This is a genomic window from Thermogutta hypogea, from assembly GCF_055386265.1.
On sequence record NZ_AP042425.1, the window covers coordinates 1,441,788 to 1,672,473 of the forward strand.

The window sequence follows — 230,686 nt, forward strand, 5'->3', positions numbered from 1 at the left end:
ATCCGCGATGAGCACCTGACGGTCTACTACCGTGGAGGCGCGTTACTGAAGGGATTGCGGGCGAACGGTGGATATCTGGAAGCCCAGATCCATCGGAAGTTCATTCCGGTCTCCCGGTGCGGCCGCTCCGACTATTTGATGGTGCGCGGGGATAGTGCAGTAGGCCTTCGATTCACTGGCGGAGTGGAACCGCTGCCTCTCGGCTCGGGAGAACCGGATGTGCTCGATCGTTACAAATCCACAATGGACCAAGTGCTGTCGGACTTCCCGGAAGGACGGCTCGTACACCGGATCGCCACGCGATCGGAGAACCTCACCCTGGATCAGGAAATTACGTTCGCCGAGTCAGGGGAGAGCCGTGACAAAGTCGATCTCTGCTACTTTGACACAGACTTGCAGAAACTTGTCTTCGTGGAAGTAAAGCGGGTCGAGGACGGCCGCCTCTTTCAAACTGCCGATCGCCCAGAAGTTCTCAACCAGCTCGCGGCGTATTGCCGTCGCCTCGTGCAAAATCGCGATGAGATTCTGGATGCCTACCGCACGGTTGTCGCGCTGAAGCATGCGCTCGGATTGGGAGCGAGACTCGCAGGAGTACCTCTTGACGGGCCAGCCGACCTGTTGGAATGGCCACTGCTAGTCATCGGGGGATGCTCGCGCGAGGAGCGAAGTCGCATCCGAACCGCAGAGGGCGCATGGGGGCCGTTGATGGGAGAGATCGGCAATGTCGCTGCCGGGTTGATCGCGTGCGGTGATGACGGCTGCAAACTCCTGGTCGCCGACACGCCGCACTCGCTCCGGTTTTGATAACCTTTCGTCGCATCAATACCACCGCTCGTCGCATCAATACCACCGCCGCCGGCAAGAGGTCAGAGTACGATTGTCTCTCCGTCGCAAAGCAGACGCACGTGTCGAGCCACCATGCGAAACCGGTCCGGTTGAAATGTGTGGACCGGGATGACGAGCTTCGCGTTCAGGGCGGTGACCAGTTCCCGAATATCCTCGAAGTAGATATGGCCGCTGGTATGAACCTCGACCAGGTCGCCCGCGGCTTCGGCCAGCGCGGCCCAGACCAGTTGCCAATCCGGACGCTCCAGGTATCCGGTCCAGCGGGAGTAGAGGCAGCGGGGCCGACTATCAGAGCTGGAGCATCGACGGCTCGATCGTGGAATTCGGGCGGATCGGGGGCGGCCATGCGGTGATCACCGACTACGAACCCGCAGACCGCATGTGGCAGGTAACCGATGTAACTCCGGTGCTATACAATACGGAATGGATTTACTACAGCGACACGTCTAGCGGCCAGTACACGCAGGGGCCCATGTCGGGCCAGATTACCCAGCGCGACGGCCTCTACTGGTACCGGTGGGACGCTTTTGTCTGGGAGGATCCCAACCAGCCGGGCATCCTGGCAGGCACGGCCATCGAGCGGGCTCTTCTGAGGCTGGATAACGCCAGCAGCGCTTCCGGCCAGATCGAGGATTTCTATGCCGGATTCGGAGATAGTGGCTGCGGTTATGGTCAAGTGACCTTCCAGCGGGAAGACAGCGATCAAAGCAGCTTCCGCCAAGAGACCGGAATATCGTTCACCTTGGTACAGGAGACCACGGGCTGCGGATGTGGCTGCGGGTGCGGCTCCGGTGCCGCCCATTTCTGGCGACACGAATCGGGATGGCTGGACGAGTCCGCCTCAAGGGAGATGACCACGCGCCGCTGGACCGACACTCCCCAACAGGCGTCCTCGGGCTGCGAGCCGGGCGTCACCGAGCGGACCATTGAATTCGACGAGACCGACGGGTGGTCCACTTCGCGCAGGGAGCGATGGGCCGTCGTACCAGAGGAGTCGACCCTGGACCATGAGGATTATTACCTGGATCGGGTGGAGGTCTGGCAACTCGCCGACGGCAGCGGCATCGAGCGGTTCTGGAATGACTACTCTGCCCGCGAAACGACCTCCGGAACCGAAAACATCACTTACGACGGTCAGCAGATGGAAGGATCCTCCAATCGGACGCTGGATCGCTCCTTCGCGCGAACACTCACGATCGAGGAAGAATTCGATCGGGTCAACAGCCGCTGGGACTACACCTACAGCGGGACGGGCTGTGAATCGATCGATGACAGCTCCACGGGATGTGGCACCTACACCCCTGAAGCGTCCTGCGGCTGTGGTTGTGGCTGCGGTTGTGGAGGAGGCTCTCCGGCGTACGATGGAACGATCAACTATTCTCGTGCCGAGGAATTTGAAACGAGTCGCAATCTCGTTTACTCCAAACCTGCAAGCCACGAGAGTGTTGCCCCGAGAACGATCTACGACGGTCCCACCAGTTTGTCGAGCGGCTGCGGGTGCGACGGCGGCATTCCCTCTCCGGGCATTTGGGACAGCGCCGGGTGGGCCGTCTCGGGCAGCGGTGCAGGGACGATCCAGGAAACATGGCACGTGGACCACCAGCGCCAGCGCGATTGGACCGGCGCGCCTATAGGAGGCACCACGCTTTCCGGAACAGAGACCGAAAGCAGTGATGACACGTGGCTCTACAGCTTGACCTTCAGCGAAGCCAAACCGCAGGGTACGTCTTCGACCGCCTGGCAATTCACTAGCGTCTCCGGGGAAGGTGGTGGTCTGTTCTATGCCGATCACACCATCGAAGGATCGGGTAACTACCAGTTCGATGTCAGGCAAGGGTTGGCCACGCTTCAGGGCGTGAAGAACTACAGCGAGTCTCTTGTTGAAACAAATAACCATTCGATCGGCTTCATCATCACCGCAAACGGCCAAATCGCCTTCGACATGGCCGGCCACGGAAACCAGACTCTCACCAAGGACTTCGACTACGACGGTCAGACGGGCGCCACTTCGTATGCCGGCGGCTACGGCACGATCACCCTCGATGAGTCGGGCGACGTTCATCTGGAGCAAACGCGCAGCGTTGATTGGCATTACGATGGGGTCGATTACGATGCCGATGCCGAGACAACGAAAACTACCAGCGGCTCTCATGTACATAACTACCAGGACGATTACAGCTACAGCGGGTGCGGCTACTCGTATAGCGAGCATGCCTCCTGGTCGGAGAACAGTTCTTGGGAAAACCAGTTGACGAAACGTCACGCATTCTCCGACTCGGCCTGGTCCACCCTCTGGACGGACCGCTTTACCTCCTACGAACAGTCGGGGTGCGGGGGTGGCGGCGGTTCGAAGGCCACCAGTTACTCAAGCTCCGGTTGCGGCTGCGGGTGTGGAGAAGGCAGTTCGGAAAGCGACAACTATTCCTGGACCGGAAGCTGGTCGGAGTCCTACGATTCGGCTACCGATGATTATTCCCTCAGCGGTGGAATCGACAACCATGTAACCGGCGCTGCCAGTGGTTGCGGTTGCGGAAGTTCTTATGACGAGTGGGTTGACTACATCGGCTTCCGCTGGCCGACCTATACCTCACCCTATGCCTTCGATTATGTCTATCCCACGCAGACAGGCAAGCTCAACGGCGGCCTGGGAGAAGGTTGCGGGTGCGGCTGCGGCGGCGGCCTGTATGGTTTCGAGACCGACGTTCCCATCGGTCGTACCAGTGATACTTCGGCCAACAGCACCATCGGTCGGCTACCCAGCGGGGGACTCATCTCACCTTCACCGCTGGCTGCCGCCCACGATCTCGGCCCGCAGTTGGCCCCGTTCGCCACGCTTCCGGAGGCTCCCATCGCGGCGCAGGCGGTGGGGCTGACCAGCTACCGGGAGCCCAACGCCATCCACGGCAACGGGTCCCCCGAGTTGCCCCAGAACGTGGTATTCGCCGAGTGGGGAGCCTGGCGCGACCGCGATCGGCTAAACCAGGCTCTGGAGGACGCCATCGAGGAACTGGCCAACTTGACGACGCCGCCACCCGGCGGCCCGCGGCCCGACAAGACGGAGATGCCCGGGGTGGTGGTCCTGGATCTGTACGACATGGATCAAAGCGGCGATCAGTCGGTGACGGTGAGTGTGCCGAGCGGGGCCGGCTCGGGCCATACGCTGCGAGCACCGGCGGGGCCGGATGCCCTGGTGGAGGCCTCGCTGGAGGGCGGCAGCCTGACGATCTCCGTCCCGCAGGGCTCCACCTCCGCCGGCCTGACCGCCGTCACGGTCGTGGGCAAGGATGCCGATGGCCTGCCGGTCGCCTGGACCGTGTTGGTCCATGTAGTGGCCGTGGAGGGTTACACGGTCGAGGAGCAGGCCTGGGGCGAAACGGCCTGGGACGCCCCGGAGGATTCCGGCGAGGATTGGGCCTTGCTCTGGCAGTGCAACGACTACCGCTGGCTGCCGCAAACGACGTTCGACGGTCTCGTGACCGCGGCCGACTGGGGCTTCGCCTCGATGACGGTCGATTCCAGCCGCGAGCGTTGGGCCTACGGCACGCCCGGCAGCACCGGCGTTGTGGCGATCAATCCCGTTGTCACTTTCGGCGGCCAGAACATCTACTTCGAAACGCTCAACACGGCCGTTGTAGGTCTGCATGAAACTGGACCGTCCACCACCCAGCCACGGATCGCGGTGACCTATCTGAGCCTGGTAGAGTGGGAGCCGGTGGCCTGGTCGCGGGAAGTGGAGATCGAGGACTACGGCACGTCGGTCGGCCTGGCGAAACTCACGTCCGGCGAGGACGGCCATCTGGTCTATCCCGACTACCGGCAGCACCCGGTCATTCAGCAGCCGATCGACCACAACGTGGTTCGCGTCAAAGTGCAGCTCGGTGCGCCGGTGCCCGAGGGGATGCTGGGGACGGTGCATCTGGCTTGGTATGATCCGGACAACACGGTGGCCAACGTCCCGGCGGAACCGCCGGCCAATCCCGGGGATGGTCTGCGGGACAACGCCGCTTCGCTGGCGGCGACCGGCGGCGGCCTGCCAGCGTTCACGCTTGCGTTCACGACCGCGGGCCCCTCGCCTACCAGCGACTCGATCCAGAAGGCCTATCTGGCCATCGAGGACGCCCGCTATGGGGACAACTTCATCGTGGCCGTGCATCCCCACTCGGGTATCGCCGAGACCTTCGAATTCCGGGAGAACGAGTCGCAGGAGCCGGTACTCATGCGCCCGGCCAACACCGGCCTGTGGACGCCGCTGCCCGACGATGATGATCCCGGCGACGACCCGGCCGACGCCGTCCACGATCACCGCACCTCGGTGCTGACCATCATGCCCTCGGTCGACATCGACACCGACAGCGACAACACCGGCGTCATCGACCGCAGCGACGGGGAGGACTACATAGAGGCCTCGCCGGCTTACACAGGCAACGTCATCTTGATCAACGCGGATGACGATAATAACAACGGCGCTCCGGACTGGGCCGATGAACCGATGAACAGCCCGGACGACGACCTCCATCCCATCGTGCTGGAGGTCTGTTTGCCCGATGCGAGCAGTATGGCTGGCTTTGAACTGCATCTCGAATGCACAAGCAATCTCAGCCTGTGGCAGGACCAATCGAAGAACCAGCTTCCGCTCAGCGCGAGCGAAGTGCGTCTGCGGCACTACAAATGGACGTTCGAGTCCGGCATGCCCAACTACCCATTGACCGTGTATGTGGAAGGGCTTAACATGGGGCGCGGCCAGGTTTCCTGGGCGCTCAGGGACGTAAGCGGCAACACGGTCTACAGCGACAGCGTCGTGCTCACGATCACCGGCGCGGATTTGGATGCGGATTCCGACAACAACAATTCTCTCGAGCGTAGCCTGCACGAGGATCAAGTGGAAGACGCGCCGGGCGAGCCGGGGAAGATCATTCGAGCTGCCCTCCGTGACGATGCAGACCACGATCGCATTCCGGACTTCGCCGACGGATATGATCGCGACGGCGTGTTGGGCAGCAACGACGACGTCAACTGCGGGGCGCTCGCCAGCCTCGTGCTCGATCTGTTTCCCCAGATCGACCTAGGGTTGGCTAGGTTCAAGTTTGCCTATGGAGCCTCTGATCCGGCTAGTGTTACCCAAAGCGGCGACCTCTACATAGCAGCACCGGGCAATCTTCGTATCTGGAAGAAAGACGCAAGTGTGCAACGCAACAAGCTCGACGCGGCCACCGGAGGAGACTATGTTGCGCCCAATGTCGAGTACACGGCCAGCGACCTGGGGCTCAGCAGTGGCAACCGCGTGGTTCAGTTCTATCTGGAAGGGATCAACCCAGGCGTCACCACGGTGACCCTCCTGACGGATATGGACGGGCCTAGCGGTCCGATGGGCTTTATCCCCATGGATACGGTCAAGGTTATGGTCGTGTACGTCGATCTGGATGTGAACAACAACGGCGCCCTGTTCGATGCGGTGGACGGCGTAGATTACTACTTGCCGGGTTACGAGGGCACGACGGACAAGCTCACGTTCAACAAGACCTTCAACACGACCAGCTATGGGGGGCAGCACATGAAGCTCATCGCCGCTGGAGTCGGCAGCGGTCAAGGGATCGATGCCGTCTCTTTCCGGATAACGAACACCACGAGTCTCCCAGGCTACGCCGAGAACAAGACCGCGTACATGGTCACGGGTCCGGTCCGGAATGACGATTACTCCTTTGCCCTCACCGCAAACAGCCGCGCGGCCCTCGGCACCATGGCCGCTACCAACACGTTCGCCGATTTCTACTGCAAGGATTACGGCGGCTCGGCAACGGTGGTGGCGAGCCTGATCAAGAATGGCGTAGCGGTCTTCACCTGGACGCTTGATGTGCCTACGGACACGGACCAGGACGGCCTCGCCGACCGCTGGGAGCGCCAGCAGATCGCCGAATGGAACACTCAATATGGTTACAGCCACGACGTATATGATCTGACCTTTGTCCGTCGCGATTACGACTGGGAAATGCCCGATCCAGATGCCAGCAACACGGACGGGGGCACGGATCTTCCGGCCCACAAGACCACGGGGGACAGCTTGACCGAGTTCCAGGAGTATCGGGGCTTCATACTCGATGGCGGCAACAGCCATGCCGGGGGGCACAGGCGGTTGAGCACTTCCCGGAAGGAACTTCTGGTGGAGGTGGACATAATGGAAGGGGTGGAGCACATGCCGACGGAGGCAGGTATTCGAAGCACCATGAACACCGTCTCAGCGGGCTTTGGCGACCTGACGGAAGGCGCCGGGATAGACCTCTACTATGTTATCGACGAGCCCACGGCAAGCCACCGGGACTTCAGCTCCTACGCACAGGCTGAATCCTGGGCCAACGCACACCGCCATCGCACGAATGGCCAGCCGAATATGCTGACAGAGTTTGTCTATCTCGCGTTCGCTGATTCGATGGCGGGAAGTACGGGAGGCTTTGCCGGCAGTTACGGTGCCTTTGTTGTGGTGGACTCGGCGCACGATTTTGCCACGAATCAAGGGTTCAACGTCACGAGCCACCGTGCCTATGTGGCTGCCCACGAACTCACGCACATGATCATCGACACACACAATGCCAACGGATTCAACGGGGGCGAACACCTGCCTGATCCAAACGAGAACGGAGTGCAGGACGACGCAGACGATGGGAGATACCTGATGTATCACCATCAAACGGCCCAGAACACGTCGGGTATCCACTTCAGCAACCCGACGCGGAGGCAAATAGACCTAACCAGTAAGGAATCGGTCGAACGATAGTGTCTAATCCGGACGCCTATAGCATGAACCGCTCGATTACTCGACATACACTGGCCTTATCGGGAATCATCACAGTCGCACTTTGCGCGGCGTCTCCCCTTATTGCTGCCGAAACGAGCGAAGCCTCCACGGCGATGGCTTGGGACCGTGTTGATTTGGACATGGTCCCCGTTATTCCAGTAGTGAAAGCGGATCGTATGGTCATCGAGGCTGTGCTGAGAAACATGTCGGACAGTCCGTTTCGGTATTTTGACGGCAACCAGGCGGGCCACCCTGTAGGAAATCTGCACATTGTTCTGACCAAGGACGGGAAGGAGGTTCCCTTCACGGTCGAACTCACTCCTCCCGCTGCGACCCGAGCGAGCGTACGCACATTGGCGCCCGGGCAAGAGCTGAGCTATCATATCGAGCTTCAATACTACGGCATTGCTGGCAAGGAAGGGGACCTTCCCCCAGGCCGGTATGAGCTTTGGGCACGTTATTCGGTGGGAAAGCACGCATGGTTTGTCGAAGAAATGGAGGTTACGCCCGCGCAAATTGACCAATTGGTGGCCATCATTGACTTGGTTGATGGGCCGAATAGCGCGTCCCTGGGCCTGATCGGTGGCGCGGTGGGGCTGACCATCGGCTTCCTCGTGGCGGCGTTCATCTTCCTGGGCCACCGCCTTTCGGCCCACGGGTTCCTCGGAACTGTACGGCACGCATTACATTTACGGCGCCGGGATCGAGGGGCGACTTGACTTCACGATAGCAGGAGCCGGTACTCATGCGCCCGGCCAACACCGGCCTGTGGACGCCGCTACCGGATAACGATGATCCCAACGACGACCCGGCCGACGGTGTCCCGGATCACCGCACCTCGGTGCTGACCATCATCCCCTCGGTGGACATTGACACCGACAGCGACAACACCGGCACGATCGACCGCAGCGACCGGGAAGAACAGATCGAGAATGTACCGGACTATCCGGGGGAGCTGCTCGTTGTGAACAGTGATGATGACAACGAAAACGGCATTCAAGACTATCTAGAGAACGACGATTACAGCTACCCGGAGGGTGGCGAGTGGGCCCCCTTTGCGGACGACGATCTATTCCAGGTGGTCCTTGATCGCGGCTTCGAGGATCTGTCTGGGATGGATGGTTTTGCGTTCGAGCTCAAAGTTACTGCAGGTATTGGTCTGAGCTATTGGCTCGACCAGACAAAGACACCAATCGTCGACGATCCTGTGTTTGGCCCAGACGAGGTGGTCACGATCGTAGAAGCGGGCCAGGAAAAAGTCGTTTACCGCTGGTTCGTGTCCAGCGGCTTGCTGATGTGCCCGGCGAGTATCTATGTTGAGGGGGTTACTGGAAGTGCCTTGACCGACACATTGATGTGGAGTGTGGCGAAGCCGAATCCTCCGGAAATCCCCGGCGGCAACCCAATATACACTGTAATCGACGTCGACAGTGTGCGGTGTTCCACCTTCGGTGTGGTGCTGACACCGTACACACCCCAAACACACCACATTGCGCCCATGCCTATCCCAATGAACAAGTGGAAACAAAACGGTGTAGGCATCAGACGAAACGGGGACCATGACAACGGTGGACCTTCCCGGGATTGGTTTATTACCGAGGCGGTTTCTGAGGAAAACGACCTGGTTCGGATTGATGTAGATGTTTATCCTGCTTCGGGGGTCACCTACTTTCTCAAGTGCAATTCACCCGATGTCAGGTTTTGGAGTACGCGCACCAAAGGTGGTTCTCCCTTGGACGCTACGGGGGACGGCTTGGTGCTTACGACTGATGAGACCCTCTGGGTGGAATGGACCAGCTACAGTGACAGCACTGCTACCGTGATTGCCGAGGTTTGGCTCGACGATGCCACCGGCGAGGAGTATCGCGCTTGGACGCAGTATATGACACTCAGGCCGTTCGAGAGCCTGGCCGCCGCCTTCGTTGGGGAGCATCAGACGGCCGGCGACCCAGCAGCGTCGCCCGGCCTGAACAACCTGGTAATCGAGCTCCTTCTGGACGGTTACGACGTGCAGGTATGGGACGATGGCCACGATTGGTGGGGGGCAGATGAGGCAGACGAATGGGGACGTGGCCCAGCACACGACGAGATTGTGCGCGCTGTCAACCACCGCGGGGTAACTCAGGTCACTTTGTTGGGGTACAGTCACGGTGGAGGAACTGTCTACCACGTTGCATGGCGCCTAGCCAACAACTACGAGGCAAGCGATGGAAGTACGCTTCGTGGGGATTATGAACTCCTGTTTGCGTCCTACCTGGATGCTGTCACGAACAACCGTTACAGCGACGTACATCCGGAAACTCGCCGCCCGCCAGGAGCGACGTTTTTCCTGAATCAGTATCAGACCAATTCTTGGCTGCGGGGCGCACCAATACAGGACCCACAGCCGTCGGATCTAGAGTATGATCGCAGTCCATTGGGAGTCGATCACGGCACGATCGACGAGCACCCGCTGGTGATTCAGACGATTCTTGACCAATTCAAGGCGCGAGTGAGCCGGTAGATCCGTGGCGTAACATGCCTGGAGGGCGGCCGATACGTACACACGTATAGTTTCCCGTCCGGTCAGACCGTACAGAGCCGCTGATCTAGGCATCGAGAAACAAATGTTTCCGTAAAGGATAGATTCATGAAACGCGAGAGCAAACGGGTAGTCCCTACTTGGCTTGTGGCATGGGGCGCGTGTTTGTCGCCTTTCGTACTTATCGCAACGACGAATTGGATGGGGCTGGAGGCATTTGGCGGCGTAGAGTGGTATCCTTACGACCCATCAGGTGTTAGGTTCTTCCTGGCATTTTGCGTAACCATGTTCGTCGGCTTTGGAGGTGCGACGGCTGCTGGCATCACAGCAATTCGCACCCGGTTTCCCTATTATTTGTTGTATTGTCTCATTGCACTCGCGAATCTAATTCCAGCCATCGTCATCCTCTACTCTGTTGTTGAAGTAATAATAAGTCGCATGTGGTAACGACGACTTCGATCTTGAGACGTACGAAGGCCTCGACGGCTGCGCGCTGCGGTTGACGGCCAGCGACGGTCTGCGCATTTGGGGCGACCAATTGCGGAACCTTCCGGACGGCGCGACCGTCCAAGGTACAGGATACAACCAGTACGAGTGGATGATTCCGGCTGGGACCACCAGCGACCCGTTCCCCGGCAGTGTGTACGTGGAGGGAATCGCCACTGGCCGCCAGTGGTCGATTCACTACACTCCCAATCTCAAAGTGTATAGGGAAGAGAACGGACAGCTAGTGCACGAACCAACCACAACTCTGCACCCTGCCCAGACTGGCACGCAGGTGGTGAGCTATTGGGTTGAGGCGATTGGAAGCGGGCCGACGGGCTTTCCCTCCGGATTGGATAAGATACATGTCGTGCTCTGGGACTCCAATGACCAGGAAGTTGGGCGTGATACGGTCGTGCTTAAGGTCCAGGATAACTCCACGCACTTCACCGACTGGGTAATCCCCAACGAATGGACGATTGACGCGGCACAGTTCAAGACCCCAGTGCCAGTGGAAGGCGCGGTGGGGCCGCAGCGCGAGTGGACGGGCAAAGACTACAATGCGTACAACAAGGGGGACGCCTATACGCGAGTGGAGATTGAAGGCGCGTTCACTTTGACCTTCGATGTGAAGCTCGATGGCCGCTTCGTGCAGCCGGACACCAACGCAGATGAGTTCACGCCGAACGGAGATCAGCGCAAGCTCAGTTTCGTCGCCAATAGCGGCGTCAAGATTGGGCCGCTCGTCACGGACCCTGCCTCGGACCCGCGCAAGGAAGTCGCGATCATCGACATCAAACGCCTAGTTGACCGAGTGGGCGGCCTTGGGACATTTAACAACCCATCAGTTTGGCAGGGCCCCAATCACGACAAAGTGAAACTGGATTACGGGGGCGTTTCGTACGTCGCCGAGGAGTTGACCCGGCTGCTTCCGGGCGTGGAATACAATCTTCCTTTCCTACGTTATAACGAAATGTTTGATCTGTCTGTCGCGGACAGCAGTACCAAAGTGCGGGTTCCAGGGACCTGGCAGGATTGCTACAATATCCTGCAGGATTCGTACAGCTTCTTTGGTGCGTTGGGAGACAGTTACCAAATGAAGGTTCAGTGGACCGGCTCGGTCCTCACGGTGAGTGTCCGAAGGCACGGCAGCGTGGACTACACGAAGGTATACGAAGGCACGCCGCCGGGGATCGGCGCGGCTAACCGCCTTCATGTGCAGTCCCACTGGGGGAGCGGCGTCGAGTTCAGCAGCATATATATTGACATACCTTGATTCGCTGATCGCGCTGCTTCCCACTGACAAGGGACGATAGTGGTCTCGCGCGCAGTCGGGATGGCCTCTCATCCGGCGTCAACGGTCACCGGTGCGAAGGAGATGACCATGCGACCTATGAGCAGAGCGGTAGTGCGGCACAATCACTTTGTCTGGCGGTGCGTTCAAGCGATTGTTGAGGCTCTGACGCCGATGGCATTGCTGCTTCCCGCATTCGAGGAATACGCATTTGCGCAAGGACAGATCGTGCCCGAAACGCGACTCGGCCCTTACGTTCCGAGGAATCTCGAACTGAAGGCAGGGGCCGATTACTCTGGGATGGACTTCCGTGGAAGTAGGTTTGACCTGAATACGCATTTAGCAGGCGCGAACTTCACGCGTTGCGACTTGCGGCGAGTGATTTTCGATGGAACGGACCTGGAAGGTGCGAACTTCACTGACGCCAATCTGGAAGAGGCCGTCTTTTATGACAACGTCAGGTTATCGGGCGTCTCGTTCAGGAACGCCAATTTGAAGTGGGCATTCTTCGCAAGTTCCAGTATTCCCGAGAATGCGGACCTCACTAACGCCGTGATTACGGGCGTTTCGGCTGTGCGTTGTCAGTGGTATCGGCCGCCTGATTACGGCAGCGGACTAATTCCCTCGCGCGGCAACGAGTACAGCCGGGGTGGCGCGTCCTGCCTCACTTTCCCCCAGCTTCGCTCCACATGGAACTTCCGGCACAAGGATTTGAGTGATTGCGAGGTTTATCTCTTCGATAGCGCAGCGCGTCCGTGGAACGAGTCTGTCGATTTTCGTGGATTTGACCTGCGCAATGCCATCATTGTCGGCGATTGTACTCGCTGTGATTTCACGGATGCCGATATCACCGGAGCAGTGTTGCGCGCGAAGATCACCAAGCAGCAGATCCTTTCGACCAAGAACGCGGAATGGTGGTCGGGTAATCACGGGTTTTCCTGGGAGTACTGCCACCTCTCGCTGGGCGAGATCGCGCACGGCTGGGATTTCTCGAAGGAAACCCTCCGGGGTATGTCGTTTAGCGCCGTGAACGTGAAGCTTACCGATGCCGTCATCGACCACACGACGATAACGAACGTCACCAAGGAGCAGCTTTATTCGACCCGAAGCTACAAAGAAGGAAATCTTGCCGGCCTTCACGTTCCTTGGGTAAGAGGCGCGCCAACTCCGTTCGTGGAATTCGATTTCTCTCGGCAGAACTTGACAGGATGCGTTCTCTGGGGCCCTTTTACGGGCGCGGTCTTCACGGATGCGGTGATTACTGGTGCAGATCTCACTAACAATTGGCACGGCCTGACGGCCGAACAGATCAAATCAACGTGGAACTACAAGAATGGCCGGATGGCCGGCGTGCGGATTCCCGACGAACTTAGGATTGAGTTGGGCCTCCCTCCGTGGCAGCGCTAGCAATGGCGACCGAAAAACGTGTCAGGAACCTTTTATGTCTTTAATGGCGAATCGCAGCTTCGACGGAGGCACGGTGATGTGCGTCAAACACATCATTGCGATTGTATGGCTTTGCGTGGGCGTATTCGCGGGCATCGGCCAGGCTGACCATCCGAGTTACCCCTAACGCTCAAACTTGGCGTGGGCAACGAAGACCTTGAAGCCCAGATCAACAGTCTCCCCTGGATCATGAACACCTCCCGGGGCGAGTACGAGAGGGATGCGTCCAAGATCAACTTCGGCGGCCGGGACCTCCGCTGTGCGACTATCCATTTCGAACTGAAGGGTTTGTACGGCGCCAATTTCGAAGGGTGTACGCTGGATGGCAGCTCGCTGCTCGAAACCGACTTTCGCGCCTGCTCGTTTCGCAGTACGAGCCTGCGCCTCTGTCAGATGGATTGGTCGAGCTGGGCGGCGATGAATGATTTCACTAACGCTGACATTGAGGGCAGTTACATCATTGGCGCCTCAGGGGAAATGCTACAACAGACCAGAAACTATCGCGAGGGGCGCCTCTTTGGAATACGGATACTCCGGGGAGATATGCGAGGCCTGAGCTTTCGGGGCATGACCCTTGAGGCCTGCAATTTGGGTGACGTGCGAGGTTGCGACTTTACAGACGCCACACTCCGCCGCATGGTGATCTATTCCTGTTATGTTTCAGAACATCAGCTTCGGACCACCAAGAATGGTCAGCGTCGTGATTATTCCGAACTCCTGTTCGCTGGTTCGTCGAATCCAGCAAAGGGACAGCTGAAAGACGATTTTAGGGGCTGGGATTTCTCACGATGTAACCTGGCGTATTTCTCCGGCTGCAATCTCACGGAGGCTCGCTTTCACGATGCTTACTTCTTGTATCCTGCGGATACTGTGGGGGGCGTGTTTCGTTTCGACCCGGGTTGCTCCGACCGGTCGCCGCTTCTCTATTATGAGACGGTGACGTCGGGGTTCATTGGCTTCGACGGGTGCCTTCTCGCGGAAGCACAACTTCACCAGACCGCAAATTGGAAACGCAAAGACCTTCGTGGGATGCACCTGAGGAACATGAAGCTCGAGGGCTGGGACTTCTCCGGGATGAACATGGAGGATGCCGACTTAAGCGGTTCGTTGCTCAAGGGGGCGAAATTCACCGACGCGAACATTGTGGGCCTGAAGCTTGTCGGTGCCACCGGGCTTACGATCGCACAACTTCAAGAGAGCAAGACCTTTCGCGGTAGGGCTACGGCTGCCATTTTTGGCGCGCATCCTCATGCGAAGTTCGTGGACCTTGCCGACGAGCAGCGTGTCTTGGAACAATTGCGCCGAAAGGAGTAGAAGAAAGACGCCACCTTGTATTCCATGGTAGCAGAATACATGTAAACAGCGTCTCCAGCCGTGTCCTCTATGTACTACGCGACTGGTGGCACGCAGGATTGACCACCGAAGCCGACCAAACGGTCACTTTCCGCACGAGGCCCAGCCCCAACATGATCGAGATGCCGGTACTGTTTTGGAATTCCGGGCGAGTCGATCCGCAGAATCCCGGCGAGTTGGCGTTCGCTAATAACGTGGTAAACTCGCTGGTGGACGTGATTGGTTGTTTTTCGCACACGTCCATGGCCCGACCGTTAGCCAAGACTGGTTCCATGACTACGTTCACGCGCCTGCTGGTGTGGCTGGGTTTACGAACGTTCGATCATGCGAGGAACGCACCTATCACAACGGCGAGGGCTCGATTCACTGCGGCACGAACGTGCTACGCGAGATTCCCGGCGTGTCCGTGGTGGCGATCGTTGTGACCATGAGTTCACGAGGTGTTGCCATGATACGATTTGGCAGCGGCCCGGTTACGATGATGCTTGGCCTTATCCTGGCCACAGGGTCCGCGGTCCCGATTATCGCGCGTTGCGGCGGGACGGGTGTTTTGGCTAAGGGCAGCGGCGGGACACATAGTGTGGGAGAGACGAAGGTCTCTCCGGCCGTAGCGAAAGCACGTGATCTCGAGTCGGAGTTGGAGCGGTTGCGGACGGAACGAATTCTCTGGGATGCGGAGCGTGCACTTGCGTTGACCGAAAAAGCCTACGATGCCGGCTGTCAACGGGAGTTTCTGGAAACGCTGCTTGAGAGGCGGGTCGCGCTACAACGCTGTGATGGGCTTATGGATATGGTGATTTTCGCTCTGAGTTGCGTGACTGTCTACAACAGTGCTCCGGAGAGCGAGTGGAAATCGTTCGCTCCGATATTTCGATTGCAACCTGTTGTCGGAGTCAACGGAAGGGAGGCTGGCGCATTATTCGTGAAAACGGCGTGCCGTTCGGGCTGGAGGCCGAGTCCCCACCAAGTCATGGAGATTGCATTCCTAGCCATTCACACCTACCAGGATCAGCGGGCACGGGATTTGCTGCGCAAATTGGCATCGACGCAATACGAAGGCGATCTCAGGGACTGGTTCCCGATGCTGGCGTGGCAACTGCTGCTCCACTATGAGGGCCGGGCGGGCCTTAGATCGGCCTTTCGAAAGGCGATTAGCGGCGCCGCCGTGCCGTCTTCATATCCGCTAAGAATCACAGAGTGGGATATGATGCGACGCCTCTGGTCCGCGGACCATCAGATATCGCCAAGCCGACTGATTAACAACGAAGGTTACATTGCGACGAACGAGGCTGGCAGATGGCTGGCCGTTGATCTGATCCAGCAACTCTGGGCCAAGGAACTTGAGTTTATTGAGTCGCTGGAGGACCGCAGGCGCGAGCGCTATCTGCAAATCCGACTGATGAGGTTGACAGCCGTTACCCAAGCGTATTACGGGCCGAGACCGCGACCGGATCCTGCGATGCTCGCTGAGAGCTCAATTGCCATGTGGCTGGCTACTCGTTGGGAGGATGGGGATGAGCGGTTCTTGCCGCAGTTGATCGAGTCCGCCAGGGAATTACGAATTGCGATCGCCGAAGCTCCCATCTCGGAAGCCGGGTTGGCCTGGTTGAAAGAGCAGGCCGAATCGGGGCCATGGTCCGATGGCGTGAAAGCGGCGATCCGCTCGGGACTGGAGCAACGAGAAAAACGGCAGAAGTCATTGGAAAGGCAAAACGAGTAGCCGGCTCAACAGCATCAGACCGCCGGTGGACCGTCGAGCCGCGCCTGGGCGACTGCTTGCTTGCGTTGTGGTGGCCCGTTCGGGGCGGATGTCGAAGACGCTGACCTGCGATCGGTTCCAGGAAAGAGGCAAGGCGGTAGCGCAAACGGCAAGGCGGGACGCGAAGTCGCGGCGAGGCCTTCTTTTCCTGGGGTGCTGCAAAGGCCGACCTGCCGCGCGGGGGCCCCTTAGCGGCGAAATTCTGCCCGCGAGGGGTTCCGGAGCGCACCTTGCGGTCCCATGCGAGGGTTGACCGGGAATCCGGATTGTGCACTGTGCTCCAATGGTCTCCCACCCCCTTCGCTCGCGCGAGTTGAAAACCGCCCGGACAACTTTGCGCCGGTTCGAATAGTGCGCTCCCGCGTTAACAACCATGCCCCCTCTTTGGCGGTAAAAGCTACGACCAAAAGTTCAAGACAGTTTGGAACGACTGGACCCGCACCGAACACGTCTCGAACTCGGCAAGTCCTTCCCGTATAAGCAGTTGCGAAATCGGCCAAGAAGAGAGTATTTACGAGGAGAGTTGCCTTCGCGGAGCTTCTTCATTTTCTAGCAAACCGCCGACCGGCCAGTTGACGCCCGTGCCCCGGATTGAGGGGTTGCGGTCGTTTCGCTTTAATCGCCATTTCTGCAAGGATTTGCGTCGCTTCGCACGCCGGCCGTGGACTCTCGGTTTCGAGAGAGACTATTCGGGGGTCGATGTCAACCCTACAGGGTTGCCATCGCAGCCCGAACCTTCGGCCTCGAACTCTCGGACTCTCTGCTAAACAACCCCAGCGGGTTAACAGCCCGCGCAGGTCGCGCGCGACGATGACCACCGTCTGTGGCAGAAGATTGCCGGTAGGTCTTGCAGCCGCTTGGCAGGCTGTGTCGGTTCGGAGGTCGCGTGGGGAATCGCCCCCGAGCGGTTCCTATGGATAAAAACGCATACACTTATTAGAATCTGTTTGCGTTTTTATCCGCTCTTGAGGGAGGCAATCACGATGGCTTCTGGAATTGCCAAAGCCCGCCAGCTTTTTCGTCAACGCGGCGGCGTACTCAGGACCAAAGAGGCGCTGGCCGCCGGCGTCCATCCGCGCACTCTGTATGCGATGCATCGCACCGGCGAGTTGGAGAGACTCGCCCGGGGGTTGTATCGGCTGGTGGAGCTTCCGCCCCCAACCGACCCCGACTTGGCCACCGTAGCCAAGCGAGTCCCGCAGGGCGTCATCTGTTTGATCTCGGCTTTGGCTCACCATGGCCTGACGACGCAGATTCCTCACATCGTTGACTTGGCCCTTCCCCGCACGGCCCGGCGCCCCGCTCTCAATTATCCGCCACTGCGTGTTTTCCGGTTCTCTGGGCAGGCATTCGAAGCGGGAATCGAGACGCAGGTGATGGATGGTGTTGCGGTGCGCATTTACAGTCCCGAGAAAACCCTGGCCGACTGCTTCAAGTTTCGCAACAAGATCGGGGTAGATGTCGCGCTGGAGGCGCTTCGCGCGTACCGGGCACGGCGTGATGCACGACTTGATAAGGTCTTGGAGTACGCGCGAATCTGTCGCGTGGAGAAGCTAATGCACCCCGTGTTGGAGGCGCTTGCATGACCAGGAAGGTTGCCGCCTCCGTGCATCAGCGTTTGCTGAACGCCGCCAAGCAAGGCCATCGTCGCTTCAACGATTTGCTTCAGCTTTACGCCTTGGAGCGTTGGCTGTTCCGGCTTTCCCGCTCCGCCTACGCGGACCGCTTCGTCTTGAAGGGCGCCTTGTTGCTCATGGCTTGGGATACTCCGACAACCCGGCCAACCCGTGACATCGACCTGCTCGGTCGGATCGCCAACGACCTTGACCACGTTCGCTCGGTCATCGCAGAGATTTGTCAAACGCGCGTGGATGACGATGGACTCCTGTTCGACCCCCGCAGCGTGACCACCGAGCGGATCACCGAGGATGCAGACTACGAGGGCGTGCGTGCCAAGTTCCTGGGCGGTTTGGGAAACGCTCGGGTCACTATGCAGGTCGACATCGGATTCAGCGACGTGGTCACCCCCTCGCCATGCCGGGTAACCTATCCGACGATTCTCGATCAGCCGCCAGCCGATCTTCTTGCCTACAACCGGGAAACGACGATCGCTGAAAAGTTCGAGGCCATCGTCAAACTGGGCCAACTGAACAGCCGGATGAAAGACTTCTTCGACATCTGGCTGCTGGCGTCCGTTTTTCCGTTTGACGGCGATGATTTGGGCAATGCCATTCGGGCCACCTTCGCACGGCGGCAAACGCCCATCGAAGCGGCGCCTGTCGGGTTCTCAAGTGAGTTCGCCCGCAATCCCTCGAAAGCGGTGCAGTGGAAGGCCTTCGTTCGTCGCTCTCTCCTGCAAGAAGCTCCAGAGGAGTTCTACGACGTGGTGGAGTGCGTCCGCCAATTTCTTCATCCGGTTGCGGCTGCCATCGCGTCGAACCGGGCATTCGCAGCGAATTGGACGCCCGGTGGACCGTGGATGCCCAAGACGCCTTCGTCGAGATGACGAGACGGTAGGCCTCGGGGGCGGGTGCGATGGTCGCCATCGAGATTCGATGACCAATTGCGACACCTCAAGCCGCCGTCCGGTAGGTTAACAGCATAGGGCCGCGCGACCAGCCTTTCCGTGAGCGTCGCCCGCCGGGAGCGGCCACCGCGGGCATCGTCTTCTTCTGGAGTGCTCCCATGTTCGACTGCGCTCAGGCTGCGCGCTGCTGGCCGGAGGATCGGTTGGACAAGATCGCGGCCGTGCTCGCCACCGGGCTGCTCCGGCTGGAAAGCCGGGCCGTCTTGCCCACCAACGCATGCCCCGAACGCGATCGAAAAACGTTGGCCGAGGGCCTTGAGGTTCCCGCGAAAACGAGGCTCAGTGTGCGTGTCGGTTGACGGTTTCCCAGACCCGTACCAGGAGCCGAGAACATGCATCTGAACGTCGAGAAGGAGTTGGCCGCGTTGCGGCGCATGTCGGTGGGCGAGCTGCGCTTGCGCTACGCCGAGGTGTTCGGCGAGCCCACCCGCAGCCGGCACAAACAGTGGCTCATCAAGCGCATCCTTTGGCGGATGCAGGCCTTGGCCGAGGGCGACCTTTCGGAGCGTGCCCGGCGCCGGGCCGAGGAACTGGCCAACGACGCCGACCTCCGCCTGCGGCCGCCTCGGGCGCCTGCCGCGGTGCCCCAGACGCAGGCGGCTCAGGCCCTGGCGAACCGCAGCTCGCGGCTCCCGCCGCCCGGCAGCATCCTCACCCGGCCCTACAAGGGCGAGACGCTCCAGGTCAAGGTGCTGCCCCAGGGATTCGAGTATGAAGGGGAGGTCTACAAGTCGCTCTCGGCCGTAGCCAAGGCGATCACCGGGAGTCACATCAACGGTTATCTGTTCTTCCGACTGGGCGGAAAGAGGGGCGACCGATGAGACGCAACGGCAACAACGGCTCCTCCCGCACCCCGCCGGTCATCCGCTGCGCCATCTACACGCGCAAGAGTACCGACGAGGGCCTGGACCAGGAGTTCAACTCGCTGGATGCCCAGCGCGAGGCGGCCGAGGCCTTCATCCGCAGCCAGGCCGGCGAAGGCTGGACCGTGCTTCCGGAGCGCTACGACGACGGCGGATTCACCGGCGGCAACATGGACCGTCCGGCCTTGCAGCGCCTGCTTTACGACATCGAGGCGGGCCGCGTCGATTGCGTCGTGGTCTACAAGGTGGACCGCCTGAGCCGCAGCCTCCTGGACTTCGCCCGGATGATGGAGACGTTCGAGCGCAAGGGCGTGTCGTTCGTCTCGGTCACGCAGCAGTTCAACACGGCCACGTCGATGGGCCGGCTGGTCCTCAACGTGCTCCTGTCCTTCGCCCAGTTCGAGCGGGAGATCATCTCCGAGCGCACTCGGGACAAGATCGCCGCCACGCGCCGCAAGGGCCGCTGGTGCGGCGGCCGGCCGATCCTCGGCTACGACTTGGCCCCCCAGGGATCGCGGCTCTTGGTCAACCCGGAAGAGGCGGCCCAGGTGCGGGCCATCTTCCAGTTGTACCTCGACTACGGAGGGCTGATCCCGGTCGTCGAGGAGCTGCGTCGCCGCGGCTGGCGGAACAAGCGATGGACCACGCGCAAGGGCTTCGAGTGTGGCGGCAGGGCATTCGACAAGAACAGCCTGTGGCACCTGCTCACCAACGTCACGTACCTCGGCAAGGTCCGGTACAAGGACGAAATCCACGACGGCCAGCACGACGCCATCGTGGACGCCGATCTGTGGCAGCGCATCCAGGCCCTCTTGGCGAGAAACGGCCGGACGGGCGGGACGTGGGTCCGGAACAAGTTCGGGGCCCTGCTCAAGGGACTGCTGCACTGCGCGGCCTGCGGCTGCACGATGGTCCACACGCATACCTCGCGCAACGGCAGCAAGCGGTATCGGTACTACGTCTGCAGCGCGGCCCAGAAGCGCGGGCGGCATACCTGCCCGACCGGGTCGATCCCCGCGGGCCAGATTGAGCAGTTCGTCATCGAACAGATCAAGTGCATCGGCCGCGATCCCGCCCTGGTGGCGGCGACGGTTCGGCAGCTCCAAGCCCAAGCCTCGCGAGGGACGGAGGAGTTGGCCGCCGAAGAAGCACGGCTCCGGCGCGAGCTTGGAGAGTATGACCTCCAGTTGCACCGGATCGTCACCGAGCCCAGCACTGAGTCGGACATCGAAAGGACCACAGCGCGACTGGCCGACCTTCAGGAGCGGATCGCGGCGGCCCAGCGGCGGCTGGTCGAGGTCCACGACCAGGCCGAGCGGCTGCGGCGTGGCACGATCGATCCGGCCGAGGTCGCCCGGGCGTTGGCCGAGTTCGATTCGGTCTGGGAGTCGCTCAGTCCGCATGAGCAGGCTCGGCTCCTCCGTCTGTTGATCGAGCGGATCGACTACGACGGTCGCGAAGGACTGATCTCCATCACGCTTCACCCCACCGGCATCAAGACGCTGGCAGAGCGCCAATCAGAAGGAGACGCTGCATGAGCGAGGGCATCACGCTGCGTGCCAGAGTCCACCTCCGCCGCGGTTCCAGAGGCCGCAGGCAAATCCGCTTGGGCGAGAACCCAGCCGCGGCGGCACCCTGCGGCCGCGTGCCGCGCGTCGCGCGGCTGATGGCCTTGGCGATCCGCTTCGACGGGCTCGTGCGCCGTGGCCAGGTGGCAGACCAGGCCGAGCTGGCCCGGCTGGGGCACGTCACCCGGGCGAGGGTCACCCAGATCATGAACCTGCTCAACCTGGCCCCGGATATCCAGGAGGAGTTGCTGTTTCTGTCCCCTGTGGAGCGCGGCCGCGACCCGTTGGTGCTGCGCGAGTTGCTGGTGATCGCCGCCGAGCCGGATTGGCAGCGCCAGCGGCTGCGGTGGCGGGCACAACAGAAGGGTTAACGATTCTCTCGCGTCCACCACGTTGACCCGCACGGATTTACCAGGGAGAATCACTTGCTCGCCCAAGCAGCCCAAGGCCGGCTATGGGAGTTGGGTGGCTTTTCCCGCGATTTCGGGGTGCAGAAAAATGTCGATAGCGAGCCGTGTGGCCGAGAGCCTTCGGCACCTCAATGAGAAGGATTACGAATCCGCAATGATCGCCGTTTGCATCGCCTTGGACGCAACGGCGCGACGGGAGTTTCCGCCCCTGGCGACAAATAGGGACACTGGAAAACGATGCGAGGCTTTCGTGAGAAAGAACCTCGATATTATCACGCGTATTGGCTTCGGGGGGGCGATCCTGGCAGCTCCAGGATCGACTCTGCGAATCAGGTCCCCTGCGTCGCCGCAATCTTCAACGCAGGTAATGGAACTCGAACGAATAATCTATCAGACGCTTCGCTGTACGCTTCTGCATGAAGGATCGCTGCCGGAAAACGTGGTATTCACCGAAGACGTGTTCTATGGTGAAAATGGGCCTCATTTCTGCATCCCGGTTGCGATGGTCTATGCGCTGCTTCTCGCTATCATCGGGGCTTCGTGCAACAGGTGTTGCCACATTGCGGGGGACTGGCGGATTCGTATTTGGGAAAAAGACCTTTGCGTGAATGAGCTCTGGGGTAAAGCGGATAGTATTCGCAACCATCTGGGTATTGCCCCCGCGCACGGGGGCGGGGGGATAGAGTAGCTTGCGCCATCAAGGGCCTTACGGTTCGCAATCGCCAGGCCATGTTCGCCCCGTCCCCGCGGGGCGTCCGCGCGGTCCGGCTTGCCGAGGTCGGGCCCTCGCGCCCCGAACCCGCCGGGGCCCAATACTCTTTGAAGCGCGAGCAGATCGCGCTGGTCGAGGCACTGGCGGCCATCGGCACAGGCGTGATCGAGGTTATCAAGGTCCACGACGGCTTGCCGGTGGTCTTGGAAATCCACGAGCAGGTGTAACGGTTTCCTCTTCGTAACCACGTTCGATTCCGGACAACCGACCGACCGCACGAGCGGAGGCGTTGTGGGAGTCGCCAAACAAGTGGCGATCCACGCACGTTTCCGCTCGTGCCGCTTTCTTGCCCGAAGCTCGGCGACGGCCTGCACGCCCTTCTCGGCGGTCCGAGAAGGAGTTGCCAATGGCTACCAAGCACAATCTCGATTGCTTCGACCAATTCACCATCCGTTTCATTCGCAGCAAGGCCCGCCAGCTCATCGGCCGGGCCGGGTTGACCGAGGCGGACCGCGAGCGAGGACCTGATTCAGGAGTTCGTCCTCGACCTGCTCGAGCGTCGCAAGCACTTCGACCCCCGCTCCGGAACCTGGGAGGCCTTCGTAGTCGTGGTGTGCGAGAACTGCCTGGCTACGATCCTGGAGCGCCGGCAGGCCGAGATGCGCTCGCCCGAGCGCGAAGAGGGATCGCTCGACCGTCCGATCCAGGACGGGGAGGGCAGCCGCACGGAGTTTGGCGAAACCCTCCCCGACACCCAGCCGGGTAAACGGACCGGCCACTGGCCGCGGTCCGGCCAAGAGACCTCCGAGCTGGTCCAGGATGTCGCCACCGTGCTCCAGCCGCTGCCCGACCACCTGCGGGACATCTGCCAGCGCTTGATGGCCGGCCGGTCGAAGGCGTCGATCGCCCGTGAGCTGGGTATGTCGCGGGCGGCCCTGTACGGACTGCTTCGGGACATCCGCAAGCGTCTCGAGCGGTCGGGCCTGCGAGATTATTGGGCGTGATTTGCGACAGTTCGGCCGGCCAGCCGGTAGGTCTACTAGTAGGGGCCGCACCGTTAGAGACCTTCGGCCGGCCGGTTCGTCTCCGTGCCGGACCTCACGGGCGGCCCCAACGGCCAGCGAGCCAGGCCGCGCGGTTCCGCTCCACGACATTCCCTCGGACGAAAACAAAGGCCATTGCATGAGCGCCATCGTCGATCCGATCCTCCGCGAGTCGTACGCAGTTTATCGAGAGAAGGCGCGAGAGTACCTCACCAGCCACCAGTTGGCCGACTTCCGCCGCTGCCCGCTCTTGTACCGCAAGAAGAGGCTGGGACTCGTCGAGGACGAGGACCGGCCGGCGTTTCTGGTGGGCCGGGCGCTGCACACGCTGGTGCTCGAGGGGCGTGAGCGCTTCGAGGCCGAATACGCCGTCGGCGGTCCCCTCAACCCCAAAACAGGCGAGCTCTACGGCTCCAGCACCAAGGCGTTTTCCGAATGGGCCGCTGCGCAAGGGAAGCCCGTGCTCACGGTGCAGCAGCACGAGCTGGTGGAGCGCATGGCCGAAGGGGTCCGCGGGCACGTTCTCGCCAGGGACCTCTTGAGCCAAGGCACACCCGAGGGCGTAGTGCGGGCCGAGTACTGCCGGATGCCCTGCCAGATCCGCATGGACTGGTTCGACCCACACCGGGGGATCGTGGACCTGAAGACCTGCGACGACCCGCAACGTGCGGGTGCAGGTGCGTGCTGCCGCACCGACGTAGGAACACCATCGCGGCGGCGCCCCATCGCCCACGGCGCAACGCCCACGATCCGCTGTGCCCCGCCCTTCATGCGCAAAAGGCCCTAACAAATAAGCTAACCGGCGCGCCGCTTTTGGCACGTCCGGTAGAGCGCCTTGTTCGGCGTCTTATTTCTTGCGCAACTTGCCATAGGCCATTGCATGAGCACTTAACGAAGTCGCAAACGTTGTAAAGCTAAATTCCGGGTTTGGCTCTTTGAACTTACCTTTCAGGCCGCCAGTTTTGTCGGATAGGATGAGACACGTTCCATCGTACAAACGCTCTCGCATTAGACGTTCACAGAAAAGCTCGTATCGCTTCGCATATGAAGTTTTCTTGAATTCCTCGAAAACCTCGAAATGTGGCTCATCTACGCGAACCGGAACAGTAGATTTCGGGGTTTCTTCTAACAGCATCAACCAACCGAGCCACGGCCGTTGCGACGGTTTGAATTTTCCTTCGCGATATGCGGTAAGAAGGTCAGTGGAATTTCCCAAAGCCTCCTCGACACGATTATTGAAGTTGTTGCCAAATGACGGGCCGATATGCGCCTTGAACTCAATTGACGCTAGAAGGACGCCATCGACGACCACAACCAAATCCCAATTCTTGGTTGGCCGAAAATAGCCGGGTAGGGTTGTTGCGGCAGTATGAATCGTGGTGTCCGGTAGCCCGGCCTCGGAAAGCAACTCCGTCAATAGCTTGATGAAACCATCAAGGTGCTTTCCACCCGTAACTGCGCTTCGATTTCCTGCGTCTTTTTTTCCGGTGGTAGCTCCCTGTTTTTCGTGCTGTTGAGTTCTTACCTTCCAAAAATATCGAACTGCCTTCGCAACGCGATCGCTATAATCCATTGCCTTTCCTTTTTATGTCGGTTTTTATTTCGGCATGGGAGAACAATGACGCGGTTGCTTGCCGGATTCTTTTGACTGCCATCTCGTAATAGTAAGGGTCAATTTCCACCCCAATTGAGTTACGACCCCATTTTGCGGCTGCTACAGTCGTAGTTCCTGTTCCCATGAACGGGTCAAGCACAGTATCCCCGACAAAAGAGAACATACGAATTAGCCGCTCAGCGAGTTCTTCAGGGTATGGTGCCGGATGATTACGGGTGGGTGCGCCAGGTACTCCAGACCAAATTGATTGAAACCACTGTTTGTGGTTTTCGTCAGAAATTACCGAGAGCACCCGAGTTGCGACAGTTGGTTTGCGATAACCACCCGGTTTGCGCTCCATAAGTATGAATTCGATGTCGTTTTTTATTACTGCGTTTGGTTCATAGGGCTTGCCCAAGAATCCGGCCCCGTTTCCGGATGCCTCATGTTCTGCATTGGCTATCTTGTACCAAATGATTGGCGCAAGATTGTCGTAGCCGATTTTACGGCAATGTTCTTGGATCGACGCGTGAAGGGGGACAACGGTATGTCTTCCGTCGTTCTTTCGACGAGAGAGACAAACATCGCCGACCACGCAGATTAACCGACCTCCAGGGACTAAGGCGCGATAGCAGTGCTCCCAAACCTTATCAAGCTCCCGAAGAAATTGTTCGTAATCTTCAACGGCTCCTAATTGATCTTCGTGATCCCTATATTTCTTTAGCGTCCAATAGGGTGGCGATGTAACCACAAGATGAACGGATTCATCTTCTATAAACGACAACTTGCGAGCATCGCCCTGAATTAGGCCATGCTCGGTCGGAATTTGCTGAACCGCTGCCTCGATTTCTGCTAGAAGCTTCTTGTCCTTGGCGATGCGAGGTATATCGGTTTGTGGGTTTTCCAGCCGGGCAACCGATGAAGGGAGAAAAGTCTGATGGTGATGTGCAACTGTCATTGGCATAAAGGTTAATTGTGTAAATACTCCGATACTATACGCGGACTCTCCCAAGACGCCTAACGTGTTTACAGGAAGTTTCTGCCTATTACCTGTAGGCCGCCGGATTGCGGCCTAGCGCGCAGGCAGCCGATTGTTCTAAGTCGCATTGTATCAATCGGTTGCCGCATTGTCACGCGGTTTCCGGCGTGATAGGCCGCCCCTGCCTGGCGCTCCTCGGGGCTGCGCGCAATGCGTCCGCCCGGCCGCGAACGCCGCGCCCGCCTCGGTTCAGGACGTGAGTGTATGTCGTCGTCGTGCGGACATCCTTGTGGCCGAGCAGTTCCTGCACCGTGCGGATGTCGTACCCGGCAGCCGGCAGGTGCGTGGCAAACGCATGCCGAAACGTGTGGCTCGTTACGCGTTTGGTCAAGCCGGCGTCTTGGACGGCCTGCTTGATCGCTTTCCGTACCAGCGACTCGTGAACGTGGTGTCGCCCTTGCTCGCCGGTTCGCTGGTTCACCCAGCGATGCTCTTGCGGGAACACGTACTGCCGGCACCACCGGCGGTTGGCGTTCGGGTACTTTCGGGCCGGCGCGTGCGGAAGCTCCACGCGGCCGTAGCCGTCGGCCAAGTCTCGTTGGTGGATCGCCTGGACACGCTCCCGATGTTCCTGCAAAGGAGGGATGACCGCCTGCGGCAACATCGTCACGTGGTCTTTGTCTCCCTTTCCCTCACGGACGGTGATCTCGCCTCGCTCGAAGTCCAAATCCTTGCCCCGGAGCCGCAGCCCTTCCAAGAGCCGGAGTCCCCCACCGTACAGCAGCATCGCAATCAGCCACTTGTCGCCGTGAAGGTGCGCCAGGACCCGAGCCGCTTCCTCAACCGTCAGTACGGCGGGGAGCCGCTTGGGGCGACGCGCGCGAATGACGCCTTCGATGCGGTCTAAGGGTTGTTTCAGGACGTGCTCGTAGAGAAAAAGAATCGCGGAAAGCGCCTGGTTCTGCGTAGATGCCGCCACGTGTTCCTTCACAGCCAGATGGGTCAGGAAGCGGTTGACGTCGCCTTCCGCCAGTTGCAGCGGGTGCCGGCGGTCGTGAAACAGGATGAACCGCCCAGTCCAGTGCAGGTACGCCTCCTCGGTGCGCCGGCTGTAGTGCCGGCCCCGCAGCACCTCGATGATTCGGTCATAGAGGCGCGGGGTTGCCTGGCCGGGAAACCGGCCCAAAGGCGAACGGACTTGATGTGCGACGGCGCCCACAACAGCTCGCCCCCTCAAACAACCACGATTTCCGGTTTGGAGGTTCGATCGGCAAGGTTCATGGCGGCGGTGCTGATATCATGCAGTCTAGCCGAACCCGCGTTGGCGCCAAGCCTCCGTAGGTTCGCATCCCCCTCTGTGGTCGGACCTCACTGCGCCATGGGCCTGTAGATTGCCTCAAGATTCCCGACGCGCCCGGCGCGGCAGCGGCGAGGCGCCGGCCAAGGAATGCCCCGAGTGCCACGCGGTCATCGCCGCCGGCCACGCCACGTGCCCCGATTGCGGCTACGAGTTCCCGCCGCCGGAAAGGCAGAAGCACGACGCCCGGGCTGGCACCGCCGGCGTGCTGTCTGGCCAGGTGACAGATATCGAGCACGAGGTGCTCGACGTGCGGTATACCGTCCACACCAAGCGGGACGCCCCGCCGGACGCTCCCAAGACCATGCGTGTGGAATACCGCATCGGCCAGTTCACCCGGGTGTCCGAATGGGTCTGTTTCGAGCACACCGGCTACGCCCGCTGGAAGGCCGAAAAGTGGTGGCGCCAGCGCTCGCCGGACCCGGTGCCCGACAGAGCCGAGCGGGCGGTGGAGATCGCCGAGGCGGGCGGCGTGGCGCGGCCGGAGAAGATCGTGGTGCGTTCGGTGGACGGCGAGAAGTACGACCGCATCGTGGGCTACACGCTCGGCCCGATGCCGGAGCCCGTGCCTATCGAGGAAACGGCGGGCGACTTGGCGGACGTGCCGTTTTGAGGAGACCCGTGCATGGACGAAGAGGAATCGCTTGGCGAACCGGCCATGTTGCCCGGAGACGTACCCTACCACAGCGCGTACGGCCTCGGCACTTTGCCGCGATCAGATGTCAACCGTTTCTCCACCGGCGCGGTGCGGGGCAGCGACGCCGACGGCGAGCGGTGGGATTTGATCACCCCCATTGGCCTAAGGCGGCTTGCCGAGACCTGCGCCGAAGGGGCGGCCAAGTACGGCGAGCACAACTGGACCCGCGGCATCCCTGCCAGCGTGATGCTCAACCACGCCATCCGGCACATCTACCTGTACCTGGCCGGCGATGCGAGCGAAGACCACCTGGCCCACGCCGCCTGGAACATCCTGGGCGTGTGCCACTTCGAGGAAGCGCTGCCGGAGATAATCGACATTCCGGCAAGGAAGCGTGATAAGGATTGACCCTGGCTGGGCACAGCGACATGGATAGCAGTCTCTTGGACGTTGCCTTGCGCTACGCCGGACTGGGCTACGCGGTCTTTCCCTGCCGCGTAGGCTCCAAGCAGTCGCTTGTGCCCCATGGGTTCCGGGACGCCACGACCGACGTAGCCCAGATCGAGGCGTGGTGGGCCCAGTGGCCGGATGCCAACGTGGCGATCACCGCCCGGGGGCTGCTCGTAGTAGACGTTGATCCACAAGCAGGGAGCTGGCCCAACGAGCAGGAGCAGGCCACGGAACTGCTGATGGCCGGCGCCGTATCCCAAACCCCCCGCGGCGGCCGCCACTACGTGTTCCGCAGGCCGCCGGGCAAGGAGTGGAAGTGCTCGGCAGGGCAGTTGGCCCCAGGCGTCGATATCCGCACCGACGGCGGCTACGTCGTCGTTCCGCCATCGCGCACGACCGACGGCGCCTATCGCTGGGTGCCGGGGCTGGAACTCGACGCTCCCGCTGACCGGCTGCCCGATCCGCCCGATGAGCCGGTCACGCGGCCCGGCGACCTGTGGATTCTTGGCGACCATCGGCTGCTGTGCGGCGACGCGGGGAAGGCCGAGGACGTGGACCGGCTGCTGGATGGCAACCCGGTGCACCTGGTGAACACCGACCCGCCCTACAACGTGCGGGTGGAACCGCGGAGCAACAACGCCATCGCCGCGGGCTTGAGCTCGTACCCTTCGGCCGAAGAGCTCCAGGGCGGGCGGCGTCGGCGTGGGCACCACCAGTCGATGGACGTGGCCCGGCACCCGGAGAAGTCGAAGCCGACGCACCGCAAGCTGCGGGCCAAGGACCGGCCGCTGGAAAACGACTTCGTCTCCGACAAGCAGTTCGACGGGCTCCTTCACGCTTGGTTTGGGAACATCGCTCGCGTGCTGGAGCCCGGGCGCGGCTTCTACATCTGGGGCGGATACGCCAACTGCGCCAACTACCCGCCGGTGCTCAAGGCCGTCGGCTTGTACTTCTCCCAGGCGATCATCTGGGACAAAGAGCACCCGGTTTTGACACGCAAAGACAGGATGGGTAGGCGTGTGGAGCGGGTAGCCTTCGCGTGGGAGCGGGGGAAGGTGGTGGAGGGGTAACGGCCTTGAGCTGGAGCCGCCTGGCCGGCCCAAGCCTAGTATAGAACGCGATTCTAGCATCCGGGCCGGCCAGGTCGGCTCCAGCGAGTTGTGAGGCAGGACAGAGGCCAATTCTCTGTCCCTCACGCGTCTGGAGGTTGGGAGTATGCGCACAGTGGCTGCATGAAGCAGTCGCCGCAGCGCGGTGCGCTCGCTGTGCACACACTCTTGCCAAGCCTGTACAAAGGGCGGTCGAGGAGCCATGGGTTTTCCGGATGTAGGCGGCGAGCTGAATCCACTGCCTCCTGGGCTCGGTCGGCTGGGAACTCCTTGCCGTGGAGTAGCCGTCCCAGAACGCGCCGGACGTGAGTGTCCGCCTTTACGTCCCCCTTGCCGTCAAGTAGACCTACGTCGATGAGCGCGCCGACAATCATTCTAGAGATCTGCTCACCGACGCCCAGGCTGTACAAGCGGTAGAGCGTAGCGTCAATGGACTGGCCCTGCCATATGTTCCGGGCGTCGCCGGCATACCGGGCGACGATTTTCTGCCCAATGGTGAAGACGCGTTCGTGCCCCTTAGAAAACCGGTGGAGGGAGTACTCCTTTCGGCGCGCGTTCCATTGCTCGAGCGATGCGGAGGCAATAGCGCCCCAGAGATCATCGGGATCGCCAAGTATCTGCTCAGCCAGCCTGCTGGCATTGCGCCAAGCGGTCTCAGCTCGAACTTGGTAATCCAGGATGCAGGCGAGTAAGAACTTGTTCGCAGCCTTGCGGGAGGGAGGCTGGGCTGGAACGAGCCACTCCCAGAATTGCTGATCGGTATCTCGGTGGGCCAGAAGGGCTTGGGCGATCCTAGCTTCGCGGGTCGTCACTGGATCTTATCCCCTGGGGAAGGCACTTTGCTTGCGCCGCCGAACTTGGTTTTAGAATGATCAACGTATCACGCTGTAGCCTGCAAGCTTGTCAGCCTAACGCGCTGGTAGTCAGCCATCGCAGGTTTACGTTTAGCTGTTGGTTGCTCGATTGTCAACTCTTTGCGTGCGTCATAGCCCGCCCGTGCTTAGCGCTGATCGGGATCGCCAACCAGTCCGTCGGCCGGGCTGCGGACGCCGCGGCCGGTATCCATCCGCTGATGGCTCCCGACGCCCTTGTGTCGATTATTCTAGTGTAGTGTCTCACTCAGATGGGGCCTTATCCAGTGCGGCGCGGGCGCGACGGACTTTGGCGAGGATCGCCTCGGCCTTGGCCGTCCACGTGAAGCCCTTGGGATTGGCATTGTGATCGGCAATGTATTCATAGATCGCCCGTTCCAACTGCCGAACGCTCTTGAAGACGCCGCGGCGAATGCGGCGATCCGTGATGTCGCGAAACCAGCGTTCGACCAGATTCAGCCAGGAACTACTCGTCGGCGTGAAGTGGATGTGAAAGCGTTGGTGCCGTGCCAGCCACCGCTGCACCTTCGGATGCTTGTGCGTGGCGTAGTTGTCCACGATCAAATGCAAGTCGAGTTCGGGCGGCGTCTCCGCATCGATCTTCTTGAGAAACTTCAACCATTCCTGATGGCGATGTCGCGGCATGCACTCGGCGATGACCTTGCCTTCAGCCACCTCGATGGCCGCAAACAGCGTCGTCGTCCCGTGGCGTTTGTAGTCGTGCGTCAGCGTACCCAACCGGCCGGGATACAGCGGCAAACTTTTCTGCGTGCGATCGAGCGCCTGAATCTGGCTCTTCTCGTCGCAGGAGAGCACCAAGGCGTGTTCGGGCGGGTTGAGGTACAGGCCTACGAGGTCCACGACCTTTTCGACAAACCGCGGATCGTTGGAGACCTTGAAGGTCTTCACCAAGTGCGGCTTCAAGCCGTGGTCACGCCAAATGCGATGCACAGTCGCCTTGCTCACCCCCACGGCCTTCGCCATCGAGCGGGTCGACCAGTGCGTGGCGTTGGCGGGCTTCTCCTGCGTTGTCTTGCGGAGGATCTCCGCCTCCTTGGCGGCGCGGACCTTCGGTCTGCGACCGCCGCGCGGCTTGTCCTTGTCGAGGCCCGCCAGACCCGCCTCCAGGAAGCGGGTCCGCCACGTTCCCACCGTGCGACGCGTGCAGCCGAGTTCGGCGGCAATCTCGTCGTTACGCTTGCCCGCCGCCGCGGCCAGGACAATCTTGGCACGCAACACCACGCGTGCCGGCGTGCTCCGACCCCGCGACCATTTCGTCAGCGTCGTTCGTTCCGCGTCACTCAACTCGATGGCTTTCGCAACTCGCATGGCGTCATCCTCCTCGGTCTGAGAGTGAGACGCCGGCGGCCATGGATAAGTTCCCTCAATTACAAGACACTACACTAGCAAAGGCCCGCTTTTCCGCCTAGGAGGCCGCTCAATGAGCGTGCGTGCGGGAGAACTCCGCGATCTCGGCCTTGCTTGCCTGTCCCGTGGCCACGGCCATTGTCAGGTCGTAAAGGCTGCCTCTTGGGGCGTCGATCTCGATGCCGTTGAGATCTAGAAAGACCAGCGCCGCCGCGCACCCGGTTCGCTTGTTGCCGTAAAGGAAGGGATGGTTCTGCACCAGGTGGTACAAATAGGCGGCCGCCATCTCGAACAGGTCCTTGTGCAGGCATTCGCCGCCGAACGTCGCGCGCGGCTGTGCGACGGCCGACTCGAGCAGCCCCATGTCACGCACTCCGTGTTCGCCGCCGTAAAGATCGACCTGATCGGCGTGCAGCGTCAGAACGTCTTCGATGCTGAGAAAATCGGGCACCAGGGCCTACTCCGCCAGCCGTCGGAGATCATCGCCGTACTTGCGGTTGATCTTCTCGAGCGACGCGCGGAGCTTCCGCTGACGCGGCTTATCGCGGACCGGCGAGATGAGAATCGAATCGCCGTCGGTCGAGAGCTCCAGCGGCGTGTCGGCGGAAATCTGGAGCATTTCCAGAATCGGCTTGTCGATCACCAGGGCCAGGCTGTTGCCGTGCCGGATCAGGGTTTTGGGCATGTCGGTCCCTCCTCGTTGGATATACATAGTATACACCGCCCCGCCGTCCCGGCCAAGGCGGGAATAGGCGTCCCGAAACCCCATCCCATGGAGCCTGCGTCGTGATCCATCTCTGTACGCCGTACACGTCCGACGATTCAGCCGTTCGCCAAAATCGCTTCCAGGCCGCCTGCCGTGCGGCGGCCGAACTCATCCGGCGGGGTCATGTGGTGTTCTCGCCCATCGCCCACAGCCACGCGATTGCCCAGCATGGGTTGCCCCTGGACTGGGACTTTTGGGAGCGGCAGGACCGGCGGCTCTTGGCGGCCTGCGACGAGCTGTGGGTGCTCCAGCTCGACGGCTGGGGGCAGAGCCGCGGGGTGCAGGCCGAGATCGCCATCGCCCGCGCCGCGGGCAAACCGGTCCGCTTCGTGAGCGAGGCGGAACTGGCCGAAGAGAAGGCCGCGGCAGCCGGTTAAGAGGGGGGCACGATGCGTCTAGGCGAGAATCGCGAGGTCCTGATGCTTGACCAACCCGTCTTCGAGTCGCAGCACGCTCGCAAGCTGGTCGGTGACCGAGAACACCTGGCCCGGCAGCCCTGCGGGCAGGCTGGCGAAGTACAGGCCGCCATGCGTCTGGCCGCAGCACAGCGGGTTGCCCCGGCGGACGAGCAGGAGCCGCACGGGCCTGGTCCACAGGCCGAGGAGGGCCAGGGGGCCTTCGGTTCGGGCCACGGCCCAGGCGGCCCGCTCAAGAAGCGTCCCGGCCCGGCGCATCATGAGCAGGCCCAGCACTTCGCTATCGCAGTCGGTCTTGGGTCGCAGCCCGTAGCGGCGGATGAGTTGGCGGTAGTTGCGGACGACGCCGTTGTGGACCAGCCACCCGCGGCCTGCCCGGTGGGGATGGTTGTTGCGATTGTCCTGGGGATCGCCGTGGGTGGCCCAGCGGCAATGGCCCACCAGCGTGACGGCGTTTCGACAGGCGTCCAGGTCGCCCAGGTTGGCCGTGGCCGCGCCCGGGCGTTTGAAGGTGTGGAGGACGCCGTCGGCATCGATCCACGCCAGGCCGAAGGCGTGGCGGCCGCGGGTCTCCGTCTCGGCGGCGATTCGCCGCAGGCGGGCCAGCTCGGGCCTGCTCCCGTTCTTCGTGATGAATCCAAATACTCCGCACATCGTTCTGCGATCCTTTCGGGGTTAGGCTTGGGCGTCGTACTTCTTGGCCAGCCGGCGGAACTCGGCCTTGATCTCGTCTTGGGGGATGGCGTCCGAAATCCATCCGTACTGCTTGCCCCCGTGGATGCGGGCGTAGCCTTTTCCCCAGGCCAGGTAGCCCAGCAGGCGTTCCGTCTCGCTCTGGCCGGGGCCCGACTTCTTCCAGCCGCCCGTGGGGGCCTTGGGGTTCCAGGTGGGCATCCGCTTGGCCGCCAGGGCCCGTTCGACCAGCCCCAGGCAGACCTGAATCCACCCGGCGACCTTAGTGGGGTTGAGCGAGCCGGAGAACACGCGGAACTCGACCGTGTCCTTCGAGCCGCGGGCGAGGTTCGTCAGGTTCAGCGCGTGGTAGCGATCGCGGTCCAAGGCGGGCTTGGCGTCCTTGTCATTGCCGTACTTCCGCACCCCGCCGCAGTACCGGCCTCGCTCGCGGCTCTTGGTGCCGGTGATCGCGTAGAGGCCTTTTTCGAGGTAGGCCACGATGGTGACCAGGCGGGCCAGGGCCTCGCTGGGCCAGTCGCGCTTCCAGCCGACGTGGACGTGGACGCCGCAGGAGGCGTTCACGCGGTGGCCCTTGGCCTGGAGCGTCTCGAGGACCTCGAGGACCTGGCGGATGCCTTCTTCGCCTTGGAGCACGGGGCTGACGATCTCGCATTTGTGCCCGCCGTGCCCGTTGTCGATCGAGCCGTCGCATTCGGCCTTCCAACCGGCGGGCAGGTAGGGGACCTGCATTCCGTGGCGGTAGGGGCCGATCCGCAGGCCATCGTTCCGTACCGCGCTATCGGGGGCGATCGTTTCGATCTCGATTCCGAAGCTGAGTTCGTTGGCGCTCATGGCAATCCTCTTGGTGGTGTAATGTTCATGCGTACATTACACAGGAGCCATGAACGCCCGAAAACATCAAGCGGAATCCCCGCCTGTTGGCCCAGATTTTTCGGAATACCTTCGGGCCCAGGCGTAGTACCGAGCCGCGATTGTAAACGGCTTGCGAGGAACGCGCGCGGCCGGTCGGCCAGGGGATGGGGGCTTAAGGCGGGCGTCGTTGTTGCCGGGCCAGGGTGCGGGGGTCGCGCTGTGTTGGCCACGTGGGGCCCACGGTGGCCGCGTGTGGCGTTGCGGGCGGGAAGTGGCGGTGGTTGGCCAAGGCCAGAAGAAAACCCCGGGAAACGTCCCGGGGTTGGGTGGCCGACGCGTTGGGGTTCAGGCCCCAGCGAACTTGCCCCGCTCCACCTTGCGGAAGCGGGACTGGGCCCCTTTGGCCGCGATCTCGCGGATGATGGCGGCGTAGAGTGTCCGCGCAGGCGTCTTGCCGCCGGGCGACTTCCAGTAGCCTTTGGCTTCCACCTCGGCGACGATTTCCTTGGCTGTCATCGGCCGGCCCGCTTCTTCCAGCACGCGGGCGGCGGCTTCCAGACCGCTGGTACGCTTCGGCTTGGACTGGCCCTTCGTGGGGCGCCTGCGCGGCTTGGCCTTGATGGCGCCGTCGCCTGGGGTGGCGCTGTCGGGGAGCGCCCCTTCAGCAGCCACTTGCGCCTCGGCCTGCGCGGCCTTCCGGCCGGCGCGCTTCGGCCTGTCCGCCTCGGCCCGCAGCCGCTGGGCGCTCTTGATGCGGACCTTCTTGCCCGTGGCCAGGTTCGTGGCGTCCCAGCCGCCATGACGGTTCTCAGCGTCGATCCGCACCGGCACGAGCTTGTCGGTCACCTTGGCGGTGTAGACCTTGCCGATTTGTACTTCGTCGCGTTTCATCGCATCGCTCCTTGGAACAGGGGAAAACAGGGGTTTCGTTGCCCAGTCGTTGACCGGGATGGTCATGATCCGCCCGGTCGGCTCGTGGTAGGAAAGGTACGCGAACTCGATTCCCGCCATCTCGAGCTGCTCGGCCTCGGCCTGGGTGAGGGTCAGGTACTTGACGATTCTGCCCCCGTGGGCACCGATCATGATCGCCCGGTCGTCGCCCGAGGCGTCCAAGTACTGGAGGGCCTCGGCGGCGCTCCGGTGTTCGGTTGCCTGGATGGTGATGTTTCGCATCTTCATGGTCGCGTCTCCGCTTCTGGTTTGGGTTTTGGTATCTCCGCCGCGTCAGGACACATGAGCCATGTTTCGGCCAGCGCATCAAGCGGATTTCCCGCCACGTCGGACGGAATTCTCGGAATACTTTTTGGTGGAGCCGTAGCACGCGATGACGGACAGTACTGCTCAAGGACGGCATTCCCTTAATCCTCAGGCGTTATCCCTGGAGGATGTGGCCCGGATTCTCTCGGCGGCCGGGCCGAAGCCGGTGACCGTTGCCATGCTCCGCGATGACATCGACGGCGGCGCCCCGACCAACGCCGATGGCACCATGAACCTGGTCCATTACGTGGCCTGGCTGCTCAAGGAGATGGGCCGTGGCGATTGACCCCAGGCGACTCCGACCGAGCGAGCTGTGCCGGCTGGTCAACTCCACGCCGTTGGGCACGGTCTTGGACGAGCGGCAGTTGCACCGGCACCGCACGCGGGCGGGTTTTCGCATCGGCGACGGGCGGCATGTGGACCTGTTCCGTTATGCGGCGTGGCTGGTGGAACTGCGGCACACACCGACACCCCAGGCCGATGGCGACCCCTACGAGAAGCTCAAGCAGCGTGCGGCAGCCCGGAACAAGGCCCTGTCGCTTGCCGGCCGCGACATCGGCGAGCTGCCGGAGGTGGCCAACTCCGAGCGGAAAGGGCGGGCCGCAGAAGACTTCCGCTTCTTCTGCGAAGCCTACTTCCCGATGACGTTCCATTTGCCGTGGTCGCCCGACCACCTGAAGGTCATGGCCATGATCGAGCAGGCCGTGTTGCGGGGCGGGCTATTCGCCTTGGCCATGCCCCGGTCGAGCGGAAAAACCACGCTCTGCGAGTGTGCTTGCATCTGGGCGATGCTCTACGGCCACCGGGAGTTCGTGGCCCTGATCGGCTCCGACGAGGGGCACGCCATGGGGATGCTCGAGTCGATCAAGATGGAGCTGGAGGGCAACGAGTGTTTGCTGGAGGATTTTCCGGAGGTGGTCTACCCGATCCACTGCCTGGAAGGGATCGCCGACCGGTGTGCCGGTCAGTTGTACCAGGGCCGGCGGACGCACATCGGCTGGACCGCCCGGCAGGTCGGGCTGCCGACGATTCCTGAAAGCAAGGCCTCGGGAGCGATCGTCACGGTGGCCGGACTTACCGGCCGCATCCGGGGCATGAAGTTCAAGCGGACCGACCGGAGGACGATGAGGCCGCCCTTAGGGGTGATCGACAGGACGGGTAACGGTGTAGAGTGGTTTCTCGATCTGTGGGAGCGGAGGCGGGTCGTTGGTCGGTAACGGCTTGGTCGTCAGTGACAATGCACAGCAAGGGAAGCGGTCTGCTCGACGCGATTGTTCGGCCCACCTACCAATGCAAGGCATGACGTCATTGCTCAATGACCAGTTTTGTCTCCAATACCTCAATGCGTCTTTCAACTTGCGCGATTCTTTCGAGAGCGTGCTGAAGGGTCGGAAGTACCAATCGTCCTTCTTGGTCGCTTGAAAAGAGAAGCGTCATTTCCCGATTAAACTTCGGATCAGCGTACAACCGTCGTGCTTGCGAGTGGATGTGACCACGACTCCGTAAAGCGGGATCGAGCACATCAAACGCTACCAGTTCAGCAGCCTCGAGAACATGTCGTTCACCAAATTGAGGATGCTCCCACCATCGGACTTCAGTCACATAATCTGGATTGATCCCTACAGCAGACATGCCAGTAGCAATGCTACTGTCGCGATTCACAAGGTGCTGGATCATTCTACGTTTCAACTTGTCTGCTATCCCAACATATGCCACATACAATCGCCGCTTGTGCCCGCCATATAGCGCATAAACAGCGGGTACATTAGGCAATTCGGCGATAAAAGACAATTCCCGCATGTTATCTCCAAAATGGTCACACATGTTCCCCTAACTTGTTATTACAATGAGCCGCAGATTTCCAGTACACCGCAGGCTTGCAACCTAGCACGCAGGTGGGTGGTAGTCGCAACTAGCAATGCATCCATCAGATACGTGCCTGAAAAGCCGTCGGCAGCGTGATAGCCTATTTCATCCTAGGGCTCATCGGGCGCCAGCCTAGCGCGTCCGCGAGGCTTCGCACACCACGTCTACCACGGTTGTTCAAGATTCGTCCGTGGGCTAGTACTATTTTCGGCGCGCCCAAGCGTGTGTCAACCGTCCGGCACACGGCTGAATACGGCCTTGGCCGTGTCCTGCGGGATGCCGTCCGAAATCCATCCGTAATGCCTGCCATCGTGGATGCGTGCGTACCCGCGGCCCTAGGCTGCGTGGCCCAACGGGCGTTCCGTCTTGCCTCGCCCGGACTCAGGATGGCGAGGCCTTTGCCATCCTGACCAGCAACCCACGCTTGCCGACGCAGGTCAAGCTCGATCTGCGCCTGGTCGAGGCCGATCAGGGGACCGCGCCGGATTTGGGCTGGCGGCTGGAGACTGACGACCGTGTGAGGGGTGCCGCTCACTCCTACCGTCTTCAGCCTTCAGCCTGCAGCTTCACTGATGGGATCATGTTCGATTCAAGGGCAATCCAGTCGAGTAGCACATGCTCCGCGATCACCCGGTTGACGCGGTGCTGTCTCTCGGGCTTCAGTACGACCGCGTCTTCGCCGAGGCCGTAGTGCACTGGTTCGGAGCCGAGCGTCCCGGCGAGGTCCGCGGCATTAAGGACATCATGCCCGCGCTGCCGCTTTTCGCCCAGCTTCGGCGGTTCACGCTGGCCGTGAGGGCCGCGGCCGATCTGCCGGCCGCGCTCGCGGAACTCCGGGATTTTTGAGAGCACGGGCGAACGGGCTATCTCTTGAGCAACGCCGCGATTTGGGAACGTGTGGAGCGAAGGACCGGCCGCGTCCTCCGCGCGAGAAGGCCAGGCCGCCCGGCCAAATGACTCAGACGTACGTCATCGGTACGCTTACCAGGCCCCCCAGCGTGTCCCCGGGATCGCCAACTATCAGCCGTGTCCCCGCAGGGTATTCCCCGAATGATGATCCGGCGGTGCGGTTCCTATGCCCGCCGAACGCTACGGCCGCAGCCAGAAGCACGCCCTGGCCACTCTCTTTTCTTCCGTAGCGTCCGGCATGGGCTTGCGCGGATTCATTCGCCCCAGACCCAGCGCCACGCAGAGGCGGCGCGGTTTGCTACCGCCTTCGTAGCCCCGGTCGTCGCATCCCATGCGGCACTCGCCCCTTCGCTGATCGTCGACCCGGCCGCATGAACACGGCTCACCGTCCACTCGGCTGCCGCCTTCGCGGCGGCTTCGCCACCGAAGTATCCGGCAATGCCTCCAGCGATACCGCCGACGGCTCCGCCCACGGCCGTACCCGGACCGGGTGCGATCATCGATCCGACCATTCCGCCACCGGTAGCCCCGATCTCCGCTCCGGCCACCGAGGCCGCCCAGCCGCCGACCAAGCCCGCGGCATTCTTCGCATGTTCCACTTCGCGCTGCTGAACGGTAACTTCGCCCTTGGCGAACTTCCGCTCCGTTTCCATCGCGTCATGAACCCGAATGCCGACATCCAAAGCCACTGCGGCCGGAATGACAGCCCTCGACAGTATTCGTAGCTTCGACCCTCCTTTCGCCGCGGCTTGCGCGATGTCGTCCGCCGCACGCGTCGCGTCATCCGCGACGTTGGTGGACCGCGCCACGTCGTCCACGGCCATCGCCCCCTCGCGTAGAAGGTCGTCGATCGCCGTACGGGCCATTTGCATCGCCTTGTCAGTCGTCTTGGCGACTCCCTCCAAGACCGTGACGGTCGGCTCGCCGAGAACGTGCTTCGTTCGAATGATATGCACTTCGAGCCGGCCCTCAGCCGCTGCCTTTAAAATCTCTTTGGCGGCCGCGCGTTCCGCCGGACCGGCTTTGGAGCTTTTCAAGACGCGTTTCGCCGACTCGACGGCCCACTCGGGGGAGCCTTGCGGATGGCCGTAGGCATGCCCCAGTTGGCCCGTTCCTCCCTTCGCCTCGTACACGATCACGCGCCCGTCCGCCGCCCGGTAGACTTGATCCGGGCCCTGCGGCAACAATCGGTCGACCCCGTCGAACAACGTCTCGTAACCCTTGGCCTTGGCCATTTGGCGAGCGCCCTCCTCGCCCAGTTCCTCTGCCATTCGCACCCTTTCTTGCGGCGAGGCCTTCAGCCACTCCTGCTGGCGCACCGTCGGTCCGGCGATCTTCCCCTCAGCTACCGGTTCAGAGACCGTCCCCGGCATCTGCCCAACGGCCACATTCAGCAACGCGGAAACCGCCATCAGCCACAGCACACAGGACAAAAAAACGGATCTCATGACTCTTGCTCCTCAATCCGCGGCATAGTGGACCACAGCACCGTGCCGTAGTCATCGAGCCGCCAAGATGAATTACGGCGCTACCGCTCTCGGAGTAACATCCGTTTCTTTGATGAGCGATGGCGTTTGGTCGAGGCGTCGCGATGAGACCGCCGCGTACCCGCCTACCGGCTAGCCGGCCGGCCGCTGGTGATCGAGGACGTGTTTATGGAATTCAATCACGCGCGAAAGTACAGTGCCAAACCCGGCATGAGATATCCCGGCGCGACTCCCCAGGCTACCGAGATATGGCCACTGTATCGAAATACCCAGCCCGAGGGCCCGCCCAAGAAAGTGTTCGTCAACAACAGCGTCGGATTCTCCAGCGAGAACAAGACCGCTACACTGGCCCTGGAGAACGTCCGGGTCTGGGCCCGCATGATCAACACCGAACATGTACCGACGAATTACTCCTTCCGCCGCTCGGACGTCTGGGTTTTCGGGTTCAAGTCGGATGCTGCCGCTACGCTGCTCAAGGCGAGGGACGGCTCGCGGGTGGAGGTGGTGGGCGGCACTTTCTTCCTATCGAGCGAGGGGCAGGGTCCCGTCATCGACAGCCGCGACTCGGCAATCGCCGCCGTCCTTTTGCAATGGTATTGGAAGCCAACTCCTTCGATACTCTTTCGGAATCAGCAGGCAGGCGTGACGACCGCCTTGACCAAGCCCCGATTTGACAGCCTTGACAAGGTTGATGCCGCTTTCCGCCGTGTAGGTTCATCCCACAGCAGGAAATCGGACTAAGCTTGCGAACCCGTGTCACGGGGATGAAATCAAGCCGGGCAGGCCTGTAAGGCACTGGCGGAGGCTGAGAGGTCGCATGAATGCCGGCTAGAATCCATTCACTGCTCGGAACACCATCGGCTCCTGAATGGAAAGGTGCATCCACATAAGATAACGAGCCGGGGGCCATCCGTCTCACTTGCCGCGAGGCAATCAACATCGGACTCGGAACCCTTCTCGGCGTGGCGGTGGCGGCGACCGGCACGTCTGCGGAGCATGGCAAAGCGGCGGCAGCCCGTCCAACCGGGCAATGTCTGTACGCAAACGGCTACCGGGCAATCACGCTCAACAGGGCCTACCCCCCGGTGCGTTCGCTCTTCCTTCGACACCTTGATCCCCGTAATCCTGATTAGCCTGGCTCCGTCCATGCCGTGTAGAAAATACCAAAATCGCCCTCCACGTGAGGACCAGTTTCACGGGGTTAGTGAGAAGTTACAACGATGCAATGTAGAAATGTAGTTACGAGTTACCGGCGGAGTACTAGCTAAGTGGTGTACTAACTGAATGAAGCTATTTGGTGACTTGTGCCCCGCCCGCAGTGCCTACAATCCCTCCAGCGCGGGCCATCGGCTCTCGTATAGCAAGAAAAGCTTCCACATCGCGGCGTAGGTGGCGAAAAGCAACAACATCAGATGGAACAGGTCGGCTAACCAGATGTTTGCCGAATATCCCTTCACCTGCGGATGCTGAAGTACCAGCAGTGCCGGGCGACTATAGCAGAACATCGACAGCACATCGGTCAAAGTGCCCGCCCAGCCCAGCTCCCAAAACTCGCTGTGCTGCTTTTCCCCGCCTTGCGCGCGGGACTCGCCCAGGCCGGGCCGCAGTGTGACGACAATCGGCCGGCATATTCGTGGGTCCGAAAAGGGTTGGTTCACATCGCCGGCGGCTACCGCGCTCAACAGGATTTGGGGGAGTATCACTATAGGCAGGGCGGCCACGGCGGTCTCTTCCGTCCGCGACAGTGTGGATACCAACATGCCCACCCCCACACCGCACAGGTACACCAAACCCAGGATTAGCAACCAGCTGACGCCGCTCGCCTCGAGCAGCCGCTTGGCCAGGCCTTCGTCAAGCACTTGCGCGCAGCTCCATCGCACCAACACAAGAAAGACCAATAGCTGGGCCACCCCGATGGCCAGGTAAATGCTCACCTTGGCCGCCAGGTACGCCTCGGCCTGCAGTCCCGCCATGCGATCGCGGAGGTATTGCCGCCGTTGGCGGACCAGGTCGCGCACTGTGTTGTTCATCCCAAGCCAAATGGCCACCACCACGGTAAAGAACAGGATCGGGTCCAGCTTGGAGGCTCGGCATTGCGAAAGGATCACCAATAGCGCCAGCAGAACGGGCTGGACGACCATCATTGCCACCAGGGCCCGATCCCTGGCGATGATCTTGGCACACTGGACGGCAACATCGCGCCACTGGTGCCACCATGGCCCGGTCGCTTGCCGGCTCGCAATTCGCCGCAGCCGAAGGTCCAAGGGCGGAGGGGTTGAGTCGGACGTACTCTCCGTCGAACTGCCCGCCGCCACGCCGGCCGGGGCGTCCCAAGGCCTCGGGGTTTCGACCTCTTGTACCTCTGCAGCCGTCCAGCCCCGCTCCAGGGCATCGTACCAGTCGGCCGGATGCCTGCCTGCAAACCGTTCGTGCAGCGCCTCGGGAGGTCCGAAAAACGCCAAGCGGCCCACCCTCTCGTACCGCGCAAGCACCAGCACCCGATCAAACACGCGCAACGCTGCTAGGGAATGGGTCGATAGCACCACCAGCGTACCGCGACTCGCTACCTGCCGCAGGTTTTCGACTAGCCTCGCCTCGTTACCCGGGTCTAGCCCCGTGGTCGGCTCATCCAGCAACAGCACCGGCGGTTTGCGCAACAGCTCGATGGCCACGCTCAGCCGTTTGCGCTGCCCTCCGCTGAGCACCACCGCACGTTTCTCAGCGTGCGTGCCCAGTTGAAGCAGCTCCAGCACCTCTTCGATCCGCCGGCTCCGGGCCGGTTCCGAAAGCTCGGGCAGGCGCAGCCGGGCGGCGTATTCGAGGTTCTCACGGACCGAGAGCGTCTCGTAGAGCACGTCCGTCTGCGGAATGAACCCCACTGCCGCCAGGTAATCTTCCCGTTGGTCCCACACGTCCCGGCCCCTCCAGAGTATCTCTCCTTCCTCCGGCCGGTAATACCCCGCCAATGCCCGCAACAGCAGCGTCTTGCCCAAACCGCTCGGCCCGAGCAGCCCCACTAATTGGCCCGGCTCGAACACCGCGGAAACCCCATCCAGCAGGCGGCGGCCTTGCCGGGCAATGGCCACATCCCGTATCTCCAACAACCCGGCCGATAGCTCTTCCCGCTGTAGCCCGTTCTCTCGCACCACATAGGTCAGCCGGGTCCCAAATCGCACCCGGTCCTCCGGCCGCAGTGCCCGCTCCCGCACCCGGTTCCCGTTGACGTAGGTGCCGAACCGGCTCTCCTGGTCCGCCACCACCACTTCGGCCCCCCGGCGGTAAATCCGCGCATGGTGCCGCGAGACCGTGGCATCGCGCAGGCACAAATCACACTCCGGTGCCCGGCCCACCAGCAAAGGCAACCCGGAAAAGGGCACCTTGACCGACTCCTCGGTCCACTGAGGCATGGTTCAGTTCTCCGAACCCACGGGCTCGTCCAATCGCCGGCAGGTGTATTGGATCTCCAAGTTGGGGGCCGTTTGGAACCGGGTCTCGAACAACAAATGATCGGTCGATACCTCCTCCAGCGACGCCTTGGCCGTTAGCTCGGCCCGGTCTATATACCCATCCGTGATGTTGTAATACAACCTGCCCCGCGGGGTGACGTTGCCCAACCGCCTCCGGCTGCTATCCGACGCATTGACCTCGAAGGTCCCACTGCGGATTTCCAGCGTGGCATAGTCCTTATCCCCCTTTTGGAAATCTTGGCCCCGTTCGATCGTCACCGCGCCCGAAGGCCGACCTCGCCACGTAGGCGGTAAAAATTCGGTCAGCTCCCGCGCTTCGACATCCCAGTATTGGCCCGGCCGGCTCTCAAGGTTCGGCAGCAAGTAGCAATCGCCCAGCACTGACATCCCCTCCAGATAGTTCCGCTCTTCCTGCGTCAAGCTACAGCCCACCGGCTCCAGGCTCACCAGGCCCTGGCCGTCAGTGTAAGTGACGCGGAAACGCTTTCCGGCCAGGGAATCCAGCATCGCCTTGGCCTTGGCCTGGTGCTCTTGCAATGCTGCGAGACTGGCTTTGGTCAAAATAACTTCCGCTAGCTGAGCCGCGGCAACAGCCGCCCCAGTAAACCGCCCACCTGTAACCCAGTAGTCCAGTACTCCTAGGAGAAGCGTTCCGGGTTGGCCAAGGTCAAAGCTTACCTCGACATCGGTCAGCAATTTCGCTGCTCGGCTCTCCACAACGTGGCACAGCAGGACCACCGTCTGTCCGTCGTTTCGCTCCACCGTACGCCGTATGCGATTCTCGGCTGCGTAAACGAGATTGATGGTCTCTCTGATACCCCAGTCGGCATCGATGACCACGGCCTGGAAGCCAACCTTGAGCGTGCTCTCGTATGTCTTACCCTCTTGAAGTACGTCTCGGACCCGTTGGGGATCGCCCACCGGTTTGGGAGGCGGAGGCGGCGGGGGGACAGCCGAACCATCTTCTTGCGCGGGTGAGCCTGCCTCCGGCTTAGCCTCCGGGGGCGGCGGGGACGACTGAGGGGGCGTCCCGTCCGCTCCTGGCGCGGGCGAGGCTGCCTCCGACTTCGCCACTGAGCCACCCTCGTCACTGCGGGGCGACTCCCGCCCAAGCAACAACACCACAATCACCCCCAACAGGGCCACAATGGTCAAGAGTAATAGCCCGGTCATTACCTGGCTGGCGCCACGCCGACGAAATCGCCCTCTGGCTCGCATACGACCCTCCTATCTGTGCAGGCAAATTGGTAAAGACAAACGATTTCAGTCGGTCGGCCATTATAGCCGCGGGGATCGCTTAGATGAACCCGCAGCCGGCGGCGGGAAATCTCGTCATTCTGCGATCTTCAGCACCTTAAGCCTTTGGCCGGTAGCGGCACCCCACACGACGGCCGTCGCGTCGGCGGAGGCAGTGACGATCCGTCGGCCGTCCGGACTAAAGGCCGCAGAAACAACCGGGGCGGTGTGCCCTTGGAGTACCAGAAGCTGTTCGCCGCTAGCGGCATCCCATACGATAGCCGTGTTGTCCCATGATGCGGTCACGATCCGCCGGCCGTCCGGACTAAAGGCCGCAGAAGCAACCCCGCCGGTATGCCCTTGGAGCACCATAAGCTTTTCGCCGCTAGCTGCATCCCAGACGACGGCCGTGCCGCCCGATGCGGTCACGATCCGCCGGCCGTCCGGACTAAAGGCCGCAGACATAACCCAGGCGGTGTGCCCTTGGAGCACCAGGAGCTTTTCGCCCGTGCCGGCATCCCATACAATGGCCGTCTTGTCGTCGGAGGCAGTGATGATCCGCCGGCCGTCCGGACTATAGGCGGCAGACCAAAGCCAGCCGGTGTGCCCTTGGAGCACCATAAGCTTTTCGCCCGTGGTGGCACCCCAGACGATGGCCGTCTTGTAGACGGCGACCGTCACGATCTGCCGGCCACCCGGACTAAAACCGCTGAAATCCGCGTGTGGCGGCTGCGTTGCAACAAACGCCCCGGGGTCCACACCGGGCGGCGGCTCAGCCTTCAAGGCGGCAGGCGGTGCCAACACTACCGAGCCCCTGCCAGGCTTCGGCTGCCCCAACCCAGATAAGACGAACCCCAGCAATGTCTCCATAACTTGGGCAATACCCGTCCCAAAAGCAAGGAGCATACGCGGCGGTACCGCTTTTCCCCCCGCGCCGCTGGTGTGAGGCAATGGCGGCGGTTGGGGAGCAAACGCCAGCTCCAGCGCCTCTTGCAACTGCCGCACATTGGCAAAACGCTCCTCCACGGCGGGGGCCAGCATCCGCTCCAAGATCCCGTCGAAGGCCTTGGGGACCGTGGGGTTCAACTCCGACGCCGGCCGCCAAGCCCCCGCCGGTATGCGCCCCGTAAGAAGCTCGTAGACCGTCACCCCCAAGGCATAAATGTCGGCCCGGCCGTCCACCGCCTCCGGCCGCTCCCACTGCTCCGGCGCCATGTACTGCGGCGAGCCGATCGCCAGCCCCGTCGCCGTCAGCCCCCGGGTCTCGCCTCCCAAACGCCTGGCTAGGCCCAAGTCGGCGATCTTGAGTTCGCCCTGGGGCGTGAGCAAGAGGTTCGAGGGCTTGATGTCCCGATGCACCAGCCCGGCCTCGTGGATCGCCCGCAACCCCTCGCAGGCCTGACGCAGCCAAACCAAGGCCTGGGCAAACGGGAATGCCTTTCCGGGCTGCTTGCGGATGACGTCTTGCAGACTCCCTCCGGCGAGCCACTCGGTGACCAAGGCCGGATAGCCCCGCCACTTGCCTTGACCGACAATCTTCACCAACCGCGGGTGCTGGAGGTTGCGGAGTTCGCTCACCTCGCGCTCAAAACGCCGCACCGCACCGGCGTCTTCCACCAAATGGGGATGAAGCAGCTTGACCGCCACCGGCTCGTTCGTCTTGATGACCCGCCCCTCGAAGACGACCGACATCCCCCCCTCGCCCACCAACCGCAGCAGGCGGACCGGACCGGCCTGGCCTGCTACACATGCCGGTTCCCCGGAGAGGCGTGGGCGAAAGACGAGAATCGGGCGACCGCAGCCCCGACAAGACTGCACCCCCGGCCCCGGCGCGGGCAGCTTGGTGCTCTGACAGTACGGACACCGGCCCACCCAGCGAGGCCCCGCCTCGGCCGCCCGGCCCCCGACGCGGCACTCGAACTCGGCCGGACCTACCCGAAACCGCTGCCCCGCCCGGAGCCGCAGCTCGGTGACTTGGCCGCCCTGGTACTCCAGCACCGCCCCGGGGTCCACGCACCGCAGGATGACGCCCCCCGAGCCGTCCCATTCCACCTGGCAGTGGTGGCGCGACACCGCCGGGTCGTCGATCAGAAAGGTGTTGTCCGGGGCGCGACCGATGGAGAGCCCCCGGGCCACATAGACCTCATCCCCAAACTCCAGGTCGCAGCGGCACAGCAAGAGCCGATTGTCGCCGTCAGACGCCCCGCGGCTACTCATTATTTGCATCCCCACCGCCGCCGCAGCAAGCGGTTCATTGACACCCTGGGCAGCCGACCACGAACAGAGACTAGACGGAACAACGCCATGTTAATCGGGCCTTCTGGAACGGTCAACCGCGCGGCGCCCAAAATATCCCCAGTCGTCACGCATCGTACAAAAAACCGGCGGTCCTTCGAAAGCCCTGATGTGGTAGAGATTTGCAGAGAAAAAAACACCTCAACTCAACCACGAGCAGCGGAGGGAACCGCCAGGAAAGCGATGGAAGCCGTGCTGTGGATCACCCGTGTATGTGTCGGGCTGCGAAAAAGCCGGAGCAAAACTCTGGGCGATTTGGTCTCCGTGGCCCTACGGATCGGCCGGGTGAGCCTGTCGGAACTGGGCCGGCTGCCGGCCGAACAACGCGAGGGGGCCGCCAAGCACGGCATCAAGCGGGCCTGGCGTTTTACGGCCGACGGGCGCGCGCAGATCAGCGACGCCAAGCAAGGGCCGCTCCGCCGGCTGCTGCACCGTCGCCATATCAAAAATGGTTGGGTCCTAAGTGCAACATTGATACAGTCACGGCGGAGCCTATTCGGGAAATGGAAGCCGGCGCGGCCTGCATCCAATGGCCGCACGGAAAAATTCCGAGCGGGCTGCATCGAGGAGTTACTACCAAGATTTTTTAATACCGGTAAAACCGCTTTCAGCCCTATACGTACGGTAAGTCACGCTCCGGTAACCGCTGCATGAAATCGTAACGGTCTCATTCGGCACGAAAGACCAACCTTCCAGAACACCAATCTCTTCCGTCTTGTACGGTCCAATCGCAACATCAAGCACCGCCTTCTGGTTTAAATCCTCGTTGGACATGACCAATTGGACGGTGAGAGATTCCCCAGTTACGTTCCTGAGTTGGAGCACGCTGGTTGAAGAATCGAGCAGCGAAGGACGCATCGACACGTCGATCGCAGTTGTGATCGAAGGTTCGATCGATGGCATGGTGCGTTCGCAACCCGAAAGCGTCATGATGAGGACTATTACACTGGAAATAGTTGCAAAGTGCCCAGATCGCATAATAGGCCCTCACATTGTGGCAGCTGTAATGGTTTACGGCGTTCCTATTCTTTCACGCTCGCTAGAATTCCTCGATAGTGATACGATAGTCCTGATTGTAAACCTCGGACCGGGCTAGTCAATTGCGGAACGATAATTCGCCGGATTCTCGGAGCTCTCCACGCGTGGGATTGGTCTCGATGGCGCAGGCAGGAGTGCCTATTTTTTTATCTTGGGGACTCCACGCGGGCCAAAGGGCAAGTTCGTGCATGTCCATCCGGCCTGGCCCAAGGCCAGGCTGGAATATAAGAACTTGGCCGTCCTGGGACGTAGCGCGGAGGTAGGAAAGAAAGGCCTACGGCTGCAAGGTTCCGTCAAGCGATGGGGCACGCAGAATGGCCACCTGATGGTCGCTTCCTGCGGCAGGTCCTCCGCGTGGGGTGCCAAAGCCTGCCATAACACTTCCGCCTCGCAGGTCTCCGCCCCCTCCGGAATCGGCAGCGGCAGTTCCGAAGCCTATTGGGGCGACCCTAGCTTCGGGGGCTCTGGCAACACCTCGTGGTACTCTGTGCGGTCCATCCACCAGCAGAGCCACTCGACCGAAAGCCTGAACCGCACGATCGCGTTTAGCGCCTCGGGCCAGGCCGCAAGCAGCGGCAGCAATCTGCGCACCGCCTCGGCTAGTGGCGCGGCCGATTCGTCCTACCATTCCCAGTGGGAGGACCACTGACGGAACGGCCGGAGACCTGGGACGTCCGTGGCAGCTACTAGAACGCCACCTACGACAACTACAGCTACCAGCACCAGTGGACCAAGACCTGGCAGGGCGAAGGCCAGCCCGACGTGAACGAGTCGGCCACTAACCACGTGACCGGCCTGGAAAACGGCACGGCGGGCTATTGGTGGAGGCACACCTACCCGGTCGGGGAAGGAACGCAGACCGACGAGGACTCGTTGTCCGGCCCGTGGAACAACTTGTACGACACGACCGTCACGTACCCCGGCTTTTCCGACGGGGCCTACTATGGCATTGACCAGGGCGGCGGCCGAGAGTAATACTTCAGCTATCTCGGCGATGCCTTCACGGACGGCACCCTCGGCTCCAGCAGCGGAGTGTTCGGGTTCACTTTGAATGGGGAGGTTATCGTGTTCGAAGAGGGCCAAACCCGCGGCGAGGGTCTCACTTTTGCTCCACGGCTTCCAAGCCTGAGGAGGACGGCACGGTAATCACGTCGAAGACAAACACTGCCGGGGCATCCCGCGGGGTTTGATCCCACGTAGCCAGCCCGATTCGGGCCGTGCCTCGCAACGCCTCGGCGGCTTCCTTCGCTTCGACCTCAAGATGGCTGACCGTAGCGACCGAGTACGCGCCGTTCTTGCCGTCGGTGAGGAGCGGCCGGCCTTGGTCGTCGACGGCCAGAACGAGGACCGGGCGTTGTTCCGCCGCGCCGGCTAAGAGCAATCGGGGCCCGTCGAAGAGCACGACGCCGCGATGCCGACCGATTGCGCGACCGTCGATGGAAAGCCTGCGGAGACGCCGGTCTTCGATTCGCGGCACATAGGGAAACGTTACGAGGACTTCGCCGTCGGACTTCGCCGTCCGCGCCGGGACGGACCGGAATCCGAAGATAGCCGCCTTCCGCCACGACGGGAAAATGACGCCCTGCGCGGTCGGCCGCCTGCACGCCCTCGGCCCAATCGGGACGGCGCAGATAGACTGCGGGAGCCTCCCCGGTCTCTTCCTCGGGATCCAAACGCAACGCGCACGTGACGGCACCGGGGCGGTCCTCTCGCGCGACGGTTATCTTCCACCGCCGCCGGTTCACCGGCACGGTGGCCTCGACGTCGGCAGGGAAATTTACGAACACTCCACGGTCGGCACCGACGACGAGATAGCTTTTGAGTGTCTCGAGCCCGAGGATGCCATGGAACGTGCAACACCAGACAGCCTCGGTGAAGTCCGGCAGGATCTGGAGCGGGCCGACGTCGTCGCATACGAAGTTGTGATGGCCGTAACCGCCGTTGTCCGTACGGTTCATTGCGTAGTGGTTCCAGAGCAGCCGTTCGGCCATTTCGAGAAAGCGGACCTCACCGGTGAACCGCCAGAGCGCCAAGTTCAGCCGCAGCCAATCCGCTTCGCTGCACCCTTCATCGGTGCTGCTGTTGACGTGGAACCGTTCGCCCACGCCGCCCATGGGCCAAACGTATCTGCCCTCGGTAGCTTCGTGCCATCGCCGCATGGGGCGGTCGAGATACTCGCGCTTGCCGGTGATTTCGTAGAGCAAAAGAAGTCCGTAGTGCGTGATCAGGTTGCCGTGGCTATGGTCCAACGGCAGCGTGTCGAATCGTTGGAAGAAATCCGCCATCCGTTCGGCCTGACGGAGGTAGCGCGGGTCTTGCGTGGCCAGGTAGAGTTTTGCCAAACCCTCGATGCCCGGGAAATAATCCGTCTGATGTCCGGCGGCGTAGGTGCCCGTGGACCGATACTCCGGCTCTCGGGCCGGGTCGAGAAAGCGATCGGCCGTCGCCAGGTAGAAATCACCGATGCGCCGGGCGATCTGGAGCAAATCCGACCGGTCGAAGGCCTGATGAGCCTCCAACAGACCGACCAAGAGGCGCGAATGACCCCAAAAAATGGGCAGCTTGACCGCCTCGTTGGCGTTCGGGGGTTCCAAAGGACCGCTCCAATCGACGTCGGCGCCGAAATGCCCGTCGGCCTTCTGATACTTACCGATGTCTTGGAGCAACTGCGCGAGTGTTTCCGGCTCCATGCGTCCGGGCGGCGAGGTGAGGCTAGCGATCTGGATGAACCGACCGGAAATGTCGCCGCTATAGTTCGTGTAAACTCGCGTCACCTCGAACGAAAGGTCCGCCCGAAGATATGCCGCCGACCGATACGGGTCCTGCCGAAGTCGCTCGACCCCTTTGCGATAGGCATCGCCCAGCGGCCCATCCATACGGACCGACCGCGCGTCCGGCAGCACCCATCGCGGCACGTCGGCCTTCGTCTCCGGGGCATCCGACGCCGCTACCGCCCGACGGTCGGATTCAGCGGCAACCCCCGCGCGGTCAACGAAAGACAAGGCCGTAATGCTCAGGATAATAAGTACAATTGACACCACGAGGTGATTCACCCTCCCTCTACTAGGTTGGCGATTTCGGGCTTCGGTCCCGTGGCACACGCTCGCAGGTCGCCTCATAAGCCATCCTTTTCGCCGCCTGTCCCGGCCTCACGTGGACGGGATTGTAGTTACGAACTTCCGCGGGTATCGAGCGCCCGAAAACAGCGCCGGTCGCGAGATTGGTGTCCACCAAAGGGCAGATACAAAGCCCCATGAGGTCATTTGGATCTCTGCAAAGTCCCTCCGAATCTTGCGGGGCTTAACCATAACTATCCGCAAGCCGGTTGTCAACAATTTCGATTGTATGTCACGTGTTCCTGTAGAAAGTCTCGTTTCTTTCGCGAATCGACGGGTTAAATTGATGATGCTCTTGGGGTAGGCGGGAGGTGAAGTGCGTGAAGGGTAAGGTGTCGGGATTGACGTTGCGTCTCGATTCACGCACGCCCATGCGACGGTGGGGGATGGATTACGGGAGGCGGCGGCGATCTCGGCGCAGGTGCCCGATCCGCGGAGACGAAGGGCGGTGCAAAATCCCCATGGGGCGATCTTGAGTCTGGGGTTTCTGAAGTTATTGGGTCGGATTACGGAGATGCCGGCCTTGGCCCGTTAAGAGGCTGCACACTGGCAGGAATAGAAAGAGCGCTGAGGCTTTATTCGTGACAAGCCGCCGTGTGAAACATGGACGGCTGATCCTTGTTTGTGGCTATTGACGGGGGGCGTTGTATGCCCAGCGGGCGTTGTTGGAGGCGTTCCACGCGTTGGGGTGCGACTATTTGTTTGAGCTTAGGAGAATCAGTCGGAATTATTAGCGACCTTGGTGATTTGTTTTAGGGAGGCAGTGCGACGTAGGCCGGACGCCCAAGAGTGAGAAGATGGGGCGCGGTAGAAATGAGATGATTGTGGGTCAGCGTAGTGGAGGGGACGTATGTGTGGGAGAGGCTGGGTGTCGACTGGTCTTTTAGGTAGATCGGGAGCGGATCGTGCGGAGCGATAGGCAGTCGTATGAGACGCGGTATTACAGCACGCGCCCGGCCCCGACGATGGGCAGTCCGCAGCAGCTTTTGCGGCAGCTAGGAGGTCACCGGGAGGTCGAGAGCTTTTTGCATTTCGCCAAAGATCGATGATGGGACGAGGATCGACACAGTTGGCGGCGACCGAGTTTGCCGGCGATTTGGGCGACGTTGACGAATGCGACAATCAACGTGCTGCGGTTCGTGGGACAAGTGCTGTGCGGAGACTCACCGAGGTCCGGTGGGATAACTCTGCGGGCCATTGCCGAGCGGGCCAATTGGCATCTCCGCGACACCCGCACAATCCTTGGCATAATCGTCAATTACTGTCGTTGCAGCGGTCCTGAGAGGGAGAAGTTGACGGCGGCACGGCGGCACGGCGGATTTGGTAGCGTGAACGCTGACGGGCCACTTGAACACGGTGCGGGACATCGCCAGCCTCAGCCGGGCAAAGGCGAAAATCAGCGCAACTAACACGAGCATACCGGGAATGGGCATACCGGGAATATCCGGGCATAACGGTAAGAGAAGGGTAGGGCGCTGGAAGGGGGGCGAGATGACCACCGCCGTGGTTAACCACTGGTTTATGACGCATTCGGCCTTATCATGCGAATGGCGAGCCGCCGGTGTGAGCCGGCGGTGGAGAGTCTTTTCCTCTTCACCGCCCGGCCGTTCGACGCCGACACGGGTTTCCAAAACAACCTCAACCGCTGGTACAACCCGGCCGTCGGCCGCCGGCTGAGCGAGGACCCAATCGGATTTGGTGGAGGAGATGGAAATCTTTAACGGTATGTCTGCAACTCGCCGACAATGGTATCTGACCTCGGCGGCTGGCTACACGGTCACCTTCCGCACGAGGCCTAGCCCCAACATGATCGAGATGCCGGTAGTTTTGTGGGATTGCGGGCGAGTCGATTCGGACAATCCCGGCGCGTTGGCGTTCACTAATAAGGTGGTAAACCCGCTCGTGGACGGTGATTGGTTGTTTCTCGCACACGTCCATGGCCCGACCGTTAGCCAAGACTGGTTCCATGACTACGTTCACGCGGCTGCTGGTTTAGTTGGGCTTACGAACGTGCTGTCATGCGAGGAACGCAGCTATCACAACGTCGCGGGCTCGATTCGCTGCGGCACGAACGTGCTGCCGGACATTTCAGCGGGAAGGTGGTGGGACCTGAGACGGCGGGCGAGGTGCCAAGGAAAGCAAAATACGTAGGACACGCTACGATATTTAGTCACCTTGTGGACGTACTCGTGAATCCGGGGGATGTAGCGGATGGATGAGGGCGCATCTCGCTCTGTCTTTCTTAGTATCATAGATTAGACGGGTGTCGTAAGCAGACTGAGATAGAGAAGGTACGACTTACGGCATTGTTTCGTGTCGCCGGGTGAGCTGTGATCACTGTTAACAACACCGATGACGGCGGGTCGGGAGGGAGATTGCGAGGACCTTTTAGTCGGGCGGAATGCTACCCGCCCTTCATTGCGTGCGATTCCCTTAACGTGATCGGCTCAGCACTTCATAGAGCACATTCAAAGTCTCCTCGACCATGCGATCCGAGAGGAAGTTTCTCTCGGCGAAGCTTCGTGCCAGGGCCCTTCGCTTGTCTCGTTCTTGGTCCGGGAGGTCAATGGCAGCTGTCATGGCGGTCGCAAGGGCTCGGGGGTCACCCGGAGGAACCAGCCACCCCAAGGCAGCATCAGACCGTGCTCCCTCGGGTCTAAGCAGCTCCGGAATGCCGCCGACGTCAGACGCGACAACCGGCAGGCCGAGTAGCATGGCGTCGATAACGGAGCTGCCCAGCCCCTCCGCGAGCGAAGGAAACACGAAGATGTCGGAGGCGGCCAGCAGGTCCGGCACATCTTCTCGGAAGCCGGCCAAAGCAACGCGATCGGCCAGTCCGGCTTCGGCGATTTGCTCGGCGAGAGATTCCCGCAGCTCACCACCGCCCACGATGATGAGAAACGTGTTCACTTTCTCTCCCGCCACGCGGCGGAAAGCCTCAATCAAGACTGTGTGACCTTTCGCCGGCGCGAGTTTGCCCACGCTGATGAGATAGACGGGGCGGGGGGTATGGGCGGCCCGCGGTAGCAAACGCCGTAGCGATTCGAGACCTCGCGCGGGATTAGCTTGCCGGATCCGTTCGTACGACACACCGTCGTAGACCAGTCGCATCCGTTCGAAAGGCAGACCGGCGCTTTGACACACTCGCATAGCGGCGGACGAGGGACAGATGACAAGATCGCAAAATCGCCGATAGAGGAGCACGGATCGCAGTGGGAAAACCGTCCGCTTGGCTGCGATTCGGACGGCCTTCAGACCCAGGCAGGCCACCGTGCCCAAAAACGCGGCTTTGGCATCATTCCAATAAAGCACATGTGGCTGAAATCGTCGAATGGCTGAACGGACCTGCCACGCGGCGGCGGGCTTCCACGAACTGAACACCGCCCGTCTGATTTCCGCCGGCAGTGCCGTTTGTGCGAATCGCGAATCGCGAGGCGCCAGGAGCAGGACATCATGCCCGCGTTGAGCCAGGCCGCACGCCAACAGCTTCGCCTGTTGTTCGCCGCCGCCCCAGTCCCGCTGGGCGGATAAAACGGTAACCCGAAGCGGCATTCGCCGTTCGTGCGGAGATTCGCGATCGGAGTTGGTTGAACCGAATTCATCCATGCTTCGTTCTAGATTAGACGGCACTATTACTCGGGAGAATCAAGCTTGTTGCCGTCGCAGCGGCGTCAGCGCCACCAACGAGTGAGGAGATTGATCACAAGAGTCAACAACAAGCTCAACACTAAACAGGTGACCACGGGAAAATAGAACGTCCAACCGCGTCCATGTAGCACAATGTCGCCGGGCAAGCGACCGGCTCCGAAACCCAATACCCTGGCGATCAGGAGAAGCACGCTTAAGAGTATCAAAACAATCAGTATTCCGGCAAGCAAACGACCCACGAAGAGATTTTCGTTCATCGCCGGCTTCCCTTATTTCGCTCATAACAAATTGGCGAGAAAGCTTGTTTTGAAAACTACGTACACGTGATGTTCATCCGCGAGGCGAGCGACTCGGTCGCAAGTTCAGATTGAGCGGTCCTCGCCCATGTCCCAGGCCGGGTGCGCTGCGAATCGCATCCGTCACGAAGTCCTTAGCGGTTTCCACCGCATCGAGCATGGACATGCCGACGGCCAATCCTGCGGTGATGGCGGCCGAAAAGGCGCATCCGGAGCCGTGCGTGTGCGGCGTCCGAATCCGTTCGGTTCGCAAGAAGGTGCGATTTCCCTCCGTCCACAGCAGATCCGGGGCATCGGCGGCAATATCCGGGCCTTTGAGGAGGACGTAACGCGATCCAAACCGAGCTACGGCCTCGGCTGCGCGAATCATGCTTGGTTCGTCCAGGACGGCGATGCCGGTCAAAGCCTCCGCTTCGTAGGCGTTGGGCGTTGCCAGCAATGCCCTCGGTAGCAACCGTTTACGGACGGCCTCCAATCCGCGTTCGTCGATGAGACGATCGCGGCTCTTGCTCACGACAACCGGATCCACGATCAGCGGGAACGAAAAATGGGCGGCCCTTTCCGCGACCAAGTTCACGATCTCCCAGCTTCCCAAGGCCCCGGTCTTGGCTGCCGCCGGGGGGATGTCCTCCAGCACGGCCTCCAACTGCGCGGCGACGAAATCGGCCGAGCACGTCTGCACGTTGCGCACGCCGGCCGTATTCTGGACCGTCAGCAGCGTCACCACCGTCGTGCCGAACACGTCAAATTGTTGAAAGACTTTCAAATCGGCCTGAATGCCCGCGCCTCCGGAAGGATCCGATCCGGCGATCGACATGGCAACGGGAATCATGCGTTGTCTCCCTTCGGGTTGTGATTCGGCTGCTTCCATTCTCATTTTATCGCCACAACGGCTTGCTTGCCGCGTGCGGAAGTCGGCGCTAGGATGAAGTGTTGTGGTCAGTGAGGATCGGCATTGGGCGGGATTCGGCGAAACACGGGAGCAGCGAGACGTGATCCAGGCCCGCCGGTACTAAACCTTTCGCAAATGGTTGCACTGCACGCGAAAAAGGTTGGGCCATGCAGAACCGGAATTCGCCGTCTCAGGACGATCGTTTGCCGCCTGCCGTATTGCTTTACGAGAGAAAAGGTCTGTGGCATCTCGCCCTGCGCGCGCGGTGGAACGAGTCGTTCGCAAGTCGGGGCGATGCCCCGACGCCGGTCTGGATTCGTTTCGGCCGCATAGCCGAGGCGAGGTTGCTGGCTTCGGCTAGGCCGGGATCTTTCTTCGTAATCGAGGTAAGACGCGGCTGGGAATCGCATGTTGCGCGAGAATTGACATTTCTCCGCCGATGGCATCCGCGAACCAAGGCGGCCGTGGTATCACAACGGGCGAGAGAGCTGGAAGCCTTTTTTCGAGAAATCGGCGTTGCGGCGGTGGCGGATCGTGTCGATCATGCCGAACCGCTGGCGGCACTGATTTACAGCCATTTTCGATCTTTGGCCGGTGAGATGTTGAACCCTTGGGCCATGGCTTGGGATTCGATTCCATGGCGCGAGTTTTCGTACTCCAAGGGGAGCGAGTATCTCCGTCGGCGAGAATAACCTCAATCAAAGGAGAAATAGCGGAATGGCCACAGTCACGCGTGACGACGTGCTTCAAGCCTTAAAGGATTTCCGTGATCCCGAGACCGGGCGCGACGTGGTTCGCCTTAACCAGGTTTCCGACGTGACCGTGCAGGACGCCAAGGTTGACGTAACGCTAGGTTTGACGACGTTGTGTGCGCCGCTCTGGCCGGAATTGAAGCAGGAGGCCGAGAGGCTGCTGGCCGCCCGATTGCCGGCAGGGACCGACGTAAACGTGCGGATTGTTGAGCATCACCGTCCGGCCGAAAAGCTGGGGACGATCGGCCTGACCGCGAAGGCCGTCATAGCGGTAGGATCGGGAAAAGGCGGAGTTGGAAAGAGCACCGTGGCGACGGCCCTTGCGATAGGGCTATCGCGTTCCGGCGCTCACGTGGGCTTGATGGATGCCGACGTGTACGGTCCGAGCGTGCCGCATCTGCTGGGCACAACCGAGCGCCCGACGCTGCACGAGGGCAAGATTCAACCGATCTATGTGGACGGACTCCGTGTCATGTCGATGGGGTTCATCGTCCCCAAGGACGAGGCTGTAATTTGGCGCGGCCCCATGCTGCACGGAGCCGTGCAGCAGTTCCTCAAAGACACCGCCTGGGGCGAGTTGGATTACTTGATCGTCGATATGCCGCCGGGAACCGGAGACATCGCGCTCAGCCTTTCGCAACTGCTGCCGGTCAGCGGCGCGATCGTCGTATGCACGCCGCAGGAGTTGGCTCTGCTCGATGCCGTCAAGGCCGTGGCGATGTTTCGCAAGGTGAATATCGAAGTCCTGGGCATGGTGGAGAACATGAGCTGGTTCGTTTGTCCCGATTGCGGCTCCAAGCATGAGATTTTTGGGACGGGAGGTGCCAAGAAAAAAGCCGAGGATTTGGGGGTTCCGTTCCTGGGTGAGATCCCGCTCAATATGTCCTTGCGGATTCAGGGAGACATCGGCCGACTTTCCGAGTGCTTTTCGGATCCCGTCAGCGCTCCGGCCATGGAAGAGGTGTGCCGCAACTTGGTTCGCAACCTGGCGGCCAAGCGGCGATCCGAGCCGCCGTTGCCGTCGCTTTCGGTACTCGGCTGACCCGGCGCGGCATCCAATCTCGACTTCGGGCAGTCCGTAGTCGAAAGGGTGGAAACGCCGATGCCGTCGCGAATAAACGGCGATCCCGGCCGAAGAGGGGCTTGCCGGATCGGCACCGCATCTGGAGCGATCATTCCGATGCAATTCGCCCGGCGGGAGTCTCGGCTCTCAATTCATCGATCATGTCGCGGGCAGCCGCTTCGACGGCTTCCTGCCACCTTCCGGGACCGAAACGTTCATACTCGCGTCGACGGTAGGCGAAGATGATCGCCCGCGAGTTGTTGATGACGGCGCCCCGACCGCGCGGATCGAAGGCCGGTGCCACGTCGGCCGCCCCGGCGCCTTGGCTACCGTAGCCGGGCACCAAGAACCAAGTGTGCGGCATGGCCTCGCGCAATTCGGCAAGCTGCTCGCGATACGTGGCTCCGACCACGCCGCCGATGTCGCCGTACCCGCACTTACCCAAGCGTTGGGACGCCAGTCGCTCCACCAGCGCGGCCACGTGCCGATAAATCGGCTTTCCTTCCGCGATGAGGTCTTGAAAGAGCCGCCCACCGGGATTGGAGGTCTTGACAAGCACGAAGATCCCCGCACGACGCTCCCGGGCCGTTTCAACAAAAGGCTGGAGGGCATCATCGCCGAGGTACGGGTTGACGGTCAAGGCATCGCCGCCCCAAGCGCTGGACAGACCGGCACCTAACATCCCTTGGGCGTAGGCCAGGGCCGTGGAGCCGATGTCGCCTCGCTTGCCATCCAGGATGACCATCAGGCCGCTGCGATGAGCCTGTTGCACAAGATCCGCAAGGACGGACAAGCCGGCGGGCCCAACCTGCTCGAAAAATGCCATTTGGAATTTGACGGCCGGGACTAGGCCCGTTACCGCATCGAGGACGCCGCGACAGAAGACTTGCAGCGCACGAGCAGTTTTCCGGCAGTCCCAACCCTCCGAGCCTGGGGTGAATCCAGCGGATGGAGTAGGTAAAACGTTTTCCGGCAGCATGGGTAGGTGCGGGTCGATCCCCACTACGACCGGAGTGCCACGTCGCGCAACGGCCTGCTCCAAACGATCGATGAATGGATCCACGGCAACTTCCTGGATTGCGAGCAATCCCTTGAATCAATCAGCGGCGACGATGCCCACCGTCACGCCGCATTCTTTCACCGCAAGACGATCTGATGCGACTCCAAATAACGCAGGAATTCACTACGAAAGGCGTCGATTTCCTCCGCGGAAAGTGTATGATCCGACGCAGCCAAATGATACCGGAAGGTATAACTAGCCTTGCCGGGCGGCAGCCCCTTGCCTTTGAATCGGTACAAAAACTCGCGACGGGCGATCAAGAGGTGCTGAAAACGGTCGAGCACGGACTCCAGCTCGGCGAATCCCCGGGCTGCGTCCCAAAGGAGCGAGAAGTCTTGCCACGAGCCGGGATAGATGGGGATGGCGGTGAATTTTGCGGCGGGATGCACAACCATAGGCAAGGCTTCCAAATTCAGTTCGAACCAGGCGACCTGCCCCTCGGGAACCACCGTCTTCAAGATGTTGCCCGTCAGCATTCCGACGGCGCCGACCGGCCCGTCCGGGCCGTGGATGACAAGCCACCGGCCGCTTTGCTGCCACGGTGCAGCGACCGCTTGCGAAGGTTCGAATCGGAATGCCGTACCGGACACCGCTAGCGCCAAGTCTTCCAGAGCGCCTCGGACGCCGCGGACAAGCTCTTCCGAGTCGGCCCGGGAGGGCTGATAGGCGACGCCGGCCAAGAACGTGCGTTCCTGCCGCCCTTGCTCCTCGGCTCGAAAGACGCGGCCGATCTCGAACAGCCGAAAACTGTCGCGATGGGCACGATTGGGACGCACCAGTGCCAGTAGGTTCGGCACCAACGTCGTACGTAAACTTCCATGATGCTGGGCCGGGGGATTGCGTAAGCGCAGGCAATCCTGCGGCTGATATCCCAATTCGTCGAGCCAGCGCATGTCGAACCAAATATAGTTTTGCACTTCGATGAATTGATGAGCTCCCGCCAAGACTCGGCGGACCCTGTGCTCGCGTTGCAATCCCTCATTGACGGGCAGGTGGCCTAACGGGGCGATCGGAAGTCGCGGCTCGATTCGCCCATAGCCGTAGATACGGAGAATCTCCTCCACGATATCCGCGGGAATGGAAACGTCGCGTCGGCTGCGGTGGGGCGGTATGCCGATCTCCAACAAGTCCCGGCGGGGAGCCACTTGGAATCCCAGGCCGGTCAGGATTCTCTTTGCCTCATCGCGCGGTACCGTGATGCCGGCCATACGATCGACTTGAGCCCAATCCATGAGCAGCGGGCGATGTCCGGCGTCCGGATCGCCGGCTACGGTAAAGCGGCTGAGAGCCTGGAACGATTCGCCGGCTAGGGCGAGGCAGTGCAATATGCGGGCTGCCGCGGTGACGACGTTGGCCGGCGGCTGGCTCTTCTCGAACCGCTGAGCCGCCTCCGTGCGCAGGTCCAATCTTACGGAGGTTCGCCGCACGCGGTCGGCGCGAAAATTGGCGCTCTCCAGCAATACGTGTTGCGTCTCGCGGCTGACTTCGCTTTGGAGCCCTCCCATAATGCCTGCCAAAGCGACGGGCTCCTTCTCATTCCAAATCAGTAGATCGTCGGGCAAGATCCGCCGCTCTTGTCCGTCGAGGGTTCCGAAGACGCCGTCCTTTCCGAGCGACGCCACCCGAATCTTCCGTAATTTAGCGCCGTCAAAAGCGTGCGTCGGCTGAGCCAACTCCCACATGACGTAGTTGGTGACATCCACCGCCAGATTGAAAGTTCGTTGCCCCAAGGCGTGCAAGCGACGCTGCATCCACAGCGGCGAAGGAACCCCGGCGCGAAAGCGGAGGTCGATACAACCGTAGCACGGACAATCGTCGAACGACGCTACTTCCAAAGGATAGGCGGGCAACGATTCGAACTGGGAGAGATCATGGATCGGTAGCGGTTTGAGCGGGCGATCGAGGACGACGGCAATTTCTCGGGCAAAACCGTAGTGTCCCCATAAATCGGGCCGGTGTGTCAAACTCTTGTTGTCGATTTCGATCAGAACGTCTTCCGGCGGTATCAAGGTATCCAAAGGAGTACCGACAGGCATGCTTGCCGGTATCTCAAGAATCCCTTCGTGCCAGTGGCTCATCCCCAATTCGGCGGCCGAGCACAAGACTCCCTCACTGCGTCGGCCGGCTACGGTTTGCTCCGTGATGACCCCACCGGCCAAGGTTACCCCGGCGGGCGCAAAAGCCGACACCATGCCCACTGCCACGTTCGGCGCTCCGCACACGCTTTCGTAACACCGGGCCCCGCAATCGACCTGCACTCGCTTCAATCCGCCGGCGGGTTGACCCGCCATCGCCTCGCAGGCAGTCACTCGCCCCACCAACACGCCTTGCGTATGCCTTCGCAGGAAGTGGATATCCTCCACCTCGGCCGTGGCCAGAGTCAGTCGCTCGGCCAACTCCTGCGGCGAAACGCCCTCGAGGTCCACGAAATCGGAAATCCAATCCAGAGAAATCTTCACGGGAAACCTCTCCCAAACGGCGTAGTTCCAAAGCTTTCAATCTCGGTGCAATCCGGATCATCGGATCGACGCATCGCGAGGGCGACTTCGAGCGAACGCGTCGCGGCGACCGCTCACAACGACGAGAGGAGATTACATCGAGACGGGAAATTGTTCGTAAAACCGGATGTCTCCCGAATTGAATAGGCGGATGTCAGGGATGCCAAATTTCATCATCGCCATGCGGGTCAGCCCCATTCCGAATGCGAACCCGCTGAAAATGGACGTATCGACTCGCCCGAATTCCAAGACTCGGGGGTGAACCAATCCGCACGGGATCAATTCGATCCAGCCGCTTCGTTTGCATGTGGCGCAGCCCGCTCCGCCGCAAATCAAGCATTGGACGTCCAGTTCGAAGCCGGGCTCCACGAAGGGGAAAAAGCCGGGACGCAACCGAACCGTCACTTCCTTGTGGAAGACCGCGGACAGCAGCGTCTTCATGACGCCGATGAGGTGGGCTACGCTGATGTCTCGATCCACGAGAAGCCCTTCCAATTGGTAGAACGTGTTCTCGTGACTGGCGTCCATCGCCTCGTTGCGGAAGCATCGCCCGGGGAAGATCGCGCGGATCGGAGCTCCGAATTGTTCCAAGGCCCGCACTTGATTCGCCGATGTGTGAGTTCGCAGTAGGCGCCCATCTTCCAACCAAAAGGTGTCCTGCATGTCTCGTGCGGGGTGATCGGGGGGGATATTCAGAGCGTCGAAATTGTAATACTCCGTCTCGACTTCGTAGCCGGTAAGAACTCGGAACCCCATTCCCTGAAAGATGTCTTCGAGCTCCCGCTGAACCAACGAGATGGGATGCATCGCTCCAAGGCGCCTATCGGTACCGGGCAGCGAGAGGTCCGGCGCACCGGTCGCACCGCCCTGCGAGGCTTCGCCGCGCGACGCCTGCTCCATCGCCGCCCGAACGGCCTCCTCGGCCCGGCTCTTCAACGCATTGAGTCGTTGACCGAACGACTTCTTCTCATCCGGCGATAACTTGCTGAAGTCCGTATTCTTCGCCAGGAGCGTGATGAGGCCCTTCCGACCCAGGAACTTGATGCGGACCTGTTCGACCTCGGAAGGATTTTTCGCCTGACGAAGCTCCGCCTCTAGCTGTTGCCAAATGTCTTCCACGCCGTACCCCCCAACGTAATGGATCACGCGGGCATCGAGGAAACCCACCCATCCGCCGAAACGGATAGCATTGGGCTCCGGTCGCACGAAATCTGCGCTTTTTGCAAACGATCAATGTAACGCAGCGGCTCCAGCTTGAGTATCCCGCACTCGAGCAGCCGCCGGAAGCTGCAAGCAGATTACGGGACGGACACTACTCAGGGCGGATTTGATACCACCCATGATAGCGTACTACCAAATGCTTACGGCCGGTACTTCACCTTCGTCGTGCATCTTCCGCCTATTTGCCCCTTTCGCCTCAGCCCACAAATCCGGGGAACTCCGCAAAACCTGCTTGCGTCTAACCGCTGAATAAGGAGAAATTGCGCGCACGGGCGTTCTCCGCTGGCCGCCTGTCGGGAATGCCCGGCTTCGCTGGAGTCAAGCAGACCATCTTGATCAAGCATCTTGGCCGCGTGACGGATAAACCGATCGGGATATTCAATCGGGGAAAATGGATAATCTGCGAAGTCTGGCGTTGATTTTTCTCCAATTCCCAATTTCAATGGGTACTAACGGATTTTTCGACCGCGGGGTTAGTCGCTTCCTCCATCTCTCTGCAATTCTGCCGTTCGTTTACGCCTGAGGGGGATCCATTCGATGAGGCTTTGGGATTCGATCCGCTTTCTTTCTTCCTTCGGCAGGTCCGCTCGTCTTGGGAAAGACTCGAAGAAGAATTCACTCCGAAGCCACAAACCTAAGGCCCGTCGCCACAGGGGATTGCGGCTTGAAAAGTTTGAAGACCGCGTCCTCCTCAGTGTTTCGCCTACCAATCCCGATCGGGTATGGGAGGATACGCTGCAACGCGCCATCGAGGCGGCTTCGGACCTGAACCGATACTCGGTGCAGCAACTGCAAGCCAGTCATCAGTGGGTAGTGGGGCTGACCGACGGTCTCAACCCCCAGCTTGTTGCCTCCTTGGTCGGCGGGGAGCAGGTTGCCGTTGCCAGCGGCATTAAAGGGGCTTACGTCTTCCAATTCCCTTCGCAGATCTCTTGGGAAACGATTGTCCAACGCTTGGATCAGGTGGAAGGCGTGCAGTTTCGTTTTCCGCTCGCCCCGCAACAGTTGGATCGCATGCTAATTCCTAATGATCCCCTCTTTGTGGAGCAGTGGCATCTGCTCAACACGGGTCAATCCGGCGGGACGCTGGGCCAAGACGTCCGAATCACCGGGGTTTGGGATAACTACCAGGGTGACGGTGTCGTAATCGGTATCGTGGACGACGGCATCGAGACGACGCACCCCGATTTGGTCGCCAACTATCGGGCGGATCTCAGCTACGACTATTTAATGGGGGATACCGATCCTCAGGCAGAGACGGGCGATTTCCACGGCACCGCTGTGGCGGGCGTAGCGGCAGCTTCCGGAAACAACGGAATCGGAGTGACGGGCGCGGCATTCGACGCCCAATTGGCGGCTTTGCGTCTGATCGGCGGCCCCATAACCGACTTGCAAATCGCGCAGGCCATCGGGCACCGGAGCGACGCCATTCAAATCTACAACAATAGCTGGGGTCCGCCGGATGCGGGCGGCCGTTTGCCGTTCTCCATCTTGGCCGGTCCCGGCCCCCTGAGCTTGGCCGCCTTGCAGCAGGGAGTCACCACGGGTCGCGGTGGTTTAGGCTCGATTTACGTTTGGGCCGCCGGTAACGGTCTGCAAGGAAACGACAACTCCAACTACAACGGCTGGGCCAACTCGCGCTACACCATCGCAGTGGCGGCCGTCGATCATGACGGTCGCCAGGCCCCGTATTCGGAACCGGGAGCCAACATCCTCGTCAGCGCCTATTCCAGCGGCCAGGTCTCCGGGATTTACACCACGGACCGCATGGGTGAGACGGGGTATAACGTTACGGGTACGGCCTACGACTACCCCTTGCCCGATCCCTTGCCCGATATCGACTACACTTCCCAGTTCAGCGGCACGTCCTCCGCGGCTCCCCTGGTTTCCGGCATCATCGCCCTGATGCTTCAGGCGAACCCCAATCTGACCTATCGCGACGTCCAGTACATTTTGGCCCAGACGGCCAGAATGAACGATCCGGCCGATCCGGGCTGGACGACGAACGCCGCCGGTTATCGCGTGAACCACAAATACGGCTTCGGCGTCGTCGATGCGGCCGCCGCCGTCACCGCGGCTCGAACCTGGAAGACCGTGGGCCCGGAACTGGTTCTCGATTCGGGCACGATGAGCGTCAGCCGCGTGATTCCCGATAATAATCCGGCGGGCATCTCTTCCGTCGTCAGCATGGCGCCCACGATCAATCACGTGGAGTGGGCCGAGGTCACGGTTGACATCACGCATCAAAGCCCGGGCGACCTCGAAATCATCTTGGTTTCCCCCTCCGGTACACAGTCCGTCTTGGCCGAACCGCACGTTCACGATCCGTTCGACACCGGCATTCGTTGGACCTTTACCACCGCCAGAAACTGGGGAGAATCGGCCGGCGGGGATTGGACGCTGATCGTACGCGATCGCGTCACCGGCACGGTCGGACAATTGAACTCGTGGCGATTGGCCGTTTATGGGCAGCAAATTCCCAGCGTACCGCCGGATCTGGTCGCCGTCATCCCCAATGAAGGAAGCCTGATCGAAGAGGGGACCGAGCTGAACGTCGCTCCGCGCGAACTGATCTTGCGTTTCAACGAGGGCCAAGAGCTCGATCCGAACACGTTGGGCGCGATTCAATTCGTTCGAGCGGGCGGCGATGACTCATTCTCGGAGGGCAATGAAGTCGCCGTGCCGATCGGGTATATCGGTATCGGCGACAAGCCGAACGAAGTAATCGTGCGTTTCGCGGAGAACCTACCCGACGACAAGTACCACTTGGTCATCAAGGGTACGGGGGCAAATCCGCTGACGAACATGGACTCGCCCCCCGTTCCCTTCCGTTTTGATCCCGACCTGGGCGTGGGCCAGGACTTGACGCTCGAGTTCGACGTCAACCTCGGACCGCAGATTCTCGCCGTCGTTCCGCAGCCGGTGTATCGCGGAGCCATTCACGTAACGGTACCTGCGGGCAGCCAGATTACGGACGGCCAGACGTTCGTCGTCAGCGACGGCACGATTCAAGTTACCTTTGAGTTCGAAAATCAGGCTCTCAATAACGGCGTCCAGGCCGGTCGAATCGCGGTACCCTTCCGCACTACCGATACGGCCTCGGCCGTCACCTCGGCGGTCGCAGCGGCCATCATCGGCCAAGGGCTGAACCTGACGGTCACCCCGGATCCCGTTACGGCGCAGATTACTTTGAGCGGCGCGACGGCGGCATTCGATCCTCGCACGAGCAAATTCCAGGTCCGCAGCCTGGAACAGCAACGGAATATCATTGAAGTCTATTTCAGCAACGATCGCCTCGATACGAGCGCGGCTACCAATCGCGAGTTCTATCAGCTCATCTTTACGCAAGGTACCGCGAGGCCGGACGACGATACGGTGGTCTTGCCGAGCACCGTCAGTTACGACGCGGACAAGAACATGGTGGTCCTGGATTTCGGCCAAGACTTGGCCAATCTGGGAACCGGCGCCGCCCGCTTGCGGATCGGAAGTCGTTATCAAGCGGTCCAGACCTGGAACATGAGCGAAGGCGCGGATGCCGGCTCTTCGTTCTACAATTCCTTGCTGGTCTCGGGATTCGGAAATGCGGGTGCGCCGCAGAGCGTCATCATTTCCGGGGCCGTCGTGCCGCAACGCTACACGTTGGAGTGGCCCGGCGCAATCGACGAACCGGGACATCGGGATCTGCCCAACTACGACAGCCTGTTGGTCGAAGATCACTACCTGACGGGCGATTCCAGTCCGGACGCCTCCACAAGCATCCCGCGGATTCCCTTCTACTTCCCCACCGGCAGCTTCAATTTGATCACGGAAGCCCAGAAGCAGCGGACGCGGGAAATCTTCGCGATTTACGGGGAATATCTTGGGATTCAGTTTTACGAAAGCGAGACCGGCGGGCTGGCCATCATCACCGGTGATTTGGCCCTGATGGGGCTGCAATCGGCGCCGGGCGGCGTGGGGGGCGTCGCCGGTGGCGGTGTGGCCGTCATGGATTACGCCGAAAACTGGGGCGCCAGCGAATTCGGCGGCGCCTGGTTCCAGGTGGCCATGCACGAAATCGGCCACTTGCTGGGCTATGGGCACAGCTACGACCTCTCGCCGTTCGTGATCATGGGAAGTTCGGAGGACGCCACCACGGCGACCGGCAGCTTCGAGCCCGTCTTCCCCGGCATGGCCGACATCGTTCATGGGCGTCACATGTTCCGTCCCGACAGCATGGACGTGGACATGTACCGCTTCGAGCTCCAGGAACGCGGCATGGTCAGCGCCGAGATTCTGGCCGAGCGGATGGCCAATTCCAGCATGCTCGACGCCGCGATCACGCTCTATCGGCAGGTCGATACGCTGCGCAAATACGTCGTGATCGAAAACGGGGTGCCGGTCGAAAAAGAATACCTCGAGACCACCTATGAGGTCGTCGCGCGGAACGACGATTACTATAGTGAAGATTCCGCCCTGGAAATCTACCTCCCGGCGGGGACGTACTTCATCGGGGTTAGTGCATCCGGCAATACGCAGTACGACCCCAGTATCGACGATTCCGGCATCGGCGGCGTTACGCAGGGCGAATATAAACTGCGATTAAACTTCACCCCCGGCGGGGTCGATCCCAACAATCCGACGACCTTCCGCGAACCGAACACCGCCAATCCGTCGATGCTCATCGACTCGACGGGATTGTTTTTGGACGGCGACCTGGACGGCGTACCGGGCGGTGAATACAACTTCTGGTTCAACGTCCAGTCGGAAGCCAACACCCTCTTCGTCGACAAGTTGTCATTCAATTCCGCGCCCGACGGCTCCCTCGATAAGCCCTTTACGACCATTTCGGCGGCCTTCGCGGCGGCACAACCCAACCAGATCGTCCGGATCGTGGGCAACAACTTCGCGAATGATGATCCGAACGCGCCGGCAACGTTGCAAGACAACATCCCCTATGAGATCGGGCGGCGTCTCATCGACAATGCCCCCATGGCCGACGGGGTTCGCATGGAGGTGCCGCAGGGCGTGACCGTCATGGTCGACGCCGGGGCCATGATCAAGCTCTTCCGCTCCAATATTACCGTGGGCAGCCTCGCCGAGGGCATCGACCGCAGCGGCGGAGCGTTGCAGGTGCTGGGCATTCCGGGCTTGCCCGTCTACTTCACTTCGTATTACGACGAATCGCTCGGACGCGATCCCGAGCCGACCAACAACACCACGCCCGCGTCCGGGGATTGGGGCGGGATCGTCTTCCGCAACGATCTCGATTATCAATACATCCGGAATTACAACCCGGCGACCGGCCTGCCGCCGCGGCAGGTGCTGGAAGACCAGGGCATCTTCCTCAACTACGTGAGCCATGCCGACATCCGTTTCGGCGGCGGTGAGGTCATCGTGAACGGCGTGCGATCGGTGTACAACCCGATCCACATGGTCGAGGCCCGGCCTACCATCGTGTTCAACCGCGTGACGCGGAGCGCCGACGCCGCCATGTCCGCCGATCCCAACAGCTTCGCGGACACGAAGTTCGAGAGCTGGGATCCGGCGCAACCCTACACGGTCGAATACGATCGCGTCGGTCCCACCATCCGCGGCAATTACGTCGTGGATAACTCGATCAACGGCCTGTACGTTCGTATCAAGACTCCCGCGGGCGGGGCCACGAAAAAGCTTACCACGTTCGGTCGTTGGGACGATTGGGATATCGTTCACTACGTGCCCGAAAACCTCGCCATCGCGGGGACGCCGGGCGGCGCCATCCAACGTGCGTCCACGGCTCCCGCCGTCTCTCTCGCCGACGGGTTCCGCCTCCAGGTCTCCGCGGCGAGCGTAGGCTTGGACGGCCAGTATTTCGCCATCTTCGACGGCCGGACGCGCGTCGTATTCGAGTTCGATAATGGCGACGGCGTGGTTCCCGGCCGCATCGCGGTACCGTTCAGCTTGACGGATTCGGCGACGCAGATTGCCGCCTCTTTGGCCGCGGTCATCAATGCGGCATCCGCCTCGCGCGGGTTGGAAGTGACGGCCGCCGCCGCGGGCAGCAGTGTCAACCTCACGCAACGCGGCGCTCAACTGAAAGTCGAAGGCTTGGGGAATCTGGAGGCCCGGCTCGACTCCCGCTTGCAAGTCGATCCGGGAGTAATTGTCAAGCTGCAGGGAAGCCGAATCGAGACCGAGGTGGGTGCCCAACTCATCGCCGAGGGCCGACCCGGCTTCGCAGAAACCGTGCCCGGCTACAAGGTCGTTTTCACCTCCGTGCTCGACAATCGCTATGGGGCGGGGGGGACGTTCAACACGGCCCAAAACACCAGCGGTCAACAGCCGGGCAAGGGTGATTGGGGCGGGATCGGCTTCGCTCCGCTGTCCGAGGGAAGTATCGACCAGGCGATCATCGCGTATGCGGGAGGGCAGACCGCGATCGAGGGCGGTTTCGCGGGCTTCGATCCCATCGAAATCCGTCAGGCACACGTCCGCATCGCCAACACGCGGTTCGAACATAACGGCGCTAATTCGGCAGACGACCGTAACGGCCGCGGGTTCATTACGCCGGCTACGATCTACGTCCGCGGCGCCCAGCCCGTCATCGTCAACAACCGCTTCGTCGATAATTCCGGCCACATCGTGTCCGTGGACATCAACGCGCTCAATGCCTGGGAAGTGCCCGATTGGGGACGGAGTACCGGCGAGATCGATGCGTTCTCGCAGTTCGACGGCAACCGCGGGCCGTTGGTCGCGCTCAACCGCATGACCGACAATCAATTGAACGGGATGGAGGTCCGGGCCGGTGAACTGACCACGCAGGGCGTTTGGGACGACACCGACATCGTCCATGCGGTTTACGGCGAAATCGTGGTCGGGAATTATCACCACGAGGGCGGCTTGCGACTGCAAAGCGCCCCCACCCAAAGCCTGGTGGTCAAGTTGTGGGGCCAGAACGCGGGCTTCACCGCCTCCGGTCGGCCTTTGGAGTATGACGATCGTATCGGCGGCATCATTCAAATCGTCGGCCAACCGGGCTATCCCGTGGTGCTGACTTCTCTGGCCGATGATTCGGTCGGCGCGGGACTCGATATCTTCGGCAATCCCCAATACGACACCAACGGCGACGGTACGAGCACGGCCGCGCCGGGCCAGTGGCGAAGCGTCCGCTTCGATCGCTACAGCCATGATCGCAATCTGGCGACGATCACCGAACGCGAGACGGCCACCGGCAGCGTCACCGATGTCAATGCCTATCCGCAGCGGGCTCAGTACATGGGGCAATTGGCGCCCGACGAAAAGGCGGGCGACGACAACTTGCGTCTAGGATTCGATATCCACGGCTCGGTGCGCTATGACGAGCGAACCGACTCGGACGTCTACAGCTTTGACGCGGCGGCCGGCACCGAAATCTGGATCGACATCGACCGCACGACCTTCGCGCTCGACACGATCGTTGAATTGATTGACGCCGACGGCAACATCCTCGCCCGGAGCGACAATTCGTTGACCGAGACCCCGCAAGGATCCACGACCACGCTCGCATATCCGATGAATCGTGATCCTTGGATCCGCTCGACCTCCAGCGACCCCGCCGAGGAGGGAGATTTCTACAGCATGAACCCGCGAGATGCGGGGATGCGGTTGGTTCTGCCGGGACCGGCGGGCGAAGTGCGCACCTACTACGTTCGCGTCCGCAGCGTGCTCGCCGTGGCCGATATCCCTGCGGGGGCCGCGATCACGGACGGCGCTCAATTCATCGTCTCCGACGACTTCCAGAGCATCGTCTTCGAGTTCGACAAGGACGGGACGCTCTCTGATCCGGCGGCGGTGCGTGTGGCCGTCAACAACGGTATGAATGCGAACCAGGTGGCCGCGGCCGTTGTGGCAGCGATCAACGGGCAGAAGTCGGCCAAGAGCTTCGAGATCACCGCACGCTACGAAAACGGCAAGATTTTCCTCGACGGCGTGCGTGCCCGATTCAACCCGCTGACGTCGCCGATGCGGCTTCTGGCCAACACCGCCGGCAATTACCAGTTGCAAATCCGCCTCCGCGAAATGCAAGAGGTGGCGGGCTCCACCGTCAAGTGCGCCGATGTCCGCTACGCTACCAACGGTATCGAAGTGCTGGGCTTCCCCCAACACCACCCGCTGCTCGGCGAGGCGGCTGAAACGACGGCCAACAACGACACCATCGGCAACGCTCAACCGCTGGGCAATCTGCTGCGCATGGATCGCAATGTCATTTCGGTAGCCGGCTACTTGAGCGGCCGGACCGACGTCGACTGGTACAGCTTCCAGATCGACCTCCAAGGCATCCAGTCCATCGGCGGCTTGAACGACCTGGGTAGCATCTTCTCCACCATTTTCGACATCGACTACGCGGACGGCATGGCCCGGCCCGATCTGGCCATTTGGGTCTTCGACAGCCAAGGCCGATTGATCCTCCGCAGCAACGATTCCAATATCGCCGACGATATGGCTTTGGTGGTGGGAAACGCCATCGAAGACCTCAATCGGGGGTCTGTGTGGAGTCGGGATCCGTATATCGGGCCCGTTTACCTGCCCGAGGGTGCCAATACCACGTATTACGTGGCCGTTACCTCAGCGCTGGCCACACCTCAAGTCTTGTCCTCCGTCCTGGGAGGAACCTGGAGCGCCGACTCCACGGCCAATCCGCTTGTTCGCATGGAGCCGATCAATTCCGTTGCTCGAATCGTGGAGGAGCATATCGATCGGGGACCGGCCTCAGGAATCACGGCTACTCAGCAACGGCTGAGCTTGGTGCCCGACGAATTCAAATTGAGCGACGTGGTCTTTTACACGCTTACCGGGACGGACCTCTATACGGTCGATCCGTTCACGGGTCAGGTCGAGACGGACGTTACCGACTGGTCGGATCCGTATCTCCCGGGCAGTCCCAACATCGTGTATCACGACATTGCGATGCGGAACGACGGGCGGCTGATGACGGTGAGCCAAGGCCCCGGAACGGACTTCAACCCGCGTTACCGAGAATTCGACACGGGCAACGCCAATAACCTCTTGGTGGACGTGGACACCGGAATCAATATCATCCGCCGCGATCCCGGAAACCTGAACAATCTGCAAAACGATCCCAACAACAGCCTCTACGTCGAGGCGATGGTTCATTATCTTCAGAACACCGGCAATTTGGGCCGGCAGGTCATGATCGTCGGCAACGTGCCGAATCCCGACCTGGGCGGCGGCGCCGGAATTACGTCGGGGCGAAACTTGGTGTGGATGCTGTCTCCTTCGGGAACGGCGATCAATCACCCGGCGATCAATAACGGCCAGGCGGCCGCCGGGGATCGTCTCTTCAGCAACATCGTGCCGATCGGCCAACTATTTACCGCGCCGACCCTGATCGCCAACCCCGCCTCGCAAACGGATCCCATTTACACGTTCGGCGGCGGCGTCCAACCTCGCGACTTTGCCGACGGCCATTGGTTTGCCGTGACCGATGCCGGCGGCACGACGGCGGAGTTCGAATTCGACTTGGGACTCGACGTCCGCATGGATCCGCAAGGGGCGGCTGCCTTCCGTGACGGACAAACTTTCAGTCTCGTCAACGTCAACAACGGTCAGACCTACACGTTCGAATTCGATAGCGGCCCGGTGGTCGTTCTTCCGCTTTCTGCGGGCGCTTCGCTCGACGGAGTCACGGTCACCATCTTCGGGACCGCGCCGGGCGGCGGCAACGCCTCCGTAACCTTCGAATTCGACAACAACAACGCGCTGACGAACAACGGTCACGTTCGGATCGGCTTCAATAACGGCGATACGGGCACCGTCCTCGCCAACACCTTGGTCAACGCCATCAATGCCCAGGGTGCCTTCACGGTGGTCGCCGGCTCCGTGAACAATCGTGTCACCCTCGTCAATGATTCGCAACTCACGGCGCCCGCCTCGAGCGATCCGGCCCAAGTCGCGATCCAAGGCGCCCACGGTGTAGGCTTTGGGCGGATTCCGATTTCCTTCGAGGAGACCTGGACTTCGCAACAATTCGGCCAGCAGATCGAATCGATCGTGGATGCCAGCCAGAATTTGGTCTTCCCGGCGGCAGACCGCATCGATGCCGGTTACGCCTTCCGGTCCACGACGACGGCGAACCCCAACAGCCCCGGCGACCGCCTTACCTTCCTCAATGCCGCCTCGTTCACATCCACGGCTCCTTTGACGCTGATCGCGGGCGCCCATGGTGTTACGGCAGGACGTATTCGCGTTCCGATCGGGGCGGGGTACACGGGACAGCAAGTCGCCCAGGCGATGGCCGCTGCCATCAACAGCGCTCCCTTTGCGGCCAACGCGAGCGCGAGCGGAGCGACCGTGGAGCTCACGAACGTCGATAGCACGAATCCCGCGGCTATTACCAATGCTCCTCAGCTCGATTTCGCGGGAGAGGGCGTGGGCGGTACCATCACCGGCTTCGCTTACATCGGAAATACGCTGTATGCCGTGTCCGATACCGGCGGCCTCTATTACATTACGAACGTCAGCGCCTATGCCAACGGCGGCTCGTGGGGCTTTCGGCCGGTCGATCCGCAGAGCGGGCCGCGTTTCTTCACTCGCGTCCCCGGGGCGGGACCGCAACTCCACTACATCGGGCAAGTCGTCAATCCGGCTACCGGCCAACCCATCGCCTTCTCGGGATTGGCGACCGGTCCGCAGAACGCCGAGGGTGGGAAGTACGCCGAGACTCTCTTTGCGTCCGATACCGCGGGAAATGTGTATGCACTGACGACGACCGGCGCCTTGGTGGGCGCATTCCTGGATGGAGCCGCCAGCGTCAATCCGCCCACGGTCGGAAATATCTACGGGATCGACTTCTCACCCGTCGACTACAACTTGTGGCACTGGACGGAACGCCGGCGGAACGATCAAGGGCACGGCATCTACCAAACCTACGACGCCAGCCGTGTTCCGCAGGAAGGCTACGACCCGCTGTTGGAAGGCAATCGCAGCTACTATTTCGGGCTGGATAACCCCGCCGATGGTGACCCGAATCAAGCGCAGCCCGGCGCGATCAATTTCACAACGGGCCAAGGCAGCGACGGTAGCCGGCTACTTACCTACAATTTGCCGGGCGGTGCACACGGAAGTCTCACCAGCGGCACATTCAGCCTGGCCGGGTACAGCGCGGCCGACAAGCCTACCCTGTATTTCAATTACTTCGCTCACACCGAGAACAGCAGCGATTTCGACAGTGTGCGCGTCTTCATCTCCGACGACGGCGCCAATTGGACGTTGATGGCCACCAACACGGACCTCAACGATGCGAGTCTTATCGCTCCGAGTCGCGACCAAGGTCCGTACGGCGGGTACATTCGAGAAGTCATCGATTTGGGCGGCGATTGGCGGCAGGCTCGGTTGGATCTCAGCCAGTTCGCCGGTCTGGACAATCTGCGAGTCCGATTCGACTTCAGCACCGCCAGCGACATGGACGTGGGCAATGTCACGACGACCGGCGAATATCTCACGGCGCCCGCTGCGGCGGAACTGCACGACGGGGCCACTTTTGCCGTGGACGGCGTCACGTTTGAATTCGACCTCGGATATGCGTTGTTGATTCCCAACGCGGCCGGCGTTCGGATCGCGGACGGCGAAACCATCACGATCAGCGACGGCGCGGCGACTCGGACCTTGGAGTTCGACAAGGACGGGAGCGTGTTGCCGGGCAACGTCGCCGTCGCCATCGACGACACGATGACGGCGCGGCAGCTATCCGATACGTTGGCCGCAGTCGTCAACGGTCTGGGAATCAACCTTAGCGCCTTCGTGCCCGACGACGTCTTCTTCGCCGGGAGTAACGGCAATCGGGTCTTCTTGGTCGGTGCCCAATCGGTAACCGTGGGAGCCGCCCAGGTCTTGCTGGAAGGCAGCGCCCCCGGTCAATTCACCACGGGTAACGTCCCGGTCTATCTCCGGCCCGACATGACCCAACTTGAGGTCTCGAAGCTCATCACGGACGCGGTGAACCGGCAGTTCCGAGCCACGCCGAACTCCATCTTCGTCCCGAACAGTGCCACCGCCGCGGGGTTGAACAATTCGGCCGCGACCATCACGGCTTTGGACGCCCGCAATGTCCCGGCCTACGCGTTGTTAGGTTTCACCACATCGCTCAGCTCGCCGATGATCGTCGATCCCGCCAGTCTCGGCCTCCCGCCGGGAGTACGCGCCGATTACGCCGTCATCGTCGGGCTGCAAGGCGCGACCACGCCGGCGGCCATTGCGAGCCGAATCACGGCGGCCGTCAATTTGCTGAACACAAGCGCCGGGCTTCAAATCTCGGCCGTGGTATTGAATCAAACCGTGCAGCTCGTCGGACCGCAGGCCGCCTTCGACGGCACCAACCTCGCCGACCCCGCGAGCAGCCCGCTGAAAGCCGCGGACCTCAATCAGACGACGATCAAGCTGGACGAATTGACCGACGCCCAAGGCCAGACCGAACCGCTGATGCGAGTGTTCGGGCACCCGGTGACGGATTCCGGCCCGTTGTTCTGGAGCGACGAACTGGAGGGAGACACGACCTCCAAAAATTACGGCGCAACCGCTCGCGGGAATAATCGTTTCTACGATTTCCGCCGCGGCCAGAATAATAGCTTCGAGGGTTGGTACATCGACGATATCATCATCGGTTTCGCCGAACGGGGCGAGATGATTACCAACGCGCCGTCCGATAACACCGGCTTCGATTTCATGCGGGCACCGCTCGTGAACGAGCCGATCGTGGTAACCGGCAGCTACCAACTGGAGATTCGCCGCGGCGACGAATTCGGTACATTGGTGCTCGATCCTTACCGCGTCGTGCCTCTTGCCGCCCAAGCCGATACCAATGACCGCTGGGCGACGGGCTACACGCTCCAGTTCCCGGCGGCGAGCGACATCGGGCACGGCGATCGCTTCTGGATCAACGACGGCGTGAGTCAACAGACGTTCGTCTTCCTCGACAGCACAGTCGGTACTAGCGTTCCCTTGAATCCGCCGTTGACCGGCAGCGAATGGCCTGTGTACTTCCAAGCCTCTTGGAGCGCCGGACAAATCGCCAACGCCGTCGCCGCGGCGGTCAACGCAGCCCGTGACGCCGGCCGGCTGATGGTCAGTGCCGCATCCATTTCTACCAGCGAGAGAGTCGATCTCTGGGGTGCCACCTATGTCGGCGGCAACATCGGCGGCATTGCTCCGCAAGGCCTGCAACACATCTCTTTTGGGATCGTGGAGAGCACCGGCTTGCCCAACGAGACCCCGAAATTCTCGAACGGCGCGGGCAATCCGGTGATCGGTGATCGGAACGCCTTCCGCGAGAAGGGGCAGATCATCGTCGAGAACACTTCGGTCTTTCACGCTTCCGAATACGGCATTCGCGTGGAGCCGGCGGCACGCGAACCGGTCTCCAACGCCCCGCATCCGGCTTCGGGACGCACGATGAACGCCCCCAATCAATTGGTGGCGGGAGTCACGCTTCAGAATAACTTGGTCGCCTTCAACACGCAGGGCGGTATCCGCATCAGCGGCGAGGTCGGGCAGCCTACCGGTGCCGTACCCTTCGTTCGCGTCGTGAACAATACGGTTTACGGCGGCCTCGCACCCAACGGCGTGGGGATCGCGGTCGTCAACAACGCCGGTCCGACCTTGCTCAACAACGTCGTGGCCAATCTCAACACGGGCATCCTGGTGGACGCCTCGTCCAATCCCAATACCGTGTTGGGCGGTAATGCCTTCCAGGGCAACGGCGTCAACGTGCAAGGCCGCGGACTGGGCACCTTCGATCGAGTCTTGGCCTCCGGAGCCCCGCTGTTCGTCGACCCGGCCAATTACAATTTCATCCCGGATCGAGGCTCGGAGATCATTGACAGCTCCATCGATGCGTTGCAGGAACGGTTCGCATATTACAATTCCGTTTTGCAACCCCTGGGCATCGCGGCGTCGCCGATCATCGCCCCCGCCTTCGACCTCTACGGACAATTGCGGAAGGATGATCCGGCGGTCAACCCACCTCCCGGCGGCGGTCTTAGCGTCTATAAGGATCGCGGAGCCGTGGACCGGGTGGACTTCCGCGGCCCGACCAGCGGCCTGATCGAGCCGTTGGACAACGATGGGGCGGGCGTGGATCGCGATCGCCGGTTGAATGACGTATTCGTCGCCGGCCAACGCGTCTTCCGCTTCGCCGTGAAGCTGCTGGATGAGGACGGCGTCGGTGTCAACGATCGCACAGTGACGGCGGATGCCGTTTCCGTTTACCGCGGTGACGTCCTGCTGGAGGAAGGCAAGGACTACTTCTTCCAGTACCAACCGGTCGACGACATCATTTACTTGGTGCCGGCCTCCGGGGTGTGGTCGATCGGCCACATCTATAAGATCGTGCTCGACAACCAAGCCATTCGCGATCTGGCGAACAATCCGCTTCAGGCCAATCGCGGGGACGGCGCGACCTACTTCACGGTCAATGTGGCGGGCATCGACTTTGGTGACGCGCCCGACGGCCCGTATCCCACGACGCTGAAAAACAACGGCGCCAGCCACATCATCGTTCCGGACCTCTACTTGGGTAGCGGCGTGAGCAGCGAGGCCGACGCGCGGCACAACGCCACGGCCACGGGCGACACCTTCGACGACGGCGTGTTGTTCGACGCCGGCCTGCTCATCGGAGGCGCCACGCAGATTCGGGTCATCGCCTCCGCGGAAGGCTACCTGGACGCCTGGATCGATCTGAATATCGACGGCGACTGGGTCGATGCGGGCGAAAAGGTCTTCAACTCCGTGCTCCTCCAGCCCGGCATAAACTTGCTCAGCGTCAATCTGCCTTCCGGCTTGGCGCCCGGCCAGACGTTCGCTCGCTTCCGCTTCAGCAGCACCGGAGGGCTGAACCCGACCGGCGTCGCCCAGGACGGTGAAGTTGAGGACTACTTGGTCGAGTTGGTGCCTTATCACGAAGACTACGGCGACGCTCCGGACTCCTACGGTACGACCCGCGGTGTGGACGGTGCCAGGCACCGGCTCGGTTCGGGCCTGTATCTGGGCGCTGCGGTCGATCCGGAACTCGACGGCAAGCCGACGGTCCTGGCCGACGGTGACGACAAGGCCGGGATCGACGACGAGGACGGAGTATTGTTCCTGGATGCCCTCGTACCCGGCAGCCCGGTCGAGGTTCAGGTCGTGGTCTCGCAGCCGAACGCGTACCTGCAAGGTTGGGTGGACTTCAACCGAGACGGCGATTTCAACGACCCCGGCGAGCAAGTCTTCGTCAACCAATTGCTGGCGACGGCGGGCACGCACAACCTGTTCTTCACGGTTCCGCAAGACGCGGTGTTGGGGACCACCTATGCCCGGTTCCGCGTCAGCAGCCAGGTCAACCTTGGTCCCACAGGCTTTGCCAACGACGGCGAGGTCGAGGATTACCGCATGGCGATTGTGGATGCGCCGCTGGACTTCGGCGACGCCCCGGCGCCGTATCCGACTTTGGCCGCCGACGGAGGAGCGCGCCACCGCGTCGTCCGCGGATTCCATTTGGGACAGTCCGTGGATTACGAGTTGGACGGTCAACCCAACGCGACGGCCACCGGAGACGATAACACCGATCTCGCTGATGAAGACGGCGTCATCTTCAACACGCCGTTGCTGACGGGCGAGTTGGCGACCATCACGGTCTACGCCTCGCAATCCGGCGGTTATCTCAATGCCTGGATCGATTTCAATGCCGACGGCGACTGGAACGATCCGGGCGAGCAGATCTTCGCCGACCGACCGCTCGCGGCGGGCGACAATGTGCTCCAGTTCCGCGTGCCTCGGGAACTCGCGTCCGCAGATACCTTCGCGCGTTTCCGCTTCAGCCACACGCCGGGTCTCTTGCCGTACACTCCTGCCGGCGAGACCGTCATTCCCGACGGCGAAGTGGAGGATTATCTCGTCCGCGTGATTGCAGGGACCTCCTCGATCAGCGGCTACAAGTTCAACGATCTTAACGCCAACGGCGTGTGGGATCGGCAGCCGAGCGATCAAGTGCCTGCCGTGACCATCTTGCCGCCGGGCGCGGGTAACATCGTGCTCCCCGCCGGCGACGACATGACGAGCAGCGCCATTCCGCTGGGATTCGATTTCGAATTCTTCGGCAAGGCGTACACCCAGATTTACGTCTCGACGAACGGAATCGTTACCTTCGCTAATCCGCTCAGCGCCTTCTCGGCCTCGGGGTTCCCACAAGGCGAGCCGATGCTGGCGCCGTTCTGGGCCGATGCGGACACGCGGGGCGTGGGCCAGATCCGAATGCAGCAAAGCACCAGCGCCCGCGGCAATCCGGTCGTGCAAATCGACTGGATCAACGTCGGCTACTATAACCAGCACAACGACAAGCGGAACACTTTCTCGCTCTACATCGAGGATGATCCCGGCGGGGATGTCGTCGCCTTCTACTACCACAATATGGAGTGGACGACGGGCGACGGCTTCGGTGTCAACGGTTTTGGCGCGCCGGGCGCCCAGATCGGATACGACGCCGGCGACGGCTTGAACTACCTCAGCGTTGCTCGGCCTTCGACCCCAGCCGACCTCACGGCGCTTCTGGCTCAACGCCAATACACCTTCCGGTTCGATCCTAACACGGGACGGCCGTTCGGAGTGGAACCGGGGCTACCGGGGGTTCAGGTCTACTTGGATCTCAATAGCAATGGTGTGCTTGATCCATTCGAGCCCGTCGCGGTCACGCAATTGGATGACCCCTCCACGCCCAATGTGGATGAAACCGGCTTCTATCAATTCACCGGACTGTTCGCGGGCACCTACACCGTCCGCGAAGTGGTGCCGAGCGGCTGGATTCAAACCTACCCGACGGCGGGGCTGGTGCTTCCGGACGGGCAGACCCGGCACCTCCGAGCACCGGCCGGCTCGTCCATCACGGACGGCCAGCGGTTCACGATTTCCAACGGCACCACGATGGTGACATTCGAGTTCGACTCGAACAGCACCGTGACCGCGGGCAATCGCCGGATACCGTTCAATGCGACCGATACCGCTACCGTGGTGGCCGCGTCCGTGATGAATGCCATCAATGCCGTGGCCGGTTTCGGCATTACGGCGACGGCCGAGGCTGATTTCGTACATCTGGCCGGCCCGACCGTGGTCTTCGACCCGCTTACCAGCCCGGTGGTCGACGTCACCACCCGGAGCGGTAACGACGGATCTTACAGCGTTACCCTGGCGACCGGCGAGAATCTCACGAACGTCAACTTCGGCAATTACAAGCTGGCCCACATCGTGGTCGACGATGTGGCCGTGGCCGAGGGCAATAGCGGTCGCACCCGGGTCACCGTCACGGTGGAGGTCGCCGATTCCTTCGGGGCCCCCATCTCGTTCCAGTATCAAACCGCGGACGGCACGGCGACCGTGGCGAACAACGACTACATCCCGGCCTCCGGCACCTTCGTCTTTACGCCGCAAGGCATCCCCACGCCGACTTGGAAGACGGAACTGCTCACGCTCAATTCCGTCAACGACTACGACTTCAGCGTGTGGCAAGACCGGGTCGTGTGGGAGACGTTCGACGGGCAGGACTGGGAAATCTACCTGTTCGACGGCACGAACACTCGGCGCTTGACCGACAATACCACGGACGACCGTTTCGCGGCGATCCACGGCCGATACGTGGTTTGGTCCGGCTTTGACGGCCAGGACTACGAGATTTACCTGTACGATATCGTGACCGACAGCACCCGGAAGCTGACCGATAACGATTTCGACGACAAGGATCCGCAGGTATCGGACGACCTGATCGTCTGGTGGGGCAAGTCCGGTGCCACCCAGCAGATCTTCGCATACGATATTGCTTCGGGCGGCGACCCCATCAACATCTCGAACAATGGATTCAACAACTACTTGCCCGTCGTATCAGGACGCAACGTCGCTTGGTACGCTTTCGACGGTTTCGATAACGAAATCTACGTCTACGCGTACGGTACGACGCGCCGGGTGACTAACAACACGCTCGACGATCGCTTCCCGAGGATCGACGGCAATAACGTGGTCTGGCAACAACATGACGGGAACGATTGGGAAATCGCCCTTTACGACATTGCCACGAGCACCACGACGCTCTTGACCTCCAACAACCGGGATGACACGCATCCCGAAGTTTCCGGCAACAACGTCGTCTGGGAAGGCAACGACGGCACGGACCTCGAGATTTACTACATCAACTTGAATCTCGGGCCGGCCTCGCTGCGAAAAATCACCGACAACAATGTTCCCGACGAACTGCCGCGCGTTCACGGCGACGAACTGGTGTGGCACGCCTTTGTCAACGGCAACTGGGAAGTGTACTACACCGATTTGAGCACGACCGGTATTCCGCGGAACATTTCCAACAATCCGGGCTACGATTGGTACCCGGTGGTCAGCGAGGACCTGGCGGTTTGGCGGCGGTTCGAGGGCGGAAACTACGAGATCGTGATTGCTCGGCAGCAACCCGCCACCGCCAAGGCCACGATCGAATTGGAAATCGTGGGCGATACGCGGATCGAGGCTGACGAGTACTTCTTCCTCAACATCAGTAGTCCGCAACTGGCCGTGATCGATGATCCGCAGGCGCGAATCTGGATCCTCAACGACGACGGCAGCTTGGACTATGGGGATGCCCCGGCTCCCTATCCCACGCTGTTGGCCGACAACGGCGCCCGGCACCTCGTCGGTTCGCTGAGGTTGGGTACTCGCATCGATGCGGAGGGAGACGGCCGGCCCAGCGTCGCCGCCGACGGTGACGACACGTTTATCTCCGACGACGAGGACGGCGTCGTATTCGCCTCGCAATTGTTGCTGGGCGGCACGGCCGTCATCGACGTCACGGCTTCCGCCGCGGGCAAGCTGGATGCCTGGATCGACTTCAACCAGGACGGCGATTGGGATGATCCCGGCGAGCGCATCTTCACCGGCCGAGCGCTCTCGGCAGGCGTGAACACCTTGAGCTTCGACATCCCGTCCGACGCTCGAGCGGGCAACACTTACGCGCGGTTCCGGCTCAGCAGCCAAGGTGTCAACGCCCCCACCGGGTACGCTCCCGACGGCGAGGTGGAGGACTACCGCATAACCTTGGCCGCGTCCACTGCGCAGGTCGTCCGGCAAGGTCGCGTGGTCTTCATCACCGGCGGCAGTGGTCAGGATCAGGTGAGCATCAGCACCGCAGGCACCCTGCACACGGTGATCGTGAACGGAACCACGTACAATTACTCCACGGCCGACGTGGACGAGATTCGCTTCGACGGAGCGGGCGGTCGCGACACCGTGACCTTCAGCGGTACTCCGGCGGATGAGGTGTTCGTATTGCAGCCCACGGCGGGCACGATGACCCGACCGGGCTTCAAGGCATCGGCCGAGAACGTCGAACGTTTCATCGTCTTCGGAAACGGCGGCACCGACGCTGCTCAGTTGTATGACAGCCTCGGCGATGACACCCTCGAAATCCGGCCGGGCCGGGCCACGATGGTCGGACCGGGATACTCCTACGAAGTCAACAGCGTGGACTTCGTGCATGGGTACGCATCCGGCGGCTACGATCGCGCCGACCTGTACGATACGACCGGTGACGATACCTTCACGGCCGACGCGAACCAAGCCCGCCTCGTCGGGCCGGGATACCTGGCTCGGGCGAAAGGGTTCGACGCGGTTCGAGCCTTCTCCTCCGGCAACGGTCTCGATACCGCCGCCGTTACCGGCTCTGCCGGCGATGACATGATCCGAACCACCCCGAATTCTGCCGAGGTGGAAAACGCCCAATTCAGCGTTTCGGCCTACTCGTTCGATCAGGTCACGATCAATGGTAACGGTGGAAACGACGTAGCACAGCTCTACGACTCCGCCGGCGACGACTGGTTCATCGCCCGGCCCGGCCAAAGCACGTTGACCGGCCCCGGTTATGCCGTGACCGTGAACAACGTGGGCACGGTTCACGCCTACGCTTCGACCGGGCTGGATGTCGCTCAGTTGTACGACACGGCCGGCAACGACATTTTCATCATGACGCCCGACTACTCGCGCGTCACCGGCACCGGGTACATGGCCCGAGCCAAGGCCTTCGACTACGTCCACGCTTATTCGATCGGCGGTTTTGACACCGCCAAGATGTTCGGCTCCGCCGGCAAGGACGACCTTACCGCAACGCCCGAGTATTCTCGGCTAAAGGGACCCGGCTACTACCTCCGTGCGAAATTCTTCGAACGCGTGGAAGTAGACGGCGGGGCCGGAAACGACACCGCGACCGTTTACGATTCGCCGGGCGTCGATCATCTTGAGGCCAGGCCGGATTATATGCTATTACAGAACCCGAGCCTGCCGTATTACGTGTGGTTGACGCAGTTCGAAAAAGTAACGGCCCGAGGGAACAGTCCCTACAACACCAAGCACGTCGAAGGAGTCGTGGATTACCTCATTGCGAAGGGCTTCTGGACGGACGTCTGACCCGATTGCTCCTGTGAGGCATCAAGGAAGAAAACGCGCTAGGGATGGGCACGAGGTCGGAAGGAACCACCGAACGATTGAAGCGACGGCATCCCCACGCCGTGGACGCCGGAGGCGGGCTACAGCCGCGTCGAGATCGCTCGCCGCTTGGGCCTAACACAAGGGGCCGTAAGCCGATGGCGGAAAACGGCCCCAGACGGAGGGCAACAGGCCCTCTTGATCAAGCGACGACGGACGCGAAGGGAAGTGGTGCCGGCCGCTAAACCCGGCGTCTTCTGATTTTCACGAATAGAAATGGCCCCTGCTAGGGGCTTAAGGAACCGCCGAATCGGGCAGGGCGATGTCGCAAGCCAGGCTAGCCCTTGCCCGATTTGTTTTTGCTCCCATCGACCAGCGAGTAAGTCCATCCTCATTTCGACGTGGGCGGGAGAGGTTTACCCTTGACGGATGTTACCTCCGGCCCTTTCCCACCCTTGGGGCCAATCTGCTGATATTGGCCCGAAGCCGGCGCGGGCTTCACGTTGCGCCGGGCCGCGGCCAAGAAGGGCTCGATCCGATCTCGCCTGCCGCCCGTTGTGCGTAGGGCGGGGGCCCGACATGACCCGCTCCAAAAACACCAAGAAAAATTCCTTGCCTTTTTGCTTGCCCCGACAATAACAGACCGTCGTCGGCCGACATGATCCCTGATCCCGGCCGGACCCTGCCAGAAACAAATTACCGTTTTTGCCCTTTTTCGCGTTTTCGCCCCTTCGCGTTTTCGCGATCTTGGGGACAAAAACGCGAAACGCCAAAACGCCAAGGAAACGCACGGTTTATTGGCTTATTGGCGGCGAGGGGTAATTGCTGATTGGTGATTCCTTTTTTCGTCTCGCGGAACCGAGGAGAAAGGAGGTGATCGTCAACCGCCGCGGAAACCGCCCGCGAAGCGGTGGCAGTATCGGGTGCTCAGATTTGACCTTTGATATCGCGCATCGGAGATCTGATCTCTGAGCACGTTGCACTCGATACTTGGCACCGCGTACCGTGTACGCTTTACGGATTGTCCGGCGGCCGAGCCGGGCCTTGGCCGCCACCCTGGTTTGCACTGGGGGCTCAGGTTTGAGATCCCAGGTGCGGCCTCCCTTGGGGGAAAGCGAGTCTGTTTTCAGCAACCAACCTTTTCATTCTTTGGAGGGGGCACAATGAGAAAGCACAAGTTCTGGATGTTGTGGAAGACGCCCATGTCGCTGCTCGTCGGCCTGGCGGGGGTTGGGTTCGCGACGACCGTCGCACTCGGCCTACCGACCTGCGAAGCCCCGTGCGAGGAGCCGGCGACAACAAGCGGCACCCAGCCGTTCACCGTCACGTTTCTCGGGCTCAAGTGGGATGGCAACCACGTTACCTTCACGTACGAGGTGTGCAAGCCAGAGACACCAGAGACAACCCAAAAGGATTTGAGCCACTTCGTAGTCTCGCTGGATCAGCTTGGCGAGTGCGTTCCCGAGGATGCCGAAATCTGTAACCTTCTTGTGAGCGCGAAGTTCGACGATGAGTCGGTGGATGCCTTGTGCGGCACGGATCCGACTACCGGAGTCTTCGGGGTCAAAATTAATACCCCAGAAGGTTATGGCAGCGGTTGCCACGTTTACGAGTTCACGCTGGACGCGTCACAGTTAAAGGAAGGGTTCACCATTTGCGCGGACGGGTGCGTGCTCGTGGCGACCAAGGCGGGAAACCAGGATGTCCGTACAGACAAAAACGGCCAGCTCCCCCAGGACGGCCTGCCGGGGTACGCTTGCGTCCCGGGCCCGGTATGCTGCCAGGTAACGGCTTGCACGCTGTCGCAAGGCTATTGGAAAAACCACCCAGAGAATTGGCCGAGCGACGTACTGGAAAACGGACTGACCCTCGGCACGGTGAACTACACGCAAGCGCAGCTACTTAGGATCCTTGACCAGCCCGTCGAAGGAAACGGGCTCATTTCTCTGGCGCATCAGTTGATCGCGGCAAAGCTAAATGTTAATAACGGCGCAAGCTGCCAGGTTGCGGATAACGCGATCGCACTCGCGGACGCGCTCATCGGCAACTTGGTCGTTCCACCGGTTGGCAAAGACAGTTTGGCGCCCCGCGAGACGTCGGATCTCACTGCGAAGTTAGAGTTGTTCAATACAGGTAATCTGACGGGTTGCCCGGGCCACTGCGAAGACGAACAGCCACTACCACCACAACCGTGAAGCTCGGAAAACGGCCGGAAAGGAAAGATTTGGGGTCAGGTCTTGACTTGTAACTCTTAACTCTTGGCGCGCGGGCGGCGAGGTCGGCGGCTTGGCCGGCCGCGCCGCCCAATGCGCGCGGTGCGTGCGACGCCGCAGCCGCCTGAAGGCGGGACTCCAACGCGTCGGAGCGTTTTGCGCGTAGAAGGCGGAAAAGGTGTCAGGAACCGTTTTTCGCCGCGATGGCGGGCGGGGCGGAGCGCTCAGTACGCAGTACTCAGTATTCGGTACTGCATCCCGCGACGCAGGGTGGGCAACGCCCGGCAATGGCGCGCCGGCCGCCGCGGAGTCGGCCTTCGCTCGTTTTCGCGCCATGTTCTCCTTGCGGATTCCCACCGAGAGCGTGTTTCGGATCTTGTTCGAGCTGCGCTCGCGTTGCAGTCTGACGCACTGGGTCGGCATGTTGTTGGCGGCGTACAAGGAAAGCGACGCGACCGCGCTGTATTCGGAAGACCTGTCTGCCGACGAGACCTGCGACGGCATAAGCATCGTCGACCCGTCTGCCTGAGAAAGAAGAATGCAGCGTGCTAATCGCTGGGTAGTAAGTCCTAACCAAGCATTAAGAGTTGCGACGAGGCGATCCATGAAGAGCATTTTACACTTTGCACTTTGCCTTGCGTGGCTGGGGCAAGGGGCGGTTGGGGCGGGCGAGACGCCCGCGCTCCAGGTGGAGAAGAGCGAGATCGACGCTGGCGAGGTGCTGCGGGGCGAGACGGCGCGGTTCTGTTTTGTTTTGAAGAACGCGGGCCGAGCGCCGCTGGAAATCACGGCCAAGCCCAACTGCGGCTGCACCGTAGCCAAGTACGACAAGATCATCGCGCCCGGCGAGCAAGGCAAGGTGGAGGCCGAGGTGCGCACGGCGGGCATGAAGGGCAAGGTCCACAAGACGATCACGCTTTCGACCAACGACCCGGCGCAGCCTGAACTGCGCCTGACGCTCACTCTGCAGGTGACGTCGCTGTTCGACGTGGATCGGCCGGAGGGCAAGGTGTTGCGGCTGAAACAAGGCGAAACCACGCGGGAGGAGTTCCTAGTGAAGGTCCGCCCGGACCGGAGCGGCGATGCGCAGACGCTGCAGGTGACCGGGGCCGCTGTAAGCGCCCGCTACGCCAAGGCCGCGGTGGAGCCGGTGGAGGGGCAAAAGGGCGTCTGGCGGGTCACGCTGAGCGTGGATGAGCTTGCGCCGTCGGGCCGTTCGTGGCTGACGGTCTCGATTGCCACCAACTCGAAAAGCGAGCCGAGCGTCCAACTGCGCATCCCGTGCGAGAAGGGGATTATCGCCTCGCCCACAAGCGTCTACCTGGGGCGCATCGACCCGGAGAGCCCGCTGCCGGTGACCCGCTCGGTGATCCTGCGACGGCCGGAAGGGCCGTTCAAGATCACCAAGCTGGAAAGCAGCGACCCGACGCTCCAGGTGCTCGATCAGGCATTGGCCGGCGGCCTGTTGCACCGGGTGAGCGTGTCGTACGCGGGCGGGGCGTCGGCGGGGCTGCACCGGGGCAAGCTGCGCATCGAGACCGACGACCCGTCGGAGCCGGCGGTCGAGGTGGAAACGCTGTACATGGTGGCGGCGGGGAATGCGGGCGAAGGGCCGTGAGACGGTTGCGGCGTCCACGATTTAGTCATTCCGCGTCACTCCTCCTCAAGGGTTTTGGGATCATCCAAACCGAGTGGGAGTAGACGTGCTTCGCTGGGTCACCAAACTCCTATCCGAGGTCGCCTCTTCGGGCCTCATGGTGACGCTGCGGCCACAGGTCTGACCAATCTCTTCCTTCACGAGGTCGCCTGCCTCAATACGTCGATATAGCCTGTGACCTGTCTACTCCGGGAGAAGTTTACCTCCCCGGAGTTCACCGCCCGCAAATCCGATTCATACCATCTCCTTAGGGGTTCTAACAAAACCGCTCTTGCCTAGTCTTTGCAATGCTGCTTAACTCTCGGGCCAGCCTGGTTAGCCAACGGAAGTGTCAAGGAGGACATGATGGCGAAGCCGTTGTTGCCCGACGCGCTGTGGGAACGAATCCAGCCACACCTACCGCCCGAACGCCCCAAGCCGAAAGGAGGCCGGCCGCGTGTTCCCGATCGCGCCGCGCTGACGGGGATTCTTTTCGTGCTGAAGACCGGTTGCCCCTGGGAGTATCTTCCGAAGGAATTGGGTTGCGGAAGCGGCATGACGTGCTGGCGGCGACTCCGCGACTGGCATGCAGCCGGTGTGTGGAAGAAGATCTGGAGGCTGCTGCTGGACGAACTGGGGGCGGCCGGTCGCATCGACTGGTCAACATCGGCCATCGACAGTTGCTCCGTGCGGGCGCTTTTTGGGGGGCAAAGACCGGCCCGAATCCCACGGATCGCGGCAAGAATGGCTCGAAGCGCCATCTGATGGTCGACGGCAGCGGCACGCCTCTGGCGATTGCCCACACCGGCGCGAACTGTCACGACTCGGAGATGGCCGTTGCTCTGGTTGATGCCGTTCCTCCGATCAAACAACCTCGCGGCGCGCCGCGCAAGCGGCCCGACGAGGTGCTCGCGGATCGCGCGTATGACGCCGAGGCCAAGATTCGCAAGCCCTTGCGGAAGCGCGGCATTCGGCCGTTGATTGCCCGTCGCAACACCGAACATGGCAGTGGCCTGGGCAAGTTCCGCTACGTCGTCGAAGCCTGCTTCGATTGGCTGTTCAACTGGCGCCGTCTGCGGGTGCGTTACGAGAAACGACCGGATCTTCACGATGCGTTCCTGTTCATCGGTTGTGCCATGATCTGCTGGAACCGGGTCATGGAGTTTTGTTAGAGCCCCTAAAAGGACGAACTGTGGGAACTGTTTCCGATTGGCAGGTTGAAAAACGGCTGAGACTGTTCGGAAGAGGGGCGATTACGCCGCTGGGACGGGGCATCTTTTCGAGTGCGTCCACGTCCCCGGTTTCACCGACGTGCGCAAAGGGATGAACGGACTGGCCATCGCGGACTTGAACCACGATGGCTTGCCGGACATCGTGGCCACGCTCACGCCGCCCATTGCCGTCGCCGGAGTTGAGCTTGCTACCGGCAACGTCGAACGCATCCCGCTGCGTCAAGCGGTGGATCAACTTCTCGTGCTCATCAATGAAGGCGGCTTCCGGTTCCGCCCGCACACGCTGGAGATTCGTGGCTCCGCGCTTACGACGGAGCGGTTCGGCCAGCGGACCCAAATTCCGAACCTCGCCGACTTCAACGGCGACGGGCACCTCGACATCTTCATCACCCGCAGCGCCGCGATGGCCGCAGGGAAGATGCGCGCCAGTGTTGTGGGCGGTGGAAACACGTTGTTGGTAAGCGATGGCGCATGGGACAAGTTCCGCGATCTCTCGGACAAACTCGGCATTGCCAATGCGACCGCTTACAACCAGCTTCGGCGACGTGAACCGCGATGGTTGGCTCGACATCGCCATCGGCTGCGACAACATCGGCAACGCACAAGGCGGCCTGCCGTGGTCGCGTTTGTTCGTCTTCAAGCCCAACGGCGCGAAGTTCGATGAGGGCAAGTTTGAAGACATCGGCGGCACCGACCTTGTCCCAGACTTCGGCGGCTTCTACCACGACTCCGCGCGGGACAAATCCGGCCCCGGCATCACGCTGCGCGACATGGACGGCGATGGCGACCTCGACCTGTTCCAGTCCTTCCATGTGGACGTGCGTGAGCCGCTGCTGCCGTTCTCGCCGGGCGAATATCGGCAGGGCTTGTTCTGTTGGAAGAATCTGCTCGTCGAAACCGGCGCGTTGAAGTTCCAAAAGGTGACCGGCAACGGCTTCGCCGCGGAGGCGCGCCTGCGCTACAACCGCGAAAAACAGCTTTACGAACCCGCCTCCGATGCGAAGGCCCCCGGCCTGCCCTACATCGCCGTGGCCGACGTGGACAACGATGGCCTGCCGGACATCTTTGCCACCGGCCCCAGCGACGTAAGTTGGTCGCCGCGCGTCGAGTATGTAGGCGGCCGCTTTTGGAAGGATCTTGGCGGGTTCCAGTTTGAGGAGCGGACGGAAGCGGCGGGCCTGGCGGCCATCAACAACACCTACCGGCAATGGTATGCGTTCTTCGACTGCCCGCTGTCCAGCTTTCACCTGAACTGGAAACCGCGCGTCCCGAAGCTCGCCAGCCAGCCCGGCCTTGCGCCCTCCAATCCCATTGATAACCGCCCTTACTACGCCGACGCGATCTTCGCCGACTTCAACAACGACGGCTGGCAGGACCTCGTCGTGCTCGACCGCCGCGAAACTCCTGGCCTTGTCGTCCGCAGCTTCTTCTTCCTGAACAGACGCAACGGCACCTTCGAGCCGAAGCCGACCACGTTCAGTGGCCTCGACGCCGGCGGCATCGCCGGTGAAGCCGCCGACTTGAACAACGATGGCCTGCTTGATTTGCTCATCGCCGCTGACCCGGACAACACCGGCGGCACGACCGACATCCGGCGTTACGAGAGCAAAGTCTATTGGAACACCGGCGCTCACGGCGCGCGAGAAAATCACTGGCTGCGCCTGCGTTTCAGCGGCGTGAACGACGCCGAACTGATCGGGTCGCGCGTCGAACTCACTGCCGGGGGCGAGAAGCAATACCGCTGGATTCACAGCAACCACAGCTACAAGAGTGGCGGCGCGCTGGAAGCCCACTTTGGCCTCGGCAAAGCAACTGCTGCTGATGTTAAAGTCACGTTACTCAACGGCAAAACCGTGACGTTTACCGGCGTGAAGGCCGATCAGTTCCTCGATCTGAACCTCAGTTTTGCACAAGTAACCCCTGTCCGGAAGGAGACCAGATCATGAAGAACAACCTCATCATCCTCACGATCGTCTTCACAACGTTTTGCCCGCTGGCGTCGTTACTCGGCGCCGAGCGGAGGCCTAATGTGGTTATCTTTCTCGCCGACGACCTAGTGTAGTGTCTCACTCAGATGGGACCTTATCCAGTGCGGCGCGGGCGCGACGGACTTTGGCGAGGATCGCCTCGGCCTTGGCCGTCCATGTGAAGCCCTTGGGGTTGGCATTGTGATCGGCAATGTATTCATAGATCGCCCGTTCCAACTGCCGAACGCTCTTGAAGACGCCGCGGCGAATGCGGCGATCCGTGATGTCGCGAAACCAGCGTTCGACCAGATTCAGCCAGGAACTACTCGTCGGCGTGAAGTGGATGTGAAAGCGTTGGTGCCGTGCCAGCCACCGCTGCACCTTCGGATGCTTGTGCGTGGCGTAGTTGTCCACGATCAAATGCAAGTCGAGTTCGGGCGGCGTCTCCGCATCGATCTTCTTGAGAAACTTCAACCATTCCTGATGGCGATGTCGCGGCATGCACTCGGCGATGACCTTGCCTTCAGCCACCTCGATGGCCGCAAACAGCGTCGTCGTCCCGTGGCGTTTGTAGTCGTGCGTCAGCGTACCCAACCGGCCGGGATACAGCGGCAAACTTTTCTGCGTGCGATCGAGCGCCTGAATCTGGCTCTTCTCGTCGCAGGAGAGCACCAAGGCGTGTTCGGGCGGGTTGAGGTACAGGCCTACGAGGTCCACGACCTTTTCGACAAACCGCGGATCGTTGGAGACCTTGAAGGTCTTCACCAAGTGCGGCTTCAAGCCGTGGTCACGCCAAATGCGATGCACAGTCGCCTTGCTCACCCCCACGGCCTTCGCCATCGAGCGGGTCGACCAGTGCGTGGCGTTGGCGGGCTTCTCCTGCGTCGTCTTGCGGAGGATCTCCGCCTCCTTGGCGGCGCGGACCTTCGGTCTGCGACCGCCGCGCGGCTTGTCCTTGTCGAGGCCCGCCAGGCCCGCCTCCAGGAAGCGGGTCCGCCACGTTCCCACCGTGCGACGCGTGCAGCCGAGTTCGGCGGCAATCTCGTCGTTACGCTTGCCCGCCGCCGCGGCCAGGACGATCTTGGCACGCAACACCACGCGTGCCGGCGTGCTCCGACCCCGCGACCATTTCGTCAGCGTCGTTCGTTCCGCGTCACTCAACTCGATGGCTTTCGCAACTCGCATGGCGTCATCCTCCTCGGTCTGAGAGTGAGACGCCGGCGGCCATGGATAAGTTCCCTCAATTACAAGACACTACACTAGGCTATGCCGGTCTAGGTGTGTACGGATGCAAGGATATCCCTACGCCAAATATCGATTCGCTTGCCACGAACGGAGTGTTGTTCACGGACGGTTACGCGACGCACCCAGTTTGTGCCCCGTCCCGCGCGGGACTGATGAGTGGGCGCTACCAGCATCGCTTTGGCTTCGAGCACAACTCCGGGCCGGAGCGTTTCGCGGCCGAGAATTTCGGCCTGCCGCGCTCCGAGCCGACGCTGGCCGAACGGTTGAAAGCAGCCGGTTATGCCACCGGCATGGTCGGCAAATGGCACATCGGCTTCAAGGAGGGGTTGCGCCCTCACGAGCGCGGGTTCGATTATCACTACGGCTTCCTCAGCGGCGCGCGAAGCTACTATCCGGACAATCCGCGAGAGAGCGACCCGATCATCTGCAATGGCCAATTGGTCACCGACGAAAAGGAATATCTTACCGACGCATTCGCCCGCGAAGCCGTAGCGTTTATCGACCGCAGCAAGGACAAGCCGTTCTTCCTCTACGTCGCGTTCAACGCGGTGCATTCTCCCATGGAGGCACCGGAGAAATACACTTCCAGATTTTCCGCTCTCAGTGGCACGAGAAAAATCCACGCAGCGATGGTCGCGGCCATGGACGACGCTGTGGGCCGAGTGCTCGCAAAGGTCCGCGCCCTGGGCCAGGAGGAGAACACGTTGATCTTCTTCTATAGCGATAATGGCGGCCCTACGCCACAGACCACAGCCAGCAACGATCCGCTGCGCGGCTACAAAGGCCAGGTTTACGAAGGGGGCATCCGCGTGCCGTTCCTCATGCAGTGGAAGGGTAAACTCCCGATGGGCATGGTCTATCACGAAATGGTCATGGCTTTCGACATTCACGCCACGGCACTGGCGGCTGCCGGTATTCCTTTGCCGACCGACAAGCCACTGGACGGCGTGAACCTTCTCCCTTTCCTTACTGGAGAGCAGTTGGGCCGCCCGCACGACAAGCTCTTCTGGCGTGCCGGCCAGAAACACGCCGCGCCCGTTGGCGACTGGAAACTTGTGGTCGAGCGCGGCAGCGCACCGCAGCTATTCAATCTCAAGGACGACATCGGCGAGACGACCGACCTTGCCGCCAAAGAACCCGCAAAGCTGAAGGAAATCGAAGCGGCTTACGCCGCATGGGATAGACAGATGATGCCGGCGCAATGGGTACGGCAGGACGGGCGTACCCAAACCGGTGCGGCGGGCAAAGCCCCTGCCGCTCAACGTGGCGGCATCGAGTCACGTTTCAAACAGTACGACAAGAACGGCGACGCCAAGCTCACGCCCGGCGAGTTCCCCAACGCCCAGTTGTTCAAGCAAATGGACGCCAACGGCGATAACGTTGTTACGTTGGAAGAGGCCAAGGGGGCGTTTTCGCGCAGCCGCCGAGGCGATTCTCCGTCACAAAGACAATCGGAGAAGGAGTAAATATCATGCGATCGACGATACGACTGTGCCTCATGTTGGCACTGTTGACAGCCCCGACCGCCGCCACCGGTCAGGAGCAGCCCAAGGCGGCGAAGCCCCGGCAAGGGGGGCTGGCCGAACGCTTTAATCGACTCGACCGCAACGGGGATGGAAAGATCAGTGCCGAGGAGTTTCCCGGTCCGTTGTTCAAACAAATGGATCGGGGTGGCGACGGGTTCGTCACGCTGGAGGAAGCCCAGGCACATTTTGCGGGCCGTCGTCAAGGCTCGCCGGGGGCGAAGCAGCCCGAACCGGCCGACGAGAAGCCTGCGCAATCGCCTAAAGACGGCGAACTTCAGGTGGTGGACGCTGTGTTCGAGCTTTGCGTGCGCGACGTCGAGGCGTGCGCGAAGTTCTATCGGGACGGAATCGGGATGCGCGAGGTGGAGGCGCCGAGTGCCAGCGGCGCGTTGCTGGAGTGGGCGGGCTGCTATCTGCGGCTGCGCAAGGTTCCGGGCGAAAAACCTCCGCCACAAACCGGCAATCCAATGAAACAGATCCTCGCACAGAACGGCTTCCGGTGGTTCTCGCTCTGGTTCAACGACCCGGCGGCAGTCGGGGAGCGGCTGGTCAAAGCCGGTTATCCGGCACCGGTAAAGGGCCGCAACGTCAGCATGACGCGCGATCCCGAGAACAACGTGGTCGAGATCATGGGCGTGCCGCGCAGCGCGTCGGCGGAGACGTTCACGTGGGGCATGAACGTCAGCGACGAGGCGGCCGCGCGGAAGTTCTACGGCGAGACGCTCGGCTTGCAGGAATTCGATCCATGGAATCTGCCGCCGCCGTTCAGCATGAGGATGTTTCTGTTCGCGACCGGCGCAGGCCGCGTGAAGTTTTCCGCGCCACCGGGCGAGCGTCCACGCGAGGCCGCCGCCGGGCCGGATGCGCCGGGGTTGCGGAGCGTGACCTTGCGTGTCGCCGATCTGGTCGCTGCGCGCGCAGGGTTGACGAAACGTGGAGCGAAAGTGGAAGGCGAGAATCGTTTGTTGGTGACTGATCCCGATGGCAATCGCATCTACATCGAGCAAGCGCCGGCAGACGCGATCACAACTGCGGCAGCGCGCCCAGCCAGTCCCGGCCTAGCGGCGTCCCGGCAGAGCGGCGCCATATCCACCGATCCAAGTCCGCGCCGGCAATCCCCTCTCGAACGCATCCGGCAGCAATACGGCGACATCAAACCACAGCCGCACAAGGAGGAGATCGCTGAGCAGCGTCCCGGCGAGCCGCCGTTGAAAAAGATGCCCGACGGCGATGCGTCGCGCGACGCAGCGGGTCGCGGCCAGTTGTTCGAAAGCATCGTTGTGCCCGGGTTCACCAGCATTCAGGAAGGCATGAACGGTGTCGCCATCGTGGACCTGAACAAAGACGGCTGGCTCGACATTGTGGCAACGTATTCCCCGCCGCGCGGCGCCGGCGGAAGTTGGGGAGCCGGTGAAAAACTGCGTGTGTTTATCAACGACGGCGACTTCCAGTTTCACCAGCACACCGTCAAGCTGCTCGATTCGAAGGTGTCGCCGGAAAGTTTCGGACGCGGTCAGGTGCCGAACCTGGCGGACTTCAACGGCGATGGGTTTCTCGACTTGTTCGTTACGCGCCACGCGCAGATGTCCGGTGGCCAATCGAATCCGCGCGACCAAAGGCTGGGGAACGGTCTTTATCTTAGCGAGGGGGCATGGGACGTGTTTCGCGACGTGTCAGCGAAGATGGGCATCCAGAACGAAAAGGCCTACAATCGCCAGCCGAGCTTCGGCGATGTGAACCGCGATGGCTGGCTCGACATCGCCATCGGCTGCGACAACATCGGCAATGCCATGGGCGGCCTACCACACAGCCGGCTCTACATCTTCAAGCCGAATGGCGCGAAATTCGAGGATGGCCATTTTGAAGACATCGACGGCACCGATCTTGTGCCAGACTTTGGCGGCTTCTACCACGACAGCGCCAAGGACAAGGCCGGTCCTGACATCAACCTTCGCGACCTCGACAACGACGGCGATTTCGATCTCATCCAGTCGTTCCACTGCGACGTGCTCGACTTGGCCGCGCCGTATTCGCCCATCGAATACCGGCAAGGCGTGTTTTGCTGGAAGAACCTGCTGGTCGAAACCGGCCGGCTCCAGTTCGAGAAGATCACCGGCAACGGCCTCGCCTGCGAGGCGCACCTGAAACTCAGCGCCGACAAACAAAGCACCGAGCCGGTCGGCAAAGCGCCTGGCCTGCCGTATATCTCGCTGGCCGATGTTGACAACGATGGCTTGCTCGACGTGCTCGCCGTCGGCCCGGCCAGCCCCGACTGGGTGCCACGCACTGAGTACGTCGGCGGCCGGTTCTGGCGGAACAAGGGCGGCTTCCAGTTTCAGGAAATGACCGAGGCCGCCGGGTTGTCGGCGTTGAACTGGGTTTATCGCGACTGGTGCAAGTTCTTCGAGATGCGCGAACCGGTGGGCCGGCCCGGCGCGCTCCTGCAACCCGGCGACCGGCGTCCGTATTTTGCTGACGCGATCTTTGGCGACTTCAACAGTGACGGCTGGGTGGACCTCGTCGTCCAAGACCGGCACGCGTCACCGAATCTGGAAGCCCGCGCCGTTCTGTTCATGAATCGCGGCAACGGCACCTTCGAGCCGAAACCGACGACGTTCAGCGGCCTCGACAGCAACGGCATCTGCGGCGAGGCGGCCGACCTGAACAACGATGGTCTGCTCGACCTCGTCTTCGCCGCCGATCCGGACAACTCCGGTGTGGTGTTGAGCACGGATGGCTACGAGAGCAAGGTCTATTGGAACACCGGCCTGCACGGAGGTAAAGAAAACCACTGGCTGCGCCTGCGTTTCAGCGGCGTGACGGATGCCGAAGTGATCGGCGCCCGGGTGGAAGTGCGGGAGCCAGAAACCGCCCGACTATTGGGGATGCGCGTGATCGCCGCTAACCAGAGCTACAAGAGCGGCAGTCCTTTGGAGGCCCACTTCGGGCTTGGAAAGCACAACTGCGTGGACCTTTCCGTGACGCTGCTGAACGGTGCGAGCTGCCGATTTACCCATGTCTTGGCCAATAGATACCTCGATGCAAATCTGAACAGAAACAGCATCTCGCCCGTCGTGTCCGTGCCATAGGTCGAAATTGGAGCCGAAGGCTCAAGCGGCAAGGGGTCGATGACGCCTCTAGCTTGCGTTCCGACGTGCCTTCTTGCCGACGTTGCCTTCAACATTAGCGCCCGCTCACGGCCGGCAGGAGACGACGACCATATCGTTCCTCCGCTAGGTGGGGAGCTTTTCCACGGCGGAGTCGCGGTCCATCGCCCGGGCTTGGCCAAAGGCGAGGTACGCAGCAAGTGCCCTCGTCGTCGGCGGCGACATACCAGCGGGCTGCGCCGAAGGCATGGCGACTTGGGCGCCATTGGGCGTCCTGCGGGCCCATTTGGCCCGCCGCAGTGCTTCCCGTGGTGCTCTCGTTTGGGTCCGAGGGGCGCGCCGGGGTGCTATACTGCTTGCCGGCTGTTGCATCGGGTTGCACTGATTTGCGCGGAAATCCGGGCCAAATGGTGGCGGAGCATCGGTCTGCGCGACCGTCAGAAGCCGCGAGGTGGGCTAGAGTTGCGGCCGGAAGGCGAGACACCGCAAGCGCTAAGCACTTGCGCCGTCCGAGGCGGGGTGGGGCGAAGCGGAGCGTCCCCGACAGGACTCGAACCTGTAACCTTCGGCTCCGGAGGCCGACGCTCTATCCGATTGAGCCACGGGGACCAAGCACAAACCTGCACCGACTAAACGTCGGAGTTGGGATAACCCGACAAAAACGCGAACCCGCCGTCAAACAGGTCGACGGCCGCCTAACACCCGTCGAGCCGATACCCACCACCGCTTGCGCCTCGACAAATCGGCGGCAACCAGCCGACGCATTCCGTTCAAGAACACCTCCGACCGCGACCGGCGGGCCGTCGGATTGCTTCTTCAAATGGCATCCCAACCGCGTTTGAGACCATTATATTGCGCTCGCGCCGCGGCGCAAAGCGTCCCTTGCCGCCGTCGGGAGTTATCCCGGCGTTTCAGCATTGCTTCCTGGGCGAGCTTTCCAGGCGAATTTGTACCGCGATTGCGGCGTTTCGGTATGCAGAACAATTCGATCCTGGTAATTTGGAAAAGGGCAGGGAAGGGGCCGACCTCCGTTCAGATCGCCAAGTGGCTGTAACCCGTCACACCCCGCGAAAGTGTCATCCCGAACGATGCATCGACTCTTTAAGAGACGGCTTGGAATTCGGTTGACCAGACCAGACTACCCCACGGCACCTATTCCCACCAAGGGCTTGCCCCCCGGTATCCCGTACATCATCGGCAACGAGGCGGCCGAACGATTCAGTTTTTACGGGATGCGGGCGATTCTGGTCATCTTCATGACACAATACCTTTTGGCGGCCGGCGGACACTCTCAGCCGATGCCGGAATCCGAGGCAAAGTTCTACTATCACTTATTCAACGCCGGCGTGTATTTCTTTCCAATCCTCGGGGCCTTGTTCGCCGACATCCTGTGGGGCAAATACAACACCATCATCGGCTTGTCTTTGGTTTACTGCCTAGGCCACGTCGCTCTCGCTTGGGATGAGACAAGATTGGGCCTTTTTCTAGGATTGGGCCTCATCTCGATCGGATCCGGAGGCATCAAGTCCTGCGTCTCGGCACACGTAGGTGATCAATTCGGACACCAAAACCAACACCGTTTGAGTGAGGTGTTTTCCTGGTTCTACCTGGCGATCAATCTCGGAGCGGCCGGTTCGACGTTGGTTACCCCCACGCTGTTACGACTCTACGGACCGGGGCTGGCATTCGCCGTTCCGGGCTTACTGATGGCCTTGGCGACGCTCTTCTTTTTCCTTGGGCGGGCGAAGTTTGCGCATATCCCGCCGGGAGGCCGGAACTTCGTCAAAGAACTGGTTCGCGGTGACGGCCTGGCGGCGGTTCTCCGTTTGATTCCACTGTATCTCTTCGTGGCGATGTTCTGGGCCCTCTTCGACCAATCCGGTTCTGCGTGGGTTTTGCAGGCCGAACGCATGGACCGCCGTTGGCTCGGCTGGGAATGGGATTCCGCGCAGATTCAAGCGATCAACCCTCTCTTGATTCTCGTCTTGGTGCCCACTTTCACGTACGGCATCTATCCGCTTTGCCAACGCTATTTCGATTTCACGCCGCTTCGCCGCATCGGAACGGGCCTATTCTTGGCAGCCCTTTCTTTCACCCTGCCGGCCGTTGCGGAGCAAATCATTCAGGGAGGAGGGCGCCCGGGAATCGAATGGCAGCTTATCGCATACGTGTTGCTCACTTCGGCGGAGGTTCTAGTCTCCATCACGTGTCTCGAATTTTCATACACGCAAGCCCCGCCGACGATGAAATCTCTGGTGATGGGCCTGTACCTCCTTTCCGTATCCCTAGGCAACGTTTTTACCGCGGGAGTAAACCAAGCCCTTCGACTGACGGGGGCGGACCAACCCGGGGGACTCTTGTCCGGCGCCGGCTACTACTGGTTCTTCGTGATCTGCATGCTGGTTATGGCCGTATTGTTTGTACCGACTGCGTTTTTCTACCGTGGTCGCACATACCTGCAAGACTCAGCCGATTCGGATTTGAGAGGTGAGACGGAATCGCACGTCTCATAAGCCTTAACCTTACTGAAATCAAACCATTCAAACGGATTGGCCCGGAAACCCCACCGGCGCCAGAAGGCCGGCTTCCTTCGCAATCTCGCGGTAATCTCGCTTTGCCAACATCTCTTGAAGTGTCCCTTGGGGTCGGGGTGCCGGCCGTGATAGCAACATCATGCGTGCGCCACATAAACGGGGCCGATCGCCGTCGCAAGCCGCGCGGCGCATTCACTCGCTAGAGGGGTTTGCAAAGCCATCACCGTGCCGCTTTAATGAGGGATTGCCCTTTTGGAGAAGACGACGGACTGGGCTGAGGAGCCGTCCGGAAAACAGCAGCAAACCGCGACGAGTCCGGCAACAACTGGGCCGTGGGGGCGGGGGGCAGATAAGCGGCCCCATGGTTTCAGCCCGGACGCGATTGCAGATTCGGCTTGACTTGCTATTTCCTTGGCCCCTCCCATTGACGTGAAAATCGCGAGCACCTAGAATCAGAATTTCCCGCTTGGGAATGCAGCGGCTTTCTTTGAAAACGTGGGATTGGGCTACCAAGGAGAGTGCTCGTGTCTGCGGCATTCAACGAGATCATTCGCATTCGAATGGAAGCGTACGACCACATGGTCCTCGACCAAAGCGCGAAGGATATCGTGGATACCGTGCTGCGATCGAATTCCAAGGTACATGGCCCGATTCCCTTGCCCACCCGGGTTGAGCGCTACACGGTGCTTTCCAGCCCACACGTGGATAAGAAGGCACGTCAGCAGTTCGAGATCCGCACGCACCGGCGTTTGATCGATATTCTCGAAGCGACGCCTAAGACGATCGATGCGCTCAACAAACTGAATCTCCCGGCGGGTGTTGATATCAAAATCAAGGCAACAGCCCGGTAAGGCTATTGAAGGCCTTTCCATCCGGCGTAAGTTAGCGGAATTCCATATGAAGCGGATGTTTCTCGGGTAACGTCGACACGCTGTTTTAGTCGAAGGTCCCGGGAAGCGATGTGGCAATAAGGCGAATAGCGATGGCGCTCGGAATTCTCGGCCGCAAGGTCGGCATGACTCAGATTTTCGACGAACAGGGGCGAGCCGTTCCTGTAACGGTTGTTCAAGCCGGCCCTTGTCATGTTCTACAAATTCGCACCCTGGATCGTGACGGCTACGAAGCCGTACAAGTGGGGTATCTGGATATTCCGCGCCATCGGGCCTCGCGTGCCGAACGCGGCCACGTCGCGCAGTTGGATAGTAAAGCCCAGCGAAGGCGCTCCGCAGCGGGGCTCCAGGCTCTTCCCAAAGCCGATTGCGAACCGAAGCGGTTCATTCGTGAGTTTCGGGGTCGCGGCGATGGGCTTTCCGTCGGCCAAGTGTTGTCGGTCGAGCTATTCAACGGCGTTTCGGCCGTCGATGTCACGGGTACCACCAAGGGTCGCGGTTTCTCCGGCGTGATGAAAAGGCACGGCTTTAAGGGCCAGCGCGCCACGCACGGCGTGAAAAAGGTACACCGCCATCCCGGTGGTACGGGCTGCAATACAAGCCCCGGCCGGGTCCTGCCGGGCCGAAAGATGGCCGGGCACTACGGCAACGCACGCCGGACGGTTCGAAATCTCAAGCTCGTGAAGATCGATCCGGAGGCCCATGTGATGGTTATCCGCGGCGCGATCCCCGGCCCGAATGGCGGCTTCGTGGTCGTTCGCCCAAGCAACAAAGTCGGTTAACAAGCGGGCTTTCCCGCGGCTTGCCTCAAGTGCCATCCGGGGAATTCCGTGATTCGTATAGAAGGTTCGACGCTACGATCCATATCAGGGACATACAGAAAGGATTCCGGGTTCGCTGCTTCCCCATTTCGATCGTCGCTTGGGCGCCGGGTCGAAACGATTGAACGGGCATCGGATCCGAAAATGATCTGCGGCGCTAGGCCGAAGGCGGATAGAAGGCGGTTGAAAGATGGTTAGTTTGCCGGTGTACAATCGCGAGGGAAGGCAGGTCGACGTCTACGAAATCGACCCGGCCGAGCTTGCGCCGACCATTAACAAGCAATTGCTTCACGACGCGGTGGTCATGTACCTCGCCAACCGTAGGCAGGGTACGGCCAAGTGCAAGAACCGCTCGGAAACGGCCGGCTCGACCCGAAAGCTTTATCGTCAAAAAGGAACGGGGCGAGCGAGAGCGGGAAACCGTCGCACGCCGATCCGGCGGGGCGGCGGCCGTGCTCACCCGAAGCGTCCCCAGGACTGGTCCTATCGGCTTCCGGTCAAGGCCTTGCGTAAGGCGACTCGCATGGCTCTCGCCGGGAGGATCGCTGACGGCGAAGTCATGTTATTGGATGAGTTGTCCTTCGAGGCTCCGAAGACCCGCGAAGCCTTTACGATATTGTCGCGTTTGAATTTGGCCGGGAAGCGTCTTTTGGTCGCAATCGAGGGACTGAATCCGACGGTTTATAAGAGTATTCGAAATATCGATCGCGTTCAGGTGCTGCCTGTCGGTGATTTGAATGCGTTCGAGATTCTGCGACCCAAGCAGGTGTTGATGACGCGTGCGGCCCTGGATCTATTTCGGGCCAAGGCGGCGGCCCAAGGCGGCGGGACGACCGAAAAGGTAGGAGCTTAGCCATGCTTCGAAATCCTCCTCAACCCGAGTTGACCGGACTTGCGCCGCATCAAGTGATTTTGCGGCCGCTGATCTCCGAGAAAAGCGTTCATAAGGCGGAGCGATTGAATCAGTACGCCTTCGAGGTCAGCGTACTGGCGGGGAAGGCCGACGTCCGCAAGGCTGTGGAAGAGCTTTTCGACGTCAAGGTCGTGCGAGTCAATATCCAGAATCGACGGGGCAAGGTCCGCCGCGTAAGGATGCGAAGCGGTGTTACGAGACAATGGAAGAAGGCTGTCGTCACCTTGGACTCCGAGTATCGGATCAATCTGTTCTGACGTGACGGGATACGCCGGCGGCGGATGGCGAGTATCGGCCTGAAGCAGTAGCAGTGGACGTTCATAGACTGGGCTGTAAGTCATGGGTCTGAAGTATTACAAGCCGACCACCCCCGGACGCCGCGGAGCATCGGTTTCCGATTTCTCCGAGCTTACGCCGGGTATAGAGCCTGAAAAGAGCCTGCTGGTTCCCCTTCGGAAAAAGGGCGGCAGGAATAATCAAGGTGTGATCACCTGCCGGCATCGCGGGGGAGGTCACAAACGGATGTACCGTTTGATCGACTTTCGCCGCAACAAGGACGGCATCCCGGCCCGGGTCGCGTCCATTGAGTACGATCCGAACCGTAGCGCCCGGATCGCGCTTTTGGTCTACAAAGACGGGGAGAAACGTTACATCATCGCCCCGCAGGGGTTGAAGGTAGACGACGTCGTGCAGAGCGGCCCCGGCTCGGCGGCCAAGATCGGGAACTGTCTTACTCTGGCGGAGATTCCGTTGGGTTTGCAAGTTCACAATGTCGAGTTGCAACCCGGCCGGGGTGGAGCTTTGTGTCGTTCCGCGGGCTGTTCCGCGACGCTTTCGGCGCGTGATTCTGACTGGGCTCAATTGATCATGCCCAGCGGAGAGATTCGCCGCGTCCCTGCTAAGTGCCGCGCTACAATCGGAGCGGTGAGCAATCCCGACCATGAGGGCGTCAGGCTCGGCAAAGCCGGCCGCCGCCGCTGGATGGGACGTAAGCCGCACGTTCGCGGCACGGCCATGAATCCCATCGACCACCCGCTGGGAGGCGGTGAAGGGCGAACGAAGGGCGGGCGGCATCCGTGCAGTCCGACGGGGAAGCCTGCCAAGGGCGGGTATACTCGGAAGCGAGGCAAACCTTCCAACAAGGCGATCGTCCGTAGGCGTCGGTCCGTGCGTTACGGGCAGTTGCCGATTCGGTAAGAGAGTGTTTTTGCTCGCGTGCAGGCCCGGCTTGCATGCTTCAAGTGGCGGTTTCGTGTTTGATAACGCGGATTGCGACTCGGGAATAAGGCGGCGTATTTGTCATGGGTCGATCACTGAAAAAAGGTCCCTATGTTGACGCCAAGCTTTTCCTCAAAGTAGAAAAGCTGAACGTAACGGGACGCAAAGAACCGATCAAGACGTGGGCCCGGGCCAGCATGATTGTCCCGGAGTTCGTCGGCCACACGTTCATGGTGCACAACGGAAAAATGCACGTGAAAGTGTTCGTCACCGAGGAAATGGTAGGTCATCGCCTCGGTGAGTTCGCTCCCACGCGCGTATTTCGCGGCCACGGCGGAAAGGGTAAACGCTAGGCTGGTCCGTCGTTGCAAGGCGGTCGCCCTTTGAGTGTTGTCGAGCTAAGTTGTCGACTGGATGGTGGTGATAGACATGGTTGAACTCGAACGGTCATATCGAGCCGTGTATCGCTACGCTCGGGTTAGTCCGCAGAAGGCTCGGCGGATCATGGATACCGTTCGCGGCCGACAAGTGGACGAGGCCCTCGCCGTTCTCAAGAGGCTGCCTCACCGGTCGGCAAGGATGATCGAGAAGGTGATCTTCAGCGCTCTTGCCAACGCACAAGATCGACAGGACTTGGACCCGTCGGAACTGTGCGTAGCGACGGCGACCGTGGACGAAGGACCTCGGATGAAGCGATTGCGGCCAATCTGCCGAGGCATGGCAACAATTATCCAGAAGCGCATGTCGCATCTGACCGTGGTTTTGCAGCCTCAATGATCTGTATTGTCGATTTCGTGATTTCTCGCCACACCCGCTCAAGTTCGTTGTGTCACGCTAGAACATAAGTCGCAGAATAGGTTTGAGCAGCGGTAAGGATTGAGTATAAGGTCGGGCCGCGGCGGCGGACGTTGAAAGAGGATTCTTGCGATGGGTCAAAAGGTTAACCCGATTGGTTTTCGTACCGGTGTTACCCTCGACTGGAAGAGTCGCTGGTATGCGCCCAAGCGAGAGTTCTCGGACTTGTTGCTGGAAGATTATAAGATTCGCCAATTCATCTTGAACCGGCGTGAAGCCTCGTCCGAGAGGGATCGAGGCAAGGGCCGGCGCATGTATCCGATGATTTCGAAGATCGAAATCGAGCGGACGCGAGATGAAGTTAAGGTAATCATCTTCACGGCCAGGCCGGGAGTGTTGATCGGCTCTCGCGGTGGAAAGATCGAAGATCTGCAAAACGAGCTTCAGGCTTTGACGGGGCGGCGGATCAACCCCAAGATCGAGGAAATCACGCGTCCCGAATTGGTCGCGCAGTTGGTGGCCGAAAGCATCGCCGAAGAATTGATGCGGCGGTCGAGTTTTCGGCGAACGATCAAGAAGGCCATGGAAGCGACGATGGCCCAAGGGGCCAAGGGGATGAAGGTACAATTGTCGGGTCGGCTGGGCGGCGCGGAAATGTCCCGTCGCGAAAAGCAGATGGTCGGCTCGGTTCCGTTGTCAACGCTTCGGGCGAACGTGGATTATGGTTTTGCCGAGGCCACCATCGCCCAAGGGCAGATCGGCGTACAAGTGTGGATTAATCTAGGGATGTTCAGCGAGGACGACGATCATGGCGCTGATGCCAAAACGGGTCAAGCATCGAAAAAGCCAAAGAGGGCGTATAAGGGGTGAGGCCACCCGCGGCAACCGCGTCGTGTTCGGCGAATACGGGCTACAGGCCGTGCAAGGCGGCTGGATCCCCGCGGCGACCATCGAGGCGGGCCGTATTGCGGCGCAACAGTACCTGCGAGCGGAGGGGCGGTTGTATATCCGCATCTTCCCGCACAAACCTATTACTTCCATTCCCCTCGAAACCCGTATGGGTAAAGGGAAAGGTGAGCCGGAGTATTGGGCCGCTGTTGTAAAGCCGGGCACGGTGCTGTTCGAGATCGGCGGAATTTCGGAGGAAGCCGCGCGGCTATGTTTTGCCCGCTTGGCCCATAAAATGCCGGTCAAGGTCCGCTTTGTGCGTCGCCGCGAGGTGTGAGAGGGGATATCGGGTCCGCCGCGAGCTTGGACGAATAGGCAGCCGGCTCCGGTGCGAGCAATACGGTGAGACCATGAAGGCCAAAGAACTTCGTGAAATGAGTACCGAGCAATTGCAGGCCACCTTGCGGGAGGCCGTCGATTCGCTGTTTCGGCTGCGGATCCAGCAGCAAACCGAACGGCTGGCGAATCCCCGAGAGTTGGCGAACAAGCGACGGACGATCGCCAGAATCCATACTATTTTGCGGGAGCGAGAGTTGAGCGCAGTCTGAAGTCGCGGCGCGCGTTTCCGTTGCGGCGTGGCGTTGCGTGTTCGAGTATGGCTACAAGGTTTTTGCATAGTTCTCCGCAGCGCCGCTTGTAAGACCAGGGACAATTGAGATGGCCAAACGTGTGGAAGTGGGAATCGTTACGAAAGCCGGTAAGCCTCGCTTTCGTCGCGTGGAAGTTACACGGATGATGCCGCACGGTCAATACGGCAAGTACGTTCGGCATCGCACGATTTGTTACGTGCATGACGAAAGTGACGAATCCGGGGTCGGCGATCGGGTCGAGATCGTGGAATCGCGGCCGTTGTCCCGTCTCAAGCGGTGGCGGTTGGTGCGCGTTATCGAGAAGGCGGGCACTCTCGACAGGCAAATCGGGAAGGGCCGCGAGGTGGAGGAGGAGTTGCGAGCGGCTGCGGGAGGCGATCAGGGCGGCGAAGCCGGGCCGGAAGGCGTCGAGAAATCATAGCTATCGGCGTGCGCGGCGGTGAGGAACAACGGCAGACGGAATCGAGACGGCGCAAGGTTAGGTGACAGCCATGATCCAAATGCAGACCCGGCTAGACGTAGCGGATAACACCGGGGTGCGGGAATTGATGTGCATCAAGGTGCTGGGAGGAAGCCGGAAACGCTACGCCGGATTGGGCGACATCGTCGTTTGCAGCGTCAAGGGGACTATCCCCGGTAGCACGTTTCAAAAAGGCGCTGTGGTTCGAGCCGTCGTCGTCCGAACGAGGAAAGCCAAGCGTCGCCAGGACGGAAGCTACGTCCGTTTTGACAGTAACGCCGCCGTGATTGTGGATAACGACGGCAATCCGCGCGGCACGCGCATTTTCGGTGCCGTCGCACGGGAGTTGCGGGATCGTAATTTCATGAAAATCGTTAGCCTCGCCAGCGAGGTGGTCTGATGCAAGTACGTATCAACGACATGGTGGAAGTTCTGACCGGCGAGGACCGCGGAGTCCGCGGGCGGGTGCTGTCCGTCGACCGGAAGGAAGGTAAGGTCGTCGTCGAGTCGGTGAATGTCGTCGTGAAGCACATGCGGCCGACGCGGCAGGCCAAGCAGGGCGGGCGGCTTTCCCGAGAAATGCCGATTGACGTTTCGAATGTAGCGCTGGTCTGCCCGGCGTGCGGTGCCCGAACAAGGACCGGGGCCCGTTATTTGGATGACGGAACCAAAGTGCGATTTTGCAAGAAATGCAACGCGAACATCGGCCCGATCGCGCCGGCTCGCGCGCGTTACGCCAAGAAGTCCTAAGGTCGGTTGGAAGCATGGAACCTCGATTGCTCGAACGATATCGGAAGGAAGTCGTTCCCTATCTTCAGAAGAAGTTGGGCCGTACGAATATCCTTTCGCTGCCGCGTCTGAAAAAGATCGTCGTCAATATGGGCGTGGGCGAGGCGATCACCGAGAAGAAGTATCTCGACGAAGCATTGGACGCTTTGACCCTGATCGCCGGCCAAAAGGCCGTCGTCACGCGCGCGAAGAAATCGATCGCCGGCTTCAAATTGAGGGAAGGCATGGCGATCGGCTGCAAAGTGACGCTGCGCGGCAAGCGGATGTACGAGTTTCTCGATCGTTTGATTTCGATTGCTTTGCCGCGTGTGAGGGACTTTCGGGGATTGAACCCGAACGCCTTTGACGGCCGCGGCAACTACAGTTTGGGGTTGACGGAACAAATGGTGTTTCCGGAACTGAACCCGGATAAGTATTCCCGCAACCAAGGCATGAATATCTGCTTGGTGTTTGATTCTCGCAGTGACGACGAGTCGCGAGAATGCCTCCGCATGCTGGGCATGCCTTTCCGCGCGGAATGAGACGCCGTTACCTCTTGTCCACGGGGAGAACCTTGAGGAACCGAGTGCATGGCTAGTAAGTCCAAGATCGCCAAGTCTTTGCGACCTCCCAAGTTTTCGACGCGCCACCGCAATCGTTGTCGCATTTGCGGGCGGCCGCGGGCCGTTTACCGCAAATTCGGCCTCTGCCGCATCTGTTTGCGGAAGTTGGCCGATCAAGGTTTGATTCCCGGACTTGTCAAGGCGAGCTGGTAGAGGGTTGAACAACCACCATGATGACCGATCCCATCGCCGACATGTTGACTAGAATTCGTAACGCCATCCGCGTGGAGCGGCCGCAGGTCGTGGTGCCGAGTTCTCGTCTGAAGCGAGCTTTAGCGGACGTCCTGAAGCGTGAGGGCTTCATCTGGGACTGGGAAGAGATTCCCGGGTCGCCTCGCGGCATGCTTCAGATTCATCTGAAGTACGGCCCGAACGGTGAGCAGGTGATTCGCCATATTCGCCGCATCAGCAAACCCGGACGACGGGTCTACCGCAAAGCCGGAGAATTAAAGCCCGTGCTGAACGGCTTGGGCATCTCCGTGGTAAGCACCAGTCGCGGCGTGGTCAGCGACCGCGAGGCCCGACAAAGGAACGTCGGCGGCGAGATCTTGTGCGAAATCTGGTGACGGCGGCGAGAATCGTCCTTGAGTGCCGGGCGGCGAGGTTCGCGGATTTACAACAATAGAAGAAACTGACGGGTAACGGTTTACAAGAGAGCACGGCGATGTCGCGAATTGGAAAGAAACCGATCCCCATACCGGATGGCATTAAAGTATCCGTGCAGGATCGGACCGTCGTCATCGAAGGTCCCAAGGGGAGATTGACGCAAGAGCTTCGGCCCGAGGTGGACGTCGATATTACGGACGGCGGAAAACTGTTAGCCGTACGGCGGCGCGACGGTAGTCGGACGGCGCGATCTCTGCACGGTCTGACACGGGCGCTGTTGCAAAACATGGTGCTCGGGGTGTCGCAGGGCTTCGAGCGACGACTCGAGATCGTGGGTGTCGGTTATCTCGCGGCCGTTCAGGGTTCGGTGCTCCAACTCCGCGTGGGTTTCGCCAACGAATTGCAGGTGCCGATTCCCGCCGGGCTGAGCGTTGCCTGCCCCGATCAGCAGCATGTTGTGGTGCAAGGGGCGGATAAGCAAATGGTCACCAATTTTGCGGCCTCCGTCCGGGCATTACGAAAGCCGGAGCCCTATAAGGGCAAAGGCATCCGATATCAGGGTGAGCAGATTCGACGCAAGGAAGGCAAGGTTTCCGCAAAATAGCGGATCCATGGGTGTTATGTCGGTGCTGTTTGCAGCGCCATCGCCGTGTCCCCTGGATTGCCCGAGGTGGTTACCCGCGGATCAGGCCTCAATTTCGGTTGATGGATTCACCGCGTTAGAGGATTCATTCGTTTAGAGACGATTCCCGTGAGCCAGGTAAAACGACTGCAAGTTCAACGCCGCCGCCGCACGTTTCGAGTCCGAAACAAGATTCGCCGCGTGAGCGTGCGGCCGCGGTTGAGCGTGTTTCGTAGTAACAAGCACATCAGTGCTCAGATTATCGACGACGTGCACGGGCGGACGCTCGTGGCCGCTTCGACCTCGGAGAAGGACCTGCGCGAGGCGGTTTCCGGGTACGGCGGCAATATTCAGGCTGCCGTGTTGGTCGGCAAGCGGATCGCGGAGCGTGCCCTGGACGCAGGAATTCGACAGGTCGTGTTCGATCGCGGGTCCTACAAGTATCACGGTCGCGTGGCGGCCCTAGCCGATGCTGCGAGGGATGCCGGGCTGGACCTCGGCCCGAAAAAGGAAGCGGCGGAAAAGCCCGCGCGGGCGGCCGAGGGCAAGCAAGCCAAGAAAAGTGACAAGGGCGACAAGGCGGGCAAAAGCGGACAAAGCGCCGGGAAAAAGGCCAAGTGATTTCTCGGTTCCACGGGCGCTAAAGATTTGGGGATTTTCTCTCGGAACATTCGTGCATGAGCAGGTGCGATGGCGACTGACAATATGGAATCGGTTCGCGGCGAATTGATTGATAAGGTCATCAAAATTCGCCGTTGCGCTGCGGTGGTCAAAGGCGGTCGGCGATTCAGTTTCACCGCGATGGTCGTGGTCGGTGACGGAAACGGCCGCGTCGGCTGGGGATACGGTAAGGCGAACGAAGTGCCCCCCGCCGTTGCCAAGGCGGTCAAGGACGGTACCCGGCGGATGGCGCCGGTCAATCTGGTCGATGGAACGATCCCGCATATTGTGAAAGGCCGCTACGGGGCGGCTAAGGTGGTGCTCGTCCCCGCCGGTCCGGGTACCGGTGTCATCGCCGGGGCTGCGGTGCGCGCCGTTTGCGAGGCCGCCGGGATCAAGAATATTTTGACAAAATCATTCGGAAATACGAACCCTATCAACCTCGTCAAGGCAACCATGGATGCTTTGCAGCAGGTTCGACCGCGAGGCGAGGTCGAGCGATTACGGGGAGTTGCGTTATCATGAATTTGAACGACGTTAATCGCGGAATCGTTCCGCATAAGAAACGCAAGCGTGTAGGCCGGGGACCCGGCTCGGGTCACGGCAAGACCGCCGGTCGCGGTCACAAAGGCGCTCGTTCCCGGAGCGGATGGCGAGCCAAGTTGGGCTTCGAAGGCGGTCAGGTACCGCTGATACGTCGCGTGCCCAAGCGCGGCTTCAACAACAAACGGTTCGCAACGCAGATCGCTGTCATCAATGTCGCTCTTCTCGAAAAGGAGTTCGCTTCCGGTGACGAGGTCTCGCCCGAAGTCATGCGCGCCCGCGGCTTGTTGAAGGGCGTCTTCGAAGAGCTTAAGATCCTGGGCGATGGAGAGCTGTCGAAGAGCCTTCGAGTTTCCGCCCATCGCTTCAGCCGCCAGGCGAAGGAAAAGATCGAAAAGGCCGGCGGGCAGGCCGTCGTATTGCCCGGAGCAGCACCCGTTGAGAAAAACGTGAAGAGCAAGAGCAAGACGCACTGAGGGCTTGGGCCGGTTACGCCGCGCGGGGCAAATTGCGACGGCCCGGCAGAGGATCCAAGATCATGCTTGAAAAACTCCGGGTCATCTTCAGCATCAAAGAGCTACGGACCAAGATACTCCTGACGCTCGTTTTGCTGGCGATCTATCGGGTCGGCGAACAAATTCCCGTTCCGGGGATCAACACCGAGAAGATGAGCGCCGTTTTCGGCCAGCAGGCGGCCGGAGGGTTGCGCGATCTTTTGGATCAAGTGACCGTATTCGCCGCCAGCCGCCTGGATCAGGCAACGATCTTCGGCTTGGGCATCATGCCCTATATTTCGGCGTCGATTATTTTTCAATTGCTCGCGACGGTTTACCCTCCCCTGGAGAAACTGCAAAAAGAGGGACCCGCCGGATACAAGAAGATCAATGAGTACACGCGATACGCCACGGTCGCGATTTGCCTGGTACAAAGTTATGTCTATGTCGCCATGCTCGTCGGTCGAGGCTTGGTAAGACCGGAGTACACCTACGCCGACGGAGGCAGCGTTTATACGTCTTGGATCGTCATGGCCGTCCTGACCATGACGGCGGGGACGACCTTCCTAATGTGGCTTGGGGAGCAAATCGATGAGTACGGCATTGGCAACGGTATCAGTTTGCTGATCATGGCGAGTATCCTGGCTCGCATGTTTCCCTCTTTGTATCAAGAATTGCGCCCCGTGTTCGACGAGGGGCTGGAGTTGAGCGGTGCCGGCGGAAAAATCGGCGCGGACACTTTGTTGATACTTATGTCCCTATTCGTGGCCGTCGTTGCCGGAGTCATCTTCATCACCCGAGGCCAACGCCGCATCATCACGCAAAGCGCCAAACACGTTCGAGGGCGAAGGGTTTACGGTGGAGCGCGTGATTATTTGCCGTTGCTCGTGAACCAAGCCGGCGTCATGCCTATCATCTTCGCGAGCAGCTTGCTTCTGTTTCCCTTGGCTCTATTTCAATCGTTGGCCAACATGTATCCGCAATCGGCGGTTTTGACCGGCCTGGCCGACGTCTTTCACCGCGGCGACGGCTTCTGGTATAACGCCATGTACATCGGCCTGATCTATTTCTTCTGTTATTTTTGGACGGCCATTACGTTCAATCCCAAGGATATCGCCGACCGTCTCAAGGATAACGGCAGCATCATCATGGGGCATCGGCCCGGGCGGCGAACCGCGGAATACCTGGAAAAGGTCATGGTGCGGATCACTTTCGTGGGTGCCGGTTTCCTCGCGGCAGTCGCGATCATACCGACGATCGTAGCCGACTGGATGGGCGTCAATTACCAGATCGCGCAGTTTTACGGGGGCACCAGTCTCCTCATCGCCGTGAGCGTGGCCTTTGATCTCGTCCAAAAGATCGACAGCCATATTGTTATGAGAAACTACAAAGGGTTATTGGAGGCCTGACAAAGATAGAGGAAACGCCGCGATTTCCGCGGGCGAGAGGCGGGCGTGACGCGTTGGAAAGTGCTCTCGGGGGTAAGAAGGCCTGCGGACGTCAAGGCCTGACCTCGTCCGAGATCCGGCGTTTCGTTTCCGGGATACCATGGTCGCGTTTCGCTGGCAATTTCGGCGGGGCGACAATCGATCGGGGGGGACCAGTGATGCGATTGGTGTTTATCGGACCGCCGGGCGCGGGGAAAGGTACTCAGGCGGCCAAAATCGTCGATCGGTACCACATCGCGCACCTTTCGACCGGCGACATGCTCCGGGCCGCAAGGGACGCGAGGACCCCCGTCGGTTTGAAGGCGGAAGAGTTCATGTCCAAGGGAGAATTGGTCCCGGACGACGTGATTATCGAAATCATTCGTGAGCGATTGCAGTCGCCGGATTGCGGTGACGGCTATTTGTTGGACGGCTTCCCGAGAACGCTCGGACAGGCCGAGGCGCTGGATGCGATGTTGGCGGCATCCGGAACGCCGCTGGATGTCGTCTTGGAGCTGCGGGTCCCCGAGGAAGAATTATTCCAGCGGCTGTCGCGGCGCGGCCGGGCAGATGACAAGCCCGAGGTGATTCGACAGCGACTCGTAGCCTATCGCAATCAAACCGAGCCGCTGCTCAACTACTATCGGAATAGGCAGTTGCTGAGGTCGGTGGAAGGCGTCGGTACGGTGGAAGAAATCTTCGAACGGCTGGTCACGGTTCTCGATGCCGTATCCCAATCGTAGGCGAAGCCTTCGTTGATCGAGGGGAGTTGGACGGGTGGTGACGCTGAAGACCCGCGCAGAAATCCTCAAAATGCGGCATGCCGGGTTCCTGGTGTGGAAAGCGCACCAACGGGTTCAGTCCCTGATTCGGCCGGGTATTACAACGCGTGATCTGGACGCGGCAGTCGAGGAGTTCTTCGAATCACAGGGAGCCGAGGGGTTGTTCAAGGGAGTGCCCGGCCGGGTACCGTACCCAGCCGTGACGTGTATTTCCGTGAACGAGGAGGTGGTACACGGAATTCCCGGGCCACGCGTCATCCGGGAGGGAGACATCGTCAGCGTTGATACCGGTTGTCGTTTGGACGGTTGGTGCGGGGACGCGGCCGTCACGTATCCCGTGGGAACGGTCGATCCGGAAAAAATGCGGTTGCTCCAGGTGACCAAAGCAGCCTTGGATCTGGCCATCGAGTTGCTGCCCAAACGGAAGTACTGGAGCGAAGTTGCGGCGGCGATGGAGCAATACGTCAAGAAAGAGGGATTCACGGTCGTTGAAGCGTTTGTCGGCCACGGCATCGGGAGAAAGATGCACGAGGAGCCGCAGGTACCCAATTTCGTGAACGCCCAATTCGTCCAAAACGGCGACTTTCGGCTCCAGCCGGGTTTGGTCCTGGCGATCGAGCCGATGGTCAACATGGGTACGCGAAACGTTCGCTTGAAGAAGGATTTTTGGACGCAGGTTACGGCGGACGGCCGAGCCAGCGCCCACTTTGAGCACACGGTGGCCCTGACCGAGAAGGGGGCCTACGTCCTTACCGGGCCTGCATGCCCGATGGATGCGGAAATGGGCTTCTCAGCCTGGTGACGGTGCGTCGCCCGACTCCCGTTGTCCCACCGCGTCCGGGGAATCTTGTGCGAAGGCGGAATTATTCTTGCCTGCCCCTTGAGAGGCACGGTCGCTTCCCCATATACTGAAGGATTCCCGGAGACACAACCCGGAGCCAAGAACCGGTTGAGGGTAACGATTATGAAAGTCCGATCGAGCGTCAAGCGATTGTGCGGCAACTGCAAGGTTGTCCGCCGCGCCGGCCGTATCTACGTCATTTGCTCCAATCCACGTCACAAGCAACGTCAAGGATGAGCCGGGCCGTTTAACTTCCGAGCGAGGGGGCCGCGACGTCCCCGCGAGTAGTGTATTTGGGAGATTGGTATGCCGCGTCTGCTGGGTGTTGATATTCCGAATAACAAACCTACCGTGATTTCCCTGCGGTACCTATATGGTATCGGACCGGCCTTGGCGAAAGAATTGTGTTTCAAGGCGGGAATCGATCCTCATGCTCGTGCCGGCGACCTTCGCGAGGATGAACTTGCCAGGCTGGCCACCCTCCTGGACAAGGACTATGTCGTCGAGGGTCAATTGCGACGGCAAATTGCACAAAACGTGACGCGACTGAAGGACATCAACTGTTATCGCGGCATACGGCACCGTAGGGGATTGCCGGTACGAGGCCAGAGAACGCGCACCAACGCTCGAACGCGCAAGGGGCCGCGGAAGACCGTAGCCGGCAAGAAGGGCGTCAAGGACCTGCGTTAACGGCAGACGAAACTGCTGCTGTTCGGAAGGAGTGACCGAGTCGCGGCGAATGGGAGATTCGGTAACGGACTTCAGAGATAAAAGCGAGATATCTTGATTTGCGTGTAGGAGAACAAAAGGCGTGGCCAAGGCAAGCGGTAAACGGAAGAAGGCGCGGCGTCATGTGACCATGGGGATCGTCCACATCAAGACGACCTTCAACAATACCATGGTGACCGTGACGGATGTGAAGGGCGAGACGTTGTGCTGGGCCAGTGCGGGGACCTCCGGGTTCAAAGGCAGTCGGAAGAGCACGCCGTTTGCCGGCCAGATGGCCGCGCAGCAGGCTGCCGAAAAGGCCATCAAAATGGGGGTCAAGGAAGTAGACGTCAAAGTGAAGGGCCCCGGCAGCGGCCGCGAGAGCGCCATTACGGCCTTGCAAACCGCCGGCCTGAGCATCAAGTCCATCGAGGATGTCACGCCGTTGCCGCACAACGGTTGTCGTCCGAGAAAGCGGCGTCGGGTGTGAACGCGGCGAACGTATCGCGGTAGTCGTTATGAATTGGAGTTGGGCATCGCCTCGCGGGCGGGATCGTTTGCAGTCCGGTTCGGAATCATTAACTAGTGAATTGTTTTGGGGATAACGCAGGATGGGTCGTTTCACAGGACCGGTGTGCCGTTTGTGTCGACGAGAAGGAATCAAGTTGTTCCTCAAAGGGACGCGGTGCGATACCGAAAAATGCGCGTTCGAGCGTCATCGTGCCTCACCGGGTATGCAAGGATCCATGCGAGGGAAGCCGACGGATTACGCGATGCACCTCCGCGAGAAGCAAAAAGTCAAACGCTACTACGGGGTGCTGGAACGCCAATTCCGGAGGTATTTCGACATCGCCTCGCGGTCCTCGATCAACACGGGCGAAGTACTCATGTCCCTGTTGGAGCGGCGACTGGATAACGTCGTCTACCGCCTCGGGTTCGGGCTTTCGCGCTCGCAAGCACGCCAGATCATCCGCCACGGCCACATCCTCGTCAACGGAAAACGAGTCGATATCCCGAGCTATCTGGTGCATCCGGGAGACGTCGTGTCTGTGAAAAACCGCCCCAAGAGTCTTCAGGTCGTTCAGGCCAGCCTCGCGGAGCGTCAACAGGACGTGCCGGATTTCTTGAATCTGGTCACCGGCCAAGTCCCCGAGGGGCACGTTTTGAGAGAGCCTACCTTGGATGACGTGGGTATTCCGGTGCAACCTCAATTGATCATCGAGTTCTGCTCGAGGTAGCGGGGGCGATGCCCTATTGTGACCGGTAGTAGAACCCGCGGAGGTGCTGAAAGATGCGAGTAAAATGGCGCGGACTGGAGCTGCCCAGTCAGGTCACCTGCGATAAGAGTACCTTAACGGATCGTTATGGTAAATTCGTGGTCGAGCCGTTCGAGCGCGGTTTCGGTACTACCATCGGAAACAGTCTGCGGCGCATCCTCCTCTCTAGCTTGGAAGGGAGCGCCGTAACGCGGGTCAAGCTTCAGGGAGCATTGCACGAGATCACGTCGCTCCCCGGCGTGGTCGAAGATGTGACCGATATCATCCTCAACGTGAAATCGCTTGTGGTTCGCAACCACAGTATGCAGCCCCGCATTCTGCGTATCAATCGCAATACGCGAGGGGTGGTAACGGCGGCCGATATCGAGCCGGACGCCCAGGTTGATGTGATCAATCGCGATCTGGTTATCGCAACGCTGACCGAAGACGTCCCGTTCGTGATGGAAATGGTCGTCGAGAACGGCCGCGGTTATGTGCCCGCTTCGGAGCATACTCCTCAGATATCCGAAATCGGCATCATTCCCGTCGACGCCGTGTTCAGCCCGGTCGTCAAGGTCCGTTACGAAGTCGAGGAGACTCGTGTAGGGCAAAAGACCGACTACGACAAACTGACCCTCGAGATTTGGACCGACGGTTCGATCGATCCCGAGATGGCCTTGGTGGAAGCTGCTAAGATTTTGAGGAAGCATCTGAACCCGTTCGTTCAATATCAAGAGCTCGGCCCGAAGGTTTTTGCCAACGGCAAGAGCGGTGCGACGGACTCTGCGCTGGAAGCCAAGCTCAACATGCCGATATCCGAGCTCAACTTGTCGTCGCGTGCGGAGAACTGCTTACAACACGGCAACATTCTGACGGTTCGGGATCTCGTTTCGAAGACAGAACAGGAGCTTCTGGAGCTGAGGAGCTTCGGCGAAACGACCTTGGCGGAGGTTCGGGAGAAGCTCGCTTCCTTGGGGCTGAGTATCGGCATGAAAATTTCCCTCGGCTCCGCCGGCGTATGAGCAGGATTCCGATTCACTTCGCACGTCAGGCGTCGGCGCGACGGGCGGTACATCGACAAGAGAACTATTTCGCGGCGGGATGAATTGAGCCATGCGACACCGGAAACTGGGAAGAATATTGGGACGCAGCCCCAGCCATCGAAAAGCCCTGCTGAGGAACTTGGCGAGCGCCCTGTTTCTCACGGAAAAAGAGTACCTTTTCGAACACGAAAAGCCGCTTCAGCCGGGCCAAATCGTGACGACGCTCCCGAAGGCCAAGGAAGTCCGTCCTTTGGTGGAACGTTGTATTACGATTGCCAAGAGGGCCTTGCCTGCATTACGCGAGGCGCAAGCCTTGGAACCGACGGCACCGCGGAACTCCGAGGCATGGCGGGCATGGCGGCAAAGCGAAAAATGGCAAGAGTGGAATCGGAAAATGGCCCCCGTCGTGGCCGCGAGACGCCGCGTCGTCCGGATGCTCGGCAGCAAAGAGGCGGCTCAGGTCTTATTCGAACGCATTGCGCCGCGCTTCACGGATCGCCCGGGCGGTTATACGCGGATTCTGCGTCTTGCCAAGCCTCGTGTCGGTGATGCCGGTATCCGTGCCATCTTGGCCCTGGTCGGAAACAACGATCGGCCGAAGAAAAAGCGTCGCGCACCTTCCGTTAAGCCGGAATTCACATCTCAAGATGCGAAACCGTCGTCCAGCGAAGGCAGCGAGACGGAATCCCCTCAAACTACGGCCTGATTCCCAGGCCAGGCCGTGCTTCGTGCGGCCTTCCTTGGAATGTCCGCTACCGCCGCTTAGGTGTGTCTCTCATCGCAAGTGTTACGTCGGGAAACATCGGCCGCCTACGATCGCGTGGGCGGCTTTTTTTCCAGTCGACTCCCGGCGGGGAACCAGCTCGGACGAAAACTGGGGGCAATACGGCGCGCCGTGCGGCGATTCGCGTCTTATCGCCCTTGTCCCGCAGCGGAACCGAGCAACAATGACGGTAGCGGCAACGATGAATTCGGTTTCTCGTGCTCCAGCTTGACTGCGAGTGGTGCGCCATGAACGAGAGTATGAACCCCGGTGAGCATTTCCGCGGCTACCGCTGGGAAGATTTGGCTCAAAGCCCGTTGATGCTTTATTTTGAGGTAACTCAAGCCTGCGATCTGGTGTGCAAGCATTGCCGGGCTTCCGCTCAACCGGAGAGCCACCCTTCGGAACTCGACACGGAAAAGGCGATCGCTTTGCTACGGCAAGCGACGGAGTTCCCTCGCAAACCGAACATCGTTTTCACCGGCGGCGATCCTCTGAAACGCAGAGATATTTGGCGATTACTGGAAACCGCAGTCCAACTGGGACTGAACACGGCCCTCACCCCGTCCGCAACGCCGCTCGCCACGTCCGAGGCCTTGCGTCGCGCGAAGGACATCGGCGTCACAGCGCTTGGTGTCAGCCTTGACGGCGCCGACGCTGTTACGCACGACGGTTTTCGCGGCTGGGAAGGAAGTTTTGCCAGGACGCTCGAAATCCTCGAAACCGCCCGAGACTTGGGCTTCTACATTCAGGTCAACACCACGATCACCCGCCGCAATCATGCTCAGGTCGATGCTTTGGCCGAATTGCTGGCCCGGTACCGGATCGCCATGTGGTCCGTATTCTTCCTGGTCCCCGTGGGTAGAGGGCAAACGGAGGAGCGTATTTCGGCGGAGGAGTACGAAGAGGTTTTCGCCCGGCTTTGGCAACAATCGCTTTCGCGACCTTATGCCGTCAAGACGACGGAAGCGCCGCATTATCGGAGATTTATGCTCCGGCAAGTGGAACAGAACCGAATCCCCCTCGATCGTCGAAAAATCCGTTCGCTGGTCGGAGTAGGGGACGGCCGGGGAATCATGTTCGTCAGCCACCTCGGGGAAATTTACCCCGCCGGATTCTTGCCCGTCTTTTGCGGCCTCTTCCCGAAAGCATCCATTGTGGACGTCTATCAACGGCATCCGGTCTTCCAGGCCCTTCGACAGCCGGACCGATTCCGCGGAAAGTGCGGAAAGTGCGCCTATCGCTACGTCTGCGGGGGAAGCCGGTCCAGGGCCTACGCGGTGACGGGCGATTACCTCGAGTCGGAGCCGGATTGCGTTTACATTTCTGAACCCGACGCAGCCCCCATCCTGCCCGAAACGCTTCGCGTTTGAATCTCTCCGCGATCGCTCACGCCCTTCCTTATTGTCTTGCGACGGCCGTGGAAATAGCGAACGCACCGAGATTGCGCGTGTGCCGTGTAGTGTGAAATATCCCTTGTGGCGCATGAGGCCGTCGGGTACCATCAAGTGCTTAAAAGAGAGAAGGTTTGCGGCCATCCGAGTCGATCGCCGTGGGGGGTACTTCTCCGTTCTTTTCGGCGGCACCTCGCTGCCATACTCTTTGGATGTGACGTCGAGATAGCGATTCGGGCGTTACCCGAGCCTCAATGGACGCGAACGATCAAGTCGTCATCACCGGACTGGGGGTAGTCAGTCCAATCGGGGTAGGCAATCAAGCCTTCCGGCAAAGTCTGCTGGACGGCAGATCGGGAGTGCGGAGGATTCCACTCCCGGGTGGAAATGCCATCCCACATTCGATAGGGGGATACATTCCCGATTTTGACGTCAAGGATCGGGTGCGACCGCGCAAGGCCCTAAAGGTCATGAGCCGCGACATCCAAATGGCGTTCGCGGCCGCCGATCTTGCCGTTCAGGAGGCATGCATTCTCCGCTCGGGCATTGAGCCGAAGCGTCTAGGAATCGTCTTCGGGACGGATCTGATCCCATGCGAATTGGACGAGATCGCTCCGGCGGTGCGTGGTTGCCTTGTCGACGGAGAGTTCGATTTTCGGCGGTGGGGGCGTCGGGCGATGGCCGACCTCTACCCCCTCTGGTTACTCAAGTACTTGCCTAATATGCCCGCCTGCCACATCGGGATAGCCTTGGATGCGCAAGGGCCGAACAACACATTGACCTTAGGCGAGATCTCGGGTCTCTGTGCCGTCGCCGAGGCGGTCCGTGTTATCCAACGAGGGCAAGCGGATGTGATGATTTGCGGCGGAACCGGCAGTCGTGTTCACCCCGCGTTTTGGGCACGATACAAAGCTTATCCTTTATCCCAACGAACTGATGAGCCGGCCGCCGCATGTCGCCCCTTCGATGCCGACCGCGACGGCACGGTCCACGGTGAGGGAGCGGGGGCGATCGTTCTGGAACGCAAACGACACGCCGAAGCCCGGGGGGCCGACATTTACGCAGAAGTCAAGGGGATCGCGAACACATCTCGCCCGGCCGGGCCGGGCACCCGTCTTCTCGCTGAGGCCATTGCCCGCGCTATCCGCTTAGCCCTGGAGGCCTCCGGATTATCGAGCCGCGATATCGGCCACGTGAACGCCCATGGTTTGGGAACCGTAGCCGACGATGAAATGGAGGCCGAGGCAATTCATCGCACCTTGGGGGATGTCCCGGTCACGGCTCCGAAGAGCTACTTCGGAAATCTGGCCGCCGGGGCCGGCGTGGTCGAGCTGGCAGTCAGTCTCTTGGCGATTCGTCACGGATTCGTCCCGCCGACGCTGAACTACAACCGACCGGATCCGAGGTGCCCCGTCCGCGTCGTTCGCGACCGGCCTCTCACCGGCGCGGCGCCTTCGGCCATGGTCCTCAACCACTCGCCGACCGGGCAAGTCGCCTCGCTCGTCGTCGCGTCCCCGTGACGATCTTTTGGAAGAGCAACCGGAGCTTCACTGAATTATTGCGAAGGCGCGGTTTCCTTTCCCGCATCGTCGCCGACTGTGTTGTCAAGTTCCGTGCGCGCGGCAGTTACCAAGTCATCGTCGTACCAATCCGGACCGTCGCCGCTTCCTGAGGTCCAAGCGACGAGGCGGTACAGGAATTCGGCGTAGGCGGGTCCCATTTCGACGAAACCGCCGTCGGGGAGATGCTGGACGATTCGCCCCTGTCCCCAATCCACCATGCCGCCGACCCAATGCGGAGCGACATCGCACGCCAGCGCGGCAGTGCGTCCCTGACCATACTTGCCGACCACCAGGATCGGAGCGACTTCGACCTCGGAGAACTCCAGCTCGTGGACCTTGTCCATGATCCGAAGCCGGGCGCCGACGAGCAACGTCCGCGCTTCCGGTTTAGCGGCCAAACGATTGAACCCGGCAACCACCGGCGGAGAGTCCCAGGGAAGACCATCCACAACAGGATGGCGCCGAATCTGCCGCAGGACGCAGCCTTGGGGGCAATTTACGCGATCGTCATATTGAGCCAAATAGACGGGAAGGACCTTTTCCAAAGGGGTTCCGCGGTACTCACCGGTCCGCCCGAAGTAGCTTTCCCAACCGCCGATCATCAGCAGTCCCGCCCCTTGAGCCACTGCATCGGCAAGCCGAGCCAACTGGACCAACGAGAATCCCGCGGCCGGGTAATCGCTGAGGATGTAGGCCCGAAACCCTCTCGTCACCAAGTCGTCGGGCACTTTGCAGCGACTTGGAACATGTTCGTATTCCAGGCGGGCATGGGCGAGAACCGCGGCCAAATAGCCGGCCGCCCCGCTCAAATCGTCGTCTCCAAGGTAGCAGATCATGCGCCGTATCGTCCGTTGGTTGCTAAATCGGGGTTTCCGTCGTCAAAGCCCCCGGCCGTCGTCGTCACTCCGGCAAGGGTTGATCCTTGGTCTCCGGGGCGAAAGGCAAGACCAAGAGGCCGATGACATAGAAAGCACACATCGTCACGCCGGCCCATCGAATCGGCTCATCGAACCCGGCAAAAACGATTCCGCTGAGAACGCCGAGCATGGCCGGGCCGGCCGCCGAAACGTATCGCCCGATGTTGTAGCACATACTCGTTCCCGTGCTTCGCAGGCGGGTCGGGAACAGTTCGGGGAAGTAGATCGCGTAGCCGCCGAATACGGAAAGTTGGCAGAAGCCCATCAACGGGGCCAGCCACAGTACGTGATACCATTCCCGAACGAACATGAAGAAGATGACGGTGGCCGCCAAAGCCGCGACGAAAAAGATGGCGAAGGCCGCCCGCCGGCCGATGTTTCCCGCCGCCATGCTGAAGGCGTAGATGCCGAAAAAGGCGCCGATGTTGAACAGCAGGAGCTGAATGCTGCCCCAGCGTGCCACATATCCATCGATTTGCTTGTTTCGCTCGCGAATCCGGTCGATGTGTTGCTGAATGCCGATTTCCGATTCGTCGCCTTCTTGCTTCAGCAACTTCGCTCGCCTTTCCCGATCTTCCGCGGATTGCGATTTACGCTTGCCGTCCAATCGCGCCAGCGGCGTACCATCGGCGGCTTGAGCCACGTCGAGCAGCTCCAAGGCCGCTTCCGGCGTGACAGGCCGCCCCTGGGCATGAAGCGTCAGGGCCGCTGCGACTAGAAGGGGAACATCGCGGTCCTTAGCGTCGGGAGTAAGTAACGTACGCGGCTGAATTCCGGAGTTAGCGAAGGCACCCACGGCGTCCGGATTGCGGAACAATTGGAGCGTCAAGAGCCGATCCTGCTCGGGCTCGCCTTTCTGGCGATACTCTTGCGTGATTCGGGTACGGAAGATGTTTTGTACCAAATCGACGCCGAACACGCCGATACCCCACAAACCGATTACTCCCGCCGACGCCAAGATGATACCCACGATAGCGCGGTGCCGCCAACGCGGATCTCCGAACAACTCCACGATGGAGCCGGCTTTGTGCTTGCGGGTCTTGCCTTCGGCCACGGCCTGCTTCCACTTCTCCGGTTCTTTGAGCCAAAACATGATCACCACGACGAGAACCGCGGGAAGGATGCCCACGCCGAACATCCAGCGCCAGGGTTGGCTTTGCAGCGTTCCTTGAAGGACCAACCAGGCGAAGAGCATCCCGATCAGACCGGCCGAGATATTCCCGACCGCCGAGAAGGCCTGAAGGAACCCTAGTGCTTTTGCGCGGGCCCGATCCGGCAACGTCTCCGCCACCATGGCGGTACCGAGCCCGAACTGCCCCCCGATTCCTAATCCCGCCAGGAATCGATAGAGTAGGAAGTCCCAAAGGCTGAAGGAAAAAGCGGACAGTCCCGTGAACACCGAGTAGAAAAGGATGGTCAAGATCATCGTCTTGGCACGTCCCAGTCGGTCGCCCATCATGCCGAAGATGATCCCACCGGTAGCCCAGCCGATCAGCATCACGGCCGTCGCCCAACCTGCCGCCTGATTGATCGCTTCCGGTGTGGGCGACGCCAAAAGGTCCTTGACCGCGGACTGCCTCGCGACGTTGAAGAGCTGCTGATCGAACGTATCAAACGCCCAGCCGAGGGTACAGACGATCAACACGAACCATTGATAGCCTGTCAGTATTCGGTACCAGGCTCGACCGTTTTCATCATGCATCGTCGTCTGACCTGAGCTAGTTTGGATCATTCAACTTCTCCCGCAGCCTGGAATCGGCGGATTCAAATCCCCAGTTTGCTGAACATGCGGCACGAATACCGCATGCCCCGCTTCGCTCCAGCGAGCCTAGAGTACTCACAGCCGTCCTCGTTCACGTTACCGAACGGCTATCCGCCCCTCGCTTCGCTCAGAAAATCGGTTGGTCCTTGACCGAACGTCTGCATCCGTTTACGTACAGACAGAGATTATGCCCGGCCCGTCCCGGTATGTCTAGTGTTCCACGTGAGATTAGTCTGAAAACTGCCTTCGAAAGCGGAAGGGCTGTTGCGAAGTGGGGCTTGACTGTATGACACGTCTCCGCGTATCTGTCGTCTCTGCCCAATGGGGGGCCATCCACGTTTCAGGCCGTGACGAAGCAAGAGGCATCTCCCCCTGGCTGTTCGGTCAAGCGGAAAAAGGTAGAATCATACATAGGAAGTTCCGGGGGTAACGTGGGCGGCATGCGCCTATGCCGACGGCGGATTGTCTAGCGAGAACCTTGATTTTTTCGCCGCCTCGGCGGTTACCAGCTCTGTTCGCCTGCCGAAAGGACTTCCTTGCGTTGCATGCGTCACCGGTCTCGTGACGCCTGTGTGCGCCGGCGAAAGGCTTTAGATCGAGCGGTTTATTGCAGCCCGATGAAGGGTTCAGTTAACCGCCCCTTTGTTCGAGGAGAAAAGAAGAATGATCGTCACCACTTCAGAGCTGTTTCGGCATGCCTACGGGAACTACGCGATCGGTGCGTACAACATCAATAACCTCGAGCAAACGGTGGGGCTGTTTCGCGGGAATTTGGGGAAAATCAAGAAGAATGAGGATCCCGTCGATTGGCAAACGGCCGCTCCTTTCATCTTGCAGATATCCCGCGGCGCGCGATCCTACACCGACAAACGCTTTTTGGAAGCCATGATTCGTGCCGCCGACGAAATTTTCCCGGAATCGGTATTCGCGGTGCATCTGGATCACGGTACCGAGGAGACCTGCTACGACGCCATTGATAGTGGGTTCTACAGCTCGGTGATGATCGACGCCTCCCACGAGCCGTTCGAAAAGAACGTCGAAATCACCAAGCGGGTGGTCGATCGGGCCCACGCGAAGGGGGTGGTTGTTGAGGCCGAATTGGGCCAATTGGGCGGCGTGGAAGAGGATGTCGTGGGCAGCGTATGTCTTACCGATCCGGACCAGGCTGCGAAGTTCGTCGAGCTTACCGGGTGCGATTCGTTGGCCGTGGCCATTGGAACGTCCCACGGGGCGTACAAGTTCTCCGGGCAACAAGCCCTGCGATTGGACGTACTGGAGAAGATTCAAGCCGCTTTGCCCAAGGGATTTCCCTTGGTGATGCACGGCTCCAGCAGTGTTCCGAAGGAGTGGGTGGAACGGATCAACGCGGCGGGCGGAAAACTCGGCACCACCAGCGGTGTTAATGAAAAAGAGTATATCGGGGCCGCCAAGCTAGGCGTCTGCAAAATCAACATCGATACCGACGGTCGCTTGGTCTGGTGCGCGATTTATCGCGAGACGTTCCTCAACCACCCCGAGGATTTCGATCCGCGAACGCCGGGCAAGGCCTTTATGCCTGCGTACGCCGAGTACATTATCCACAAGAACAAGATGCTCGGTTCGGCCGGGCAACTCCAAAACGTGAAAAAGATTCTCAAGTAAGCACCGGCGATCCCCTTCGCTAAGCTGTTTGGGAACGAGCGGCACGCGACTCGGTAGATTTGGTCTGAGCTTCTCCTTTCGGCGTGCGATCATTATCTAAGCTTGGAGCTTTGCCCGACTGAACGGTCGGGCTTTTTTCTTGGACGTCACGCGCGGCGAAGTTGCACGGGCACTGCCGATCGAGCGGCACCCTGCCGTTCGGGTGCGCGAACAAGCGGAGCTTCGCTCGAAACGATGTTTCTCGGCTGAAACATGTTGCTCGGCGCAAACGAGCGTTGCTCTCGAGCGTGAACACGTTCACTTCGTGAAACGTGATGACAATTCCGCTCGCGGCAAAAAGAATCGTCACCCGGGACGGATTTTATTAACTTAAAACCCGCCGTATTAATGACTTACGACTTCACCCTCCTTTAGCTCCGCTACTTCCGCGGCATTTGGCACGGCACGTGCAGATGATGCTTGCCCGTTGGGTTCTCCCAGGGTGGGAAACCTGCAACCACGTGGTTGTGCCGCCGGCCCGCGGTGGGCTGGGGCTTATTCGTTCCTCTTGTCTCCAGTTCAAAGGAGCGACAGAGTGAAGAGTTTCATGTCTCGCGTGTGGCGGGAGGACGAAGGCGTTTTGACCTTCGAATGGATCCTCCTCATTACGGTCCTGGTGATCGGCGTCGTCGGCGGCCTCAGCGCCGTTCGCGATGCGGTGATCACGGAGTTGGGCGACGTGGTTGAAGCGATGATTTCGCTCGACCAGTCCTACTACATCGCGCATCCTTGGGATGTCCAAACTCCTGACTGCGTGGTGGACGGCGCCTCCGACTCCTCGTACACCGACTCGGCCGGCATCGACCAAGGCCGCCTGGCGACCGGCGACATCCCGCAGGACCAGGGCGCGATCGCCGATTGCGGCGACGATGTCGAAGATCCCAGCCTGTGATTGCGTCTGCTGACGGTCGGTTCGACGACGTTCGACCGCACCGTCTCCCGATTGCGGCTCCGCGGTGGGATTCCAACCGGCCGCGGAGCCGACTCATCGGGGCTGCCGCCGGAATCAGTCGGAGCAGCGCCGGGTTTCCCGAACAACACGTGCTTTTCACGATCTTGTCTCAATCCCGTCACAACGGCATCTCGTCATTCTTTGGTAGGTTTTTCCGTAATCGCATTCGCCGTGAAATCGGGGTGTCGTGATCGAAAGGCCCCGTATTCATACACGCCGTGCAGATAGTGGACATAGGAACAGAGGTTTGGCTCATGAGACATCGTTACTCCGCGATTATCCGCTGCTTGAAAGACGACCAGGGCGTGCTCACCTTCGAGTGGATCCTTTTGTTGACGCTTCTGGTCATCGGCATCGTCGGCGGCCTGTCGGCCGTGCGTGACGCCGTGATCTCGGAATTGGGAGACGTCACGGCAGCGGCGGTCCACGTCGACCAATCGTACAGTGTCAGCACCGACGCCACGGGCTGGGGCAACGCGTTCAGTTTTCAGGACACCCTTCCGACCTGCGCGGGCGAGCAGAATCGGCCGACGTCGGGGCGACCGGACCAGGGGCCCGTCGGCGATTGCGGGACCCCGTAACGCAGTCGGCTGACACCCCGGTCCCTCTCGCGGAATTTCGGTTCGACTTGATATTAACGGGAAACGAGTACATCCCATGAAGCGGCATATTTTTCGGCTGTTGACGCGGTTGCGGCAAGAAGACGAGGGGCTGCTGACCTTGGAATGGATTCTGCTTGCAACCTTGATCGTAATCGGGCTGGTAGGAGCATACTCGGCCATCCGCGATGGATTTGTGGATGAATTGGGAGACGTGGCGGAAGCAGTGATTCGAGTCGATCAAAGCTTCCATACCGAGCCGCCCGCGGGCTTGCCCTGTGCCGGCAGTTGGGGAAGCTGGCAAGACGACGATCCCGCCCCGCAAGTAACGCGAGGACGCAATCTCCCTTAGCAGCCTGTTGAAAAACAAAAACGCTTGCACAAGCCGTCGTGGGTGGAAGCCGATTGCAACCGCTACCAGTTGTGCTAGCAAACACTTTTTCAACAGGCTGTTAGATTCGGACATGCGGAAACGGCGGGCATTCGGGCGACAGCCGTCGTTTTAAGCGGTTTCAAAGCGACGTGAATTCAACGAGGATTCGGATGATCGGGTTTTTGCTGGTAACAGTCGCGGTGTTCGCGGTCACGGGAGCGGCTGCTTTTACCGATTGGAAGATGCGACGGATTCCCAATGGGATCACCGTTCCGGCGGCCGTTCTCGGCGTGCTTTACCACGCTTTCTTCCCGAGCGGGTTGGGGATGGCGTTCGGTTTGAGCGGATTCGCCGTCGGCTTTCTGCTGCTGCTTTTGCCCTACATTTTGGGCGGCGGCGGCATGGGCGATGTCAAGCTCCTCGCAGCGCTAGGCAGTTGGCTTGGACCGTATTGGATCCTGGTCGCCTTGGCGGCCGGCACGGTATTTGCGGCCTTACTGGCTCTGGCAATGCTGGTGCTAGGAAAAAGCGTCGCGTGGCAACCCAAGCCGTTGGTAACTTTGGGAACACGTCAAAGCCGTAACCGGCGGCCCAAACGGGCAGTGCCATTCGCGATCCCCTTGGCCCTCGGCACATGGCTGATGATGGGGTTATTCCTGGTTCGCGGCGGGTTTTGAAGTCGGCTTCGCAATCGGCGAGGCATGGGGGACGCGTTCCCGGCTTCGGTACGGTACGAGGTTTGCAATAGAAAACATTTGAGAAATGTCGAGTGCATCGCCCCCGGCAATCAGCTAAGCGATTCCCGGCGTTGTCGAGAGCCTGCTCCTCGCGTTCGTGTCTCGTCGAGTCCGTTGATTTTGGTCAACACAGTGAAGAGGTCCATTGATGAAACGAATCACCCCTGCAAGTGTCACCTTCGTGGTGTTCACCGTCTTGATCGGATTGGCGGCCGCCTATGCGGCGCGTCAATTGAATCGTGCTCCGGAACAGCCCCAAGCCGCCGGTCCGCGTGCGAAAAAGGCCACCATCGTCGTCGCCAAAATCAACCTCCCGCCGTACTCGCGGGTGATCGAGGATTACATCGACACCGTGGAGGTGCCGGCTGACAAGGTTCCCGAAGGCGCTTTGAAAATCAAATCGCGTGCCCTCTACCGCCTGGTTCGGAGTACCGTGATGGCGGGACAGCCGATCCGCGAGGACGACTTGTATGCCGTGGGCGAACTGCCCCTCTTGTCCGAGCGACTGCCTCCGGGTCACAAGGCCGTGACGCTGGCGGTGGACGCGAAGGCGGCCTTGAACGGCATGATTCAACCGGAGAGCCTGGTGGACATCACGCTCACCGTCAAAAACGATCACCCGGAAATCGGCGGACTGGCCACGCTCACGCTACTGCGCCACGTTCGTGTGCTGGCGACCAGTCGCAATCGATTTCCGGCCAGCGAGGATCGGCCGGGCGACCTGCGAAACATCACCGTGGCCGTCTCGTCGGAAGATGCCAACAAGCTGATCCTGGCCCAGCAATATGGAACCCTGAGCGTCGTTCTGTGCAGTAAAGAGGACGGCATCAACCCGGATGGCGCGCCGGTAATCCCGGCGTCTGCATCCGCCGGAACGGAGGATCTGGTTCCCCAGCCCGATCCATTGACCTCCAATCTCTCCGGCCAAGATCAAGATATGGTCAACATCAATACGCTCCTCGGATTGCGGCCTGTGGAAATCAAACCGCAAGAGAAGCCTGTCCCGAAGACGGCACAGATTTGGCGAGGTAACAGCGTGGAGGAAGTGACGTTTGCCGGATGGCAGGTCCAGGAGGCCGAAAACGCCACGCTTGTGGCGGAAGGCAAGAAGGCGGCCCCGATGCTAATCACTCCGAGCGGCACCGGCCGGTCGGAGGTGAATGCCGCCGGCGGCAACGCGGAAGCCGACTGCCCGGCTTGCGAAAAGAAGCGGCTGAAGGAAGCCGCCCGGGAGACGCAGGCCGCCGCCGATGCCGGTGTTCCCAATTCGCATCAGGGAGGCAACGCGATGTTGCCTACGGCGATCGGCCGAGCTGGTTAAATCCGCGGGATCCACAGCCGGAAACTCTCTATCCGGGGGGCGTTCGGCGGAAGAACGCATTGAAAAAGGCATGTTAGCAAATCCTAACATCATCGGCACAATACTTGCACCATTTGACCGTGAGGATAGGCGTCTGGGTCTGCGAGGAAACCGGCGACCGGCGAACGAACCTCTTTGGCAGCGCACCAACGGGCAAGAGCAGCTATGAATTTTCTGCGAAGAAATCGCGAAGATAAGTGCAACGGAAGTCCGCATCCTGCGGCGGTCACGTTGGTTTCTCCCGATGCCCGGGAGACGGACTTCCAGCGGCTCAAGACTCGCATTCATCGCGAGGTCTTGGAATCACTGGATCTTTCGCGTTTGGCCAAACTGGATGAGGCGGAACTCCGCCGACACGTCCGCAACCTAACCGAAAGCTACCTCCGTTCGCGTCCCGACGTCGTAGATTCCGTCGACGAAGATCGCCTGCTCGAGGAATTGATCGCTGAATCGTTCGGGCTGGGACCTTTGGAGCCGTACATGCACGACCCGGATGTCACCGATATCCTGGTCAACGGCCCGTACGAGGTCTATGTGGAACGCTTGGGACGTTTGCAGGCCACCAACACCGTGTTCGCGGATGAAGAGCACTTGCTACAAATCATCCAGCGAGTCGTTTCGCGGGTGGGCAGACGCATCGACGAGCAAAACCCGATGGTGGATGCTAGGTTGCCGGACGGTTCCCGCGTCAACGCCGTCATTCCCCCGTTGGCGTTGAACGGGCCGATCCTGTCCATCCGACGCTTCGGGCACGAGCGCTTGCAAGCACAGGACCTGCTTCGCACGCAATCCATATCCCGGCCGATGCTCGATTTTCTGCGGGCGGCGATAGAGGGACGCGTCAACATCGTGATCAGCGGTGGAGCCGGTTCCGGAAAAACCACGCTCTTAAACATACTCTCCGCCTATATTCCGGCCCACGAGCGGCTGGTCACGATCGAGGATTCCGCGGAGTTGCGACTGCAACGCAAGCACGTCGTGAGTTTGGAGACGAGGATCGCCAATGCCGAGGGTCGGGGCGAAATCACGCCTCGCGACCTGGTCCGCAATGCGTTGCGAATGCGGCCCGACCGCATCATTCTGGGCGAGGTGCGCGGAGCCGAAGCCTTGGACATGTTGCAGGCCATGAATACCGGCCACGAAGGCTCGTTGACGACGGTCCACGCCAACGACACGCGGGACGCGCTTTCTCGGCTGGAGGTGATGGTCAGCATGGCCGGCTTCGAGCTTCCCGTTTCCGTGGTGCGCCGCTACATCGGCTCGGCCATCACCCTCGTCGTGCATCTGGCGCGGTTGAAGGGCGGTGTACGCCGCGTCATGCGGATATCCGAAATCATCGGCTTCTCCGACGGCGACTACCGGCTCCAGGAGCTTTTCGGCTTCCGGCAGGAAGGCGTCGACGAGGAAGGTGCCGCCAAAGGCCGATTCTATTGCACCGGAAACATGCCGAAACTTGCCGCACGGCTGGAAGAGCAGGGGATTACCTTGCCGGCCGCCCTGTTTGAAAAGGGCAGCGCCCGCTGTGACGAAATAGACGCCGAAACGAAAGTGGAGATCTCTCGATGACGTTCGATCTCTTCAGCACGATCCTCGCTTTTTCGGCCGTTACGACTCTGCTCCTGGTGATCATCCTTACCGTGCGCGACCTGCTATACGGAAGGCGCGGAGGGGGCGACAACACCGACCGGGCGGAAATTTTGTACGTGCCGCCCGAAAAAGCCGGACGCACCGCGCTGGATCGCTGGTTCTATACCTTGCTGGAAACATCGGGCAGCTCGCTGGATCGGACCACGGCCGCCCTGATTCCCGCCGCCGGCGCCCTCCTCGGAGCCGGGATCCCCGTCGTCCTTTTCGACAGCATCCCGCTGGGTTTGGGCGGAACGCTGCTGGGGGCCGTCTTGCCGGTCGCTTGGTGGCAGTTTTGCGCTTGGCGCCGGCAAGCCGCCATGCGGAAACATCTGCCCGAAGCGCTCGATTTCATGGCGGATGCGGTGCGTGCCGGCTTGTCCCTGGAAAAAGGGATGGAGTTGGTAGGGCGAGAGGCTCGGCCGCCCATCCGAGACGAGTTTCGCATGTGTGCCTCCCAATTGTCGATGGGATATCCGCCTTTTACGGTCCTGCAACGGGCGTCGCGGCGGGTTCCCATCCCCGAATTCCGGATCTTCGCCACGGCGGTGTTAGTTCACCGCAAGAGCGGCGGCGATCTCGCCCTGCTGGCCCAACGTTTGGCGCAGGCGGCTCGTGAGCGTGCCGAATTCCGCGGACACATGAAGGCGGTCACTGCGGGAAGCCGGCTTTCCGTGATCGGACTTACGGTCGGTACCTTGATCGCTTGCGGCATCCTGGCCTCCACACGGCCGGAATACCTGCAACAGTTCCTGGCCGATCCTTCGGGGCCGTCGTTGCTGGCGGCGGCGGCAGGTCTGCAAGTCCTGGGGCTGCTGTGGGTCTGGCGCATTCTCCAGGTCAAATACTGAACCAACCGAAAACTTCTCGGCGGGTCGCGTCGGGTTCAGCCCGCGCAAGGTCGAAACGCCTTCAAATAATCGCGGATTTTCGCGACGAAATCAGCGTCATCCTAAGCGGAGTTGAGCGACGATATGCCTAGTGAGTTTATTTCCATCTTCAGTGCGACGGAATTGCAGGCGGTGGCGATGCTGTGGACGCAATGGGGTATTCCCGCAGCCGCGTTCATCACGGTGGTGTGTTCCGTCCTGTTGCTACGGCGGGCATGGCAAGCGCGAAACCAGGCGGCACGCGAAGGCGAGACCGAGCTGATGCCCGCGCTTGAGGACCCCGACACGGCCGACGACGGCGCCTTCGGGCCGCTGACACCTGCTTTGGCCGCCCAACTTCCGGAATCGGAAAAAGAATCGCGAGACTTTCGACTGTTGCTGCGGCAGGCGGGCATCTACCATCCCGCGGCACGCAATACCATTTACGCGTTGCGATTTCTTTTCCTGGTGACCCCGCTCATCATCGCCGGCATCTGCGTCAACTTGGCGGACGCGGAGTGGACTTGGCCCATTCTCGGAGTGGGTGTGCTGACGGCGGCAGTCCTTTCCGTCATACCGCGTTTGTATGTCTTCTTTCGACGGAAGAGCCGCACCCAGCAAATCCGGGCCGGGTTGGCGGACACGGTGGACATGCTCAGCATGTGCATCAGCGGCGGGCTGAACCTTAGCGAAAGCCTGGAACACGTCGCCGACCAGAATCGGGCCTATCCCGCCCTGGCCGAGGAGCTTCGCATCCTCAAGCGTCAAATGGAGGTCGGTAGTTTGACGCTGGCCCTCGCGGATCTCAATCGTCGCATTGATATCCCCGAGATTCGCCAGCTCAGCGCCCTGCTCAGCCGCGGGACGAAATTGGGAACGCGTTTGGCGGGCACTCTTAACGAGCAGGCGGATCAACTCCGCAAGTCACTGCGATTGGCGGCTACGGCCCGAGCCAATAAGACGCCGGTCAAGCTCGTATTCCCCATCATGTTCTGCCTGGCCCCCGCCGCGCTGATCGTCTTGACGGCTCCCGCCCTCCTCGAACTGCGAAACTTCTTCGTGCCGGCGACCCAACAGCCGGTAAACATTCGCGGCATCACCTTCGGCACGAACAACGTCATCGACGCCCTGAATGACCTCGATCAACGCGTCGACGTGGGATTGCCGACCGGCAGAGCGACTCCGGAACTGCCGTACTGATCGCTCACCGTTTCGGGCCAACCCGGGGCGACGGAATTCGGACACACCGTCCCCTTTGGCGGCCGGAGCGACGCAAGGGATTTGCGGCCTCGTGGCGACGCTACGAGGTCGCAAACAATTCCTTGAGATAGCGGCAATTGTCCTTGTAGCAATCGACGACGCTGCGATCCTTTTCCGTGGCGCCTTCGATGATCAGCCAATCGTAATAGCCGATTTCGCCGAGCACGTCACGAACCTTGACGAAATCGATAGGCCCCTTCCCCAAGAGATGGCCCGACTCTTTGAGGTGGATTTGGCAGATGCGATCCCGACCCAATTGCCTCAGTTCGGCGAAAATGTCATATCCCGAATAATGCATGTTGGCGACATCGTAATACACTTGCACGGCGGGTGAACCGACCCCCTCCAAGATTCGCAAGTGGTCGTCGGCATTCAAATAGCTCTCCACGCCCAGGATGACACCCGCCTGCTCGGCTTTCGGCGCGAGCGTCTTCAGCCGCCGGATGACTTCATCTTGCAGGTCGCGCCGCCCGCGGATATCTCCTTTGCCGAAAAATGCGACCAGGACGATCTTTTGCCCCATGGCGGTCATCACGTCGATGCATTGCGAGAGCCATTCGACCGCTACGTCCTCGACCGCGAAGGGAACGCTGTTGAAAATGCCCATCGCCAAGGAAGCTATTTCCACACCGGTTTCTTCGACGGCCTTGTGATAATCTCGCCGAACCTGTTCGTCTCGCAAGTCGAAATCACCGCCGGGCCGCCCGAAACTTGCCTGGATACCGTCCAGTCCGATTTCTTGCGCCACCTTGAAGGCTTCGATGTGCTGTTGTTTACCGATGGACCAGTCGCAAGCGCCGATCTTGTACTTGCGGTAACCGTCCTCCGCGAACAATTGCAATGTCGGCAACGCCAGAAACCCGACCCCGGCCGATAGAAAACCGCGTCTTTCGAGATTCATCGCTCAGTCTCCTGAATCTTGACCAACGTGCCACCCGGTCTCCCTCTTCCGCTCGCCCTGGAATGTGAACAGTCTATCATGCGAAGAGACGGAAGGAAATGCTTCGAAGCGGGGCGAGACCGGCCACGACCGCCGTGCCGTCGGGGGCTTTCACACCGGCATGGGCGAAGTATAATGTCGGAGCCGCGTTCCGGGGGGACGTCGGCGGTAATTCTTGGGGTGAGGGATTTCATGCACTGGGAGGGGTCGCTATGAGAGACAATGTGAATCGACGGTTGTTCTTGGGTACGGCCGCGGGAGCGGGACTTGGAACGGTCTTGGGTACGAATGCCGTACTCGCCGCGGCGGAAGCCGCCGAAAAGGTTAAGATTGTGGCTGTATCATGCAGCCCACGCAAAGGCAAGACGACCACGCAGGGGCTGCAAATCGTCCTGGACGCAGCAAAGCAGGTAGCTCCCGATCGAATTGATACAGTGTTGATCGAATTAGCGGGTCTCAGCCTCCCGCTGGAGCCGGCTTTCGGACAGCCTGTACCCGAAGGGGTTCGCGACGATTTCACCATGGTGGCCGAACAGTTGGCCGATCCCGCGCTGGGGGCGCTGATCGTGGGATCGCCTGTCCACTATGCCAACATGAGCACGTTGTGCAAAATCTTCATCGACCGTCTCGGCATGTTCCGTAAGGATTTCCGGTTGTCCGGCAAAGTTGCAGGAGCCTTGGCGGTGGGTGCGGCTCGCAGCGGCGGACAGGAACTGGTGTTGCGATGCATTCACAGTGCCCTGATTTGCCACGAAATGCTGTTGGTCGGGGACGGCAAGCCGACAGGACATTTTGGGGCTACCTTGTGGAATATCAGTAACGACGACATCTCCACCGACGAATTCGGAGTGAAGACCGCTGCCAATCTCGGGCGTCACGCAGCCGAGACGGCGTTGCGTCTGGCACGTTAGCCGTCCTGCCGCGGCGAGCGTCTTTCTCACTCGGACCAGGAGGCGGAGCGTCAAGCTTGCCGGTTGGAAGCTGTGTGCTTGCGCGTTTCGCGTGGTGTGATTGAATGTCGTAAGATTATTATCGCCAAAGTCGCCCGGCGACGCGGGTGGTGATAGCCGGGCGGCGAGCAGGGCTGTCTTGCCTTCGCCCGACGTTGAATCGTACGAAGGTGGGGAGCGTGCCCGTTGATAAGGCCGGCCGTCAATCGGTAACATCAGGGAAACATCGCCGGAAGCGTTGGCTGATCGACGGGACCGGGGATTCGAGACGCCGGTTTGCATTCGAACGTCGCCATGCCGGTCGGGCGGGTACGGAATGATTGATCTTCTGAGCGAATATCGGATGGATCCCACGACGTGGCTCTACGTGGCCTCGTTGATGACCATCGGTATCTATTTCCGATTCCATCGCCTTTTCAGCATCCGGAATCTCGACCTGATCGGCTTAATCGCCTTTGCGCCGGGACTGCTGTTGATCTTCCACGGGATTGAGGCGCAGGGATACCTCTGGCTCATCGCAGTCTCTCTCTTGTTCTTACCACGGCTCCTGATCGATCCGGTCTTCGCGCGGCGTCCCCTAACGGAGCCGAATCTGGCCTCGGGCGGAATGGCCTTCATGGCCGTGGCGCTGATGTTCTTCCTAACCGCCAACATCCTGACCGACCGCGCCGTGTCGGTCGGCGGGGTAACGATCGCCGGCCGTTCCGATGAGGTGGGCGCGATTTGGCGAGTCCCGACGATGCGGGGCCCGGGCTTCATGCCTTTTTACCGTGCCATTTCTCTGACGCGAGAAAGCCCCGTCCACACTCCACCGGTCAATGGGAGCGGCAGGGCAGGGGATGAGCGGCCGGCGCCGTCTTTGATTCTGCGGGCCGGGGTTAAAGCCGTGGCCATCGTGTGCCAATTCGCCGTCGTTCTCGGAATGCTGTTTTTCGGCCTGCGCCATTTCGACAATATCCAAACAGGCTTGGCCGCCGCGTCGCTGTACCTACTGTTGCCGTATACCAGTTTGATGACGGCCCGCCTCGATCACTTGGTCCCCGCAGCGTTCGTAGTTTGGGCCTTGGCTTCGTATCGCCGGCCGGTCATCGCGGGGATATTCCTCGGCGCGGCTGCCGGGATCGCCTTTTATCCGCTGTTCCTCGTTCCGCTCTGGATCGGCTTTTATTGGCGTCGGGGCGCGGTTCGATTTGCGGCCGGCGTCTTGACCGCCTTGATCGTCCTCGTGATCATTCTCGTCTGCCTGCATTCGGATATGCGACAATTGCAGCTCGACCTCGCCGCGATGTTCGGCAAGGGCCTGTTCCGGTCCGAGGGTGCCGACGGTTTTTGGGAGATCTATCCCCCGGTGCTCCGCATTCCCTTGATCGCGGCATTGGGGGTGCTGTCCGGCAGTTTGGCATTGTGGCCGGCGGAAAAGAACCTCGGTAATCTGCTCAGCGGTACCGCCGCCTTATTGCTGGTTGCGCAACTTTGCTTGATTCACCAAAGCGGCCTATATATGGCGTGGTACGCACCCGTTCTGATTCTGGTGGTGTTTCGCCCTTCGCTGGAGGATCGCACGGCCGTTCGTGCCGTACCGCCGCGTCCCTTCGCGGCATTGCCGCGGCTGCGCGAACCGTGAAGGCGGGCTATCGACGGGACCGACGCGGGTGGCGCGCCGTGCCGTGGTCCGCGATCCGGAGAGTTCCCGCAGCAATTGCCGTCAGCAAGTTTAGGAGGTTTGCCATGAGCCAACTCCCGTTCGATTTGCTTCCCGAGGTAGATCAGTTTCTCGCTGGTTCTCCGTTGAAATCGGTCATCGGCGGCGAGGAGCGCGCCTCGGCGAATGGTCAACGCTTCGTGACGCGAGACCCCGGCACGGGCGCGGTCTTGGCGGAAGTCTATCTCATGCAGCCGGAAGACGTTGACGCAGCGGTTCGGGCAGCGCAGACCGCCTTCGACCGACCGGGTTGGGCCGATCTGACGCCCCAAGCCCGCGGCGTCCTTCTGCACCGTTTGATCGACGCAGTCGAAAAGAAAAAGCAAGTTTTCGCGCAAATCGAGGCCTTGGATTGCGGCAAAGTCTTGCGGCAAGCCGAGGCCGACGTGCAGAACTTTATCGACACCATGCGGTACTACACCGAAATGGCCCAGCACGTGGAGCGCCGGGCGCCCTTGGCCGTACCGCACTATGATACTTACACTTACCGGGCCCCGTGGGGACCTTGCGCATTCATCTTCCCTTGGAATTTTCCCCTCTTGCTTGTGGGCTGGGGGATCGCGCCGGCCCTGGCGGCCGGTAACACCGTCCTCATCAAACCGGCCGAAGACACCCCGCTTTCGACGATCTACCTTGGCCGCCTAGCCGCGGAGATCGGCATTCCGCCGGGGGTGATCAATGTCTTGCCGGGTGACGGCGAAATCACCGGGGCCGCACTGGCCAAACACCCGGGCATTCGAAGGATGTCGTTTACCGGATCGCCCGAGGTCGGCCGCCTGGTCGCCGAAGCCTGCGGCCGAAACCTCGTGCCCGTCAAACTGGAATTGGGGGGGAAGGGCGGGGCCGTAGTGTTCGACGACGTGGACGTCGACGCGACGGCGCAGCAGCTCGTGCAGGCGGTCACTTTCCACAGCGGTCAAGTTTGCTGCACCGCCACGCGATGGATCGTGCATAAGGGTATCTACGACCGTTTCGTCGATGCCGCGGTAAAGCACCTTCAATCTCTCCGGATCGGACACGAATTGAAGCGCGGGGTCCAAATGGGGCCTGTCATCAGCGAAAAGCAGCGGCGGAGGGTACTGTCCTACATCGATCGCGGCCGTGAACAGGGCGCCGAGTTGGTTTACCAGGGAGTCCTGCCCGAGGCCGAAGGATCGCAGGGGGGGACCTACGTGGCCCCGGCGTTACTGGCGGGCGATTTAGAAAACGTGGCCGCCCGGGAAGAGATTTTCGGCCCGGTGGCGTATCTGACGCCGTTCGATGATGAAGAGGATGCCGTCCGCAAGGTCAACGCCACCGACTACGGCCTTGCGAACAGCGTGTGGAGCCGCGATCTCGACCGGGCGCATCGAGTCGCCGAGGCCATGGAGGCCGCCAATAGTTGGATCAATGCGCACAATCTTTTCCCCCACGGCGTTCCGTACGGCGGAATCAAGAAGAGCGGCATGGGTGGCGGCGTGCTTTCGGAACAGACGTTGTTCGATTACCTCCGCGCGACTTCCGTGGTTCGCCCACGGCAGTAAGCCCCAAAGCGGTTTTGCCATCGTTCCCTGCCGTTGTCGTCGCCGTGCTCCGGACGGGAGTCGCTTTCACGTAGCCCTTTGGTGCGCAGTTTCATTCTCCGGCAATTCCGGATCAGGCAACTGCCGATTCGGCAGGGTTGTGGGTGGCCAATGTCGGCCACCATAACGACAATGTTTTCCCAAGTTATTTCGCATCTTGGGTTTACGTCGTTTTCACCACGCCAGGCGTGTTGTTTTGGAACGCTAGTTGCTAGCATACGACAGGGTGGTTTCCGATTGAGAATTTCTGGTAATCCCTAGACTAGGCCTCCGTCGGTAGGGGTTTCCATGACGATTCACGACCGAAACACGATTCGCATCACCCGACGCCTACGAGAAGCCGCGGGCTACATCGAATTCGGCATGTTGGATCATGCCCTGAGAGCCTTGCCGACCGACGATTTAGGCGCTTGGGAGGGCCCCACGTTCTTTCTCCGCGGGCAAATCTTAACCGCTCTCGGCAACCTGTCGGAGGCCGCCAAATCGTTCCGGCACGCTGCGGAGGTGTCAAGCTATCCGCACGATCGCATCGCGTGGTTAGCCTTGAGCCACTGCTTGCGTCAAGCCGGCGACGTGGATGGCGCGGTGCACTATCTCGGCCGTGCGCGGGGGGCGTTTTCGCAGCATCTCTTCTTGACGCAAGAGCAAACTCCCACCGTACCCCATCAGACCGAAGGGCGACGCGAGATAGAAGGCAAGGCGTGATGACCTGAGCTTGGGCGGAGGTGCTTCGTGCGACCGTCTCTCAGCCGGCCGCACTTTGATGGCAATCATTTGGCCGGGCGATAAACCGCCACGCAGCGAGGCGTTTCGTAGAGAGCGGCCTCGACGATCGGAAGCCCTTGACCCGCCACGAATTCGAAAATTACCCGCGCGATGTTTTCCGCGGTGGGATTCGCATCCATCAGGAAAATTGGTTCGCCCATCCTTTGTAGCAGCGGGACCACAGGATCTTCCCGGCATAAGATCATTCGGTGGTCCAGGTGGTCGTCGATCCATTGCGAAACGACGCGCTTGATGTCGCCGAAATCGATCACCATGCCGCGATGATCCAAGTCTGCCACTTCGAACGTGACAATCAGCAGGCCGTTATGACCGTGCAAATTCTTGCACTTCCCCTCATAATTCAGTAGGCGGTGGCCGTAACAGAATTCAATCTCACGCGCGACTCGATACATGCATCACCTTTCCGGGGAATGTTTTTTCCATGAATTGGGTCGATGAAGCGAATCGATCTGCCGTTCCGTTCCCGGATATTGATCCGCGTAATAAACCGTGCGGTCGGGCAATCCTGCGTCACGAAAAGCTCTCCGGCGTTCCTCGCATTTGTTGCAGAATCCGCAATGCAATCCTCTCCGCGGCGCGATGCACGAAAACGTCTTGTCGAGGGGCAAGTCTCTCGCTTCTTGCATCCATGCCCGTTTGCTGAGTCCGGCGAGCGGACGTAAAATCCGAACTTTTCTCGTGCCGTACGCTGCCAGGCAACCCTCCAAGCAGTCAAAAAACTCTTTGGCTGCATCGCCGAAAGGGTTGGTATCCAAGACGCCGACGGCCATGCGTTCAAAGCCGTGCATTTGGCACCAAACGCCTGCCTTGGCCAGCATGAACAGGTTGCGACCGGGAAGGTAAACCGCTTCATCCGGCGAGGTGTTATCCGGGACATCTTTGCCCGTGACGCTCCAATGATCAGGACACAAGTCGCGTACGGTAAACTCCAAGACCACTGGAGGGGCGGCAATCGGCGCAAAACACGCGGACACTTCTTGTACTGCGGCGAACTCCTCAACCTCCCAATTCAAACCGCACCGAACGTAAATCGGTTGCAGCCAACCGGCGAGGCATTTTTCTCTCGCTCGGCGAGCCAATAGCCCGAGAACGATGGTGCTGTCCAATCCGCCGCTCATCAAAACGGCGATGGGAGAGTCGATGTCCCAACCCGCGGATTCTTCGATCATAAGCCCCAATCGTCCAGGGAAGGGATAAAGCCGGGATTCGTCGGCTTTTTGCTTTCTGCCGGGTGGCCGAAACCACCGCACGAAGACTGGTCAAACTTTCTGTATTCTTGAAGATCGCAACCAATTGGCAAGTCCCGCCTGCCGTCGAAACGTGATGGACCGAGCGTACCGTTGTCGGGTGTGGGAATCGATTCGGCGGCTTGGTCGGAAAAGGCTGCGGGAAAGCTTTCGCGGCGGCAGGCCGAAGCCGCCTCCATGCGTTCCCATTCCGTCCGGACAAGGTACAATTCGTACGGGGGAACGTGGTTCCTCCCAAGGGAAAGTCGCGCGATAAGGGTCGACCAACTCCGCCGCCGATTTCGGTGATCAGGCCCAACAATGTAAAGAAAGAGCGGAGCCGGCGGTTGCCGGAGTTGCGGGGAAGGAGCCTGCGAAGTGGCGGAATTAACGGAATCAGTAAGCCAATTGATCGAGGAGTTGACAAAATTGCCCGGTATCGGCCGGAAGTCGGCCGAACGCATCACATATCACTTGTTGCGGGTCAGTCGCGAAGAGGCGCTGGCCCTGTCGGAGGCCATACGCACGGTCAAAGAGAACGTCCGGCACTGCACGATTTGCTACAATCTAGCAGAGGATGAGGTTTGCTCGATTTGCCGCGACGCGACCCGCGATCGGTCGTTGCTTTGCGTTGTGGAGCAACCGCGGGACTTGATCGCGATCGAGCAAACGGGTCTCTATCGGGGTCTTTACCATGTATTACTGGGTCGGCTCTCCCCTTTAGAAGGAGTCACGCCCGATCAGCTCACGATCTCGGATCTGGTGCGGCGGGTGAAAGAGGGCGGGGTACGCGAGGTCATCATGGCGACAAACCCAACTGTGGAGGGGGATGGAACCTGTCTATATATTTCGAATCAGTTGGCGGATCTGGCGGTTACGATAACACGTTTGGCGAGAGGGATTACGCCCGGCAGCGTGATCGAGTTTGCGAACCCTGAGGTCCTGGCGGACGCTTTCGCGGGACGGCGACGATTGTGACACAAATGGGGACTAGCGAGGTCGATGACGGAACGCGGCGAGGAATCGCCGCATCGCAATTCGGGCGACGGAGCGGCGGTTTCCGGTTTCAACGACGGATTCCGTGTGGTAAATGAAAGAGGCCTTGCCGCTGTTTTGCCGGCGGGCAACGCGTGGCGGGCTCAATTGATTGCACGTTACAGGGAGATAAGTGCGTCATGCGGTTTTCCCTCGGTCAAGAGTTGAGGCAAGTTCAAAAACAGATACTTGCTCCCCGCATGATCCAGTCCATGGAGATACTACAGCTTCCTCTCCAGCGGCTGGAAGAACGCATTCAGCAAGAGATGGTGGAGAATCCTTTCCTTGAGTTGCGGACCGAAGCGCCTGATGCCGACGAAGAGTCGGATACGAATCTGCAAGAGGAACCTCGTGTCGAGGCTCGGTCCGATCTGGAAAAGGAATTGGTGATCGACGAGAGCAGTTCCGAAGAATTTGAACGTCTGGAGACGTTGACGGAGGAAAATCCGGAAGTCTTCGACGACGAAATGTCGCGGCCTTCCAGCAACCGGATGGAGGAACTCTCGGATCGCTACAACGACATGATGGCCAACGTGCCGTCGCACGAACCGACGCTGCAAGATCATCTGATCGAGCAATTGGCGGGCCTGGATATCTCCCCTGAAGTTCGGGCCATGGCCGAAATGCTGATCTACAGCTTGGACAGTGACGGTTACCTGAAGACCGATCTTCGCGACCTGCTGGGGCCGGACGCCGCGCAGGAGGACCTGAAAATCGCCGAGCAGGCCTTGGCCGTGGTGCAACAGATGGATCCGGCGGGCGTCGGGGCGCGGACGTTGAAAGAGTGTTTGTTGCTTCAGCTCGACGCCGATCGCCCCCATCACAAGGAATTGGCGACGTTGATTCGCGAGCACTTGGAGGATGTGGGCGAGAATCGTATCCCGCAAATCGCCAAAAAACGCGGTTGGTCGGTGGATTTTGTGGAGCAATTGATCGCCGAACTGCGGACGCTGAATCCTAAGCCCGGCGCCCAATTCGGCGGCTCCTCCGTGCCGAATGTGGTCCCCGATGTCTATGTGGAAGAGACCGAGGATGGGCGATTCGTCGTGCAATTGAAGGACGACCACCTCTCTCGCTTGGGAATCAACGAGGATTACCGCCGCCTCGTCGAGTCGCGTCGCTCGGCCAAACAGGACCGAGAGTTCTTCCGTCGAAAGTTGACGCACGCACAATGGTTGATCGAAGCCGTTCAGCAGCGTCGCAACACCCTGCGCAAGGTGGCTCAGGCGATTGTCGACCATCAGCAGCGGTTCTTGCGGGACGGGCCGGAATACATCGAACCCTTGAAGATGCAGCAGATCGCGGATGAGGTCGGCGTCCATGTCACCACCGTCAGCCGCGCCGTGGACGATAAATGGATCGAGACGCCGCGAGGCATTTTCCCCCTCAAGCGATTCTTCCGCAGCGGCACCGTCGCGCAAGACGGCCAGGAGATCGCTTGGGACAAAGTCCGCGCCATGTTGCAAGAAATCGTCGCGGCCGAAGACAAGCAGAATCCCTTGACCGACGAGGATCTGGTCGCCGAGCTTGCACGCCGCGGGGTCACCGTCAATCGCCGAACGATTACCAAATACCGCCAGGAGTTGGGCATTCCCAGCTCCCGCCAGAGGAAGGATTGGAGGCAGGCCGCCAAGTCGTGAATTTCCTCCCAGCCGAGGGCTTGGGCTTGGCGGTACCGAAAGCCGGCGGCCGGCCGATCGGAGGAATTCTCTTCCGATCGGTCCAACGCTTTGCTTTCGCATCGCCTTGCGAAGACGTAAAATAGGCGATCGGCAAACGGTCGGCCATCACTTGGGAGACGCCCTCCTTCCTGATCGCGGGGGGAACGGCCCGCCTCGGTGATCGCCGCCGGAAGGTTGAGGAAATCGGTGCGACTCAGCCGCAATGCGAGGCCGTGGGAGGATCTTTTGTGCCTTCGCTGTTCGTCATTCGAGGCAACGATCAAGGAAGTCGGTTCGAGCTGACCGCCCCGGCGGTGAGTATCGGCCGGGACTCCGGCAATCGCATCCAGTTGCACGATACCGAGGTCTCGCGTCGGCACGCCGAGATTCGTCGCGTCGATGATCGCTATCTCTTGGTGGACCTGAACAGTTCCAATGGGACGCTGGTCAACGGCAAGCCCGTTCGGGAGCACTTTCTGAACAGCGGCGACCAGGTCCAGCTGGGACGGACCCTGATGCTGTTCACTCGGCCGGCCGACGAAGCGCATGCCGTCGCCCCGTGGAACGTGGCTTTCACTTCCCAGGAGGAAGGCGACCGCTCGGAGATCATCAGCGCCGTCAAGCCGGAAGAGGGCAACCGGTTTTTCGCCGCATCCGAGCCGGGTTACGATTCTTGGCTGGCCCGGGCCAAACGCAATCTTGAAATCATGTACCACACGGCGCTGGCCATCAGCCACACCGTGGATATCGATCAACTCCTCCATCGCATCATGGATTTGATCTTCGAGTGGGTGGAGGCCGACCGTGGTTGCATTTTGTTGGTCGATCCGGACACCAACCAGCTCACTCCCAAGGTACGACGGAGCCGGCAAGGAGCGGCGGAACGCCTGGTGATCAGCAAGACGATCCTCGATTACGTGCGCGAACGAAACGAGGGGGTGTTGACCAGCGACGCGCGGCACGATCAGCGATGGGATTCCGGCGCGAGCATCGTGCAGGCGGGCATCCGCGAAGCCATTTGCGTCCCCATGAAGGGGCGTTACGACGTCGTCGGAGTGATCTACATCGATACATCCCTCTCGCCCCAAGACATCCTGGCCCGCGGCACGACCAACAAGTTCACGCAAGATCACCTGATGTTGATGGTCGCCATCGCCCATCAGGCGGCCCTGGCCGTGGAGGATACGCATTACTATTCGGCGATGGTGCAGGCGGAGCGTTTGGCCGCGATCGGACAGACCATCGCCATGCTTTCCCACCACGTGAAGAACATCCTTCAGGGTATTCGCGGGGGCAGCTATTTGATCGAAATGGGTTTGAACCGGCACGACGAGGAACTGATCCGTAAAGGCTGGACGATCGTCGAAAAGAATCAGAACAAGATCTCGGGTCTGGTGATGGATATGCTGACCTTCAGCAAGGAGCGGGAACCGGACTTGCAAGTGGGCGACATCGCTCAGGTCGTCCAGGATGTCGTGGAACTGATGCAGCAGCGCGCCGCGGAATTCGAGGTGCAGCTTTCTCTTGAATCCGACGCCCAGATACCCAAGCTGGTGTTCGACCCCGAGGGGATACATCGCGCCGTGCTGAATCTGGTTACGAACGCCATTGACGCCGTGGCCGAGAGGGCGGAAGATCGACGCGTTCGCGTGACGCTGACGTACGATCCCGAAGCCGCGCTGGTACGAATTCAAGTTGCGGACAACGGTAGCGGTATTCCGCCGGAACTGCGGGACAAGATATTCAACCCCTTCGTTTCTCAGAAAAAAGGGACCAAAGGGACGGGGTTGGGGTTGCCGGTCAGCCACAAGATCGTGCAGGAACACGGCGGCCGGATCACCGTCCAAAGTGAACCCGAGACCGGCACGACGTTCGTGATCGAGCTGCCGGCGGTTTTGCCTCAGGAGACGGAGGTCGGCTCGCCCGAGCAGGCCTCCGGCGATACCTCCGCCGCGCACCTACCCCAGTAGTCTTTTCCGACGGGGCAGGTACAATATCGCTTCTTGATGCGTTCGAACATGTCAATTCTTCCCAGACTCCGGGTAGGCGATCGTATTGATTTTAGAAGGAGACTGAACGATGGCGGATACCGTTTTCAAAAAGATCCAGGTTGTCGGTACGTCCCCCGTTTCTTTTGCCGACGCTGCCGCGAAGGCCGTAGCCAAGGTCGCGGAAACCGAAAAGAAGGCGTCTTGGTTCGAGGTCGTGGAACTTCGCGGCGCCATCGCCGACGGCAAGGTTTCTCAATACCAAGTCACGGTGAACATCGGCTGCAAGCTGGACTGAGGCGAGTCCCGCAGCGGAAGCCGGAAATTAAAATCGGTTTGCGCTGCCGGCCGGTGTGGTAACCGCGGAGTGCGTTGCCTGCCATGCCGCGAGTATCGGGCCCGTTGTTTGGGCCCTGAGGGATTGCGGCCGGGAACGGCCGTTTGCACCTGGGCGGGAGCGAAGAGGCGGCGTGCCTTGTTGCCGAAGTTCCTCAAGTCTCTTGACGCACGAAGGGGTTGTTGGCCTTCTCTCTCCCCACCGTCGTGACCGGTCCATGTCCCGGCAAGAGCAGCGTCTCGTCCGGGAGAGAATACAGTTTGGTGCGGATCCCCCGAGCGAGGACCTCAAAACTTCCGTCAGGGAAGTCGGTTCTACCCACGCTCCCGGAAAAGATTACGTCACCGACGAAAACTCTCCTGGGCTCTCCTGTTTCCACAACAAAGACGACATGTCCTGAAGAGTGCCCCGGGATTTCTAGGACTCGCAACGTCAGGCCCGCCACCTCGAGGGTTTCGCCGTCGGTGACCAGGACGTCGGCCGCCGGACTGACGATGGGAAACCCGAAATCGTAGGACAGGTTCAGCTTGGGATCCGTGAGCTTTTCTGCCTCGTTTATGCCGGTGATGATGGGACAATCGGGCCAATGAGACTTCACGGTGGCAATGCCGGCGATATGGTCCGCGTGGCCGTGTGTCGCAAGCACGGCCGCCGGCGTCAGGTGATTGGATTGCAAGCGTTCGACCAGAGTGGCGGCGTCGAATCCGGGATCCACTACCAGGCAATCATCGCGGCCCGCCAAGGAAGCCACGTAGGCGTTTTGTCCAAATAGCTCCGAAACAACCGTCCAAATCCGCACTTGCTGGCCGTCCACTCTCGGGCTCCCTTTGATGAAATCAAGAACATGGGGTATTTAGCCGGTTTTCGTGATCTACAAAATACTTAACCCTTAGCGAATAACCACCGCTTGAATCGGACATTTTAACGGCTTGGGCAATTCCTTGCGATAAGGATGGAAGGGCGAAACGCGGGTCGGCGCAACCGAGATTTTAAGAGACGTCGTTTGGATGGCGCCGGTCTGCCGCTTCGGTAGCACGGGAAGACGAATGCCCTGCCATTCTTACCGCAGGCGTCGTGCGCAGAATAACCGACGGGAATCGTTCCCGGGATCCCTCGTCGTTCGTGGGTCGTCTTGTCCGATAGAGTGGGAAGAGAAGCCTAGATGACTTTGATGGGAGTGGAGTCCATGACCCGGCTTTGTTTGGGCCGTTCGGCCCTGATTTCGGCGGTCCTCGCCTGGGGGGCTTTTGCGATCGTGGCTACGGCACAAGAGGCCGGCAGCCGGACTGCGACCGGAAACCCCGGCGATCTGCGGATTGCCGATCGTGTTCCCGCCGACAATTCAATCGTCGAGCACCCTCTCATGCCGGCGATTCGGTGGGCGTATACCGGCATTCAAGATATCGAAAAGATTCAAGACTATTCGGCCGTGATGGTAAAGCGGGAAAGGATCGGTGATCGCCTGAACGATCCGGAATACATGTTCATCAAAGTCCGTCACAAGCCGATGAGCGTGTACATGTATTTCCTGGAACCGGCCGCTTTGAAAGGGCAGGAAGTGATTTGGGTGGAAGGCCAAAACGACGGCAAGATGTGGGCACACCCCGGCGGAATCCGGAACAAACTGATCGGAACGGTTTCGCTTGACCCTACCGGCCCCATCGCCATGCAGGGAAACCGTTACCCGGTCACGGAAATCGGCGTCCTGAATCTAGTCCGGCGCTTAATCGAGGTCGGCGAGCAAGATTCGAAGTACGGCGAGTGCGAGGTGAAGTTTTTCGAGGGAGCCAAAATCAACGACCGTGTATGCACTTGCATCCAGGTGGTGCATCCCGTGCCGCGACGCAACTTTCGCTTCCATTTGGCACGTATCTACGTGGATAAGGAACTGAACATCCCCATCCGATACGAGTCGTACGATTGGCCGCGGGAACCAGGCGGAAAGCCGGAGTTGATCGAGGAATACACCTATCTCAACGTGAAGATCAACAACGGCTTTACGGATGAGGACTTCGATATCCGTAATCCCAAGTACAGTTTCCGCTCGAGAGAAGCCTCCGAAAAATAGCGAGCTTGAGCGGCAAACTCCCGGCGATGATCTTCCGGCGGCCCGGTGCGTGAGCATCGGGCCGTCTTCGCTATTCGACATCGGCTTCCTTCCATCGGCGGAAGAGTTCTTGTAAATATCGCTTGGCGGCGCCGTAAATGCCGGGCCGGCTGCTCTCGCGCGGTCCGGCCACGTTCAGGATCCGGATGCCGTGCTCTTGCCCCCATCGCACGAGCGTGGACAGGTCGGGCGGATTGGCGATATCCACAACGATGAACGGCTTGCCATGGCGCAGGGCCAACTTGACGGCCAGTTCCGTACCGCCCTGAAGCGGCCCATCCGATATAACAAGGGTGCCGTCCGAGTCCAGAACGTTCTTCTCGGTGCGAATTGCGTAGTCAGCACTATCCGTCTCTTGCAGTGGCAGGTCGGGGGGAATTACCCCGTCTTCCGCCAGACGACCTTTGGGACACCAGCCGCCGATGGGAAGGCCGGCCTCCCTGGCAGCGTGCAGGGCTGCGCGGTCGACCCCAGTCTGCCCTCCGGACACGATCCTCACTTTCGCACTCGACGCAAGTCTCCAACGCGGCGTCTCGGAAGGCGACCGGTCGCTCGTTGCCATCACAGTCTCGGGCCGGCGATTGTGGTGATTCTCTTACCGAAAAACACGCGGCGAGGGGGCGGTCGCGGCGGATTCGGCTTGCGGCAGGATCAACGTGATACCGGGCTGGAATCCCTCCATCTGCTTTCCAAGGCGCGCACGATTCAGCTCGTAGATTTCCACCCAGCGCGAAGCCTTGCCCAACTGTCCCCGCGCGATGTCGAATAGGCTCTCCCCCTCTTGCACAGTGTAAGTCTTGCCGCTCACCGCGGTATTACCCGAGGCGTTGCCCGCGGCTAGCGGCGGGACCTGAGGAGCCGGGGTGCCGCCCCAGCTAGGGCTACCAATGGGTTGAGCCGGCTCGGCAACCGCCAAGCGAGAGGCCGCATTCGAAGGCGATTCGCCGCCGTCGGCAAGGGAAAGGGCCGTGGGAGCGCCGCCTTGGCCGTAGGGTTGAAACGGCGTAGCGATGTCCGCGTCTTCAAGCGGGGTCAGCCTCTCACCGGTCGATCGATCGGCAAGCAAGGAATTGGCGATCGCACGGGAGGTGTCGTCAATCGGCGTATTTGCGGCCATGGGCCCCTCCTGCGGCAAACCGGCGTCATTGCGAGTAATCGGCATCCCCCCAGCGAAGAAGTCGGGGGCCGCAGGGGCGGAGTGGACAGGAGCTGCCGGAGGGGCGTCGGATACTGCCGAGGGCAACCCCGCCTCGGTCTCCCCGGAGGGTGCGGCAGCCGCGTTCCATGGACCGAAAGGAATCTCACTCGGCGGCGAGTTGGACGCCTGGACGGAGGGTTCTCGGCCCATTGCATCTCCCATCCCGCGGGCGTCGGAAAAACCGCCCAGATTCGCGTCGGAAACGCCCTCGGCGACCGGATCGAACTCCGGCGATCGCATGCCGAGAGTCGAACGCTCACCGCTGCCGATATTGCTTGGCGACTCCGGCAGCATGCTCTGCCCGATCCCCACCTCCGCCCACGGTGAATTCGCATTCGCGGCAGTCGGCGGGGACGGCGTCGCGGTGGGCCACGCAGGGGCAGTCACCGCAAGCGAAGCCCCGGCCGCCTGATTGGAGTAGTCCACATTCCACGGGGAGCTTTGGGGCGGCGAGGCCGTCGAGGCCGTTAGGGATGGTTCCGCGGACGCTGTGATAGACAACGAGGGACTGGCAGGATCGCTGGATTGCTCGGCCGGTTCACCCGCGTTCTCAGCCAAGCTTGTCGGCTTCTCTCCCGGCGAAAGGCTCCCGTCGCTCGCCTTCATCTGCCAGATCCGATAGATCAAGACTCCGACCAGAACGATCAAGAGGAACCCCAGAGTCCCCAGGCCGATCTTGATTTCGGTGGACATTCGACGGGGCGATCCTGCGGCCTCCATATCCTGTGCGAGTTCAGGCGAATCGGAGGCATTCCCCTCGCTCATCGCGTTTTTGGCGGAAGCGATATCGCCCGAGGACTGAGAATGGTGCTTGGACATGGTTCCGCATCCTTGCGGATCAGGTTGATCGGATTGGGCAAGGGCTAGACAGTCAAAGCGCGCCGCAAATCGGCTCGCCGTACCTTGGCGTCGGTCCGAAGTATCTCCGACGGTTCTTTTACCTAAATCGCCCGTTTGAATCAAGAGATGCCGATGCGCGATCGGAGATGCGGCTTTGCCTAGGTCGGGCCTAAAAGAATAGCCGCAGCCGCCTCATAAACGAGTTTGGCGGCCATGAAGTCCGGAGCATGCAATCCTGGGATCGGAGCCAACTCGACCACGTCCAACACCGGCACGGCGGCGGCATGTCGGGTGATGGTGTCGAGAATTGCCATGAAATCCTGCCAGAGCAGGCCGCCCGGCTCCGGTGTCCCGACCGACGGCATAATCGAAGGGTCGAACCCGTCGAGGTCGATCGTCCAATAAACGTATTTATTCCGCACGAAGTCTGCCAACTGGGTCAGGTATTCGCCACGCCAAACGTCTTCCGCGAAAACCGTGGTGATCCGCGGTCGGCTGGACAAAAACTCCGCCTCTTCCCGGGACAAATTGCGGATCCCGATTTGGAAGAGAGGAGCATGCTCGACGATCCTTCTGCCCGCGCACGCGTGATTGAACCGCGATTCTTCATACTCGTCGCGAAGATCGGCGTGAGCATCGATTTGCACAGCGACCCAGGGTTTGTCCTTCCAAAGCTTTGACAAAGCACGGGCGATCCCCGCCGATAGGGAGTGCTCACCTCCCAACACGATCAACAAATCGGGTTGGGGGGAGTCCGTAAAAACCTCCTCGATCGTTTCCGTTACCCGGTTCATCATTTCATCCGGGGACTGGGAGCAAATAGCGAGCTGGGGAAGTGTGGCGATTCCCAGTTCACCCGCCGGCTCGAGTTTACGTCGACGATCGTAAAGCTCAACTTGCAAGGAGGCCGAAAGGATGGCGTCGGGACCGAATCGCGTACCGGCACCATACGTCGTCGTCGCCTCGTAAGGTATGGGCAGCACCCAAACCCGGGAGCTTTCTGGCTCACAGGCCTCTTTGGGCAAACCAAGGAAATTGCGCGGAATACCGGAGAACTTGCTTGGGATCATGAACTGCTCTTGGTCTGGTATCACAAATCAGTCGAAGGGTTCGGCCTAACGAGCGATGACGTGAATTCTATTCCGGCAGGAGTCCCCGGACAAAAAGAGGACCCTCCATCATAAATGTCCTATGAGGTTTCTTGAACGGGGTGGGGACAATCACTGAAATGACCAGAACGGGACGCACGCTCGGCCGTCGCAATTCGGTGAGGAGATTCCGCCCACCCACGCCGTTAATCACGGATCGCCCGCCGCCGACGAAGGTGCTCCACGAATTTCAGCCCGACCCCCGCTGATGGGTTTGAACGTTCGTCGGCCCTATCGGGTTCCGCCTGGTTCGCACTTGCCCACGTTCCAATCGCACTGTCGCTTTGATTGACACACAGAATCACTTGATCGACAACGTATGGACTAAGTCGTGTGGGATCGGACGGCAGTGAAAATGAATTCGAAGCCGCTAGATCGGCTCAACAATCGGCCGGCAAGCCCTGGCACGGCCATAGGCAGGGCGAAAGTCTGTTCCACGGCATCGTGTTTGCAGACCGCACTGCTGTGGATGGAAACCGGAACCTCGCGCGATAATTCTGGATGCGGTGGAGATCACATTCATGCCTCAAAATGACCTACGTGCGTCGAACGGTCGTCCGGCAATCAGGCCGGCCTTCACCCTGATTGAGCTTCTCGTCGTCATCGCGATCATCGGCATTCTGATCGCGTTGCTCCTGCCGGCCGTGCAGGCCGCACGGGAGGCGGCGCGCCGTGTCGAGTGTCTAAATCATCTCAAACAGCTTGGTTTGGCCACACAGAATTATGCTGATACCTGGCGATGCTTTCCAAGCAGTTCCATGATCGACCTCGCCGTGCAAACGACCGGCAACAACGTATCCTGGGGCGTACACGGCCGACTATTGCCGTATTTAGAACAGCAGTCGGTGGCCGATCGCGTGGACCTGTCCGCGGCATGGGATATCCAGCCCGTCATCGACGCCATTCGCATTCCCGTCTTCGCTTGCCCCAGCGACCCCAAGAGCGACGAGGTTCGCGAGACCGGAGCCGGGAAGCCCCGCCTCTATCCCACCAATTACGGCTTCAATTTGGGGACGTATTTCGTTTATGATCCCCGCACGGGCCAAGGCGGGAGCGGGATCTCGTACCCCAATTCCGCGCTGACATGGAGTTCCGTCACGGATGGGACCGCCAACACGCTGCTGGCTGCGGAGGTCAAGGCTTGGCAACCCTATCGTCGCAACGGCGGCCCCCCCACTACAAGCATGCCCGAGTCTGCGGAGGAAGCCGCCGCCGTCACCGCCTCGGCCGCGGAGTTCAAGAATACCGGTCACACGGAATGGCCGGACGGGCGAGTACACCACACCGGCTTCACGACCTGTTTGGTTCCCAATAGCCGCGTACCGTGTTCTTGGGCCGGAGTAGAGTACGATTGCGACTACAATTCATGGCAAGAGGGCCGGAACGGCGCGGGCGGCTACCCGACTTACGCGATCGTAACGGCTCGCAGTTTCCATCCCGGCGGTATCAATGTCGCGCTTGTGGACGGCTCATGCCGCTTCATCCGTGAGACGATCACTGTGTCGGCCTGGCGGGCTTTGGGTACCCGGGACGGCGGAGAAACCGGGCAGCCTTGAGGTTGCCCATACCGGTGCTGCAATCCGCCGCGCGTAATGCCGAGAAAACTCATTTCCTGTTCAGTATCGGCGATCAATCCGCGCCGACAATGAGCTGCAAACGGCATTCTCTTGCTCAATCGCAAGAACAGGCCGCGATGCAACTGGCGGCGCCCCCCCGCATGGCGTTTGGGATTAGGCAAAGGAATTTCAGCGTCGATCGGTCGCCCGCGCGAAACTGGTGCATCGCGTTGGCCGGCACGTACACGACCATGCCGGGTCGCAGGGGCCTCCACTCTCCGTCTCGCATGACGAATCCTTCGCCTTCGAGAATGTAGACTTCGTGTTCATACGGGTGGGCATGGCGCGGCGTGTGGCCGCCCGCTTCGACCTCGAATTGCCGCATGGTGAAATTCGGGGCTCCGTCGTCAGGCCCGATCAGGACCCGCATCATGCACCCCGCCGCTCCCTCCATCACGACCTTTTGCGGTTCAATGGCTTCCGCCGCGACGATCTTCATAATTCCATCCTTCTTCACACCCGAGGAGCGGAGACGCCCCGCACCGAAATCATCAATCTCCCCGCGTAAGACCGATCGGCCGATTTGTTCTATTCTATCCCGGTCGGTAGGTGAAAGTTACGCGCCGCCTACGAAAAAGGGCGATTGCGGCGGCGGGCGGATCCCGCTCAACCGGAACTGAGGCCGGGCTAGAAGACGAGCAATCGGCGGCAGATGCACCGCCCGGCGCCCGCGCGTGCCGCTCCGCGAAAACGGTGCCGCAACTACGCCTGCGCTTCTTGCGGGACCTCGGACAGAGGCACGAACACGCGAATGGGACGGCTGATGCCGACATTGATCGCGTAATTTCGCAGGCGCAGGCGAATCGGCGCGGTCACCGGCTGGCCCTTGCTGCAAAGCAACGTTCCATTCACGGAGTAGATATTGTCCGCGATAATCCATTCATCGACGAGATCGGAGATTCGCACTTCTCGGACCACGTACGCCTCTTGAAGATCGAGAATGCGACGCAACGCGGCAACGACTTTGGGATCGTACCAACCGCGCCGATCGGCGATTTCCGCCAGGGCGAAGTCGGGGCTGAGGCCGGCCTGGATAAGGTCGTCCCAGTCAAAGGCCAGCTTCAGAATGCGGCTTCCCAGGGGAATGTCCTCCCCGGACGTCCAATCCGGCGGATAGCCTTGCCCATTGAACAATTTTCCCTGGTAGGCCACGATCTCCGCCACCGGCTCCAATCGCGGAATCTTGGACACGAGTTCTCGGGCGACGCGCGGATGGGACTCCAACACGTCTTTCTCGCTTTCCTTGAGCGGCCGACCTTGAATCGCTTTCTGGATGATTTCTTGCGGGACGGCGAGCAGTCCGATGGGGGCCAACATGGCCGCCACCTCGATCGGCCAACCGGGCGTCACGGCCAGAGCCTCGCACAGTTTTCGGACCAATTCCCGGGCCCTGGTCGCTCGTCCGAATGCTTCGGGAGCCGCCAAGGCCAAGATCTCCGCCAGAACCTTAATCGATCCCGCCAAGGTCTTGGAAAGCAGCTCGCGTTCCGCGGTCACAAGCCGATATTGTTCCAGCCCCGCTTCGATCATCCGCGCGAAGACCTCGGGAGGGCAGGGTTTGGTGATGAAGCGAAAGATGTGCCCCTCGTTCACGGCATCGATCGCGGTCTGCTGGTCCGCATTTCCCGTCAACATCATGCGAACCGTATCGGGAGCCGTCTCGCGAACCCGACGAAGCAGCTCCACTCCGTCCATTCCCGGCATCCGCATATCCGAAACGACTACCGCATAAGGCCCTCGTGCAGCCAGGATGCGAAGCGCCTCCTCGCCGCTCGCCGCGGTTTCGAGTTCGAACTTATTCCGAAGCGTCCGTGAATACGCGCGGAGAATATTCGGATCGTCGTCCACACACAGTACCCGGCGACTCATGACTGTAGCTCCCCGCTGTAAACCCCTCCGACCGGAATCGCCGCTGAGACCGGCGCGAGAACCTCCCCGGCGTAACTTAGGAGATGGGGGGCGATTTCCAATCCATCCACCACGCAGCGCGCGATCTCGCGCCAGCGATCGAGCTGAGGGATCGCCCCGACGTCTTCCAGGTAGGGCAAGTCCAAGGCGTAATTCGGTTGCAGCAATTCCGACGCCGCTTCTTCGACGAAGAAACAGGCCGCGTGCACCGCCGTCAGAGCGGAGAAAGCACGCTCCTTGGTCCGATGTGGCCAGGGTGAGTTACGAACGATGTCCACCAATTGCGAGGGCACGCCCCATAGGCCGAGCAGATAGGCTCCCACGTCGGCTCGGTGAACGCCGAAGAATCGCATCTCCAAATCCATCTTGGACGTTCGCCGGCTGACGCCCAACCTCCAGATCTGGAAATACTTGGCGGGATCGATCACGGCCAGCACGGCGACTCCGATTCTGGCTAGCCGTCCGCCGATTTCCGCCAGGCGTCGAATCGATTCGTCGGCGTTTTGCTCTGCGGCAATACGTCGCGCGGTTTCCGCCGTGGCCTGCGATATTTTTTGGAAGAGACTTGCCGCCGCTTCCAAGGGCGGGCCGGCGGGCAACGTGGGAAAGATCCGCTTGTCCAAAACGAGGCTTCGGAGTGCGTCGGCTCCCATCACAGAAACGACTTCGGCAGGCCGAATCACCTCCTGTTGGCTGCCAAGAAACCCGGAGCTGATCAACTGAAGGCATTTACTGAACAGGCCCAGGTCCTGGTTGACGATCTCGATCAAGTCCGTCTCCGAGGGAGTTGGCTCAGCAAGAACCTCGGCAAGGGCTCCCAGGTGGTTTGCGGAGATCGGCAAGGCCTCCAGTTGTGTTACGGCCGTGCGAATCTGGGGAGACGCAAGCTGTTCCTGCACCTCGAATATCCGGGCGACGGTATTTCGTAGCGATTCGGCGCTGCAAGGCTTGGAGAGGAACTGAGGAGCCAGTCCGGCCGCGTCCAGCACGGCGGCCCGATCGCATTGCCCGGAAAGAATCAATCTCACGGTGCCCGGATGACGCTTCCGAACTTCTCCTAGAAACTCGGCCCCATTCATTCCCGGCATGCGCATATCGGAGACGACGATGTCGGGTTGGAGGGCGTCCATGGCTTCGAGGGCGGCAGGTCCCGAATTGAAGAACGCCATGTCCCATTCGTCGCGCATGGCGCGCAGCATGCGCCGCAGTCCGTCCACGACCCTTTGTTCATCATCCACAAAAAAGATTCGCTTCACGACGCCCGTCTCCTCGCCGGCGGCCTTCGGGCAACCCCGGCTTCGCCGCACTACGACGCGTTGGCCATGCTTTCCTCGGACGAGTCTCGGCACGGGATGCGTACGATGAATTCGCTTCCCCGGCCGACTTCGCTTTCGACATGGATCGTTCCGCCATGCTTTTGCACGACGACCGCGTGAACGATCGCCAGCCCCTGGCCGGTGCCTTTTCCCACGGGCTTGGTCGTAAAGAACGGATCGAAGATCCGGGAACGGATGGCTTCGGGAATTCCCGTACCCGTGTCGGCGACGCGCAGCTCGAACCACTCCCCGCATCGGCGAGTGGAAATGGCGATCGTCCCTCGGCTTTCCGAGTTGGGACCCACTTTCTCGGCAATGGCGTGGGCGGCGTTCACGATCAAATTGAGGATGACCTGATTCATGTCATCCGGAAAGCACGTCACCTTGGGCGCCGACGCGTCCAAATCCAAAACCACGTCGGCTACGTATTTCCACTCGTTACGCGCCACGGTCACGGCGTTTTGCACCGCGCGGTTCAAATCGACGGCCTGCTTGGCGGCTCCTCCCGGGTGGGCGAATTCCTTCATCGCGAGAACGATGTGCGCCACGCGCTTCACGCCGTCCAAGGTCTCTTGCAGAGCCTTGGGAATCTCCTGGAATAGGTATTCCAGATCCGCCGCTCGAATCCTTTGAATCAAGGCGGCGATCAGATCCTCCCGGCATTTTCCGCTTTCTGCCGCGGATTGCAGCTCCAAACATGCTTGGACGATGCCTTCCATGTCACGAACGGCATCCAGGACGAAACTCGTGTTATCGCCGATGTACTGAACCGGCGTATTGATTTCATGCGCGATCCCGGCGGCAAGCTGCCCGATCGATTCCATTTTCTGAGCCTGGCGGACTTTCGCCTCCAACATCTTGCGTTCGGAGACGTCGCGAAAGCTGCCGAAATAGAGCGACTCCTCGTCCACAAGGACGCGGCTCACGGCCATTTCCGCCGGCAACATCCGCCCGTCGGCGTTGCGTATGACGACTTCGACCGGGGAATGATTCGAAACCATGCGTTCCAAGAGTTTGAGGATGTCGGAGTGCGAGGCGCCGACTTCGTACTCGATGACCTCATCCAGAGATTTGCCCGCCAACTCCTGTTCCGAGCGTCCGAACATGCGTTCCGCCGCATCGTTGGCCGAGCGTATCACCGCGTCATTGTCGAGAGTCACGATCGCGTCGGCCGCTTGACGCAACAGGGCGTGAATCTGTCGAAAGTGTTCGTCGCGTTCCGCCAAGCGGGCCTCGCGCTCCGCGATCGCAGTCGCCACGGCCTCAGCATGGGAGGCCTTCAACGCGGCGAGTTCATTCAACAATTGCAGAACGCGAACTTCGGCCAAATAACCCGCCTCTTCGGTCGTCGCTTGAGGGCCGCCGCCGAGCGTCGCGCCTTCGGGCGGAGCGACACAGGCATCCAACACCTCGGCCCATTCCGCTTCGTCAATCATGATCGTTTCTCCCGACGATCGGAGCAGCCGCCGTCAGCCGGCCCGGCGATTCGAAGGCGACGTCATTCATGCGGTTCGCGTGGCTATGTCCCGTCGAGCCGCCGTTTGCGCTGAGCGACGATATTACAACTCGAACAGCGCGCGGTTGTCCTCGATCTCGCCGTCGAGATCCTGAGCGAGCACGACCACGTCACTCTTCGTCAATTCCAAACCTTGGATGGCCCAAAGCGGGATCTGCACCAAGTTGCGTCCCACCGAACTGATCCCGCGGAGGGAACAGATCAAATTGGCGACGGCCACACAGCGGATAATATGTACCTCCTCGCCGCGATACATCGCCCCATGGTGATGCTGGGCAATTGCCGCGCGGACGTTTTCGGGAAAGTTCCACAACCGCGCGAGCTCCGCCCCCAACTGGCAATGGTCGAATCCCAAAACGTTTCGTTCCAATTCGGTGAGCGCCCGGCCTTGGTCCAGCCGTCCGATGATCTCGCGAAACCGCTGGTGGCTGTATTGATCGATGAGGATGATCCCGATGTCGTGCAGCAATCCGGCCAAGAAGGCATCTTCGAAGTTGGACAGCCGCCGTCGTTTGGCGATGAGGCGAGAGCAAACTCCGACCGCCACCAAGTGCTTCCAGAGGCCGGTCCGGCGGTAAGGTTCGATACCGAGGTCCGTGCGAAACATTTCCGATACGCTGGCGGTCAAAGCGAGATTGCGAATCTGCTTCAAGCCGAGATATGCGATGGCTTGCTGCAGATTCGTGATCTTGGTCCGCACCGCGTAGGCCGACGAGTTGACGCAACGCAATACCCTCGCGCTCAGCGCGGCGTCCGTCTCCATGACCTCCTTAAGATCGGCTGCACCGGAATTCGGATCATTCGCCACCTGGAGAACCTTGAGCGCGATCGCGGGAATCGTGGAAATATCTCGCACGCGACGCACAAGGACATCCAGTGGGCTTTCGGACGCAGTTGCCGGTGCCATGAGACTCTGCCTCCTTCCGTTTGTATAGGGTGGGTCGGGGAGAATTCTTCTGCCCTACGAATTCTTCCCAGACTTATCCGACACCCCAAGACAACTATACTTTGCAGGGACGGCGAACGGACGGAGCGATTGCCCGGCCGCACGGGACGGGGGCTCACTGAGGAATGCCTTTTCCCGGGAAATTGCCGACCTCAACGGTCGTGACGAAAAAGCGTCGTGCACAGATCTTCGCAAGATTGCGGCTCAAGCGGTCTTTCCGAGGGATTCGAGCATCAAGCGTTTGCGTAGGGCCGGGCATCCGGTAAGCTGGAGTCAGCATATACGCGAGAGACGCCCCCTCATAACGGCAACCGCTTGCACCGGGGAACAAGATATGTCGGCTCACCAAGAGCGAAATACGGCAAGATCGACGCGGTCCCGAGGGATATTCTTCTCGCCCATTTTGGTCATGTCGTTGGTCTTCGTTGCGGGCGCGTTCAGTGGGACGAACCACCAGGAAGCCGATCCATCATCCTCAGACATCAGCCGGGACCGGTCGGACACAACGCCCTCGATCGCCGCCATGCGAGATTATCTGGCGGCGTTCGGAATCGGCGAAAGCAGTTTGGCCCAAGCCCAAGACGGCCGACCGGTAGGGCTGGAGGACGAAGAGCTGCTCGTGCGATTGCTGGACCGCGTTTCGGCGCTCCAACCCACGGAAATCGCGGATTGGGCGGAGACGCCTCCGGATTGGCGAGCTTTTTGGGGGCAACCCGCCACCTTGCGAGGAAGGCTTTTCGCGATCGAAGGCCGAGTCCGGGACGTACAGCCTGTCGATTCGACGCCCGAACTCGGCGCGAGGTCCGGAATCAAGCGTTACTACGTTTGTACGGTGACGGATGAGCAGGGCATGGCGTACGCAGTTTATGCGCGCCGCATTCCCGCTGCGTGGGTGCCGGGCATCCCAGCGGGAGATCAAGTCCGGATAAGCGGCATCTTTATGAAATGGTCGGGCGACTCGCCTGATTCACCCCGACCCGTTCTCGTCACGGACCGCCCGGCGTGGTTTCCCGACAATCTTCTCGGGCGACTGGGCATGGATTGCGCGCTGCTGGACGACGTACCGATCGGCGGAAAGGCACAGACCGGAGCCGACGCCGAAGAGCCGACCGGCCTGGAGCGTTTCTTTCTTACAGGCAGAGACCGCGAGGCGTTCTACCAGATGCTGGCGGCGGCGGGACGTGCTAGACCGGGGGAGCTTTACCAGCATGCCCGCCGAGAATCGGAAGCGTCCGGAACTCCGGTATCCCCCGTTGTCAAGCTGTTCAACGAACCGGCATCTCAGTTGGGACGTCTGGTCTTGCTTTATGGAACGGCGCGGCGAATCGAGAAGATCGAGGTGCATGACGCCGACATCCGACGCCGTTTCGGCATCACGCACTACTATTCCATCTATCTGTTCACGCAGGATTCGCAAAATAACCCCTTGGTTTGCTGCGTTCGAGAGCTGCCGCCGGGCATACCGTTGGGGGAAGGACCGCGGTATGCTGCCGACGTGGCCGTGGCGGCTTTCTTCTACAAGACGTGGGGATATCGCCCGGAGCGCCCCGCCGGGGACACGGGATCGCAAACCGCGTGGCAGTTGGCGCCGCTGTTGGTCGGCCGAGAAGCCTTGCCGCTGGCGGAATCCGGCAGCCAAAACACGGGGTCGTTGACGGGCATGGTAATCACGGGCCTCTTGTTCATGATTGTGCTGGTGTGGTTGTGGGTTTGGATCGTAGGCCGCCGGGATCGGGCAGCCCTTTCCGCACTGCGCCGCCGCATCGGCGAGACGCCCGTAACCGGGTTACCCTCCGACCAAGAGGCATCCCACCTAATGAGCCGTGACACGGACACCGACGGCGAGTTGCCGGAGCGTCCGCCGGATGATAGCATTACTTGAAAGCCGGAGCGGGGGCGTGTGCTGCTGCTCGCCTTAACGATCGGACGGTAACATCAAAAGAGCGACGCCGTGGAATCCACGACGGTTTTTCGTAACAAGCGATTCGCCATTCCCAAATCTTTCCACACCTGCCGAAGCGGGGCGGAATCGCGAGGTTGATCTATGATTCCGGTGATGGATAGTATTCCCAGCCGAAATACACCCATCGCGATGTATGGCATTATTCTGGTCAATGCTCTGGTATTCTTTTTGGAGATTCAACTGCCCTCCGGCAGCCGTGATCAATTGTTCTATGTTTTGGGGCTCGTGCCCGCCCGGTATACCCACCCGGCCTGGGCCCAATTCGTGGGCTTTGCCGCCGACGATTACTGGCCCTTTTTGACCAGCATGTTCCTACACGGCGGCTGGCTGCACATTATTGGGAATATGTGGATGCTGTATATCTTCGGCGACAACGTCGAGGATCGCATGGGGCCGGTCGGTTTTCTTGTGTTCTATTTACTGTGCGGGATCGCGGCCGGCGTCGTACACACTTGGACCAACCCGACCTCCACGATACCGACCGTGGGAGCCTCCGGTGCGGTGGCCGGCGTGATGGGGGCGTATTTCGTTCTATTTCCCCGATCGCAAGTCGTCACCTTGATCCCGGTCTTCTTTTACCCACTTTTTGTTACCTTTCCCGCCTTTCTGTTCATTGGAATGTGGGCCTTCATCCAGTTCTTTAACGGCACCCTCAGTATCTGGACCTTGGATCCCAATGTTGGCGGAATAGCGTGGTGGGCGCACGTCGGCGGATTCGCGGCGGGGGTGATCCTGTGCGCGTTCTTCGTGCAGCCCGCAAAGACCTGCCGCCGATGCGCCAAAGATGAGGTCTTCTGGGAGCTGCCGTGGGTTCAAGACCGGTGAGGAGTCAGAACGCCGACGCGTCGGAAGCACGAAACCGTCGTGGGAGTCATAAATGATGAATGTGATGGATTTCTTCTGGATTTTCCTGATGATTTCGGCTTTGCAACCCATTTTGAGCCGCAAGCTGCTGGAGGCCGCTCGACAGCGGATGATCGCCAAGATAGAAAGGAAACGCAATTCGCGCGTGATCGTCTTGATTCATCGCCAAGAAACGATGAGTCTGCTCGGCTTTCCCTTGGTCCGATTCATCGACATCAACGATTCGGAGGAGGTCATTCGAGCGATTCATTTGACGGACCCCGCGGTGCCGGTCGATCTGGTTCTCCATACCCCGGGAGGATTGGTTCTGGCCTCGCTTCAGATCGCTCGGGCGATTCATCAGCGTCCAGGAAAGGTGACGGTGTTTGTACCGCATTACGCGATGTCGGGCGGAACGTTGATCGCCTTGGCCGCCGACGAAATCGTGATGTGCCCGCACGCCGTGTTGGGACCGGTGGATCCTCAACTCGGGAGTCGTCCGGCCGCTTCCGTTCTCCGCGTGCTAAGCCGCAAGCAACCCGCCGATATGGACGACGAAACGTTAATTCTGGCGGACATTGCGGAAAAGGCGGTCGGGCAGGTGCGTCAGGCCGTTCAAGAACTTCTCTCCGACAAAATGCCGCCGGACAAAGCCGCACAAGTTGCGCGCTTGCTATCGGAGGGGACCTGGACGCACGACTACCCGCTCACGGCGGATAAGGCGATCGAGATCGGCCTGCCGGTTTGCACGGACATGCCGGACGAGGTCGTTCAACTGCTTCAGCTCTATCCGCAAAATCGCCCCGGTGGAAGCGTGGAATACATTCCGACGCCATATCGGCAGCATCCGGCGCAGAAAGGGTCGATTGGGATGTGACCTACTCAGGCCTTCGGAAGTTCAGTTGGAGGAGGCTCCGTCACGCCGGATTGATGATCCCATCCTGTCTCTTCCACCCAAGGACTGTGGGGCGCCAGCCGCACGAATTCTCGCCGGTGGCGGTCGGCCTCCTCCAGCCGTCCCATTTCCCTTAGCAATTTGGCCAGCAAGTAATGAGCGTCGGGATAATCGGGGACCAGCGTCAACGCTCCGCGCAAAGCGGCCTCGGCCAAATCGAGATCGCCGGATTCCGCCAAGACCGCGCCCAGGTTCACGCGGGCCTCGACGAAATCGTCATCCAACTCGACCGCCGTCCAAAATCTTTCGCGGGCGGCTGCCAGATCACCCAATCGATAAAGCACGTCTCCCAGTTGAAAGCAAAGGTCCGGGGATAGCCCGCCGGCGGCAATAGCGGCGCGGTAGTGCGCCGCGGCATCCGCCAGACGCCCCTCTTCATCACATGCCTCGGCAAGTGTCGCAAGCGTCATCGCGTCGGACGGCATAGCCTCCCCGCCGGCATCCCCGCGCCGCGAGGGAAGTTCCATGACGGTCGGATCGGCGCCCGGCTCTTGGAGGGGGCCTTCGGGATCGGCTTCGAAGTCGAAGTGCAATTGCCCCACCGGATCGACCAAGCCGTGCTCGCGTCGCAGCAAGATGCGTCGGCCGTCGGCCACCAGCGTCATGCGGCTGAGACGACGTTCCACCGCGGGAAGGTACGGCAGCAATTTCCGCACGCGCTGGGTGATCGCGTCGAGGGAAAACCCTGCTTCGCGAAGTAACACCAGACTTCGCGCCGCGGCGGCTTCTGAGAAATCGAAATAGGGTAAGCGATGAACAACCTCCGCGGCCTTGAGCAAGCCTTGCCGATACCATCTCCTGACAAAAGAGGTCGGCACGCCGATCAGATCGGCCAACATCGCGGGCGTGAACCGGCGGCGGATATCGCCGTCTGCCTCGAGCATGCCCAACGCCTGCCATAGCTCCGTCTCGGTCAGAATCTTCGGTCCCGTTTGGAGGACGGAAGCGGGCACGCTCGAGAAATGTCGCTGGAGATCCGGCGAATCCGTCCAGGAAAAGTCCCATTCGCCCAACACCAAGACTTGCACGGAAGGATCGTTCGGTTCGACGACCGAGACGTCGTGTCGGCGAAGAAGCTCCGCGGCGGCCGCATGGGACATGGCTGCCAAACGACCGATGATCGCGATCCGAGAATTCGCAAGGTGAGGGGAAGCCCCGCTCACCTTCCGAGCGGCTTCGGCGCCGCAAGTGTGCCTCCGTCCGCTTCCGGCCATATCGCGTCCTACCGTTCAGTCGCCCGGCCCATTTTCCTCGCCGCCGCCTACACCAGTCCCCACCGCTTGCGAAGATACCACTCCGAGGCGGCCAACAAGGTGAAGATGACGAGAACGGGCCAGGTATCCCAAAGAGTGCGGCGCGTCACGATGGGGACCTCCAGTTCTTTCGTCTGGGCCGTCAGTCGGTCGAGCAGTTCCGGAAGTTGCTCCGGAGGAAGCAGCTCTCCGCCCGTGGTGGCCGCCAAGGAAGCCAACATCGAGGGATCGGCGGCGGGTTGATCCATTTCCAAGTCTCGCGTGACGACTAGGAACCGGGTTTCCCGCGTGCCCAAATCCCGGCCCGCGATGGTAGCCCGTACCGTGAGCAGGTAATCACCGGCTTGATCCGTCCTGCGGAATCGCGCCGTCGCTCGCCCCTCGCCGTTGGTGAAGGCCACATTTTCCGTCCGACCGTCGGGGAGGTGAATCGTGCCCTCCAGGACGGCGTCCGGGATAGGTTCACCGGCCTCGTCGTTCGCGCCCGCCTCGAACTCGAAAGTCTCTCCCAAAAGAATCCGCCGCTGCGCGGGACGAATCCAAACGTTGGGGCGACGCGATTCATCTTTGCCGGCCAGCCAAAGCACGAGCTGCCGCCAAAATCGCTTGTGAACGTTTTCTTCGCCGCGCATCCACCAACGCCAGGTGGAGTCGGCGGCAAAGGCCGCTACTCGCCCGTTGCCGTAGAACTGCACTACGAGGATCGGATTCTTCTGGGAATCCTCGGCCAAAACCAGGGCACCGGGTTTTACCCCGGACAATCGGTTGGCACCGTCGAGCGGCGGTAGTGACGCCCATAGCCGCCGGGATTCCTCCGGCGCGGCGGAAAGAGCCAAGGCGAAATGTTGCAGTCCGATGTCCGTGGGGATCAATTGCAACGGGCCCGGAATATGCAGATCGGCTCGGAGGGGCGTCCCCGGCTCTTGTCGCTCCAGCCGATTCAAGCGGACGGGCAAAACCTCGGCCAAGGGCGTTTCGGCGTAGCCGCCCGCCCCAAAACTCTGAAAACCGCCCAGCATCAACAGCCCCGTCCCTTGCGAGACCGTTTCGGCCAAGTCTGCGAGCCATTCCGGCCGAAAACAGGTGGAGTCGACGTCACCGATCATGTAAACGTCGTACTTGCCCGGACGAAATCGATCCGCCAGGTCGCTCGGATCGCCGCTCGCGGGCGCGGCGGAGAGTCTCAAGAAGTCCGCTTGAATATCCGGTGAGGAATCCAGGGAACGACGCAAGAATCGTTGCTCCACACGGAGAGAGCCTTCCAGGTAGAGGACGCGAATGCCGCCCTCCATGACGTTTACCACGGTACTTTGCTCGTTATTGAGAACACTGGTTTCACCCGGCTGCGGCGCGACGGTAACCGCGATCTTGTGTTCTCCGGCCGTCTCCGGCACGTAGCGGAACCGCACGGGGATTCTCTCCTCGGGCGCGGTGATTCGGACTTCCTGGGATGCCACGACCTCCATTTTGCCCGGCTCGGTTTCGTACAGAAGTTGCGCGACGACCACTTGGCCCGCATAACCCACGGCGCGCATGCGAACGGTTACCGGCAGCTCGTTTTTGACGAAAACACGGTCCGGACAAGCCAGATCGTCGAGTGCCAAGTCACGGGCTTCCGCGGCGCCGCGAGCCTTGCCGAAGCGAAAAGCGAAGATGCGTTGATCGAGGCTCTTCATTCGCATGCCGGCCGGCTGCGGCAGCGCATCCCGGGGATAGAGGGCTCGCTGCGCACCGTCGCTGAAAAGCAACACAGCCATCACGCGCTTGCCCGCCTCCATTCGCAACACGTCCTCCAGGGCGGCGCCGATCGCGGTCTGCGATCCCTCGGGTCGAGCGGGCAACTCGGGCATTCCGTCGCGGAGGGGCAAAGGAGCGGTTTCGGCATCGAACGCGTAAGCCCGAATCTCGACTTCGTCGGCCAATTTCTTCCATCGCGGCCCGGCTTGGGACACGGCGCGAGCCATCGCCTCGTACCGAGTATCGCCGTTCAGTTCATCCGGTACCGACATGCTTCGCGAACGATCGAACAGCGCAACCACGGTCGCCGTTTGTTTCGTCGTGGTTACGTAAACAAGGGTCGGCCGCAGGAGGATCAACAGCAAGACAAGCAACATGCCGCAGCGAATCGCCGTGAGGACGCCGCGTTGTCTGCTCGCAATCGGGGCGGCCACAGGAAGGCGATACCATAGCAAGAGCAGCACGGCCGCGGCGCCGATCGCGACGAGGAAACTGTCGGCAATGGGATTGAGGGTCAATTGCGGCGTCACGCAGGAAGCCTCTTCACCTTCGGCAATTGCGATCCGCGTCCCATCGCGATCCGTGGCATCGGCCGTTTCCAGAACAGGTCTTTGCCGCTCATTTCCGTTCCGCGTAAAAACGATTCGCCAGCACTTGCTCGGCCGCAAAAATCATCACGAAAAGGAAGGCAAGATAGGGCACCAGATCGAATCCGCTTCGCCCGGCGGAAACCTCTCGCGTCAATTGCTGCCGTGTGCGAGCCAACCGGGTGCCGGCCGCCCCAAACCATTCGCGGAAGCGTTCCTCCGGCAGCCGGGTGAGGTCCGCCTCTCGGGCCGCAAAATTCACGCTAAACCCCCAATCATAGGCCGATTCACCGATCCCCGCACGGAGCCGATAGTTACCGACGCGATCCGTACTCGGCACCAGGACGCGGCCTGTGGCGGGGTCGGATTGAAGCCTCACGGGCCGTTCCGGCGAAACACCGGCGGCGAAGATGTCGGCCGGACGCTCCAGAAGGAACGTCGCGGCGCTATCGCGGCCGCTCGCCGGGGCCTCCACGATCTCGTAGGGCAGATAGTTGAGGCGAATGTCCGCGGCTCCCGACAGATACATTCCTAATTGATTCGCGAGAATGACGAACGGCCAGGCTTGGCCTACCGGCAAGAGATTCCAAGGGGCTTCGTCCGGCAGGTCGGAGACCGGAGTCGTCGCGAGGAGCACCCTCCCTCGCCCCAAGGTCTTTTCCAGAATCGCCGGCCGTCCGTCACTGTATTCGGCCACGACATAGGCGGCTTGCGAGTCGATCTCCATAAGCCAATAGCGATACACCGGGAAAAGATCCCACGGTATTGATCCGGCCAGCGGACGAAACGGGCTGAGGACGTAATGGGAATAATCCCGCGGCGCTAAGTTTACGTCCCCGGCGGGTGCGCGAGCCTGAATGACGGGACGCCCCGGTAGGATACGACGGAGCGAGGCGGTGTTCCAAGCCTCAGCGGGCGACGCCCGTCTGCCCAGAAACAACGCCAGACCTTTGCCCGATCTTACGGCATCCTCAATTCTGTTCCAGATGGGCTCGGGTAACGGGGGCGGGTCTAATAAGACCATCGCCGCGTAGTTGGTGAAGTCCGTCGCGGCGAGCTCTTCGTAAGTGACAATAGTGCAATCGAACGTGGCCGTCCCGGCTCGGCGAAAAGCCTCGGGTGCCAGGGCCTGCGACAAATACAACGCGTGGCGATCCGGGGGCGGCGGCGCGGCAATGAGGATCGGCACGGCTCCCCGGACCTCCACCGTGAAATAGGCCCGATCGTTCGCCGGCAAAGGAGTCTCTTCCTCCATCGCGACAAAGCCTTGGTGAATGCCCGGTGAAAGATTGCCCAGTGAAAAGGGAAGCCTCGCGACGCCGTCGGTTTCCAGCTCGATTGTTCGCTGGCTCCGCTTGACGTACGAATCCGTCGCATCCGTCCTCGATTCGGCTGAACGCAGGAAGACCGCCACGGTTAGGGAGGTAGGTTTCCCGAAACGGCGGCATTCCACCTCTAATTCCACGGGGTTGCCTCCGGCGGTGACTTCCCGACTCAGCCGCAGGTCGCTGATCGCGGCGTCCTCCTGTTGAGGAACGCCTACGTCCACGAAGTAGACGCCCGTCCTGCTCTCGTCCTCCAGAACCCGCTTGGCCTGAGCTATTTGTTCCTCGGGCCAAGCCGTCGCGGCAAGGTCCGTGAAGACGTAAATTTCGCGACGCTCCAGGGGACTCGTTTTCAGCAATTCGTGAGCTTTCACGATGGTTTCCGGCAGCGAGGCGGGGCGAAGCGAGATCGGAAGCCGCCCGATTTGCTTCCGTGCGGCTGCGCGATCCACCGCGAATGCGGCGCTCGAGGTCCCGGAATCCACGACCCCGATTTCGCTGTCCGGAGGCAATTGCGTCAACAGCCACTCGGCGATTTCTTGTGCCGCCTCCAATCGCGTTTGATTGCGGTGCCGATATGTCATCCTGGGCGCCGTGTCGAACACCAGGGCCGCCGCGACCGGGGATTCCTCGCCGGCACTCGCCCCCTCCGGTCGCAAGCTGGGTCGAGCGAGCAACAAACAAAGAAAAAACAAAAGCGCCATCCGCAAGATCAGAAGAATCCAATGGCGGAGACGCAGTCGGCGACGCACCACCTGGAAGCGGCTGCGCACGAACCGCAGGGCCGGAAATGTCACGCGACGGCTTTGCCGGCGCATCACCAGGTGCAGGACCAAGGGGATGCCTACCAGAGCCGCGCCGAGCCAGAGAAACAACGGGGTGACAAACGCCATAGCATTCCGTGCGACCGGGTCAAAATCGAGCGCGACGCCGCAACAAGTATTCGGTCAAGGCTTTGTCGAAAGGCATGGAGGTATCGAGCGGTACGTAATCGATTCCCGCCCGAAGACATTCCCTGCGATACCTTTCGCGAAACTGCTCCAATTCACGCAGATACTCCGCCTGAACGCCCGTCGCATCGACCTCCAGCCGATCGAGCGTCTCGGGATCTTCCAATTCCACCATGCCGGTGAAGGGAAAGCGGACCTCGGCCTCATCCATAATATGGAACAGGATGACGTCGTGGCCGCGGTGCTTGAGGCGATAGAGTGCCTTGATGATCGGCTCTTCGTCCGCCAGGAGATCGGAAAAAATCATGATCAAAGACGCACGATGGAGCACGCCCGACATCCGATTTAGGCCGCCGACGATGTCCGTTTTGCCCGTCGGAGTGAGTTTCGCCAAGACGGACAGCACATTGCCAAGTTGCGATCTCCGGGATTGGGGAGCCAAGGTTCGCCGCACCACCTCGTCGAACACCCATAGTCCCACGGGGTCCTGCTGGCGAATCATAAGGTAACACAGGGCGGCCGCGAGGCAGACGGCATAATCGAACTTGGTCATATCACCGCGGTGGGTGTAGCCCATGGAGCGGCTGGCATCCATCGCCAAGAAGCCCGTGATATTGGTCTCCGCCTCGAATTTCTTGACGTAGTATTTGTCCGTCTTGGCGTACACCAACCAGTCGATATCAAGGGGATCGTCGCCCGGCACGTATTTTCGGTGCTCGCTGAATTCGACGGAGAAGCCTTGAAACGGACTGGCGTGCAGTCCTTGCAAGAAGCCCTTGACGATAAACTCGGCGCGGAGATCGAGCCGCTTGATTTGCCTGGCCACCTCCGGTTTCAGATACTTGACGACACTGGACATGGGGACTCCGCATCGGGCTTGACAATTCGGCCCGATCAACCCGGTCGGCCGGCTGAGCAAGTACGCCGGCAACCGCGACCGGCAGTCGTGACTTGGGAACCGAGGATAATCACGCCGTCCTCCGGGACGCGGCGTTGCAAGTCCTTCCTGCGGCCCGGAGCGGCAGACCCCGTCGTGTCCCAACAACTCCATCCAGGCATGGTGCGGCTCCGCTCGGCTCCTCAGAAAGGTCAGGATTCGAACTTGGGAACGCTGGGCGGGGGAATTTCCTTCACCAAACGCAGCACCAAATCGTCCGCCGTCATTCCCTCCGCTTGCGCCTGGAAATTCGTGCTGATGCGATGCCGCAAGACGGGTACGGCCAGCTTTTGAACATCCTCGATGGCGACGGTGAAGCGTCCGTCCATGGCCGCCAAAGCCTTACCGCCCTGGATGAGGAACTGCCCGGCACGCGGCCCGGCCCCCCAATCCACCATCTCACGCACGAACTGCGGAGCGGCCGGATCGTTCGGACGCGTCGCCCGCACCAAACGGGCGACATATTGAATGATGTACGGGCTGACCGCCACGGAATTGACCAGCTTTTGCAGGCTCACGATTGCCTTGCCGTTCAAAATCTTGCGCACTTCCGTCTTTTCGCTCCGCGTGGTCGTGGCCAGAATCTTCTCTTCCTCCTCCAACGACGGATAGTCCACCTTGATATTGAACATGAAGCGGTCGAGTTGGGCTTCCGGCAGCGGATAAGTGCCCTCCTGTTCGATGGGGTTCTGCGTGGCGATCGTGAAGAACGGCTCGGGAAGCGGATACGTTTGTTGCCCGACCGTCACTTCACGCTCCTGCATGGCCTGGAGCAGCGCGGCCTGGGTCTTGGGCGGCGTCCGGTTGATCTCATCAGCGAGAAGAATGTTGGTGAAAATGGGGCCTTCCATGAACCGGAAATACCGCTTGCCTTTGTCATCCTCCTCCAAGACGTTCGTACCCGTAATGTCCGAGGGCATGAGGTCGGGCGTAAACTGGATTCGTTTGAACTGGACTTCCAGAATCCGAGCCAAGGTACTGACCATCAAGGTCTTGGCCAACCCCGGCACTCCCACCAATAAACAGTGCCCGCGCGTGAAGATCGCCGCCAGGATTTGCTCCAAGACTTCGGTTTGCCCGACGATGACCTTTTGCAACTCCTCCTGCATCAGCTTTCGGTGATAGCTGAACTCCTGGAGGACGTCTCCCAGACTTCGTGGTTTTGTGGACAATCCGGCACCTCATTCTCAGGCAATCAGTCCTCTTTCGGCGACAGGAATGTCGCATATCCATGGCCGTCGAGCCATTGGTCTGCCGCATACCCGGTAACGCGCGAACCGATCGCGATTCGCAGCGTCGCAACCGGGACTTCGCGGCACAAAGCCTGAACGGGACTTTTCGCGGCAAGCATCCTGCCCTATCGTAATTTGAGAGGCAACGGCTGTTGGACGCAAGACCGACGTGTTGCCTTTGATGATGCGACCTCGATATCCGCCGCCGCAACGATCGATCGGGTTTCGGCGGGGCCGCACCCGAATCGGAGATGCCAATCCTCGCCTAAATCTCGCCGCAAATTGGAACGCGTGGGTGAAATGTAGCGACGGCGAGCAAGATTACGGAAGGGTGTACCTTGCGAATGATTTCCGTCGTACTTCAGCGGGATCGGAGGTCGATCAGGTTTGGGGCACCCTGGATCGGAACGTCCAACACGTCTCGACGCTTGGCGGCGGCCGCGGCGTTTCTCTGCTTTCTGCTCGTGGCGATGCTGGGAGGAGAAGCCGACGGGCAATCCTCCGAAAAGCTCGCCCCGGCGCTGCAACAGGCGATCGACCGCGGTGTCGAATACCTCAAGCGGCAGCAGAAGGCGGACGGCGCTTGGGCTGATTCGCCGCCGCATACGGGCGGGGTTAGCGGGCTTTGCGCGCTCGCCTTGCTTACGGCCGGCGTTTCTCCCGAGGACCCCGTTATCCAAAAGGCGCTGCGGCGGTTTCGCCAGTTCGAACCGAACAAGATCAATTCCACGTACGCCGTCTCCCTGCAAACCATGGTCTTTTGCCGCGCGGAGCCGAATCGCGACGCCGCTCTGATTCGACGCAACGTGCAGTGGCTGGAAAGCGTGCAGGTCAAAGACGGGATGGATCGCGGCGGTTGGTCTTACCCGGGTTTCGGCCTACGGGCGGACAACTCCAACAGTCAGTTCGCCTTGTTGGCCCTGTACGAAGCGGAGCGGGTCGGAATCCGCGCCTCCGATGAAGTCTGGGAAAACGCCCGCGATTATTGGGAAGGCGCCCAAAATCCCGACGGGTCATGGGGATATCGCAAAGGCCTGGAGGGTACCGGGAGCATGACCTGTGCCGGCGTCAGCGCCTTGGTGATTACGTACGCCATGGTTCAAAGTCCCAACGCCGCCGTTGTCGGCGACCGCGTGGAATGTTGTCAACCGACGCGTGACGAAAACGACCGTATCCGCCGCGGATTGGATTGGTTGGCACGGAACTTCTCCGTGCGGCAGAACCCTCGCTCGGGTGACACGTGGCTGTTGTATTACCTCTACGGGTTGGAACGGGTAGGGCGGCTAACCTCGCAGCGGTTCATCGGATCCCACGATTGGTATCGAGAGGGTTCCGCATTCCTATTGGAGCTGAAGACGCGACGGGCGGGCGGCGATGAGGCGAGCCGTTTGGCTGCCGACTACTGGATCGGTCCCGGGCAATCCGGAACCGGGGAGGATGATCCCGCGGTTGCGACCGCCTTTGCGCTCCTTTTCCTCGCCAAAGGCCGGCGACCCATCCTGGCAGCCAAGCTCCAATGGGGAGATGAAGCCGCATGGAATTCCCATCGTAACGACATCGGTAACCTGACGGAGCACGTCGAGAAGGCCTGGAAAATGGATTTGGGTTGGCAAGTCGTCAACTTGTCGGAAGCCTCGGTCGACGACCTTCGCCAGTCTCCCGTGCTGTATCTCGGCGGTAGCCGAAGTCCTTTGCCACCGGATCCCGCCGCCCGGCAGACGCTGGCCGCGAAGCTTCGGGATTACCTGGACCGCGGCGGCTTCATCGTGGCCGAGGCCGTTTGCGCACAAGGGGATTTCGATCAGGGATTCCGCCGACTGATGGAATTGGCCTTCCCCGAGCCGGAGTACCGACTTCGTCTTTTGCCGCCGGAGCATCCCATTTGGAGGGCCGAGACGGCCATTCCCCCGGAGCAAGTGCGTCCGCTTTTGGGCCTCGATTTCGGTTGCCGGACGAGCGTCGTTTACTCCCCTCCGCCCGAAAACGGGCAAGCATCGCTCTCATGCCTCTGGGAACTCTCACGGGCAGGTCGCGATCTTCGTTTCGCTGCGGCCGTGCAATCCCGGATCGACGCGGCCCTGGCACTGGGCACGAATATCATGGCCTACGCCACCAATCGTCAATTGAGCTTCAAATATGACTTTTTCGATCAAACCGCGGAGACTCGGCCGCAGGAGGCCGGACGTCGCAATCGATTGGCCGTGGCCGTATTGCAACACCCGGGCGGCTGCACCGTGGCGCCGCGGGCCGTGATTCATCTGCTAGAGGCCGCGCAAAAGGAGTTGGGGCTACGCGTGGACTTGGTCAAGTATGACATTCCGATAACGGACGACTCGCTCTTCGATTTTCACTTGGCCTTCATGCACGGCCGGAACGCCTTCAGACTGACGGACGAAGAGCGCCGGCGTTTGAGGCTGTACGTGGAACGAGGAGGAACGATCCTGGCGGATGCCGTGTGCGCCTCACGTGCCTTCGCCGACTCGTTCCGGCTGGAGATGCAAGCGATCCTGCCTGAGCGTCCCTTGGAACCGATTCCCGTCGATGATGACTTATTGCGTCCGGTCTACGGCGGGTTCGACCTTCAAACGGTGACTCGCCGCGATCCGCAGCCGACCGGCCCCCGGGAGGCGAACGCTGATACCTTGCGAAAAGTACCGCCGGAACTGGAAGGTGTTCGTGTCGATGGACGTTGGGCGATCGTCTTTTCGCCGTACGACTTGAGCTGCGCGTTGGAGAAACAGCAGACCATCGGCTGCCAGGGCTACATCCCTGAAGACGCAGCACGGATCGGCCTCAACGTGCTCCTGTATTCCTTGCAAGAATGACTCGGAAGCAGGAACGCCGCCGTAGCATCAAAGCAGCTCCCGCGGTCGTCCGTCGCGCCGATCCCGACACGTCCGCCCGCCAATTCTTCGCATGGCGAAGGGACGGAACCCATCCTCGGGCCGTGCCTCTCTGCCGGGCAAACGCCGCGACCGCTACATGGAGGCGGTGCCGGGTTCCGCCGGATCGGGCGCAGAGGCATATCCTGGGGACTCGCCGGACGGGCCGGCGGAAGCCCCCTTCCAACGCAGCGACGCGCGGTGCTGCTCAATAAAATCGCGGATCTTCGGCGCAAACTCCAAGAGCCGATGCCATTGATCAGCGTAAAGCGTTACCGGCATGCGTTGCAATCCGTAAACGCTGACCGCCCCTTTGGGACTGATCTTGCAGCTCAAGACGGCCTGTGACTCCGGCAAAGCCTTGAGTAGTTCATCCGCTTCCTCGGGAGTCAATTCTCCGGCGGCCACCTTGGCGAGAATCTCCTTTCGATCCATTCCAACGACTCCTTGCGTCTAGGGCCGAAAGCAAACGGAAAAACGATGCCACCGTACTCGATCAGCAACACGGTCCATGCGTGGTTGCAATCGATCTCGGTCAAAACCCCAAACCCTTGGTCTTGGTGCGAACTCGCAGGAGATACATGTCGGCGGTGATGTATAAAACGGATCCGTCGTCGCCGAACGCGCAATTGGCCGTGGGAACGGAAACGCGAATCCGCCCCAAAAAACGCCCGTCGGAACGAAAGACATTGACGCCGCCGGGGCCCGTCGCGAAAAGGTTGCCCATGGCGTCGACCTTCAATCCATCCGGCAAACCGGGCAGTTTGCCATCCTTCCAGACGGCGGCATCGAAGAAGATGTTTCCTTCTCCCAGCGTACCGTCGTCAAGGACGGGAAAAGTCATCCAAATCGGATTGGCGGGATCCGATTGAGCCACGTAGAGGGTCTTCTCATCCGGAGAAAAACCGATGCCGTTCGGCCGGGTCATTCGGTCCGTCAGCAGCGTCAGCCGGCCGTCCTTCGAAATGCGATAAACGCCGCAGAACCCCAAGGCGTCTTCGGCCTGCGCGGCTTCCGGCGTCATGCCGTAGGGCGGGTCGGTGAAGTAGATGTCGCCGTTCGAGCGAATCACCAAATCGTTGGGACTATTCAACGGTTTTCCTTGATACCGATCCGCCAACGTGCGAAAACAGCCTTCCGACCACACGGCGACCCGTCGGTCGCCGTGTTGGCACAGCACCAATCTCCCCTGCGCGTCCACGGCCAACCCGTTGGACCCCGACTCGCCCCCTCGCATTTTCGCACCGGTGTAACCCGAGGGCTTGAGAAACACGTCGATTCCCGAGCCCTCCCGCCACAGGAACACCGTATTCCGCGGCACGTCGGAAAACAGAAGGCAGTTGCCCGGTCGCCACCAAACCGGTCCTTCGGACCATTCAAACCCGTCAGCCAAGACTTCCACCTTGGCATCAGGGGGGATCAGTTCGTGGAACTGCGGATCGGCGGCTTCCAAGACAGCCGGCGGCTTTGCGTCGCCGGGGGCCTCCGCGGCGGATCGATCGGCCGAAATCGGCAGCCATGCCGTCAAGAGAGCGATCACGCCGGCAACGAGGATACGGTTTCGACGTGTTGGTAAGCAGCCCGCGTCAAGCATCCGTCGTCCGACGACCGGCCGGTTCCACATGCAGCGCGATTGCCGCGCGATGGACGGAAGGCTCCGATGCGGAGGAAGGCCGGAGTCGATCATAGCTTCCGCCTTTCTATCAAGATAAGGTTTCGACTAGAGAACTTCGAGGTAGAAGCCCGCCGCCGTGGCACGCCTTGCCGCCCGATGTGGAGCGACGAACGCCGACGTCCGGTCTGTTGCGCGGCACCACGTGTCACTTGCCTTGTTTGGCCGTTATCATAAGTCTCTTCGATGCCGCGGGCAATACGCACCCCGGTGAGTCGCCGGAGGCTCTTGCGGTGATGTTCTCGGGCGATGAAATGCTTTTCGAGGCGGACTCCGCAAAGAGCGATGGATCATCGCCCGGGTTCCGCCCTCTTCGCATAGGGGATGCGGTAGAGATGGACGGCCAAGGCATCAAAGTGGTCCGAGAACTTGCTTTCCCGAATCGGCACGCTGCGATCCTCATCAAGGACGAGGGCGTCATCCTCAGCGGCTAGTGTAGTGTCTTGTAATTGAGGGAACTTATCTATGGCCGCAGGCGTCTCACTCTTAGACCGAGGAGGATGACGCCATGCGAGTTGCGAAAGCCGTCGAGTTGAGTGACGCGGAACGAACGACGCTGACGAAATGGTCGCGGGGTCGGAGCACGCCGGCACGCGTGGTGTTGCGTGCCAAGATCGTCCTGGCCGCGGCGGCGGGCAAGCGTAACGACGAGATTGCCGCCGAACTCGGCTGCACGCGTCGCACGGTGGGAACGTGGCGGACCCGCTTCCTGGAGGCGGGCCTGGCGGGCCTCGACAAGGACAAGCCGCGCGGCGGTCGCAGACCGAAGGTCCGCGCCGCGAAGGAGGCGGAGATCCTCCGCAAGACGACGCAGGAGAAGCCCGCCAACGCCACGCACTGGTCGACCCGCTCGATGGCGAAGGCCGTGGGGGTGAGCAAGGCGACTGTGCATCGCATTTGGCGTGACCACGGCTTGAAGCCGCACTTGGTGAAGACCTTCAAGGTCTCCAACGATCCGCGGTTTGTCGAAAAGGTCGTGGACCTCGTAGGCCTGTACCTCAACCCGCCCGAACACGCCTTGGTGCTCTCCTGCGACGAGAAGAGCCAGATTCAGGCGCTCGATCGCACGCAGAAAAGTTTGCCGCTGTATCCCGGCCGGTTGGGTACGCTGACGCACGACTACAAACGCCACGGGACGACGACGCTGTTTGCGGCCATCGAGGTGGCTGAAGGCAAGGTCATCGCCGAGTGCATGCCGCGACATCGCCATCAGGAATGGTTGAAGTTTCTCAAGAAGATCGATGCGGAGACGCCGCCCGAACTCGACTTGCATTTGATCGTGGACAACTACGCCACGCACAAGCATCCGAAGGTGCAGCGGTGGCTGGCACGGCACCAACGCTTTCACATCCACTTCACGCCGACGAGTAGTTCCTGGCTGAATCTGGTCGAACGCTGGTTTCGCGACATCACGGATCGCCGCATTCGCCGCGGCGTCTTCAAGAGCGTTCGGCAGTTGGAACGGGCGATCTATGAATACATTGCCGATCACAATGCCAATCCCAAGGGCTTCACGTGGACGGCCAAGGCCGAGGCGATCCTCGCCAAAGTCCGTCGCGCCCGCGCCGCACTGGATAAGGCCCCATCTGAGTGAGACACTACACTAGCGCAGCCGCCGGCGGCAACTCGCCGACATCGAGGGTGAATTCGACTTCGGCAGGTTGATTCCCCGGATCGTAGTTGACGGCGAACACGTAGATCGCGTCCTCCGCGGCGGTCAAAAACGCCGCCACCTTGCCACCCGTCGTCGTCCAGGACAACGCACCCTTGCACCGCGGAGCCAGAATCGCAGGAGCCAATCGAGTCAAGCGTTCGTTGATGCGCCGCAACGCCTCGCGGTTTTCCGCCGGGACTCCGAACTGCTTGTAAGACGGCTTCCAGATGTGCGTGAAATACCCGATGCCGGTGGCGCCGCCGCATAAGGCCATCCACACTTCGGCCTCAATATGTTTGGGTGTGACATCCTTTTGATTCTCCAAATCGCCGGTATACTGTCCGCCTTTGCTGGTTTCGATCCAAGCATAGACCGGCCGACGTTCCGCCAAAGCCGTGAGCTGCGTCGCGGCTTCGTACACCAAATGGACCCATTCCGGCTTATTCCAACCGTAGATGGGATAGATATCGAAGCCGACGACGTCGGCCGACGCGACGTAAGCGGGATAAAGGCGGTCGCGAACTTCCTCCGGCCATTTTCCGAAGTGGGGATGGAAGTAGCCGGTGAAGGTCATGAAGACCGGTCGACTCGCGTCCCCCTGCCGAATTCGCCGGTAGGCTTCCGCCGTCCGCTCCGGCGTTTGGCGAGGTACCCAGCGGGGAGGCGCCAGGAATACATTCCTGCCCTCCGCATCGTACGCGGCGATCTCCGCGATCGATCCCCATTCGTTTTGACCGGGATCGATCTTGATGACTCGGAAGGTGAATCGTGCCGCGGTGACCGGCTCCGGCAAGTCGATTGCTTGCTCGCCGCGGCGGTTCTCCAGAGCGAACACGCCCGCCTTTTGCCCATCGGCCCGGATTTCAATTTCCCGAGCGACGCTCAAACCGGGCGACGTCGTCAACCAGAAGGAGAATCGGCGGACTGTGACGGGGGAGGGTAGAGGCATGGTAATCTCCGCCTCCGCAAGTGGATCGAGTACGGACCACGAACTCGTATCGCCGTCGCGCATCCGCCATAGCGGGGCCCTGGAATTGATCCGCAAACCCGGCGAGGCTACGACTTCGCCATCGCTCACCTGCCGCGGGAGGTCCGGTTCATCTTCGTGAATATAACCCAGCAGCGCAGGATGACCTCGCAAGGCGTCGTCGTACGGCATCACGCCGTACAGGCCGGCGTCTTGAACCCGCCCCAAATACTCGCCGACGCTTTGAGTCCCCCCGGAGCCTCGCCAATAACCGGCCGTAGTGTTCATGCCGCAATCTCGAACGGCCGGGAAGTTAGCGGGATCTTGCAACCATGCCATGATAGGAAGAAACGGCCTCCCGTTGACGCGCAGTTCCCGCTCAGCCCCGATCGTGACGACGCTAATAGGCTCCGGCGGTTGCGCGGAAGATGATACGGCAGATGAAACAAGGCCACCCCACAGTGCCATCCGGAATAAAACCCGCCGGTAACCGTGCTGGAATCGTTGCATGAGATGCCTCTCCGGTGTCTGAGGAAGAATCGTACCAACTGGGAAAACGCACATCCAAAAACGCCCGACAGCCTCGGCTTCGACCTTCTTCCCCAACCGCTTCCCGTCGACCCGCCCGTTCTTTCACGAGCCGGATCGTTTTAACGCACAGCCTTGTCCCCCGCGCCCGGTCCCCAGTCCATTCAACGCACTCAACTTAGCGATTCCCTAGCCTGGAATAAAGTCCCCAAAGCGTCCATGAAAGCGCAGGGCCGAATCTGGAGGCCGAGCGTTGATTCCGCGGCTATTTGGAAAATAATGGGCGTAGAGTGACAACCGGCCATTCCAACGCAGAGGCCCCGGTTATGAACTCCGGCTCGACGCTCACCCCGGAGCCCTGCGTGCGTTCTTGCACCCATGGCACTTCGCACTTCTTTTCGGTCATTAAAGCCACGGAATTCTCCCAAATGCATGCCCCAAAGCTGCGTCCTCGGCCCCCGGCCCGATGTTTCGTGATGTTGCTGCTCGCCGCGATCATCGCAGGCGGGTTTACGGGCCTTCCCCAAGCGGTCGTCGCCGCTGAAGATCGGCCCGCGAATAACATTGAAAGCCTGGACGACGCACGTCGGCTGGAGTCGCGCATCAGCGAACTGGTCCCAAAACTCATTCCTTCCGTGGTGTGCGTTCGGGTGGGAAGCAGCCAGGGTTCGGGCGTAATCGTGACGGATGACGGTTATGTATTGACGGCCGGCCACGTCATTATTCAGCCTAATCAACGTGCCGAGTTCATCTTTTGGGACGGTAAGCGGGCTTTCGGAACCACATTGGGACGCAATGAAGAGCTGGATGCAGGACTTCTGAAATTGGAGGGTGACGGCCCCTGGCCGGCCGTGACAATGGGGCAGTCGGCGTCACTTTCGCAGGGCGATTGGGTTCTCGCGTTGGGACATCCGCTGGGTTTCACGGCGGGGCGTCCCCCGGTACTTCGCGTGGGCCGCGTCTTGCGCGCCGATCCTAGCGTGATTCGCACGGACTGTCCCCTGGTGGCCGGTGATTCCGGAGGCCCGCTGTTCGATTTGGAAGGTCGCGTGGTAGGAATCCACAGTCGGATTTCCACCGCCACCACCACGAATTTCCACGTCCCCGTCCAGGTTTTTTGCGATGGATGGGACCGCCTGGTCCGAGGGGAGGTATGGCGAAGCTCGCTGCCGCTGCGAGACCTGGACACGATCAAGCAGGCATTTGCGCAGGTTGTGGCGGGGGTTCGCGGCTGCGTGGTCCTCGTGCGATCCGGACAGAACGACGTTGCCTGGGGAACGATCGTCGGTCCGGACGGGTGGATCGTAACCAAAGCCGATGAGTTGGAGCCGCCGATCACCTGTCGCCTGCCGGACGGGCGCGAGCTGCCGGCCGAAATCATCGGCATCTCTCCCCAACACGACGTCGCCATGCTGAAGATCGATGCGAGGGACTTGCCGGAGATTGTTTGGCATCGCGGAGAAGACCCGCAGGTCGGACGGTGGCTCATCTCACCCGCGTTCGGCGGAGAGATTCCCGCAGTGATCGGCGTACTGGCCGCACCGCGACGCAGCATCCCTATTCAGCCGGGCATCTTAGGCGTCACGCTGCGGGATACGGATTCGGGACCGAGCGTAACCGAAGTGCTGGAGGGCACGGCCGCGTTTGCCGCCGGGATCAAGGCAGGAGACATCGTCCTGTCCGTGGAAGGCATCGCGACGGGGAAATCGGCGGATGTCGTCCGTGCCGTCCGAAACCATCGGCCGGGCGAAACGATCATCCTGAAGATTCGCCGCGGCGAGGAGGAGCAAGAGATTCAGGCCGTTTTGAAGCCGTCGGATACTCCCGACGCGAGGAAACGGCGAATGCAAAATGCCTCGGGCATCGGAGTCAGTCGCCGCGCGGATGACTATCCGGCCGTCTTGCAGCACGACGGAGTTCTGCCTCCCAAGCAATGCGGCGGTCCCGTCGTCGACTCGGACGGGAACGTCATCGGCATCAACATCGCCCGGGCAGGCAGAACCGAGACCTTCGTATTGCCCGCGGACGTACTGCTGGATTTGATGTACGATCTTATGTCCGGGCGTCTCCGGCCGGATGGGTCCGCGCTGCGGGAGGATGTATCCAACACGGGGCCGGTCAACGGCGAGTCCGGAGAAAACCCACCCTTGCCGCCGTACGAAAAATCTCCGCCCGACGACGATTCAACACCGGAAGCGTCTCCCGATCCCGCGGACAAGCCCGCACCGGTCGAGCCGAACGAAGAATCCGAACCCGAGAAACAGTAGCCCGGCGGACTTGGCCACCTCGGCAACAGATTCACCTTGACGGCGTGGCGGCATCTGACACCTATCTCGCCACCGACATAGGCCCCGGGTCTATTCCACGCGCCACTCCAAGATGCCGCCCGAGAAGTTTTCCCGAAGCCGCACTTCCAGTCGCAGTCCCGTCGTTTCGATGGGCGTGAAACGGACGCGGTTGAATGCGTCCTTTTGCAGACCGAACTCGTCGCCGGTGGTTAGGAGCCGCCACTCGCTCCCGTCGAGGTAGAGCAATCGCCATCCTGCGGGAATACGGCACTGGCCGCCGACCGGCTCGTCATCGAACCAGTAAACTTCGGCGGCCGAAAGTGTAACCGGTGCGGCCCAACGGTATTCGACCCACTCCTCGGTGCCGCGATGGTCCCACCAAGTAAACCGAGGGATTCCGTGATCGCTGGAGTTTTGGGGCACCAACGTGTCGTTGAGGGCCTCGACTTGGTCGTTGGGGTTACAATGCGAGGCGGCAGGCTCGGCGGCTTCCAGCACCGTCAACGGCTGATCTTCGCCCAACGTGGCCGGATCGAGAGGTCGATAGAGCAGTCCCTGCCAAGAAGGATCGTCCGTTTCAGGAAGGCGAGACTTGCCCGATTGCCGAACCCACACCGCCATGGGCCCCGGCTCGCGGTGATCCCAAGCGTAATATGGGACGGCCGTGACCCGGCGCTGATCCGCGGCATCGGCCCGCACTACTACCATCCCGCCGAGCAGATCGGGACGGTATTCCGTTTCCGGTCGCAGGTCCTTAGCCAGCACGATCTTGCGGACGTCGAAGCCGTTATCCGCGCTTTCGAAACAGTAAACCAGCGGACCTCTTTGAAGGGCGACGCGACCGCGATCGGCCGCCACGGCCGGATGGGCCTCGATTCGCTCGACCGGCATCGCCAAGCTCAGATCCACGCTATCTCCCTCTTTCCAAACTCGGCGGAGCGTAAGGTATCCTTTCTCGATCACCGGGCTGCCAATCGCTTCCCCGTTCACCGCGGCCTTGAACTCGCGGCACCAGCCGGGAATGCGGAGTTTGAGCGCGAATTCCCGCGGCTTTTTCGGAAACAGGCGGATTGCGATTTCTCCGTCCCAGGGATACCGTCCCTCTTGGCGAATGCCCAATTTCCCGCCGGGCGTCTCCAAGACAGCGCTGCCAGCCACGTAAAGGTTGACGAAGACTTCCTCGGGGTCGGCCCGTTGCATATAGACGTAACCCGGTACGGAGGGGATCAATCGCACCACGTTCGTGGGGCAGCAAGCACAGCCGAAAAACGGTTGCCGATGGTGATTGCCCGCCGACGCCAAGGGGTTGACGTAGAAGAAATGCTCACCGTCCAAGGCGACGCCCGCCAAAACGTTGTTGTAGAGCGCCCGCTCCAAGACGTCCGCATACTGGGCGTCTCCATGCATGAGCGCGAAACGGTACGACCAAAGGACCAGACCGATCGCGGCGCACGTCTCGCAATACGCGGATTCGTTGGGCAATTCGTAGGGATCGCCGAATGCCTCGCCCGCATGACGGGCGCCGACGCCCCCCGTGATGTAGAGTTTTCGCAGGGTGACGTCCTTCCAAATGCGGTCCATGGCGGCCATCAGTTCCGGGTCGCCGGTATAGGCCGCCACATCCGCCACGCCTGAATAGAGGTACATGGCGCGCACCGCGTGCCCGACGATTTCCGACTGCTCGCGAACCGGGAGATGGTCTTGGCAATACGGGCCGTACGACGGCCGGTGCGTGCTATCTCCGCGTTGATCGATGAAGAACTTGGCCAGGTCGAAGTAGCGCCGCTCGCCGGTTACCTCGTACAGCTTGACCAGGGCCAACTCGATTTCCTCGTGGCCGGGCACGCCGTACTTTTTCCCGGGGCCGAACACGCTGTCGATATGGTCGGCCAGGCGGATCGCCACGTCCAGGAGCGTGCGTTTGCCCGTGGCGCGATAGTGCGCGACCGCGGCCTCGAAAAGGTGGCCCGCGCAATACAATTCATGCATCACCGGCAGATTCGTCCATCGCTTATCCAGCCCGGTCAGCGTGTAATACGTATTCAGGTAGCCGTCTTCGCGTTGGGCGGCGGCGATCCATGCGATGACGCGATCCATCCGCTGTTCCAATTCGGGGTCCGGCGCGGCCGCCAGCGCGTACGAAGCCCCCTCCAAGACCTTGTAGACGTCCGAGTCGTTGAAGTAGATGCCTTCGAATTCGCCCTGCATCAGGCCGGCCGCCTTGGCGAAGTTGGAAAAGCGACCGGTTTCCTCGCACCAACGAAAATTGTGCGGAATGGACCGGTCGTGATTCGTCTTCAACCGAACCGACCAAAAACCGTCATCCAATTGAACGGCGGTGAAGGGGACGGGCGTCAGACGATGGGCCGCGGTGGGCGGTTCCTCGCCATTGGTGGGCAAAGCCGCCGGCAACACGCTCGCGGCCGTTATGCACGCGAAGAGAAATCGAATCCAAGTGGATTTTCCGAATTGTCTCATCACTCCCTCCGGGTACTTCACATCAGGGCCGCCTTTGGCGACTAGGCGGACTACCATTCGAAAGGCCGTCATTCGTCGCTGGCCGACTTGCACCAAACGGTATCGCCCGGTGGATGAGGATGATCCCCCCGGGCGCCGCACGCGGTCGGCGCGCGACCATGAAGATCCTTCCCTTTTTAACGTCCCAGCGCGCTCGTTGCAAACGCGCACAAGAAAGGCGTCGACGGGTCGGCTATGAGCAGCTTCCGGAAGCGTCCCCTCTTCCGGGCGCGACGGTCGTGCGAGATGCTTCCCGCCGCCTCGTGCTCGCTCACGCGTCCGTGACCTCCGATCGGTCGCGTTCCAATTGTTCGAGTCTGGCGGGAATCGCTAGGACGGAGGCTAAGAGGGCCAGCACCAGTTGCCCGAAAACGAAAACCAAATACGTCACTACCGGGACCAATCCGCCAAGAATGAGGAAGATTCGTCCCGAGACCTCGAAGGCCAATCCCAGCAACCGGCGATTGAAGGCTTTATCGAACTGTTCGAAATCGTCCGGCGCGACATTTCTTACTTCCCCAAGTCCCAAGATCAGGGCCGTCAGCAGTTGGAAGAATCCCAGCAGAATCAGCGTGCCGAACAGGACCGGCGTAATGCGCAAGATCATTTTTAGAAAGAACTGCAACAGTCCCAACGCCTCCTCAGCGGGCGAAGTTTCAGGAACGATCGCAATGTTCATCCCTTCCAGGTTCAGCATGGAGAGACTGAGGTAGGCGAAGACGATGAACACCCCCAGCGCGACGAAGAGGAGATTCGGCGTCCCGCTGCGAAAGGCAATGACCGTGAACAAGACCAGGCCCGCCGTGCCGGCGAAAAGCGATATTAGCGACAGCCCGTCGGTCGGGGCGGAGGACCCAAGCTGTGCGTGAACTAGGCGATCCCAGCGTTCTAGGACGAACAGCAGCCGGGAGGCCGCGTACTGAAAAATCACCAACACCGCCGCGAATGCAATCCCGCTGAAGATGACGGTGGGGTCCGATTGCCGCAAACCGGCGGCCGCTCCGGCAAGGATCGCGACCGCGGCGCCCGCCCAGAGACCGAATTGCCCGCATAGCGCGAACAGCCGTAACGTGCCGTTGATGAACTCGCTGCCGAAAACTTGTCGCAAGAGCCCCAGAATGGCATCGAAGACGTGTCCGCCTTGGCTTTCGCGTGATCGGGCGAAAGTGGTCGGTGAGTTTTCGAAAGCCGCCTTCAACCGGCCGGTACGTTCCCCCTCGGAGCGCGGAAACGACCCCGAAAGCGGCGGCGGCCGCCGAGAAGGAAATGCGTCCTCTTCCCCCGATGCCGTCGCCGCAGCGTTGCTACCCACAGGCACAGGCGATTGTGCGAGCGGGTATTCATTCTGATCGTCCGACTGTGGCTCTTCCGGACCGGATTCCGCAGCCGCAACGGAAGGAGCGGATGGGGAAGCGTCCGCCGCCTCGCTCTGCGGAAAAAGCCCCCGAATGCGTTTGGCGGCCGTCCAATCCCGCAATCCCTCCCGCCAAACGAGATCATCCGGCAGCAATTCCGAATTCTGCGCCAGGCGTTTCAGCTCGGCCGCGGTGATCGGCCCGATCTTGCGGTCGCCCTTTGCATAATACCACTGTTGAACCATGCGATTTCCCTGACCGGCCGGTGAGGCGGAACCCCGAGCGGATGCTTTTCGATCCTTCACGTGCTATCCTGATTCAATCCGTGGGGAATTGCAAGCCGCTTCCAAAGACGCTCTGAAACACGCCATGGACGCTTTCGCGGACTTTGTCAACCGGTTCCTTTACTGCCTGATTCCCCTCTTCGTCGCCGTCGATCCCATCGGCATCCTACCGCTGTATTTGGGATTTACCGCCGAGCTTTCGGAAGTGGGCAAACGGCGCGTCATTCGGCAATCGCTGCTCACCGCGGCGATCGTAGTCATCGGCTTCGCTCTCGCCGGTCGTTGGGTACTTCTTTACCTGCAAATCACAATCGCAGATTTCATGATGGCCGGGGGAATACTCTTGTTCGTTTTGGCGATGGGAGATCTCTTTGCCACGGAAAAGAGCGGGGTTCGGCCGGACCCCGAATCGCTGGGCGCCGTTCCCTTGGGCATTCCGCTGATTGCCGGCCCGGCCGTCTTGACGACGGTCTTGCTATTGACGAATTCCTTCGGCGCCGTGCCGGCTCTCTTGGCCGCAATCGTGAACATCGGCCTGGCCGGGGTATTCTTTCGCGCCGCATCAGCCATTGAGAGAATCGTGGGACCGACCGGGTTGCGGACGGCCTCCAAGATGGCGGCTCTGATCCTGGCTGCGATCGGGGTGATGATGGTACGGCGGGGTCTGGAAGCTACGTTCCCCGGACTCACCGAACATTGACGGAAGTCACTGCCGGTTCGGAGAATTTCGCCGCGAGGCGGAGCCCCCGAAGAGACTCATACAGGGTCCAACTGCGACTCTGAATCCTCGGGCGCCGCCCGATGCATCTTGCTCAAGAGCGTCTCCACCTGGTTGCGTTTTTCGCGCAGCGTGTTGCGGACGTCTGTGAATCGAGCGTGCCGAATCTCGCAATGCAGGTCGGCCCTCTCTCGCTCCAACAGTTCCACCAACAGCGCGCACTCGCTCTCAGAAATGTCGAGCAGCGGGACCATGGTCGTCCCTCCTCAAGCTAAGAATCTGCCCCCAAAAGAATGGTAGGCAGTGTTTCGAGCAGAGGCAACCCGGCCGTGAGACCGAACCAACCCCACCCCTATACCCACTGGAAGTGGATATAATACCCATCGAAGTGCAGGTCAGTTCGTCGAAAAGCGGCGAATCACGGCCGCGGAGGCCTGTCCTTGGGCATTGAAGCTGAGGTTGACGAATACTTCGCCGGCAGGGACGTCGCCGTCGCGAATCACCCGAACAGGACAGTCGGGATCGGGCGTATCGTAGTTCAGGGTCGGGAATAAAGTCTTTTCCAGTAAAGCAAGGACGCCGATAATCAGTTCCACCATGCCGCTTCCAGCCCCCAGATTGCCATAGTAGCTTTTGGGGGCCATCACAGGGACCGTGTTGGGGCCGAAAACGTCGGCTATACCCAATGCCTCTTCACGGTCGGCAGTGCGAGTGCTTAGCCCGTTGGCAACTACGAAGCCGACATCGGTCGCGTCTAAGCCGGCCTGTTTTAAGGCACCGACCAGGGCTAATCGCACCGCTTGCCGCAAATCACTGACTCCGTTTTTGCCGATGGCCGCAACGGAGAAAGCCGCGAGCACCTCAGCGTACAAGTTCGCGCCACGGTTCCGAGCGTGAGAAAGCTCCTCCAACAGAACGGCGCCGGCGCCTTCCCCAAGCACCATGCCCCGGCGGTTCCTGTCGAACGGGCGGCTGACGGTGGCCGGGTCTTGGTCGTCGGTCACAGCCAGTTCCTCTTGTTGCACGCAGTGCATCAATTTCATGGTGCTCAAGCGAGTACCGGTCGAACCGGCCAGCATCGCATCGGCTCGACCATGGCGGATGGTGTTCAAGGCATCCATCACGCAAATGTTGGGCGTCGCCTCGCGGAGGGTCAGCGAGTTGCTCGGGCCTCGCAGATCGTTGTAGATGCCCAAGTGGCTGGCAGGCATGTTGGGTAGATACTTCAGTAGCCACAGTGGAAATAACTGCGGCATTCCCTTGACAGGCCAAAGCGAGAAGCGGAATGTGCCTTGCTCATCCCTGGCGTGGCGGAAACCCTCGATGAATTCCTCCGGCGAACTGACCATATAGTCGCTGCCGAAGCAGACGCCGATCCTGGCCGGATCGACCTTGCCGGGCGCAATCCCGGCATCGTTCAAGGCGAGCTGGCCGGCCGCGACGCCCATCTGACATTCGCGGCACATCACTTTCAGGGCCTTCCGCAGGTTCTTCTGCACCTCCTTGGAGATGTTGCCGAAATCGCCGATCGAACCGGTGAAATCCTTCACTTCGCCGCTGTATCGGACCGGGACGGCACCCGGCGGCAAGACCGACAAGCGGCCTACGCCGCTTCGCCCGTTCCGTAGCGATTCCGCAACCGCGCTTTGGGAGCTTCCAATCGGGCTGATGACGCCCAGCCCGGTGATGACGACTCTGCGCGACTCCACGTCCATCCCAAATCCTCGCCCAAGAGATGCTTTTTCGACAATCGGCGCAAAACTTTAGTTTACCGCTGCGGCGAGCAAGCGTCGAGGTCGGCGCGGCGACGATCCCACTGGCAGAAAATCCTTCGGAAACCGTGCAATTCCATTCCGTGGTGTGCCCCAAAGCCGTTCGCCGTCGCGAATCATGACGCGGGGTGCTGGAAACACAGTCAACGGCGTGTCACAATGTACCGCGCTTCGCGTACAGGAATGCCTGAGGCCGCGCCGGTCGACCACTTCTTCCGCGTTCGTCTTTGCACTTAGAGTGGTTCGATATGCGAGAGTTTGGGCGGCGTTGCCTTGTACCACGTCAGACTTCAGTGTGGAAGCTTGCGCCGTGAGATCGGCGGAAAGCTGGGATCAATCGATCGATGAGGGAGGATGCCATGGCATCGGGAGTTGAACAGGCCTTTGAAACGGCGTCCGCACGTTACGCGGAAATTGGGGTGGATGTCGCCTCGGCTTTGGCGAAATTGGACTCCATTTCCATCTCCATGCACTGCTGGCAAGGCGACGATGTGGGCGGCTTCGAGAGCGACGCCGGGCTGAGCGGCGGAGGGATCATGGCCACCGGTTCGTATCCCGGCAAAGCCCGTAATGCGGACGAATTGCGTCAAGACGCGGATCAAGCCTTTCGCCTGATTCCGGGACGCCATCGTTTCAATTTGCACGCCATCTATCTCGAAACCGGCGGAACGAAGGTCGAGAGAGACTCGATCGCACCTGAGCACTTTTCGCGATGGATGGACTGGGCGGCGGAACGCGGCATCGGCCTCGATTTCAATCCCACCTTCTTTTCCCACCCCATGGCGAACGACGGATTCACGCTCACCCACCCCGACAGCGGCATCCGCGGGTTTTGGATTCGTCACGGGATCGCTTGCCGCAAGATCGGTGAGGCCTTCGGCCGAAGGCTTGGCTCCGCCTGCGTAACCAACGTTTGGATACCGGATGGGCAGAAGGATCTGACGGCCGATCGCCAAACGCCGCGACGCCGCCTGGCGGATGCCTTGGACGAGATATTCCGCGAACCAATCGATACCGCTTATCTGCGGGACTCGGTGGAAAGCAAGCTCTTCGGCATCGGCTCCGAAACATACGTCCCCGGATCGCATGAATTCTACCTGGGATACGCCATCACCCGGAAAAAACTACTGACCCTGGATACCGGCCACTTTCATCCCACGGAAAACATCGCCGACAAGCTATCTTCCGTGCTGTTGTACCTCGACGGCGTGTTGCTGCACGTCAGCCGCGGCATCCGCTGGGATAGCGATCACGTCGTCATATACAACGACGAAACGCGAGCCGTGGCTGAAGAGATCGTTCGTGGGGACCACTTCGGGCGTGTCCTGATCGGTCTGGATTTCTTCGACGCAAGCATCCATCGCGTGGCGGCTTGGGTGACCGGCATGCGCGCCATGCTGAAAGCGATGCTCTGGGCACTGCTGGAACCGACGGCACAACTCCGGGAATTGGAGACGGCGCGAGATTACACGGCGCGGCTCGTTCTGTTTGAGACCGTCAAGACTCTCCCGTTCGGGGCGGTTTGGGATTATCATTGTCGGCGCCACGATGTGCCGCTCGACGCCGAGATCATCGGTGAGGTCCGCCGATACGAGCGCGAAGTCACGAATCGTCGCGGCTGAAACGTTAAGCAAAGACGATGCCGAGAAATCGGAGCAAGTTCTCGCGGAGTTGCTTGTCCTTAAACTCTGAGACGGGAGACGAGAAATGGCGTTGAATGATAACCCACCAAAAGGGCAGGGAGTATTTCAGCGACTCGACAAGCTCAACGAGTTTGAGCGACAAGCGGTCACGCCCGACAAACTGCACGGCGGGCGTTATTTCGCCGGCCTTTTCGCGGGCGAACATGTGGCGGCCACGGAATTCGTGATCGGTGCCCTCTTCGTGATTTGGGGGGCGAAGGTGTACGACGTGGTCGTCGGCCTATTGATCGGAAACCTGTTGGCGGTTCTCTCCTGGACGGCGATCTGCGCCCCGATCGCCGTCCAGACACGATTGACTCTGTATTGGTATCTGCGGCAAATCGCCGGTCCCGTGGTAACGGTCTTATACAATCTGCTAAACGCCGTCCTTTATTGCATCTTGGCGGGTTGCATGATCACGGTCGCAGCGTCCGCCGTCCGGATACCCTTCGGTATTGCGCCGCAAACCGGTTGGTTTCCGCAAGATACCGGATTCATCTTCGTCGTCATCGGCGTCGGGGCGGTCGTGGTGACGCTGGCAATTTTAGGATTCAAACGTTTGGCGCAATTCGCCGTTGTGTGTTCCCCCTGGATGCTGCTGATGTTCGTCTGCGGGGCCGTCATGGCCATGCCGCAAGTGGGGCATGTCTCGACTTTGAAGAATTTTTGGACGGTGGCCGAATCACGTATTTGGACCGGTCCCGGTCCGGCGGTGAGTGCCATCGAAACCCGTCCCACGGAGGATAGAAAAGGGAAAGAGGTGGTGCTTCATCTGGCCAATCTGGGTGATCGCCTGTTGGTGCTTTCTGAGGGCGATTCCCCGCATCAGGCCTACGAGCAAGATCCCACCGGTCCTGAGCTGCCCGGCTTTTTCCTCTCAGCCGATGCGGACCCGAAAACAGCCGTGTTCGTAGCGGCTAAGGCCCGCGTGGAGAACATTTACGGCGAGGCCGACTTGAGCATGACCATGGACCCGGCCTTTGCCGGGCAAGCCCAGGCCATCATCGCTCAAGCCGAGGAATCGCGTCGCCGTAACGCACGGCGATCGGGCAACGAGGAAGAGGATGCATCCGCTCCCGCAGTCTCCGATGCGACGTCCGCGGACCCGAGCGATGCGGGCGGGCAGGTTTCACCGACGGCAGAAAACACGGAGGACGCCGCGAAGGAGGCTGCGGAAGCCGCGGAACCGCAGCCGGTTCCGCAGTCCCCGCCGCTGCCGCCCTTCGTGCCTCAACCCATCAATGTTCCGCTTCCGCCTCCCATCATCGAACGCATCCTTGTGCTCCATGCGGAGGGGGTGACCGATCCTCAGTTGGTCCGCTATGTGCGACCGAAGACACGGCCGGGCACCATTTGCAACGACAACTTCGTTCCCCTCCAGGATTTCACGGCCGACGTTCGGGGAACGATTCTTTCCGCGGTAACTCATATCGGTTTTTGGCACATCGCGGCCTTCGCCTGGATCTGCAATTTGGCCATGCACATCGGGCTGTCCGATATGGCGATTTTTCGATTCGCGAAAAGCTCGTGGTACGGGTTGTACTCCAGCCTGGGCATGTTCTTGGGGCACTATCTGGCCTGGATCTGTGCCGGCATCATGGGTGCCGCAGCGGCCCGACTCACCGCTACGCCGCTGATGATGCTGGACTCCGGGCAAGTCGCCTTTTTGTCTCTCGGTTGGGCGGGCGCGATCGCCGTCATCATCGCCGGCTGGACGACGTCCAATCCCACGCTCTATCGCGCCGGCCTGGCCTTGCAAGTCATCACGCCCAATTGGCCGCGATGGCTCGTCACGCTCCTCGCCGGAATCGTCACAACGACCATTGCATGCTTCCCGTTCGTGTTCCTGTATCTGCTCGATTTCGTCGGCGTCTACGGGATCTTGTTGATGCCCGTCGGCGCGATCGTGGTTGTGGAACATTGGATATTCCCGCTCCTGGGTTGGCAGCGATATTGGTCTTCCAAGCGCGGACAACTGGTGAACGTCCCGGCCGTGATCGCCTGGGCGGCCGGTTTGGCCTTGGCGATCATTGGGTGGCGGACAGGATGGATTCACCTCTTTTTCCTGGCCGTGCCCGTTTGGTTCCTAACCGCCCTGGTCTACCTGATCTTGGCGTTTCTCGCCGGTGCCTCCAAGCATGTCGGGGAAGCGGACGATGCATCCTCGGGATCCGCTCCATCCGGCGATCAACCGCAAACGGTGACCGGGCCGCCCGCCGCAAGACGCTCCGCCGGTTTGGCTACTTTCGCCTTTGGGGCGGGAGCCGCCTTGTGCCTCGTGGCCAGCTTGGGGTTTGCGATCATTTCCTTCCTCGGCTACATGGAGCCGGCGACGATCAAGCCGTCGCTCCTGTACTTGGCGATCGTCTATTTCGTTTTTGGCACGCTGTACGTCGTGAATCGTGAGCGTGCTCGGGCAAGCACGGGTTGAGCGGATCTGCGAACAATTACTCGTAAGCGGACGCGTGAAGGTCCGTGGTTCCCGGCAATCACGGAGTGAGGCCGAAGATTGCCGCGGCAACGCGGAAGACTTCCGGATCATGGAGATACAGAAATGCCGACAAGCACAAAGACTCGGGTTGCGACCGTCCTTGGGGTTTGCGTGGGGGCGCTGCTAGGCGGTGCCCGGGTTCTCGCGGAGGAGGCCCCAGGGGCCACGAGTCCCGCTCGGCTCGAGCAGTTGCGCTGCGAGTACCGCGTGGATCCGCTGGGCATCGACGTGGCACGGCCGCGGTTAAGCTGGATCATGCGAGATATCCGCCGCGGTGCGTGCCAAACCGCTTACCAGGTGTTGGTGGCCTCCAGCCGCGAGAAACTGGATCGGAATGAGGGCGATCTCTGGGATTCCGGCCGGGTGGAATCTTCGCTGACGAATCAGATCGAATACGGCGGTCTTCCGCTCGCGTCGCGAACGGAATGCCACTGGAAAGTCCGGATTTGGGATGCGGACGGCGCAGTCACCGAATACAGCCGACCTGCCTTGTGGACCATGGGTTTGCTCGAAAATGCGGATCGGCAAGCACAATGGATTCAGGCCCCGGAGACCTTGTACCACCCGGCTTTGGACAATCCTTCGCAAGAGGATCCCGCCGCGAGAATCTTGGCGACGGGACTGTTTCGCAAGGAATTCGCCGTCGATCAGCCGGTCCGCAAGGCGACGCTTTATGCGAGTGCCTTAGGGTTGTTCGACGTGGAATTGAACGGGAAGGACGCCGTCCCGGACCTCTTTCCGCCGGGATGGACCGACTACAACAAGCGCGTTTATTACAACACTTACGACGTGACCGCTTTGGTAGCTCAAGGCAAGAACGCAATCGGCGCGACATTAGCACCGGGCTGGTATTCAGGCCACATCGGCTGGTTCAAGCAGGCCTTTCTGTACGGGAAGGATCCCAAGATTTGGTTGCAGCTCGAGCTGGAATTGGCGGACGGTTCTCGTACGGTCGTGGTGACGGACGAGTCCTGGAAGTTCTCCTTCGGTCCGGAGATCGAGGCGGAATTCCTTGCCGGCGAGACCTACGATGTGCGCTTGCGAATGCCGGGTTGGAGCGAGCCGAACTTCAATGACGCGGACTGGAAGCCCGCCGTCGCCGCCTCGGACGTCCCGGCGAGGCTGGAGGCACAGCCGGGGGTGCCCGTTCTCATCACCGGCGAGGTCCCCACCCAATCGATCGCCGAGCCGCAACCCGGCGTATTCGTCTTCGATTTGGGCCAGAATTTCGCCGGTTTCGCACGATTGAAGGTGCAAGGTCCCGCCGGCACCCGCGTTCGTATGCGTTTCGCGGAGGTCTTGAACCCGGATGGAACGATTTACACCACGAACCTGCGTTCCGCGCGGGCGACGGATACCTACATCCTTTCCGGAGAGGGGGTCGAGACTTGGCAGCCGCGATTTACCTTCCACGGTTTTCGTTACGTCGAGGTGACGGGCTATCCGGGACGGCCGGGAAAAGACGCCGTCACGGGCTTGGCCGTCAACTCGGATATCCCCCTGGTCGGCTCGTTCACCTGTTCCAACCCCATGGTCAATCAACTCTTCAGGAACATCGTTTGGACGCAGCGAGCCAACTTCATCTCCGTGCCCACCGATTGCCCGCAGCGGGATGAGCGCTTGGGGTGGACGGGTGATGCCGAGGTATTCATCCGAGCGGCGAGCTACAACGCGGATGTGGCGGCATTCTTCACGAAATGGCTTCGCGATTTGGAAGACGCGCAAGGCCCCGAGGGTGATTTTCCCGACGTGGCCCCGCGGATCGTCGCCATGGGAGGCGGTACGGCGGCGTGGGCCGACGCGGGAACGGTGTGCCCTTGGACCATCCATCAGGTGTACGCCGACCGACGGGTTCTGGAAGAGCATTTTGACGCCATGGAGCGATGGATCGCCTATTGCCGCACGCACAGCCAAGGCCTTTTGCGCCCCGCCGAAGGTTACGGGGATTGGCTTTCGATCAACGCCGACACGCCCAAGGACGTACTGGCTACGGCCTTTTTCGCCTATAGCACGCGGCTCACCGCGGAAGCGGCCGCTGCCCTCGGGATGAAAGACAAGGCTGCGGAGTATATGCGTCTCTATGAAGAGATTCGCCAAGCATTTCAAAAGGCCTATGTCTCCGAAGACGGTCGCGTCCAAGGAAACACTCAAACCTGCTATGTGCTGGCGCTACGTTTCGGTCTTCTTCCCGAAAGCCTGCGGGAAAACGCGGTGCGGTATTTGGTCGACGACATCGCGCAACGCGACCATCACCTTTCGACCGGGTTTGTCGGCACGGCCTACTTGATGCCGACGCTCTCCGATTTCGGCCGAACCGGCGTCGCTTACCGTCTGCTCTTGAACGACACGTTCCCATCTTGGGGTTTCTCGATCAAGCACGGTGCGACCTCCATCTGGGAGAGATGGGATGGTTGGACGCCCGAGAAAGGTTTTCAAGACCCGGGGATGAACAGCTTCGCCCATTACGCTTTCGGCGCGGTCGGACAGTGGCTGTTCCAGTATGTGGGGGGCATCGACACGGACGGGCCCGGCTTCCGGAAAATCGTGCTGCGGCCGCATCTCGGTCCGGGGCTGGATTTTGTCGATGCGCGTTACGGGTCGATCTGCGGCGAGATCGTCAGCGAATGGCGGCGGGAAGATGACGGCCTGAGTTGGCACGTCGTCGTACCGGCGAACGTCTCGGCGACGGTCTGTGTTCCCGCCACGGGATCGGATGCGGTTACCCTGGACGGGCAGCCGCTGGAACATGCCTCAGGTGTGGAAGTGATCCGGCAAGAGGCCCACTATCGTGTTTTGTCCGCGAGGGCGGGCGAGTATCGATTCCACGTGCGACGCGGACAATGATGCGCCGATTCGCCGACTGTTTCCACGGGATGGCTGAGAATCGCTCTGGGTGTGCGACCTTATGCCGTCGGGGCAGGCAAGGGCAGCACAATGCGGTGGTGGTTGCCGCACGACCCCGCCCGGGAGACGGAGCAGGTTGTGCCGTCCGTGCAAGTGGTGCGTCTCCGGCGAGAGCCGAAGCGTTCACCGGCTCGCTTGGATCGTCTTTGTAGGGAATCCGAGGCACGAGAAAATGAGCACGAAACGGATTGGGTTCATCGGCGCAGGCCGCATGGCGCAGGCCCTTGCCGAAGGTTTCCTCAAGAAAGGCGTCGTCACGCCCGATTCGCTGATGGCGTCGGATGTCTCCGCGGCGGCGAGGGAGCGCTTCCGTGCGGCGACGGGAGCTGCGGTAACCGCGAATAACTTGGAGGTGGTACAGCGGCAAGAGGTGATCTTCCTAGCCGTTAAGCCGCAGTCCATGACCGACCTGCTCAAGGAATTGGCGGGGCGGGTCTCCTCAAATCAGCTCATCGTGTCGATTGCGGCCGGTGTCTCTTTGGCAAAAATGGAATCTTCCCTGGGGAATTCCTGCCGTGTGGTTCGCGTCATGCCGAACACGCCGTGCTTGGTCGGTCAAGGGGCGGCTGCCTATGCCCTCGGCTCGTATGCCACGGAAGACGACGGGAGACTCGTCGGGGACCTTTTGTCGGCGGTCGGCGCGGCCGTCCGTGTGGAAGAGCGCTTGATGGACGCCGTCACGGCTCTATCCGGATCGGGGCCGGCTTTCGCGTATGTGATGATCGAAGCGATGGCGGACGCCGGGGTCCGGCACGGTCTGCCGCGCGACACCGCATGCCTGCTCGCTGCACAGACGCTCAAGGGGGCCGCGGAAATGGTCCTGGTGACGGGATCTCCGCCATCCCTCCTCAAGGAGCAAGTGACCAGTCCCGGCGGAACAACCATCGCGGGACTTGTCGCCATGGAATCGGCCGGATTTCGCGGCGCGGTTTTCGCCGCCGTCCAGGCCGCCGCCGAACGTTCGGCACAACTGGGCGGTTGAAAGGAGAGGCCTCGAAACGGAACGTTTGCCCCTTCGGGAGGGTCATTACCCTTCCAGCCCGAAGCGATACAATAGCTTTTGTCCGTTGAGAACGTGGAATCCTAACGATCACGGCGTCCGACAGCGCCGCGGCAAGCTTTGGCTTGCGCTTGGGTTGCGGCCAGGTTCGTTCCGCGCATCTCGGCTCGATGGGGTTCAGGCAATTCCGGTTCGGGGAACCCGGCACCATGTCGATGTTTCAGCATCCCGATTATCAATGGCGAGAAACCTGTTTCGTCTATTTTCATCGGGACCATCGCCCGCAACTCAAACACGTGGTCCAGGCCCTGGAAGCCTTGGACGCCGGTTTGGAGCTTTCCAACCCGCAGGCCGATGAACGCGGATACTTCGAATCCTTGACCGTGGTCGCTCCCGGCAATCACGCCGCCATGGATGTGGCCTACATCTGCGGCAGCGAAATCCGCGAAGAGGCCGCGAAGTTGGTAAGCGAGCTTTCGCGAGCCGATTTGCAGCCGGATGAACGAAACGAACTGCAACGAATCTTGGACTGCGACGGACGCTTCGATGTCCTCCATTTCGAACAGATCGTGGATGAGGACGACGCCGGGGAAGGGCCGGGGGAGGAACTTTTCGATCCGAGCGCTCTGATCCTCGTGTTGGGCGAATTGTCGCGCCTGACCAAGGGGGTCGCGGTCGATCCTCAATCCGGCGTGGTAATATAAGCTTGTGCGTCACTTCGTGAAGGAAAACCGCCCGCCGACGCGGGGAGAATAGTCCCCGAGGCCCGGCCTCCCAACCCTGCGATTCAACGGACCGTTCACCGTGCCACGGACCGCGGCGGTCTTTCTGCAACATGGGCCGCCGACGAGGAAGGAACCACTGAGGGAAACAACATGTTGGCTAAAGACATCAAACGCGGAACCATCGTTCGGTATCAAGGTGCGCCGTGTCTGATCGAATCGATGCAAGTGCAGACTCCGTCGGCACGCGGGGCGGCGACCTTGTACAAGTTTCGCGCCCGAAACCTGATCACCAAGCAGAAAGTCGATATCAACCTCAAGGGCACGGAAGGTTTGGACGAGGCGGACTTCGAGAAACGCCCTGTCACGTACATGTATGCCGACGCCTCGCACGTTCACTTTCTCGACTCGCGCGACTACAACCAATATTCGCTGGCCAGAGACGACTTGGCGGATGAGATCAACTATTTGAAGGAGGGCTTGGAGGGCATCTTCGCTCTGATCTATGAGGGCGAATGCGTGGGCGTGGAATTGCCGGTGGCCGTGGAGTTGCAAATCGTGGAGTGCGATCCCTACATCCGCGGAGCGTCGGCCACGGGGCGGACCAAGCCCGCCAAATTGGAGACCGGCTACGTCGTGCAAGTGCCGGAGTACATGGCCCAAGGCGAAGTAGTGAAGATCGATACCCGAAGCGGCGAATTCCTCTCTCGGGCGTGAAATCGACGACCCTCGGGCCGATGCTCGTCCGAGCGAACCTACGGCCTTTATTCCCTGGCTTGTTCTCGAGAATCGGCGGCCGCTTCGACCCGGCTCAATGCCCACCCCTGAGCGAAGATCGTCCGCAGCCGCATTCCCGGCGCAATCTCCGCGGAACTGCGCAAGGGACGACCGGTTTCCACGTCCTGTGTTACGGTGTAACCCCGCCCGAGAATGGCAAGCGGGCTGAGCGATTCCAAGCGTTCCGCGGCGGCCCGCCAACGCTGCACGGCCTGTTCCTGAAATCGGCGGACGGCCAGCGCCAGCCGCACATCCCATTGATCGACGCGTTGCGCCGCGGCCCGGATTCGATCGAACGGACGGACAAACGCCGGATGCCTCGCCAGCGAGTCTAATCGCCATCTCTCGGTCCGCAACCGCCCGCGCATCGCCCCGAACAGTCGATGCCCCGCGACCATCAGCCGCTCCAAGACTTCGCTTTTCGCGGGCAAGACGCGCTGTGCGGCGTCCGTCGGGGTCAATGCCCGCACATCAGCCGCCAAATCGGCCAGGGTGACGTCGATCTCGTGTCCCACGGCGGAAACCACGGGGATGCCTGATGCGGCAATGGCCCGAACGACGGCCTCGGAGTTGAAAGCGGCCAAGTCTTCCAAGCTTCCGCCGCCTCGGGTGAGGACGATGCAATCGGGCGACGCCCTCCAACTGTTCACCCAATGCAAGGCGTGAGCGATCTCTTCCGATGCTTCTTCGCCCTGTACGCGAACCGGCACGATGACGATGTCCGCTGTGGTCAGACGATCTCGCAGCGCGGTCAGGAAATCGTGGACGGCCGCGCCGCTCGGGCTGGTCACGACCGCAATCGTGCGGGGAAAAGGCGGCAAAGCGCGTTTGCGTTCCGCCGCGAAGAGTCCCTCTTTCGCCAGCTTTTCCTTGAGCCGACGCAGCGCCAGCTCCAGGGATCCGATTCCGGCAGGCGACACCCTTTGCACGACCAACTGGTATCTTCCGTGCGGCGGATACACGCTCAGCCGACCGCGACACAAGACGCGGAGACCGTCCTCGAGCGGGAATCTGACCGTGCCGGCCGTGCTCGCCCACAAGACGCAGGGCAGTTGGGCCCCTTCATCCTTGAGCGTGAAATAAATGTGGCCCGATCGGGCGCGTGCCATATCGGCGATCTCACCCTCGATCCAGAGTGATACGAAGGCGGACTCCAAGACCCCCCGAATCATGGCGGTGATTTCGGACACGGTGAGAACAGCCGGAGAATCTCTCAAATCCGCTGCGTCGGCCACGAGAATTCTGCTCCCGTTCTACGTACGGAATCTCCATGCGTTGGTAGGATCGACGCCGGTCCAACACCGATGCCGAGTACTGATCTCGGCTAAGCCGTCATTTTGCGGGCCTTCTGAAGAACATCGCCCCCCATGTCTCCGCCGTCGATTCCCACCGGCGGCGTGCATACGCGCAGCTCTTGATGTACCGTTGTGCTTGGACAATTCCGAACCGGCGGATGGTGCGCTCCTTGCCGTCGCAGAGGTCTTTCGCCGGGAATGTGAATACCTTCGTTCGCCCATTGCTCCGCTCTCTCGGTTAGCCGATTCAGTTCGCTTTCGATCCGGCGGCGATGTTCCTCGATGCCCTCTCGGTCCAGATCCGGCGGAATTTGCCAAGCGCGACTCGTGACCGCTCGCGCACGGGAAAAGGGGCGTGGAACGGCAAAGCGGTCCCAGCTCTTCAGTCGCCACGGCCGATCATACCCGAAGCCCAGCGCCACGATCGGCATATTCAGTCGCGAGGCCAGGAAGATCGCGCCCGGCGCCATGCACCGCCGGGGACCGCGCGGTCCGTCGGGCGTGATCGCCAAATGATGCGTCTTGCCGGCCGCCATCATATTGCGTACGGCCTCCATCCCGCCTCGCTTCGTGGATCCGCGAACGAACTCGAATCCCATCTTCTTGGCTGCCTGAGATAGCAAGTCCGCGTCGCGATGCCGGGACAGCAGCATGGTCAAGTGGCAATGCCCCCGCAGGTAGAAGGGAAACAAGATATATTCGTGCCAAAACACGTAAATATTCGGGCCGTCGCACTCGGGAAACACAGGATCTATGCCGGGGTCTTCGTATAGCACTCGATATTGCACCGTGCCCATCCACGCTTTGAAAACCATGAGGATGGCCGTTACCCCGGCACGACTACCCAACGTTCGAATCGACATCTCGGCCTCCGAACCGTTTGCTTTCTCCCGTCCGCGAAGACTCCGTTGATAACCGCGCGCCGACAACTGGCTATGGGCGAGGATTCCTCCGCGCGCTTCGTCAATCGGGCCAATCGCCGCGAAAGACCTCCACCGCCGGACCGGTAAGAAAGACGTGCCCTTGCTCGCTCCATTCGATTTCCAAGAGGCCGCCGGGTAGATGGACGGCAAGGCGGCGCTCCGTGCGGCCCGTCAAGACCCCCGCGACACACACCGCGCATGCACCCGTGCCGCACGCAAGCGTCTCCCCCGAACCGCGTTCCCAAACCCGTGCTCGAACCGCCCCTGCGGATTCGACCTGGACGAATTCGACATTCACACGGTGTGGAAAGGCCGGGTGGCGCTCGATCACAGGCCCCAGCCCGAGAACCAACGAATCGGTCAATTCCTCGACGAAAATCACGCAATGCGGATTCCCCATCGAAACGCAAGTCACGGATAGCGTCGTGCCCTCCACTTGCAGGGGATATTCCACGACACGATCCAAGCCCGCGGCTAGCGTCGTTGGGATTTCACGGGGGTTCAAGATCGGCTCACCCATGTTGACCCGAACCTTCTGCACGCGGCCATTTTCAAGCAGGAGGTCCAGGACCAGCACGCCGCGCCCCGTCTCGATGCGGAGGGGATTGTTACGGCTGATTCCGCTCTCGTACACGTACTTGGCGACGCATCGCACGCCGTTGCCGCACATCTCGGCCTCGGACCCGTCGGCATTGAACATCCGCATGCGAGCATCAGCCGCATCCGAGGGAGTGATCAAGATCAAGCCGTCCCCCCCCACGCCGAAATGCCGATCCGCGATTTTTGGGGCCAGTTCCGCGGGCGATTGGGGCGGCGTTTCTCGAAAACAATCGACGTAAACATAATCGTTGCCCGCCCCGTGCATCTTCACGAATCGCATGATGTACCTCTCGATGCCAAGCCTGATGTTTCGCTGAGACGCCGCCGAATCGTCGCCCGGGATTCAGGGCCTTACCGCCGGATTCGTGGGATACTCGGGCATCGCGAAGGTTGCGGAAACCGCACGCGCCATCGGCCGCGGCGACGATCAACCGCTGACGTCCAACAGGTTTCCACTCTGTCCGGCGGGATCGGGCGGCAACACCGCCTGAGGCGTTTCGTCGTCTCCGTGGGCGATCTCTTCCGAGACCGGTGACGCTTCCCAAGGGCGCCGCCCGTCGGCGTCCCGTTCGGCGGTTTCGTGATCCTCCCCATCCGTCCGGCCCACACCGGCACTCTGTTCGGCTTTCAAGTCGACCGCCCGGGTGCGATCCCGATCCGCCGTTTCCTTGGCTCGCTCGGAATCGCCGGCTCGGACCTGCGACAAGGGCGAACCCGCTGCGCCGGCTCCTACGGGTCCCAACGGTCCCATGCTCATGGCAACCTCCTCGAATTCGCGAAATCGAACAAGGCTTAACACCGTCGTATCACGGCGGCGCGGCCCCATTTCCGCAGAAAAAGGGCCGGTTCCTGTTACGACGATGATCGATCCTTCGACCGAAACCGCGCTGAGGTTCTGAGCCGGCAAACCGATAGGTGTCGGCCGAGACTTTTATGGTATCAAAGGTACGACTTCTCGCAATCGCGGTAGGTTCTGCTCACCGCCTTGAAACCACTGTAGCGCTTGTCCCACGCCGGGCAAGGGATCACGCCGCACTTGCGGATCCCTGAGCGTTCCACCCACGTGCACCAGGATGATCTGCTCGCTGGCCCCCCGAAAGACCTCCTTCACAACGGGGATTTTCAGTTCATTCGGCCCCAACAGTGAACGAAACGTCAATCGTAAATTGGAGTCGAAGTCCATCTCGCCTTGGCCGACAAGGCTGACGGCGTCGCCCCGAAACATCAGGCGATCCCAATACAAATGGTTGCCGGCGATCTGAAACCCGCCTTCACATTCGTGAAAGGCGGTCCGATCCGGGCGGCGGATGCTGAGAATCTTCAATAACGCCACCACCAACGGCAGTTCGTAAATGTCGGCGTCCTTCAATTGGAAGTTGCCGTAACCGGTCAGGCCCTGAATGCCGGCCCCTTTCCCCTGAAGGGAAACGGCGGCGTAAACCGCGCCCCGAAGGTTGGGAGCATCCACTTGATAATCGCGCGCCACGACGCGCAGATCGGCCCGGCTCAAAGATGCGGAGAACTGATATTCGAGCTGGGGATGAAAACGAATCCAGCCGCCGGCGCGAAGAACCCCGTCCCAAAGCCGGGCTTCCAGGGGTTTCGACGGCTGTCCGGACTCTGCCGTCGGGCCGAGGACATGCCCCAGCAAGAGCCTATCGTTTTGCAGACGGAAAGGGCCCTGAACTGCGGTGCATTGGACTCCGCGGAAAGACAGCGAATCCAAATCCAACTCACCCTCCGCGGCAAAATCCCCGGCGGAGTAGGCACCTCGCAAGGCGATATTTCCGTGGATGTTTTGCAGCGGGACTTCCGTACCTGCCGAATTCCCGGCCAGAGTCGCCGCCGCATTCCAGGTCACGCGAAGCTGGGATGGAACGGTCGCCGCCTCGGGCGGGGCCTCCCTCTCAACCGTCGGTAGATGGCCTATTTCCAGCGTTCCCCTCAGGTTGATCGGTCCGCCCACGTTGAGGCGAGCCAATCCGTTGCTCACCGATTCCGGCAGGGCCGCCATCAAGTTGCGATCCACCGTCAGGCGATCGATCCAAAGGTCGTCCAGACGCAATCGCCACTCTCCGCCCGGCTTGGTCTCGCAAAACGCTCGCCCCTGAAAGGAACAGCTTCCGTGCCGGCCGCGGAGGTTCTCCACGAAGACCACCCCGTTTTCGAATCGAAGCGTCCCTTGGAGGTTTTCCATGCGGTAGGGGAAAGCCACCGGTTCCAGGGCGGTGCGATTATCATTCGGCGTGGCCGAGAAGGATATCTCGCTACCGCCGTAGTTGCGGTAAACATAGAGCCCGTCAGCGACATCCACGCAGCCCTCGGGTCGCAAGCTGTCCCAGACCTGACGCCATTCTTGCTTAGGCAAGGCATCACGAAGATCGCTGTCCAAGCGAATTTGCCGCCCGCTAAATCGCAGCGAGAAAACCGAGCCTCTTTCATCCGGCAGCAGGTTCCCATGAGCCTGAATTTGCGAGACGCCGTGCGTCCCTCTCAGGTCCTGAAATTCCCATACATCGCCCCGTTTTACGATGCGGCCGGAAATATCGGAGATGGCGAGCGGGAACCCGGTGAACTTGACGGAACACTGCCGCAAATCGATCTGGATTTGAGTACGCGGCGGTCCCCCCGGCGCCTCTTGGCCGACTCCAAGCCAGACATCGATCTTGCCCGCAGCATGCAAGTCTCGCAGCAAATCCTGTGTAGCAGGATTCAGCACGGCCGAAAACAGGCGGTCCGTCAGGGGAATGCCTCGCCCCGTAACCGACAGGCGTGTTTGCGAGGTTCCCAGGGGATTCAGGACGTGTCCGCGAATTTCCACCGGCTGATTGTCGGCCCGGGCCGTGAGGTTCACGTCCAGCCGGTCTTCCGACAAATCCAAACGCAAGACCCCTTGTACCTTTTGTAGGCGATAGGGGAACTCTGCATACGCGAAGGATGCGTCCAGCAAATCCATTCGGATATATCCTCGGGGCCGCACGCCGTCCCATTCCAGCCGCGTGCTGAGATTGACCAAACCTGCGGGAAAAAGCTGCGACCATTGCCGCTGCACGGCGGCGGGCAACAGGGGTTTCAAGCCGGGCTCCACTTTCAAGTTCGTGACGGTCGCATCCAGAAGGAGCGGCTGAATGGTCTCGCCGTACCGTGCCGCCGCCTCGCGAATCTGAACCTGAGTCCCGCCGGAAACCGCCAGCACCTCATCCAATCGCACACCCTCGTCGGTAATCCGAAAGCGGCCCGCGATATCCGTGAAGGGATAAGCCGCGAGCGGCGCATCCCAGCGCCCTTGCAGAAACCGACCGGCGAGGTCAAACCGCAACGGATCGGCCGCCGCCGCGTCGTAGAAGACGCGGAAGCCGAACACCGCCTGAGCGCGAAGGTTGGCCAGCAGGGGGAGCCGTTGCGATATGTGCTGGGGCAGTGCGGCCCAGAACTCGGGCGACACTTCCAACGAATCCACCGTGCCTTGCAGGCTGAGCTGCAAAGTGTGCGGATTGATCGTTCCTTCGATATTGACGCGCCGCAAGAAGTCGCCGGTAAACGTACCGCTCAAGTGTCGGACGTGCCGGTCGGGCAAGCTTTCTGATTGGTTGCCGCCGGGTACCCCCCAGATCCGCATCTCGATATCTCGCAAAGCGAGACTGCCCCATCCCGTTCGCGGACCGTGGATTTCCACGGCACCGCTCTCGATTTCTATGGGCGGCGGATTCCGGCTGAACTGGGGCAAAGGCAACAGCGACGAGAAATTCCACCTCGTCGCCGTGATAGCCACGGCTCGGACACGTGGACGCCGCACCCGAACGACATCGACCGCGACGCGGCCTTGCCACAATCTTTCCAACGTGGCCGAGAATCCGATGAAGACCTCCTCGATCTCGCAGATATCGCCCGCTTCCGAATCCAGGCGTGGATCGCGGATGCGAATTCCCTTGAGTTGAATTCCTTCTCCCGATATCCAAACCGCCGAACGCAGCCGGAGTTCTAAGTCGGGGTAACGGGCCGAAAACTGCCGTTCAATCTCGGCGCGCAGCAGGGAATCCACTTGATGGAACAAATAGAAATACGCGCCTCCGACCAGCATCGGCAGGAGGATTACCGCCCATTGGAGCACGGTCAGTAGCGGCCTTCTCTGCTTGCGAATTCTTTTCACGGGGTCAGTGCGCTAGCTTTCATTCCTCGGCGGGTCTGAGGGACCTCTCGCCTTATCGGGCCTTCGCCCTCCTGGTCGAAGGTAGTCGATCGTCTGCACGAGCACGGGAGCCGCCGCGGCGATCAGGGCGAACGTGACCGGTTGGCGATAACGCACGGAGCTGACGAAAACGATGTGCAAGAAGGTGAAGTAAACCGCCGGCAACCAACAGGTGACGAAAGCGATCCGGCTCGATCGGCCCAGCAATAGCCCCGCCGCGGCCGGCAGCAGTACGACCAAAAATCCCGCCGCCATCACCAGATTGACGGGGACCGTATTGAAGGCCCGTTCATTAGGAATGGGACTCCAAAAGCGGCGAAACTTCACCGCGGCCAAACGCAGGAATTGATCGGGGTTTTCCGACGCCCAATGCAAGGCCTCTCGCCGGAGACGTCGGTCCATCTCCAATTCCACGGCGAGGGCGTCGTGCCCTCTTTCTCCCAGATGTTGCTTGGTTTCAGCCACGGCGGCCGTCATGAAATCCATATTGCTGCCGCCGTCGGCGTTTGGATGGCAACCGTCGTAAAGGCTCGGCCCGACCTGCGTGGTCGTCAAGATCCAGCGGCCCGTCACGGCGTAGTTCCGGATCCACCAAGGCAGTAGAACCACGATGGCCGTCCCCCCCACCAGCGCGAGCAGCCGCAGAGGCACGGCATTGCGATCGACGACAATCAGGAAAGTAAACGCGAAAGGCAACCACAGCAACGCACTGGGGCGAATCAAGACGGCGATTCCGGCCGTTGCCCCGGCACAAGCCGCCCAGATCCACGCGGTGGGTAGCTTCGCAAATCGCATCAGCGCGGCGAAGCACGCAAGGTGAAAAATCCACACCGGGCAGAAGGCAGCCTCACTGAGGAGGGGCACGGAAGAGAGCACGCACTCCGGATGGATGGCGGCCAAAAAAGCCGCACACCAACCGACGCGATCGTCCCACAGCAACTTGCCAAGCCAACCCGCGGCGATGACTCCGAGCGTGCCAAGAATTGCCCCCACCGCCCGCCCCAGAAAAAGCGGGGGCGACTCTCCGGAGATCAAGAACAGGGGCGCCAACAGCAGGGGATAGCCCGGCGTTCGGAAGACGCGGCCGTACTCTCCGTACCGAAACGGTTCACCTCGGGCCAACGCCCCCGCCAGATGCCAGTAGCTTAGGCTGTCGCCGAAAACCAATCGGCCCTGAAATCGCCAATCCCAAGCGACCGCAGCCCCCAGTCGCACCGAGAGCGCGAGCGCAATCAAGACGATCCAGAGCCATCGCCTATCCGTTCGCATGAATACGTCGCTTGATTCCATGTCCCAACTTAGGGACCTAATCCACGGAGCCACCCGCGCGAAATGCGGTACAGCCCGGTGGAGAATCCCAGGTGCGCACCGCTTCCAGGGGAGAATTCCGTCTTCGTGACCTCAGCATGGTAGTGTTCCGACCGTGAATCGGTCAACACGGCTTGGGACTTGGCTGTTTAGGCAACATGCGCCGGACGGAACAACCTGAGGCTATGGAAAATCCTCATCATGGTTCTGGACTTCGGCCGGGCGTTGGGTATACTCAATCCCTATTGCAATGAGTACTTTCACCGCCTGCGTTGCGGCGGCCGACCCGCGCGAGAAAAGTCCTGTTTGCGTCTTACCGTAACACTTCCCCACGAATGAGGAGGATTGCAATGGCTGGAATGCTGCCGGACTATGTGGCGTCGGCCAAGCCCGTGCCAAAGGAGAGTCGAACGCCGTGGTATGCGAGTACCGCCCCGACGTACGCGGGAATCTTTCTTTGGTTCGTGTTTTGGCATCAGGTGCCCGTCATCAAAGAGTTGGTGAGAGACAGCGGCATCCCCTTGAATGCCGGCGGGGCGCTGTCGCAAGGTGTCGGAATCGCCCTTCTGGCCCTCGTGGTCTCCGCCTTGTTGTGCCACTACCTTTTTTATCTCGTGCCTGGAAAACTGGGGGTGAAAACGGGCTTGCCGCTTTACATCGTGGGGACTTCGACTTACGGTGTCCAAGGCGGCTTCATCATGCCCGGCTTCCTGATGGGATGCTTGCAGTTTGGATGGTTGGCGGTCAACGCCTTCTTCACCACCGGTTTGTTATGTAAGCCTTTCGGAGTGGGTTTCGGCAGCCCGACCTATGCCGTGGTCGCCGTAGCGTTTATCGTCTTGGCGACATTCATGGGACTAAAAGGAATTCAGTACGTCGGGCGAGTGGCAACGTACTTGCCGCTCTTCCCCTTGACCATCCTGATTGTTTTGACCCTCGTCTCAGTGGGCGGGCTTGTTAAGTTCGATCACAAGAAGCTGGTCGAGGCCGGCAAGGAACCGGCGATTGCCGCCGCGCAAAGCGAAGCAGGGAAGGAAGCTCCGGCAGCGCAGGCACCTAAGGCTGCCGACGCTTTGACCGTGTGGGGAGTATTCGTGGCGATCGCGACCTATGTCGTGGGGTTCTTCGCTACGGCGGGAGCGGCCGGCGTGGATTTCGGAATGGGCAATCGCGACGAAAACGACGTCAAATGGGGCGGCCTGGTGGGCATTGCCGGAGCCATCATCCTGACGGGAGGCCTGTCTCTGCTGATTGCAGCGGGGGCCGCCGGCGCCGGTCTGCTCGACAAGCCCCCGGTCCTGCAAACATCAACTATCATGAGCAAGCTTGCTCCCAGTCTTGGTGAGGCGGCGCCGGGCGTCTTTTGGTATCTGCTGGCCATCGCGGCATTTCCGCCGGCCTGCTTCTCCAGTTTCATCGCCGCAAACAGTTTCAAGACCACCTTGCCGAAGGTCAATCCGTTCGTCTCGTGCGGTATCGGCGCCCTGGTGGCGATCCTGCTGGTGTTGAGCGGCTACGCCGGGAATGCGGCGGGCGTGTTCACGATCATCGGTGCTTCATTCGGCCCGGTGTGCGGCGCCATGGCCGCCGACTATCTGCTGGCCGGGAAACGTTGGGCGGGTCCCCGCGCGGGATTCAATCCGGCGGGTTGGATTTCGTGGATCGTGGGCTTTGTGGTGGGGGGCATCGATTTGGTGATCGGAACCAGCTACGTGCCGTGCCCGCCGGTCGCCGCGTTCATCGTCGGGTTCGTGCTCTATGGAGTTCTGTCGCTGGCCGGACTCGAGACGCAAACCCTGGAATTGCCCGCCGACGAGGCGTGAATCGCAACAAGATCGTTGACGGCGGTCCGCTGTGCGCCGTTCACGGATCGCGTTCCGGACTTTCCGGCGGAACGTTAACCCGTGCGCACCTTGGCGGCATGAAAAGTGGAATCGGTAGTTGCAACGAATCGTGTGACGGCGGAGCCTTCCCTCCGTGGAAGGCTCCGTTGCCTTTTGCTTCGTTGAGGGCCGGCAATGCGAACGACAGGGTTTCTGGCGGTTTTCGCGACCTTGGGGTTGTGCAGCGGCGCTCTTGCTCAAGCGCCGCAGGCTCGTCCGAATGTGCTCATCATCATGGCCGATGACTGCACCTACAACGACTTGCCGATCTATGGGGGTCGCAATGCCCGGACGCCGCATCTCGATCGGCTGGCCCGAGAGGGCTTAGTGTACGATCGCGCGTATCTGAGCATGGCGATGTGCCAACCCTGCCGAGCCGAACTTTATACCGGCCTGTACCCGATGCGCAACGGCTGTTGCTGGAATCATTCGGCGTCCCGTCGAACGATCGCCGGCATGCCGCAACATCTGGGGCGGTATGGGTATCGCGTGGGGCTGGCGGGGAAGGTCCATGTGGAACCGCGAGAGGTTTTCCCGTTCGAGCAAGTCCCCGGTTTCTGCCCCAATTGCACGGCCGATCCGACCCCGCCGCATGACTTGGCCGGGATCCGCGAGTTCATGACCCGGCGGCCGGATCAGCCGTTCGCGTTGGTTGTGGCTTTGGTGGAGCCGCACGTACCCTGGGTGATGGGCGACGCATCGCAATACCCCACGGTCCGGCTCCAGCTCCCGCCGCATATCGCCGACACGCCGAAAACGCGCGCGGATTTCGCGGCATACCTGGCGGAGATTACTTACATGGACGGGCAGGTGGGAGCAATTCTCGAATTGTTGGATGAAATCGGTTTACGAGAGAGCACGCTGGTTCTGTTCACGTCCGAGCAAGGCGCGCAGTTCCCCGGATGCAAATGGACCAACTGGGACCTTGGCGTGCACACGGCTTTGGTGGCACGATGGCCGGGCAAGGTGCCCCAGGGGAAACGAACCGCGGCCCTCGTCCAATACGCGGATTGGTTGCCGACCCTGCTGCGGCTTGCAGGGGCATCGGATTCGGAACTGGAGGCGTTCGACGGCCGCAGCTTTCTTGGGACGTTGCTTGGCCGGGAGCCAAAACACCGCGATTATGTGTATTTTGCACACAACAACTTTCCCGAGGGACCGCCGTATCCCATCCGCTCCGTCTCCGACGGCGAATGGCACTACATTCGTAATCTGACTCCTCAAGAGATCTACATCGAAAAGCACGTCATGGGCCTTCAGGGAGGCGGGGCGTTGAACAATCCCTACTGGCCGACCTGGGTCGGCTCTTCCTGGAACAGTCCGCGGACGTACCGGCTTGTAAAGCGATACGTTTCTCGACCGGCCGAGGAATTGTACCGCACGGCCGACGATTCGTTTGAGATGAACAATCTGGCCGAAGACCCGCGGTACGCTGCGGTCATGTCGCGCCTTTCCGACGAATTGGACCGCTGGCTTGAGGAACAGGGAGATCCCGGCATCCCTCTCGATACGCCCGAGGCACATCGCGCCATGAAGGAGGGGCAACCGTCGTATTGAGCACTACACGCCTGCCCACAATCCTTTTCCCGGTTTGGGAGAGTGCCGACGGAGTTCCTTGCCCGCAATCCCGACACCGCGTGATTGGGAGTCATAAGCATGAAACGGCACATTTTTTCGCCGCCGCGATCATTGGTTGTAAGCCTTTGTTTGATACTGGCATTCTTGCCTGCCGTGGAGACGCAGGCTTCGTCCCCGTCCCCTGCGAAACCGAATATCGTAATCATCTTGGCCGACGATCTCGGCTACGGCAGTTTAGCATGTCAAGGCGCGCCCGCCGATTTGGTACAGACGCCCAACATCGACCGCCTTGCCCGCGAGGGGATGCGGTTTACCGACGCCAACACACCATCCTCGGTCTGCACGCCGACGCGCTATGGCTTGCTCACCGGGCGATACTGTTGGCGGTCCGCCTTGAAACAGGGAGTCGCGAACGTCTTCGATCCGCTGCTCATCGAAACGGATCGCCCGACGCTTGCCTCGCTGCTGAAACGGCATGGTTATCATACGGCCATGATCGGCAAGTGGCACTTGGGCTATGGCAGCGTCAAGCCGGTGGATTTCACCGGGATGCTCAAGCCGGGTCCGTTGGAATTGGGTTTCGATTATCAGTTCGCCGTTCCCCAGAACAACGGCGACTTGACCGGCGTCTATATCGAGAATCACAGAGTATTCGGCCTTCGATCCGCCAAGCGAGATCCGAATCCCGGCACCACGTTTTACGGTTCGACGTACTTGGGATTGGACGCACCCAAGCGAGATGACTCTCGCAATATGCCCGTGCTTACCGACAAGGCCTTGGCTTGGTTGGGACTGGTTCCCAGGGATGAACCGTTTTTTCTGTACCTCGCCGCAACCGCCGTGCACGAGCCGATTACACCCTCTCCGGACGTGGCGGGAAGCACCGCCGGCGGACCATACACCGACTTTATCCGCGATTTGGACCTCACCGTGGGCAGAATCTTCAAGGCCGTGGAAGATCGCGGCTCGGCAGATAACACCCTCTTTTTGTTCACGAGCGATAACGGCGGCGTCCTTCCTCCCGCCAATCCCCAAGCCGCCGATCGCAATCCCGCTATTCGGCGGGCCGTCGAGGCAGGACTGAAGGTGAACGGCGACCGGCGCGGGGGAAAGCACTCCATTTGGGAGGGCGGATTTCGTGTGCCGTTTGTGGTGCGCTGGCCGCAGTGCGTACCCGCCGGCACGCGTTGCGATCACATGATCGGCTTGATCGACGTCTACGCAACCGTGGCCGAGCTACTCGGCGAACCGCTCGGTGCGATTGACCCTGCCGAGTCGGAACGCATGCCGGCCCCGGACAGTGTCAGTTTCTTGTCCTTGCTTCGTGATCCGGAATCCGCCTCGCCTCGCGATTCGCTGATTCTTCACAGCGCGAAAGGAGTGTTCGCCGTCCGTCGGGGTCCTTGGAAGTACATCGAGGGCAAGCCGTTCTCGCCGGTACCCGCAGCGCAGCTCGCAAATCATCCCGAGTACCACGCCCAGCTTTACAATCTCGAACGTGATCCCGGCGAGACAACGGACCTGCTCGGTCAGTTTCCGCGGGAAGCAGAGTCCTTGGCCGAGCTGCTCGAGAAGCATCGGGAACAGGGTTTCAGTCGGTGAAGACCGAGACAGGAAGGGCGGAGATATCTTTTAGGCCCTCCGATGCCGGGATCGCGTTTTGATCGGTTCCCGCACCACGCGCCACGGCGAGCAGGTACGCAGGCCCCCCCGGCTGTATCGCGGTCTCGTGTTAGGAACCGGAGATCATCCGCCGAACGCTCGAGAGGGGATCGGCTCGAGTTTCACGTGGCTATCGTAAAAACTCACGCTGCCGCCGACGGGATCGAACATGCAGGTATTCTGGACCAAGGGGTCGGTCCACATGGCGGCGTTAGCGTGAATTCCGAGCGAGCGCCGCTTTTCCCCCCGAATTACGACGCCGTCGATTTCCACGTCGGAGGCTCCCGTCGCCCAATGCCCGAATCCTAACGCGAAGCTGACGACGCCCGGCCGGATGGTCTGCGTAACCACGACTTTGCCGATCATCGGTTTTCTGCCCGCCGCTCCCAGGTCGTATTCGCCTTGGACATTGGTAGCGCTGGTGACCTTGACATGCTGTCCATGAACCAAACCGAGGCGTTCCGCATCCCTCGGATTGACGAGGATGCCGTTCTCAGGCATCAAGGCGGACAACCAGGGATCTGCGATGGTCCGGCTCTTCGTCTGACTGATGACCCGATGCGTAATCATCGCCAACTCGTAGTCCTTCCGATACTGATCCGGTTCGTTCCCTTCGAACGTGCGAACCGGGAGGTAGCACGCAAAGCCCGGATTGGGCCGGCCGGTGCCCGCGTGAACTGTGGAAGCCGTTTTCTCTTGATAGAGGTTGAGCAAGGCCCCGTAGGCATTGGCCGCTCGATCACCCCGATATCCCTTTTCGTAGTCGTCGAAGCGACCGCCCCGCGAGAGGACGTACACGACTTTAGGCCACATCTTTTCGCCGACGATTTCTCGCCATCGGGCCGGATCGAACACGGTGGGCGGCAAGTGTCGGCGGGCCGCCAGGAATACTTCCATCTCGCGCTGATCGGCGTCGGGAACGTTCTGCGAACCGTCCGACTTCTCGCCGAATGCCAGATTCGCCACCGCACGTAGGTACAAATCGTCCGGATGCTTCAGCGGCAGTCCCTCGCCGAAGCCGCCTTCTCCGAATCCCGGCAGATTCAACCGCTCGGCGATACCCAACAACAAGGCTTCGAAGCTGATAGGAATCTTCTGACCGAAAACCGTGCATTCTTCCGGAATAGGTGCGATGACCGGCTGGCGGACGGGCTGTACTTTTTGCGGAATGTTGGGGTGGCTGCCCTGAAACTCCCAACGTTCCAGAAAGCTCAAGTCCGGGAAAATATAGTCGGCATACATGGATGTGCTGCCGATCACGACGTCCACGGCGATATACAGCGGCAACCTCTCGAGATCGCTCAGCACGGCCGTATTGGTGTGCCCTGCCGGGAGTGCATAATTCGGCGCTCCCATGTAGGTAAACAAGACCTTGATGGGATAGGGATAGGCGTCGCCGATGGACGGAATGATTTCCTCATAAACGTCGCTGGAAAGCGGATACCAGTTCCTTTTGGCGGGGTAACCCGAAAAAATCGTGGTCTTTTCGTAATCGATGCCGTGCCGGATGGAACTGATTCCGAAAGCCGTGATTTTCCCCGGGTGCGCCTTGAGGTCGAAGAGCTTGCCTTTTCCGCTGATATCCCAGGTGGCGGCCTTGATCATGCCTCCCTTAGCGTCAAAGTTGCCCAGCAACATGTTGAGCGTCATCCAGCTAAGCACGTTGTAGAATCCGTTCGTGTGCTGCGCCGGGCCGCGGTGCACATCCACGCAGGCGGCTTTTCCGTAAGACGACAACTCGCGGGCGATCGCGATGACATCCTCTTCCTTGACGTCGGCCAGGGCGGCCCATTCCGCCGTGGTGCGCTCGCAGGCGGATTCGTAGAGGATTTGCAGGGCGCTCTTGACGACGGTGCCGTCCGGGAGGGTCGTGTTCACGAAAAGATCGCCGAATACGGGGGTTACCGCGTCGTTAGGATCGACGGCCGTCGGTTTACCGTCGACCATGACCAGCATGAACTTTTCGGTATACTCCCCTTTTCCGTCTGCGGTCGGCCGGGTCTGCGCCTGTACCAAGGGCTGACCGTCGATCTTCACGTCCGCCGCCCGCACGAATTTTCCCGGTACGCCGTCGTGGATCGTCACCAACCAGGTCCCGTTGCACCAACTGTTCTCGCCGGAGGCCGATGCCGCCGCCTTATTGGCGCAGGACAGGAACTTGGCATCGTAACGTTTTTGTTCGATGATCCAGCGAATCATGGCCATGGCGACCGCAGCGTCCGTGCCGGGTTTCAACGGCAGCCACTTCCAGGCTTTGCTTGCCAGCTTACTGAACCGCGGATCGGCCACGGCGATCTTGGTTCGACCGGTCGCCAGGTTGCCCGTCAATCGAACGGTGCGATTGGGCGGGCCGTAATTGGCCTCAAAAAGATTGGCGCCCACGAAAAGGATGAACTTGGCGTTCTCCGTATCGGCCTGCCAATAGAATTTCTGACCGTCGGTGAACCTACCGTCGATATACTGTTCGCTGATCGCCTTGCAAGTAAAATACAACGAGCCTTGGCACACGGTTGTATGACCATGTGCGTTAACCGTACCCAGGGCGGCCGCAAACCGTTTGTATAAGTCGCCCCGACCATCCTTCAGCCGCCCCCACATCACGACGATCTGATTGTTTTTGGGACCTAAATCCGGATGATCCGGGTCGATCAGCACATCCAAATGGGCCGCGTGTTTCTCCTTAAAGGCCGCGACCAATTCCTTTTTCTTGTCCTTGTCCTTTTCGTTCCAGATGGCTTTGATGTCGGCATCCATGACCTTAGAGACGTCCGGATCCTTCAGCGCAAGGCAGGCAGCCACCCCCTCGACTTGACGATTTTCTTCGCCCGGGACATGGCGGAAAAGCGTCCCGCCTTCGCAAATCTCTTGTATGGCTTGTTCGAAGGGGATGGTGATCCATTTGTTCTCCCCCCGCTTGCCGGCCCGCTTGAGCACCTTACGGATGCGATACGGGTCGTAGGCGGTTTGCAGGCCTGCCTGGCCTTTGGGGCAGATCGCGCCGTCCACCGCCGCGGCATCCACGGGATGGGTGGCGTAGGGAAGATGCGGGAGGAGCGTCCACGGGTTGTAAGGATTTCCGTCGATTTTCGTGACGTAACCGTCTTGAATCTTGCACTTGATGCCGCAGCCTGTATTGCATTGCAAGCAAACGCTATAGATGATGTTCTCCGGTTTCGCCGGGTCGTAGGGGACGTCGGGACGAGGACTGTTCAAAATAGCAGCTCCCGTACCGCCGTCGGCGCCCAAAGCGGCTCCGGCATCAGCAACGGCCGAGAGTAAGCCGCTGCCCAGCAGCGCGCCGCCCGCCAAGAATCCGCGACGCGTCTGATGTTGGGAACGCTTGTTCGTATTCATGGAACGCCTCGAAGTGCCTCAGTCATGCAATCCGAAATGTCGCGCAGCCACGTCGTTGATCTTGGAGCCGAGAAAGAACACCGCCACTCCCACCGCAAGCAAGAACAGCCCCACAAAGTACTCCATGGGCGTCGCGTGGTAGATGTATTTCAGCCGCTCGTGGTGAAAGGCATCCTGCAACCCCTCCAACTCCCCAACCGCTTGTCCGGGAATCAAGACGTTCAAGCGTGCGCTGATGAAACACACGCCCACGAGGATGGCTGCGATCAACCAAGCGTTGGTTCGCCGGGTGAGGAAAAGGGCGAACGGCAGAATTCCCCCCAGAATCAGATGTACGATCCAGAACACCCACCAGTACGGGCCGCGAAGGATCAACTCGATGGCCGGAGCGTGGACGTCGGGATTCCACAGCGCGATCGAGAACTCCGCGAATTCGAACGCGAAATAGACGGCCAATCCGATCAAAGTCACGGCACGCAGACGCCGGACGGCCGCCTCGTGATCCGCGGCCGATTCGGCGCCGGGGCCGAGGAGGATGCGCACCGCCAACAAGGTGGCGCCGCCCGCCGTAATCGCGGACGCCAGGAACAGCATGGGCAGCAAGGCACTATGCCAGAAACCCTTGGCCTCGACCACGCCGAAGAACGCACCGCTTTGGCTGGGAAACATGATGGAAAACAGTATGGCCGGCGCCAACAACGGCTTGAGCCAGGCCGACCGTCGTTGAAACGTCATCAGCCAACACACCGCGGCCAGAATGATGAACGCGTTGTACATCCACGCGTTCAACGTCATCATGCTGTTGAAATTGGGGGAGAAAAAGATGAAGGCCGCTCTTTCCATGTGGCCCAAATCCAACCAGACTCCCAGGAAGGCCGGAATGACGGCTGCGACGGAGAGGACGATCACCGTTCGCAGCGTGGCCGGATTGCGAAATCCCGGTAGCCCTACGAGGAATCCTCCCGCCCCCAACAGGAAGGCTCCACCCGCGATCCCGACGCCGTGAAAATAGATCGCCACCCACAAACCCCACGGCACAAACGAACCGTAGCCGGCAGGCAGGTGCCCCAACAGCCAGCGCTGATAGACGCCCACCAGCCCCAACCCCAGTGCGATCAGCCACAGAGCCCAAAGCAAAAGTCTGATCAGAGGGGAAGATGCCACACGTTCCGCCACGCTCGTTGAATGAAGCGACGCCATTTTCGAACCTCCCATGGAATTTGCCGCGTTTCGCTGTGCCATGGGCCGTGCCGGCAAGTTATGCGATATAGAAGACGCGCGGACTGGTTCCTTTGTGCGGAAGAAGGGTGTAAACGTTGTTTTTCGCGATCAACTCCGTCACCAACGCGTCGGGGTCCGAAGCGTCACCGAAGTAGGTGGCCCTGCCGATGCACGTCGTAACGCACATGGGTAGCTGCCCCACTTCCAATCGATGCAAGCAGAAATGACACTTTCGGGCGTTGCCGACCGGACTGCGATGTCCGTCGCGGCCCCACGCCTTGCCGTATTCGTAATTCGGCAGATCTTCCAACTTCTGGTCCGGTCCCATCACCGCGGCTCCATCCGCTCCGACTGCGGCCCCATCCATGTAATGTAAGCCGAAGTCGCTGGTGCGAGCACCGTACGGGCAAGCGGTGAGACAATACCGGCAGCCGATGCACTTGTCGTAATCGACGATCGTGATGCCGTCGGGCCGTCGCCAGGTAGCTTTGACCGGGCATACCGGAACGCACGGCGGCCTTTCGCATTGCATGCAAGGACGCGGCGTGAATTTCAGGTGAACGTTCGGAAACTCACCGCGCTCTTCCGTGATGACAGGTCGGTACACCACGCCGGGCGGGAGTTTATTCTCTGCTACGCATCCGATCGTACAGGCATGGCAGCCCACGCATTTGCGTTGATCAATGACCATGACCCAGCGGCGCTGCTCAACCGGCTTGGCCATGGCCTTCACCAGATCGCGCTGCATTCGCAGCAGGACGTCCTCGTCAAACCGGGGTTCGATGTTGTTGAGGACGGTCAACTGCCGGACCGTGCCCTCGCCTTGAGGATCGCCTGTCTCGCGATCGAGCCTTGCCCGAGCCACCAATGCCCCCGTCGCCAGAACCCCGGCTGCCGTCAGGGCTCCCGCCTTGACAAGTTCGCGTCTATCCATGGTCATAGCGTCACTCCGCACAACGGGCGAATAGTAGGGGCGATCTATCGCGTGATGCTCCAAGCATAACACTCAGCAAGAAACAGCTCAGCCAGATTTGCTAAGCAAAATTGGTGGAACTGACAGACTTATTACGTCCTTGGCATTGCTTCGGATCGATGATCACCGAAAAAAATGACGCTGCTGTGATTAGGAATCGTTACCTTCAGCCGCTCAACGGAGACGAATTCGTGCACGTTCTCCGCAACAGGCGCCTGAGGCTCCAAGCCGCTGTGGCCCTGGCATGCGCTCATGGGCAAGGCTGGCGAGAGCCATCACACCGGGCTTCCTTGAGATCGCCACCGGAGAAGCGCTTGTCCCTCAGGGGATTTAGCTTGCGACTCGAGGACCGACTCGCCTTGGAGCGGGGACCGTCGCGTAGACGCCGCGGACGAAACGAAAAGTGGGGAGTAGAGGGAAACTGAGAGGCGCCGGCCGGATTCGAACCGGCGAATGGTGGATTTGCAATCCACTGCCTTAGCCGCTTGGCTACGGCGCCTTTTTATCGAGCCGCAAACGCTTTCACCTTCCGCGGGTGTGGAAGCCGTGTGCCCTATCCATGCAACGCGTCCGGCCGCCCCTACGACCGTTTTAAGAAGCAACGGCCACGTCGGGAATTCCCGCAAAAGGCACGTATGCGCGGGGCCGACCAATCTTGCGGCAACTAGTGCAACAAAGCTAATCGGCACTCCAGGCTCACGACTCAAGAGATTTTATCACGCCGGCTGCTTGACGCAACCCCCACAGCCGCTCCGTAAAACAGGAGGTTGACTTCGAACGAGTTAGCGTCCCGATCTCCGAAAGCTTGAATTTCCGCCGGTGGTTCCGCCGCGAGTGAACCCGCCCCGCATGAATCCGCTGTTGCCACCCATTTGAAAGCCGCCGGGGAAACCGCCTGAGAATCCTTGGAATCCGCCGGGCTGGCCCCCGAAACCGCCGCGAAATTGAGTGCTGGAACCCGTGGACGTCCCGGTCCGGACGCCCGAAGAACCCGTGCTCCCGCGAATCTGCACATCTCCGCCCAGCAGAGCCGTTAAAGCGGACCGAATCGACTCCGGATTGGCCCGTTCCAGAGTCACCACCTGCGTGGTTTCCTCTGATTCGGTCTCGGCCCTCTGATCCAGTTGCTCGACCAACTGCTGGACCTCTTTGAGCAGTCGTTCCGGGGCGGAAACGATCAGGGAGTTGGTGCGGGAATCGACGCCGATCGACATCTTGGGCGTTTCCTCTTGGGGCTGTGAGCGGCCTCCTCCGCCTCCGCGCCCCCCGCGTAACAACTGAATCAGTTCTTGCGGCGAGGGCGCCCGCTGTTGTCCGGATCCGGTGACCAGTCGATCCTGATAAACGCTACGGAGGATTTGCGCGATTTCCTCGGCTTGGGTGTTTCGGACCGGAATGATGACGGTCTTGGGCTGCACCGCCACATCTTCCGGACTGTCGGAACGATCGAGCACGCGGAGAATCTCTTCCACGAGTTGAAGGTCCTCGGAATAGGCCTGCACGATCAACGCGTTGAGGCGGCTATCCGGGGTAATTTGAATGCGTTTGGAAATGCTGTCGGCGCTGGAGGAACTGCTCCCGGCAGAGCTTTCCTCCGCGCCAAGCAGGCTTCCGACCAGGCCGCCGCCCACGTTGCCAAAAGCAGCCCGAGCGATTTCGCCGACCAAGGAACCGCCGGTCGAGCCGCTGCTGGTCAGTGTGCCGCCCCCCAAAATCTGGTCGAGAATCGCTCCGGCGGTTTCCGCCTTGGCATGTTTCAGATAGTAGACCACCAGTTCCGGGCCGCTACTGGACTGGTACTGCCCGGTTGTCATCATCCTGCGAAGCAAGTCTTCGAGTTGGTTGAGAGCGTCCGGGTCTTGAGAGGCAATCACCAGCCCGTCGGGAGTGACGGCCACCACGACCGGCGGCGCTCCCGTCGCCAAAGCGCGCGGCAAGTCGGCAGGCGGAGCCACCGGTGCCGCACCACCGGACTCGCTTGGGGCGGGGGCCGGAACGTTGCCGCTCGTTTCCCCCTCCGTGCCGCTTGTCTCCGCCGATCGGCTTACGAGCCGAAAGGGCGTTTCAAAGTTCTCACGGTCGCCGCCTTCGACGGTCAGACGATCGTTAGTTTGCGGGATCGCCGTCGAGCGATCGGAGTCGGATCGCTGTTCGTGCGAATGTTCGTGGTCGTCCGACCCTTGCGGGATTGGAGGCTGAAAACCGCCGGGAGGACCCCATGGGCCCGGCGGGCCGAATCCGCCCGGAGGTCCCCAACCGCCGGGAGAGGGCCAGGTGGGACTAGGTTGAGGTTGGGGCGGCTGGCTGCCGGACGACGTTGGAGCGGTCTGCCCCGAGGACCGATTCGGCACGCCGCCCACCACCAATCTACGCGTGGTCATTCCGGCGGCTCCCAGCGGAATGCGAAAAGATTCCAATTGACCGCGTTCCGCCGGCTGACCGTCGGCCCCGGTGGGTGGCCCAGGCTCGGGCGGCGAAGCGTCATCGGAGACCGAACGCGGCACAATCACCTGCAAGCGATTCTCTCGCACGTTGGGCCAGACGGCTTGGAGTTCCCGTAGCATGGCCTCGGCCACTTCCGGCGACATAGGGATCGTCCGGATGAGATTCACATTTCCGCCACCCGCTCCGGGCTCCGGCTCGCCCATCTTTCGCAGCATTTCGCGAATTTGCTCGATGTGGGATCGGCTGCCGCGAATCAGGAGCTGCCGCGTCATGATGTCGGCATCCACGGTCGGGGCGTTGATGTTGCCGCCGTCCGCCGTCCCAAACAACTTGTTGATGGCCAGCACCGCCAACTGCGGATCGACGACACGAAGCGGAATGACCTCGACCTGTCCCGCTTCCCCTTGCAGTTGTTGCAACGTCGCCCGTATTGTCGCGTGCTGAGCCGGACGGGCGAAGGCAATCAGGTTGCCCGTCTTGGGATCAATGGCCAACCGAACGTCGGGCATCCCGACCAACAGCGTCTGCAACACTTCGAGGACGGCTTGCGGGTCGGCGGCGGTCACGGGATAGACTTCCAGTTGCGGCGTGGAATCGATGCTCGAGCCGGATGCACCGGAGGCAGTGGGGTCCGCGGCCTCCACCACCTTGGAGAACCTATCCAACATGTCGGGCGTTCCGGTGACGAGCAGCCTAGCTCCGCCCGGGTCCAATGCGAATCGCAAATTCCCGTCCGCTGTGGAGTTCTGATCGGCCGGAATCTGAAACATCTGCCGGACGATGTTCAGTACCTGATCGACCGTGGACGGATTGACTCGAATCACACGCACGTTATTCGCGGCCGCCTCCGGGTTCTCGATCGCGTCAATCACCCGCCGAATCGTTCGCAGTTTTCCCGCCGTCTCGGTCACGAACAATTGTTTGGACTTGGGCAACACCAGGACGCTCCCCTGCGGCCCAAGAAGCTTCTTCACCTCCGTCTCAGCCTCTTCGGGCGACATGCGTTGAAGCTGGAAGAGCGTGCTCACGAGTTCATGATCGCCCCGTTTATCCAGGTCCTCGGGCAAGACGGTATCCACAAGATTCGGCGGAATGCCGTCGTCGAGGTTCAGCAAGATCAGCATCCGTTCCTTCCGAACCAGCATGTACCCCTTCATCAAGAGCACGCTGTTGAGCAGGTCGATGGCCTCCGACGGCGTAAACTCTCGGTCGTCGACATAATTGAACGTCCCCGACGGTGCGTTCTCCATCACGAGCGACAAACCCGCTTGCTCGGCGAACCACTTCAATACTTCCTGCCAAGGCTGATAGCGAAAATTGAAACGCAGTCGAACCTCCGACGAGGGCAGGGGCCCTGCAACAGCTGCCATCGCTGCCGCCTGCTCACGGGTTGCCGGCGGTCCAGCTTGGGCCTCCCCGGCAGGCGGAGTACCGGAAGTGATCGTAGGAGGACCGACCGGCTGCGCGGCCGGCATCGGCGGAGCGGGTTCCGTCGGCGGCGGGACGTTGGCAGACTCTTTACTCGCGTCGCCATTGCCGTCGGGCATCGGCCCCTCGACCGTCGGTTGAGGACGAGCGGCGTCGGTTGACGAAGGCGCGGGACTTTCCGTCTGCGGCGAAGGAGAAACCGGCAGCACTTCTTGAGGAGGCTGAATTACGGCGCCGGACGCCGGGGGTGAAGGCGAAGCTCCAGAGGTCGCCGCGTCGGATGACGCCTCGCTTTCCGCCGCGGCGGGTGCGGACGAAGCTGCTTCTTCGACCGGGGTTGCCGCCTCGGGGGATTCCATACCAGCCGATCCCGGCATGTTTTCCGTCGCAGCGGCGTCGGATTGACTTTCACCCGGGGGTACGGGCGAAGTAGGAGGGGCCTGGACAGGCGAAACTTCTGGTTCCGAACCTTGAGCCATCGAGGCAGCGGGCATGGTATCAGGGTTGATGGGTCGAGGGGATGACGGATCCGTAGGCTCCGTTGTCGATTCCGCGGCAGGTTGTCCGTCGGCGCTTTCCGCAGAGACCGCCGGGATGCTTGCCGTCTGAGCGGGACTTTCCCCCATGAGGACGGCTCGCAGCGCGGCTCGCTGCGGTTCACCCAGCAATGCGGCGATGGGCTCGTCCAGCTTCTTGACCTCATCCTCCGGCGGATTAGGCCCCAATTCCCGAAGCTTCTCCTCTCGTGCCCGCACCGCATCACGAACAGCCGCTTGCTGTTCCGGCGGGATTCGCAGCCGTTCCGCAAGGACGGGGTCTGCCAAAACGGACAGACCGTAACGCTTGAAGCGCAACTGTTCGAGCTTGGCCCGTTGTTGCGGGCTTAGAACGGCAAGGCCTTTCTCTTCACTCTCTTTACGGAAAGGGGCGAGCTTGGCAAATCGCTCATCCGGCGTCAGCCCCCGAAAGTCCGATGCGAAATCCAATACTTCGGCTTCCCGATCCACGACGATTTGGTTGATGTGCGACAATTGTGTCGGCGTCAGCCCTATCTGCTGAGCAACATCCGGTTCCAGTGCCAGGGCCAAGACACCGACCACCTCGCGTTCGGCGGCTTGACCGACCGCCGCGAAAACGGCTGCCGTCAACGCGACCCATGCCGCGGCCCACAAGCGCAGACCACAAAAGCCCCCACAAATTGGGGCAGGCAAACTGGTGAAAGAACGCATCGAGTTCTCCCCAAAAATGGACCGCAAAAGTTCGCGCATCATTCCGAAGGTTCGCCGATCGGGGTGGGGCGGCGACACCCCCGCTCAACGCAGGGAGCGACAAGGCCCGAACGAATGACGCCCCTTCGGAGCTCGAGGAATAGGAATCCCTATCCTCATTATGTTAAGAATTCGCCGAGGCTCCAAAAACAACTTTTCTGGGCCCCATCGCCATGGCAATTCTCGGAACCCCAATGAACCGGCGAGGCAGTGCCGTTTGCTGTGGCAGCATTTCCCAGCCAAAACTTCACAGCCCTCCCATCACTATTAAACCCTCTGGGCGAGGACGGTTTCGAAAAGCATTGGATTCGCGGCTATTTGCTTGACAACCAGACGGGAACCACTCGGCACACTCCTCTTTAGGGGGATTTCTTTCGATTGATGGAGAGGTAATCAACGAAGTTAAATCGATGACCCAGGCCGGGGACGGTAGAAGGCTGAAGGTTGACTGTGACGGCTAGTGGTCACGCAAACTCAGCATGCCCCCCGACGCGAGAGCCATGTCTCCGCGATGCCATAACTCGAACAGGTGGGAAACTACCAAGCTATCGGCGGATGAGAAGCAGATACCAAGTCGTGGCGAACTCACCGAGCGGAATACGCCAAGCGGAGGACGACCTCTCCGCCGCGAAGGCCCCGGCCAAAGGACGTCCTTCCGCATCGAGGGGAACGATCTCGATTCCCGTGGCTGCAATCTCTTTCAAGAAGAGATTCCCGCGAATGATCTCGATTTCCGTAGGGGCGTGTCCCCAGTCTTCCAAGGACGTTCGGTCGGCGTTCCATTTTTGCCCGGCATTAGCCGCCGTCCCGCAGACTGTCAATAAGAGTTGATCCGCGCCGCGAATAGGTGCCGGTTCCACTGCGGAAAGCGTGATCGCCGCAAAATCATTTTCAATTTCAGGCCGCATGTGGGCGGTCTCCGTCGGCAGATCGCGGCAATGGCCGATCACCGCTTGGAAACCGGCGGAATTGATGACCACCAAACCGCGATCTTTTCCCTGCGTCAACCAAGCCAACTCGCCCGTATCGGAACGGATCGGGTTGTCCACGGGAACTTCGGCGGGAATGCGGGTTTCACTCGTGAGCGACTCTACCCGAACCCCGTGCTGTAGCGGTAAAGCGGCCGGAAATCCGGGCGAGTAGAAGGGGCTCAGCTCCCAACGATTCCTTAGGCGTATGCTCTCGCGGACGTCCTCCGGACTGTAAGACCGCAGCATCATCCGCTCAGCCGCCCGGACGTCTCCGCGGAGAAAGGCCGCCGTACAAGCCGCTAATTGCGTCATCTTGACGGGATCGAACGCCAAATCAAAGTGCCCCGCAATTCGCGGCTCAACTCCCACAACTTCAGCGTGAGTCATGGTGTACCAAAAGATACCATCCCAGTCCTGGAAAGCCCCGTAGGCGGCGAGAATCGGGATGCCCTCGCAGGCGAATCGATGGGGGAACGGGTGATTCACCTCCGACACGGTGTAGGGTTTGTCGGCTAGGGGAGTGCGGGCTAGTTGCGCGACCGTGGAGTGCAGCGGATCGACGACCATGGGAGTATTGGGAATCTTGAACCCCAGAGTCCTGCCGGTATCGGGATCGCGAATGTAGGAGGGGTGCTGCCAATAGACGTGGCCGTCCACCACATCGAGGAGAGAGGTCCCGGCTACGATCGGATATCCTGACTGCCCGTGACCGTGGTCGCTATTACCCACGATGAGTGATCGGACCCCTAAGTCTTCACGCAGAAAACTCTGCATGGAGCGGAAGTACTGACGTTCCAAGTCCATGTAGAACATGGCTTCCGTGTGAAATCGTTCGGCGGAGGCAGAAGAAAACTGATCCGGACTCAATCGCGGAATCCACTCGCCCTCTTGGACGGAGGCCTCGCTTCGGATGCGACCGAGGGTTTCGGGCGAGACGTTCCGAGTTAACCAATCGTTGTAGAGCCGCGTCAAATCGGCGGCATAACTAGCCGGTATGTCGGTCCAGGTTCCGGGGTTCTTTCGGGTATTCGTTCCCCGCAAACGGCCGTCCATCCAGGCTTCGATCAGCGAGTTCTCGTTTACCAACTCGACGACGGCAACGCTCGGTTCGTGACGGTATTCGTTGCCGGTATACGGGTTCTTATGCGTCAATAAGGCTCGGGCATATTCTCTCTGAAGCTCCAGAAGCCGCGGATCGAAGTACGTGAGCCCCTTCGCGAATCCCAGCAGTTCATGATCCCGGACGCCGTCGTCGGCCTTGTAGGATCGCGCTACATTCAGATTGATGTCGCTGTAGATTCCCCACGCCTTAAGCCGGGCCGTCAGGTAGTCCAACCGATCCAAATACTCCGGATCAAGGCGGCGTGTATCGCTTCGGGATGCGTCGATGATTCCATTCGGTGCCGGGCGGTCGAAAAAGTGAAAACGCACGCAGTTGACACCCCAGCGTGCCAATCGTTCCGCCATGGCCTCGGCGTGTTCCTTCGGAGGGAGACAGCCCTTGCCCGAGAGATTCACGCCCCAAAAGCGGATCCTCTTGCCGTCTGCCGTGGCAAGGCGACCGTCACGGACAGTGATGAACCCCGATTTTCCGGCCGGTTTTTCCAGCAGATAAGAGAAATCGATCTTGCTCCCCTCGAGGTTCCCCCAAGTCACGGGAAACGGTTTCATGGCGGAGATCGGCGTTTCCTCCGCCGCTTGGATGGAAAAGCATCCAAAGCAAATTCCAACCGCGAGGCATGTGCTCCATCGCATCATCATGGACTCTCCTCGTGAACCGGCGATGTGTGGGAAAGAGGGACGCCTTCAACGGGGCGAGACGCTGCGGCAATTTTTGGACGGGACGAACGGCTTCGAAACGCCTCCGTGATCTTATCGCCCGATGTGTTCCCTGCCAAGCGTGTGGTTCTTCAAGGACTTGCTTCGCACGCCTCCGACGCCGTCAAACAGCCGCCGACGCCGACTTGGATTTCGAGTAAAGCTGCGTCAAAAAATGAATGCGACTGAAAGGGTGACCCACATCCGGATCCGAGGCGTCGCAGCAATCCTCGCGAATCGGCTTACTGGGTTGTGCGGCCGTTTGACTTGTCGGGCGCGCCGCCCCCTTCGCCTCCCAACTCCGCGGTCTTCACGAGCAAGGCCGGCGAGGAATCGTAGAGGGGCATGTGGCGGTAATAGACTTCCAAGGTACATATCGCCAGAGCCGTGGTGTAAATCCGACCGCCTTGACGCCCGTATTGATCAAGCGGATCCCAACTCCCTGCCAATGAACCCGTCTTGCGCTGAGTCGTCAAGAGGGTTTCCTTCATGGCGTCATTCCATTTTCGCCAGAAATCTCCGCCCATGTGATGCATGACCTGCGTGGCGTAGTAAATGTAGTAAAACCATGGCATGGAAGTGTCGAGCCTTTGCGAGCTGGGCCGGTTCTCGTTGAGAAGATAGTAGGCCCCCGCCTTCAGCCCTTGATGATCCCGCGGCCAGCCTAGATATTGACGACAAAGCAGGGCCTCGGCGGTCATGGTGGGGGTGGCTCCGCCGCCCGGGAGATAGGCGTAGCGTCCGCCATAGCGGTCGGCTTGAGCGCTGTCGAGGTACCGTGAGGCTCCGGCAAAGACTCGATCCGGAACGCGAAGGTACGCCATTTTGCCGCTGCGCAGGGCCATCAATTGCCATCCCAGAACGCTCGTATCCCCAGCCTGGCCCGGGTCGTAGCGCCAACCACCGGCCGAGTGCTGTGCGCGCACAATAAAGTCCAATGCCTTTTGTGCCGGTTCGCGGAGTTGAGGATCGCGGGTCATGGCGTAGGCCTCGCACAAGACGATGGCGGCTTGGCCGTGCGCGTACATATCCCCGATTCCGCTTCCCCGCAAGTCGCCGTCCTTTCCCTGACGACCGACGAGCCAATTCAACCCTTTCAAGACCAGAGATCGGTACTCGCCGTCCCGATGCGTTTGGCCTGCCCCGAGGAAAGGCAGAAGCGCCAAGGCAGTGCCCGCCACGTCCGACTCCTGCCCAAAGCCGTCCTCGTCTCCGACGGCCCCCGGCGCGCGATGGAAGGCGTGCAGGCTCCAACTGCCGTCCCGGTTTTGGTACCGCGACAGCCAGCGAAGGCCCCGCGCTACGGCGGCCTCGGTCTCGTTCGTCCCGCCTCCCTGTTCCAGCAAGCGGCTGCGCACGCTCGGATCTCGGCCGGCAAACATCACACCCACCGGCGGCGGAGCCAAGGGAGTCGCGACGCTGCTGTCGGCCAAATAGCTGGAGATATTCAACGGAACCGGATCGGCGACGGAAGGAACCTCCACCTCGTCCACGCCGGGGGGCGCGTCCGCAACGATGTCGACCGGGACGGCGAGTCCGGCTTCCTCAAATTCCGCCGGGAGTTCCTCGCGCTCCTTCAGGAGCCCTTCCTCACCCTCCAGATCGCGATAATTGATGGAGGTCGATAGGGTGATGGCCGGACGTTGGCGCGAATCGGGGGCGGCGAGCAAAGCCAACAGCAGCAAGGCCACCATGTGGAAGATCAAACTGATCAGCCAGGCCGGCAAGTCACTCCAAAAGGTTCGTGCCAATGTTTGCGGGCGGGCGGCCACGGCCGCGTCGCGGTACCAGTCGCGCCGCGGTACTGCGCTTCGGCGGCGTGCCTCCCAGGGAGCCGGCGTCAACACAGGCGAGGCCCCAGGGGCAACTTCGGCGGCCCAACGGCCGGACTTGGATGGCGCGGTTGCCGACGCTTCGTGCTCTGCGTTTTTGGGCCGGCTCTTGGGGGCTGAACGGGAAACCGTCGGGTGAATCGCGGATGCTGCATCCGCCGTTCTTTTTTCCCTCTCAAATTCCCACTGTTGCAGCAGGCGCATCGCCTGTTGCTCTTGCTCCTCGGTCAGTTCAATACTCAGGCCGCAGCGCCAGCAATCCGCCATCCGCAGCCAAAGACGAATCGACATCGGAGCCCCGCACTGAAGGCAAGCGCAGGCCAGCACGCCGCCGTCCAACCAGATTTCGGTAGGCGATTCGGGCGAGTCCCGCCGCGAAGTCTCGCCGGGCTGCGGGGCAACGCGTTCGGCCGGTTCCCCCGATGCGGCGGGAGACCTCGCAAACGTTTCCGCCGAAGAATCCGTCATGCAGCCGATGCCCTAAAGATAAGGCCGATGGAAAAGGCACATCCGACCACCCGCGAAGGGGGCGCGGCAACCACAATACCGGTAACCGGAGCCTGAATCATGGCGGCGACCCTCGCTCGCGGCCGCCTTTCCGACCGGGGCGATCTTACTGACCCCACCCCCGGCCGCCTCGGTTCAAGTCGGCACACTTTCCCACGCCCTGTATTTCGCGGTTGCCACCCCGACCTTGTGCACAAATTTATTCTACGAAAGGATTCCGGTGCTTGCCATGATGATTTGAGGGAAAACGCTGTCGAATCGCCACGTTTCTACGGGCATCCACTGTGGGGATTTGTGGAGCCGGATCGACTACGGGGTTGGACAAAATCCGAACCGGCTTCCCCTTGGGAGGGACGCCGATTCATTGCGACGAGCGAAAATCAAACGTAGTATAAAGGAAGCTTCTTTCCGACGCGATCGCCGACTGCTGTCTCTTGGGGCATGGGGGGAGTCGGTTTTTTTCAAGGCACCGGAGCAGAGGGTATGACTACCGACTGGACGGCTGAAAAAACCGCCGAGCGGGCGCTGGAATTGGGATTGATCAACGATTGGGATCTCCGGCGGATTTGGTCGGAGTTGGGGCGTCGCAATGTGCCCTTGGATGAATTCCTTCAATTCCTGGTTCGCCGCGAGTACCTCACCAATTATCAGATCGAAAAACTCCTCAAGGGGGATCGCGACGGGTTTTTTTACGGTGATTACAAAGTGATGTATTTGGTCGGAGCGGGCAGCTTCGCCCGGGTCTTCCGCGCCGTCAACCAAACCAACAATCAAGTGGTGGCCCTCAAGGTTTTGCGCAAGAGGTACAGCGAGAGTCCGGAGTGCTATCGCCAGTTCCTCCGGGAAGGGCAACTCGGAATGGTCTTGCGCCACCCCAACATCGTACCCGTCTACGAGGTCTCCTCTTATAACGGCACGCATTACCTCGTGATGGAGTTCGTCGAGGGCCAAAACTTGCGGGAATTCCTAAAGATTCGCACGAAGCTGGAACCGCTGGAGGCCACTCGGATCATGATCGACATCCTGAGCGGCCTGGATTATGCGTATCGTCAAGGACTGACGCACCGCGATCTCAAGCTCAGCAATGTCCTGATCAGCAGTGAGGGTACCGCGAAGCTGGTGGATTTCGGCTTGGCCACCGTGGACGAGTATTTGGAGTCCATGCTTCCGGAAGTCCCGCCCAACGCCCGCGCGATCGATTACGCCGCCTTGGAGAAGCTGACGGGCGTCAGTCGCAACGATCCGCGGAGCGACATTTTCTTCTCCGGTTGCATGTTCTACCACCTGCTCACCGGTACGGCCCCCTTGTCCGAGACCAAGGATCGCTTGAAACGGATGAACAAAAACCGGTTTTACGAAATCCCCCCCATTCAAGAGCGGGACAAAACGGTTCCTCGACTGCTTACGGGAATCATCAACAAGGCCATGTCCTTGGATGTGAATTATCGTTACCAAAACCCGGCCCAAATGCTGCTGGACTTGAAGACCGCGGCCAGAAAACTCGCTCAAGGGGAGGCGGATTCGGACCTAGAAACCCTGCACAACGGCGGGGCTGCCAACGATGCCCAACCGACCGTGCTTGTTCTCGAGTCGAACTACGAACTTCAAGAGTTGTTCCGAAACGGTTTGAAGAAAGTGGGCTTGCGCGTACTGGTGGTCTCGGATCCGCAAAGGGCCTTGGAACGGTGCAGGGACGAAGAATCGGCACCGGATTGCGTTATCTTCAGCGCTGCGGAGCTCGGTGACGCCGCGCTGACCTGTTTCAACCAATTGGGCGACGATCCTCGCACGCATTTGCTGCCCGCGATTTTGTTACTCGACGAGCCGCAAAAGCATCTCGCCGCCATTGCCGTACGGAGCGACCACCGCCGGATCTTGCAGATGCCGCTGACCATGAAAGTCTTGCGCACCGAGGTACTGAATCTGGTGAACCTGCAAAAGGACTTTGCACGCTGATCGCGCCGGCCATCAGGTTCCAACTATCGCCCTTCGGCCCCAATCCCGGGTCTCACCTGGGGCCGGCACGCCCCGAAAGCATCACCGCGTCCCAACGAGCAGGAAATCCCCGGTCGCTCGTGGCGGCTTCCTCTAACAAATGCCTGACGCCGCACCCGCCCGGCACCCCACCGGGCACCGCGTCACTGTGTCAGCGCCGCTGGGAAAAAAGGCACGTCCGCCATTCCACAATCGCGGACGCGCGGTGAGGCGGGCCGATTCATTGCGGGGCGTTCCCGGCTCTGGTAGGATGGAAGGTTCAAGAGTTTTGCCACGCGGCTTCTAACGAACCGGCATCCCGCCCGACTTCTTCATATTGCCCATGATTCGCCTGCTCCCGCCGCCGAAATCCGACGAAGACCTCTTTCGCGAATCTACGATGACCTTCGGGGAACACCTCGAGGAGCTGCGAAAATGCCTGTTTCGCGCCATCGTCGGTTTGGCAATCGGTTTTGTGATCGGGCTGTTCCTCGGGAACCATGTGGTCAAATTGATCCAAACTCCTTTGGAAAAGGCCCTCACCAAGCATTACGTAAATCTGTCGCAAAAAGAGGTTGCCAACCGCCTCAAAGGCATGACTTCAGAAGGCCTCCAGACGGCCTACTCGGCCGACGGCGCCGCCGAGTTCATCGCGTCGCAACAAATGCTCGTTGATGAGTATTTGATCTCGCCCCGCGATGTCTTGATGCAGGTTCCCGGCAGCCTTCGACGAATTCGCGAACGCCGAGAGGATAGCCTCCGGCAGTTGGCGTCGCTAAAAGCAAGACTTGAGCGGGCGGCGGAAGGCAAAAACGGCGAAAAGATTGCGGAGGAAGATCGGGCTTTCCTGCTGCAATTGGGGTCGCAAACCGCGGCTGAAGAAAATGCCGAAAACAAAGGCGACTGGACGCAAGGTCTGGCCGTTGACGAGGATTCCCAGCGGTTTCGGAACTCTCCCGAGTTGCGGGCGGCGCTAGAGCAATTAGCCCGTAATGATTGGCAGACCGTCGTCGATGGACCGACCTGCGGCGTCCTGGCCGAAGCCGTCGGCTCATTGGAGACTTCGCTGCGGCAGTCTTTGGACCATCTCAACGTGCTTATCCAATCTTATGATCTGACGGCGGAGGCAGCGGGCAAATCACTCACCGGGCAGGTCGACAATCGCGAGTTGATCCACATCTTCGCATGGCGTCCCGCCAAAGAGGACTCCCGAGTGCGAGCCAAGAGCCTCAGTGCCCACGAGGCCTTTTCCATCTACATCAAAGCGTCCTTATTGGTCGGAGCCATTCTCTCCGCTCCCTGGGTATTCCTGCAAATCTGGTCCTTCGTGGCCGCCGGCCTCTATCGACATGAACGCAAGTTCGTGTACACGTTCCTGCCGTTCAGTCTGGCGTTGTTCTTCGCCGGTGCCGCCATGGCCTTCTTCTACGTCTTCGAACCGGTCTTGACATTCCTGTTCCAGTTCAACGAGTGGATGGGCATCCAACTCGAACCGCGAATTAGCGATTGGCTTTCCTTCGTGCTGATCCTGCCGCTTGGGTTCGGGATCGGCTTCCAATTGCCCCTCGTCATGCTTTTCTTGGAAAGAATCGGGATATTTACGGTCAAGGACTACCTGTCGCAGTGGAAAATGGCGATCCTCGTAATCTTCGTGGCTTCGGCCATCTTGACTCCTCCGGATCCTTCGAGCCAATTGCTTATGGCCGTGCCCTTGAGCCTTCTCTATTTCGGCGGTCTCCTGCTGTGCAAGTTTTTCCCACGGTCCCGTAGTGGGTTTAGCGACGCAACGGATAGCGCAGGTTCGGCAATGTAGCTTCCCAAACAGACTGGCAGTTGTTGTTTAGGATCACACTCCAGGTCGCCGTATCCTACCCATAACTCATATTCGTCCCACTTCGTTGTTGCCGCTCAAATTAGCCCATCGTCAGAAAACTCCCGTAATCTCGCGCAACCGGTAAGTTCGCTGAAGACGTCAACGTTGAATGGTCGATAACTTGTAAACGATGTGGTGCGACCATTGCCAACGAGATGTTCCGATTGTGCGCCAGCCCGACGGCGGCATGTTGTGCCCCCAGTGCGGGACATACCGCTTTTCGGCTGTTTCCCCGGATTCTGGAATACCAGGCGAAGCCCGCGACGCGGCGGTATCCAATCGCGGCTTCATTTTGGGACCGGACGGCGGTGAAACTCCGGTCCCGAATGCCCTGACGCCTCAGGACGCGGATTCTTCGTCAATTCCTAACCGAGACGCTTGGTGGGAATTGGAGTCTCGGTTACGCGAGCTGCGATTTGCCCTGGACACACTCCTGCCACCGGGGGAGGCCGCGGGCCGAGAGGCGAAGCGAAAGACGCGGCACGACCGCAGACATGCGGACATCGCCGCCATGCATTGGGCACGACCCGCCCCCCGCGGCACCTTCCATCAGCGAGACGGTCATCGAAATCGCAGAGAATCGGCCGTCGTCTTTTGGGTTTCGCTTGCCCTGGGGCTCACAAGCTTCGTTTGCGGTAGCATTCTGGTGGGGTGGTCGCTGGTACTGAAAACGGCCATTCTAGGGTTCTACGGCGTGCCCATCAGCGCGGTCGGCCTAGGTTTTCTCCTTGTTGCCGGACTCTTCCACGCAGGGGCGGAATCGCCAACGTCGCAAGAGCACGGACAACCTCTTCCGCACCGCACTATTTCCCGAAGGCAACGCGCTAGGCGGACCCCGGTTCTCGCATGAACACCCCGCCGTGGCGGTGGTCATGATTCTCCCCGGCGGTCGGAACCCGTCATGGGAACTTAGGGACCGCTTTCCAAGAATATGCGGACGTGCCGATCGACCCCCGCTAGTAAGGGTACGGCTTGAGCAAAGAAGGCTCGAGCTTCGTCGGCTCGGTCATCGAAGTGGAGCATCACTCCCAACAGGAACAACAAATCTCCGTTTTGCGGCGCCTGTTGGACGGCCTCTGCGAGTCGGGCTATGTGCTCGCGCTTGGCGGCTTCATCGTTGCCGTACAAGGTGATTAGCCGGAACGGCCCTTTCGGCCATTCCGGATGTAGCTCCAGACCGGTCTTGGCGGCTCGCGCAGCCGGTTCATAAGCTCCAACGGCGACGAGCGCGAACACTTGGCGGAAGTAAGCCTCCGCAAGGCGGGGCACCGCCTTCGCGGCGTTGCGATATTGGCCGTACGCATCGCGATACTTTCCCTCGGCAAAGAGCCGGTCTCCATTTTCCAGGAACCGCCATCCGGTTTGCAGCATCCTGTCATCGCCGGCGTTGCGATCGTTGGGGGCAAAGGCGTTCTCTCCCGCCCTTCGCGCAGGAACCGCGCCGCCTGCCCCTTGCGGATCCGGATTAGCAGGCGGCCGAAGATTCCGTTGGGGCACCGGCCCGGTAGGTAGGCCGGGCAAAGGGTAGGTCGTCACGAGCGGTACGGCCCGCCACTGATAATAGGTATACGGCAGGGTACTTAGCCCACCGTAACCGTCTGATCCGCAGCCGGCGTTCCATTGCCACGGCCAAACGGTCTGTTGGCGATAGTAGAATGCGTACGGCACAGGCCCCGGCACAACGGTCGAGTACGAAAAGGTCCGCGAAATGGGAAAAGGAGGCACCACATAGATGGGTGCAACGCGGGAACCGTGATGCGAGCAGGAGCCGTCGCCGCCGGAATGATACCGTCGCTCGGAGCTGTCTTCGGCCTGAACCAAGAACTGCGAGCTTACCCGCGGACCAGGGCCTCCGAACAGCGCCACCGCGGAGCATACCAGCCCAACGCCCACGACAACAGCCCGCCTTTGCAAGCCACTCCGCCCGAACTCTCTTCGTAAGCACGGCGGCGACAAGCTGACCGATCGGTACGGGTGCATACCAGCCCCTCCTGTTCGCAGCGCAACCTAGCCGAGACGCACGGCCGCATCGCAACCGGTATTTCGCTCAGGGAGGCGGATTCTTTGTCGCGTCGGTTTGCCACACGTCCATTCCCATTTTACGCGACCGAGGCGAGGCGAACGAGACGCATTCGCTTCGGCAAGCAACGATTTCGCGGCAAGCCGCTATTTTCGAAGGGCCGCCCAGGCTTTCAGGGCCTGCGCTCGCGCTGCGCTGTGCTCCACGATCGGCGGCGGATAACGGTCACCCGGCGTCAACCCGGCTTTGACACCTTCTTTCGCACTCATTTCCCACGGGTTGTGAACGTAAGGCGTCGGAACGTCTTTCAACTCCGGCAGCCAGCGGCGGACGTAAACCCCATCGGGATCGAACTTCTTGCCTTGCAGGACGGGATTGAAGACGCGGAAATAGGGGGCGGCATCGGCACCGCAACCCGCCGTCCACTGCCAGCCGAGGGTGTTGTTGGCCAAGTCGGCGTCCACCAATGTGTCCCAAAACCAGCGCGCACCTTCGGTCCAGGGGATGAGCAAATGCTTCACCAAAAACGATGCGACGATCATTCGCACGCGGTTGTGCATCCATCCCGTGTGCCACAATTCCCGCATTCCGGCGTCCACGATCGGGTAGCCGGTTCGCCCGCGTTGCCACGCCCGCAGGAGTTCGCGGTTAGGTTCCCAGGGAAAATCCCGAAACTCCTGCCGTAGGGGCGTATCAGGTGTATTCGGAAAATGATAAAGCAGGTGATGGGCGAATTCGCGCCAACCCAACTCGCTGAAAAAGACGCGAATACTCTCGTGGTACCGCCCTGAGTTACGAGCCTGAGGATGCCCTTGGACTGCGTGCCATACTTGGCGAATACTGATTTCGCCGAAGTGCAAATGCGGAGACAGTCGCGACGTACTCGGTAGATCCGGTCGGTTCCGCGAATCGGCGTACGCGGCCAGACCCTCGTTGAGAAAAGTATCCAGGGCCGCCTTCGCCCCTTCTTCACCGGGAGTCCACGCCGCTCGGAAGCCCGCCGCCCAATCGATGGTCGGCTCCAACGCCAAGTCTTTCAATGCGAGGGAGTGAAGTCGCGCAGGCGGAGACGGCAACCGCACGGGCGCCGGTTGCGGTGGACCGGGCGGCAGCCGCGCGGTGCACGCCTTCCAAAACGGAGTAAACACTTGATA

At 60.7% G+C, this 230,686-nt stretch carries 178 protein-coding genes, 2 tRNA genes and 1 pseudogene (2 of these 181 only partly in view); 115 read left to right on the top strand and 66 right to left on the bottom strand.

What is annotated here, in order from left to right; genetic code table 11:
* The 20 genes and pseudogenes from ACZ5B4_RS05130 to ACZ5B4_RS05225 form a co-directional block, all read left to right on the top strand.
* Positions 1-804 carry the 3' portion of a hypothetical protein gene (locus tag ACZ5B4_RS05130; protein WP_464913359.1) on the top strand. It extends 96 nt beyond the left edge of the window, so only the last 804 of its 900 coding nucleotides appear in the window; the start codon falls outside the window, past its left edge; its stop codon occupies positions 802-804.
* A gap of 391 nt (positions 805-1,195) precedes the next feature.
* Complete coding sequence (locus tag ACZ5B4_RS05135; RefSeq protein ID WP_464913360.1) at positions 1,196-7,615, top strand: hypothetical protein; 6,420 nt, start codon at positions 1,196-1,198, stop codon at positions 7,613-7,615.
* 23 nt (positions 7,616-7,638) lie between these two features.
* Complete coding sequence (locus ACZ5B4_RS05140) at positions 7,639-8,355, top strand: hypothetical protein (RefSeq protein WP_464913361.1); 717 nt, start codon at positions 7,639-7,641, stop codon at positions 8,353-8,355.
* A 26-nt stretch (positions 8,356-8,381) separates the two neighbouring features.
* Positions 8,382-10,139, top strand: coding sequence for a hypothetical protein (locus ACZ5B4_RS05145; protein ID WP_464913362.1), 1,758 nt, complete (start codon positions 8,382-8,384; stop codon positions 10,137-10,139).
* Positions 10,140-10,656: 517 nt separating this feature from the next.
* Positions 10,657-11,916: a hypothetical protein gene (locus ACZ5B4_RS05150; protein ID WP_464913363.1), complete on the top strand. Its 1,260-nt coding sequence runs from the start codon at positions 10,657-10,659 to the stop codon at positions 11,914-11,916.
* Between the two features lie 117 nt (positions 11,917-12,033).
* Entirely contained in the window at positions 12,034-13,341 is a 1,308-nt protein-coding gene (locus tag ACZ5B4_RS05155) for a pentapeptide repeat-containing protein (RefSeq protein WP_464913364.1), read from the top strand.
* Between the two features lie 34 nt (positions 13,342-13,375).
* The gene (locus ACZ5B4_RS05160; RefSeq protein WP_464913365.1) at positions 13,376-13,507 is read left to right on the top strand and encodes a hypothetical protein; all 132 of its coding nucleotides are present in this window, start codon (positions 13,376-13,378) and stop codon (positions 13,505-13,507) included.
* Positions 13,508-13,521: 14 nt separating this feature from the next.
* Positions 13,522-14,694, top strand: a complete 1,173-nt coding sequence (locus ACZ5B4_RS05165; RefSeq protein ID WP_464913366.1) for a pentapeptide repeat-containing protein — start codon at positions 13,522-13,524, stop codon at positions 14,692-14,694.
* A 152-nt stretch (positions 14,695-14,846) separates the two neighbouring features.
* Positions 14,847-15,158, top strand: a complete 312-nt coding sequence (locus tag ACZ5B4_RS05170) for a hypothetical protein (RefSeq protein WP_464913367.1) — start codon at positions 14,847-14,849, stop codon at positions 15,156-15,158.
* On the top strand, positions 15,134-16,453 hold the full coding sequence (locus ACZ5B4_RS05175) for a hypothetical protein (RefSeq protein ID WP_464913368.1): 1,320 nt from the start codon (positions 15,134-15,136) through the stop codon (positions 16,451-16,453). Before ACZ5B4_RS05170 ends, ACZ5B4_RS05175 begins: the two co-directional genes overlap by 25 nt.
* 1,022 nt (positions 16,454-17,475) lie before the next feature.
* The gene (locus ACZ5B4_RS05180) at positions 17,476-18,078 is read left to right on the top strand and encodes a type IV toxin-antitoxin system AbiEi family antitoxin domain-containing protein (protein ID WP_464913369.1); all 603 of its coding nucleotides are present in this window, start codon (positions 17,476-17,478) and stop codon (positions 18,076-18,078) included.
* A complete protein-coding gene (locus tag ACZ5B4_RS05185) occupies positions 18,075-18,998 on the top strand; it encodes a nucleotidyl transferase AbiEii/AbiGii toxin family protein (RefSeq protein WP_464913370.1) in 924 nt (307 codons plus the stop codon). The genes ACZ5B4_RS05180 and ACZ5B4_RS05185 overlap by 4 nt, the downstream gene beginning before the upstream one ends.
* A gap of 179 nt (positions 18,999-19,177) precedes the next feature.
* Positions 19,178-19,378: a hypothetical protein gene (locus ACZ5B4_RS05190; RefSeq protein ID WP_464913371.1), complete on the top strand. Its 201-nt coding sequence runs from the start codon at positions 19,178-19,180 to the stop codon at positions 19,376-19,378.
* A gap of 33 nt (positions 19,379-19,411) precedes the next feature.
* Positions 19,412-19,900 carry a DUF2924 domain-containing protein gene (locus ACZ5B4_RS05195; protein ID WP_464913372.1) on the top strand — a complete coding sequence of 163 codons (489 nt, stop codon included), beginning with the start codon at positions 19,412-19,414 and terminating at the stop codon, positions 19,898-19,900.
* Complete coding sequence (locus ACZ5B4_RS05200) at positions 19,897-21,480, top strand: recombinase family protein (protein WP_464913373.1); 1,584 nt, start codon at positions 19,897-19,899, stop codon at positions 21,478-21,480. Before ACZ5B4_RS05195 ends, ACZ5B4_RS05200 begins: the two co-directional genes overlap by 4 nt.
* Positions 21,477-21,881, top strand: a complete 405-nt coding sequence (locus ACZ5B4_RS05205; RefSeq protein WP_464913374.1) for a hypothetical protein — start codon at positions 21,477-21,479, stop codon at positions 21,879-21,881. Before ACZ5B4_RS05200 ends, ACZ5B4_RS05205 begins: the two co-directional genes overlap by 4 nt.
* Positions 21,882-22,170: 289 nt before the next feature.
* The gene (locus tag ACZ5B4_RS05210; protein ID WP_464913375.1) at positions 22,171-22,608 is read left to right on the top strand and encodes a hypothetical protein; all 438 of its coding nucleotides are present in this window, start codon (positions 22,171-22,173) and stop codon (positions 22,606-22,608) included.
* 41 nt (positions 22,609-22,649) lie between these two features.
* Positions 22,650-22,859 carry a hypothetical protein gene (locus ACZ5B4_RS05215; RefSeq protein ID WP_464913376.1) on the top strand — a complete coding sequence of 70 codons (210 nt, stop codon included), beginning with the start codon at positions 22,650-22,652 and terminating at the stop codon, positions 22,857-22,859.
* A gap of 294 nt (positions 22,860-23,153) precedes the next feature.
* Positions 23,154-23,636 (top strand): annotated as a pseudogene (locus ACZ5B4_RS05220) (sigma-70 family RNA polymerase sigma factor); the annotation flags it as partial.
* A gap of 178 nt (positions 23,637-23,814) precedes the next feature.
* A complete protein-coding gene (locus ACZ5B4_RS05225; RefSeq protein WP_464913377.1) occupies positions 23,815-24,462 on the top strand; it encodes a PD-(D/E)XK nuclease-like domain-containing protein in 648 nt (215 codons plus the stop codon).
* A 60-nt stretch (positions 24,463-24,522) separates the two neighbouring features.
* Here ACZ5B4_RS05225 and ACZ5B4_RS05230 read toward each other — a convergent pair whose 3' ends face one another.
* From ACZ5B4_RS05230 to ACZ5B4_RS05240, 3 genes are all read right to left on the bottom strand, one after another.
* On the bottom strand, positions 24,523-25,248 hold the full coding sequence (locus ACZ5B4_RS05230) for a PaeR7I family type II restriction endonuclease (protein WP_464913378.1): 726 nt from the start codon (positions 25,246-25,248) through the stop codon (positions 24,523-24,525).
* Positions 25,238-26,233 (bottom strand): DNA-methyltransferase, encoded by a 996-nt coding sequence (locus tag ACZ5B4_RS05235; protein ID WP_464913379.1) that lies wholly within the window; start codon positions 26,231-26,233, stop codon positions 25,238-25,240. The genes ACZ5B4_RS05230 and ACZ5B4_RS05235 overlap by 11 nt, the downstream gene beginning before the upstream one ends.
* 166 nt (positions 26,234-26,399) lie before the next feature.
* The gene (locus ACZ5B4_RS05240) at positions 26,400-27,467 is read right to left on the bottom strand and encodes an integron integrase (protein WP_464913380.1); all 1,068 of its coding nucleotides are present in this window, start codon (positions 27,465-27,467) and stop codon (positions 26,400-26,402) included.
* A gap of 172 nt (positions 27,468-27,639) precedes the next feature.
* Here ACZ5B4_RS05240 and ACZ5B4_RS05245 point away from each other — a divergent pair, with 172 nt between their 5' ends.
* From ACZ5B4_RS05245 to ACZ5B4_RS05255, 3 genes are read left to right on the top strand one after another with little or no spacing between them, the layout of a single operon-like run.
* The gene (locus ACZ5B4_RS05245) at positions 27,640-28,218 is read left to right on the top strand and encodes a hypothetical protein (RefSeq protein WP_464913381.1); all 579 of its coding nucleotides are present in this window, start codon (positions 27,640-27,642) and stop codon (positions 28,216-28,218) included.
* A gap of 12 nt (positions 28,219-28,230) precedes the next feature.
* A complete protein-coding gene (locus tag ACZ5B4_RS05250; RefSeq protein WP_464913382.1) occupies positions 28,231-28,650 on the top strand; it encodes a dATP/dGTP diphosphohydrolase domain-containing protein in 420 nt (139 codons plus the stop codon).
* A gap of 35 nt (positions 28,651-28,685) precedes the next feature.
* A complete protein-coding gene (locus tag ACZ5B4_RS05255) occupies positions 28,686-29,762 on the top strand; it encodes a bifunctional DNA primase/polymerase (protein WP_464913383.1) in 1,077 nt (358 codons plus the stop codon).
* A 122-nt stretch (positions 29,763-29,884) separates the two neighbouring features.
* On the opposite strand, the gene ACZ5B4_RS05260 is transcribed toward ACZ5B4_RS05255, so the two are convergent.
* From ACZ5B4_RS05260 to ACZ5B4_RS05275, 4 genes are all read right to left on the bottom strand, one after another.
* Entirely contained in the window at positions 29,885-30,613 is a 729-nt protein-coding gene (locus tag ACZ5B4_RS05260; protein ID WP_464913384.1) for a hypothetical protein, read from the bottom strand.
* A 303-nt stretch (positions 30,614-30,916) separates the two neighbouring features.
* Positions 30,917-32,002, bottom strand: a complete 1,086-nt coding sequence (locus ACZ5B4_RS05265; protein ID WP_464911496.1) for an IS630 family transposase — start codon at positions 32,000-32,002, stop codon at positions 30,917-30,919.
* A gap of 109 nt (positions 32,003-32,111) precedes the next feature.
* Positions 32,112-32,492: a type II toxin-antitoxin system death-on-curing family toxin gene (locus tag ACZ5B4_RS05270; protein WP_464913385.1), complete on the bottom strand. Its 381-nt coding sequence runs from the start codon at positions 32,490-32,492 to the stop codon at positions 32,112-32,114.
* 6 nt (positions 32,493-32,498) lie between these two features.
* A complete protein-coding gene (locus ACZ5B4_RS05275) occupies positions 32,499-32,726 on the bottom strand; it encodes an AbrB/MazE/SpoVT family DNA-binding domain-containing protein (RefSeq protein WP_464913386.1) in 228 nt (75 codons plus the stop codon).
* 101 nt (positions 32,727-32,827) lie between these two features.
* Here ACZ5B4_RS05275 and ACZ5B4_RS05280 point away from each other — a divergent pair, with 101 nt between their 5' ends.
* Complete coding sequence (locus ACZ5B4_RS05280; protein WP_464913387.1) at positions 32,828-33,184, top strand: DUF1937 family protein; 357 nt, start codon at positions 32,828-32,830, stop codon at positions 33,182-33,184.
* Between the two features lie 18 nt (positions 33,185-33,202).
* On the opposite strand, the gene ACZ5B4_RS05285 is transcribed toward ACZ5B4_RS05280, so the two are convergent.
* From ACZ5B4_RS05285 to ACZ5B4_RS05295, 3 genes are all read right to left on the bottom strand, one after another.
* Entirely contained in the window at positions 33,203-33,877 is a 675-nt protein-coding gene (locus tag ACZ5B4_RS05285; protein WP_464913388.1) for a class II glutamine amidotransferase, read from the bottom strand.
* A 21-nt stretch (positions 33,878-33,898) separates the two neighbouring features.
* A complete protein-coding gene (locus ACZ5B4_RS05290) occupies positions 33,899-34,750 on the bottom strand; it encodes an amidoligase family protein (protein ID WP_464913389.1) in 852 nt (283 codons plus the stop codon).
* Positions 34,751-35,116: 366 nt separating this feature from the next.
* Positions 35,117-35,950, bottom strand: coding sequence for a winged helix-turn-helix domain-containing protein (locus tag ACZ5B4_RS05295; RefSeq protein ID WP_464913390.1), 834 nt, complete (start codon positions 35,948-35,950; stop codon positions 35,117-35,119).
* A gap of 145 nt (positions 35,951-36,095) precedes the next feature.
* On the opposite strand from ACZ5B4_RS05295, the gene ACZ5B4_RS05300 reads away from it, so the two are divergent.
* Entirely contained in the window at positions 36,096-36,314 is a 219-nt protein-coding gene (locus ACZ5B4_RS05300) for a hypothetical protein (protein ID WP_464913391.1), read from the top strand.
* Positions 36,304-37,245, top strand: a complete 942-nt coding sequence (locus tag ACZ5B4_RS05305; protein WP_464913392.1) for a hypothetical protein — start codon at positions 36,304-36,306, stop codon at positions 37,243-37,245. The genes ACZ5B4_RS05300 and ACZ5B4_RS05305 overlap by 11 nt, the downstream gene beginning before the upstream one ends.
* 88 nt (positions 37,246-37,333) lie before the next feature.
* Here ACZ5B4_RS05305 and ACZ5B4_RS05310 read toward each other — a convergent pair whose 3' ends face one another.
* Positions 37,334-37,828: a GIY-YIG nuclease family protein gene (locus ACZ5B4_RS05310; RefSeq protein ID WP_464913393.1), complete on the bottom strand. Its 495-nt coding sequence runs from the start codon at positions 37,826-37,828 to the stop codon at positions 37,334-37,336.
* 681 nt (positions 37,829-38,509) lie between these two features.
* On the opposite strand from ACZ5B4_RS05310, the gene ACZ5B4_RS05315 reads away from it, so the two are divergent.
* On the top strand, positions 38,510-38,740 hold the full coding sequence (locus ACZ5B4_RS05315) for a phage portal protein (RefSeq protein ID WP_464913394.1): 231 nt from the start codon (positions 38,510-38,512) through the stop codon (positions 38,738-38,740).
* A 317-nt stretch (positions 38,741-39,057) separates the two neighbouring features.
* On the opposite strand, the gene ACZ5B4_RS05320 is transcribed toward ACZ5B4_RS05315, so the two are convergent.
* A complete protein-coding gene (locus tag ACZ5B4_RS05320; RefSeq protein WP_464913395.1) occupies positions 39,058-40,251 on the bottom strand; it encodes a hypothetical protein in 1,194 nt (397 codons plus the stop codon).
* A 207-nt stretch (positions 40,252-40,458) separates the two neighbouring features.
* Here ACZ5B4_RS05320 and ACZ5B4_RS05325 point away from each other — a divergent pair, with 207 nt between their 5' ends.
* A complete protein-coding gene (locus tag ACZ5B4_RS05325; RefSeq protein WP_464913396.1) occupies positions 40,459-41,031 on the top strand; it encodes a hypothetical protein in 573 nt (190 codons plus the stop codon).
* 581 nt (positions 41,032-41,612) lie between these two features.
* Here the strand turns inward: ACZ5B4_RS05325 and ACZ5B4_RS05330 are convergent.
* From ACZ5B4_RS05330 to ACZ5B4_RS05340, 3 genes are all read right to left on the bottom strand, one after another.
* On the bottom strand, positions 41,613-43,697 hold the full coding sequence (locus tag ACZ5B4_RS05330; RefSeq protein WP_464913397.1) for an ATP-binding cassette domain-containing protein: 2,085 nt from the start codon (positions 43,695-43,697) through the stop codon (positions 41,613-41,615).
* 3 nt (positions 43,698-43,700) lie between these two features.
* Positions 43,701-44,975 carry a hypothetical protein gene (locus ACZ5B4_RS05335; RefSeq protein WP_464913398.1) on the bottom strand — a complete coding sequence of 425 codons (1,275 nt, stop codon included), beginning with the start codon at positions 44,973-44,975 and terminating at the stop codon, positions 43,701-43,703.
* A gap of 114 nt (positions 44,976-45,089) precedes the next feature.
* The gene (locus ACZ5B4_RS05340; protein ID WP_464913399.1) at positions 45,090-47,210 is read right to left on the bottom strand and encodes a protein kinase domain-containing protein; all 2,121 of its coding nucleotides are present in this window, start codon (positions 47,208-47,210) and stop codon (positions 45,090-45,092) included.
* A gap of 261 nt (positions 47,211-47,471) precedes the next feature.
* Between ACZ5B4_RS05340 and ACZ5B4_RS05345 the strand changes: the two genes are divergently transcribed.
* The 3 genes from ACZ5B4_RS05345 (at position 47,472) to ACZ5B4_RS05355 (ending at position 49,301) form a co-directional block, all read left to right on the top strand.
* Complete coding sequence (locus ACZ5B4_RS05345; RefSeq protein ID WP_464913400.1) at positions 47,472-47,942, top strand: hypothetical protein; 471 nt, start codon at positions 47,472-47,474, stop codon at positions 47,940-47,942.
* Between the two features lie 568 nt (positions 47,943-48,510).
* On the top strand, positions 48,511-48,975 hold the full coding sequence (locus ACZ5B4_RS05350; protein ID WP_464913401.1) for a hypothetical protein: 465 nt from the start codon (positions 48,511-48,513) through the stop codon (positions 48,973-48,975).
* Between the two features lie 113 nt (positions 48,976-49,088).
* Positions 49,089-49,301, top strand: coding sequence for a hypothetical protein (locus tag ACZ5B4_RS05355; protein WP_464913402.1), 213 nt, complete (start codon positions 49,089-49,091; stop codon positions 49,299-49,301).
* 281 nt (positions 49,302-49,582) lie between these two features.
* Here ACZ5B4_RS05355 and ACZ5B4_RS05360 read toward each other — a convergent pair whose 3' ends face one another.
* Positions 49,583-51,241 (bottom strand): beta-L-arabinofuranosidase domain-containing protein, encoded by a 1,659-nt coding sequence (locus tag ACZ5B4_RS05360; protein WP_464913403.1) that lies wholly within the window; start codon positions 51,239-51,241, stop codon positions 49,583-49,585.
* Between the two features lie 1,715 nt (positions 51,242-52,956).
* Between ACZ5B4_RS05360 and ACZ5B4_RS05365 the strand changes: the two genes are divergently transcribed.
* Both ACZ5B4_RS05365 and ACZ5B4_RS05370 read left to right on the top strand, forming a co-directional pair.
* On the top strand, positions 52,957-53,163 hold the full coding sequence (locus ACZ5B4_RS05365; RefSeq protein ID WP_464913998.1) for an RHS repeat-associated core domain-containing protein: 207 nt from the start codon (positions 52,957-52,959) through the stop codon (positions 53,161-53,163).
* Positions 53,164-53,167: 4 nt separating this feature from the next.
* Positions 53,168-53,593: a protein-arginine deiminase family protein gene (locus ACZ5B4_RS05370; RefSeq protein WP_464913404.1), complete on the top strand. Its 426-nt coding sequence runs from the start codon at positions 53,168-53,170 to the stop codon at positions 53,591-53,593.
* A gap of 282 nt (positions 53,594-53,875) precedes the next feature.
* On the opposite strand, the gene ACZ5B4_RS05375 is transcribed toward ACZ5B4_RS05370, so the two are convergent.
* The 3 genes from ACZ5B4_RS05375 to thiD form a co-directional block, all read right to left on the bottom strand.
* Positions 53,876-54,994: a glycosyltransferase gene (locus tag ACZ5B4_RS05375; protein WP_464913405.1), complete on the bottom strand. Its 1,119-nt coding sequence runs from the start codon at positions 54,992-54,994 to the stop codon at positions 53,876-53,878.
* A gap of 119 nt (positions 54,995-55,113) precedes the next feature.
* Complete coding sequence (locus tag ACZ5B4_RS05380; RefSeq protein ID WP_464913406.1) at positions 55,114-55,347, bottom strand: DUF2905 family protein; 234 nt, start codon at positions 55,345-55,347, stop codon at positions 55,114-55,116.
* Positions 55,348-55,420: 73 nt separating this feature from the next.
* On the bottom strand, positions 55,421-56,218 hold the full coding sequence (gene thiD, locus ACZ5B4_RS05385) for a bifunctional hydroxymethylpyrimidine kinase/phosphomethylpyrimidine kinase (protein ID WP_464913407.1): 798 nt from the start codon (positions 56,216-56,218) through the stop codon (positions 55,421-55,423).
* Between the two features lie 227 nt (positions 56,219-56,445).
* On the opposite strand from thiD, the gene ACZ5B4_RS05390 reads away from it, so the two are divergent.
* The gene (locus ACZ5B4_RS05390) at positions 56,446-56,970 is read left to right on the top strand and encodes a hypothetical protein (protein WP_464913408.1); all 525 of its coding nucleotides are present in this window, start codon (positions 56,446-56,448) and stop codon (positions 56,968-56,970) included.
* 25 nt (positions 56,971-56,995) lie between these two features.
* Positions 56,996-58,072 carry an Mrp/NBP35 family ATP-binding protein gene (locus tag ACZ5B4_RS05395; RefSeq protein ID WP_464913409.1) on the top strand — a complete coding sequence of 359 codons (1,077 nt, stop codon included), beginning with the start codon at positions 56,996-56,998 and terminating at the stop codon, positions 58,070-58,072.
* Between the two features lie 130 nt (positions 58,073-58,202).
* Here ACZ5B4_RS05395 and pyrF read toward each other — a convergent pair whose 3' ends face one another.
* The 3 genes from pyrF to pheS form a co-directional block, all read right to left on the bottom strand.
* Positions 58,203-59,156, bottom strand: a complete 954-nt coding sequence (gene pyrF / locus ACZ5B4_RS05400; protein ID WP_464913410.1) for an orotidine-5'-phosphate decarboxylase — start codon at positions 59,154-59,156, stop codon at positions 58,203-58,205.
* Between the two features lie 74 nt (positions 59,157-59,230).
* Positions 59,231-61,612 carry a phenylalanine--tRNA ligase subunit beta gene (gene pheT, locus ACZ5B4_RS05405; RefSeq protein WP_464913411.1) on the bottom strand — a complete coding sequence of 794 codons (2,382 nt, stop codon included), beginning with the start codon at positions 61,610-61,612 and terminating at the stop codon, positions 59,231-59,233.
* A gap of 132 nt (positions 61,613-61,744) precedes the next feature.
* The gene (gene pheS, locus ACZ5B4_RS05410; protein ID WP_464913412.1) at positions 61,745-62,797 is read right to left on the bottom strand and encodes a phenylalanine--tRNA ligase subunit alpha; all 1,053 of its coding nucleotides are present in this window, start codon (positions 62,795-62,797) and stop codon (positions 61,745-61,747) included.
* 732 nt (positions 62,798-63,529) lie between these two features.
* Between pheS and ACZ5B4_RS05415 the strand changes: the two genes are divergently transcribed.
* The 7 genes from ACZ5B4_RS05415 (at position 63,530) to ACZ5B4_RS05445 (ending at position 90,338) form a co-directional block, all read left to right on the top strand.
* The gene (locus ACZ5B4_RS05415; RefSeq protein ID WP_464913413.1) at positions 63,530-83,293 is read left to right on the top strand and encodes a GEVED domain-containing protein; all 19,764 of its coding nucleotides are present in this window, start codon (positions 63,530-63,532) and stop codon (positions 83,291-83,293) included.
* 1,181 nt (positions 83,294-84,474) lie between these two features.
* Positions 84,475-85,506 carry a hypothetical protein gene (locus ACZ5B4_RS05420; RefSeq protein ID WP_464913414.1) on the top strand — a complete coding sequence of 344 codons (1,032 nt, stop codon included), beginning with the start codon at positions 84,475-84,477 and terminating at the stop codon, positions 85,504-85,506.
* Positions 85,507-85,702: 196 nt separating this feature from the next.
* Entirely contained in the window at positions 85,703-86,053 is a 351-nt protein-coding gene (locus ACZ5B4_RS05425) for a hypothetical protein (protein ID WP_464913415.1), read from the top strand.
* Between the two features lie 75 nt (positions 86,054-86,128).
* Positions 86,129-87,142: a DUF1573 domain-containing protein gene (locus ACZ5B4_RS05430; protein ID WP_464913416.1), complete on the top strand. Its 1,014-nt coding sequence runs from the start codon at positions 86,129-86,131 to the stop codon at positions 87,140-87,142.
* 384 nt (positions 87,143-87,526) lie between these two features.
* A protein-coding gene (locus ACZ5B4_RS05435) for an IS5 family transposase (RefSeq protein ID WP_464913989.1) occupies positions 87,527-88,332 on the top strand; the annotation gives its coding sequence in 2 pieces (ribosomal slippage) (positions 87,527-87,872 and positions 87,872-88,332; 807 coding nt in all).
* Between the two features lie 151 nt (positions 88,333-88,483).
* Positions 88,484-89,056, top strand: coding sequence for an FG-GAP repeat domain-containing protein (locus tag ACZ5B4_RS05440; protein ID WP_464913417.1), 573 nt, complete (start codon positions 88,484-88,486; stop codon positions 89,054-89,056).
* Positions 88,938-90,338: an FG-GAP-like repeat-containing protein gene (locus ACZ5B4_RS05445; RefSeq protein WP_464913418.1), complete on the top strand. Its 1,401-nt coding sequence runs from the start codon at positions 88,938-88,940 to the stop codon at positions 90,336-90,338. The genes ACZ5B4_RS05440 and ACZ5B4_RS05445 overlap by 119 nt, the downstream gene beginning before the upstream one ends.
* 120 nt (positions 90,339-90,458) lie before the next feature.
* On the opposite strand, the gene ACZ5B4_RS05450 is transcribed toward ACZ5B4_RS05445, so the two are convergent.
* On the bottom strand, positions 90,459-91,544 hold the full coding sequence (locus ACZ5B4_RS05450) for an IS630 family transposase (protein WP_464913419.1): 1,086 nt from the start codon (positions 91,542-91,544) through the stop codon (positions 90,459-90,461).
* Here ACZ5B4_RS05450 and ACZ5B4_RS05455 point away from each other — a divergent pair.
* Entirely contained in the window at positions 91,460-93,070 is a 1,611-nt protein-coding gene (locus tag ACZ5B4_RS05455) for a sulfatase-like hydrolase/transferase (RefSeq protein WP_464913420.1), read from the top strand. The two genes, ACZ5B4_RS05450 and ACZ5B4_RS05455, sit on opposite strands and share 85 nt — an antisense overlap.
* 32 nt (positions 93,071-93,102) lie before the next feature.
* A complete protein-coding gene (locus tag ACZ5B4_RS05460; RefSeq protein ID WP_464913421.1) occupies positions 93,103-96,219 on the top strand; it encodes an FG-GAP-like repeat-containing protein in 3,117 nt (1,038 codons plus the stop codon).
* A gap of 553 nt (positions 96,220-96,772) precedes the next feature.
* Here ACZ5B4_RS05460 and ACZ5B4_RS05465 read toward each other — a convergent pair.
* Positions 96,773-96,846, bottom strand: a tRNA-Arg gene (locus ACZ5B4_RS05465).
* Positions 96,847-97,361: 515 nt separating this feature from the next.
* On the opposite strand from ACZ5B4_RS05465, the gene ACZ5B4_RS05470 reads away from it, so the two are divergent.
* From ACZ5B4_RS05470 to ACZ5B4_RS05625, 32 genes are all read left to right on the top strand, one after another.
* The gene (locus ACZ5B4_RS05470) at positions 97,362-98,750 is read left to right on the top strand and encodes a POT family MFS transporter (RefSeq protein WP_464913422.1); all 1,389 of its coding nucleotides are present in this window, start codon (positions 97,362-97,364) and stop codon (positions 98,748-98,750) included.
* Positions 98,751-99,295: 545 nt separating this feature from the next.
* Complete coding sequence (rpsJ, locus tag ACZ5B4_RS05475; RefSeq protein WP_464913423.1) at positions 99,296-99,622, top strand: 30S ribosomal protein S10; 327 nt, start codon at positions 99,296-99,298, stop codon at positions 99,620-99,622.
* A gap of 164 nt (positions 99,623-99,786) precedes the next feature.
* Entirely contained in the window at positions 99,787-100,443 is a 657-nt protein-coding gene (gene rplC / locus ACZ5B4_RS05480; protein ID WP_464913999.1) for a 50S ribosomal protein L3, read from the top strand.
* Positions 100,444-100,672: 229 nt separating this feature from the next.
* Positions 100,673-101,335, top strand: a complete 663-nt coding sequence (gene rplD / locus ACZ5B4_RS05485) for a 50S ribosomal protein L4 (protein ID WP_464913424.1) — start codon at positions 100,673-100,675, stop codon at positions 101,333-101,335.
* A gap of 2 nt (positions 101,336-101,337) precedes the next feature.
* The gene (gene rplW / locus ACZ5B4_RS05490; protein WP_464913425.1) at positions 101,338-101,652 is read left to right on the top strand and encodes a 50S ribosomal protein L23; all 315 of its coding nucleotides are present in this window, start codon (positions 101,338-101,340) and stop codon (positions 101,650-101,652) included.
* A gap of 82 nt (positions 101,653-101,734) precedes the next feature.
* On the top strand, positions 101,735-102,592 hold the full coding sequence (gene rplB / locus ACZ5B4_RS05495) for a 50S ribosomal protein L2 (RefSeq protein WP_464913426.1): 858 nt from the start codon (positions 101,735-101,737) through the stop codon (positions 102,590-102,592).
* 104 nt (positions 102,593-102,696) lie between these two features.
* Positions 102,697-102,966 (top strand): 30S ribosomal protein S19, encoded by a 270-nt coding sequence (gene rpsS / locus ACZ5B4_RS05500; protein WP_464913427.1) that lies wholly within the window; start codon positions 102,697-102,699, stop codon positions 102,964-102,966.
* Between the two features lie 76 nt (positions 102,967-103,042).
* Positions 103,043-103,390, top strand: a complete 348-nt coding sequence (rplV, locus tag ACZ5B4_RS05505; protein ID WP_464913428.1) for a 50S ribosomal protein L22 — start codon at positions 103,043-103,045, stop codon at positions 103,388-103,390.
* A gap of 150 nt (positions 103,391-103,540) precedes the next feature.
* On the top strand, positions 103,541-104,278 hold the full coding sequence (rpsC, locus tag ACZ5B4_RS05510; RefSeq protein WP_464913429.1) for a 30S ribosomal protein S3: 738 nt from the start codon (positions 103,541-103,543) through the stop codon (positions 104,276-104,278).
* Positions 104,217-104,633: a 50S ribosomal protein L16 gene (gene rplP / locus ACZ5B4_RS05515; RefSeq protein ID WP_464913430.1), complete on the top strand. Its 417-nt coding sequence runs from the start codon at positions 104,217-104,219 to the stop codon at positions 104,631-104,633. The genes rpsC and rplP overlap by 62 nt, the downstream gene beginning before the upstream one ends.
* Before the next feature lie 73 nt (positions 104,634-104,706).
* Positions 104,707-104,904, top strand: a complete 198-nt coding sequence (gene rpmC, locus ACZ5B4_RS05520) for a 50S ribosomal protein L29 (RefSeq protein WP_464913431.1) — start codon at positions 104,707-104,709, stop codon at positions 104,902-104,904.
* A gap of 109 nt (positions 104,905-105,013) precedes the next feature.
* Positions 105,014-105,367: a small ribosomal subunit protein uS17 gene (locus ACZ5B4_RS05525; protein ID WP_464913432.1), complete on the top strand. Its 354-nt coding sequence runs from the start codon at positions 105,014-105,016 to the stop codon at positions 105,365-105,367.
* Between the two features lie 70 nt (positions 105,368-105,437).
* Positions 105,438-105,806, top strand: a complete 369-nt coding sequence (gene rplN / locus ACZ5B4_RS05530) for a 50S ribosomal protein L14 (RefSeq protein ID WP_464913433.1) — start codon at positions 105,438-105,440, stop codon at positions 105,804-105,806.
* Complete coding sequence (rplX, locus tag ACZ5B4_RS05535) at positions 105,806-106,156, top strand: 50S ribosomal protein L24 (protein ID WP_464913434.1); 351 nt, start codon at positions 105,806-105,808, stop codon at positions 106,154-106,156. Before rplN ends, rplX begins: the two co-directional genes overlap by 1 nt.
* Before the next feature lie 14 nt (positions 106,157-106,170).
* The gene (rplE, locus tag ACZ5B4_RS05540) at positions 106,171-106,716 is read left to right on the top strand and encodes a 50S ribosomal protein L5 (protein WP_464913435.1); all 546 of its coding nucleotides are present in this window, start codon (positions 106,171-106,173) and stop codon (positions 106,714-106,716) included.
* Positions 106,717-106,764: 48 nt separating this feature from the next.
* Complete coding sequence (locus ACZ5B4_RS05545; protein ID WP_460182296.1) at positions 106,765-106,950, top strand: type Z 30S ribosomal protein S14; 186 nt, start codon at positions 106,765-106,767, stop codon at positions 106,948-106,950.
* Positions 106,951-106,967: 17 nt separating this feature from the next.
* Positions 106,968-107,363, top strand: coding sequence for a 30S ribosomal protein S8 (gene rpsH, locus ACZ5B4_RS05550; RefSeq protein ID WP_464913436.1), 396 nt, complete (start codon positions 106,968-106,970; stop codon positions 107,361-107,363).
* Between the two features lie 98 nt (positions 107,364-107,461).
* Positions 107,462-108,007 (top strand): 50S ribosomal protein L6, encoded by a 546-nt coding sequence (rplF, locus tag ACZ5B4_RS05555; protein WP_464913437.1) that lies wholly within the window; start codon positions 107,462-107,464, stop codon positions 108,005-108,007.
* A gap of 147 nt (positions 108,008-108,154) precedes the next feature.
* On the top strand, positions 108,155-108,646 hold the full coding sequence (gene rplR / locus ACZ5B4_RS05560) for a 50S ribosomal protein L18 (RefSeq protein WP_464913438.1): 492 nt from the start codon (positions 108,155-108,157) through the stop codon (positions 108,644-108,646).
* Between the two features lie 69 nt (positions 108,647-108,715).
* On the top strand, positions 108,716-109,210 hold the full coding sequence (gene rpsE, locus ACZ5B4_RS05565) for a 30S ribosomal protein S5 (RefSeq protein ID WP_464913439.1): 495 nt from the start codon (positions 108,716-108,718) through the stop codon (positions 109,208-109,210).
* A complete protein-coding gene (gene rplO, locus ACZ5B4_RS05570) occupies positions 109,207-109,704 on the top strand; it encodes a 50S ribosomal protein L15 (protein ID WP_464913440.1) in 498 nt (165 codons plus the stop codon). Before rpsE ends, rplO begins: the two co-directional genes overlap by 4 nt.
* A gap of 62 nt (positions 109,705-109,766) precedes the next feature.
* Positions 109,767-111,131, top strand: a complete 1,365-nt coding sequence (secY, locus tag ACZ5B4_RS05575) for a preprotein translocase subunit SecY (RefSeq protein ID WP_464913441.1) — start codon at positions 109,767-109,769, stop codon at positions 111,129-111,131.
* Between the two features lie 197 nt (positions 111,132-111,328).
* Positions 111,329-111,892: an adenylate kinase gene (locus ACZ5B4_RS05580; protein WP_464913442.1), complete on the top strand. Its 564-nt coding sequence runs from the start codon at positions 111,329-111,331 to the stop codon at positions 111,890-111,892.
* Between the two features lie 37 nt (positions 111,893-111,929).
* Positions 111,930-112,733 carry a type I methionyl aminopeptidase gene (map, locus tag ACZ5B4_RS05585; protein WP_464913443.1) on the top strand — a complete coding sequence of 268 codons (804 nt, stop codon included), beginning with the start codon at positions 111,930-111,932 and terminating at the stop codon, positions 112,731-112,733.
* A gap of 162 nt (positions 112,734-112,895) precedes the next feature.
* Complete coding sequence (rpmJ, locus tag ACZ5B4_RS05590) at positions 112,896-113,009, top strand: 50S ribosomal protein L36 (protein WP_464913444.1); 114 nt, start codon at positions 112,896-112,898, stop codon at positions 113,007-113,009.
* Positions 113,010-113,078: 69 nt separating this feature from the next.
* Entirely contained in the window at positions 113,079-113,462 is a 384-nt protein-coding gene (gene rpsM, locus ACZ5B4_RS05595; protein ID WP_464913445.1) for a 30S ribosomal protein S13, read from the top strand.
* Positions 113,463-113,583: 121 nt separating this feature from the next.
* Positions 113,584-113,970: a 30S ribosomal protein S11 gene (rpsK, locus tag ACZ5B4_RS05600; protein ID WP_464913446.1), complete on the top strand. Its 387-nt coding sequence runs from the start codon at positions 113,584-113,586 to the stop codon at positions 113,968-113,970.
* Positions 113,971-114,091: 121 nt separating this feature from the next.
* Positions 114,092-114,718, top strand: a complete 627-nt coding sequence (gene rpsD, locus ACZ5B4_RS05605) for a 30S ribosomal protein S4 (protein WP_464913447.1) — start codon at positions 114,092-114,094, stop codon at positions 114,716-114,718.
* Positions 114,719-114,771: 53 nt separating this feature from the next.
* Complete coding sequence (locus ACZ5B4_RS05610) at positions 114,772-115,758, top strand: DNA-directed RNA polymerase subunit alpha (protein WP_464913448.1); 987 nt, start codon at positions 114,772-114,774, stop codon at positions 115,756-115,758.
* Positions 115,759-115,849: 91 nt separating this feature from the next.
* On the top strand, positions 115,850-116,485 hold the full coding sequence (locus ACZ5B4_RS05615) for a bL17 family ribosomal protein (RefSeq protein WP_464913449.1): 636 nt from the start codon (positions 115,850-115,852) through the stop codon (positions 116,483-116,485).
* A gap of 305 nt (positions 116,486-116,790) precedes the next feature.
* Positions 116,791-117,915: a TIGR04053 family radical SAM/SPASM domain-containing protein gene (locus ACZ5B4_RS05620; RefSeq protein ID WP_464913450.1), complete on the top strand. Its 1,125-nt coding sequence runs from the start codon at positions 116,791-116,793 to the stop codon at positions 117,913-117,915.
* 275 nt (positions 117,916-118,190) lie between these two features.
* Positions 118,191-119,456: a beta-ketoacyl-[acyl-carrier-protein] synthase family protein gene (locus tag ACZ5B4_RS05625; RefSeq protein WP_464913451.1), complete on the top strand. Its 1,266-nt coding sequence runs from the start codon at positions 118,191-118,193 to the stop codon at positions 119,454-119,456.
* A gap of 35 nt (positions 119,457-119,491) precedes the next feature.
* Here the strand turns inward: ACZ5B4_RS05625 and ACZ5B4_RS05630 are convergent, their stop codons facing one another.
* Together ACZ5B4_RS05630 and ACZ5B4_RS05635 are read right to left on the bottom strand one after the other, a co-directional pair.
* Positions 119,492-120,334, bottom strand: a complete 843-nt coding sequence (locus ACZ5B4_RS05630; protein WP_464913452.1) for a glutamine amidotransferase — start codon at positions 120,332-120,334, stop codon at positions 119,492-119,494.
* 64 nt (positions 120,335-120,398) lie between these two features.
* Positions 120,399-122,147, bottom strand: coding sequence for an MFS transporter (locus tag ACZ5B4_RS05635; protein ID WP_464913453.1), 1,749 nt, complete (start codon positions 122,145-122,147; stop codon positions 120,399-120,401).
* Between the two features lie 693 nt (positions 122,148-122,840).
* Here ACZ5B4_RS05635 and ACZ5B4_RS05640 point away from each other — a divergent pair.
* The 9 genes from ACZ5B4_RS05640 (at position 122,841) to ACZ5B4_RS05680 (ending at position 131,573) form a co-directional block, all read left to right on the top strand.
* Positions 122,841-123,818 carry a class II fructose-bisphosphate aldolase gene (locus ACZ5B4_RS05640; RefSeq protein WP_464913454.1) on the top strand — a complete coding sequence of 326 codons (978 nt, stop codon included), beginning with the start codon at positions 122,841-122,843 and terminating at the stop codon, positions 123,816-123,818.
* A 574-nt stretch (positions 123,819-124,392) separates the two neighbouring features.
* Complete coding sequence (locus tag ACZ5B4_RS05645; protein WP_464913455.1) at positions 124,393-124,749, top strand: hypothetical protein; 357 nt, start codon at positions 124,393-124,395, stop codon at positions 124,747-124,749.
* Between the two features lie 314 nt (positions 124,750-125,063).
* Positions 125,064-125,390 (top strand): hypothetical protein, encoded by a 327-nt coding sequence (locus ACZ5B4_RS05650; protein ID WP_464913456.1) that lies wholly within the window; start codon positions 125,064-125,066, stop codon positions 125,388-125,390.
* Between the two features lie 76 nt (positions 125,391-125,466).
* Positions 125,467-125,760 carry a hypothetical protein gene (locus ACZ5B4_RS05655; protein ID WP_464913457.1) on the top strand — a complete coding sequence of 98 codons (294 nt, stop codon included), beginning with the start codon at positions 125,467-125,469 and terminating at the stop codon, positions 125,758-125,760.
* Positions 125,761-125,951: 191 nt separating this feature from the next.
* Complete coding sequence (locus tag ACZ5B4_RS05660; RefSeq protein WP_464913458.1) at positions 125,952-126,458, top strand: A24 family peptidase; 507 nt, start codon at positions 125,952-125,954, stop codon at positions 126,456-126,458.
* Positions 126,459-126,666: 208 nt separating this feature from the next.
* Positions 126,667-127,839, top strand: coding sequence for a Flp pilus assembly protein CpaB (gene cpaB, locus ACZ5B4_RS05665; RefSeq protein WP_464913459.1), 1,173 nt, complete (start codon positions 126,667-126,669; stop codon positions 127,837-127,839).
* 204 nt (positions 127,840-128,043) lie between these two features.
* Entirely contained in the window at positions 128,044-129,444 is a 1,401-nt protein-coding gene (locus ACZ5B4_RS05670; protein WP_464913460.1) for a CpaF family protein, read from the top strand.
* Complete coding sequence (locus ACZ5B4_RS05675; RefSeq protein ID WP_464913461.1) at positions 129,441-130,355, top strand: type II secretion system F family protein; 915 nt, start codon at positions 129,441-129,443, stop codon at positions 130,353-130,355. The genes ACZ5B4_RS05670 and ACZ5B4_RS05675 overlap by 4 nt, the downstream gene beginning before the upstream one ends.
* A gap of 123 nt (positions 130,356-130,478) precedes the next feature.
* Positions 130,479-131,573: a type II secretion system F family protein gene (locus ACZ5B4_RS05680; RefSeq protein ID WP_464913462.1), complete on the top strand. Its 1,095-nt coding sequence runs from the start codon at positions 130,479-130,481 to the stop codon at positions 131,571-131,573.
* Positions 131,574-131,673: 100 nt separating this feature from the next.
* Here the strand turns inward: ACZ5B4_RS05680 and ACZ5B4_RS05685 are convergent, their stop codons facing one another.
* Positions 131,674-132,534: a sugar phosphate isomerase/epimerase family protein gene (locus ACZ5B4_RS05685; protein WP_464913463.1), complete on the bottom strand. Its 861-nt coding sequence runs from the start codon at positions 132,532-132,534 to the stop codon at positions 131,674-131,676.
* Positions 132,535-132,785: 251 nt separating this feature from the next.
* Here ACZ5B4_RS05685 and ACZ5B4_RS05690 point away from each other — a divergent pair, with 251 nt between their 5' ends.
* The 4 genes from ACZ5B4_RS05690 (at position 132,786) to ACZ5B4_RS05705 (ending at position 137,492) form a co-directional block, all read left to right on the top strand.
* Complete coding sequence (locus ACZ5B4_RS05690) at positions 132,786-133,484, top strand: flavodoxin family protein (protein WP_464913464.1); 699 nt, start codon at positions 132,786-132,788, stop codon at positions 133,482-133,484.
* A gap of 355 nt (positions 133,485-133,839) precedes the next feature.
* Positions 133,840-135,147 (top strand): hypothetical protein, encoded by a 1,308-nt coding sequence (locus ACZ5B4_RS05695; RefSeq protein ID WP_464913465.1) that lies wholly within the window; start codon positions 133,840-133,842, stop codon positions 135,145-135,147.
* Positions 135,148-135,251: 104 nt separating this feature from the next.
* Positions 135,252-136,748, top strand: coding sequence for an aldehyde dehydrogenase family protein (locus tag ACZ5B4_RS05700; RefSeq protein ID WP_464913466.1), 1,497 nt, complete (start codon positions 135,252-135,254; stop codon positions 136,746-136,748).
* 327 nt (positions 136,749-137,075) lie between these two features.
* Positions 137,076-137,492: a tetratricopeptide repeat protein gene (locus tag ACZ5B4_RS05705; protein ID WP_464913467.1), complete on the top strand. Its 417-nt coding sequence runs from the start codon at positions 137,076-137,078 to the stop codon at positions 137,490-137,492.
* Between the two features lie 65 nt (positions 137,493-137,557).
* Here the strand turns inward: ACZ5B4_RS05705 and ACZ5B4_RS05710 are convergent, their stop codons facing one another.
* The 3 genes from ACZ5B4_RS05710 to ACZ5B4_RS05720 are packed head-to-tail and all read right to left on the bottom strand — an operon-like array spanning position 137,558 to position 138,999.
* Positions 137,558-137,965 (bottom strand): 6-pyruvoyl trahydropterin synthase family protein, encoded by a 408-nt coding sequence (locus ACZ5B4_RS05710; RefSeq protein WP_464913468.1) that lies wholly within the window; start codon positions 137,963-137,965, stop codon positions 137,558-137,560.
* A gap of 3 nt (positions 137,966-137,968) precedes the next feature.
* Positions 137,969-138,742, bottom strand: coding sequence for a 7-cyano-7-deazaguanine synthase (locus ACZ5B4_RS05715; RefSeq protein ID WP_464913469.1), 774 nt, complete (start codon positions 138,740-138,742; stop codon positions 137,969-137,971).
* Positions 138,739-138,999 carry a hypothetical protein gene (locus tag ACZ5B4_RS05720; protein WP_464913470.1) on the bottom strand — a complete coding sequence of 87 codons (261 nt, stop codon included), beginning with the start codon at positions 138,997-138,999 and terminating at the stop codon, positions 138,739-138,741. Before ACZ5B4_RS05720 ends, ACZ5B4_RS05715 begins: the two co-directional genes overlap by 4 nt.
* Before the next feature lie 178 nt (positions 139,000-139,177).
* Here ACZ5B4_RS05720 and recR point away from each other — a divergent pair, with 178 nt between their 5' ends.
* From recR to ACZ5B4_RS05740, 4 genes are all read left to right on the top strand, one after another.
* Complete coding sequence (gene recR, locus ACZ5B4_RS05725; RefSeq protein ID WP_464913471.1) at positions 139,178-139,777, top strand: recombination mediator RecR; 600 nt, start codon at positions 139,178-139,180, stop codon at positions 139,775-139,777.
* A gap of 197 nt (positions 139,778-139,974) precedes the next feature.
* Positions 139,975-141,474, top strand: a complete 1,500-nt coding sequence (gene rpoN / locus ACZ5B4_RS05730) for an RNA polymerase factor sigma-54 (RefSeq protein WP_464913472.1) — start codon at positions 139,975-139,977, stop codon at positions 141,472-141,474.
* A gap of 269 nt (positions 141,475-141,743) precedes the next feature.
* Positions 141,744-143,465, top strand: a complete 1,722-nt coding sequence (locus tag ACZ5B4_RS05735; RefSeq protein ID WP_464913473.1) for a sensor histidine kinase — start codon at positions 141,744-141,746, stop codon at positions 143,463-143,465.
* A gap of 109 nt (positions 143,466-143,574) precedes the next feature.
* Complete coding sequence (locus tag ACZ5B4_RS05740; protein ID WP_464913474.1) at positions 143,575-143,781, top strand: dodecin; 207 nt, start codon at positions 143,575-143,577, stop codon at positions 143,779-143,781.
* A gap of 193 nt (positions 143,782-143,974) precedes the next feature.
* Here ACZ5B4_RS05740 and ACZ5B4_RS05745 read toward each other — a convergent pair whose 3' ends face one another.
* Positions 143,975-144,634: an MBL fold metallo-hydrolase gene (locus tag ACZ5B4_RS05745; RefSeq protein WP_464913475.1), complete on the bottom strand. Its 660-nt coding sequence runs from the start codon at positions 144,632-144,634 to the stop codon at positions 143,975-143,977.
* A gap of 348 nt (positions 144,635-144,982) precedes the next feature.
* Between ACZ5B4_RS05745 and ACZ5B4_RS05750 the strand changes: the two genes are divergently transcribed.
* The gene (locus ACZ5B4_RS05750; protein ID WP_464913476.1) at positions 144,983-145,888 is read left to right on the top strand and encodes a DUF1571 domain-containing protein; all 906 of its coding nucleotides are present in this window, start codon (positions 144,983-144,985) and stop codon (positions 145,886-145,888) included.
* Between the two features lie 70 nt (positions 145,889-145,958).
* On the opposite strand, the gene ACZ5B4_RS05755 is transcribed toward ACZ5B4_RS05750, so the two are convergent.
* The 3 genes from ACZ5B4_RS05755 to speB all read right to left on the bottom strand — a co-directional run bounded on the left by ACZ5B4_RS05755 (position 145,959) and on the right by speB (position 149,035).
* Positions 145,959-146,417, bottom strand: a complete 459-nt coding sequence (locus ACZ5B4_RS05755) for a putative molybdenum carrier protein (RefSeq protein ID WP_464913477.1) — start codon at positions 146,415-146,417, stop codon at positions 145,959-145,961.
* 105 nt (positions 146,418-146,522) lie between these two features.
* Positions 146,523-147,944, bottom strand: coding sequence for a LysM peptidoglycan-binding domain-containing protein (locus ACZ5B4_RS05760; protein ID WP_464913478.1), 1,422 nt, complete (start codon positions 147,942-147,944; stop codon positions 146,523-146,525).
* A 179-nt stretch (positions 147,945-148,123) separates the two neighbouring features.
* A complete protein-coding gene (gene speB, locus ACZ5B4_RS05765; protein ID WP_464913479.1) occupies positions 148,124-149,035 on the bottom strand; it encodes an agmatinase in 912 nt (303 codons plus the stop codon).
* Between the two features lie 599 nt (positions 149,036-149,634).
* Between speB and ACZ5B4_RS05770 the strand changes: the two genes are divergently transcribed.
* Complete coding sequence (locus tag ACZ5B4_RS05770; RefSeq protein ID WP_464913480.1) at positions 149,635-150,669, top strand: DUF1559 domain-containing protein; 1,035 nt, start codon at positions 149,635-149,637, stop codon at positions 150,667-150,669.
* Positions 150,670-150,784: 115 nt separating this feature from the next.
* Here ACZ5B4_RS05770 and ACZ5B4_RS05775 read toward each other — a convergent pair whose 3' ends face one another.
* The 5 genes from ACZ5B4_RS05775 to ACZ5B4_RS05795 all read right to left on the bottom strand — a co-directional run bounded on the left by ACZ5B4_RS05775 (position 150,785) and on the right by ACZ5B4_RS05795 (position 156,376).
* A complete protein-coding gene (locus ACZ5B4_RS05775) occupies positions 150,785-151,168 on the bottom strand; it encodes a cupin domain-containing protein (RefSeq protein WP_464913481.1) in 384 nt (127 codons plus the stop codon).
* Positions 151,169-151,431: 263 nt separating this feature from the next.
* On the bottom strand, positions 151,432-152,598 hold the full coding sequence (locus ACZ5B4_RS05780; protein ID WP_464913482.1) for an HD domain-containing phosphohydrolase: 1,167 nt from the start codon (positions 152,596-152,598) through the stop codon (positions 151,432-151,434).
* On the bottom strand, positions 152,595-153,893 hold the full coding sequence (locus ACZ5B4_RS05785; RefSeq protein ID WP_464913483.1) for an HDOD domain-containing protein: 1,299 nt from the start codon (positions 153,891-153,893) through the stop codon (positions 152,595-152,597). The genes ACZ5B4_RS05780 and ACZ5B4_RS05785 overlap by 4 nt, the downstream gene beginning before the upstream one ends.
* A gap of 50 nt (positions 153,894-153,943) precedes the next feature.
* Positions 153,944-155,389 (bottom strand): two-component system sensor histidine kinase NtrB, encoded by a 1,446-nt coding sequence (locus ACZ5B4_RS05790; protein ID WP_464913484.1) that lies wholly within the window; start codon positions 155,387-155,389, stop codon positions 153,944-153,946.
* Positions 155,390-155,512: 123 nt separating this feature from the next.
* On the bottom strand, positions 155,513-156,376 hold the full coding sequence (locus ACZ5B4_RS05795; RefSeq protein ID WP_464913485.1) for an HDOD domain-containing protein: 864 nt from the start codon (positions 156,374-156,376) through the stop codon (positions 155,513-155,515).
* A 562-nt stretch (positions 156,377-156,938) separates the two neighbouring features.
* Here ACZ5B4_RS05795 and ACZ5B4_RS05800 point away from each other — a divergent pair.
* The 3 genes from ACZ5B4_RS05800 to ACZ5B4_RS05810 all read left to right on the top strand — a co-directional run bounded on the left by ACZ5B4_RS05800 (position 156,939) and on the right by ACZ5B4_RS05810 (position 160,098).
* Complete coding sequence (locus tag ACZ5B4_RS05800; protein WP_464913486.1) at positions 156,939-158,297, top strand: hypothetical protein; 1,359 nt, start codon at positions 156,939-156,941, stop codon at positions 158,295-158,297.
* Positions 158,298-158,459: 162 nt separating this feature from the next.
* Positions 158,460-159,203, top strand: coding sequence for a rhomboid family intramembrane serine protease (locus ACZ5B4_RS05805; protein ID WP_464913487.1), 744 nt, complete (start codon positions 158,460-158,462; stop codon positions 159,201-159,203).
* A 52-nt stretch (positions 159,204-159,255) separates the two neighbouring features.
* The gene (locus ACZ5B4_RS05810; RefSeq protein ID WP_464913488.1) at positions 159,256-160,098 is read left to right on the top strand and encodes an SDH family Clp fold serine proteinase; all 843 of its coding nucleotides are present in this window, start codon (positions 159,256-159,258) and stop codon (positions 160,096-160,098) included.
* 5 nt (positions 160,099-160,103) lie between these two features.
* Here the strand turns inward: ACZ5B4_RS05810 and ACZ5B4_RS05815 are convergent, their stop codons facing one another.
* The 5 genes from ACZ5B4_RS05815 to ACZ5B4_RS05835 form a co-directional block, all read right to left on the bottom strand.
* Positions 160,104-161,276 (bottom strand): tetratricopeptide repeat protein, encoded by a 1,173-nt coding sequence (locus ACZ5B4_RS05815; RefSeq protein WP_464913489.1) that lies wholly within the window; start codon positions 161,274-161,276, stop codon positions 160,104-160,106.
* A gap of 161 nt (positions 161,277-161,437) precedes the next feature.
* Positions 161,438-163,696, bottom strand: coding sequence for a hypothetical protein (locus ACZ5B4_RS05820; RefSeq protein ID WP_464913490.1), 2,259 nt, complete (start codon positions 163,694-163,696; stop codon positions 161,438-161,440).
* An 88-nt stretch (positions 163,697-163,784) separates the two neighbouring features.
* Positions 163,785-165,971 carry a BatA domain-containing protein gene (locus tag ACZ5B4_RS05825; RefSeq protein ID WP_464913491.1) on the bottom strand — a complete coding sequence of 729 codons (2,187 nt, stop codon included), beginning with the start codon at positions 165,969-165,971 and terminating at the stop codon, positions 163,785-163,787.
* Between the two features lie 19 nt (positions 165,972-165,990).
* On the bottom strand, positions 165,991-166,887 hold the full coding sequence (locus tag ACZ5B4_RS05830; protein WP_464913492.1) for a DUF58 domain-containing protein: 897 nt from the start codon (positions 166,885-166,887) through the stop codon (positions 165,991-165,993).
* Between the two features lie 230 nt (positions 166,888-167,117).
* Positions 167,118-168,074, bottom strand: coding sequence for an AAA family ATPase (locus tag ACZ5B4_RS05835; protein ID WP_464914000.1), 957 nt, complete (start codon positions 168,072-168,074; stop codon positions 167,118-167,120).
* A gap of 467 nt (positions 168,075-168,541) precedes the next feature.
* Between ACZ5B4_RS05835 and ACZ5B4_RS05840 the strand changes: the two genes are divergently transcribed.
* A complete protein-coding gene (locus ACZ5B4_RS05840) occupies positions 168,542-171,022 on the top strand; it encodes a DUF4159 domain-containing protein (RefSeq protein ID WP_464913493.1) in 2,481 nt (826 codons plus the stop codon).
* Positions 171,023-171,175: 153 nt separating this feature from the next.
* Here ACZ5B4_RS05840 and ACZ5B4_RS05845 read toward each other — a convergent pair whose 3' ends face one another.
* Entirely contained in the window at positions 171,176-171,514 is a 339-nt protein-coding gene (locus ACZ5B4_RS05845) for an SHOCT-like domain-containing protein (protein WP_464913494.1), read from the bottom strand.
* Positions 171,515-171,614: 100 nt separating this feature from the next.
* Complete coding sequence (locus ACZ5B4_RS05850; RefSeq protein WP_464913495.1) at positions 171,615-172,619, bottom strand: SMP-30/gluconolactonase/LRE family protein; 1,005 nt, start codon at positions 172,617-172,619, stop codon at positions 171,615-171,617.
* 640 nt (positions 172,620-173,259) lie between these two features.
* Between ACZ5B4_RS05850 and ACZ5B4_RS05855 the strand changes: the two genes are divergently transcribed.
* Positions 173,260-174,345, top strand: a complete 1,086-nt coding sequence (locus ACZ5B4_RS05855) for an IS630 family transposase (RefSeq protein ID WP_464913496.1) — start codon at positions 173,260-173,262, stop codon at positions 174,343-174,345.
* 4 nt (positions 174,346-174,349) lie between these two features.
* Here ACZ5B4_RS05855 and ACZ5B4_RS05860 read toward each other — a convergent pair whose 3' ends face one another.
* The gene (locus ACZ5B4_RS05860; RefSeq protein WP_464913497.1) at positions 174,350-175,660 is read right to left on the bottom strand and encodes a hypothetical protein; all 1,311 of its coding nucleotides are present in this window, start codon (positions 175,658-175,660) and stop codon (positions 174,350-174,352) included.
* Positions 175,661-176,376: 716 nt separating this feature from the next.
* Between ACZ5B4_RS05860 and ACZ5B4_RS05865 the strand changes: the two genes are divergently transcribed.
* A complete protein-coding gene (locus ACZ5B4_RS05865) occupies positions 176,377-178,167 on the top strand; it encodes a S1C family serine protease (RefSeq protein WP_464913498.1) in 1,791 nt (596 codons plus the stop codon).
* Between the two features lie 90 nt (positions 178,168-178,257).
* Here ACZ5B4_RS05865 and ACZ5B4_RS05870 read toward each other — a convergent pair whose 3' ends face one another.
* Both ACZ5B4_RS05870 and ACZ5B4_RS05875 read right to left on the bottom strand, forming a co-directional pair.
* Positions 178,258-180,666 carry a glycoside hydrolase family 127 protein gene (locus ACZ5B4_RS05870; RefSeq protein WP_464913499.1) on the bottom strand — a complete coding sequence of 803 codons (2,409 nt, stop codon included), beginning with the start codon at positions 180,664-180,666 and terminating at the stop codon, positions 178,258-178,260.
* 310 nt (positions 180,667-180,976) lie between these two features.
* Positions 180,977-182,305 (bottom strand): DUF4339 domain-containing protein, encoded by a 1,329-nt coding sequence (locus tag ACZ5B4_RS05875; protein WP_464913500.1) that lies wholly within the window; start codon positions 182,303-182,305, stop codon positions 180,977-180,979.
* A gap of 124 nt (positions 182,306-182,429) precedes the next feature.
* On the opposite strand from ACZ5B4_RS05875, the gene ACZ5B4_RS05880 reads away from it, so the two are divergent.
* The gene (locus ACZ5B4_RS05880) at positions 182,430-183,044 is read left to right on the top strand and encodes a MarC family protein (protein WP_464913501.1); all 615 of its coding nucleotides are present in this window, start codon (positions 182,430-182,432) and stop codon (positions 183,042-183,044) included.
* A 56-nt stretch (positions 183,045-183,100) separates the two neighbouring features.
* Here ACZ5B4_RS05880 and ACZ5B4_RS05885 read toward each other — a convergent pair whose 3' ends face one another.
* Together ACZ5B4_RS05885 and ACZ5B4_RS05890 are read right to left on the bottom strand one after the other, a co-directional pair.
* The gene (locus ACZ5B4_RS05885; protein ID WP_464913502.1) at positions 183,101-183,316 is read right to left on the bottom strand and encodes a hypothetical protein; all 216 of its coding nucleotides are present in this window, start codon (positions 183,314-183,316) and stop codon (positions 183,101-183,103) included.
* 141 nt (positions 183,317-183,457) lie between these two features.
* A complete protein-coding gene (locus ACZ5B4_RS05890; RefSeq protein ID WP_464913503.1) occupies positions 183,458-184,777 on the bottom strand; it encodes a beta-ketoacyl-[acyl-carrier-protein] synthase family protein in 1,320 nt (439 codons plus the stop codon).
* Positions 184,778-185,193: 416 nt separating this feature from the next.
* Here ACZ5B4_RS05890 and ACZ5B4_RS05895 point away from each other — a divergent pair, with 416 nt between their 5' ends.
* From ACZ5B4_RS05895 to ACZ5B4_RS05920, 6 genes are all read left to right on the top strand, one after another.
* Complete coding sequence (locus ACZ5B4_RS05895) at positions 185,194-186,456, top strand: L-rhamnose isomerase (RefSeq protein WP_464913504.1); 1,263 nt, start codon at positions 185,194-185,196, stop codon at positions 186,454-186,456.
* 85 nt (positions 186,457-186,541) lie between these two features.
* Positions 186,542-188,947, top strand: coding sequence for a purine-cytosine permease family protein (locus tag ACZ5B4_RS05900; RefSeq protein ID WP_464913505.1), 2,406 nt, complete (start codon positions 186,542-186,544; stop codon positions 188,945-188,947).
* A 123-nt stretch (positions 188,948-189,070) separates the two neighbouring features.
* Positions 189,071-191,851 (top strand): family 78 glycoside hydrolase catalytic domain, encoded by a 2,781-nt coding sequence (locus ACZ5B4_RS05905; protein ID WP_464913506.1) that lies wholly within the window; start codon positions 189,071-189,073, stop codon positions 191,849-191,851.
* Positions 191,852-192,083: 232 nt separating this feature from the next.
* Positions 192,084-192,893 carry a pyrroline-5-carboxylate reductase gene (gene proC, locus ACZ5B4_RS05910; RefSeq protein ID WP_464913507.1) on the top strand — a complete coding sequence of 270 codons (810 nt, stop codon included), beginning with the start codon at positions 192,084-192,086 and terminating at the stop codon, positions 192,891-192,893.
* A gap of 227 nt (positions 192,894-193,120) precedes the next feature.
* On the top strand, positions 193,121-193,615 hold the full coding sequence (locus ACZ5B4_RS05915; protein WP_464913508.1) for a hypothetical protein: 495 nt from the start codon (positions 193,121-193,123) through the stop codon (positions 193,613-193,615).
* 171 nt (positions 193,616-193,786) lie between these two features.
* Complete coding sequence (locus ACZ5B4_RS05920) at positions 193,787-194,350, top strand: elongation factor P (RefSeq protein WP_464913509.1); 564 nt, start codon at positions 193,787-193,789, stop codon at positions 194,348-194,350.
* A gap of 47 nt (positions 194,351-194,397) precedes the next feature.
* Here ACZ5B4_RS05920 and xseA read toward each other — a convergent pair whose 3' ends face one another.
* The 6 genes from xseA to ACZ5B4_RS05950 all read right to left on the bottom strand — a co-directional run bounded on the left by xseA (position 194,398) and on the right by ACZ5B4_RS05950 (position 202,686).
* Positions 194,398-195,645, bottom strand: coding sequence for an exodeoxyribonuclease VII large subunit (xseA, locus tag ACZ5B4_RS05925; RefSeq protein WP_464913510.1), 1,248 nt, complete (start codon positions 195,643-195,645; stop codon positions 194,398-194,400).
* A gap of 89 nt (positions 195,646-195,734) precedes the next feature.
* Positions 195,735-196,568, bottom strand: coding sequence for a lysophospholipid acyltransferase family protein (locus tag ACZ5B4_RS05930; RefSeq protein ID WP_464913511.1), 834 nt, complete (start codon positions 196,566-196,568; stop codon positions 195,735-195,737).
* A gap of 100 nt (positions 196,569-196,668) precedes the next feature.
* Positions 196,669-197,508 (bottom strand): diaminopimelate epimerase, encoded by an 840-nt coding sequence (dapF, locus tag ACZ5B4_RS05935; RefSeq protein WP_464913512.1) that lies wholly within the window; start codon positions 197,506-197,508, stop codon positions 196,669-196,671.
* A gap of 147 nt (positions 197,509-197,655) precedes the next feature.
* Complete coding sequence (locus ACZ5B4_RS05940; protein ID WP_464913513.1) at positions 197,656-197,985, bottom strand: hypothetical protein; 330 nt, start codon at positions 197,983-197,985, stop codon at positions 197,656-197,658.
* 174 nt (positions 197,986-198,159) lie between these two features.
* Positions 198,160-201,378 carry a hypothetical protein gene (locus ACZ5B4_RS05945; RefSeq protein WP_464913514.1) on the bottom strand — a complete coding sequence of 1,073 codons (3,219 nt, stop codon included), beginning with the start codon at positions 201,376-201,378 and terminating at the stop codon, positions 198,160-198,162.
* Positions 201,379-201,390: 12 nt separating this feature from the next.
* A complete protein-coding gene (locus ACZ5B4_RS05950) occupies positions 201,391-202,686 on the bottom strand; it encodes an ArnT family glycosyltransferase (RefSeq protein ID WP_464913515.1) in 1,296 nt (431 codons plus the stop codon).
* Between the two features lie 240 nt (positions 202,687-202,926).
* Between ACZ5B4_RS05950 and ACZ5B4_RS05955 the strand changes: the two genes are divergently transcribed.
* The 4 genes from ACZ5B4_RS05955 to ACZ5B4_RS05970 all read left to right on the top strand — a co-directional run bounded on the left by ACZ5B4_RS05955 (position 202,927) and on the right by ACZ5B4_RS05970 (position 207,788).
* Entirely contained in the window at positions 202,927-203,064 is a 138-nt protein-coding gene (locus ACZ5B4_RS05955) for a hypothetical protein (protein ID WP_464913516.1), read from the top strand.
* 11 nt (positions 203,065-203,075) lie between these two features.
* Positions 203,076-204,548, top strand: coding sequence for a purine-cytosine permease family protein (locus tag ACZ5B4_RS05960; protein ID WP_464913517.1), 1,473 nt, complete (start codon positions 203,076-203,078; stop codon positions 204,546-204,548).
* 195 nt (positions 204,549-204,743) lie between these two features.
* Positions 204,744-206,165 carry a sulfatase family protein gene (locus tag ACZ5B4_RS05965; protein ID WP_464913518.1) on the top strand — a complete coding sequence of 474 codons (1,422 nt, stop codon included), beginning with the start codon at positions 204,744-204,746 and terminating at the stop codon, positions 206,163-206,165.
* Between the two features lie 99 nt (positions 206,166-206,264).
* Positions 206,265-207,788: a sulfatase family protein gene (locus ACZ5B4_RS05970; RefSeq protein ID WP_464913519.1), complete on the top strand. Its 1,524-nt coding sequence runs from the start codon at positions 206,265-206,267 to the stop codon at positions 207,786-207,788.
* 144 nt (positions 207,789-207,932) lie between these two features.
* Here the strand turns inward: ACZ5B4_RS05970 and ACZ5B4_RS05975 are convergent, their stop codons facing one another.
* The 6 genes from ACZ5B4_RS05975 to ACZ5B4_RS06000 form a co-directional block, all read right to left on the bottom strand.
* Positions 207,933-211,202: a molybdopterin-dependent oxidoreductase gene (locus ACZ5B4_RS05975; protein WP_464913520.1), complete on the bottom strand. Its 3,270-nt coding sequence runs from the start codon at positions 211,200-211,202 to the stop codon at positions 207,933-207,935.
* An 18-nt stretch (positions 211,203-211,220) separates the two neighbouring features.
* Entirely contained in the window at positions 211,221-212,402 is a 1,182-nt protein-coding gene (gene nrfD, locus ACZ5B4_RS05980; RefSeq protein WP_464913521.1) for an NrfD/PsrC family molybdoenzyme membrane anchor subunit, read from the bottom strand.
* A 58-nt stretch (positions 212,403-212,460) separates the two neighbouring features.
* Positions 212,461-213,363, bottom strand: a complete 903-nt coding sequence (locus tag ACZ5B4_RS05985) for a 4Fe-4S dicluster domain-containing protein (RefSeq protein ID WP_464913522.1) — start codon at positions 213,361-213,363, stop codon at positions 212,461-212,463.
* 459 nt (positions 213,364-213,822) lie between these two features.
* Positions 213,823-213,895: transfer RNA gene (locus ACZ5B4_RS05990), tRNA-Cys, on the bottom strand.
* A gap of 283 nt (positions 213,896-214,178) precedes the next feature.
* The gene (locus ACZ5B4_RS05995) at positions 214,179-218,498 is read right to left on the bottom strand and encodes a secretin N-terminal domain-containing protein (protein ID WP_464913523.1); all 4,320 of its coding nucleotides are present in this window, start codon (positions 218,496-218,498) and stop codon (positions 214,179-214,181) included.
* 584 nt (positions 218,499-219,082) lie between these two features.
* Complete coding sequence (locus ACZ5B4_RS06000) at positions 219,083-221,179, bottom strand: hypothetical protein (RefSeq protein ID WP_464913524.1); 2,097 nt, start codon at positions 221,177-221,179, stop codon at positions 219,083-219,085.
* Between ACZ5B4_RS06000 and ACZ5B4_RS06005 the strand changes: the two genes are divergently transcribed.
* Complete coding sequence (locus tag ACZ5B4_RS06005; RefSeq protein ID WP_464913525.1) at positions 221,178-221,378, top strand: hypothetical protein; 201 nt, start codon at positions 221,178-221,180, stop codon at positions 221,376-221,378. The genes ACZ5B4_RS06000 and ACZ5B4_RS06005 overlap by 2 nt on opposite strands.
* A 190-nt stretch (positions 221,379-221,568) precedes the next feature.
* Here ACZ5B4_RS06005 and ACZ5B4_RS06010 read toward each other — a convergent pair whose 3' ends face one another.
* Entirely contained in the window at positions 221,569-223,626 is a 2,058-nt protein-coding gene (locus ACZ5B4_RS06010; RefSeq protein WP_464913526.1) for a prenyltransferase/squalene oxidase repeat-containing protein, read from the bottom strand.
* Positions 223,627-224,148: 522 nt separating this feature from the next.
* On the opposite strand from ACZ5B4_RS06010, the gene ACZ5B4_RS06015 reads away from it, so the two are divergent.
* Together ACZ5B4_RS06015 and tatC are read left to right on the top strand one after the other, a co-directional pair.
* Positions 224,149-225,621 (top strand): protein kinase domain-containing protein, encoded by a 1,473-nt coding sequence (locus tag ACZ5B4_RS06015; protein ID WP_464913527.1) that lies wholly within the window; start codon positions 224,149-224,151, stop codon positions 225,619-225,621.
* A 418-nt stretch (positions 225,622-226,039) separates the two neighbouring features.
* Positions 226,040-227,452 (top strand): twin-arginine translocase subunit TatC, encoded by a 1,413-nt coding sequence (gene tatC, locus ACZ5B4_RS06020; protein WP_464913528.1) that lies wholly within the window; start codon positions 226,040-226,042, stop codon positions 227,450-227,452.
* A gap of 969 nt (positions 227,453-228,421) precedes the next feature.
* Here the strand turns inward: tatC and ACZ5B4_RS06025 are convergent.
* Positions 228,422-229,405, bottom strand: coding sequence for a hypothetical protein (locus tag ACZ5B4_RS06025; protein WP_464913529.1), 984 nt, complete (start codon positions 229,403-229,405; stop codon positions 228,422-228,424).
* A 273-nt stretch (positions 229,406-229,678) separates the two neighbouring features.
* Positions 229,679-230,686: the 3' portion of a cryptochrome/photolyase family protein gene (locus tag ACZ5B4_RS06030; RefSeq protein ID WP_464913530.1), read on the bottom strand. It continues 435 nt past the right edge of the window; 1,008 of the gene's 1,443 nt are visible here — the last part of the coding sequence; its start codon lies off the right edge, out of view; the stop codon is at positions 229,679-229,681.

Bases quoted from the DNA above. Each gene is read 5' to 3' on its own strand.
- ACZ5B4_RS05140 (WP_464913361.1), top strand. From the start codon at position 7,639: ATGAACCGCTCGATTACTCGACATACACTGGCCTTATCGGGAATCATC.
- ACZ5B4_RS05145 (WP_464913362.1), top strand. From the start codon at position 8,382: ATGCGCCCGGCCAACACCGGCCTGTGGACGCCGCTACCGGATAACGAT.
- ACZ5B4_RS05155 (WP_464913364.1), top strand. From the start codon at position 12,034: ATGAGCAGAGCGGTAGTGCGGCACAATCACTTTGTCTGGCGGTGCGTT.
- ACZ5B4_RS05160 (WP_464913365.1), top strand. From the start codon at position 13,376: ATGTCTTTAATGGCGAATCGCAGCTTCGACGGAGGCACGGTGATGTGC.
- ACZ5B4_RS05170 (WP_464913367.1), top strand. From the start codon at position 14,847: ATGATCGAGATGCCGGTACTGTTTTGGAATTCCGGGCGAGTCGATCCG.
- ACZ5B4_RS05180 (WP_464913369.1), top strand. From the start codon at position 17,476: ATGGCTTCTGGAATTGCCAAAGCCCGCCAGCTTTTTCGTCAACGCGGC.
- ACZ5B4_RS05185 (WP_464913370.1), top strand. From the start codon at position 18,075: ATGACCAGGAAGGTTGCCGCCTCCGTGCATCAGCGTTTGCTGAACGCC.
- ACZ5B4_RS05190 (WP_464913371.1), top strand. From the start codon at position 19,178: ATGTTCGACTGCGCTCAGGCTGCGCGCTGCTGGCCGGAGGATCGGTTG.
- ACZ5B4_RS05195 (WP_464913372.1), top strand. From the start codon at position 19,412: ATGCATCTGAACGTCGAGAAGGAGTTGGCCGCGTTGCGGCGCATGTCG.
- ACZ5B4_RS05200 (WP_464913373.1), top strand. From the start codon at position 19,897: ATGAGACGCAACGGCAACAACGGCTCCTCCCGCACCCCGCCGGTCATC.
- ACZ5B4_RS05205 (WP_464913374.1), top strand. From the start codon at position 21,477: ATGAGCGAGGGCATCACGCTGCGTGCCAGAGTCCACCTCCGCCGCGGT.
- ACZ5B4_RS05215 (WP_464913376.1), top strand. From the start codon at position 22,650: ATGTTCGCCCCGTCCCCGCGGGGCGTCCGCGCGGTCCGGCTTGCCGAG.
- ACZ5B4_RS05225 (WP_464913377.1), top strand. From the start codon at position 23,815: ATGAGCGCCATCGTCGATCCGATCCTCCGCGAGTCGTACGCAGTTTAT.
- ACZ5B4_RS05230 (WP_464913378.1), bottom strand. From the start codon at position 25,248: ATGGATTATAGCGATCGCGTTGCGAAGGCAGTTCGATATTTTTGGAAG.
- ACZ5B4_RS05235 (WP_464913379.1), bottom strand. From the start codon at position 26,233: ATGCCAATGACAGTTGCACATCACCATCAGACTTTTCTCCCTTCATCG.
- ACZ5B4_RS05250 (WP_464913382.1), top strand. From the start codon at position 28,231: ATGGACGAAGAGGAATCGCTTGGCGAACCGGCCATGTTGCCCGGAGAC.
- ACZ5B4_RS05265 (WP_464911496.1), bottom strand. From the start codon at position 32,002: ATGCGAGTTGCGAAAGCCATCGAGTTGAGTGACGCGGAACGAACGACG.
- ACZ5B4_RS05275 (WP_464913386.1), bottom strand. From the start codon at position 32,726: ATGCCCAAAACCCTGATCCGGCACGGCAACAGCCTGGCCCTGGTGATC.
- ACZ5B4_RS05285 (WP_464913388.1), bottom strand. From the start codon at position 33,877: ATGTGCGGAGTATTTGGATTCATCACGAAGAACGGGAGCAGGCCCGAG.
- ACZ5B4_RS05290 (WP_464913389.1), bottom strand. From the start codon at position 34,750: ATGAGCGCCAACGAACTCAGCTTCGGAATCGAGATCGAAACGATCGCC.
- ACZ5B4_RS05295 (WP_464913390.1), bottom strand. From the start codon at position 35,950: ATGAAGATGCGAAACATCACCATCCAGGCAACCGAACACCGGAGCGCC.
- ACZ5B4_RS05300 (WP_464913391.1), top strand. From the start codon at position 36,096: ATGACGGACAGTACTGCTCAAGGACGGCATTCCCTTAATCCTCAGGCG.
- ACZ5B4_RS05310 (WP_464913393.1), bottom strand. From the start codon at position 37,828: ATGCGGGAATTGTCTTTTATCGCCGAATTGCCTAATGTACCCGCTGTT.
- ACZ5B4_RS05315 (WP_464913394.1), top strand. From the start codon at position 38,510: ATGCTCCGCGATCACCCGGTTGACGCGGTGCTGTCTCTCGGGCTTCAG.
- ACZ5B4_RS05320 (WP_464913395.1), bottom strand. From the start codon at position 40,251: ATGAGATCCGTTTTTTTGTCCTGTGTGCTGTGGCTGATGGCGGTTTCC.
- ACZ5B4_RS05325 (WP_464913396.1), top strand. From the start codon at position 40,459: ATGGAATTCAATCACGCGCGAAAGTACAGTGCCAAACCCGGCATGAGA.
- ACZ5B4_RS05330 (WP_464913397.1), bottom strand. From the start codon at position 43,697: ATGCCTCAGTGGACCGAGGAGTCGGTCAAGGTGCCCTTTTCCGGGTTG.
- ACZ5B4_RS05335 (WP_464913398.1), bottom strand. From the start codon at position 44,975: ATGCGAGCCAGAGGGCGATTTCGTCGGCGTGGCGCCAGCCAGGTAATG.
- ACZ5B4_RS05340 (WP_464913399.1), bottom strand. From the start codon at position 47,210: ATGAGTAGCCGCGGGGCGTCTGACGGCGACAATCGGCTCTTGCTGTGC.
- ACZ5B4_RS05345 (WP_464913400.1), top strand. From the start codon at position 47,472: ATGGAAGCCGTGCTGTGGATCACCCGTGTATGTGTCGGGCTGCGAAAA.
- ACZ5B4_RS05370 (WP_464913404.1), top strand. From the start codon at position 53,168: ATGTCTGCAACTCGCCGACAATGGTATCTGACCTCGGCGGCTGGCTAC.
- ACZ5B4_RS05375 (WP_464913405.1), bottom strand. From the start codon at position 54,994: ATGCCGCTTCGGGTTACCGTTTTATCCGCCCAGCGGGACTGGGGCGGC.
- ACZ5B4_RS05380 (WP_464913406.1), bottom strand. From the start codon at position 55,347: ATGAACGAAAATCTCTTCGTGGGTCGTTTGCTTGCCGGAATACTGATT.
- thiD (WP_464913407.1), bottom strand. From the start codon at position 56,218: ATGATTCCCGTTGCCATGTCGATCGCCGGATCGGATCCTTCCGGAGGC.
- ACZ5B4_RS05390 (WP_464913408.1), top strand. From the start codon at position 56,446: ATGCAGAACCGGAATTCGCCGTCTCAGGACGATCGTTTGCCGCCTGCC.
- ACZ5B4_RS05395 (WP_464913409.1), top strand. From the start codon at position 56,996: ATGGCCACAGTCACGCGTGACGACGTGCTTCAAGCCTTAAAGGATTTC.
- ACZ5B4_RS05420 (WP_464913414.1), top strand. From the start codon at position 84,475: ATGAGAAAGCACAAGTTCTGGATGTTGTGGAAGACGCCCATGTCGCTG.
- ACZ5B4_RS05430 (WP_464913416.1), top strand. From the start codon at position 86,129: ATGAAGAGCATTTTACACTTTGCACTTTGCCTTGCGTGGCTGGGGCAA.
- ACZ5B4_RS05440 (WP_464913417.1), top strand. From the start codon at position 88,484: ATGAACGGACTGGCCATCGCGGACTTGAACCACGATGGCTTGCCGGAC.
- ACZ5B4_RS05450 (WP_464913419.1), bottom strand. From the start codon at position 91,544: ATGCGAGTTGCGAAAGCCATCGAGTTGAGTGACGCGGAACGAACGACG.
- ACZ5B4_RS05460 (WP_464913421.1), top strand. From the start codon at position 93,103: ATGTTGGCACTGTTGACAGCCCCGACCGCCGCCACCGGTCAGGAGCAG.
- rplC (WP_464913999.1), top strand. From the start codon at position 99,787: ATGACTCAGATTTTCGACGAACAGGGGCGAGCCGTTCCTGTAACGGTT.
- rplD (WP_464913424.1), top strand. From the start codon at position 100,673: ATGGTTAGTTTGCCGGTGTACAATCGCGAGGGAAGGCAGGTCGACGTC.
- rplW (WP_464913425.1), top strand. From the start codon at position 101,338: ATGCTTCGAAATCCTCCTCAACCCGAGTTGACCGGACTTGCGCCGCAT.
- rplB (WP_464913426.1), top strand. From the start codon at position 101,735: ATGGGTCTGAAGTATTACAAGCCGACCACCCCCGGACGCCGCGGAGCA.
- rpsS (WP_464913427.1), top strand. From the start codon at position 102,697: ATGGGTCGATCACTGAAAAAAGGTCCCTATGTTGACGCCAAGCTTTTC.
- rplV (WP_464913428.1), top strand. From the start codon at position 103,043: ATGGTTGAACTCGAACGGTCATATCGAGCCGTGTATCGCTACGCTCGG.
- rpsC (WP_464913429.1), top strand. From the start codon at position 103,541: ATGGGTCAAAAGGTTAACCCGATTGGTTTTCGTACCGGTGTTACCCTC.
- rplP (WP_464913430.1), top strand. From the start codon at position 104,217: ATGGCGCTGATGCCAAAACGGGTCAAGCATCGAAAAAGCCAAAGAGGG.
- rpmC (WP_464913431.1), top strand. From the start codon at position 104,707: ATGAAGGCCAAAGAACTTCGTGAAATGAGTACCGAGCAATTGCAGGCC.
- ACZ5B4_RS05525 (WP_464913432.1), top strand. From the start codon at position 105,014: ATGGCCAAACGTGTGGAAGTGGGAATCGTTACGAAAGCCGGTAAGCCT.
- rplN (WP_464913433.1), top strand. From the start codon at position 105,438: ATGATCCAAATGCAGACCCGGCTAGACGTAGCGGATAACACCGGGGTG.
- rplX (WP_464913434.1), top strand. From the start codon at position 105,806: ATGCAAGTACGTATCAACGACATGGTGGAAGTTCTGACCGGCGAGGAC.
- rplE (WP_464913435.1), top strand. From the start codon at position 106,171: ATGGAACCTCGATTGCTCGAACGATATCGGAAGGAAGTCGTTCCCTAT.
- ACZ5B4_RS05545 (WP_460182296.1), top strand. From the start codon at position 106,765: ATGGCTAGTAAGTCCAAGATCGCCAAGTCTTTGCGACCTCCCAAGTTT.
- rpsH (WP_464913436.1), top strand. From the start codon at position 106,968: ATGATGACCGATCCCATCGCCGACATGTTGACTAGAATTCGTAACGCC.
- rplF (WP_464913437.1), top strand. From the start codon at position 107,462: ATGTCGCGAATTGGAAAGAAACCGATCCCCATACCGGATGGCATTAAA.
- rpsE (WP_464913439.1), top strand. From the start codon at position 108,716: ATGGCGACTGACAATATGGAATCGGTTCGCGGCGAATTGATTGATAAG.
- rplO (WP_464913440.1), top strand. From the start codon at position 109,207: ATGAATTTGAACGACGTTAATCGCGGAATCGTTCCGCATAAGAAACGC.
- secY (WP_464913441.1), top strand. From the start codon at position 109,767: ATGCTTGAAAAACTCCGGGTCATCTTCAGCATCAAAGAGCTACGGACC.
- ACZ5B4_RS05580 (WP_464913442.1), top strand. From the start codon at position 111,329: ATGCGATTGGTGTTTATCGGACCGCCGGGCGCGGGGAAAGGTACTCAG.
- rpmJ (WP_464913444.1), top strand. From the start codon at position 112,896: ATGAAAGTCCGATCGAGCGTCAAGCGATTGTGCGGCAACTGCAAGGTT.
- rpsM (WP_464913445.1), top strand. From the start codon at position 113,079: ATGCCGCGTCTGCTGGGTGTTGATATTCCGAATAACAAACCTACCGTG.
- rpsD (WP_464913447.1), top strand. From the start codon at position 114,092: ATGGGTCGTTTCACAGGACCGGTGTGCCGTTTGTGTCGACGAGAAGGA.
- ACZ5B4_RS05610 (WP_464913448.1), top strand. From the start codon at position 114,772: ATGCGAGTAAAATGGCGCGGACTGGAGCTGCCCAGTCAGGTCACCTGC.
- ACZ5B4_RS05615 (WP_464913449.1), top strand. From the start codon at position 115,850: ATGCGACACCGGAAACTGGGAAGAATATTGGGACGCAGCCCCAGCCAT.
- ACZ5B4_RS05620 (WP_464913450.1), top strand. From the start codon at position 116,791: ATGAACGAGAGTATGAACCCCGGTGAGCATTTCCGCGGCTACCGCTGG.
- ACZ5B4_RS05625 (WP_464913451.1), top strand. From the start codon at position 118,191: ATGGACGCGAACGATCAAGTCGTCATCACCGGACTGGGGGTAGTCAGT.
- ACZ5B4_RS05630 (WP_464913452.1), bottom strand. From the start codon at position 120,334: ATGATCTGCTACCTTGGAGACGACGATTTGAGCGGGGCGGCCGGCTAT.
- ACZ5B4_RS05635 (WP_464913453.1), bottom strand. From the start codon at position 122,147: ATGATCCAAACTAGCTCAGGTCAGACGACGATGCATGATGAAAACGGT.
- ACZ5B4_RS05640 (WP_464913454.1), top strand. From the start codon at position 122,841: ATGATCGTCACCACTTCAGAGCTGTTTCGGCATGCCTACGGGAACTAC.
- ACZ5B4_RS05650 (WP_464913456.1), top strand. From the start codon at position 125,064: ATGAGACATCGTTACTCCGCGATTATCCGCTGCTTGAAAGACGACCAG.
- ACZ5B4_RS05655 (WP_464913457.1), top strand. From the start codon at position 125,467: ATGAAGCGGCATATTTTTCGGCTGTTGACGCGGTTGCGGCAAGAAGAC.
- ACZ5B4_RS05660 (WP_464913458.1), top strand. From the start codon at position 125,952: ATGATCGGGTTTTTGCTGGTAACAGTCGCGGTGTTCGCGGTCACGGGA.
- cpaB (WP_464913459.1), top strand. From the start codon at position 126,667: ATGAAACGAATCACCCCTGCAAGTGTCACCTTCGTGGTGTTCACCGTC.
- ACZ5B4_RS05670 (WP_464913460.1), top strand. From the start codon at position 128,044: ATGAATTTTCTGCGAAGAAATCGCGAAGATAAGTGCAACGGAAGTCCG.
- ACZ5B4_RS05675 (WP_464913461.1), top strand. From the start codon at position 129,441: ATGACGTTCGATCTCTTCAGCACGATCCTCGCTTTTTCGGCCGTTACG.
- ACZ5B4_RS05680 (WP_464913462.1), top strand. From the start codon at position 130,479: ATGCCTAGTGAGTTTATTTCCATCTTCAGTGCGACGGAATTGCAGGCG.
- ACZ5B4_RS05685 (WP_464913463.1), bottom strand. From the start codon at position 132,534: ATGAATCTCGAAAGACGCGGTTTTCTATCGGCCGGGGTCGGGTTTCTG.
- ACZ5B4_RS05690 (WP_464913464.1), top strand. From the start codon at position 132,786: ATGAGAGACAATGTGAATCGACGGTTGTTCTTGGGTACGGCCGCGGGA.
- ACZ5B4_RS05695 (WP_464913465.1), top strand. From the start codon at position 133,840: ATGATTGATCTTCTGAGCGAATATCGGATGGATCCCACGACGTGGCTC.
- ACZ5B4_RS05700 (WP_464913466.1), top strand. From the start codon at position 135,252: ATGAGCCAACTCCCGTTCGATTTGCTTCCCGAGGTAGATCAGTTTCTC.
- ACZ5B4_RS05705 (WP_464913467.1), top strand. From the start codon at position 137,076: ATGACGATTCACGACCGAAACACGATTCGCATCACCCGACGCCTACGA.
- ACZ5B4_RS05710 (WP_464913468.1), bottom strand. From the start codon at position 137,965: ATGTATCGAGTCGCGCGTGAGATTGAATTCTGTTACGGCCACCGCCTA.
- ACZ5B4_RS05715 (WP_464913469.1), bottom strand. From the start codon at position 138,742: ATGATCGAAGAATCCGCGGGTTGGGACATCGACTCTCCCATCGCCGTT.
- ACZ5B4_RS05720 (WP_464913470.1), bottom strand. From the start codon at position 138,999: ATGGAGGCGGCTTCGGCCTGCCGCCGCGAAAGCTTTCCCGCAGCCTTT.
- rpoN (WP_464913472.1), top strand. From the start codon at position 139,975: ATGCGGTTTTCCCTCGGTCAAGAGTTGAGGCAAGTTCAAAAACAGATA.
- ACZ5B4_RS05740 (WP_464913474.1), top strand. From the start codon at position 143,575: ATGGCGGATACCGTTTTCAAAAAGATCCAGGTTGTCGGTACGTCCCCC.
- ACZ5B4_RS05750 (WP_464913476.1), top strand. From the start codon at position 144,983: ATGACTTTGATGGGAGTGGAGTCCATGACCCGGCTTTGTTTGGGCCGT.
- ACZ5B4_RS05760 (WP_464913478.1), bottom strand. From the start codon at position 147,944: ATGTCCAAGCACCATTCTCAGTCCTCGGGCGATATCGCTTCCGCCAAA.
- speB (WP_464913479.1), bottom strand. From the start codon at position 149,035: ATGATCCCAAGCAAGTTCTCCGGTATTCCGCGCAATTTCCTTGGTTTG.
- ACZ5B4_RS05770 (WP_464913480.1), top strand. From the start codon at position 149,635: ATGCCTCAAAATGACCTACGTGCGTCGAACGGTCGTCCGGCAATCAGG.
- ACZ5B4_RS05775 (WP_464913481.1), bottom strand. From the start codon at position 151,168: ATGAAGATCGTCGCGGCGGAAGCCATTGAACCGCAAAAGGTCGTGATG.
- ACZ5B4_RS05780 (WP_464913482.1), bottom strand. From the start codon at position 152,598: ATGAGTCGCCGGGTACTGTGTGTGGACGACGATCCGAATATTCTCCGC.
- ACZ5B4_RS05790 (WP_464913484.1), bottom strand. From the start codon at position 155,389: ATGATTGACGAAGCGGAATGGGCCGAGGTGTTGGATGCCTGTGTCGCT.
- ACZ5B4_RS05795 (WP_464913485.1), bottom strand. From the start codon at position 156,376: ATGGCACCGGCAACTGCGTCCGAAAGCCCACTGGATGTCCTTGTGCGT.
- ACZ5B4_RS05800 (WP_464913486.1), top strand. From the start codon at position 156,939: ATGCGAGATTATCTGGCGGCGTTCGGAATCGGCGAAAGCAGTTTGGCC.
- ACZ5B4_RS05805 (WP_464913487.1), top strand. From the start codon at position 158,460: ATGATTCCGGTGATGGATAGTATTCCCAGCCGAAATACACCCATCGCG.
- ACZ5B4_RS05810 (WP_464913488.1), top strand. From the start codon at position 159,256: ATGATGAATGTGATGGATTTCTTCTGGATTTTCCTGATGATTTCGGCT.
- ACZ5B4_RS05815 (WP_464913489.1), bottom strand. From the start codon at position 161,276: ATGTCCCATGCGGCCGCCGCGGAGCTTCTTCGCCGACACGACGTCTCG.
- ACZ5B4_RS05825 (WP_464913491.1), bottom strand. From the start codon at position 165,971: ATGGCGTTTGTCACCCCGTTGTTTCTCTGGCTCGGCGCGGCTCTGGTA.
- ACZ5B4_RS05830 (WP_464913492.1), bottom strand. From the start codon at position 166,887: ATGTCCAGTGTCGTCAAGTATCTGAAACCGGAGGTGGCCAGGCAAATC.
- ACZ5B4_RS05835 (WP_464914000.1), bottom strand. From the start codon at position 168,074: ATGCAGGAGGAGTTGCAAAAGGTCATCGTCGGGCAAACCGAAGTCTTG.
- ACZ5B4_RS05840 (WP_464913493.1), top strand. From the start codon at position 168,542: ATGATTTCCGTCGTACTTCAGCGGGATCGGAGGTCGATCAGGTTTGGG.
- ACZ5B4_RS05845 (WP_464913494.1), bottom strand. From the start codon at position 171,514: ATGGATCGAAAGGAGATTCTCGCCAAGGTGGCCGCCGGAGAATTGACT.
- ACZ5B4_RS05855 (WP_464913496.1), top strand. From the start codon at position 173,260: ATGCGAGTTGCGAAAGCCGTCGAGTTGAGTGACGCGGAACGAACGACG.
- ACZ5B4_RS05860 (WP_464913497.1), bottom strand. From the start codon at position 175,660: ATGAACACTACGGCCGGTTATTGGCGAGGCTCCGGGGGGACTCAAAGC.
- ACZ5B4_RS05865 (WP_464913498.1), top strand. From the start codon at position 176,377: ATGTTGCTGCTCGCCGCGATCATCGCAGGCGGGTTTACGGGCCTTCCC.
- ACZ5B4_RS05870 (WP_464913499.1), bottom strand. From the start codon at position 180,666: ATGAGACAATTCGGAAAATCCACTTGGATTCGATTTCTCTTCGCGTGC.
- ACZ5B4_RS05875 (WP_464913500.1), bottom strand. From the start codon at position 182,305: ATGGTTCAACAGTGGTATTATGCAAAGGGCGACCGCAAGATCGGGCCG.
- ACZ5B4_RS05880 (WP_464913501.1), top strand. From the start codon at position 182,430: ATGGACGCTTTCGCGGACTTTGTCAACCGGTTCCTTTACTGCCTGATT.
- ACZ5B4_RS05885 (WP_464913502.1), bottom strand. From the start codon at position 183,316: ATGGTCCCGCTGCTCGACATTTCTGAGAGCGAGTGCGCGCTGTTGGTG.
- ACZ5B4_RS05890 (WP_464913503.1), bottom strand. From the start codon at position 184,777: ATGGACGTGGAGTCGCGCAGAGTCGTCATCACCGGGCTGGGCGTCATC.
- ACZ5B4_RS05895 (WP_464913504.1), top strand. From the start codon at position 185,194: ATGGCATCGGGAGTTGAACAGGCCTTTGAAACGGCGTCCGCACGTTAC.
- ACZ5B4_RS05900 (WP_464913505.1), top strand. From the start codon at position 186,542: ATGGCGTTGAATGATAACCCACCAAAAGGGCAGGGAGTATTTCAGCGA.
- ACZ5B4_RS05905 (WP_464913506.1), top strand. From the start codon at position 189,071: ATGCCGACAAGCACAAAGACTCGGGTTGCGACCGTCCTTGGGGTTTGC.
- proC (WP_464913507.1), top strand. From the start codon at position 192,084: ATGAGCACGAAACGGATTGGGTTCATCGGCGCAGGCCGCATGGCGCAG.
- ACZ5B4_RS05915 (WP_464913508.1), top strand. From the start codon at position 193,121: ATGTCGATGTTTCAGCATCCCGATTATCAATGGCGAGAAACCTGTTTC.
- ACZ5B4_RS05920 (WP_464913509.1), top strand. From the start codon at position 193,787: ATGTTGGCTAAAGACATCAAACGCGGAACCATCGTTCGGTATCAAGGT.
- ACZ5B4_RS05930 (WP_464913511.1), bottom strand. From the start codon at position 196,568: ATGTCGATTCGAACGTTGGGTAGTCGTGCCGGGGTAACGGCCATCCTC.
- dapF (WP_464913512.1), bottom strand. From the start codon at position 197,508: ATGCGATTCGTGAAGATGCACGGGGCGGGCAACGATTATGTTTACGTC.
- ACZ5B4_RS05940 (WP_464913513.1), bottom strand. From the start codon at position 197,985: ATGAGCATGGGACCGTTGGGACCCGTAGGAGCCGGCGCAGCGGGTTCG.
- ACZ5B4_RS05950 (WP_464913515.1), bottom strand. From the start codon at position 202,686: ATGCGAACGGATAGGCGATGGCTCTGGATCGTCTTGATTGCGCTCGCG.
- ACZ5B4_RS05955 (WP_464913516.1), top strand. From the start codon at position 202,927: ATGGTTCTGGACTTCGGCCGGGCGTTGGGTATACTCAATCCCTATTGC.
- ACZ5B4_RS05960 (WP_464913517.1), top strand. From the start codon at position 203,076: ATGGCTGGAATGCTGCCGGACTATGTGGCGTCGGCCAAGCCCGTGCCA.
- ACZ5B4_RS05965 (WP_464913518.1), top strand. From the start codon at position 204,744: ATGCGAACGACAGGGTTTCTGGCGGTTTTCGCGACCTTGGGGTTGTGC.
- ACZ5B4_RS05970 (WP_464913519.1), top strand. From the start codon at position 206,265: ATGAAACGGCACATTTTTTCGCCGCCGCGATCATTGGTTGTAAGCCTT.
- ACZ5B4_RS05975 (WP_464913520.1), bottom strand. From the start codon at position 211,202: ATGAATACGAACAAGCGTTCCCAACATCAGACGCGTCGCGGATTCTTG.
- nrfD (WP_464913521.1), bottom strand. From the start codon at position 212,402: ATGGCGTCGCTTCATTCAACGAGCGTGGCGGAACGTGTGGCATCTTCC.
- ACZ5B4_RS05985 (WP_464913522.1), bottom strand. From the start codon at position 213,363: ATGACCATGGATAGACGCGAACTTGTCAAGGCGGGAGCCCTGACGGCA.
- ACZ5B4_RS05995 (WP_464913523.1), bottom strand. From the start codon at position 218,498: ATGCGTTCTTTCACCAGTTTGCCTGCCCCAATTTGTGGGGGCTTTTGT.
- ACZ5B4_RS06005 (WP_464913525.1), top strand. From the start codon at position 221,178: ATGGCGGAGATCGGCGTTTCCTCCGCCGCTTGGATGGAAAAGCATCCA.
- ACZ5B4_RS06000 (WP_464913524.1), bottom strand. From the start codon at position 221,179: ATGAAACCGTTTCCCGTGACTTGGGGGAACCTCGAGGGGAGCAAGATC.
- ACZ5B4_RS06010 (WP_464913526.1), bottom strand. From the start codon at position 223,626: ATGACGGATTCTTCGGCGGAAACGTTTGCGAGGTCTCCCGCCGCATCG.
- ACZ5B4_RS06015 (WP_464913527.1), top strand. From the start codon at position 224,149: ATGACTACCGACTGGACGGCTGAAAAAACCGCCGAGCGGGCGCTGGAA.
- tatC (WP_464913528.1), top strand. From the start codon at position 226,040: ATGACCTTCGGGGAACACCTCGAGGAGCTGCGAAAATGCCTGTTTCGC.